The organism is Methylobacterium sp. B4 (genome assembly GCF_003201865.1).
Classification (GTDB): Bacteria; Pseudomonadota; Alphaproteobacteria; order Rhizobiales; family Beijerinckiaceae; genus Methylobacterium.
Genome location: NZ_QJJJ01000002.1, coordinates 225,397 through 412,615 on the forward strand (window position 1 = coordinate 225,397; position 187,219 = coordinate 412,615).

Annotated in this window: 178 protein-coding genes, 1 tRNA gene, 5 pseudogenes and 1 riboswitch (1 of these 185 cut by a window edge); of the genes and pseudogenes, 109 read left to right on the forward strand and 75 right to left on the reverse strand. The window is 71.3% G+C overall.

Annotated features, from left to right (window positions below):
• Together ggt and BY998_RS04690 are read left to right on the forward strand one after the other, a co-directional pair.
• Positions 1–1,124, forward strand: the 3' portion of a protein-coding gene (gene ggt, locus BY998_RS04685; protein ID WP_110350464.1) for a gamma-glutamyltransferase. The gene continues 637 nt to the left of window position 1, outside the view; only the last 1,124 of its 1,761 coding nucleotides appear in the window; the start codon falls outside the window, past its left edge; its stop codon occupies positions 1,122–1,124.
• A gap of 66 nt (positions 1,125–1,190) precedes the next feature.
• Positions 1,191–1,982 carry a lysophospholipid acyltransferase family protein gene (locus tag BY998_RS04690; protein WP_110350465.1) on the forward strand — a complete coding sequence of 264 codons (792 nt, stop codon included), beginning with the start codon at positions 1,191–1,193 and terminating at the stop codon, positions 1,980–1,982.
• A 227-nt stretch (positions 1,983–2,209) separates the two neighbouring features.
• Here BY998_RS04690 and metW read toward each other — a convergent pair whose 3' ends face one another.
• Both metW and BY998_RS04700 read right to left on the reverse strand, forming a co-directional pair.
• Positions 2,210–2,896, reverse strand: coding sequence for a methionine biosynthesis protein MetW (gene metW, locus BY998_RS04695; RefSeq protein ID WP_110350466.1), 687 nt, complete (start codon positions 2,894–2,896; stop codon positions 2,210–2,212).
• A 6-nt stretch (positions 2,897–2,902) separates the two neighbouring features.
• On the reverse strand, positions 2,903–4,120 hold the full coding sequence (locus BY998_RS04700) for a homoserine O-acetyltransferase (RefSeq protein ID WP_110350467.1): 1,218 nt from the start codon (positions 4,118–4,120) through the stop codon (positions 2,903–2,905).
• Positions 4,121–4,404: 284 nt separating this feature from the next.
• On the opposite strand from BY998_RS04700, the gene BY998_RS04705 reads away from it, so the two are divergent.
• The 3 genes from BY998_RS04705 (at position 4,405) to msrA (ending at position 6,749) form a co-directional block, all read left to right on the forward strand.
• Positions 4,405–5,298, forward strand: a complete 894-nt coding sequence (locus BY998_RS04705) for a chorismate mutase (RefSeq protein ID WP_110350468.1) — start codon at positions 4,405–4,407, stop codon at positions 5,296–5,298.
• A 216-nt stretch (positions 5,299–5,514) separates the two neighbouring features.
• The gene (msrB, locus tag BY998_RS04710) at positions 5,515–5,994 is read left to right on the forward strand and encodes a peptide-methionine (R)-S-oxide reductase MsrB (protein WP_110350469.1); all 480 of its coding nucleotides are present in this window, start codon (positions 5,515–5,517) and stop codon (positions 5,992–5,994) included.
• Between the two features lie 26 nt (positions 5,995–6,020).
• Positions 6,021–6,749: a peptide-methionine (S)-S-oxide reductase MsrA gene (gene msrA / locus BY998_RS04715; protein WP_110350470.1), complete on the forward strand. Its 729-nt coding sequence runs from the start codon at positions 6,021–6,023 to the stop codon at positions 6,747–6,749.
• A 48-nt stretch (positions 6,750–6,797) separates the two neighbouring features.
• On the opposite strand, the gene bfr is transcribed toward msrA, so the two are convergent.
• The 3 genes from bfr to BY998_RS04735 all read right to left on the reverse strand — a co-directional run bounded on the left by bfr (position 6,798) and on the right by BY998_RS04735 (position 10,067).
• The gene (bfr, locus tag BY998_RS04720) at positions 6,798–7,295 is read right to left on the reverse strand and encodes a bacterioferritin (protein WP_012453445.1); all 498 of its coding nucleotides are present in this window, start codon (positions 7,293–7,295) and stop codon (positions 6,798–6,800) included.
• A 728-nt stretch (positions 7,296–8,023) separates the two neighbouring features.
• Complete coding sequence (locus BY998_RS04730; RefSeq protein ID WP_110350471.1) at positions 8,024–8,887, reverse strand: universal stress protein; 864 nt, start codon at positions 8,885–8,887, stop codon at positions 8,024–8,026.
• A 103-nt stretch (positions 8,888–8,990) separates the two neighbouring features.
• Entirely contained in the window at positions 8,991–10,067 is a 1,077-nt protein-coding gene (locus BY998_RS04735; RefSeq protein WP_245421481.1) for an acyltransferase, read from the reverse strand.
• Between the two features lie 179 nt (positions 10,068–10,246).
• Here BY998_RS04735 and BY998_RS04740 point away from each other — a divergent pair, with 179 nt between their 5' ends.
• Positions 10,247–10,957 (forward strand): DUF4142 domain-containing protein, encoded by a 711-nt coding sequence (locus tag BY998_RS04740; protein WP_110350472.1) that lies wholly within the window; start codon positions 10,247–10,249, stop codon positions 10,955–10,957.
• Positions 10,958–11,316: 359 nt separating this feature from the next.
• Here the strand turns inward: BY998_RS04740 and BY998_RS04745 are convergent, their stop codons facing one another.
• The 3 genes from BY998_RS04745 to BY998_RS04755 form a co-directional block, all read right to left on the reverse strand.
• The gene (locus tag BY998_RS04745; protein ID WP_110350473.1) at positions 11,317–12,003 is read right to left on the reverse strand and encodes a carbonic anhydrase; all 687 of its coding nucleotides are present in this window, start codon (positions 12,001–12,003) and stop codon (positions 11,317–11,319) included.
• A gap of 226 nt (positions 12,004–12,229) precedes the next feature.
• On the reverse strand, positions 12,230–12,730 hold the full coding sequence (locus BY998_RS04750; protein ID WP_110350637.1) for an NUDIX domain-containing protein: 501 nt from the start codon (positions 12,728–12,730) through the stop codon (positions 12,230–12,232).
• 79 nt (positions 12,731–12,809) lie between these two features.
• Entirely contained in the window at positions 12,810–13,547 is a 738-nt protein-coding gene (locus BY998_RS04755; protein WP_110350474.1) for a DUF429 domain-containing protein, read from the reverse strand.
• Between the two features lie 80 nt (positions 13,548–13,627).
• Here BY998_RS04755 and dut point away from each other — a divergent pair, with 80 nt between their 5' ends.
• Both dut and BY998_RS04765 read left to right on the forward strand, forming a co-directional pair.
• Positions 13,628–14,122, forward strand: coding sequence for a dUTP diphosphatase (dut, locus tag BY998_RS04760; RefSeq protein WP_110350475.1), 495 nt, complete (start codon positions 13,628–13,630; stop codon positions 14,120–14,122).
• Between the two features lie 199 nt (positions 14,123–14,321).
• Positions 14,322–14,519: a hypothetical protein gene (locus tag BY998_RS04765; protein WP_110350476.1), complete on the forward strand. Its 198-nt coding sequence runs from the start codon at positions 14,322–14,324 to the stop codon at positions 14,517–14,519.
• A 58-nt stretch (positions 14,520–14,577) separates the two neighbouring features.
• On the opposite strand, the gene mqo is transcribed toward BY998_RS04765, so the two are convergent.
• From mqo to BY998_RS04780, 3 genes are all read right to left on the reverse strand, one after another.
• On the reverse strand, positions 14,578–16,284 hold the full coding sequence (gene mqo / locus BY998_RS04770) for a malate dehydrogenase (quinone) (RefSeq protein ID WP_110350477.1): 1,707 nt from the start codon (positions 16,282–16,284) through the stop codon (positions 14,578–14,580).
• A 210-nt stretch (positions 16,285–16,494) separates the two neighbouring features.
• The gene (gene zwf, locus BY998_RS04775) at positions 16,495–17,946 is read right to left on the reverse strand and encodes a glucose-6-phosphate dehydrogenase (protein ID WP_110350478.1); all 1,452 of its coding nucleotides are present in this window, start codon (positions 17,944–17,946) and stop codon (positions 16,495–16,497) included.
• 172 nt (positions 17,947–18,118) lie between these two features.
• The gene (locus BY998_RS04780; RefSeq protein ID WP_110350479.1) at positions 18,119–18,769 is read right to left on the reverse strand and encodes an SDR family NAD(P)-dependent oxidoreductase; all 651 of its coding nucleotides are present in this window, start codon (positions 18,767–18,769) and stop codon (positions 18,119–18,121) included.
• A gap of 145 nt (positions 18,770–18,914) precedes the next feature.
• On the opposite strand from BY998_RS04780, the pseudogene BY998_RS25000 reads away from it, so the two are divergent.
• From BY998_RS25000 to BY998_RS04790, 3 genes and pseudogenes are all read left to right on the forward strand, one after another.
• Positions 18,915–19,421, forward strand: a pseudogene (locus tag BY998_RS25000) (LysR substrate-binding domain-containing protein); the annotation flags it as partial.
• A gap of 136 nt (positions 19,422–19,557) precedes the next feature.
• Positions 19,558–19,785, forward strand: coding sequence for a LysR substrate-binding domain-containing protein (locus tag BY998_RS25005; protein ID WP_280952883.1), 228 nt, complete (start codon positions 19,558–19,560; stop codon positions 19,783–19,785).
• A gap of 40 nt (positions 19,786–19,825) precedes the next feature.
• Positions 19,826–20,464 carry a uracil-DNA glycosylase family protein gene (locus BY998_RS04790; protein WP_110350480.1) on the forward strand — a complete coding sequence of 213 codons (639 nt, stop codon included), beginning with the start codon at positions 19,826–19,828 and terminating at the stop codon, positions 20,462–20,464.
• Between the two features lie 52 nt (positions 20,465–20,516).
• On the opposite strand, the gene BY998_RS24670 is transcribed toward BY998_RS04790, so the two are convergent.
• A complete protein-coding gene (locus BY998_RS24670) occupies positions 20,517–21,224 on the reverse strand; it encodes an alginate export family protein (RefSeq protein ID WP_245421482.1) in 708 nt (235 codons plus the stop codon).
• Positions 21,225–21,383: 159 nt separating this feature from the next.
• A complete protein-coding gene (locus BY998_RS24675; protein WP_245421483.1) occupies positions 21,384–21,677 on the reverse strand; it encodes an alginate export family protein in 294 nt (97 codons plus the stop codon).
• Between the two features lie 667 nt (positions 21,678–22,344).
• Between BY998_RS24675 and pyrF the strand changes: the two genes are divergently transcribed.
• Positions 22,345–23,043, forward strand: a complete 699-nt coding sequence (gene pyrF / locus BY998_RS04800; RefSeq protein ID WP_110350481.1) for an orotidine-5'-phosphate decarboxylase — start codon at positions 22,345–22,347, stop codon at positions 23,041–23,043.
• A 3-nt stretch (positions 23,044–23,046) separates the two neighbouring features.
• Positions 23,047–23,391: a DUF1330 domain-containing protein gene (locus BY998_RS04805; RefSeq protein ID WP_110350482.1), complete on the forward strand. Its 345-nt coding sequence runs from the start codon at positions 23,047–23,049 to the stop codon at positions 23,389–23,391.
• Between the two features lie 6 nt (positions 23,392–23,397).
• Here the strand turns inward: BY998_RS04805 and BY998_RS04810 are convergent, their stop codons facing one another.
• The 3 genes from BY998_RS04810 to BY998_RS04820 form a co-directional block, all read right to left on the reverse strand.
• Positions 23,398–24,033, reverse strand: coding sequence for a TetR family transcriptional regulator (locus tag BY998_RS04810; protein ID WP_110350483.1), 636 nt, complete (start codon positions 24,031–24,033; stop codon positions 23,398–23,400).
• A gap of 175 nt (positions 24,034–24,208) precedes the next feature.
• On the reverse strand, positions 24,209–25,378 hold the full coding sequence (locus BY998_RS04815; RefSeq protein WP_110350484.1) for an AI-2E family transporter: 1,170 nt from the start codon (positions 25,376–25,378) through the stop codon (positions 24,209–24,211).
• An 88-nt stretch (positions 25,379–25,466) separates the two neighbouring features.
• Positions 25,467–25,919: a molybdenum cofactor biosynthesis protein MoaE gene (locus tag BY998_RS04820; RefSeq protein WP_110350485.1), complete on the reverse strand. Its 453-nt coding sequence runs from the start codon at positions 25,917–25,919 to the stop codon at positions 25,467–25,469.
• 199 nt (positions 25,920–26,118) lie between these two features.
• Here BY998_RS04820 and BY998_RS04825 point away from each other — a divergent pair, with 199 nt between their 5' ends.
• Positions 26,119–27,138 carry a gamma carbonic anhydrase family protein gene (locus BY998_RS04825; RefSeq protein ID WP_110350638.1) on the forward strand — a complete coding sequence of 340 codons (1,020 nt, stop codon included), beginning with the start codon at positions 26,119–26,121 and terminating at the stop codon, positions 27,136–27,138.
• A 205-nt stretch (positions 27,139–27,343) separates the two neighbouring features.
• Here BY998_RS04825 and BY998_RS04830 read toward each other — a convergent pair whose 3' ends face one another.
• The 3 genes from BY998_RS04830 to BY998_RS04840 all read right to left on the reverse strand — a co-directional run bounded on the left by BY998_RS04830 (position 27,344) and on the right by BY998_RS04840 (position 32,624).
• Positions 27,344–28,084 carry a carbonic anhydrase gene (locus BY998_RS04830; RefSeq protein ID WP_110350486.1) on the reverse strand — a complete coding sequence of 247 codons (741 nt, stop codon included), beginning with the start codon at positions 28,082–28,084 and terminating at the stop codon, positions 27,344–27,346.
• Between the two features lie 227 nt (positions 28,085–28,311).
• Complete coding sequence (locus BY998_RS04835) at positions 28,312–28,998, reverse strand: DsbA family protein (RefSeq protein ID WP_110350487.1); 687 nt, start codon at positions 28,996–28,998, stop codon at positions 28,312–28,314.
• 209 nt (positions 28,999–29,207) lie between these two features.
• A complete protein-coding gene (locus BY998_RS04840) occupies positions 29,208–32,624 on the reverse strand; it encodes an acyl-[ACP]--phospholipid O-acyltransferase (RefSeq protein WP_110350488.1) in 3,417 nt (1,138 codons plus the stop codon).
• Between the two features lie 268 nt (positions 32,625–32,892).
• On the opposite strand from BY998_RS04840, the gene BY998_RS04845 reads away from it, so the two are divergent.
• The 4 genes from BY998_RS04845 (at position 32,893) to hisG (ending at position 36,804) form a co-directional block, all read left to right on the forward strand.
• On the forward strand, positions 32,893–33,405 hold the full coding sequence (locus tag BY998_RS04845) for a TetR-like C-terminal domain-containing protein (RefSeq protein ID WP_110350639.1): 513 nt from the start codon (positions 32,893–32,895) through the stop codon (positions 33,403–33,405).
• A gap of 148 nt (positions 33,406–33,553) precedes the next feature.
• Positions 33,554–34,441 (forward strand): TIGR01459 family HAD-type hydrolase, encoded by an 888-nt coding sequence (locus tag BY998_RS04850; RefSeq protein WP_110350489.1) that lies wholly within the window; start codon positions 33,554–33,556, stop codon positions 34,439–34,441.
• Positions 34,442–34,675: 234 nt separating this feature from the next.
• Positions 34,676–35,830, forward strand: a complete 1,155-nt coding sequence (locus BY998_RS04855; RefSeq protein WP_110350640.1) for an ATP phosphoribosyltransferase regulatory subunit — start codon at positions 34,676–34,678, stop codon at positions 35,828–35,830.
• Positions 35,827–36,804 (forward strand): ATP phosphoribosyltransferase, encoded by a 978-nt coding sequence (gene hisG / locus BY998_RS04860; protein WP_110350490.1) that lies wholly within the window; start codon positions 35,827–35,829, stop codon positions 36,802–36,804. Before BY998_RS04855 ends, hisG begins: the two co-directional genes overlap by 4 nt.
• A gap of 88 nt (positions 36,805–36,892) precedes the next feature.
• Here the strand turns inward: hisG and BY998_RS04865 are convergent, their stop codons facing one another.
• The 3 genes from BY998_RS04865 to hemE all read right to left on the reverse strand — a co-directional run bounded on the left by BY998_RS04865 (position 36,893) and on the right by hemE (position 38,871).
• Positions 36,893–37,234, reverse strand: a complete 342-nt coding sequence (locus BY998_RS04865) for a lysozyme inhibitor LprI family protein (protein ID WP_110350491.1) — start codon at positions 37,232–37,234, stop codon at positions 36,893–36,895.
• An 85-nt stretch (positions 37,235–37,319) separates the two neighbouring features.
• A complete protein-coding gene (gene hemJ, locus BY998_RS04870) occupies positions 37,320–37,760 on the reverse strand; it encodes a protoporphyrinogen oxidase HemJ (protein ID WP_110350492.1) in 441 nt (146 codons plus the stop codon).
• A 40-nt stretch (positions 37,761–37,800) separates the two neighbouring features.
• A complete protein-coding gene (gene hemE, locus BY998_RS04875) occupies positions 37,801–38,871 on the reverse strand; it encodes a uroporphyrinogen decarboxylase (RefSeq protein ID WP_110350493.1) in 1,071 nt (356 codons plus the stop codon).
• A gap of 772 nt (positions 38,872–39,643) precedes the next feature.
• Between hemE and BY998_RS04880 the strand changes: the two genes are divergently transcribed.
• From BY998_RS04880 to BY998_RS04920, 9 genes are all read left to right on the forward strand, one after another.
• The gene (locus BY998_RS04880; RefSeq protein WP_110350494.1) at positions 39,644–40,474 is read left to right on the forward strand and encodes a pyruvate, water dikinase regulatory protein; all 831 of its coding nucleotides are present in this window, start codon (positions 39,644–39,646) and stop codon (positions 40,472–40,474) included.
• 9 nt (positions 40,475–40,483) lie between these two features.
• Positions 40,484–41,608 carry a glycosyltransferase family 61 protein gene (locus tag BY998_RS04885; RefSeq protein ID WP_110350495.1) on the forward strand — a complete coding sequence of 375 codons (1,125 nt, stop codon included), beginning with the start codon at positions 40,484–40,486 and terminating at the stop codon, positions 41,606–41,608.
• 15 nt (positions 41,609–41,623) lie between these two features.
• Positions 41,624–42,238, forward strand: a complete 615-nt coding sequence (locus tag BY998_RS04890; RefSeq protein WP_110350496.1) for a Maf family nucleotide pyrophosphatase — start codon at positions 41,624–41,626, stop codon at positions 42,236–42,238.
• 14 nt (positions 42,239–42,252) lie between these two features.
• The gene (locus tag BY998_RS04895; RefSeq protein ID WP_110350497.1) at positions 42,253–43,224 is read left to right on the forward strand and encodes a cation diffusion facilitator family transporter; all 972 of its coding nucleotides are present in this window, start codon (positions 42,253–42,255) and stop codon (positions 43,222–43,224) included.
• A 40-nt stretch (positions 43,225–43,264) separates the two neighbouring features.
• Positions 43,265–44,101 (forward strand): shikimate dehydrogenase, encoded by an 837-nt coding sequence (locus BY998_RS04900; RefSeq protein ID WP_110350498.1) that lies wholly within the window; start codon positions 43,265–43,267, stop codon positions 44,099–44,101.
• Positions 44,098–44,718, forward strand: a complete 621-nt coding sequence (coaE, locus tag BY998_RS04905; RefSeq protein WP_110350499.1) for a dephospho-CoA kinase — start codon at positions 44,098–44,100, stop codon at positions 44,716–44,718. Before BY998_RS04900 ends, coaE begins: the two co-directional genes overlap by 4 nt.
• 328 nt (positions 44,719–45,046) lie before the next feature.
• Positions 45,047–45,757, forward strand: coding sequence for a DNA polymerase III subunit epsilon (dnaQ, locus tag BY998_RS04910; RefSeq protein ID WP_110350500.1), 711 nt, complete (start codon positions 45,047–45,049; stop codon positions 45,755–45,757).
• A 216-nt stretch (positions 45,758–45,973) separates the two neighbouring features.
• The gene (locus BY998_RS04915) at positions 45,974–46,435 is read left to right on the forward strand and encodes a CopG family transcriptional regulator (protein ID WP_110350501.1); all 462 of its coding nucleotides are present in this window, start codon (positions 45,974–45,976) and stop codon (positions 46,433–46,435) included.
• Positions 46,436–46,515: 80 nt separating this feature from the next.
• Complete coding sequence (locus BY998_RS04920; protein WP_110350502.1) at positions 46,516–47,769, forward strand: PHB depolymerase family esterase; 1,254 nt, start codon at positions 46,516–46,518, stop codon at positions 47,767–47,769.
• A gap of 4 nt (positions 47,770–47,773) precedes the next feature.
• On the opposite strand, the gene BY998_RS04925 is transcribed toward BY998_RS04920, so the two are convergent.
• Together BY998_RS04925 and BY998_RS04930 are read right to left on the reverse strand one after the other, a co-directional pair.
• On the reverse strand, positions 47,774–48,226 hold the full coding sequence (locus BY998_RS04925) for an NUDIX domain-containing protein (RefSeq protein WP_110350503.1): 453 nt from the start codon (positions 48,224–48,226) through the stop codon (positions 47,774–47,776).
• Positions 48,227–48,285: 59 nt separating this feature from the next.
• Positions 48,286–49,110, reverse strand: a complete 825-nt coding sequence (locus BY998_RS04930; RefSeq protein ID WP_110350504.1) for a 4'-phosphopantetheinyl transferase family protein — start codon at positions 49,108–49,110, stop codon at positions 48,286–48,288.
• Between the two features lie 78 nt (positions 49,111–49,188).
• On the opposite strand from BY998_RS04930, the gene ampC reads away from it, so the two are divergent.
• Positions 49,189–50,346, forward strand: coding sequence for a class C beta-lactamase (ampC, locus tag BY998_RS04935; protein ID WP_110350505.1), 1,158 nt, complete (start codon positions 49,189–49,191; stop codon positions 50,344–50,346).
• Between the two features lie 7 nt (positions 50,347–50,353).
• On the opposite strand, the gene BY998_RS04940 is transcribed toward ampC, so the two are convergent.
• Together BY998_RS04940 and secA are read right to left on the reverse strand one after the other, a co-directional pair.
• Positions 50,354–50,764, reverse strand: a complete 411-nt coding sequence (locus tag BY998_RS04940) for a GNAT family N-acetyltransferase (protein ID WP_110350506.1) — start codon at positions 50,762–50,764, stop codon at positions 50,354–50,356.
• Positions 50,765–50,771: 7 nt separating this feature from the next.
• A complete protein-coding gene (gene secA / locus BY998_RS04945) occupies positions 50,772–53,678 on the reverse strand; it encodes a preprotein translocase subunit SecA (RefSeq protein WP_110350507.1) in 2,907 nt (968 codons plus the stop codon).
• Positions 53,679–54,028: 350 nt separating this feature from the next.
• Between secA and BY998_RS04950 the strand changes: the two genes are divergently transcribed.
• Positions 54,029–54,934, forward strand: a complete 906-nt coding sequence (locus tag BY998_RS04950) for a peptidylprolyl isomerase (protein WP_110350508.1) — start codon at positions 54,029–54,031, stop codon at positions 54,932–54,934.
• Between the two features lie 149 nt (positions 54,935–55,083).
• On the forward strand, positions 55,084–55,287 hold the full coding sequence (locus BY998_RS04955; protein WP_110350509.1) for a hypothetical protein: 204 nt from the start codon (positions 55,084–55,086) through the stop codon (positions 55,285–55,287).
• A 162-nt stretch (positions 55,288–55,449) separates the two neighbouring features.
• Here the strand turns inward: BY998_RS04955 and BY998_RS04960 are convergent, their stop codons facing one another.
• From BY998_RS04960 to BY998_RS04970, 3 genes are read right to left on the reverse strand one after another with little or no spacing between them, the layout of a single operon-like run.
• Positions 55,450–56,148: a uracil-DNA glycosylase gene (locus BY998_RS04960; protein WP_110350510.1), complete on the reverse strand. Its 699-nt coding sequence runs from the start codon at positions 56,146–56,148 to the stop codon at positions 55,450–55,452.
• A gap of 9 nt (positions 56,149–56,157) precedes the next feature.
• Complete coding sequence (locus BY998_RS04965; RefSeq protein ID WP_110350511.1) at positions 56,158–57,672, reverse strand: bifunctional UDP-sugar hydrolase/5'-nucleotidase; 1,515 nt, start codon at positions 57,670–57,672, stop codon at positions 56,158–56,160.
• Between the two features lie 9 nt (positions 57,673–57,681).
• Positions 57,682–58,638: a class I SAM-dependent methyltransferase gene (locus BY998_RS04970; RefSeq protein WP_110350512.1), complete on the reverse strand. Its 957-nt coding sequence runs from the start codon at positions 58,636–58,638 to the stop codon at positions 57,682–57,684.
• 203 nt (positions 58,639–58,841) lie between these two features.
• Here BY998_RS04970 and hemH point away from each other — a divergent pair, with 203 nt between their 5' ends.
• The 6 genes from hemH (at position 58,842) to BY998_RS05000 (ending at position 65,423) form a co-directional block, all read left to right on the forward strand.
• Positions 58,842–59,927 (forward strand): ferrochelatase, encoded by a 1,086-nt coding sequence (gene hemH, locus BY998_RS04975; protein WP_110350641.1) that lies wholly within the window; start codon positions 58,842–58,844, stop codon positions 59,925–59,927.
• Positions 59,928–60,209: 282 nt separating this feature from the next.
• On the forward strand, positions 60,210–60,779 hold the full coding sequence (locus tag BY998_RS04980) for a F0F1 ATP synthase subunit delta (protein WP_110350513.1): 570 nt from the start codon (positions 60,210–60,212) through the stop codon (positions 60,777–60,779).
• Positions 60,780–60,852: 73 nt separating this feature from the next.
• The gene (atpA, locus tag BY998_RS04985; RefSeq protein ID WP_110350514.1) at positions 60,853–62,382 is read left to right on the forward strand and encodes a F0F1 ATP synthase subunit alpha; all 1,530 of its coding nucleotides are present in this window, start codon (positions 60,853–60,855) and stop codon (positions 62,380–62,382) included.
• 108 nt (positions 62,383–62,490) lie between these two features.
• Complete coding sequence (locus BY998_RS04990; RefSeq protein ID WP_110350515.1) at positions 62,491–63,378, forward strand: F0F1 ATP synthase subunit gamma; 888 nt, start codon at positions 62,491–62,493, stop codon at positions 63,376–63,378.
• Positions 63,379–63,402: 24 nt separating this feature from the next.
• Positions 63,403–64,857 carry a F0F1 ATP synthase subunit beta gene (atpD, locus tag BY998_RS04995; RefSeq protein WP_110350516.1) on the forward strand — a complete coding sequence of 485 codons (1,455 nt, stop codon included), beginning with the start codon at positions 63,403–63,405 and terminating at the stop codon, positions 64,855–64,857.
• 158 nt (positions 64,858–65,015) lie between these two features.
• The gene (locus BY998_RS05000; RefSeq protein ID WP_110350517.1) at positions 65,016–65,423 is read left to right on the forward strand and encodes a F0F1 ATP synthase subunit epsilon; all 408 of its coding nucleotides are present in this window, start codon (positions 65,016–65,018) and stop codon (positions 65,421–65,423) included.
• 94 nt (positions 65,424–65,517) lie between these two features.
• Here BY998_RS05000 and BY998_RS05005 read toward each other — a convergent pair whose 3' ends face one another.
• From BY998_RS05005 to BY998_RS05025, 5 genes are read right to left on the reverse strand one after another with little or no spacing between them, the layout of a single operon-like run.
• Positions 65,518–66,720, reverse strand: a complete 1,203-nt coding sequence (locus tag BY998_RS05005; protein WP_110350642.1) for a CCA tRNA nucleotidyltransferase — start codon at positions 66,718–66,720, stop codon at positions 65,518–65,520.
• Between the two features lie 53 nt (positions 66,721–66,773).
• The gene (locus tag BY998_RS05010; RefSeq protein WP_110350518.1) at positions 66,774–67,031 is read right to left on the reverse strand and encodes a DUF6111 family protein; all 258 of its coding nucleotides are present in this window, start codon (positions 67,029–67,031) and stop codon (positions 66,774–66,776) included.
• Between the two features lie 52 nt (positions 67,032–67,083).
• A complete protein-coding gene (locus BY998_RS05015) occupies positions 67,084–67,752 on the reverse strand; it encodes a CoA pyrophosphatase (protein WP_110350519.1) in 669 nt (222 codons plus the stop codon).
• Positions 67,749–68,345, reverse strand: coding sequence for a DUF1285 domain-containing protein (locus BY998_RS05020; protein WP_110350520.1), 597 nt, complete (start codon positions 68,343–68,345; stop codon positions 67,749–67,751). The genes BY998_RS05015 and BY998_RS05020 overlap by 4 nt, the downstream gene beginning before the upstream one ends.
• Complete coding sequence (locus tag BY998_RS05025; protein ID WP_110350521.1) at positions 68,342–68,776, reverse strand: PaaI family thioesterase; 435 nt, start codon at positions 68,774–68,776, stop codon at positions 68,342–68,344. Before BY998_RS05025 ends, BY998_RS05020 begins: the two co-directional genes overlap by 4 nt.
• Before the next feature lie 199 nt (positions 68,777–68,975).
• On the opposite strand from BY998_RS05025, the gene BY998_RS05030 reads away from it, so the two are divergent.
• The 5 genes from BY998_RS05030 (at position 68,976) to BY998_RS05050 (ending at position 78,999) form a co-directional block, all read left to right on the forward strand.
• The gene (locus BY998_RS05030) at positions 68,976–69,986 is read left to right on the forward strand and encodes a MoxR family ATPase (RefSeq protein ID WP_110350522.1); all 1,011 of its coding nucleotides are present in this window, start codon (positions 68,976–68,978) and stop codon (positions 69,984–69,986) included.
• Between the two features lie 11 nt (positions 69,987–69,997).
• Entirely contained in the window at positions 69,998–70,912 is a 915-nt protein-coding gene (locus BY998_RS05035; protein WP_110350523.1) for a DUF58 domain-containing protein, read from the forward strand.
• A gap of 13 nt (positions 70,913–70,925) precedes the next feature.
• Positions 70,926–73,763: a DUF4159 domain-containing protein gene (locus BY998_RS05040; RefSeq protein WP_110350524.1), complete on the forward strand. Its 2,838-nt coding sequence runs from the start codon at positions 70,926–70,928 to the stop codon at positions 73,761–73,763.
• Positions 73,764–73,956: 193 nt separating this feature from the next.
• The gene (locus tag BY998_RS05045) at positions 73,957–76,047 is read left to right on the forward strand and encodes a hypothetical protein (RefSeq protein ID WP_110350525.1); all 2,091 of its coding nucleotides are present in this window, start codon (positions 73,957–73,959) and stop codon (positions 76,045–76,047) included.
• 51 nt (positions 76,048–76,098) lie between these two features.
• Entirely contained in the window at positions 76,099–78,999 is a 2,901-nt protein-coding gene (locus BY998_RS05050; RefSeq protein WP_110350526.1) for a PAS domain S-box protein, read from the forward strand.
• Between the two features lie 246 nt (positions 79,000–79,245).
• Here BY998_RS05050 and BY998_RS05055 read toward each other — a convergent pair whose 3' ends face one another.
• The 4 genes from BY998_RS05055 to BY998_RS05070 form a co-directional block, all read right to left on the reverse strand.
• Complete coding sequence (locus BY998_RS05055; protein ID WP_110350527.1) at positions 79,246–80,718, reverse strand: carbohydrate porin; 1,473 nt, start codon at positions 80,716–80,718, stop codon at positions 79,246–79,248.
• An 87-nt stretch (positions 80,719–80,805) separates the two neighbouring features.
• The gene (locus tag BY998_RS05060) at positions 80,806–81,990 is read right to left on the reverse strand and encodes a YeeE/YedE family protein (protein ID WP_181425431.1); all 1,185 of its coding nucleotides are present in this window, start codon (positions 81,988–81,990) and stop codon (positions 80,806–80,808) included.
• 44 nt (positions 81,991–82,034) lie between these two features.
• On the reverse strand, positions 82,035–83,015 hold the full coding sequence (locus BY998_RS05065; RefSeq protein WP_110350528.1) for a sulfurtransferase: 981 nt from the start codon (positions 83,013–83,015) through the stop codon (positions 82,035–82,037).
• A 464-nt stretch (positions 83,016–83,479) separates the two neighbouring features.
• A complete protein-coding gene (locus BY998_RS05070; RefSeq protein ID WP_110350529.1) occupies positions 83,480–84,364 on the reverse strand; it encodes an alpha/beta hydrolase in 885 nt (294 codons plus the stop codon).
• A gap of 206 nt (positions 84,365–84,570) precedes the next feature.
• Here BY998_RS05070 and BY998_RS05075 point away from each other — a divergent pair, with 206 nt between their 5' ends.
• A complete protein-coding gene (locus tag BY998_RS05075; RefSeq protein ID WP_110350530.1) occupies positions 84,571–85,017 on the forward strand; it encodes a hypothetical protein in 447 nt (148 codons plus the stop codon).
• On the opposite strand, the gene BY998_RS05080 is transcribed toward BY998_RS05075, so the two are convergent.
• Positions 85,018–85,251, reverse strand: a complete 234-nt coding sequence (locus tag BY998_RS05080; RefSeq protein WP_110350531.1) for a hypothetical protein — start codon at positions 85,249–85,251, stop codon at positions 85,018–85,020.
• Between the two features lie 185 nt (positions 85,252–85,436).
• Here BY998_RS05080 and fae point away from each other — a divergent pair, with 185 nt between their 5' ends.
• Positions 85,437–85,976: a formaldehyde-activating enzyme gene (fae, locus tag BY998_RS05085; protein WP_110350532.1), complete on the forward strand. Its 540-nt coding sequence runs from the start codon at positions 85,437–85,439 to the stop codon at positions 85,974–85,976.
• A gap of 22 nt (positions 85,977–85,998) precedes the next feature.
• Here the strand turns inward: fae and BY998_RS05090 are convergent, their stop codons facing one another.
• The 4 genes from BY998_RS05090 to cobU all read right to left on the reverse strand — a co-directional run bounded on the left by BY998_RS05090 (position 85,999) and on the right by cobU (position 88,119).
• A complete protein-coding gene (locus tag BY998_RS05090) occupies positions 85,999–86,376 on the reverse strand; it encodes a helix-turn-helix domain-containing protein (RefSeq protein ID WP_110350533.1) in 378 nt (125 codons plus the stop codon).
• Positions 86,377–86,385: 9 nt separating this feature from the next.
• Positions 86,386–86,688 (reverse strand): type II toxin-antitoxin system HigB family toxin, encoded by a 303-nt coding sequence (locus BY998_RS05095; protein WP_110350534.1) that lies wholly within the window; start codon positions 86,686–86,688, stop codon positions 86,386–86,388.
• A 298-nt stretch (positions 86,689–86,986) separates the two neighbouring features.
• Positions 86,987–87,589: a cob(I)yrinic acid a,c-diamide adenosyltransferase gene (cobO, locus tag BY998_RS05100; RefSeq protein ID WP_110350535.1), complete on the reverse strand. Its 603-nt coding sequence runs from the start codon at positions 87,587–87,589 to the stop codon at positions 86,987–86,989.
• Positions 87,589–88,119: a bifunctional adenosylcobinamide kinase/adenosylcobinamide-phosphate guanylyltransferase gene (gene cobU, locus BY998_RS05105; protein ID WP_181425432.1), complete on the reverse strand. Its 531-nt coding sequence runs from the start codon at positions 88,117–88,119 to the stop codon at positions 87,589–87,591. Before cobU ends, cobO begins: the two co-directional genes overlap by 1 nt.
• 81 nt (positions 88,120–88,200) lie before the next feature.
• On the opposite strand from cobU, the gene BY998_RS05110 reads away from it, so the two are divergent.
• The 19 genes from BY998_RS05110 (at position 88,201) to BY998_RS05200 (ending at position 105,949) form a co-directional block, all read left to right on the forward strand.
• Entirely contained in the window at positions 88,201–88,692 is a 492-nt protein-coding gene (locus BY998_RS05110; protein WP_110350537.1) for a helix-turn-helix domain-containing protein, read from the forward strand.
• Positions 88,679–89,101 (forward strand): DUF1772 domain-containing protein, encoded by a 423-nt coding sequence (locus BY998_RS05115; protein ID WP_110350538.1) that lies wholly within the window; start codon positions 88,679–88,681, stop codon positions 89,099–89,101. The genes BY998_RS05110 and BY998_RS05115 overlap by 14 nt, the downstream gene beginning before the upstream one ends.
• Before the next feature lie 55 nt (positions 89,102–89,156).
• Positions 89,157–89,358: riboswitch (cobalamin riboswitch) on the forward strand.
• 40 nt (positions 89,359–89,398) lie between these two features.
• Positions 89,399–89,581 carry a CbtB domain-containing protein gene (locus BY998_RS05120; RefSeq protein WP_110350539.1) on the forward strand — a complete coding sequence of 61 codons (183 nt, stop codon included), beginning with the start codon at positions 89,399–89,401 and terminating at the stop codon, positions 89,579–89,581.
• Between the two features lie 25 nt (positions 89,582–89,606).
• Positions 89,607–90,374, forward strand: coding sequence for a CbtA family protein (locus BY998_RS05125; RefSeq protein WP_110350540.1), 768 nt, complete (start codon positions 89,607–89,609; stop codon positions 90,372–90,374).
• Positions 90,367–90,786 carry a DUF1636 domain-containing protein gene (locus tag BY998_RS05130; RefSeq protein ID WP_110350541.1) on the forward strand — a complete coding sequence of 140 codons (420 nt, stop codon included), beginning with the start codon at positions 90,367–90,369 and terminating at the stop codon, positions 90,784–90,786. Before BY998_RS05125 ends, BY998_RS05130 begins: the two co-directional genes overlap by 8 nt.
• On the forward strand, positions 90,783–91,817 hold the full coding sequence (gene cobW, locus BY998_RS05135; RefSeq protein WP_110350542.1) for a cobalamin biosynthesis protein CobW: 1,035 nt from the start codon (positions 90,783–90,785) through the stop codon (positions 91,815–91,817). The genes BY998_RS05130 and cobW overlap by 4 nt, the downstream gene beginning before the upstream one ends.
• The gene (locus BY998_RS05140; RefSeq protein WP_110350543.1) at positions 91,814–92,728 is read left to right on the forward strand and encodes a DUF4349 domain-containing protein; all 915 of its coding nucleotides are present in this window, start codon (positions 91,814–91,816) and stop codon (positions 92,726–92,728) included. The genes cobW and BY998_RS05140 overlap by 4 nt, the downstream gene beginning before the upstream one ends.
• 13 nt (positions 92,729–92,741) lie before the next feature.
• On the forward strand, positions 92,742–96,251 hold the full coding sequence (cobN, locus tag BY998_RS05145) for a cobaltochelatase subunit CobN (protein WP_110350544.1): 3,510 nt from the start codon (positions 92,742–92,744) through the stop codon (positions 96,249–96,251).
• Positions 96,248–97,555, forward strand: a complete 1,308-nt coding sequence (gene cobG, locus BY998_RS05150) for a precorrin-3B synthase (protein WP_110350545.1) — start codon at positions 96,248–96,250, stop codon at positions 97,553–97,555. The genes cobN and cobG overlap by 4 nt, the downstream gene beginning before the upstream one ends.
• Entirely contained in the window at positions 97,552–98,184 is a 633-nt protein-coding gene (locus tag BY998_RS05155; RefSeq protein WP_110350546.1) for a precorrin-8X methylmutase, read from the forward strand. The genes cobG and BY998_RS05155 overlap by 4 nt, the downstream gene beginning before the upstream one ends.
• A complete protein-coding gene (locus BY998_RS05160) occupies positions 98,184–98,981 on the forward strand; it encodes a precorrin-2 C(20)-methyltransferase (RefSeq protein WP_110350547.1) in 798 nt (265 codons plus the stop codon). The genes BY998_RS05155 and BY998_RS05160 overlap by 1 nt, the downstream gene beginning before the upstream one ends.
• On the forward strand, positions 98,978–99,733 hold the full coding sequence (gene cobJ, locus BY998_RS05165) for a precorrin-3B C(17)-methyltransferase (protein WP_110350548.1): 756 nt from the start codon (positions 98,978–98,980) through the stop codon (positions 99,731–99,733). The genes BY998_RS05160 and cobJ overlap by 4 nt, the downstream gene beginning before the upstream one ends.
• A 415-nt stretch (positions 99,734–100,148) precedes the next feature.
• Positions 100,149–100,571, forward strand: coding sequence for a hypothetical protein (locus tag BY998_RS05170; protein WP_110350549.1), 423 nt, complete (start codon positions 100,149–100,151; stop codon positions 100,569–100,571).
• Positions 100,534–101,799: a terminase family protein gene (locus tag BY998_RS05175; protein ID WP_110350644.1), complete on the forward strand. Its 1,266-nt coding sequence runs from the start codon at positions 100,534–100,536 to the stop codon at positions 101,797–101,799. Before BY998_RS05170 ends, BY998_RS05175 begins: the two co-directional genes overlap by 38 nt.
• A gap of 50 nt (positions 101,800–101,849) precedes the next feature.
• Positions 101,850–103,010, forward strand: a complete 1,161-nt coding sequence (locus BY998_RS05180; RefSeq protein WP_110350550.1) for a phage portal protein — start codon at positions 101,850–101,852, stop codon at positions 103,008–103,010.
• A 55-nt stretch (positions 103,011–103,065) separates the two neighbouring features.
• Positions 103,066–103,542 carry an HK97 family phage prohead protease gene (locus BY998_RS05185; RefSeq protein WP_110350551.1) on the forward strand — a complete coding sequence of 159 codons (477 nt, stop codon included), beginning with the start codon at positions 103,066–103,068 and terminating at the stop codon, positions 103,540–103,542.
• 32 nt (positions 103,543–103,574) lie between these two features.
• Positions 103,575–104,648, forward strand: a complete 1,074-nt coding sequence (locus tag BY998_RS05190) for a phage major capsid protein (protein WP_245421485.1) — start codon at positions 103,575–103,577, stop codon at positions 104,646–104,648.
• Between the two features lie 81 nt (positions 104,649–104,729).
• A complete protein-coding gene (locus BY998_RS05195; protein ID WP_110350552.1) occupies positions 104,730–105,203 on the forward strand; it encodes a DUF6367 family protein in 474 nt (157 codons plus the stop codon).
• 92 nt (positions 105,204–105,295) lie between these two features.
• Positions 105,296–105,949: a hypothetical protein gene (locus tag BY998_RS05200; protein WP_110350553.1), complete on the forward strand. Its 654-nt coding sequence runs from the start codon at positions 105,296–105,298 to the stop codon at positions 105,947–105,949.
• A 9-nt stretch (positions 105,950–105,958) separates the two neighbouring features.
• Here the strand turns inward: BY998_RS05200 and BY998_RS05205 are convergent, their stop codons facing one another.
• The 5 genes from BY998_RS05205 to BY998_RS05225 all read right to left on the reverse strand — a co-directional run bounded on the left by BY998_RS05205 (position 105,959) and on the right by BY998_RS05225 (position 109,858).
• Positions 105,959–106,696 carry a DNA-binding protein gene (locus BY998_RS05205; RefSeq protein WP_110350554.1) on the reverse strand — a complete coding sequence of 246 codons (738 nt, stop codon included), beginning with the start codon at positions 106,694–106,696 and terminating at the stop codon, positions 105,959–105,961.
• A 159-nt stretch (positions 106,697–106,855) separates the two neighbouring features.
• Positions 106,856–108,301, reverse strand: a complete 1,446-nt coding sequence (locus tag BY998_RS05210) for an HWE histidine kinase domain-containing protein (RefSeq protein WP_110350645.1) — start codon at positions 108,299–108,301, stop codon at positions 106,856–106,858.
• Positions 108,302–108,688: 387 nt separating this feature from the next.
• On the reverse strand, positions 108,689–108,913 hold the full coding sequence (locus tag BY998_RS05215) for a hypothetical protein (RefSeq protein ID WP_110350555.1): 225 nt from the start codon (positions 108,911–108,913) through the stop codon (positions 108,689–108,691).
• 139 nt (positions 108,914–109,052) lie between these two features.
• Positions 109,053–109,298 carry a hypothetical protein gene (locus BY998_RS05220; RefSeq protein ID WP_110350556.1) on the reverse strand — a complete coding sequence of 82 codons (246 nt, stop codon included), beginning with the start codon at positions 109,296–109,298 and terminating at the stop codon, positions 109,053–109,055.
• A gap of 113 nt (positions 109,299–109,411) precedes the next feature.
• Positions 109,412–109,858 carry a hypothetical protein gene (locus tag BY998_RS05225; RefSeq protein WP_110350646.1) on the reverse strand — a complete coding sequence of 149 codons (447 nt, stop codon included), beginning with the start codon at positions 109,856–109,858 and terminating at the stop codon, positions 109,412–109,414.
• A gap of 345 nt (positions 109,859–110,203) precedes the next feature.
• Between BY998_RS05225 and BY998_RS05230 the strand changes: the two genes are divergently transcribed.
• Together BY998_RS05230 and BY998_RS05235 are read left to right on the forward strand one after the other, a co-directional pair.
• Positions 110,204–110,449, forward strand: a complete 246-nt coding sequence (locus BY998_RS05230) for a hypothetical protein (RefSeq protein WP_110350557.1) — start codon at positions 110,204–110,206, stop codon at positions 110,447–110,449.
• A 44-nt stretch (positions 110,450–110,493) separates the two neighbouring features.
• Positions 110,494–110,910: a DUF1236 domain-containing protein gene (locus BY998_RS05235; protein ID WP_110350558.1), complete on the forward strand. Its 417-nt coding sequence runs from the start codon at positions 110,494–110,496 to the stop codon at positions 110,908–110,910.
• A gap of 87 nt (positions 110,911–110,997) precedes the next feature.
• Here BY998_RS05235 and BY998_RS05240 read toward each other — a convergent pair whose 3' ends face one another.
• Positions 110,998–111,696: a sigma-70 family RNA polymerase sigma factor gene (locus BY998_RS05240; RefSeq protein ID WP_110350559.1), complete on the reverse strand. Its 699-nt coding sequence runs from the start codon at positions 111,694–111,696 to the stop codon at positions 110,998–111,000.
• 290 nt (positions 111,697–111,986) lie between these two features.
• Here BY998_RS05240 and BY998_RS05245 point away from each other — a divergent pair.
• Together BY998_RS05245 and BY998_RS05250 are read left to right on the forward strand one after the other, a co-directional pair.
• Positions 111,987–112,457 (forward strand): annotated as a pseudogene (locus tag BY998_RS05245) (HD domain-containing phosphohydrolase); the annotation flags it as partial.
• 441 nt (positions 112,458–112,898) lie between these two features.
• A complete protein-coding gene (locus BY998_RS05250; RefSeq protein WP_110350560.1) occupies positions 112,899–113,306 on the forward strand; it encodes a response regulator in 408 nt (135 codons plus the stop codon).
• A gap of 38 nt (positions 113,307–113,344) precedes the next feature.
• On the opposite strand, the gene BY998_RS05255 is transcribed toward BY998_RS05250, so the two are convergent.
• From BY998_RS05255 to BY998_RS05265, 3 genes are all read right to left on the reverse strand, one after another.
• A complete protein-coding gene (locus BY998_RS05255) occupies positions 113,345–113,818 on the reverse strand; it encodes a YidB family protein (protein WP_110350561.1) in 474 nt (157 codons plus the stop codon).
• Positions 113,819–114,532: 714 nt separating this feature from the next.
• Positions 114,533–114,958, reverse strand: coding sequence for a hypothetical protein (locus BY998_RS05260; protein ID WP_110350562.1), 426 nt, complete (start codon positions 114,956–114,958; stop codon positions 114,533–114,535).
• Positions 114,959–114,965: 7 nt separating this feature from the next.
• Positions 114,966–115,343: a glycosyl hydrolase gene (locus BY998_RS05265; RefSeq protein ID WP_110350563.1), complete on the reverse strand. Its 378-nt coding sequence runs from the start codon at positions 115,341–115,343 to the stop codon at positions 114,966–114,968.
• Positions 115,344–115,510: 167 nt separating this feature from the next.
• Between BY998_RS05265 and BY998_RS05275 the strand changes: the two genes are divergently transcribed.
• Positions 115,511–117,076: a helix-turn-helix domain-containing protein gene (locus BY998_RS05275; protein ID WP_181425433.1), complete on the forward strand. Its 1,566-nt coding sequence runs from the start codon at positions 115,511–115,513 to the stop codon at positions 117,074–117,076.
• A gap of 578 nt (positions 117,077–117,654) precedes the next feature.
• Positions 117,655–117,894: pseudogene (locus BY998_RS05280) on the forward strand (phage major capsid protein); the annotation flags it as partial.
• Between the two features lie 7 nt (positions 117,895–117,901).
• Here the strand turns inward: BY998_RS05280 and BY998_RS05285 are convergent.
• On the reverse strand, positions 117,902–118,750 hold the full coding sequence (locus BY998_RS05285) for a trypsin-like serine protease (RefSeq protein ID WP_110350566.1): 849 nt from the start codon (positions 118,748–118,750) through the stop codon (positions 117,902–117,904).
• Positions 118,751–118,893: 143 nt separating this feature from the next.
• Positions 118,894–119,646: a trypsin-like serine protease gene (locus BY998_RS05290; RefSeq protein ID WP_110350567.1), complete on the reverse strand. Its 753-nt coding sequence runs from the start codon at positions 119,644–119,646 to the stop codon at positions 118,894–118,896.
• A gap of 27 nt (positions 119,647–119,673) precedes the next feature.
• On the opposite strand from BY998_RS05290, the gene BY998_RS05295 reads away from it, so the two are divergent.
• From BY998_RS05295 to BY998_RS05380, 18 genes are all read left to right on the forward strand, one after another.
• Positions 119,674–120,249: a hypothetical protein gene (locus BY998_RS05295; RefSeq protein WP_110350568.1), complete on the forward strand. Its 576-nt coding sequence runs from the start codon at positions 119,674–119,676 to the stop codon at positions 120,247–120,249.
• 23 nt (positions 120,250–120,272) lie between these two features.
• On the forward strand, positions 120,273–120,614 hold the full coding sequence (locus tag BY998_RS05300; RefSeq protein ID WP_110350569.1) for a head-tail adaptor protein: 342 nt from the start codon (positions 120,273–120,275) through the stop codon (positions 120,612–120,614).
• Positions 120,611–121,030: a DUF3168 domain-containing protein gene (locus BY998_RS05305; protein WP_110350570.1), complete on the forward strand. Its 420-nt coding sequence runs from the start codon at positions 120,611–120,613 to the stop codon at positions 121,028–121,030. Before BY998_RS05300 ends, BY998_RS05305 begins: the two co-directional genes overlap by 4 nt.
• A gap of 33 nt (positions 121,031–121,063) precedes the next feature.
• Positions 121,064–121,474 carry a phage major tail protein, TP901-1 family gene (locus BY998_RS05310; protein WP_110350571.1) on the forward strand — a complete coding sequence of 137 codons (411 nt, stop codon included), beginning with the start codon at positions 121,064–121,066 and terminating at the stop codon, positions 121,472–121,474.
• A gap of 13 nt (positions 121,475–121,487) precedes the next feature.
• A complete protein-coding gene (locus tag BY998_RS05315) occupies positions 121,488–121,814 on the forward strand; it encodes a gene transfer agent family protein (RefSeq protein ID WP_110350572.1) in 327 nt (108 codons plus the stop codon).
• Positions 121,811–122,044, forward strand: a complete 234-nt coding sequence (locus BY998_RS05320) for a phage tail assembly chaperone (protein WP_110350573.1) — start codon at positions 121,811–121,813, stop codon at positions 122,042–122,044. Before BY998_RS05315 ends, BY998_RS05320 begins: the two co-directional genes overlap by 4 nt.
• A complete protein-coding gene (locus tag BY998_RS05325) occupies positions 122,041–122,685 on the forward strand; it encodes a phage tail tape measure protein (protein ID WP_110350574.1) in 645 nt (214 codons plus the stop codon). The genes BY998_RS05320 and BY998_RS05325 overlap by 4 nt, the downstream gene beginning before the upstream one ends.
• Positions 122,686–122,696: 11 nt before the next feature.
• Positions 122,697–123,338: a DUF2460 domain-containing protein gene (locus BY998_RS05330; RefSeq protein WP_110350575.1), complete on the forward strand. Its 642-nt coding sequence runs from the start codon at positions 122,697–122,699 to the stop codon at positions 123,336–123,338.
• Positions 123,339–123,348: 10 nt separating this feature from the next.
• A complete protein-coding gene (locus BY998_RS05335; protein WP_110350576.1) occupies positions 123,349–124,242 on the forward strand; it encodes a DUF2163 domain-containing protein in 894 nt (297 codons plus the stop codon).
• A 6-nt stretch (positions 124,243–124,248) separates the two neighbouring features.
• Positions 124,249–124,710 carry an NlpC/P60 family protein gene (locus BY998_RS05340; protein ID WP_110350577.1) on the forward strand — a complete coding sequence of 154 codons (462 nt, stop codon included), beginning with the start codon at positions 124,249–124,251 and terminating at the stop codon, positions 124,708–124,710.
• 25 nt (positions 124,711–124,735) lie between these two features.
• A complete protein-coding gene (locus tag BY998_RS05345) occupies positions 124,736–128,644 on the forward strand; it encodes a glycoside hydrolase/phage tail family protein (RefSeq protein WP_110350578.1) in 3,909 nt (1,302 codons plus the stop codon).
• A 48-nt stretch (positions 128,645–128,692) separates the two neighbouring features.
• Complete coding sequence (locus tag BY998_RS05350; RefSeq protein WP_245421486.1) at positions 128,693–129,922, forward strand: DUF2793 domain-containing protein; 1,230 nt, start codon at positions 128,693–128,695, stop codon at positions 129,920–129,922.
• Positions 129,923–129,950: 28 nt separating this feature from the next.
• Positions 129,951–130,511, forward strand: coding sequence for a lysozyme (locus BY998_RS05355; RefSeq protein ID WP_110350579.1), 561 nt, complete (start codon positions 129,951–129,953; stop codon positions 130,509–130,511).
• Positions 130,512–130,549: 38 nt separating this feature from the next.
• Positions 130,550–131,071 carry a hypothetical protein gene (locus tag BY998_RS05360; RefSeq protein ID WP_110350580.1) on the forward strand — a complete coding sequence of 174 codons (522 nt, stop codon included), beginning with the start codon at positions 130,550–130,552 and terminating at the stop codon, positions 131,069–131,071.
• Between the two features lie 58 nt (positions 131,072–131,129).
• Positions 131,130–131,480, forward strand: a complete 351-nt coding sequence (locus BY998_RS05365; RefSeq protein WP_110350581.1) for a hypothetical protein — start codon at positions 131,130–131,132, stop codon at positions 131,478–131,480.
• A 29-nt stretch (positions 131,481–131,509) separates the two neighbouring features.
• Positions 131,510–131,746 (forward strand): hypothetical protein, encoded by a 237-nt coding sequence (locus BY998_RS05370; RefSeq protein ID WP_110350582.1) that lies wholly within the window; start codon positions 131,510–131,512, stop codon positions 131,744–131,746.
• Positions 131,747–131,934: 188 nt separating this feature from the next.
• A complete protein-coding gene (locus tag BY998_RS05375) occupies positions 131,935–132,306 on the forward strand; it encodes a hypothetical protein (RefSeq protein WP_181425434.1) in 372 nt (123 codons plus the stop codon).
• Between the two features lie 185 nt (positions 132,307–132,491).
• A complete protein-coding gene (locus BY998_RS05380) occupies positions 132,492–133,169 on the forward strand; it encodes a response regulator transcription factor (RefSeq protein ID WP_110350584.1) in 678 nt (225 codons plus the stop codon).
• Positions 133,170–133,173: 4 nt separating this feature from the next.
• Here the strand turns inward: BY998_RS05380 and BY998_RS05385 are convergent, their stop codons facing one another.
• A complete protein-coding gene (locus tag BY998_RS05385; RefSeq protein ID WP_110350585.1) occupies positions 133,174–133,422 on the reverse strand; it encodes a type II toxin-antitoxin system VapC family toxin in 249 nt (82 codons plus the stop codon).
• A gap of 92 nt (positions 133,423–133,514) precedes the next feature.
• Between BY998_RS05385 and BY998_RS05390 the strand changes: the two genes are divergently transcribed.
• The 5 genes from BY998_RS05390 (at position 133,515) to BY998_RS05410 (ending at position 139,854) form a co-directional block, all read left to right on the forward strand.
• Positions 133,515–134,930: an ATP-binding protein gene (locus BY998_RS05390; protein ID WP_110350586.1), complete on the forward strand. Its 1,416-nt coding sequence runs from the start codon at positions 133,515–133,517 to the stop codon at positions 134,928–134,930.
• Between the two features lie 147 nt (positions 134,931–135,077).
• Positions 135,078–136,634, forward strand: a complete 1,557-nt coding sequence (ccmI, locus tag BY998_RS05395; protein WP_110350587.1) for a c-type cytochrome biogenesis protein CcmI — start codon at positions 135,078–135,080, stop codon at positions 136,632–136,634.
• A 163-nt stretch (positions 136,635–136,797) separates the two neighbouring features.
• Positions 136,798–137,340, forward strand: coding sequence for a cytochrome c maturation protein CcmE (ccmE, locus tag BY998_RS05400; protein ID WP_110350588.1), 543 nt, complete (start codon positions 136,798–136,800; stop codon positions 137,338–137,340).
• A gap of 46 nt (positions 137,341–137,386) precedes the next feature.
• Positions 137,387–139,387 (forward strand): heme lyase CcmF/NrfE family subunit, encoded by a 2,001-nt coding sequence (locus BY998_RS05405; RefSeq protein WP_110350647.1) that lies wholly within the window; start codon positions 137,387–137,389, stop codon positions 139,385–139,387.
• Positions 139,384–139,854, forward strand: a complete 471-nt coding sequence (locus tag BY998_RS05410; RefSeq protein WP_110350589.1) for a cytochrome c-type biogenesis protein — start codon at positions 139,384–139,386, stop codon at positions 139,852–139,854. The genes BY998_RS05405 and BY998_RS05410 overlap by 4 nt, the downstream gene beginning before the upstream one ends.
• On the opposite strand, the gene BY998_RS05415 is transcribed toward BY998_RS05410, so the two are convergent.
• Positions 139,841–140,527 (reverse strand): hypothetical protein, encoded by a 687-nt coding sequence (locus BY998_RS05415; protein WP_110350590.1) that lies wholly within the window; start codon positions 140,525–140,527, stop codon positions 139,841–139,843. The two genes, BY998_RS05410 and BY998_RS05415, sit on opposite strands and share 14 nt — an antisense overlap.
• A 107-nt stretch (positions 140,528–140,634) precedes the next feature.
• On the opposite strand from BY998_RS05415, the gene BY998_RS05420 reads away from it, so the two are divergent.
• The 3 genes and pseudogenes from BY998_RS05420 to BY998_RS05430 all read left to right on the forward strand — a co-directional run bounded on the left by BY998_RS05420 (position 140,635) and on the right by BY998_RS05430 (position 143,148).
• Positions 140,635–141,297, forward strand: coding sequence for a DUF1007 family protein (locus BY998_RS05420; protein ID WP_110350591.1), 663 nt, complete (start codon positions 140,635–140,637; stop codon positions 141,295–141,297).
• Complete coding sequence (locus tag BY998_RS05425; RefSeq protein WP_110350592.1) at positions 141,288–142,328, forward strand: nickel transporter; 1,041 nt, start codon at positions 141,288–141,290, stop codon at positions 142,326–142,328. The genes BY998_RS05420 and BY998_RS05425 overlap by 10 nt, the downstream gene beginning before the upstream one ends.
• An 89-nt stretch (positions 142,329–142,417) precedes the next feature.
• Positions 142,418–143,148, forward strand: a pseudogene (locus BY998_RS05430) (hypothetical protein).
• Here the strand turns inward: BY998_RS05430 and BY998_RS05435 are convergent.
• Positions 143,139–143,762 (reverse strand): histidine phosphatase family protein, encoded by a 624-nt coding sequence (locus tag BY998_RS05435; protein WP_110350593.1) that lies wholly within the window; start codon positions 143,760–143,762, stop codon positions 143,139–143,141. The pseudogene BY998_RS05430 and the gene BY998_RS05435 sit on opposite strands and share 10 nt — an antisense overlap.
• A 286-nt stretch (positions 143,763–144,048) precedes the next feature.
• On the opposite strand from BY998_RS05435, the gene BY998_RS05440 reads away from it, so the two are divergent.
• The 3 genes from BY998_RS05440 to BY998_RS05450 are packed head-to-tail and all read left to right on the forward strand — an operon-like array spanning position 144,049 to position 147,728.
• Positions 144,049–146,220 carry a marine proteobacterial sortase target protein gene (locus BY998_RS05440; RefSeq protein ID WP_110350594.1) on the forward strand — a complete coding sequence of 724 codons (2,172 nt, stop codon included), beginning with the start codon at positions 144,049–144,051 and terminating at the stop codon, positions 146,218–146,220.
• Positions 146,217–146,876 (forward strand): class GN sortase, encoded by a 660-nt coding sequence (locus BY998_RS05445; protein WP_110350595.1) that lies wholly within the window; start codon positions 146,217–146,219, stop codon positions 146,874–146,876. Before BY998_RS05440 ends, BY998_RS05445 begins: the two co-directional genes overlap by 4 nt.
• 51 nt (positions 146,877–146,927) lie before the next feature.
• A complete protein-coding gene (locus BY998_RS05450; RefSeq protein ID WP_110350596.1) occupies positions 146,928–147,728 on the forward strand; it encodes a helix-turn-helix transcriptional regulator in 801 nt (266 codons plus the stop codon).
• 4 nt (positions 147,729–147,732) lie between these two features.
• Here BY998_RS05450 and sugE read toward each other — a convergent pair whose 3' ends face one another.
• The 3 genes from sugE to BY998_RS05465 all read right to left on the reverse strand — a co-directional run bounded on the left by sugE (position 147,733) and on the right by BY998_RS05465 (position 155,673).
• On the reverse strand, positions 147,733–148,053 hold the full coding sequence (gene sugE / locus BY998_RS05455) for a quaternary ammonium compound efflux SMR transporter SugE (RefSeq protein ID WP_110350597.1): 321 nt from the start codon (positions 148,051–148,053) through the stop codon (positions 147,733–147,735).
• 149 nt (positions 148,054–148,202) lie between these two features.
• Positions 148,203–150,350, reverse strand: coding sequence for a penicillin-binding protein 1C (gene pbpC, locus BY998_RS05460; protein ID WP_110350598.1), 2,148 nt, complete (start codon positions 150,348–150,350; stop codon positions 148,203–148,205).
• A 4-nt stretch (positions 150,351–150,354) separates the two neighbouring features.
• Positions 150,355–155,673 carry an alpha-2-macroglobulin gene (locus tag BY998_RS05465; protein ID WP_110350599.1) on the reverse strand — a complete coding sequence of 1,773 codons (5,319 nt, stop codon included), beginning with the start codon at positions 155,671–155,673 and terminating at the stop codon, positions 150,355–150,357.
• Between the two features lie 377 nt (positions 155,674–156,050).
• Here BY998_RS05465 and BY998_RS05470 point away from each other — a divergent pair, with 377 nt between their 5' ends.
• A complete protein-coding gene (locus tag BY998_RS05470; RefSeq protein ID WP_110350600.1) occupies positions 156,051–157,583 on the forward strand; it encodes a trypsin-like peptidase domain-containing protein in 1,533 nt (510 codons plus the stop codon).
• A gap of 25 nt (positions 157,584–157,608) precedes the next feature.
• Here BY998_RS05470 and BY998_RS05475 read toward each other — a convergent pair whose 3' ends face one another.
• The 4 genes from BY998_RS05475 to BY998_RS24230 all read right to left on the reverse strand — a co-directional run bounded on the left by BY998_RS05475 (position 157,609) and on the right by BY998_RS24230 (position 159,953).
• Positions 157,609–157,764 (reverse strand): DUF3309 family protein, encoded by a 156-nt coding sequence (locus BY998_RS05475; RefSeq protein WP_110350601.1) that lies wholly within the window; start codon positions 157,762–157,764, stop codon positions 157,609–157,611.
• A gap of 126 nt (positions 157,765–157,890) precedes the next feature.
• The gene (locus BY998_RS05480) at positions 157,891–158,937 is read right to left on the reverse strand and encodes a cysteine synthase A (protein ID WP_110350602.1); all 1,047 of its coding nucleotides are present in this window, start codon (positions 158,935–158,937) and stop codon (positions 157,891–157,893) included.
• A 69-nt stretch (positions 158,938–159,006) separates the two neighbouring features.
• Positions 159,007–159,240: a hypothetical protein gene (locus BY998_RS05485; RefSeq protein ID WP_110350603.1), complete on the reverse strand. Its 234-nt coding sequence runs from the start codon at positions 159,238–159,240 to the stop codon at positions 159,007–159,009.
• 536 nt (positions 159,241–159,776) lie between these two features.
• Positions 159,777–159,953 carry a hypothetical protein gene (locus BY998_RS24230; RefSeq protein ID WP_181425435.1) on the reverse strand — a complete coding sequence of 59 codons (177 nt, stop codon included), beginning with the start codon at positions 159,951–159,953 and terminating at the stop codon, positions 159,777–159,779.
• 329 nt (positions 159,954–160,282) lie between these two features.
• On the opposite strand from BY998_RS24230, the gene BY998_RS05490 reads away from it, so the two are divergent.
• Positions 160,283–162,601, forward strand: a complete 2,319-nt coding sequence (locus BY998_RS05490) for a PAS domain S-box protein (protein ID WP_110350604.1) — start codon at positions 160,283–160,285, stop codon at positions 162,599–162,601.
• A gap of 9 nt (positions 162,602–162,610) precedes the next feature.
• Here BY998_RS05490 and BY998_RS05495 read toward each other — a convergent pair.
• The 6 genes and pseudogenes from BY998_RS05495 to BY998_RS05520 form a co-directional block, all read right to left on the reverse strand.
• Positions 162,611–164,746, reverse strand: a pseudogene (locus BY998_RS05495) (TonB-dependent receptor).
• Positions 164,747–164,789: 43 nt separating this feature from the next.
• Positions 164,790–165,170, reverse strand: coding sequence for a hypothetical protein (locus BY998_RS05500; RefSeq protein ID WP_110350648.1), 381 nt, complete (start codon positions 165,168–165,170; stop codon positions 164,790–164,792).
• Between the two features lie 282 nt (positions 165,171–165,452).
• Positions 165,453–166,088 carry an SCO family protein gene (locus tag BY998_RS05505; RefSeq protein WP_110350605.1) on the reverse strand — a complete coding sequence of 212 codons (636 nt, stop codon included), beginning with the start codon at positions 166,086–166,088 and terminating at the stop codon, positions 165,453–165,455.
• On the reverse strand, positions 166,078–166,608 hold the full coding sequence (locus BY998_RS05510) for a copper chaperone PCu(A)C (RefSeq protein WP_110350606.1): 531 nt from the start codon (positions 166,606–166,608) through the stop codon (positions 166,078–166,080). Before BY998_RS05510 ends, BY998_RS05505 begins: the two co-directional genes overlap by 11 nt.
• Before the next feature lie 133 nt (positions 166,609–166,741).
• Positions 166,742–167,767 (reverse strand): DUF1775 domain-containing protein, encoded by a 1,026-nt coding sequence (locus BY998_RS05515; RefSeq protein ID WP_110350607.1) that lies wholly within the window; start codon positions 167,765–167,767, stop codon positions 166,742–166,744.
• A gap of 47 nt (positions 167,768–167,814) precedes the next feature.
• Complete coding sequence (locus BY998_RS05520) at positions 167,815–168,228, reverse strand: hypothetical protein (protein WP_110350608.1); 414 nt, start codon at positions 168,226–168,228, stop codon at positions 167,815–167,817.
• 272 nt (positions 168,229–168,500) lie between these two features.
• Between BY998_RS05520 and BY998_RS05525 the strand changes: the two genes are divergently transcribed.
• The 3 genes from BY998_RS05525 (at position 168,501) to BY998_RS05535 (ending at position 171,479) form a co-directional block, all read left to right on the forward strand.
• Positions 168,501–169,811 (forward strand): L,D-transpeptidase family protein, encoded by a 1,311-nt coding sequence (locus BY998_RS05525; protein WP_110350609.1) that lies wholly within the window; start codon positions 168,501–168,503, stop codon positions 169,809–169,811.
• A gap of 251 nt (positions 169,812–170,062) precedes the next feature.
• On the forward strand, positions 170,063–170,623 hold the full coding sequence (locus BY998_RS05530) for a sigma-70 family RNA polymerase sigma factor (RefSeq protein ID WP_110350610.1): 561 nt from the start codon (positions 170,063–170,065) through the stop codon (positions 170,621–170,623).
• Between the two features lie 85 nt (positions 170,624–170,708).
• Positions 170,709–171,479 carry a zf-HC2 domain-containing protein gene (locus BY998_RS05535; protein ID WP_110350611.1) on the forward strand — a complete coding sequence of 257 codons (771 nt, stop codon included), beginning with the start codon at positions 170,709–170,711 and terminating at the stop codon, positions 171,477–171,479.
• 101 nt (positions 171,480–171,580) lie between these two features.
• Here the strand turns inward: BY998_RS05535 and BY998_RS05540 are convergent, their stop codons facing one another.
• Complete coding sequence (locus BY998_RS05540; RefSeq protein ID WP_110350612.1) at positions 171,581–172,474, reverse strand: hypothetical protein; 894 nt, start codon at positions 172,472–172,474, stop codon at positions 171,581–171,583.
• Positions 172,475–173,022: 548 nt separating this feature from the next.
• Here BY998_RS05540 and BY998_RS05545 point away from each other — a divergent pair.
• A complete protein-coding gene (locus BY998_RS05545) occupies positions 173,023–176,874 on the forward strand; it encodes a glycosyltransferase (protein ID WP_110350649.1) in 3,852 nt (1,283 codons plus the stop codon).
• 54 nt (positions 176,875–176,928) lie between these two features.
• Here BY998_RS05545 and cydX read toward each other — a convergent pair whose 3' ends face one another.
• The 3 genes from cydX to BY998_RS05560 all read right to left on the reverse strand — a co-directional run bounded on the left by cydX (position 176,929) and on the right by BY998_RS05560 (position 179,905).
• A complete protein-coding gene (gene cydX, locus BY998_RS05550; protein ID WP_110350613.1) occupies positions 176,929–177,060 on the reverse strand; it encodes a cytochrome bd-I oxidase subunit CydX in 132 nt (43 codons plus the stop codon).
• Between the two features lie 33 nt (positions 177,061–177,093).
• The gene (gene cydB, locus BY998_RS05555) at positions 177,094–178,248 is read right to left on the reverse strand and encodes a cytochrome d ubiquinol oxidase subunit II (RefSeq protein WP_110350614.1); all 1,155 of its coding nucleotides are present in this window, start codon (positions 178,246–178,248) and stop codon (positions 177,094–177,096) included.
• A 67-nt stretch (positions 178,249–178,315) separates the two neighbouring features.
• Complete coding sequence (locus BY998_RS05560) at positions 178,316–179,905, reverse strand: cytochrome ubiquinol oxidase subunit I (protein ID WP_110350615.1); 1,590 nt, start codon at positions 179,903–179,905, stop codon at positions 178,316–178,318.
• A gap of 103 nt (positions 179,906–180,008) precedes the next feature.
• On the opposite strand from BY998_RS05560, the gene BY998_RS05565 reads away from it, so the two are divergent.
• The 5 genes from BY998_RS05565 to BY998_RS05585 all read left to right on the forward strand — a co-directional run bounded on the left by BY998_RS05565 (position 180,009) and on the right by BY998_RS05585 (position 185,071).
• Positions 180,009–181,661: an ATP-binding cassette domain-containing protein gene (locus tag BY998_RS05565; RefSeq protein ID WP_110350650.1), complete on the forward strand. Its 1,653-nt coding sequence runs from the start codon at positions 180,009–180,011 to the stop codon at positions 181,659–181,661.
• A complete protein-coding gene (locus BY998_RS05570) occupies positions 181,658–183,322 on the forward strand; it encodes an ATP-binding cassette domain-containing protein (protein WP_110350616.1) in 1,665 nt (554 codons plus the stop codon). Before BY998_RS05565 ends, BY998_RS05570 begins: the two co-directional genes overlap by 4 nt.
• On the forward strand, positions 183,319–183,795 hold the full coding sequence (locus BY998_RS05575; RefSeq protein WP_110350617.1) for a hypothetical protein: 477 nt from the start codon (positions 183,319–183,321) through the stop codon (positions 183,793–183,795). Before BY998_RS05570 ends, BY998_RS05575 begins: the two co-directional genes overlap by 4 nt.
• A gap of 134 nt (positions 183,796–183,929) precedes the next feature.
• Positions 183,930–184,742 (forward strand): universal stress protein, encoded by an 813-nt coding sequence (locus tag BY998_RS05580; RefSeq protein ID WP_110350618.1) that lies wholly within the window; start codon positions 183,930–183,932, stop codon positions 184,740–184,742.
• Positions 184,742–185,071: a cytochrome c gene (locus tag BY998_RS05585; protein ID WP_110350619.1), complete on the forward strand. Its 330-nt coding sequence runs from the start codon at positions 184,742–184,744 to the stop codon at positions 185,069–185,071. Before BY998_RS05580 ends, BY998_RS05585 begins: the two co-directional genes overlap by 1 nt.
• A 71-nt stretch (positions 185,072–185,142) precedes the next feature.
• Here the strand turns inward: BY998_RS05585 and BY998_RS05590 are convergent, their stop codons facing one another.
• The gene (locus BY998_RS05590; protein WP_110350620.1) at positions 185,143–185,895 is read right to left on the reverse strand and encodes a helix-turn-helix domain-containing protein; all 753 of its coding nucleotides are present in this window, start codon (positions 185,893–185,895) and stop codon (positions 185,143–185,145) included.
• A gap of 455 nt (positions 185,896–186,350) precedes the next feature.
• Here BY998_RS05590 and BY998_RS05595 point away from each other — a divergent pair.
• Positions 186,351–186,427, forward strand: a tRNA-Arg gene (locus BY998_RS05595).
• The last annotated feature ends 792 nt before the right edge of the window (positions 186,428–187,219 follow it).

The following is a 187,219-nucleotide window of genomic DNA, read 5'->3' on the forward strand; positions in this document are numbered from 1 at the left end:
GGGCGGTGTTCTTCGAGGGCGACCACGTGCTGCCCCGCGGCGCCATCCTGCGGCAGCGCGACCTCGCCGACACCCTGAAGGCGATCGCCGAGCGTGGTCCCGACGCCTTCTACGAGGGACCGATCGCTCAAAAAATCGCGGCCGCCGTGCAGGGCGCGGGCGGGATCATGACGACGGCGGATCTGTCCGCCTACCGGCCGGAGATCCGCACGCCCGTGCGCGGCACCTATCGCGGCTACGAGATCGTCTCGATGCCCCCGCCGAGTTCCGGCGGCGTGCACCTCATCGAGATCCTCAACGTGCTGGAGGGCTACGACCTCGCGGGGCTGGGCGCGGGCAGCGCGCAGGCGCTCCACACTTTGGCCGAGGCGATGAAGCCGGCCTATGCCGACCGCGCCGCCTGGCTCGGCGACCCGTCCCGCACCCGCGTGCCGGTCGCCGGCCTCACCGCCAAGGCCTACGCCGCGACCTTGCGCGAAAAGATCGACCCGGAGCGCGCCAAATCCGCTGCGGAGGTGAGCGCGGGCAACCCGCTGCCCTACGAGCCGGACCAGACCACGCATTTCTCGGTGGTGGACGGCGAGGGCAACGCCGTCTCCAACACCTACACGCTGAACTTCTCCTACGGGATCGGCCTCGTGGCCGAGGGCACCGGCGTGCTGCTCAACAACGAGATGGACGACTTCTCCGCCAAGACGGGCGCGCGCAACGCCTACGGCCTCGTGGGCGGCGAGGCCAACGCCGTGGCGCCGGGCGCCCGCCCGCTCTCCTCCATGACGCCGACCTTCGTGTTCCGGGACGGCAAGCTCTTTCTCGTCACGGGAAGCCCCGGCGGCAGCCGCATCATCACGACCACGCTCCAGGTCATCGTCAACGTGCTCGATTTCCGCATGAACCTCGCCCAGGCCGTCGCGGCCCCGCGCATCCACCACCAGTGGCAGCCGGACGTGCTGATGGTGGAGGAGGGCGTCTCGCCCGACACGCTGGCGGTGCTGCGCGCCAAGGGCCACAACGTGAAGGTCGGCGCGACCTCGGGCTCGGCCAACTCGGTGATGGCCGAGGACGGCCTGCTCGCGGGTGCCTCCGACCCGCGCCAGCGCGGGACGCTGGCCGAGGGGCGCTGACGGACAAGAGTGGGCAAGGCCTCCTGCGCGCGATAAAGGAGCCCGCGCCCCTCACGCGGACCAAAGATGCTCCTCCTCCGTTCGCTCGCCTTCAACCTGTCGTTCTACGTCGCGACCGCGCTCATCGCGATTGGGGGGCTGCCGGCCTTCGTCACCCGCAAGGGGGTGATCCGGGTCGCGCAGTTCTGGGGGCGCGCGGTGCTCTGGCTGCTGCGGGTCGTCGGCGGCACCCGCGTCGAGTTCCGCGGGCTGGAGAACATCCCGCCGGGGCCGCTGCTGGTGGCCGCCAAGCACCAGTCCGCGCTGGAGACGCTGGCGCTCACGACCCCGTTCGACGACTTCGCCTACGTGCTCAAGCGCGAACTGATGTGGGTGCCGGTGGTCGGCTGGTATTTCGGCCGGGGCGGCATGGTGCCGATCGACCGCTCCAAGGGCACCCGGGCCATGGCGGCGATGAACAAGGCGGCCGCGCAGGCCATCCGGGACGGGCGCCAGCTCATCATCTTCCCCGAGGGCACCCGCCGCCCGGCCGGGGCGCCGCCCGCCTACAAGCAGGGCGCCTCCCATCTCTACGCGGCGCTGAACGTGCCCTGCCTGCCGGTAGCGCTGAACACCGGCCTGTACTGGCGCCGCCGGGGTTTTCGCCGGATGCCGGGCACGACCGTGATCGAGTTCCTGCCGGTGATCCCGCCGGGCCTGTCGCGCGCGGCCTTCCTGACCGAGATGCAGAACCGCATCGAGACCGCCACCGAGGCGCTGCTGGCGGAGGGCCGCGCCGACCTCGCCCGCCACGGCCACCCCGTCCCCGTGGCGACGGGCGGCTCGGTCCCGGCGGCGGATACGTCGGGCACGCTCTGAGATCAGCCGGCCGCGAAGGCCCGCACGGCCCCGCAGGACGATCCGCTCGATCTCGGCGCGGAAGGCGGCAGGCTCGGCCTCGATCCAGCCCGGACGCCAGTAGGCACGGTCGAGGTGGAACACCGGCAGTCCGTGCCGGGCACCCAGCTTTCGAGCCAGCGTCGACTTTCCACTCCCCGGGGAGCCCAGCAGCACGATCCGCCGCGGCGAGGCGGGGGGAGGAGGGTTCACCTGCGCTCGCCGCGCCTCAGCAGGAACACGCCCTGCGCGCCGATCAGGTTCCAGAACCACCACGGCATCGAGAAGCGCATCGGGCGCCCACGCGCGTCGAGGGCGGTCGCCTTCTCGATGCGGGCGCCGACATCGCGGCACAGACCGACGAAGTCGCGGATCGTGCAGTGGTGGATGTTGGGGGTCTCGTACCACGTCTCCGGCATGATCTCGGTGACCGGCATCCGGCCGCGGAAGGCAAGTTCGGCCCGCACCCGCCAATGCCCGAAATTCGGAAACGAGATGATGACCTGCCGGCCGATCCGCAGCAGGTGCTCCAGCACGACGCGCGGATTGCGGGTCGCCTGGATGGTCTGGGACAGGACCACCACGTCGAAGGCGTCGTCGGGGTAGTTGGCCAGATCGGTGTCGGCGTCGCCCTGGATCACGGGCAGGCCCTGGGCGAGGCAGGCGTTGACGCCCTCGCGGGACAATTCGATGCCCCGCCCGTCGACCCCGCGCCGGTCGCGCAGCAGCGCCAGCAGGGAGCCGTCGCCGCAGCCGATGTCGAGCACCCGCGCGCCCGGCGGCACGAGGCCGAGCACGACGATGTGGTCGACGCGGGCGCCGCTCTCGCCGCGGGGCAGGGCCTCGGCATCATGCCACGGCACGCCGGAGGCGGCGTCGGTGAAGCTCTCGCTCATCGGTCCCTAGAGTCCTCGCGCCCGGGCGGCCGCCTCGATGAAGCCTTTCGCGGCGGAGAACATCGCCGGCTCGTCGAGCAGGAAGGCGTCGTGGCCCTTGTCGCTCTCCACCTCGACGAAGGCGACCGGCGCCGCGACCGCGTTGAGCGCGTGGACGATGGCGCGGGAATCGGCCGTCGGGAAGAGCCAGTCCGAGGTGAAGGAGATCACGCAGAAGCGGGTCTTCGAGCCGCGGAAGGCATTGGCCAGCACGCCGCCATGGTCCTCGGCGAGGTCGAAATAATCCATCGCCCGGGTGAGGTAGAGGTAGGCGTTGGCATCGAAGCGCTCGACGAAGCTGAGGCCCTGGTGGCGCAGGTAGCTCTCGATCTGGAAGTCGGCGTTGAAGGAGAAGGTCGGCGCCGCCCGGTTCTGGAGGCGGCGGCCGAACTTGCGGTGCAGGGCCGGCTCGGACAGGTAGGTGATGTGCGCGCCCATCCGGGCGACGCCGAGGCCCTTCGAGGGCCGGGTGCCGGCCTCGAGATAGCGGCCCTCGGCCCAGGCCGGATCGGCCATGATCGCCTGCCGGCCGACCTCGTGGAAGGCGATGTTCTGGGCGGAATGCCGCGCCCCGGTCGCGATGGGCATCGCGGAAAACACCCGCTCGGGGAAGAGCGAGGCCCATTGCAGCACCTGCATCCCGCCCATCGAGCCGCCGATGCAGAGGAAGAGGTCGGGGATGCCGAGCCGGTCGAGGAGCATCGCCTGGGCGCGGACCATGTCGCGGATCGTCACCAGGGGGAAGTCGAGCCCGTAGGGACGGCCGGTCTCCGGGTTGAGCGAGGCCGGCCCGGTCGAGCCCATGCAGGAGCCGATCACGTTCGAGCAGACCACGAAGTAGCGGTCCGTATCGACCGGCTTGCCCGGTCCCACCAGCGTCTCCCACCAGCCGGGCTTGCCCGTCACCGGGTGGCGATGGGCGAAGTGCTGGTCGCCGGTGAGCGCGTGGCAGATCAGCACCGCGTTGGAGCGCTCGGCGTTGAGCGTCCCGGCGGTCTGGTAGGCGATCTGGAAGGGACCGAGCCGGGCGCCGGAATCCATGGCGAGCGGTTCGTCCGCCGAGAACAGCATGACGGGGCTGCGCGGGTCGGAGGACGGGGACGCTTCGTAGCCCGCCCGGCGCACATCGTCCCGAGAGGCGGACTCGGCGCCTCGCTCGGCGTTCTGGGTGAGGCTGGAATCCATCGTGCGTCCCGGGCGCCGGCCCTGGACCGGTCCCTGAGTGGCCCGCCGCCGACATTCCCACCGGCGTCGCGGGCGGGCTCGTGGAACGATGCGCTGCGGCAGCGCATGTCTTGGCCGGCTGACGAGTGGAGGTAATGTGCGCATCCCCGAGCGTCAACGCGCCGGGCGGGTGCGGCCGGTTCCACATGGGCCGCCATGTTCGCGGGCGCACACGCCTTCGCGCTGGCCCTTCGCCGCCGCGAACCGTAAACACGGGCTCGGCTCCCGCCCGGACGTTTGGCCCCATGCGCTTCACCACGCGACCCGCGCCCTCCCTCGACAACCTCGCCGAACTGCGCGCCGAGATCGACCGGATCGACGCGGAGATGCACGCGCTGCTGATCCAGCGCGGCGCCATCATCGACCGCCTGATCGCGATCAAGCGCACGCAGGGCACCGGCTCCGCCTTCAGGCCCGGCCGCGAGGCCTCGATGATGCGCCGCCTCGCCGAGCGCCACCGGGGGCTCCTGCCGCTGGACACGGTGGAGGGCATCTGGCGGGTCATCATCGCCACCTTCACCTGGGTGCAGGCGCCGTTCTCGGTGCATGCCGACGTGTCGGCGGGCGATGCCGGGATGCGCGATTCCGCCCGCTTCCATTTCGGCTTCACGGTGCCCTACCGGCCGCATCCGGATTGCGCGGCGGTGATCGAGGCGGTGGCGGGCTCCCGGGGCGACCTCGGCATCTTCCGGCTCGGCAAGAATTTTTCGGGCAAGGATCCGTCCGGCAAGGATCCGTCCGGCAAGGACGGTCCGGCCCGGCCCTGGTGGGAGAGCCTCGTCGGCGAGGGCCGGCCGAAGGTGATCGCCCGGCTGCCCTTCATCGAGCGCCCGGCGCATCCGGCGGGCACGCCGGTCTTCGTGGTAGCCAACCCGCTGGACGATCCGGCGGCGGCCCAGCGCGACTGGGTGCTCTACGCGGTGCGCGCGCCCTGCCTCGCGTCGGACTCCGAGCGGGCGCTGCACGATCTCTACGGCGAGGTGGTCGCCCGTTGCGACACACCGGACGGCGTGAGCCTGCTGCTCGCCGTGCCCGGCGGGGTGGGACCGCGCCAGCTCGGCGAGGCCCTGGAGCGGGTCGAGCCGGGCGCGACGATCCTCGACGAGGTCGGCAGCCACGCCGCCCGCTTCCGGGTCTGATCACGCAACCCCGTCGATCGGTTCGGTTCGTCGCTGCGAGCCGAAAAGGTCGCGGCGCGGCGGGGTTCCCTCTGCGGCGGAACGTCTTCGCGGCAGAGGGGGCCGATCCGTGCTATTCATTGCGCACGATCGAACGACCCCGCATCGGCGGGAGCCCGGCCTCCGTCCGCCCGGTGGCCCGCTCCCGTCCGTGGGGCCGCGTCAGGGAGATCCCGCATGAACCGCCGTCAGACCCTGCGCGCCGGCGCCTCGCTGCTGGGCCTGCTCGCCGCTACCCGCTTCGCCGTCCCCGCCTTCGCCGCCGGCTTCCCGGTCGAGCGGTCCGAGGCCGAGTGGCGCGCGCTCCTCTCGCCCGCAGCCTACAAGGTGCTGCGCGAGCACGGCACCGAGCGGGCGCATACGAGCCCGCTCAACGGCGAGAAGCGGGCCGGTCGTTTCGTCTGCGCCGGCTGCGACCTGCCGCTGTTCTCCTCGCAGACCAAGTTCGAGAGCGGCACCGGCTGGCCGAGCTTCTTCGAGCCCCTGCCCGACGCGGTCGGCACGCAGGTCGACACCGCCTACGGCATGCGGCGCACGGAGGTGCATTGCCGCCGCTGCGGCGGCCATCTCGGCCACGTCTTCGACGATGGGCCGCGCCCGACCGGCCTGCGCTACTGCATGAACGGCGTGTCCCTGCGCTTCGAGCCCGCCGCCTGAGCCCCGCTTCGACAGGAGGACGCATCATGACGCTCACCGTCCATCGCATCACCAACCCGCGCTCGCCGATCCTGCTCGGCGGCATGGCCGGCCTCGCGCTCCTCGCCTTCGTCGCCTGGCCCCTGGCGCCGGCCGGGGCGGAAGAAGCCGGGCGGCGCCTGCCGGAGGCGGCGATGACCGCCCGGGAAAGCGGCCTGCGCACGGCCACCTTCGCGGGGGGCTGCTTCTGGGGCGTGCAGGGCGTGTTCCAGCACGTGAAGGGCGTGACGAACGCGGTCTCGGGCTATGCCGGCGGCAGCCAAGCGAGCGCCCGTTACGAGCAGGTCGGCACCGGCCGCACCGGGCACACGGAGGCTGTCCAGGTCACCTACGACCCCTCGGTGGTCCGCTACGACGAGCTTCTGCAGATCTTCTTCTCGGTGGCGCTCGACCCGACGCAGGTGAACCGGCAGGGGCCGGATGCCGGACCGCAATACCGTTCGGCGATCTTCCCCGCGGACGAGAGCCAGGCGAGGGTCGCGAAGGCCTACATCGCCCAACTCGACGGGGCGAAGGCATTCGCAAAGCCCATCGCCACCAAGATCGAGTCCGGCGCCTTCTATCCGGCGGAGGCCTACCACCAGGACTACATGACCCTGCACCCGACCAACAGCTACATCGTCGTCAACGACGCGCCCAAGCTGCGGGACCTCAAGGCGCTCTTTCCCGAGCGGGCGAGCGCGCAGCCGGTGCTGGTCAACCGCCCGCCGGCCTGAGCGGACGGACTCTCCTCCCCCGATGAAGGGGAGGAGAGGGCCTCGGGATCACTCCTTCTCGGGAGCGATCTGCTCCAGGCCGCCGACATGGCGCTGGGCGTAGAGCGGCAGGCCGATCTGGCCGATCAGGTCGAGCTGCGTCTCGAGGAAGTCGATGTGACCCTCCTCGTCCTCGGCCAGATCCTCGAACAGCCGCTTGGAGACGCGATCGTTGATCGAATCGCAGTACTTGGCGGCTTCGAGATAGAGCGCGCGCGCCTCGTTCTCGGCGGCGAGATCGCACTCGATGATCTCCTGCACGTTCTGGCCGATCCGCAGCGGGTCGAGCTCCTGCAGGTTCGGGAAGCCGTCGAGGAACAGGATCCGGTCGATGAACCGGTCGGCGTGGTTCATCTCCTCGATCGATTCCTTGCGCCAGAACTTGGCGAGATCGACGTAGCCCCAGTCGTTCAGCAGGCGGAAGTGCAGCCAGTACTGATTGACGGCCGTCAGCTCGCTGCGCAGGCCCCGGTTGAGATAATCGATGACCTTGGCATCGCCCTTCATCCGTCACTCTCCTCGTGAGGCGTCGGGACGAACAAGCGATCCGTCTCAGGCTGCGACGCCCTCTGGCTCCCTTGTAGTTTGGAATGATCCCAAACTGCAAGCCACCTCGCAGCCCGTCGTGCAGGCATGTGCGGGTGTCGGAGCGGAGCCATGCACGGGAGGATGGGCTGTGAGGTGAGCCGAGCCATGGGCCTGTACCTCGTCGAGAGCCTTGCGCAGGATCGAGCGGATGGTGCGGGCGCAGCGACCGCACTTCGCGCTGCAGCCCAGGCAGCCGTAGACCTGAGCGGGGGTGCGGGGACAGCCTGGCCCCGGTTGCAGGCACGCGCGTACCTGTCCGTCGGAGAGGACGTTGCAAGAGCAGACGATCATGCGGGCTATCGCAAACCTGTCGTGCCTGTCGGATCGCAGCCCCGTCAGGGCCGGCGGAGCCTGAGGCTCTCCGATCATTCCCACCGTCCCTGGCCACGGAAACCGGCCGATTTGGGGCGGTCGCAGATTAGAATGATTGAAAAGTCCAAGCTTTTCAGGACTTTAGCGGCAGGACGCGCTGCCGGTCAAGAACGGAGGGCACGATTCATCTCGGCACAATCCGTCGCAGGATCGCGGCAGGATCGCGGTTGCCGTCCCTCGTTCGGGACAAGCGGGGGAGCCGGGAACGGGTTCAGTCCTCGGCTGCGCGGTGGAGCGCCGCAGCCTCTGCCGGGCCGGCACGCATCCGCCGCGGCTCAGTGCGCCATCAGCACCGGCACGCTCGCATGCGACAGGATATGGCTGGTGGGGCCTCCGAAGATCATCTGCCGCAGCCGGCTCTGGGTGTAGGCACCCTTGATGAGCAGATCGCAGCCGAAGGCCTCGGCGGTGTCGAGGTAGAGTTCGCCCGGGGTGCGGCGGCCGGCGGGCAAGGCCTTGTGGGCGGCTTCGACGCCCTCGCAGGCGAGCGCGCGGGCGACCTCTTCGGCGCTCGGGCCCGGCACCATGCCGCCCTCGGCGCTGACGACGAGGATGCGCCGGGCGCGGCGCAGGAACGGCATGGCGAAGGCGATGGCCCGCGCCGTCTCGGTCGAGCCGTTCCAGGCGATCAGGATCGCCTCGCCGAGGCAGGCGGGGCTCGCGGGTGGGGCCAGGATGATCGGGCGCCCGCTCTCGAACAGAGCGGTCTCGAAGGTCGTCATGCGCGGCGCGCCGTCGTCGGAGCCCGGCCGGCCGACGATCGTGGCCGAAAACAGACGCGCGTACTGGCCGAGGAAGGCGTCGCCGGGCGGCGCATCGGGCCGCCAGCGGTAGCGGGGCCCGGCCTCCGCCGCGGCGTCCGGAGCGCAGGAGGCACCGGCCTCGCGCCGGGGCAGACCCGCCGCCTCCATCGCCGCCACGAAGCGGGCGCCCGCATCCTGCGCCTCGGCCTGATCCGCCTCCTCGTCGCGCAGCCAGGTCATGCCGCCGACCATGTCGACGGGGACGTATTCAGCCAATGCCGGGCGCAGGGCCATGCCCTCGATCAGGCTGCCGAAGCGGCGCGCCACCAACATCGCCGTGTCGAACACGGAGGGCAGCGCGTCGTGGAGGGTGACCGGGACGAGCAGGGTCTTCATGGCCGGCCTCGGCGGATGCGTCAGGGAAGCGGTGGGGAAGGCTAGATCGAAACGATCCTGCGGAAAACCGCCCCCACACGATCCATCCCCGTCGCTTCGCGCCTCATCCCTCGGGCGCCGCGGCGCCTTTCAAGGGCCGGGTCGGAGGATCGAGCCGTGCCCGCACGAGGCGGGTCAGGGGCCGTTCCACGAAGCGGTGGACGAGGAGCGCCGCGGGAAGGGTCAGCAGGACCATCAGGATCAGGCTCGGCCAGGGCCCGAGGCTCGGCGCCAGACCGGTCCGCAGCAGAGCCTCGCGGGTCGCCCGCAGCACGAAGGGATGCAGCAGGTAGAGGGCGTAGGAGGCGTCGCCCAGCCGCTCGGCCCCGGCGAGGAGACCGGCGGCGAGGCGGCCGCGCACGGGCTCCGGCCGGTCCCGGCCGAGCACCGCCGCCGCCACGAGGAGCGCGGCGGGCAGGCCCCAGGCGAGGAGCCGCAGCGCCGGCTCGGCGGGTGCGGCGGCGAGCGCCAGCAGTCCCGCTCCGGCCAGCGCGAGCCGCGGCAGGGTGCCGAGGCGCGCGCCCTCGGCCCGGGCGAGAGCGAGGCCGGCCCCGAGGGCGAATTCCAGGATGATCGGATCGGACCAGAAGACGAGGGGGACGGGCGGGGACGGCACCAGCCGCCCGACGAGGACGAGGAGCGCCAGAGCCGCGACGAGCCACGCCGCCGCGCCGCGCCGCGACAGGCCGAGCCCGAGGGCGAAGAGTGCGTAGAAGGCCATCTCGTAGTTCAGAGTCCAACCGAGACCGTAGAGCGGCAGCACCGCCCCGTCGGGCCGCGCCATCGGCCAGAACAGGAAGGAGGCGAGCACGCGCGCTCCGTCCGGCGGGCCGCCCTCGCCGCTGAGCAGGGCCGGGGCCGCGAGGCCGAGAGCGAGGTAGAGCCCGGTCACCAGCCAGTAGAGCGGGACGAGGCGGGCGATGCGGTGGGCGGCGAAGCGCGCCCGGGCGCCCGGGCGGCCATAGAGCGGCCCGGCGGCGTGGACGATGATGAAGCCGGAGATGACGAAGAAGACGTCGACGCCGGCCGGCCAGGGCAGCCACGCGCCCGGCACGAACGCCGCCCCGATGCGCCCGGCCAGGGTCGCCGCTTCATGCTGCGCGTGATGGATCACAACCAGAAGTGCGGCAAAGGCGCGCAAGCCCTGGACGAGGATCAGTTTTCCCTGAGGGCGGCTAGAGCGAAAAAGCTTAGTCAAATTTCGGGAACCAGGCTGGAAGGTCGTCGTTGTCGCGTCGAAGTGATCTTCACGGCCTTGACCGGTTCAACCGGGGTTCGAGGCCCATCCTTATGTCGAAAATCCCATATCTGAGGTACCGTATGTTGAAGAAATACGCTGTCGCGTCTGCCCTCGTCGCCGTCATGGCCACTCCCGCTCTCGCCCAGGTCGGGGGCGATTTCCGTCTGGACGCCATGCAGGCGAATGCCTTCGAGATCCAGGCCAGCCAGATCGCGCTGCAGAAGAGCCGCAACCCCACGGTTCGTGCCTATGCCCGCGAGGCGCTGCGTGATCACCAGTCCGCCAACGTCGCCCTGGCCGGCGGCGAGCGCAACTATGCCGCTGCCCGCAACGCCGGTCCCGGCGGTCTCGTCGGCGGTCTCGTGGAAGCCCCGCTCGCCATCGCCGGCGGCGCGGTCGGCGCGGCCACCGGCGCTGCGGCCGGCGTGGTCGGCGGCACCCTACAGGGCGGTCCGGTCGGCGGCATCGAGGGCGCCGGCGCGGGCCTGAGCCGCGGCGCGGCGGCCGGCAGCCGTGCGTTCGACGTCGACACCACCGCGGGCACCACGGTCGTGCAGCCGAACCCGCAGCAGCAGCAGATGCTGGCCGAGCTGAATGCCACCCCGCCCGGCGCCCGCTTCGACCGCCTCTACGGCCGCCAGCAGGTGATGGCGCACCAGATGTCGATCAGCATGCACCAGTCCTACGCCCAGTCCGGCCCGAACCCGGCCCTGCGCAACTACGCCCAGCAGGCCCTGCCGGTCCTGCAGCAGCACTATTCCGAGGCGCAGCGCCTGCCGGGCGCCCGCTAAGCGCATCGCACGCGACTGATTCAAGGGAAGCGGCGGGCCGAGAGGTCCGCCGCTTTCTTGTTGCGCGCTGTGCGGCGCAAGGCCCTCCGCCTTGGAAGGCGGTGCCGGACCCGCGGGTAAACGGGTCACCGTCGCGGTGCCGGGTTGCTTTCGCTCGGCGGGCGACCGGGACGGTGGGTCCACCCACCCTCGTCTCGCGAGCGTCCGCGAAGCGACCCGGACAACGCGACGATCGGGGCTTGGAAGCAACGATCTACCGCTGCGCCTGAAGACGCGACCTGCCGGACGTGAAACGGCGCCCCCGAAAGGCTTCGGAGGCGCCGCGCCGTTCAGGTCGGAGCAGGGCAGAAAGGCGGCGCTCAGGCCTCCGTGCAGCCGATCAGGGCCGAGGAGGCGAGGGTCTGGCCGTCGCGGGCGACCACGGAGCGGAACTCGCCGGTCTCGGGATCGCGGATGCGCAGCTCGCCGGTGACGATGCCGAAATGCGCCCCGTGCAGGTGCAGGCGGCCCGCCTCGACGGCCTCGCGCACGAAGTCGAAGGTCATGAGGTTCTGCAGACTCTGGGCGATCATCGCGTATTCGAGGCGGGTGAGGTAGCCCTCCTTCTCCTTGCTGTCGCCGGAGGCATCCAGCGTCTTCACCGCCGGCTCGACCAGCGAGACCCAGCGGCCGATGAAGTTGCCCGAGGAGAGCGGGTCGGCGCCGAGCCCGGCGGCCTTGATGCCGCCGCAGGTGGCGTGGCCCAGCACGACGATGTGCTTCACCTTGAGGGCCTGCACCGCGAACTCGATCGCCGAAGAGGTGCCGTGATAGCCGCTGTCGTGCTCGGCCGGCGGCACGATGTTGGCCACGTTGCGGATGGTGAAGATCTGGCCGGGGCCCGTATCGAAGATCACTTCCGGCGCGACGCGGCTGTCGCAGCAGCCGATCAGCAGCACGTCCGGATCCTGGCCCTCGTTGCCCAGCGCCTCGTACTTGCGCCGCTCGTTCGGCAGCCGCTCGCCGAGGAAGCTGCGGTAGCCTTCGGTCAGAACCTGAGGAAACATCGTCGCCTTTCCTAACTTTCGTTGATGAAGGGGGTGCCATCACTGAACGCACGTGGCGGCTGATTCCATCCTCCCCGGGCATGCGCTTGCGCACATGGCGCGTGTCGAGGGAAGCCGGCCTGAACGCTTCGAACCGCTCGCCCGCCGAAAAAATTGTCGCCCGACCCGCCGGCACGGCAACCGCCGGCGGATACGGAACGGGCCGGCGCGGGTTACCGAGTGGGATTCAAGCGTCTCGCCACGTCAGGCGAACGGGCTCGGGCGGAACGTCGCCGGAGACGATTCGTTGCGCCAGCGCGGCCAGACCCGCCGGTTCGACGCGCTCGGCCGAGGCGGCGAGCTCGTCGAGCGGCCACCAGCGGGTGCCGCGCACCGGGTTGTCCTCGGTCTCGGCGAGACGGCTCGTGTCGATCGCGTCGCTGGGTAGCCGCACCACGAAGTAGCGCTCGCGGGCGAAGCGCGGCTTGCGGAACAGGTGGAACGGCCCGTCGCAGACCGCGACGCAGGGGCCGAGTTCGACCTCGGCGACGCCGATCTCCTCCGACAATTCACGCCGACAGGCCACCTCATGGCTCTCGCCCGGCTCGAGCCCGCCGCCGGGCATGAACCAGAAGCCCCGTGCTTCGGGTTGAGCGGGATCGATCGGGCGCACGGCCTCGTACTCGATCAGCAGCAGGCGGTTGTCGGGGTCGAAGACCAGGGCGCGGGCGATGTCGCGGGTCGGCAAGTCCGCGCTGGGAAAGTCCGCGCTCGGAAAGTTCGTTTGGGGAAGGTCCGCCTCGGGGTGATCGGTCACGGTTCGATCCTCAGGTCAGGGGTGCGGGCGCCCAGATCACGATGGGCAGGTCATAGCTGTCGCGCTCGATCGTTTGGGGAAGCGGCTCGGCGCGGCCCCCGGCGATGTCGCAAGCGACGAGGAGGGCGGCGAGCGCATCGAGATGGTCGTCGGCCGCGACACCCGGCGGCCGCGCGGCGATCATGGCCTCGGGCAGGCCGGCGGCGGCGAGCAGCGCCCGGCGCTCGGCGAGCCCGGCGGCGCGGGCCGGCCCCTTCTTGCCGGCCGCGAGGCGGCGCTCGCCGTTGAGGCGGAAGAAGGCGACCTCGGGATGCACCTCGTGCAGGCGATCGCGCAAGTCCGGCCGCGCCCGCAGCAGGGCGTCCGCCTCGCGCACGTAGCGCAGGATGTTCCAGCACTGGATCGAGGGCGCGAAGGGCGGATCGGAATGCGCCCGCGACAGCGCCTTGGCCGCCGCGTAGCTCTCCGCAAGGACCGCGGCGCGCGGCGGCACGGGGAAGACGCTGGCGCGCCCCGTCCCGAGGAAGGCCCGCGCCGCCCGGTCGGCCGGGCGCCCGCCGCCGCTCACCCGGTCCGGCAAGCCGATCGGCACGTCGATGCCGACGGTGCCGGGCGCCTCCTCGCCGTCGAGCAGGTCGGCGATGCGCGGGAAGAGGGCGCAGCGCCAGCGGCCGGGATCGTCGAGATCGATCAGCGCCCCCGCCCAGGCACCCCGGCACCCGTCCAGCCCCGCCACCCAGCGCGCCATCGCGTCCCTCCGGTTGCTCCGCGCCGCCGCATCGGAGAAAGGTCTTTCGGGCGTAGCAGAGTTCAGCCGAGAGGACCCCGGTGAAGGTCGGCCTCCACATCCTCGACCCGCGCCTGCGCGACTGGGGCTTTCCCCGCTGGGGCAGCGCGGCCGCCGCCGGTCTCGACCTGCATGCCTGCCTCGACGGGCCCCTCTTGCTCGAACCGCAGGCGCCGCCCGCGCTGATCCCGGCCGGCGTCTCGGTGCGGATCGGCGATCCCGATTGGTGCGGGCTGGTCTTCGCCCGCTCGGGGTTGGGCCACCGAGAGGGCTTGGTGCTCGGCAACGGCACGGGGGTGATCGATGCCGATTACGAAGGGCCGCTCCTCATCTCCGCCTGGAATCGCAATCCTCCGGCGGGCGGCATGCCGATCCGGATCGAGCCGGGCGAGCGCATCGCGCAGCTCGTCTTCACACGCGTGATGCGGCCGGATTTCGAGATCCGGGATGCGCAGAGCGAGGCGGACGCACCGGAGCGGGATGGAAGGCCGCCGGGACGCGGACAGGGCGGCTTCGGCTCCACCGGCCGGCGCTGACGCTCAAGCTCTCGGGCGAGGACGACACATCATCGATCGTTGCCGGATCAACCTTGGCCATTATCAGGCTGCGACCTTGAGACCCGTTTCAAGGTTTCGGCCATCGCCGCGACAAACTTGGCTATAAAAACCCGGCTCGAACGATTGAACCGTTCGTCGCCGCTCCCGTTGAGTTCTCGCAATCCCCGCGAGACGAGCCATGGCTGCCCACGAGATCCTCGGCTACTTCGAGCACCGCACCGACGGCGCCTGGATTTGCGTGAGACCCTTCACGCTCAACACCCGGTCGAGCCAGGTCGATATCCGGCGCGGCATGCGCTTCGAGTATGGGCGCCGCGTCGGCGGCCTGGACCTCGCCGAATATCTCGAGCAGCTCGGCTCGCAATTCGGCTCCTGATCGGAGAAAGCCCGCGGGCCCGGTCGAACGGGGCCCGCGGTCGTCTACACCGTTCGCCTTACGGCGCCATGTCGGGCACCGCCTTGACGGTGCCGGCCTCGGCCGGGGCGGCGGGCTGCGCCGCGGCGGTGATCTGCGGCGGCGGCGTCAGCTGCAGATGCTCGCTGGTATAGGCCAGCGTCTGCTGAACTCGCTGCGGATCGTCGTTCAGCTTCGTGCCGTAGCTCGGCACGATCTGACGGATCTTCGCCTGCCACTCAGGGCTCGCTACCTTCTGGGCGAACACCTTCTCCAGCACGGTGAGCATGATCGGCGCCGCCGTCGAGGCGCCCGGCGAGGCGCCGAGCAGGGCGGCGACGCTGCCGTCCTTGGCGCTCACCACCTCCGTCCCGAGCTTGAGCACGCCGCCCTTCTCCGGGTCGCGCTTGATGATCTGGACGCGCTGACCGGCCTGGACCAGACGCCACTCGTCCTTCTTCGCGTCGGGGAAGTACTCGCGCAGGGCCTGGTAGCGATCTTCGTCGGAGAGCATCACCTGACCGGCGAGGTACTCGATCAGCGGATATTGATCGACGCCCACCCGGACCATCGGCCAGACGTTGCTGGTGGTGGTCGAGGTCAGCAGGTCGAAATACGAGCCCTCCTTCAGGAACTTGGTCGAGAAGGTCGCGAACGGCCCGAACAGGATCACGCGCTTGCCGTCGAGCACCCGCGTGTCGAGATGCGGGACCGACATCGGCGGCGAGCCGACCGAGGCCTTGCCGTAGGCCTTGGCGAGGTGGCGCATCGCCACCTCCTGGTTCTCGGTGACGAGGAAGGAGCCGCCGACGGGGAAGCCGGCGTAATCGTCGGCCTCGGGGATGCCGGTGGCCTGCAGCAGGTGCAGCGCGCCGCCGCCCGCGCCGATGAACACGAACTTCGCGTCGACCGACTGCCGGGTGCCGTCCTTGAGGTTCTTCGAGGTGACGCGCCAGCTGCCGTCCTTGTTGCGCTCGAAGCTCTCGACCTCGGTGGAGAGGCGCAGATCGAATTTCGGCTGGCTCTTCAGCGAGGCGATGTACTGGCGGGTGACCTCACCCCACTCGCAATCGGTGCCGAGCGGCGACCAGGTGGCGGCGATCGTCTGCTTCGGATCGCGCCCCTGCATCATGAGGGGAACCCACTTCTTCAGCTGCTCGGGATCGGTCGAGAATTCCATGCCGGCGAAGAGGGGGCTGGCCTTGAGCGCCTCGTAGCGCTTGCGCAGGTAGGCGATGTTCTCGTCACCCCAGACGAAGCTCATATGTGGGGTCGAGTTGATGAAGGTGCGCGGGTTCTTCAGCACGCCCTTTTGGACCTGCCAGGCCATGAACTGCCGGGTGACCTGGAAGGCCTCGTTGATCTTGATCGCCTGCTCAATGCGGATGTTGCCCTTGGAATCCTCGGGCGTGTAGTTCAGCTCGGCCAGCGCCGAGTGGCCGGTGCCGGCGTTGTTCCAGCCGTTGGAGCTTTCCAGCGCCACGCCGTCGAGCCGCTCGATCATTTCCAGCGACCAGTCGGGCTCGAGCTCGCGCAGCCAGACGCCGAGCGTCGCGCTCATGATGCCGCCGCCGACCAGCAGGACATCGACCTTGCGGGGCTCGCCCGCCGCCAGTAGCGGCGAGCCCGGCAGGGCCGAGGCCGCGGCGCCCGCCAGCGCGCCTCCGATGAGCTGCCGACGATTCAGCGGAAGCGCTCTATTCTGCATATCCCCACCTCGGATTTGCACTTTATCGTCTATTTTCATTTTATTTTCGTGCCGCGCAAATTTTATTTTGGTCCACGCCCCCGCTACAGCAAGCGAGGGGGAGAGACAATTCTTCGATTACATGGCTGCCATGCTATGAAAACTTAAAGGATCTCAAACAGTTGTCAGGCCCTGACAGGTTGTCCAGGGGCGAACGGAAGGTTGCGTCGGGATGATTCCGTCACGCGGCCGGTTCGCCCTTGGGCCGAATCAGTCCTGTTCCTCGGTATTGCGCCACTCGCGCTCGAAGGGCAGGCGCCAGGCTTGGGGCGCGACGAGCTGGTGGATCGATTTCGGCCCCCAGGAGCCCGGCGCGTAAAGGCGCACCGGCGGCGGCGCCTCCAGGAGCGGCGTCGAGACCTCCCACAGGCGCTCGATGCCCTCGGCCGTGGTGAAGAGCGTGTGGTCGCCGCGCATGGCGTCGAGGATCAGCCGCTCGTAGGCCTCCAGCACCTCGCCCATCAGGCCGGTGTCCTTCATGTTGAACTGGAGCGAGAGCTTGTCGAGCCGCATGCCCGGCCCGGGCCGCTTGCCGTAGAAGGAGAGCGACATCTTCGAGGCGTCGGCGAGGTCGAAGGTGAGATGGTCGGGCCCCTGCGCCCCGACGCCCGAATTGAACGGGAACATGCTCTTGGGCGGCTCGCGGAAGGCGATCGAGATGATGCGCTGCCCCTCCGCCAGCCGCTTGCCCGTGCGCAGGAAGAACGGCACCCCGGCCCAGCGCCAGTTGTCGATGCGGCACTTGAGGGCGATGAACGTCTCGGTGTCCGATTGCGGATCGACGCCGGGCTCGGCGCGGTAGCCGGCATATTGCCCGCGCACGACCTCGCGCGGGTCGAGTGGGAGCATCGAGCGAAAAACCTTGTTCTTCTCCTCGCTGATCGGCCCCGGCTCCAGCGCGGTCGGCGGCTCCATCGCCATGAAGCCGAGGATCTGGAACAGGTGGGTCACCACCATGTCCCGGAAGGCGCCGGTCGCCTCGTAGAAGGCGGCGCGGGTGCCCAGGCCCAGCGTCTCCGGCACGTCGATCTGCACGTGGTCGATGAAGGTGCGGTTCCAGATCGGCTCGAACAGGCCGTTGGCGAAGCGGAAGGCCAGGATGTTCTGCGCCGGCTCCTTGCCGAGGAAGTGGTCGATGCGGAAGATCTGATCCTCGGAGAAGACCTCGTGCAGGCGGGCGTTAAGCGAGACGGCGCTCTCGAGGTCCGTGCCGAACGGCTTCTCCATGACGATGCGCGAGCCCGCCGCCAGCCCCGCCTCGGCGAGCAGGCGCACCACGGTGAGCGCAGCGGCCGGCGGCACGCTGAGATAGTGCAGGCAGCGGCTTTCCTGGCCGAGAGCCTCCTCGGCGCGGGCCACCGCCGCGGCGAGCGCCGGCGCGCCGGCCGCGAGCGGCACGTAATCGAGCCGGTCCGCGAAGGCGCTCCATTCCGCCTCCCCGGCCTGACGGGTGAAGAACTGGTCGATGGCCTTGCGGGCCAGTCCGCGGAACGCCTCGACGCCGATATCGTCCAGCGACACGCCGACGATCCTGAGATCCGGGATGAAGCCGGCCTTGGAGAGATGGAACAGGCCGGGCAGCAGCTTGCGCTGCGCGAGGTCGCCGGTGGCCCCGACGAGAACCACGACCTGGGGCGTCTTCGGGCCGACTTCCGCCGCCATCCGTGCCGAGCGCGTGCCTGCCAAGCGGGGCCTCCCCTGGGCGCGCCGGATGCACGCGGACGGTGAGGTAGGGCCCGCGCGACACGCGCCAAGCTTGGGGCGGGCGATCCCGTGGTGGGCGAAAGCGCCGAAGGGCCGGGTCGCGGCACCCTCCGGCACCCGGGGCTTGGCGTCAGGGCGTGTAGACCGTCTCGAGGCTCCAGGTCTCCCGCGGCTCGTCGTGCAGCTGCCAGAACCGCTCGGCCACGGCCTCGGCATCCTTCGAGCCGGCTGAAACGAAGCCCGCGATGGTCACGGTGGCGACGTGGATGTTCTGTTCCTTCAGGCTGTCGAACAATCCTTGCGCAAGCGCGCGGATGCCGGCCTTGCCGATGCTGAGCGACAGGTAATCCGGATGCGGCTGCAGCGCGAAGCCGCCTCCGGTGAGGAGGATCGTGCCGCCGCGCCCGCTCATTCCCGGGACGGCCGCCTGCGCCGCCGCGAGCGCACCGCCGACATTGACCGTGAGGTCGCCGTTGAACGTGTCGCGCGGCTGATCGGCGAGGCGCGCCTGCCGCATGGCGGCGGCGTTGTAGTGCAGCACGTCGATGCCGTCGAAACTCTGCTCCACCTCCGCCACCAGGGCGGCGACGCTGTCGGGATCGCCCGCCTCGACGGTGCGGGTCTCGACCGTATGGCCCTTGGCGCGCAGTTCGCCGGCCAGCGCGTCCGTCTTGCCGGCGTTCCGGGCGCTCAGGACGATGCGGAAGCCCTCGCGGGCGAAGCGTTCGGCGGTCGCCAGACCCATGCCGGGGCCGGCGCCGATGCTGAGAAAAGTCTTCACGGTGTGTCTCCTCGACCTTGCGATGAACCCGAGTTAAGCCGTGCATCGATCGTGATTAATCCGGCTGAGCAGCATTTGACTCGTGCAGGATCTGCAGGAATTTTCGGAGGCCGGCGGCCTGGAGGCGCTCTCGGCCTTCGTGACGGTGGCGGAGAGCGGCAGTTTCGCGGCCGCCGCGCGGGCACTCGGGCGCGACGCCTCCGTTCTCTCGCGCCGGGTCAGTGGGCTGGAGCAGCGCCTCGGCGTGCGGCTCTTGTCGCGCACGACGCGGCGCGTGACGCTGACCGAGGCCGGAGCGCTCTATTGCCGGCGGGTCCAGGCGCTGCTCGACGAACTCGCGAATGCGAATCGTGAAGCGAGCGACTTCGCGGCAGCGCCCCGCGGGATCGTACGGGTCTCGCTGCCCGTCACCTTCGGGCGGCTCTGGATCGCGCCGCTCCTGCCCGCCTTCCTGGCGCAGCATCCGCAGATCCGCCTCGACCTCCGGCTCAGCGACCGTTTCATCGACGTCGTGGCGGAGGGCTTCGACGTGGCGATCCGGGTCGCGGCCGGGGCCCCGCGGGACAGCTCGCTCGTCACCCGCCGCATTGCCGGCTACCGCAACCTGCTCGTGGCGGCGCCCGCCTACCTTGCGATCCACGGCACGCCGGATACGCCCGACGACCTCGCGGGTCACGCCTGCCTCGGGTTCTCCGGCTACGCGGCGTGGCCCGACTGGCCGCTGACGCGGGAGGGGGGAGCGCCGCACCGTTCGCCCGACCTGCGCCCTGGTCGCCGACCACTCGGAGGTGCCGCTCGCCGCGGCGGTCGCGGGGGCCGGGATCACCTTCACCGCCGACTGGCTCGCGGGGCCGGCCCTGCGCGAGGGGCGTCTGGTCGAGGTGCTGCCGGGCTGGGGCGGTCGCGAGACCGGCGGCGTGTACGCGGTCCTGCCTCCGGGCCGGCTCGTGCCGGCCAAGACGCGCCTGTTCGTGGACGCCGTCTCCCACGGCATCCGCGCGGGCTGGGCGCGATGACGCATCCCGGGAGGGGCGGATCGATTCCATCTTCGGAGCGATGCCCGCCGTCTCCGAAGCCTTCGAAACCACCGCCGCCCGCCTGCGCGCCTGCCGGATCTGCCGCGACGCGCCGCTCCACGGCGCGCCCCTGCCGCACGAGCCGCGGCCCGTGGTTCAGGGCAGCGCCACCGCGCGCCTGCTGATCGCGAGCCAAGCGCCCGGCAACCGGGCGCATCGCAGCGGCGTGCCCTTCAGCGATCCGTCCGGCCGGCGCCTGCGTACATGGCTCGGACTCACCGAGGCGGATTTCTACGACGCATCGCGGGTCGCGATCCTGCCGATGGGCGCCTGCTTTCCCGGTCTCGACGCCAAGGGCGGCGACCGGCCGCCGCGGCGGGAATGCGCGCCGGCCTGGCGGGCCGACCTGCTGGCCGGGCTGCCGCGCCTCGACCTGATCCTGGTGATCGGCCAGTACGCGCAAGCCTGGCATCTCGGTCCCCGGCCGGGCGGGCTGACCGAGACGGTCGCGGGCTGGCGCGCGATCCTTGCGGGGTCGGTCCGGCCCCGGGTGCTGCCCCTGCCGCACCCGTCCTGGCGCAACAACGGGTGGCTCAGGACGAATCCGTGGTTCGAGGCGGAGCTTCTGCCGGTGCTGCGGGCCGAGGTCGCGGCGGCGATGGCGGCGGACGCTCGGTGAGGCAGCCGGGCCGCCCGGAATCGGAACCGGGATCAGAAGAAGAATGTCGTCGTCATGTAGTCGTAGATCGTATCGTCGGTATCGGGCTCACTCGGCGCGTTGCGCAGGGCATCGCCCTTGATGAGGCAGGCGATGCCGCTATCGAGCGCGGCACGAGCCAGGTGCGCACCCGTCCCTCGATTTGGCGGCCGGCGAAGGTGCCGGAGAGGCCGGCCCGGTCGCGCACGCCGGTCGCGGCGAAGCTGTCACGGGGATTCTCAAGCCAAAGGCTGCGATAATCGATGAACGCGTCCCAGTCGGGGTCCGACGCCACCTCGAAGCGGACGCCCGGCGAGATCGGATTCGCCCGCTGCACGGCGCCGTAGAGGCCCGTCGGGCCATAATCGAAGCGCCGCGCGCCGTACGGCGTGTCGAAGCGCGTGTAGCTGTTCGGGTTGGCGCTGTCGCCGCTGGCATGGTCGTCGTGGAGCGAGATCCAGTGCGTCCACGCCGTCTCGAAGGTGTAACCGGCTTCGGCATGCACGAAGTAGGCGGTTACGGGCAGGTCGGTCACGTCGGTGACGACGGCCGTGTTGCGCGCGACGCCGACTTGGCCGACGACTTCGAGCTCGTGATCGAACTGCCCCGGCCGGGGCACGCGGTAGAGACGGAAGCCTGGGGTGAACAGACGCCGGCTCCGGGTCTGGATGCCTTCGAGCTGCGAGCCCGTATCGCGTTCGAGCAGGCCGTAGCCGTAGGCTTCCAGAATGCCGCCGAGCATGCCCGCCTTGGTGAAGATGCCGCCGAAGAACTGGGTGTCGAAGCCCTCGTGATCCCAGGCGATGCTGTTGCTTAGAATGCCGGCGCGGTCGTCGGGCAGACGGCAATGCGGCAGGGTGAAGAACAGGCGCAGCCGGTCCTTGCCCGCGTTCTCCCAATCTTAGGCCACGTCGGTAGAGGCGTCGATGGTGTTGCGGAACTGGTTGCGGGCGATCAGGCGGCGCGAGCCGACGTTCTGCGTGAAGCGCCCGGCGGTGAGCGTGCTGACGGTCCCTTTGCCCGCGATGTCCGCCATGTCGAAGCCAAGATAGGCTTGGCCGAGTTCGAACGCGTTCACCTCGGTGGTAGCGATAGAGTTCGAGTTCCGGCGCTGGAAATAGGACCAGCTATCGAGGATCTCGCCGCCGATCCGTACGGGGCCGGTGTCGTACTCGGCAAACAGCGTGGTCTGCATCGACAACAGCTCGTCCGGCGCGGGGGCGGAGCGGAACTGCCCGCCGAGCCCCTCGGCCCGCGGCCGGAAGCTACCGTGGATCTTTCAGTTCTCCGGTTTGCCGAGCGCCTCGCAGAAGGCGAAGGACGGCTTCTGCTGCAGCGCTTGACCCAGCGCGACCTAGGCGGAGGCCGCCGCCGGAACGAGGGCGGCGAGAGCGGCCGCTAAACCTGCCGGCCGCGTCATGGCCCGGGACGGCGACACGCGTCCCGGCCGGACCACGCGCCCACGTCTTGCGAGGACATCGGATCCCAAGTCCGCCTCAGTTTCGTCTTGAACAAACTGAACACAGTAACCTCTCTACACTGAATTCACGTCGAATTTTTTGGATTATTTTCGTAAAATCTTGGCGATCAAACAGAGAAGTATCCTAATTTTCTTATGTCCAGGAGCAATCCTTCGCGCGTGAACGCCGCATGGGCGGGAGCAATCTCTCATCTCTGCGGCACGGGAAGGAAGGATCGTGAGTCCGCAACATCGGCGGGATTCGACGAGGGAGGCATCGCGCGACGGTTGCCCCGACGCGTCGGCCCGCCTCGGACGCCCTTCGTGCCGAGCAAGGTCCGGCGTTGACAGGCGGCGCCCGCGGGAGGATCGCTGCCCAGATCTGCCCGCGAACGAGAGCCCGATGCCGGAGAGTGCCGACCCCCGCGACCGCCTGATCGTCGCCCTCGACCTGCCCGACGTGGAGGCGGCGGAGCGGCTCGTCGCGCGCATCGGCGACGCGGCGACCTTCTACAAGATCGGCTACCGGCTGGCCTATGCGGGCGGGCTCGACTTCGCCGCGCGGCTGGCGGAGAGCGGCAAGAAGACGTTCCTCGACCTCAAGCTCCACGACATCGGCAACACCGTCGAGGAGGGCGTGCGCTCGGCCTCCGCCCTAGGCGCGACCTTCCTGACGGTGCATGCCTATCCGCAGACCATGCGCGCCGCCGTGCGCGGGCGGGGGCTAGGCCTGAAGATCCTCGCGGTGACCGTGCTGACCTCCTACGACGACGCGGACGCGGCGGAGGCCGGCTACGCCCTGCCGGTGGCCGACCTCGTCGCGCGCCGCGCGGAACAGGCCGCGGAGATCGGCATCGACGGGATCGTCTGCTCGGCCGCCGAGGCGGGCGCGGTGCGCGAGAGGATCGGCCCGTCGGGGCTGATCGTGACGCCCGGCATCCGCCCCGCGGGCGCGGAAGCCGGCGACCAGAAGCGGGTGATGACCCCGGGGCAGGCGCGGGCGGCGGGCATCGACCACGTGGTGGTCGGGCGCCCGATCACCGGGGCCGACGATCCCCGCGCGGTCGCACAGAGAATCGTTGCCGAGATGAAGGACGCTTGAGTCATGGCCAAGGGCTACTGGATCGTGCGGGTCGATGTGAGCGACGCGGAGGCCTACAAGGCCTACGCGGCGGCCAACGGCGCCGCCTTCGCCCGCTTCGGCGGACGCTTCCTCGTGCGCGGCGGCGCCTTCGAGGCGGTGGCGGGGCAGGCGCGGGCGCGCAACGTGATCGTCGAGTTTCCGAGCTACGACGACGCGCTCGCCTGCTGGAACTCCGACCTCTACCAATCCGCCCGCGCCCTGCAGAAGGGCGGCGCCGAGGCCGACATCCTGGTGATCGAGGGCTACGACGGCCCGCAGCCCATCGTCTCCGAGCCGGCGCCGACGCCGGGAACCGCGTCGGAATAGGGCGCCTCAGCACCCACCCGAGCGCAGGGCGGAGAGCAGGAAGGCGATCATCACCGGAAGCGGCGGCTCGATCGTGTCGGGCTGCCGGCCCACCAGCATGGGGTGGCAGTAGCGGGTGATTCCGGCCTGGAGGCAGGCCGCCGCGTTCTGCGGGTCGGCGACGGAGAAGGCGCCCTCGCGCACGCCATCGGTCACGACGCGTGCGAACACGGCGCCGATGCGGTCGACATGCGCCTGGCAGACCCCCCAGCTCTCGCTCATCGCCGCCTCGACCATTTCGTGGACGCGCGGATGCGCCTCGAAGCGGCGGCGGCAATCCTCGTGCAGGGCCGTGACGATGCGGGTCAGCCGCTCGGGGGCGTCGAGGTTCGGCGTGTCGGCGATGGCCGCGATCATCGCCTCGATCTCGCCGGTCAGCCGCTCGACCACCGCCTCGTTGATCGCCTTCTTCGACTCGAAGAAGCGGTAGACGTTGGCCGGGCTCATCTTGAGGGTGCGGGCGATGTCGGCCACCGTGGTCTTCTGGTAGCCGATCTCCTGGAAGAAGCGCGCCGCCGTCTCGACGATCCGGTCGCGCGTCGTCGGCGCGATCTCGTCGGAGGGGGGAGGAAGGTGGGCCGTGTGGGCCGTGGCGGCGGGCATCGTCGACAATACCTAGATTTCGGCTCCGGCCCCGTCAAAAGCGTTCGATGCCGTGCGTGTCGTGCTCAAAGCGGGAGAGGGCCGGGCCGTTCCACCGCTCGCGCCCCGCAGGCGCGGCGAAGGGCAGAGCCCGGCCAAACTCCTGCGGGGAAGCGGGAAAACCGGCGCTCCGGTCTCACGCCGCCCCAGCATACTCCCCGGGCTCGTCCTCGATATAGAGCTCTTCCAGAAGCACCTTGATCACGGCCACGAGCGGCAGGGCCAGGGCCACGCCCCACAGGCCGAACAGCACGCCGAGCAGCAACTGGCCGGCGAAGATCGTCGCCGCCGGCAGGTCGAGGGCGCGGCGCTGGATGAAGGGCGTGAGCCCGTAGCTCTCCGCCGCCTGCACCGCGAGGTAGACGCCGAGCGCACCGAGCAAGCCGTGCAGGCCGGAGGCGAGGCTGCTCAGCACGATCACCACGCCCGCGATCAGCGGCCCGATGGTCGGTACGAAGGCGAGCAGCCCCGCCTGGAGCCCGAGGATCAGCGCGCCGCCGATGCCGAGGAAGGAGAGGCCCGCCCAGGTCAGCAGGAAGATCGCCGCCATGGTCAGGAGCTGGCCGAACAGCCAGTGCCGCAGGGTCTCGCCCGCCCCATCGAGGACGCGCGCGCCCTTCTCGCGATGGCGCCGGGGCACGAGCCGCAGGGCGCCGTCGCGGTAGCTGCCGGGGCTCGCGGCGATGGCGACGCCGAGGAAGATGATGACGAGGACGTTGCCGAGGGCGTTGAAGAGGGCGAACACCACGCTCGCCGCCGGCCCGAGCACGCTGCCGGCATCCGACAGGAGCGAGCCGGGGCTCTTCAGGGCGCCCGAGGCGAGGCCGGCAAGGCCGCCCTCCTTCTGGCCCTTGCCCCCGTCGTCCTTGCCGTCCTTGCCGCTTTGGCCGGCCTGGGCCTCGGCACCCCCGCCCTGACCCGCGTCGCCGGCCTGGGACAGGTCGATCTCGATGCCGCGCTCCTTGAGCCAGTTGCGCACGGTCTCCGATTGCTGGCGCACGGTGGTGCCGAGGTCGCGGGCCTGACTCGCCACGGTGGCTCCCCCGAAGGCGGTCAGTCCGAGCGCGAGCCCGGCCAGAACGAGGCAGGCCAGGGCGAGGCGAAAGCCCCGCGCGATCGGCAGCACGTAACCGAGGCCCCGAGTGACCCCGTCGAGGAAGACGGCGAACAGCACGCCGGAGAAGATCAGGAGGAGCGTGGCCGCCGCCGTCCAGGCGAGCCAGAGCCCGGCCGCGAAGGCCACGACCGCGATGCCCGCGGCCGCGAGGTTGCGCGTCCCGGCCGGGAGGGAGGACGATGCCGTCATGAAGGGATCCGTTCGCGCTGTCCGGGCGGACTCGAAACCGTGGCCCGGTCGGTGGCCCAAGTCGCGGGCCGTCAAGTGGTTCACGTCGTCAGGCCCAGGCCCCGGCAGCCTCGGCATCGGCCTGGGTCGCCTCCACCCAGCCGCCGACGCTGCCGTCGGCGAGGTGCTCGCGCTTCCAGAAGGGCGCCCGGGTCTTGAGATAGTCCATCAGGAAGTCGGCCGCGGCGAAGGCGGCCTTGCGGTGGGGCGAGGCGGTGACGACGAGCACGATGCCCTCGCCCGGCCGCACCAGCCCGTGCCGGTGGATCACGCGCAGGGCCTGGACAGGCCAGCGGGCACGGGCCTCCTCCACGACCCGGTCGATCTCTTCCTCGGCCATGCCGGGATAATGCTCCAGTTCGAGCGCGGCGAGGCGGCCCGCCTCGTCCCGGCACAGGCCGGAGAAGGTCACGACCGCCCCGGCACGGCCGGCAAGCTCGGCCTCGATCCGGGCGATCTCCGCGGCGGTGTCGAAGGGCTCGGACTGGATACTGACCGTCATGACCGTCCCTTCAGACCTCTCGGGGGGAGACCCTTGCCTCTCGGGGGGAGAACCTTGCGCCCGTCGCGCCACCATCGTCGCGCGGGTTTCGGCCGAGCCCCGTTGCGCCACAAGCCCCGTTACTCCATCTGCCCGTGCGCCTATATGGCTCAAGGACGAGACCGCGCCACCGGCGCCCGATTCCAGAGTGAGCCGCGACGTGACGCCCGATCTGATCCTCCCCTACGAGGGCGTGCTGCCCGTCTTCGCGAGCCGTCCCGTCTGGTGCGGGCGCGCCAGCACCGTGATCGGCACGGCGACGCTGGGCGCCCAGGCCTGGCTCGGCGACGACAGCGTGATCCGCAGCGACGGGCAGCCGGTCAGCGCGGGCGAGCGCTTCTGGCTCGGGCCGCGCTCCACCGTCCACATCGCCACCGAATCGCTGCCGACGCGGATCGGCGACCGCGTCACGGTGGGCCGCAACGCGGTGGTGCATGCCTGCACCGTGGGCTCGGACGTGGTGATCGAGGACGACGCGATCATCCTCGACGGCGCGACCGTGGGCGACACCGTGCTGATCGAGGCGGGCGCCACGATCTTCCCCCGCTCCACCCTCGAGAGCGGCTACGCCTACGGCGGCAACCCGGCCAAGCGCCTGCGCCCGATCACGCCGGAGGAACTCGCCGAGCGGGCCGAGCGCCTGCGCGAGGCGGCGGGCGAGGGCGCGAGCCCGCCCGAGGCCGAGCCGCGGGAGACGGAGGAGGGCGTGTTCGTCGCCCGCACGGCCCGGCTCTCCGGGCGCATCGCGCTGGGTGCCGGCGCGACCGTGCTGTTCTCCTGCGAGCTGGCGGCGGAGGTCGGCCCGATCGTGGTCGGGGCCGACACCAACATCCAGGACAACACCGTGATCCGTGCCCGCGGCGAGGGCGTGGTGATCGGGCGCGACACCACGATCGGGCACAACGTGCGCATGGCCGATTGCCGGATCGGCGCCCGCTCCCTGATCGGCATCGGCTCGGTGCTGGCGCCGGGCACGGTGGTGGCCGACGACGTGATGCTGGCCGGCGGCTCGACCACCGATCCGGGCCAGTTGCTGGAGGGCGGCCATCTCTGGGGCGGCCGGCCCGCGCGCATCCTGGGCACGCTCGACCCGAAGAAGCGCGCATTGATGGCGCATATCGTCGAGGGTTATTGCCGGCTCGGGCGCGAGTACCGGGTGTTGCAGGCGCAGGAGGGCTGAGAACGGGACCGATCGGTCGTACCCCGATCCCCGGTCTCTCCGCGGGCCCATCACTCCGCGGCCGTCTTCCGCGATGGCGGAGACGAAGCGTCACCGCCAGACGTGCCGTGGCCGGCCTCACCCCGGTGCGACGAGCGCCACCATCCACACGGTTGCCGGGGACCGGAAACGGGTTCCACCTGCCCCTGATCGGAAACGTGGCGTTTCAGATGTCTTCCATCCACTTGACCTGACCGTCGGAGAGGCCGTAGCGGGCGCCCACGACCGCCACCTTACCCCCATTGAGCGCGTCCTTGATCACCAAGCTCTGAGTCGTGAGTCGCTTCGCGACACGACGCGCGTTGCTCCGCACGGAAGCTTCGAGGAGGTCGCCTCCCTGGCCCCTGGCCTCCAGCACCGCCGGCACGATGGGTTGCACCATTTCACCGATGACGCCGGGGAAGGTCGCGTTCCTCTCCACGACGTCGACGGCCGCCGCGACGGCGCCGCAGGACTGATGTCCGAGCACGACGACGAGGGGGACGCCGAGGACGCCGACGGCATACTCGATGCTGCCCAATGCGGCCGTATCGACCGTGTTGCCGGCGTTCCGCACGATGAACAATTCGCCGAGCCCGCGCCCGAACAGGATTTCGGGCGAGACCCGGCTGTCGGAGCAGCCGACGAGCACGCAGAACGGGGCTTGGCCGCGGGCGAGGTCGAGGCGGCGTTCGCGCCCGTTGGCCGCCACGGAGGGAGCCTCGTTCCTGAAGTTCTCGTTGCCCTCCTTCATCAGCTTGAGCGCGTCAGCGGGAGCCAGCGACGTCTTTGCCACGGGTGCTGCGGCCCGCGCGACCCCGTTCGGCAGGGCCGTCGCGGCGAGGACGCCTGCTGCCCCGAGCAGGAGACGTCGGCGGCCGAAATGCGGCAGTCTGGTATCGGCGCAGCAGTCGCAATTCGCGTGCATGAAGGCTGATCCCCATCGATTCCCAAAGAGCTTCGCCGGCCGCGATCCGACTCGATGGCGTTCCAGCCGACCGACGCAGCTCATCTGTTCGCCTGGATCGGTGCGGCAATCAGCCGAGGCTGACAAACCGATGCGATTGCCGCCGAGTCGATCGTCCGGCCCTTCTCGTGCAGACCGGGTGCTCGTCCCGTCGCGCGATGGAAGTTCTTTCTCCCGGGATCGAAACCCTACCCGCAGGCGATCTGATCGCAGCGCCGCATCGCCGCGATCATCCGGGCCAGCGACTTCACGCCCGGATGGCCGAGCACGCCGGTATTGCCGAGCACGTAGGACGGCGTCGCGGACAGCCCGAGATTGGCCGCGACGTTCATGTGGGCGCGCATCGCCTCGCGCACCTCCTCGCTGTCGGCGATCTCCTCGAGTTCGGCCCGCTTCACGCCAGTCTTCGCGCCGATCTCGAGCGCCTTGAGCCCGTCGATCTGGCCCTTGGTGGCCAGCAACTGGCCGTAGAAGGCGAAGGCCGCGGCCGAGCCGAGCTTGCGCTGCACTGCGAGCGACACCTTGGCGGCCTGGGCCGACATCGGTGAGAGGATCGGGTTGTGCACGAGGCCGATCCGCAGGGCGGGGTCGCTGGCGGAAAGCGCGGTCACGTCCGCGGCGGCCCTGCGGCACCAAGGGCAGTTGTAGTCGAAGAACTCGTAGAGGGTCACCTCGGCCTCGCGGGGCCCGACATAGGTGACGCCGCGCAATTCCTGGATCTGACCGGTGATCTCGCCCGGCAGCCGCATGTTGGCGACCGGCCGGCCCTCGTCGTTCTCGACCTTGAAGGTCTGGCCGTAGCTCTGCGCGGCGGCGGGACCAGCGACGGCGAGGCCGAGCGAGGAGGCGAGGAAGCGGCGGCGGTCGAGGCTCATAGGCGGATCCCCTGTCAGGGCGCGACCTGAGGGGGTCGCGCGCTTCGCGCCATATCGACCGAGCATGGTTGAAATTCGGCTTAAGCGCCGTCGGTCCGGGAGTGCCGCATGTCCCGTTATGGCCTGCGAGGCGAAGTCATCCGGTCGCCTCGCGCTTTGCCCGGACGGGTCCGCCTTCGGCTCGCCGTGACGGGAGAGGGTCGAAACCCTCACGCGGCCTCGGCGGTCGCGGCCCGCTCGCGCGCGAGCTTCGTCACGCTCACCTGATCGACCTTGCCGGTGCCGAGCATCGGCAGATGCTCCAGCACCACCACCTCGGCCGGCAGGGCGACGTCGGCCGCACCCCGGTCCTTGGCGAAGGTCTGGTAGGCGGCCCGCGTCGCGCCCTTGGCTTCGGTGAACAGGATCAGGCGCTCGCCCTTGCGGGCGTCGGGCACGGCCGCCACCGCGCTCGGAACGTCGGGCCAGAGCTGGCCCGCGAGCGCCTCGACGCTGGCCAGCGACACCATCTCGCCGGCGATCTTGGCGAAGCGCTTGGCCCGGCCCTTGATCGTCACGAAGCCGTCCGCGTCGATGGCGACGATGTCGCCGGTGTCGTGCCAGCCGTCCACCGGCGCCTCCAGCACGCCGGGCTTCTCCGCGCGCAGGTAGCCCAGCATGATGTTGGGGCCGCGGACCATGAGGCGTCCGCCTTCGTCGATGCCGGGCACGGTCTCGAGCCGCGACTCGATGCCCGGCAGCAGCCGGCCGACCGTGCCGAAGCGGTTGAACATCGGCGTGTTCAGCGCGAGCACCGGCCCGCACTCGGTGACGCCGTAGCCTTCGAGGATGCGCAGGCCGAACTTCTCCGCCCAGGTCTTGCGCGTCGTCTGCTTCACGGCCTCCGCGCCGGCCACGACGTAGCGCAGGGAGCGCAGGTCGTAGGAATGGGCCATCTTCGCGTAGCCGGTGAGGAAGGTGTCGGTGCCGAACAGGACCGTGGCGTTCGAGCCGTAGATGAGTTCGGGCACGATCCTATAGTGCAGCGGCGAGGGGTAGAGGTAGACCGGCACACCCGAGACCAGCGGCAGCACGAGTCCCGCCGTCAGCCCGAAGGCGTGGAAGACGGGCAGGACGTTGAACACCTTGTCCCGCGGCCCGAAATCGATGCGCGCGGCGACCTGCGCGGTGTTGGCAAGCATCGAGCGGTTGGCGATCACCACGCCCTTGGGCGTGCCCTCGCTCCCCGAGGTGAACAGGATCGCGGCCGGGTCCTCGCCGGAGCGGGCGACGAGCGGGCGGCGTGGGCTCAGGAAGCCGCGGATCTTGTCTGCGCTGCCGACGCTGGCGCGCACGTCCTCCAGGTAGATCAGGCGCACCGTCGTCTCGATGCCCTCGATGAGAGCGCCGAGCCGCCCCTTCTCGATGAAGGCGCGGGAGGTCAGGATCGTGTCGACCTGCGCCGCCTTGCAGGCCGAGAGCACCGCGGCGGGGCCGGCGGAGAAGTTGATCATCGCCGGCACCCGGCCGGCGCTGGCGAGCGCGAAGAAGGTCACCGCCGCGCCGTTGGCGTTGGGCAGCATCAGCCCGACGGGTTTCTTCGGGTCGGGCAGCAGCGCCTGAAGCTTGCGACCGAGGATGTTGGCACCCATCACCAGTCGCGAATAACTCATCGTGCCGGAGACCGGGTCTTCGAGCGCCGTCCGCCGCCAGCCGTGACGCTCGCCCGCCTCGACCAGCGCGGAGAAGACGCCGCGCTCGATGTCGGCGGTCTCGAAGACGAGGTCCGACATGATGTCGTAGAGGGCCGCGCCCGCGGCGCGGCGGCGATGCTTGCCCTTCAGTTCGGGATCGACGTGGAGCCGCACCGGGGGCAGGATCGTCACGGTCACCTTCGGCCACCAGGCGCGACGCACCTGATCGCGCTTCAGGCGCGAAAAGATCGTGCGCTCCGGCCCGTCGATCTTCACCGGCACGACCATGGCGCCGGACTTGTCGGCGATCAGCCCCGCCCCGTCATAGACCTTCATCAGGCTGCCCGTGACGGTCAGCCGGCCCTCGGGGAAGATGATCAGCGTCTCGCCGCTCTTGACCGCGTTGATCAGCGTGCGGGTGGCCAGCGGTCGGGTCGGATCGAGCGGCATCGCCTTGGTGACCCGCAGGAACGGCTTCACCCACCAGCGCTGCGCGATGCCGTGGTCGATGGCGAAGACGGGCTCGCACTCGAGGAGCGAGAGGGCGAGCGGCGCGTCGAGGAAGGAGACGTGGTTGAGGGCGATGATCGCGTTGGGTCCCGCTTTCTCCACGTTCTCCAGGCCCTTCACCTCCAGGCGGTAGAAGGCGCGGAACAGGATCGAGAGGGCGTCGCGCAGGGGGTTGGTCGGCAGGGTGACGAGGATCACCGCGCCGACGACGAGGTTGAGCACCGCCACGAGCGCCAGCAGCTGGGCCATGGAGAGGCCGAGCCCCTGCAGCACGGCGAGCGCGAGCGTCCCGCCGACCATGAAGGCGGCGGTGAGCACGTTGACCGCACCGATGACCCGGGCGCGCTTGGCCTTCTCGGTCCAGGCCTGCACCGCGGCGAACGAGGGCACCACGTAGAGACCGCCCGCGACCGCCAGCCCGAAGAAGTCGGCGGCGATGCGCAGGCCGTGGCCGCTCGTGATGAAGGCCCAGGCGCCGACCGGCTCGCCCGCGGGCGGGGGCAGGTGCGAGACGGTCCAGGCGAGATCGAGGCCGAACAGGCCCATCAGCACCGCGCCGACGGGGGTGGGCAGCAGCACGATGCGCCCGCTGGCGAGCCAGGAGGCCAGCCCCGAGCCCACCGCGATGCCCACGGAGAAGATCGCCAGCAGGGTGGTGGCGACGATCTCGGTGCCGTTGAGCGTCTGGCGCACCAGCACGGGCAGCAGCGAGAGGATCACGACGCCCACGAGCCAGAACCAGCTCACGATCACCGAGCCGCGCCACAGCCGCGTGTCGGACCAGAGATCGCGCAGCAGTTCGACGGTGGAGCGGGCGACGTTGCGGTCGACATGCAGATCGGGCGCGCCCTCGCCGGTGGCCGGGATCATCCGGGCGGAGAGCCAGCACAGAACCGCCATGCCCATCAGCCCGGCGCCGAGCCCCAGCGCGTGGCCGCCCATCGCCATGGCGAGCCCGGCGGTGATGGTGCCGAGCAGGATCGCCAGGAAGGTCGCGGCCTCGACCAGCGCGTTGCCGGCGGTCAGCTCCTCGCGCTTCAGGTGGTCGGGCAGGATGCCGTACTTGATCGGTCCGAACAGCGCCGCGATGATCCCGAACAGGCCGAGCGAGGCGAACAGCAGCGGCACCGAGTGGAGCCAGAAGCCCAGCACCGAGAGCAGGGCGGCGAAGATCTCGACGAACTTGAGCCGCTTGGCCAGCACCGCCTTGTCGTAGCGGTCGGCCAATTGCCCGCCGAGCCCCGACAGGATGAAGAACGGGCCGATGAACACGGCGCTCGCCAGCGTCACGAGCACCCCGCCGGAACTCTCCCCCCGCGCGCTCACCTGGAACAGGATCAGCAGGGCGAGCGCGTTCTTGAGGAAGTTGTCGTTGAAGGCGGAGAAAAACTGGCACCAGAACAGCGGCGCGAAGCGTCGCGTCGTCATCAGTGTGCGGAACATCGTGGTCTCTCCCGGCTGAGCCATGACTGCCTGCCCATCGGCGAGGCGTCAAATCAGGGCTTTGCACGGTGTTCAAATTATCCTGAGGTGCAGAGACCGCAAGCTTGATTTTGCACGACGTGCAATCTATCGCGGCAGGGCGTGCGGCGACGCACGCGCACCAGGAGGATCGACAGGTTTGACGAGGAAGGCGCGCGGCAGCGGCCCGCGGGGCGAGCACGATCGGGAAGGCTTTATCGCCCTCGTCGCCGCGGCGGCGGAGAGCCTCGTGCGCAACGAGGGTTTTCGCGCGCTCGGCATGCGCCGGCTCGCGGCCGCGATCGGCTACGCGCCGAACTCGATCTACAACGCGGTCGGCGACCTCGATCAGGTGGTGCTGCGGGTCAACGCCCGCACGCTGGCCCGGCTGCACGGGGTCCTGGCCGGGGCGATCGGGCCGGAGCGCTCGCCGCGCGACAACGCGCTGGCGCTGGCGGATGCCTATCTTGGCTTCGTGGCCGCCGACCCGCGGGTCTGGAGCCTGCTGTTCGAGCATGTCGCCGCCCCGGACCAGCCGTTTCCCGAGTGGTACGCGGCGGCGCTGGCGCAGCCGGTCGGCCTCGTCGACGCGGTGCTGGCGCCTCTGATCGCGCAAGCCGACGAGCGCCGCCGGGCGGTCGCCGCCCTTTGGGCCGCCCTGCACGGGCTCGCCTCGCTCTCGACCTCGCGCAAGCTCGGCGTCCTCACCCCCGACCCGCCGCAGGATCTCGCGCGACTGCTGGTCGGCCGGTTCCTGGGGTGATCCCTTGTCACGAATCCTCCCTCTGCGGAGGAGGGCGCTCGCGGAGCGGGCGGGAGAGGGACGAGGGCACGGCATGCGCGTGCCGACCTTCAGGCGCGCGCAAAGCCCGCTATAGAGCCCGCACCCTCACCGCCGACCGGACTCACCGATGACCCATCCCCCCGTCCCGACGCTGCGCCACTTCGAGGACGTGGCCGAGCGCTACGACCTGATCCTGTGCGACGTCTGGGGCGTGCTGCATGACGGGACGCGCGGCCACGCGGCGGCCGGCGAGGCGCTGATCCGCTTCCGCGGACTTCCCGGCGCCCGGCCGCGCCGGGTGATCCTGGTCTCGAACGCACCCCGGCCCTGGCAGGGGGTGCAGAAGATCCTCGACGGCTACGGGGTGCCGCGGGAGGCCTACGACGCGATCCTCACCTCCGGCGACCTGACCCGGCGCCTGATCGCCGAGCATCCGGGCGAGCGGATCTATCACCTCGGCCCGGAGCGCGACGCGCCGGTCTTCGACGGGCTCGATCTCACCCTGGTGCCGGGGACGGAAGCGCAGCGCATCGTCTGCACCGGCCTGTTCGACGATGACGCCGAGACGGCGGAGGATTATCGCGCGGCGCTGGCCGATTTCCGTGCCCGCGACGTGCCGATGATCTGCGCCAATCCCGACCTCGTGGTCGAGCGCGACAGGAAGCTGATCCCCTGCGCCGGCCTGATCGCTCAGGCCTACGCGGCCATCGGCGGATCGGTCGTCTACGCGGGCAAGCCCTACCGGCCCATCTACGAGACGGCACTCGCCATGGCGGGCGAACTCGACGGCCTACCCGCGCCGGAGGTGAGCCGCACGGTGGCGGTGGGCGACGCGATCCGGACCGACATCGCGGGGGCCTCCGCCTGCGGCATCCCCTCGATCCTGGTCGCCCGCGGCATCCACGCGGAGGAACTCGGCGTCACGGCCGAACACCACAGTCTCGGCGACATCGCCGACTGGCTCGCAGCCCAGCCGGTCCGACCCGGCGCGGTGATCGAGCGGCTGGTTTGGTAGCGCCGAAACCGCCCGGCAGCGCGCCTATCGTTGCGACGCAACATTCGATGGCGGGGCATCGGAAGGCGGTCGATCCCGAGCGCCTTCGGAGGGGTGGCGCTCGCGGCGCCTGCGCCGGGCCGCGGCCATGCCGAGGGTCTTACGCAGTTCGATCCGCTCGGAAATTCCTCTGAACGGTCGCCAACCGGGGATGCGATTGCTATGGGGGCCGGATTCAAGCGGGATCCGAAACCCATGACGAGACCGGAGGCAGGCGGCCCGAGCGGGGCGGAGGCTTTGCGCCACGTGCGGCTGTCGGCGCATTTTTCCGCCTGCGGATACGTGCCGGCGGCGCCCCCCGTCCTGCAGCCCGTCGAACCCTTCCTCGAACTTTCGGGCGAGGACATCCGGCGGCGCATCTTCGTGACGCAGGACGCGGCCGGGGCCGAGCTGTGCCTGCGGCCGGAATTCACCATCCCCGTCTGCCGCCTGCACCAAGCCACGCGGCCCGGCGAGAGCGCCGATTACAGCTATCTCGGACCTGTCTTCCGCCTGGTGGCGGGCGAGCCCGACGAGTTCGTGCAGGGCGGCATCGAATCGATCGGGCGCACCGACATCCCGGCCGCCGACGCGGAGGTGCTCGGGCTCGCCTTCGAGGGGCTCGACCTGCTCGGGCGCTCCGATGTCGCGGTGCGGCTCGGCGACATGGGCCTGACCCACGCCTTCCTCGACGCGCTCGCCGTGCCGCCGGTCGCCAAGCGCAGGACCCTGCGGGCCATCGCCGCCGGGCGCCCGCTCACCGAGGTCGCCAACGGCGCGCAGGTCGAGGAGCCCCATGCCGGCCTGCTCGCCGCGATTCAGGGCCAGGATGCCGGCGCGGTGCGGGCCTTCGTGGAGGACGTGCTCTCCATCGCCGGCATCTCGCAGGTGGGCGGGCGCAGCGCGGGCGCCATCGCCGAGCGCTTCCTCGCCAAGGCCGCGGCGCAGGCGCAAGGGGGCGCCGGCCTCAACCCCGGCAACCGCGCGCTGATCGAGCGCTACTGCACCATCTCCGGCGATCCCGACGCGGCGGCCGCCGCGGTGCGGGCGCTCGCCGACGAGGCGGGGCTCGACCATCCCGGCCTGAAGGCGGCGCTGGCCCTGTTCGAGGAGCGCACCGGCTTCATGGCCGCGCGGGGACTGCCGATCGAGCGCTTCCGCTTCAGCGGGGGCTTCGCGCGCAACCTCGACTACTACACCGGCTTCATCTTCGAGGTGACCGGCCCGCAGGGGGGGCCGACCCTCGTCGGCGGCGGGCGCTACGACGGGCTGCTGCAACAGCTCGGCAGCCCGGTGCCGCTGCCGGCGGTGGGCTGCGCGTTCTGGCTGTCGCGCTGCGCGGAAGGCAGCGCGGAAGGAGTTGTGGCGTGAGCGATTCGCCTCTGGTTCTGGCCGTCCCCTCGAAGGGCCGGCTTCAGGAGAATGCCAGCGCCTTCTTCTCCCGGGCGGGGCTCAAGCTCGTGCAGAAGGCCGGCGCGCGGGAATACCGCGGCACGCTCGCCGGCCTGCCCGGCGTCGAGGTGCGCTACCTCTCGGCCTCCGAGATCGCCGGCCAGCTCGCCAGCGGCGCCGCCCATCTCGGCGTCACCGGAGAGGACCTGATCCGCGAGATGCTGCCGGACCCGGCCGGCAGCGTCGAACTGCTGACGCCGTTGGGCTTCGGCCATGCCAGCGTGGTGGTGGCGGTGCCGCAGGCCTGGATCGACGTGCGCGCCATGAGCGACCTCGACGAGGTGGCCAGCGAGATGCGCCTGCGCCAGGGCCGTCGGCTGCGCATCGCCACCAAATATGTGAACCTGACCCGCCGCTTCTTCGCCGAGGCCGGCATCGCCGATTACCGCATCGTCGAGAGCCTGGGCGCCACCGAGGGCGCGCCCGCGGCGGGCTCGGCGGAGATCATCGTCGACATCACCACCACCGGCACGACGCTGGCCGCCAACGCCCTCAAGGTGCTCGACGACGGGGTGATGCTGCGCTCGGAGGCCAACCTCGTCGCCTCGCTGAAAGCGCACTGGGGCGAGACGGCGCGTTCGGCCCTGCGCACGGTGCTCGGCCGCATCGCCGCGGAGGAGCGCGCCCGCACCAGCCGCGAGGTACGCGCCGCGCTGCCCGAATCCGGCGCCATCGATCTGGCCACTCTCGCCGGGCTGCACGAGGCGGAACTGCCCTACGGCGCCCCGCGCGGCGCCGACGGCGAGATCGTGATGCGCTGCCCCGTGGACGCGGTGTTCGACCTCTCCGACGCCCTGGTGCAGGCCGGGGCGCGGGCGGTGACGGTGCGCCGGATCGACTACGCCTTCGCGGCGGAGAACCCGCTGGCGGAGCGGCTGCTGGCGCGGTTGTAGCTCGTCGTCATCGCGAGCCGTCCGGCGAAGCGATCCAGCCGCGCGGCGCCCTGGATCGCTTCGGCTCCGCCGCGCGATGACGGGGACGCTACTGCCCGCCCTGCTTGGCGAATTCCGACAGAACGCCCCGCAGCACCTTGAGCCGGCCCTCGTAGGCCGCGGTGAGGCAGGCGACCTCGGCGCCGCAAGCGCGGCGGTCCTTGAGCCAGGCCTCCTGATCCTCCTGCATCTTGGTGCGGTTGCCCATCGGCAGCAGGTCTTTGAGGATCTCGAAGCGCACCCCCATCTCGACATCGAGGTCGTTGAGGGCGCGGGTGTCGCAGACGGTCTTCTCGTCCGGCGTCTCGGCTTTGGCGCAGGCGAAGCTCGCGGCGGCTGCGGGAGACGCCGCGGCGAGGCTCAGGGCGAGGGCGAGGAACGGAATACGCATCGGACAGGCTCCATCGCGGCGAACGGCCACGCTTTGCCCATCCAACACGCAGCCCGGCCCGGCGGTGCCCCGGTAGCGAAAAGAATCAGCCCCAGGGCTTCACGATCGCCAGGATGACGATGCCGATCATCAGCAGCGTCGGCACCTCGTTGATGACCCGGTAGAAGCGCTGGCTCCGCGTGTTGCGGTCGGCGGCGAAGTCCTTGACCGCGCGGGCGAGGAAGCCGTGCATGCCGCTCATCGCCAGAACCAGGACGAACTTCGCCTGGAGCCAGGGCGCGGCGTAGTAGCCGCTCTGCCACGCGAGCCAGAGCCCGAGGATCCAGGTGACGATCATGGCCGGCGTCATGATCGCCTTGAGCAGGCGCCGCTCCATGACCTTGAAGGTCTCGGACTGCACCCGGGAGCCCGCCGGCAGGGCCGCGTGATAGACGAACAGGCGCGGCAGGTAGAGCATCGCCGCCATCCAGGCGATCACCGCGATGACGTGGAAGGCCTTGATCCAGGGGTACAGGCTGTCGAGCACCGGCGGACGGACTCCTCGAAACGCAACGCGGGAAGACGGTTCAGCGGCCGGCCCGGAGTCGGGCCAGCATCTGCTCGACATGGGCGACCGGCGTCTGCGGGGTGATGCCGTGGCCGAGGTTGAAGATGTGCGGCAGCCCCTCGGTCGCGGCCAGGATGCCATCCACGGCCGCGTCCAGGGCCCGCCCGCCCTCGATCAGCGTCTCCGGGTGGAGGTTGCCCTGGGTGACCGTCGTCGCCGGCACACGGGCCCGCAGGGCCGCGAGATCGACCCCCCAATCGACGCCGACCGCGCTCGCGCCGGTCTCGGGCACGACCCGGGCGTGGCCCTCCAGCCCGGAGCCCTTGGCGAAGACGATGATCTTGGCCTCCGGCAACTCGGCCCGGATGCCCGCCACCATCCGGGCGATGGGCCCGAGCGAGAAGCGCTTCAGCGCGTCGCCGTCGGGGGAGTCCGGCAGCACCCCGGCATGGGATTCGAAGATCTGTACCGCGTCGGCACCGGCGCGGAGCTGGCGCACGAGATACGCGGTCTGCACCGTGACGAGCCGGTCGAGCAGGGCGTCGAGCAGCGCCGGATCGGCGGCGGCCAGCGCCCGGGCCGGGGCGAGATCCACCGTGCCGCGCCCACCGATCATGTAGCTCGCCACGGTCCAGGGCGCACCGCAGAAGCCGAGCAGCGTGGTCTCGTGGGGCAGGGCCCCCCGGATGCGCTCCACCGCCTCGAAAACCGGTGCGAGGTGCGAGAAGATCGCGGGGTCTCCCGCCTCGCGCAGGCGGTCGAACTGGGCGCGCCCTTCGAGGGCGTCGAGGCGCGGGCCTTCGCCCTCGACGAAGCGCACGTCCTGGCCGAGCGCGTGGGGCACCACGAGGATGTCGGAGAACAGGATCGAGGCCTCGAAACCGAAGCGGCGGATCGGCTGGAGCGTCACCTCGGTGGCGAAGGCCGGATTGTAGCAGAGGTCGAGGAAGGAGCCGGCTTCCGCCCGGGTCGCCCGGTATTCCGGCAGGTAGCGGCCGGCTTGGCGCATCATCCAGGCCGGGGGCGGGGAGATCGCCTCTCCCGACAGCACCCGCAGCACCGGCCTGTCCGCCGTCCTTGCCTCCGCCATGCCTGAAGCCCGCATCCTGCCTGATTGCCGTTCGGGGGAGGCCGGCGAGGTCGCGACCGCGCCATCCCCAACCCGGCCCTACTCAAAGAAAGAGAGATTCTAGAATCTCTGTTTTTTCTTCTGGACGTTGGATCGTGATGCCGCAAGCGCGTCCACAGGCCCTCCCCACAGCCGCGACGTTAATCGCCTCTTAACGGATTGGATCTAATCTCCATGATAGGCCAAGCTCACCAGCGGCTTGCGTGGGCCTGTGCGCCCTGACGACCCCTGCGGTCCCGGATTCTCCCAATCCGGCGACTCTGCCGTGTGCCTAAGGTCGGCATGTTGAGGGCGGAGTCGACGGTTTTCGGGACAACCCGCCGCCGCGCACCGATCGGCCCGGTTTTTCCCCACTTGTCGACTCCTCGGGCGCGGGTTGGGGACAAGGCGTGACGAAGCGGCCCGCCGGGCGAAGCAAGTCATTGAGATTCCGCTTGAATGCCGCTCGTGACGAGCGCGATTTTCTCGTCCAGGGCCGCGTGCTGGATCGCTTCGGCTTCGCCTCGCGATGACGGTGGGGGGCCTTCCTCCCCGTCATCGCGCGCGTCAACGAAGCGATCCAGGCTCCGCGACGGCGTTCGAAACGGCCTCGCGGGGTCCCTGTCCTCGCCACCAGCCCGACGGTCGATCGGCAATTCGGCATCGCCTTCGCGCAAAAAAATGCTCTAAGCATCGCGGTGGGGCGGTCCCGCTGCCCCGAGGACCGATGCGTCACGGCAGAGACGGGCCGACGATGAGCCGCAGCTACTTCCATCTCCACCTCGTCTCGGATTCCACCGGCGAGACCCTGATCAATGTCGGGCGCGCGGCGGCGGTGCAGTACGAGGGCATCTCGGCGATCGAGCACGTCTACCCGCTGGTGCGCTCCGGCGCGCAGCTCGAGCGGGTCATCTCGGAGATCAAGGCGGCGCCGGGCCTCGTGCTCTACACGCTGGTCGGCCACGAGCTGATCGAGCGCCTGGAAGAGGCCTGCCGCGAGACCGGCTCGCCGACGCTCAACGTGCTCCAGCCGGTCCATGCGCTGCTGCGCTCCTATCTCGGCGCCACCTCGACCGAGCGGCCCGGCGCCCAGCACATGCTCAACGCCGAGTACTTCAAGCGCATCGACGCGATGAACTTCACGCTGGCCCACGACGACGGCGCGCTGCCCGACGACCTCGACGAGGCCGACGTGGTGCTGGTCGGCGTCAGCCGCACCTCGAAGACGCCGACCTCGATCTATCTGGCCAATCGCGGCCTCAAGACCGCCAACCTGCCGCTGGTGCCGTCGATGCCTCTGCCGCCGAGCTTCGACCGGGCGAGGAAGGTTCTGATCGTCGGGCTGATCGCGAGCCCCGAGCGCATCGTGCAGATCCGCCAGAACCGCCTGCTCAGCCTCAAGGCCGACGACAACTCGTCCTACGTCGATCGGGAATCCGTGGCCGACGAGGTCGCCGCCTCCCGCCGGCTCTGCGCCAAGTACCGCTGGCCGACCATCGACGTGACCCGCCGTTCGATCGAGGAGACGGCCGCCGCCATCCTCGATCTCTACCGCGAGCATCGCCTGAAATTCATCGCGACCTGAGGCCGACGCGTGACGGAGGACGCCTGCGCCACGGCCGATCTGCGCGAGACGGTCCAGGCCGGGCGCGGGCGCTGCACCGATCTCAGCCTCTCCTACCGGGACTGGATGCCGCCGCTCGACCTCCTGATCGGGCAGGTCACGCCGGAATTGCTGCGGTCGTATCACGAGCAGACCATCGTGCTCGGGACGAGCCTCTACGAGCTGCCCGACGCGGAGGTGACGGAGGAGGGCGTCCTCCTCCTCGACGGCGTGTTCCAGTACGGAGCCCAGCTCAACATCTTCCCCGTCAATTTCGAGGGGCATTTCCGCGCCATCGCCGCGCGGCTCCCGGGCCTGCGCCGGGTCGCGGTCGAGGAGCCGGTGGTGCTGCTGACCGGCATGGGCCACCAGATGTACGGCCACTGGCTGGTCGATTTCCTGCCAAAACTCTTCCTGCTCGACCGGGCCGGGCACGACATCACCCGCCTGCGCTACCTCCTGCCCGCCGACACGCCGGATTTCGCGCGGGTCTGGCTCGGTCTCCTCGGCATCGGCGAGGATCGCCTCGTCGTCTACGACCGGACCCGGGATTGCGTCGTCTGCCGCCGGCTGCTCGTGCCGACCGCGTTGCGCTTCGTCAGCCGCGCCTCGCCGCTGATGCGCGAGGCCCGCCGCTTCCTCCTGGAGCGCGCGCTGCCCCGGCCCCGCTGGCGCCTCGGTCGCCGGAGCGAGCCGCGCGGCACGCGAAAAATCCTGATCTCCCGCTCGGACAATGCCGACACCAGGAACCGCCGCACCCTCGCTGAGCGGGCGGCGTTCGAGGAGGGCGCGGTGGCCCGCGGCTTCGAGCGCGTCCGGCCCGAGCGGCTGAGCGTCCCCGAGCAGATCGCCCTGTTCCGCTCGGCCGGCACGATCCTCGGGGAATACGGTTCGGGGCTGCACGGCTCGCTGTTCGCCCCCGCGGGCACGAACGTGGTGTCCCTGCGCGACAACGGGCTCGAACTCGGCTTCCTGCAGAGCTGCCTCGACCACGCGCTCGGCCATACCGGCGGCTACGTGATCGGTTCGGACCGCACCCCGGAGGGGTTCTTCTCCGTGGCGCCTCGCGATATCGACTTCCTGTTCGACTGGCTCGACTGGCGCGGCCTGCGCTGAGGAACCGCTTTTCCCGTGACCGCCTCCGCCCTCTGGCTCGCGCCCGCCCCGCTGCTCCTCGCCTCGGCGAGTGCCACCCGGCGCGACCTCCTGGCGAGCGCCGGCCTCCCCGTGGAGACGGCGCCCGCGCGAATCGACGAGCGCGCGCTCGAGGCCGAGAGCGGGGGTCTCGCCCCCGCCGCCCTGGCGCTGCGGCTCGCCCGCGCCAAGGCGGAGGAGGTGGCCGCGCGCCATCCCGGCCGCGTCGTGATCGGCGCCGACCAAGTGCTCGAATGCGAGGGCCGCGTCTTCCACAAGCCGGCCGACGCGCAGGCCGCGCACGCTCATCTCGCCCGGCTCCAGGGCCGGACCCACGCGCTGCATGCGGCGGTCGCGATCCTGCGCGAGGGCGAGGCGGAAGCCTTCGTCGAGACCGCGCTTCTGACCATGCGGCCCCTCGCGGCAGAGGCGATCGACGCCTATCTGCGGCTCGCGGGCGCCGCGGTGACGAGCTCGGTGGGCGCCTATCAGCTCGAAGGGCTCGGCATCCACCTGTTCGAGCGGATCGAGGGCGACCATTCGACGATCCTGGGCCTGCCGCTTACGCCGCTGCTGGCCCGGCTACGGGGCATGGGCCTGCTGGCGTTCTGAGACCGCGAGGACCGATGCAGGATCACGGGGACGAGCACGCGCATCATCACGATCATGCCGGGCATGGAGCTTCCCACGGGCATTCCCACGGGCACGGCCATGTCCACGCCCCGAAGGATTTCGGGACCGCCTTCGCCGTCGGCATCGCGCTGAACCTCGGCTTCGTCGGCGTCGAGGCGCTCTACGGCTGGCTCGCCAACTCCATGGCCCTGGTGGCCGATGCCGGCCACAACCTCTCCGACGTGCTGGGGCTCATCGCCGCCTGGATCGCCTCGGCGCTGGTGAAGCGGGCGCCCTCGGCGCGCTTCACCTACGGCCTGCGCGGCTCCTCGATCCTGGCCGCCCTGTTCAACGCCGTGGTGCTGCTCGTCGCCACCGGCGGCATCATCGTCGAGGCGGTGCAGCGCTTCCTCGAACCGGCGCCGGTCGCCGGCACTACGGTGATGGTGGTGGCCGGGATCGGCATCCTCATCAACGGCTTCACCGCCTGGCTGTTCGCCTCGGGCTCGAAGGGCGACATCAACATCCGCGGGGCCTACCTGCACATGGTGGCCGATGCCGCCGTCTCGGCCGGCGTGGTGCTGGCGGGCCTCGTCATCCTCGCCACCGGGTTCGACTGGCTCGACCCGCTGGTGAGTCTGGTCATCGCCGCGCTCATCATCGTCGCCACCTGGGGCCTCCTGCGCGACAGCGTGGCGATGTCGCTCGCCGCCGTGCCTCCCGGGATCGACCCGGAGGCGGTGCGCGCCTGCCTCGCCGCGCGCCCCGGCGTGCGCGGGCTGCACGACCTGCACATCTGGTCGATGAGCACCACCGAGGTCGCGCTCACCGCCCATCTCGTTCTGGCGCGGGAGAACCCGGGCCGGGATTTCCTCAAGCAGACGGCCGAGGAGCTGCGGGCGCGCTTCGGCATCGCCCACGCCACCCTCCAGGTCGAAATCGAGGGCGAGACCGCCTGCACGCTCCCCGCGGGCTGCGAGGCGTGACGTTTTTCAATTCTCGGGCGCGACCCGCCGGCAGGATCCCATGACCATCAAGGCCTTCGTCGTCGGCCATCCAATCGCCCATTCCCGCTCGCCGCTGATCCACGGCCACTGGCTGGCCGAGCACGGGATCGACGGCACTTACGAGCGCCTCGACGTGGCGCCCGAGGGCTTCGAGGCCTTCCTGCGCGGCCTCGCCCGTTCGGGCTTCGCCGGAGGCAACGTCACCATCCCGCACAAGGAGGCGGCCTTCCGCCTCGTCGATTCCCTCACGCCGCGGGCGGAAAAGATCGGGGCGGTGAACACGCTGATCGTCGAGAGCGACCGGGTTCTGGGCGACAACACCGACGCCCCGGGCTTCATCGCCCATCTCGACCGGAGCCTCGGCGAGAACTGGCCGGAGCGCACCGGCAGGGTCGCGCTCGTGCTCGGCGCGGGCGGGGCGGCGCGCGCCATCGTCGTCGGGCTGGTCGAGCGGGGTCTGACGGTCCGCGTGGCCAACCGCAGCCCCGAGCGGGCGCAGGCGCTCGCCGAACTCGACCCCGACAATGTCGAGGCCATCGCCTGGGAGGTCCTGCCGGAAGCGCTTCGTGCGACCGGGCTCCTCGTCAACACCACGTCGCTCGGCATGGCCGGGCAACCACCGCTCATCCTCGACCTCGACGCCCTCCCGGACCGCGCGGCGGTGGCCGATATCGTCTACGTGCCCCTGGAGACGCCGCTGCTCGCCGCGGCGCGGGCGCGGGGTCTCGCGGCGATCGACGGCCTCGGCATGCTGCTGCATCAGGCGGTGCCGGGCTTCGCGGCCTGGTTCGGCCTGCGCCCGGAGGTCACGCCGGCCCTGCGGGATAGGATCATCGCGGATCTGGTCGCGAAATGACGGCCGCTGAGCGACCCCGCCGCCCCGTGGTGCTCGGCCTCACCGGCTCGATCGGCATGGGCAAGTCGGCCACCGCCGCGATGTTCGCCGCCCGCGGCGTTCCGGTCCACGATTCGGACGCGGCGGTCCACGCGCTCTACGGACCCGGCGGCGCGGCAGCGCAGGCGATCGGGGCGGCCTTTCCGGGTACGCTCACGCCCGAAGGCGGGGTCGACCGTCCGGCGCTGCGCGCGGCGGTGCTCGGCGATGCGGAAAAACTCGCCCGGCTGGAGGCCATCGTGCACCCGCTCGTCGGAGCCGAGAGCCGTGCCTTCCTTGCCCGGAACGCCGACGCGCGCCTGGCCGTCCTCGACATCCCGCTCCTGTTCGAAACCGGCGCCGAGGCGCGCTGCGACGCCGTCCTCGTCGTCACGGCCCCGCCCGAGGTGCAGCGCGCCCGGGTGCTCGCCCGCCCCGGCATGACCGAGGCCGCCTTCGAGGCGATCCGCGCCAAGCAGATGCCGGATGGCGAGAAGCGGGCGCGGGCGGATTTCGTGATCGACACCAGTCGCGGCTTCGAGCACGCGGAAGCCGAAGTGGGGCGGATCGTGGAGAGGCTGGCACACGGGCAGGCATGAGGAGCGTGGCGTGGACGAACTCATCTCCCCGGTCGTCATCACACCGCTGACTGCCGACGACGGCGCTGGATTTGCCGCCTCGGTGCCCGATCTTCCCGGATGCATGTCCGATGGGGAGACACCGGAGGAAGCGCTCTGGAGTGTCGGCGAAGCGATCCAGACACCGCGACGATATGGTTTGGGGTCCCTGCCTGCTCAAGCCCGCTCCGCAAGTCCGCCCGAGGGCGCCACAAGCTGCGAAACTGCTTCGCGTGATGGTGCCGCCTCCGTAACCCTTTCCGGCAAGAATGGCCCCACCTCCCTCCCGCCGGGCATGGAACCAGAAAAAATGCTGCGCGAGATCGTCCTCGACACCGAGACCACCGGCACGGATGCGCGAAACGGCGACCGGCTGATCGAGATCGGCTGTGTCGAGCTGATCAACCACGTCCAGACCGGGAACGTCTATCACCAGCTCGTCAACCCGCAGCGGGCGGTCTCCGAGGGGGCGTTTGCGGTCCACGGCATCTCGGACGCGATGCTCGCCGACAAGCCGATCTTCGCCGACGTGGTGGATGCCTTCGTCGCCTTCTGCGGCGACGCGCGGCTGGTGATCCACAACGCGCCCTTCGATGTCGGCTTCCTCAACATGGAGTTCGCCCGGCTCGGACCGGCCGCGCCGAAGCCGATCGTGCTGGAGGAGGTGGTCGACACCCTGCTGCTGGCCCGCCGCAAGCATCCGGGCGCGGCCAACAACCTCGACGCCCTGTGCAACCGCTACGGCGTGGACACCGCCCGCCGGGTCAAGCACGGCGCGCTCCTCGACGCGCAGATCCTGGCCGAGGTCTATGTCGAACTCCTGGGCGGCAAGCAGACCAGCCTGGGCCTCAGCATCGCCGAACCGGCCGTGACCGTGGCGCGGGCGGATGTCGCCGATTCGGGCCCGGCCGGGCCGCGGCCCATGCGCAGCCGGCTCAGCGAGGATGAGCGCGTGCGGCATGTCAGCTTTGTCGAGAGTCTCGGAACAAACGCCGTCTGGCGGGAATACATGGAGCCGTAGGACGACGGCCGCTCTCAGGCCGACGACCCAAGTCGTTGTTCCGGCGCGATTCTCGGCGCCGGACGTACCGGTCGGCGAACGTGCCGGCGGCGAGACGTGATCCGACGACCGTCTCATCCGTTCCGCCCGCCCTTGCTGCAGCGCAAAAAGTTTCATCTTGCAGTGCAGCATGAGCCTCCCCATACCATCCCCATGGATGGCGCAGGGATGGGCGCAATGATGGATGTGATGCAGGAAGGACGCCGGGACGCTCCGATCACGGTAAAGCTCGATACCCGGATCGGTCCCCGGATCGGCGACAGCGAGAAGATCACGGTCAATCTCGGCTTCGTCGATCTCGGGCATGTCGATCTGCTCGTGTCGGAGGGCGTCTACGCCAACCGCAGCGACTTCATCCGCACGGCGGTGCGCAACCAGATCGAACGGCACGCCGACATCACCCGCCAGTCGGTCGCCCGCAAACCCATCGAGGTCGGGCTGCGCCGCTACGGCCGGGCCGAGTTGGAAGCCGCCCTGGCAGCGGGCGAACGGCTCGAAATCCGCGTCCTCGGCCTCGCCGTGATCGCCGACGACGTGCCGCCCGACCTTGCCGGCGGCGCGATCGCCTCGATCGAAGTGCTCGGCAGCCTCCAGGCCAGCCCCGCCGTGAAGCGGGCCCTGGCCGACCGCCTGCGCTGACCACCCCTCAAAACCCTTCATTCCTCGTGACCCGCTGCGCTCGCGCGCGCCCGTCGCCGACCCCGGAAAGCGAGACTTGCATGACCGATCATTCCACCACCCTCCTCGACGACATGGCCGAGGCGACGCGCCTGACCCGGGCCGGCCGGCTGAGCGAGGCGACGGCCCTGATTCAGCGCAGCCTCGGCGCGCCGGGAATGACCGCCGGAGGACCGCTCCGGACGGAGGGAGCGGCCAGGGCGCAGGTGCTGCCGCGGCTCGAAGGGCCGGCCGGCCGGTCCGAGACGCGCGATGCCGGGGAGGGCGCGACGCATGACGCGACCCTGATTCCCGAGCGGCTGCGCGAGAACATCGACCACATGATGCAGAACCTGCGCACCCTGGCGCCCTCGCTGAAGGGTCTCCTCGGCGACGGCCCGAAGGGGCCGTTTCCCGGCGCGGCGGGAACCGAGGACGGCCCGTTCGTCGAGCGCAGCTTCTCCAACGCCGCGGGCGCCCGCGACTACAAGCTGTTCATCCCGAGCCCCCGGGACGGGCGGCGTCCGCTCCTCGTGATGCTGCACGGCTGCACTCAGTCGCCGGACGATTTCGCGGCAGGCACGCGCATGAACGCGTTCGCCGAGGAGGAGGGCATCTACGTCGTCTATCCGCGCCAGTCGGGCCGGGCCAACGCGCAGAAATGCTGGAACTGGTTCGAGCCGGGCGACCAGGGCCGGGAGATGGGCGAGGCCGGCATCATCGCGGGGATCGTCCGCGCGGTCTCGACCGAGCACCCGATCGACACGAGCCGCGTCTACATCGCCGGCCTCTCGGCGGGCGGCGCGGCGGCGGCCAACATCGCCCGGGCCTATCCGGACCTGTTCGCGGCGGTCGGCGTCCATTCGGGCCTCGCCGCGGGCTGCGCGCGGGATCTGCCCTCGGCGCTCTCGGCGATGCGGGTCGGCGCGCCCGGCGGTGAGGCGCCCGGCGGGGCCTCAGGCTTCGGCGCCGGCTCGGTCGTCCAGGGCATCCGCATGCCGACGATCGTCTTCCACGGCGAGGGCGACGGCACCGTCAGTCCCCGCAACGCCGAGGCGGTGCTCGCCCAGGCCGGCATCGCCGACCTGACGCCGAGCCGGGAGGACGGCAGCAGCACCGGCCACACCTACACCCGCACCCGCTACGCCGACGAGGCGGGCCGGGTGCAGGTCGAGGCTTGGTCGGTGCGCGGCGCCGGCCACGCCTGGGCCGGGGGCAGCCCGGAGGGCAGCTACACCGATCCGGGCGGCCCGAACGCCTCGCGGGCGATGCTCGACTTCTTCCTCAGCCACCGCCTGCCGGGCCGTCGGGACTGAACCTTCAGCGGCCGCGCTCCTTAAGCGCGGCCGCGAGGCCGTCGGGAAACAGGGCGGCCCCCTCGGGTGGGGCGTCCGGCCGGACCCAGCGCGCCGTGCAGGGCGTGCCGTCATCCTCGTTGAAGAGAATCGCGTCGCGCTCGTAGAGGGTCGCGTCGTGCAGGCGGATCTCGGCGGCGAAGATGATCTCGTGGCCGAGCGCGCCCTCGTGGCGGTAGATGTTCTCGAAGGCCGTCCAGGCTCCGGTGATCGTCACGCCGCAGCCCAGTTCCTCCCGGAACTCCCGATCCAGGGCCTGTTCCCGGGTTTCGCCGAAGGCGATGCCGCCGCCCGGCGGACGCACGCCCTTGATCCGGCCGCGATCGTCCAGAACCTCCACCGCCAGCAGGCGATCCCGGCGCCAAGCGAGCCCGATCACCTTGGTGCGGATCGTCTGAGGCGGGCGCCACGTCGTCATCGCTTCTCGCCTCCGTTCGCGGCTTGCGATTCCCGAATACGGCGGCCAAGCGATGCGCGCTACGCCTCCGCGAACGCCGCCGCGGCGTCGCCCAGGGCGGTCCGCCACGCCTCCCACGCCGCGGTCTCGACGACGAGATCCACGGCCGGCGGGCGCGGCAGCACGAGCGCGGCGGCAAGGTCGCCCGCCGCGAAGCTGAGGCCCCGGTACTGCGCGAAGTTCGCGAAGGTGACGGACAGGCCCGGCCCCTCCCGCTCGACCCCCCCGACGGCCAGGAGTTCGAGCGGCACGGTCAGGCCGCAGCGCAGGGTTTTGGAGAGCGCCTCCTTCAGGCACCAGAGCCGCGTGAGCCGCTCGGCCTCCGGCACGACGAGGCGGGCAGCGAGGCGCTGGCGCTCGGCGGCATTGGTCTGGCTCGTCAGCAGCGGCACCTGGCTCGCCCGGATCCGCTCCAGATCGATCCCCATCGGACACGCCTCGGGATAGACCACCGCCACGGCGACCGGCCCGGCATGGGACAGGCTGAGCCCGAGCGTCCCGACGCCCTCGCCGGAGAGAACCGGCTGCTCCAGCACGCCCGGCCGGATCGCCAGCGCCCGCGGGTCGAGGTCAGGGTCGAGCGCGGCCAGGGCGCACTTGGCCGCGTAGCGCCCGATCAGCAGGCCGTGGCGGCGGCGGGCGTGCAGACGGTCGGTGAGCAGCGCCTCCTCCTGCGGGTGGAGGAAGCCGCCGCGATGGGCGTCGAGCCAGTCCAGCGGCGCGGCGGCGAGCGCGAGGCTCGCGCGCATCGCCCCGGTTCGCGGGGATGCGAGGCCGAGTTGCAGGGTGCGCACGAGGGGGGCGCTCGGCATTCCGGCGCGTTGCGCGCTATCCTCACCCGTCATCGCGCGTCCGACTTCCCCGTCCCAACAGGCCTGTCCAGCAAGCCCGCCCAAACAAGAAGGAAACGGATCATTTCCGCAATGCGCCGCCTCGGGATGCTCGCTCTCCTCCTCGCCCTGTCCCTCCTGCCGGCGAGGGTTCAGGCGAGCGACGCTCCAGCGGATCGGATCGCGGCGGCCGTGGAGCGCGCCTACCGCCCTCTCCTGAAGGCGCACGACGTGCCCGGGATCGCGGTGGCCGTCACCTGGGGCGGGCAATCCGCCTTCTTCCCGTTCGGGCTCGCCGCCAGGGCGGAGGGGCGCCCGGTGACGCGGGACACGCTGTTCGAGATCGGCTCGGTCAGCAAGACCTTCACCGCGACGCTCGCGGCCTACGCGCAGGCGCTCGGCCGCCTGTCGCTGGAGGATCCCGCCGGCCGCTTCCTGCCGGAACTGCGGGGCAGCCCCATCGCCGAGGCGCGGCTGACCGATCTTTGCACCTACACGGCGGGCGGGTTGCCGCTGCAATTTCCCGAGGACGTGACCGACGCAGCGACGATGCTCGCCTATTTCCGGCAGTGGCAGCCCTCCGCACCCCCCGGCACGCGGCGGCTCTACTCCAATCCCAGCATCGGCCTGCTCGGGGCGGCCACCGCCGCGGCCATGGGCGGCGACTTTGCGGATCTCGTCGAGACGCGGCTGTTTCCGGGGCTGGGCCTGAGCCGCAGCTTCGTTCGCGTGCCTGCCGCCGAGAAGGGCCGTTACGCCTGGGGCTACGGAAAGGACGACCGGCCGACCCGGGTCAATCCGGGCATGCTGGATGCCGAGGCCTACGGCGTCAAAGCCGGCGCCGCCGACATGCTCCGCTTCGTCGAGGCAAACCTCGATCCGTCCCGGCTCGATCCGGCGCTGCGCCGGGCGGTCGAGGATACCCATCGCGGCCTCCTCCGGGTCGGACCGATGGTGCAGGGGCTGGGCTGGGAGCAATATCCCTATCCGGTGCCGCTGGAGCGCCTTCTCGCCGGCAACGCCGCGCCGATGACGTTCGAGGCACAAGCCGCCGCGCGACTGGACGCGCCGCCGACCGGCGCGGGGCTGTTCAACAAGACCGGCTCCACCAACGGCTTCGGCGCCTACGTCGCCTTCGTGCCGGAAAGGCGCATCGGCCTTGTCATGCTGGCCAACCGGAATTTTCCGATTTCCGCCCGCATCGCGGCGGCGCACGCGGTGCTGGAGGCGCTGGCCGCCGAGGCGCCCTGAACCCGCCTCAGCGCTCGCGGTCGGTGCGGAAGGCGTGCGGCACGCGCGGCATGCCGATGGCTTCGTAGTAGCCCTCGATGCCGGGCGCGGCGGTGAGCAGAAGCGAGGCCTCGGGTCCCGCCGCCGCCCGCGTCTCGGCGATGAGCTGGCGGCCGATGCCGCGGCCCTGGCAGTCGCGGGTCACCGCGAGGTCGGAGAGGTAGGCGCAGAAGGCGAAGTCGGTGAGCGTGCGCGCCACGCCGACGAGGCGTCCGTCGAGCCGGGCGGTGACGATCAGGTCGGAGCCCGCCAGCATCCGCCCGAGCCGTTCGAGGGACGCGGCCGGCCGCCGCGGCGCGAGGCCGGAGGCGACGAGGAGATCCTGAAAGGATTCCGCGTCGAGATCCGGCTCGTGCGCGTAGACGACCGCCCCGTCCACGGCCGGCTCACGCCTCGGCGGCGAAGCGGCCGTGGCAGTGCTTGTACTTCTTGCCCGAGCCGCAGGGGCAGGGCTCGTTGCGGCCGACCTTGCCCCAGGTGGAGATGTCGTCGGGATTGCGCTCCAGCACCGCCGTATCCGCCGACAGCTCGCGCGCCGCGAAGCCGTAGGCGCCGCCCGCCCCGCCGTCGCTGCCACCGGTGGCGAACTCGTTCTCGCCGGTGGCCGGGTTTCGGTGCTCGGGGAACATCGGCGGAAGCTGGGGCTCGCCGAAGCCCGCCTGTTCGAAGCCGTTGCCGGCGAAGTCGTCCGGCTGCTGCTGCATGATCTCGACATGGGCGAGCTGGGCGGTGACCTGCTCGCGCAGGGCCGCCACGAGGCCGTTGAACAGCTCGAAGGCCTCCGACTTGTACTCGTTGAGCGGGTCGCGCTGGGCGAAGCCGCGCCAGCCGATCACCTGCCGCAGGTGGTCGAGGGTGACGAGGTGCTCGCGCCAGAGATGGTCGAGCACCTGCAGCACCACCTGCTTCTCGACATAGGCCATCACCTCCGCGCCGTTGCGCTCGATCCGGGCGGCGTAGGAGTCGTCGGAGGCCTTGCGCAGGCGCTCGCGGATCTCCTCGTCGGCGATGCCCTCCTCCTTGACCCAATCCTCGATCGGAAGGTCGAGGTTGAGCACGTCGAGGGCGCGGTGCTTCAGCCCGTCCGCGTCCCACTGCTCGGCATAGGCGTTCTCGGGGATGTGGACGGCCACGAAGTCGTCGATCACCCCGTGGCGCATCTCGTCCACGGTGTCGCGCACGCTGTCCTGGCCCATCAGATCGCGGCGCTGCTCGAACACGACCTTGCGCTGGTCGTTCATGACGTTGTCGTACTTGAGCACGTTCTTGCGCATGTCGAAATTGCGCGCCTCGACCTTCTGCTGGGCCTTCTCGATCGCCTTGTTGATCCAGGGATGGATGATCGCCTCACCCTGCTCCAGGCCGAGCCGCTGCAGCATCCCGTCCATGCGGTCGGACCCGAAGATCCGCATCAGGTCGTCCTTGAGGGACAGGTAGAATTTCGAGCGGCCGGGATCGCCCTGGCGGCCGGAGCGGCCGCGCAGCTGGTTGTCGATGCGCCGCGACTCGTGGCGTTCGGTGCCGATGATGTAGAGGCCGCCCGGCAGGTCCTTCTTCCGGCCCGCCTCCGGGTCGGCGGGCTCGCCCGAGGCCAGCACCTTGGCGCGGTTCTCGGCGATCTCGGCCTTCAGCGCCTCGATGGCGGCGTCGCGCTCCGGGCCCTCGGGCATCTGCCCAAGTTCCTTCTCGATGCGCATCTCGAGGTTGCCGCCGAGTTTGATGTCGGTGCCGCGGCCGGCCATGTTGGTGGCGATGGTGATGGCGCCGGGCACGCCGGCCTCGGCCACGATGTAGGCTTCCTGCTCGTGGAAGCGGGCGTTGAGCACCGCGAAGCGCTTGGTCACCCGGTTCTCGCGGGCGGCCTTGTAGACGTCGGTGAGCGCGTTCGGGTCCGAGTAGTCGAGCAGGGTGTAGCCGGCCTTCTTCAGCAATTCGCCGATCAGCTCCGACTTCTCGATCGAGCCGGTGCCGACCAGGATCGGCTGGTGGCGGGCATGCGCCTTGTCGATCTCCTTGATGATCGCCTCGTACTTCTCCTCGACGGTGCGGTAGACCTCGTCGTCCTCGTCGACGCGCTCGACCTCCTTGTTGGTCGGGATATCGACCACGTCGAGCTTGTAGATCTCGGCGAACTCGTCGGCTTCCGTCGAGGCCGTGCCGGTCATGCCGGCGAGCTTCTTGTAGAGGCGGAAGTAGTTCTGGAAGGTAATCGAGGCGAGCGTCTGGTTCTCGGGCTGGATCGTCACCCGCTCCTTGGCCTCCAGCGCCTGGTGCAGGCCTTCCGAGTAGCGCCGGCCCTGCATCATGCGGCCGGTGAACTCGTCGATGATGACGACCTCGTCGTTCTTGACGATGTAGTCCTTGTCCAGCGTGAACAGGGTGTGGGCGCGAAGCGCCTGGTTCACGTGGTGGACGATCGTGACGTTGTGCGCGTCGTAGAGATCGCCCTCCTTGAGGATGCCGGCGTCGCGCAGGGCCTCCTCGATGAACTCGTTGCCGGATTCGGTCAGCGAGACGGTGCGCTGCTTCTCGTCGAGGTCGTAGTGTTCCCGCGCGAGCAGCGGCATCACGCCGTCCACGGCGACGTAGAGTTCCGAGCGGTCGTCCACGGGACCGGAGATGATGAGCGGCGTGCGCGCCTCGTCGATAAGGATCGAGTCGACCTCGTCGACGATGGCGTAGTGGTGCCCCCGCTGCGCCATCTGCGACAGCTCGTACTTCATGTTGTCGCGCAGGTAATCGAAGCCGAACTCGTTGTTGGTGCCGTAGGTGATGTCGCAGGCATAGGCGTCCTTGCGCTGCCCGTCGTCGAGTCCGTGCACGATGGTGCCGACGGTGAGCCCGAGGAAGCGGTAGACCCGGCCCATCCATTCCGCGTCGCGGGAGGCGAGGTAGTCGTTGACGGTGACGACGTGGACGCCCTTGCCCTCCAGGGCGTTGAGGTAGACCGGCAGCGTCGCCACCAGGGTCTTGCCCTCGCCGGTCTTCATCTCCGCGATGCCGGATTCGTGCAGCACCATGCCGCCGATCAGCTGCACGTCGAAGTGCCGCTGGCCCAGAACGCGCTTGGCCGCCTCGCGCACGGTGGCGAAGGCGGGAACGAGCAGGTCGTCGAGGCGGGTGCCGGCGGCGAGCTGATCGCGGAAGCTCTGCGTGCGGGCGCGCAGCTGCTCGTCGGAGAGCGCGGCGATTTCGGGCTCCAGCGCGTTGATCGCGGCGACGCGGGGGCGAAAGCCCTTCACGCGGCGGTCGTTGGACGAGCCGAAAATCTTCTTGGCGAGGGCACCGAGCATCGTGAACCTGCGGTCGTGAGGTCGTCGCGGGCGGCATTCGAACGCCGCCGGCCTGCGTTGGGCGGGCTTATAGAGGTAAATATCCGCAGGCGCATCCGGTAGTGCCGGTGCCGGCTCACGAACGCGCGCGGACCCTCTCGACTGGGAATCGGCCGGTGCCGCCCGGCGCGGATCGCGGGCACGATGACTCTCCGTTGATTCCGGCCACGCTTGCCTTTGCCGGGGCGGCGGGCCACCTGTGTCGCGCTTTCGTCGCGGCACCCGCCGCGATCTCGACGGGCCCCGTGCGGACGAATCCGGACCCTTCAAGACCGGTCCGGCGGGGACGCTGCCCAAGGAACGACGCTTCCATGCCGATCCTGTTCTCCCTCCGGCGCGCGAGCGCCCTCGCGCTGATCCTGGCCACCTCGGGCACCTTGCCGGGTGCCGCCCTCGCGCAGGCGCCCGCCGGCCAGCAGAGCCCGAGCGCGCCCGTCTCGGCGGCGGTTCCCCCCGAGACCGTGGTGGCCCGGATCAACGGCCAGCCGGTGACCGCCGCCGACCTCGCGCTCGCGGCCGAGGACCCGGCCCTGTCGCTGCCCGGCGTGGACGAGGCGGCCAAGCAGAACCTGCTCGTGGACTACATGATCGACCTCAAGGTCGGCGCGCAGGCGGCCGAGGCCGCCAAGGTCGGCGACAGCCCGGAGTTCAAGCGCAAGCTCGCCTATTTCCGCGACAAGCTCCTGCTCGACGAATACCTGGAGCGCGAGGCCAAGAAGGCGGTCACGCCCGAGGCCGGTAAGGCGCTCTACGACCAGACCGTGAAGTCGATGAAGCCTGAGGAGGAGGTGCGGGCCCGCCACATCCTCGTTGAGAGCGAGGACGAGGCGAAGAAGATCGCCGCCCGCATCAAGGGCGGCGAGGACTTCGCCAAGATCGCGGGCGAAGTCTCGAAGGATCCGGGCTCCAAGACCGAGGGCGGCGATCTCGGCTGGTTCACCCAGGAGCGGATGGTCAAGCCCTTCGCCGATGCCGCCTTCAAGCTCGCGCCCGGTCAGGTCTCCGATCCGGTCAAGACCCAGTTCGGCTGGCACGTGCTGCGCGTCGAGGAGAAGCGGACGAAGCCCGTGCCGACCTTCGAAGAGATGAAAGAGCAGATCGACCAGTATCTCACCCGCAAGGCGCAGCAGGACACCATCGTCAAGCTGCGCGAGGCGGCCAAGGTCGAGCGCACCGGCAGCAACGCCCCGGCCGCTGGCGAGACCAAGAAGCCGTAAGTGCGCATCGACGGCCGATCGCCGCGCGCGTTCGGCCGTCGCGGCGGCATGCGGCAGTTGCATATCGGTCTGGCGGTATCTGGTATACCAAGCTTGTAAGTGCGTTGCGATATAAGCTTTATCGCACTGCACAAACGGATGCCGCCCCGATGATCGCCCTTCTCGTCGCCACCGCCGCCATCGCCAACTTTACGCTCGTCGCGTTCCTGGCCGAGCGCTTCGGCAGCGAGGGCGGCGTCCACGCCTCCGCCGGCGAGATGACCAGCCTCCAGGCTCCGAGCCGTCCGTCCGCCTCGACCGCCTACATCGCCAACGAGAACGCCTTCGCCGCGCGGGCCAAGCGCGCCGCGTAACACCGGGTCCGATGAGGCCACCTCGTCGGATCGCCGAAAAGCCCGGAACCGCCCTCGACCGCAGCACGGTCGAGGGCTTTTTCTTTTGGGCTTCGTGCCGGCCTGCATCCGCCCGCGTCGGAGGGGCCGGCGCCGCTGACAGGCCGGATAGCCGGACCGCCTCTACGACAGCCGCCAGTCGATCGGCGCCCGCCCATGCGCTTCGAGCCATTCGTTCGCACGTGCGAAGGGCCGCGATCCGGGAAAGTCCCGGGCGCGATTGAGCGGCGAGGGATGCCCCGAGGCGACGATGCCGTGGCGGCTGTCGTCGATCAGGGCCTCGCGGGCGCGAGCCTGGGCGCCCCAGAGCAGGAACACCGCCGGCTCGGCGCGGTCCGAGACCGCGGACACCGCCTCGTCGGTGAGCTGCGACCAGCCGAGGCGCAGATGCGCGCCGGCCTTGCCCGCCTCGACCGTGAGCGCCGAATTGAGGAGCAGCACGCCGCGCTCGGCCCAGGGCGTGAGGTCGCCCGTCGAGAGATCGGGCTTGGCTCCGTCGGGCGCGAGTTCGGCCAGGATCACCTTGAGCGAGGCTGGCAGGCGCCGCCCGCCCACGTAGGAGAAGGCGAGACCGTTGGCGTCGCCCGGCGTCGGGTAGGGGTCCTGGCCGAGGATGACCGCCTTCACCGCCGGCAAGGGCGTGAGCGTCAGCGCGCGAAAGATCGCGGAGGGCTCCGGCAGAACCTTGGCTCCGGCTGCGACGCGGGCATCCACCTTCCGCGCGACCGTGTCGGCCGCACCCTCCCGGAAGAAGGGCAGGTCGAGCCAGGGAGAGCCGCCGGAGCGGAAGGTCGCGAGCGCGGTTTCGACGGGTCCGGTCATGCGGGGTTCCTAACCGAGCACCCTGATGCGCCCTCCGGTCTCGGCGGTCAGCGGGGCGTGCGCGCGGATATAGGCCATCACCGTGTTGGCCAGCAGGGTTCCGTCGGTGCCGCCGATCAGGATGCGGCCCCGCGCCAGCATCCCGTAATCGTTGCCGCCGCCCAGCATGAAGTCGTTGGCCGCGACACGGTAGGTGCGGGTCGCGTCGAGCGGCGCGTCGCCCACCGTGGCCGAGACGACGCGCGCGCCCGGCGGCGCCTTGGGGGCGAGGGTCACCGTCAGGCCCGAGATCTGGAGGAAGCGGCCCGAGTTGCGGCCGAGATCGCGATACCCGTTCTCCAGGGCCTCGCGCAGGGTCGCCCCGTCGATCGCCACGAGCACCGTGGTGTTGCCGAAGGGCAGTTCGGAGAGGATGTCGCGCCGGGTGAGCTGCGCGCCCGCCGGGTAGAGGCGGTCGCCGCGGATGCCGCCGCCGTTCATCAGGCCGATCTCGGCACCGGTGCCCGCCCGCACCGCGTCGGCCACGAGGCTGCCGAAGCTCGCCTCCCGCGCCCGCACCGAGGCGATCCGGCTGTCCAACGGTGCCTCCGTCGTGCCGAGCACGACATCGAGTTCCTTGGACAGGTCGCCTTCGAGCCGGCGCACGAGGGTCAGCGTCTCGGGATCGGGCGTCACCTCCGCGGTGTCGTGGATGCGGAAGGCGGCGCGCCAGCGCACCGACCCGTCGGGCTTGGCGGTGACGAACACGTCGATCGCCGTGACGTAATGCGCGTCGTGGCTCGACTCGGCGAGGACGGTCTGCCCGTCGTCGCGCAGGAACAGGTCGTGGTCGTGGCCCGAGAGCAGGATGTCGACGAGGCGCGCCCGCACGATCGCGTCGTCGGTCACCCGCGCCGTGTGGGCGATGCCGACGATCATCTGCGCGCCGCCCGCCCGCAGGCGCCCGGCCTCGCGGGCCAGGGTCTCGATCTCGGGGCCGAAGCGCAGGTCGCCCGATTGCGACTTCTCCGGCGTGGCCTCGAGCGCGATGCCGACGAGGCCGAGGCGGATGCCGCCCAGCGTGATCAGCGCCGAATCCGTCAGGCCGGGCAGGGGCTGGCCGTCGGCGCCGCGCAGATTGGCGGCGTAGAAGGGAAAGCGGGCCTGCGCGACGCGCTCGGCGAAGATCCTGGGGCCGAAGTCGAATTCATGGTTGCCCGGCACGAACAGGTCGGGCGGGGCCAGGTTCAGGAGTTCGACGATGTGCGCGCCGCGGTCGAAGCCCGACATCAGCGAGGGCGAGAAGCTGTCGCCCGCATGCGCGTAGAGCAGCGGCACGCCGCGGGCGCGCTCGGCCTTCACCACGGCGTTGAGGCGGGCAAAGCCGCCGCGGCCCTCCACCTCGTCCATCGCGTAGATGTCGTTGACGAGGAGCAGGGTGAAGGTCGGCGTTCCGGCCAGCGCTGTCCCGCTGCCGGCCGCGAGAAAGCCGGCGCCGAGCCCTGCACCGAGCCCGACGACGGTCTCGCGGCGGGTGGGGCGCATCCCCGGGGCTCAGCGTTTGGCGAGCCCGTCCCGCACCGCCTTGGCGTTGCGCCTGAGCGCCGGCCAGATCCAGGCGCCCGAGGCGAGGTAGAGGCCGGCCGAGACCGGCTTCAGATCGACCGCGAGCCGGTCGGCGAGACCGGGATTGGCGAGCGGGACGGGGGCTGCGTCGGTCTTGCGGTAGACCACCGTCGTGTCCTCCCGCCGGTACTCGGTGTGCGGCACGAGGCCGGCGCGGCGGGCGAGAAGATCGAAGGTCTCGCGCACGTAGCCGTGGACATGGGCGAAGTGGAAGCGCTCGTGGGGCGGCTTGCCGGTGGCGGCCATGTTGGGCACCGCGGCGTAGAGGACGCCGTCGGGCTTCAGCCAGCGGGCCAGCCGCTCCATCGTCTCGGCGGGGTTGCGCAGGTGCTCCAGCACGTGGTGCGTGGAGATCACGTCGAAATGGCCGGCGGGGAAGCGGTCCGGCGCTTCGGCCTCGTCGAGCACCTCGACGCCGTGATGGGCGCGGGCATAGGCGGCGTAGTCCCGGCCCGGCTCGACGCCGATCACCTCGCAGCCGCGCCGCTTGGCCTCCGCCAGGAACTCGCCGGAACCCGAGCCAAAATCGAGCAGGTGCGCGCCGGGCTTCAGCTTCGGTCCCAGAAGGTCGGCGCGGAAGGCCGCCTCGCGGGCGGAGCGGTTGAGGTGGTGGCGCGGCGGGCCGCCCGAGAAGGCGAGCTGGTAGTCGGCCCGGTAGGCGGTCGCATAATATTCGGCCAATTCGTCCGGCGTCGGCATCGGATCGGTGCGGATCAGGCCGCACTGCATGCAGGCGATCGAGCGCAGGGTCTTGAGCCGCCGGTCGGTCTCGGCCACGGTGACGGCGTCGCGGCATCCGCACAGGTTGCAGGCGGCCGGCGCCCCCTCGTACGGATAGCCGGTGAACGGCACGAAGTGCTTCAGGAAGTAGCGGGGGGACGGCATGTCGCGCTGGCCTCCGGAGCGATTTCGGGCAAAGGGTTTGTCGAGATACGGGCTGGACCCTCCCACGAGAGTTTCCTCTTTCGGGAGAGCCTTGGCCTTGGAAAGCCGCCTGCTCTAGATCGAACGGCCGGCCCGCACAACCGGATCGCTTGCCGCTTTGAGGCCGCGTTGAGGAAGGCGGGATGCCCGTGACCGGAAACCCGATGAACGAACGCGTCCAACCCGAGGCTCTTTTGCCCGAGACTCTCCTGCGCGATCCCGTGCGGGTCGCGCCCACCGCCCTGCCGCCGGACCACCCGGCGGTGCGGACGGGCCGCGTCGGCGTGCTGCTGATGAACCTCGGCACCCCCGAGGGCACGAGCTACTGGCCGATGCGCCGCTATCTCAAGGAATTCCTCTCCGACCGCCGGGTGATCGAGGTGCCGCGGCTGATCTGGTGGCCGCTGCTGAACCTCATCATCCTGACCAAGCGCCCGGGGCCGAAGGGCCGCGACTACGCCAGCATCTGGAACAACGAGCGCGACGAGGGTCCGCTCAAGACCATCACCCGCGGCCAGTGCGAGAAGCTCCAGGCGGCGATGGGCGATTCCGTCGTGGTCGACTGGGCGATGCGCTACGGCAAGCCGGAGGTGAGCCTGCGCATCCAGGCCCTGCTCGATCAGGGCTGCGACCGCATCCTGCTCGTGCCGCTCTATCCCCAGTACGCGGCGGCCACCTCGGCCACCGCCTGCGACCAGGCCTTCAAGGCCCTGATGCAGATGCGCTGGCAGCCGACCGTGCGGGTCTCGCCGCCCTACCACGACGATCCGGTCTACATCCAAGCCATGGCGGATTCGATCCGCGAGGGACTGGCCAAGCTCGACTTCGAGCCGGAGGTGATCCTCACCTCCTTCCACGGCGTGCCCAAGAGCTACCTGCTCAAGGGCGATCCCTACCATTGCCAGTGCCTCAAGACCGGCCGGCTGATCCGCGAGGCGATGGGCTACACGCCCGAGCAGATGCGCGTGACCTTCCAGTCGCGCTTCGGCAACGAGGAATGGCTCAAGCCCTACACCGACGAGACCGTGCAGGCGCTGGCGAAATCCGGCGTGAAGCGCATGGCGATCGTGGCGCCGGGCTTCACCGCCGACTGCCTGGAGACGCTGGAGGAACTCGACGGCGAGAACCGCCACTATTTCGAGGAGAACGGCGGCGAGAAATACGCCTTCATTCCCTGCCTCAACGATTCCGACCTCGGCATGCGCGTGATCGAGCATGTCGTGCGGCGGGAATTGCAGGGTTGGATCTGAGGCGGGATCTGGGGCTGAGGGCCGGCCCGGATCGGACGACGCTCGCGCGAAACGATCTGAGCCGGCTTCCCGCCCATGCGCGCGAAGCCGGACGAAGGCTCAACCATGGCCCTAACGTTGCCTTGCGCCCCCCCGGATCGCATGCTAGGCGACAGCCGCGCCGCGGGGAGACCGTTCAAGGCCTTCCGAGCCCGGTGCAATTCCAATCCCCACGGACTTTGAGGCACCGCCGGATCGGGCGGGCGCAAGGGGCCGGCGGGCAAGGATAAGAGAGAGCGACGGGTGGCGCAGAACGGTTCCGAGGGTCCCCTGTTGGCCGGTGTGGCGGGCCGCTACGCGTTGGCCCTGTACGAGCTGGCCCGCGAAGAGCGGCAGATCGACGACGTTGCCAAGAACCTTGAGGCGTTCGACGCGCTCTACCGCGAGAGCGCCGACCTGCGCCGGCTCGTGAAGAGTCCGGCCTTCTCGGCCGCCGAGCAGACGGCCGCCGTGGGCGCCGTGCTCGACCGCGCCGGCATCACGGGTCTGGCCGCCAACTTCATCAAGCTCTCGGCCACCAACCGCCGCCTCTTCTCCCTGCCGGAGATGATCCGCGCCTACCGCGAGAAGGTACGCGAGGCCAAGGGCATCGTCCGCGCCGAGGTCCGCGTCGCCGAGAAGCCCTCCGACGCGGTGATCGAGGAGATCAAGGCCTCGCTGCGCGACGTCGCCAAGAGCGAAGTCGACATCGACCTGCACGTCGATCCGAGCCTGATCGGCGGCATCGTCGTGAAGATGGGCTCGCGCATGGTCGACGCCTCGCTTCGGACCAAGCTGAACAGCATCCGCCTCGCCATGCGGGAAGCGCGCTGAGCGGTCGTCACGACCCTCGCGTAAACCCCGACAGACGAACAGACACGCACCCGACCTTTAAAGAGGCCCGACGATGGACATCCGCGCCGCCGAGATCTCCGCGATCCTGAAAGAGCAGATCAAGAACTTCGGCCAGGAGGCCGAGGTCACGGAAGTAGGACAGGTGCTCGCGGTCGGCGACGGCATCGCCCGCGTCTACGGCCTCGACAACGTCCAGGCCGGTGAGATGGTCGAGTTCGAGTCGGGCGTGCGCGGCATGGCCCTCAACCTCGAGCAGGACAATGTCGGCGTCGTGATCTTCGGCTCCGACCGCGAGATCAAGGAAGGCCAGACCGTCAAGCGCACCGGCGCCATCGTGGACGTGCCGGTCGGCAAGGGTCTGCTCGGCCGCGTGGTCGACGGCCTCGGCAACCCGATCGACGGCAAGGGCCCGATCCAGTCGACCGAGCGTCGCCGCGTCGACGTGAAGGCCCCGGGCATCATCCCGCGCAAGTCCGTGCACGAGCCGATGGCCACCGGCCTCAAGGCGATCGACGCCCTGATCCCCGTCGGCCGCGGCCAGCGCGAGCTGATCATCGGCGACCGCCAGACCGGCAAGACCGCGATCGCGCTCGACACGATCCTCAACCAGAAGCCGGCCCATTCGGGCACCGACGAGAACGCCAAGCTCTACTGCGTCTACGTCGCCATCGGCCAGAAGCGCTCCACCGTCGCCCAGTTCGTGAAGGTGCTGGAGGACCAGGGCGCGATGGAATACTCCATCGTCATCGCCGCCACCGCCTCCGACGCCGCGCCGATGCAGTTCATCGCGCCCTTCGCCGGTTGCGCCATGGGCGAGTACTTCCGCGACAACGGCATGCACGCCGTGATCGTCTATGACGATCTCTCCAAGCAGGCCGTGGCCTACCGCCAGATGTCGCTGCTGCTGCGCCGCCCGCCGGGCCGCGAGGCTTACCCGGGCGACGTGTTCTATCTCCACTCGCGCCTGCTCGAGCGCGCCGCCAAGATGGGCGACGCCGCCGGCAAGGGCTCGCTCACCGCTCTGCCGGTCATCGAGACCCAGGCCAACGACGTCTCGGCCTACATCCCGACCAACGTGATCTCGATCACCGACGGCCAGATCTTCCTCGAGACCGACCTGTTCTACCAGGGCGTCCGCCCGGCGGTGAACGTCGGCCTCTCGGTCTCGCGCGTGGGCTCCTCGGCCCAGACCAAGGCGATGAAAAAGGTCGCCGGCAAGATCAAGGGCGAGCTGGCGCAGTACCGCGAGATGGCGGCCTTCGCCCAGTTCGGCTCGGACCTCGACGCCTCGACCCAGCGCCTGCTCAACCGCGGTGCGCGCCTCACCGAGCTCCTGAAGCAGCCGCAATTCTCGCCGCTGAAGATGGAAGAGCAGGTCGCGGTGATCTACGCCGGCGTCAACGGCTACCTCGACAAGCTGCCGGTCAACAAGGTCCGCGCCTTCGAGGACCAGCTGCTCGGCACCCTGCGCTCGAAGCACCAGGATTGGCTCGACTCGGTGCGCGACTCCAAGGACCTCTCGGACGCCAACGCCAACACCCTCAAGGGCGTGGTCGAGTCCGTCGCGAAGTCCGTCGCCTGACGCCCTCGCTGCCGACAGGCGGCGAAGCGAAGAAGTAGTGCCAGACGGCCGCTCTCCCCGGAGGGCGGCCGTCGCCGAGACGTCCGCGAGCGATCTGGAAATCCGCCGATGCCGAGTTTGAAGGATCTGCGCAACCGCATCACCTCGGTGAAGGCGACGCAGAAGATCACCAAGGCGATGCAGATGGTCGCCGCCGCCAAGCTGCGGCGCGCCCAGAATGCCGCCGAGAACGGGCGTCCCTACGCCGAGAAGATGGCGCAGGTGCTCGGCAACCTCGCGGGCAACCTGATCGGCGGCGTCGGCGCCCCGCGCCTGCTCTCCGGCACGGGCCAGGACCGGGTGCACCTGCTCGTGGTCTGCACCGGCGACCGGGGTCTCGCCGGCGCCTTCAACTCCTCGATCGCGCGTCTGGCCCGCGAGCACGCCAACCGGCTCATGGCCGAGGGCAAGACCGTCAAGATCATGACGGTCGGCAAGAAGGGCCTCGACGTCCTACGCCGCCAGTTCCGCGACCAGATCATCGCCTCGCGCGACATCCGCGGCAACAAGCCGGTCGACTACCCCTTCGCCGCCGAGATCGCCGACGACATCCTCGCCCGCTTCGAGGCCGGCGAGTTCGACGTGGCGACCCTGTTCTACTCCGAGTTCCGCTCGGTGATCTCGCAGATCCCGACGGCGCAGAAGATCATCCCGGCCGAGCTGCCGCCCGCCGGAGAGGCGGGCACCGCTCAGGGCGCCGATGCGGCGCTCGAGTTCGAGCCGAACGAGGAAACCATCCTCGAAACCCTGCTGCCGAAGAACCTCACGGTGCAGGTCTACCGGGCGCTCCTGGAGAACGCCGCCTCCGAGCAGGGCGCGCGCATGAGCGCCATGGACTCCGCGACCCGCAACGCGGGCGAGATGATCAAGAAGCAGACGCTGATCTACAACCGCACGCGTCAGGCCATGATCACCAAGGAACTCATCGAGATCATTTCGGGCGCGGAAGCGCTCTGACCGCCGCATAGAGGAATCATCGCAATGGCGAACACCGCTTCCCCCGCCACGGCTTCCAACTCCAAGGGCCGCATCACCCAGGTCATCGGCCCCGTGGTCGACGTGCAGTTCGACGGCTACCTGCCGGAGATCCTGAACGCGCTGGAGACCAAGAACCAGGGCAACCGCCTCGTGCTCGAAGTGGCCCAGCAGCTCGGCGAGAACACCGTCCGCTGCATCGCCATGGACACCTCGGAAGGCCTCGTGCGCGGCCAGGAGGTCTCCGACACCGGCGCGCCGATCCGGGTGCCGGTCGGCCACAACACCCTCGGCCGCATCATGAACGTCATCGGCGAGCCGATCGACGAGGCCGGCCCGATCGAGGCCGACACCTACCGCGCCATCCACCAGCCGGCTCCGTCCTACGCCGACCAGTCGACCGAGGCGCAGATCCTCGTCACCGGCATCAAGGTCGTCGACCTGCTCGCTCCCTACGCCAAGGGCGGCAAGATCGGCCTGTTCGGCGGCGCGGGCGTCGGCAAGACCGTGCTGATCATGGAGCTGATCAACAACATCGCCAAGGCCCACTCGGGCTACTCGGTGTTCGCCGGCGTCGGCGAGCGGACGCGTGAGGGCAACGATCTCTACCACGAGATGATCGAGTCCAACGTCAACAAGAACCCCAAGGAGAACAACGGCTCGGCCGAGGGCTCCAAGTGCGCGCTGGTCTACGGCCAGATGAACGAGTCGCCCGGCGCCCGCTCCCGCGTGGCGCTGACCGGCCTGACCATCGCCGAGCAGTTCCGCGACGAGGGCCAGGACGTGCTCTTCTTCGTCGACAACATCTTCCGCTTCACGCAGGCGGGCTCCGAGGTGTCGGCGCTTCTGGGCCGCATCCCCTCCGCGGTGGGCTATCAGCCGACGCTGGCCACCGACATGGGCGCCCTGCAGGAGCGCATCACCACCACGACCAAGGGCTCGATCACCTCGGTGCAGGCGATCTACGTGCCGGCCGACGACCTGACCGACCCGGCGCCCGCCGCCTCGTTCGCCCACCTCGACGCCACGACCGTGCTCTCGCGCTCGATCGCCGAGAAGGGCATCTACCCGGCCGTGGACCCGCTCGACTCCACCTCGCGCATGCTCTCGCCGGCGATCCTCGGTGAGGAGCATTACGACGTGGCCCGCCGCGTCCAGCAGACGCTGCAGCGCTACAAGTCGCTCCAGGACATCATCGCGATCCTGGGCATGGACGAGCTGTCCGAGGAGGACAAGCTGACGGTGGCCCGCGCCCGCAAGATCGAGCGCTTCCTCTCCCAGCCGTTCCACGTCGCCGAGGTGTTCACCGGCTCGCCGGGCAAGCTCGTCGCGCTGGAAGACACGATCAAGGGCTTCAAGGGCCTGGTCGAGGGCAAGTACGACGACCTGCCGGAGGCCGCCTTCTACATGGTCGGCTCCATCGAGGAGGCCCAGGAGAAGGCCAAGAAGCTCGCCGCCTAAGGCAAGCGGGCGAGGGGCGGCCGCGTAACCGGGGCCGCTCACCTCCTCGCGGGGCTCGATCACGGATCGGGCCCACGCGCGGCACTTGAGCGAAGCCGGGCGCCGCGGTTCCTGCCGGGACCCCCGGAGTTCGCGGACACCAACTCGGGACCTTCAGAATGTCCACCTTCCACTTCGATTTCGTCGGCCCCGAGCGGACGCTGTATTCCGGCGAGGTCGAGGCGGTGCAGCTTCCCGGCTCCGAGGGCGAGATGACCGTCCTGCCGGGTCATGCCCCGGTGCTGACCACCCTCAAGGTGGGCGTCATCACGGTTCAGGAGCGCTCCGGCAGCGGCAAGCGCATCTACGTGCAGGGCGGCTTCGCCGATATCGGCCCGACCTCCGTGACGGTGCTGGCCGAGCGCGCCGCGCCGATCGAAGAAGTCACGCCCGCCATGATCGACAAGGAGATCGAGGCGGTCCAGCTGCTCCACGACGCCACCACGGACTACGCCAAGCGCGAGGCCCTGAACGCCCAGATCGTTCAGATGGAAGAGGCCAAGCACACGCTGAACCTCCGCTCCTGATCGGATCGGTCTCAGCACGGACGGAAGGCGCCGGGAAACCGGCGCCTTTTTCATGTCCGGGTCCGTCTCGGTCAATCGGCTCCGGCTGCCGGCGTCACGGCCCGGCCGCCTCCAGCGCCCGGGCGATCAGCCGTTCCCGGGCCGCCGCATCCTCGGGGCAGCCGCTGGCGAGCCAGAGGTCCCGGGCGGCCCTCAATCCCGCCCCGACGGCGCGCCCCGCCGGCACGCCCCGCGCGACGAGGTCGGCGCCCGTGACCGGCAGGACAGGCCGCGTGCCGGAGGCCGCCGCGCGGTCGAGGGCGGCGCTGGCCTCCGGCGTCACGCGCGGGCGCGGTTCGCCGGCGAGCGCGACCAGCACCTCCCGCAGCGGCTCGGCTCCGTATGTCGCCACGAGCGCGGGCACGTCGCCCCCCTCGATCTCCGGCCGGTCGTGCAGGGCGGCCAGCGCCGCGGCGTAGCCGGAGAGCCGGGCCTGCTCGTTGCGCGACAGGCGCAGGTCGGCCTGAAGGCGCTCGGCATCCTCGCCCGTGCGCACGGCCAGGGCCGCGAAGCGGGCGGTCGCGTCGAGGGGCGGTTCGGCCGCGGCGCAGCGGGCGAGCCGGCCGAGTTCGCCGACGCCGCCGAGGATGCGGAGGAGCAGGCCGGTCTCGCTCAAGCTCGCGACCGCATCGACCGCGCGGGGCGCCACGAGCAGCTTCAGGACTTCCGCGCGCACCCGCTCCCGCGAAAGCCGGTCGAGGCTGTCGCGCGCGGCGATCGCGGCGGCGAGTCCCTCCGCATCCGGCGCGCCGCGGCCGTAGCGGGCGTGGAAGCGGAAGAAGCGCAGGAGCCGCAGGGCGTCCTCGCGGATGCGGGTGGCGGCGTCGCCGATGAAGCGCACCCGGCACGCGGCGAGGTCGGCCACGCCGCCGGTCGTGTCGTGCAGGCGGCCCTCCGCATCGAGGGAGAGGGCATTGATGGTGAAATCGCGCCGCTCGGCATCGCGAAAGAAGTCGCGGCCGAAGCGCACCACCGCGTGGCGCCCGTCGGTCTCCACATCCTCGCGCAGGGTCGTCACCTCGTGCGGTCGGCCCGCGACCACGAGGGTGACCGTGCCGTGCTCGATTCCCGTCGGCACCGCCTTGAGGCCGGCGGTGCGGGCGCGCGCCATCACCGCCTCGGGCCGCAGCGTCGTAGTCAGGTCGATGTCGCTGGCGATCACGCCGAGCAGGGCGTCGCGCACGCAGCCGCCGACGAGGCGCGTCTCCTCGCCCTCCGCCGCCAGGGCCGCGAGGCAGGCCTGCACGCCCTCCTGCATGAGGAGCCGGGCCGGGCCGTCCGGGTCCAGCGGCGGGGGAAGCGCGCCGGGGATCACCGGAAATGGCCCGGCACCAGCTGCCCGTTCTCGAAGCGCGGCGGCACGTAGCCGTCCTCGTGGCGCTGCGCCGTCAGCCCGATCATCAGGAGGGAGGCGACGACGATGAACAGGCCGGCCAGAACGAGCCGGGTCCAGTGCGGGCGCCACTCCGCATGGTCGAGCGGCGAGCGCCGCGCGAACAGCAGCCAGCCCGCGAAGGCCAGGAAGGGCAGGGAGAACAGGAGGATTTCCTGAAGGACGAGGCGGAGCATCGAGGGCGCGTGTCTCGCGAAGAATCCGGCGGGCCGCCCGGTCTTCGGGCGCTCAGGCGTAGAGGCGTTCGTAGAGATTATGCACGATCCCCGCCGTGACACCCCAGATCAGGTGCTCGGCGAAGGGGATGGCATAGTAATAGCGCGTCCGGCCCCGCCATTCTCCCGAGCGGACGAGATGCCGCGCCGGATCCATCAGGAAAGCCAGCGGCACCTCGAAGCAGGACGCCACCTCCGCCGGATTCGGGCGCAGGGCGGCGTCGCGGGCCACGAGTCCGACCACGGGCACCACGAGGAAGCCGGTCGCGGAGAGATAGGGATCGAGATAGCCGAGCGGACGCACCCCGCGCTCCAGGCCGATCTCCTCGCGCGCCTCCCGCAGGGCCGTGTCGATCGGCGTGGTGTCCTCGGGATCGACCTTGCCGCCGGGAAAGGCCACCTGCCCCGAATGATCGCGTAAGTGTGCCGCCCGCTTCGTGAACAGCAGCGTCGCGCCGTCCTCCCGCTCCATCACCGGAACCAGCACCGCGGCGTGGCGGTGCGGGGCGGCCGGGGCCACCGCGAACCCTTCTGGGTCCAGATCGTGGTCGCCGCGCGGGTTGGCCAGCGGCGCGTTCGGCCCCGGCGGCACGTGGCTCAGGTGGGTCTCCGCCTGCGCGAGAAAGGCGTCGAGACCGAAATCGTCCGCGGACGGGCCGGCCACGCCGTCGGGCAATCTCAAGCGGCCGCCCCGGCGGGGGCGATGCGGTGGAAGTGGCCGCCGGCCCAGAGCCCGAACCACGCCGCCCCGTCGATCATCTGCTCCTCGCCCAGCTCCACGAGATCGTAGGTGAGGGGGCGGCTCACCAGCGCCCAGAGCTCGCGGCGCACGTGGAGGTAGGGCTTGAGGCCCTCCGGCCCGTCCTCGAAGCGCAAGGGATGCTCGGCATCGGCCGGCACGAGGTCGTCCACGTTGGTGCGGAAGGCGATGCGGCGCGCCCGACCCTCGCCCTCCACCGCCATCTCGACGGCGGAAAAGGGCGCATCGTCCACCTGGATGCGCACCCGCTCGGCGGGGGTCACGAGCACGGTCGAGCCGTCCGGCTCCCGGCGCAGGATCGAGGCGAACAGCCGGACGAGCTTGGGCCGGCGGATGGCCGAGCCGTTGTGGAACCACGTGCCGTCGGCACCGATGCGGATGTCGATGTCCCCGCAATGCTGCGGATGCCACTGCTCCACCGGCGGCAGGCCGCGCTTGGCCGAATCCCGGCCGATCTCGCCGAGGGCGGCGCTGAGGCGGGCGAGGGCCGGATCGTCGGAGGCGGGCTGGGTCATGACTGGTCGCCGGGCTTGTCCCTCAGAACCTTCCAGATGGCCGTCACCGCCGCAAGCGGCCGGCCGCCGCTCGTGAGCGTGCCGCGCACGAAGACGAGGGACGAGGTTTTCCGCACGATCTCCGGCACGGTCTCGATCAGGTCGCCGATCTGGGCCGCGCCGACGAACTGGCTCGACATCTCGATGGTCACGGCGCGTGCCCCGTCGCAGGCGTCGCGCACGACGATGCTGAGCGCCCGGTCGGCGAAGGTCAGCAGCATGCCGCCATGGACGATGCCGACGAGGTTGCCGTGCCTCTCGTCGGTGCGGACGGCGAATTCCTTCCGGCCCTCGACGGTGCGGTGATAGACCGGGCCGACATGGGCGATGAAGCCGGGATCGGTGAAGGCCTCCCAGCCCTCGGGAAACGCCGCGCTCTCGTCGTCCGTCATCCGGTCTCGCCTCCCGCCCCACGGGGCGGAGGCCCCGCCGCGATGCACGATGTCGCGGGCATCCTGCCCTGCGCCAGCAGGCGAGCCATATAGTGCCGATCTGCCGCGCGGCAGCGCCGCGCTTGCGTTCGAAGCGCGTTCGGCGCCAGACTCCCCGCTTTCCCGGGCATTCGAGCCCGGTCATCGCAAGGTTCACTTCATGGCACAGGGCGCCGGACCGGCCAGCACGACGAGCCTCGACGACGGGATCGTCGCCACCGCCGAGAGCTGCCTTGCCGCGATTCGTGAGGCGCGGGAGGCGATCCACGGGGTCATCTTCGGTCAGGAGAAGATCGTCGATCTGGCGCTGGTCACGATCCTGGCCGGCGGCCACGGCCTGCTCGTCGGCCTCCCCGGCCTCGCCAAGACCAAGCTGGTGGAGACGCTGGGCACGGTGCTGGGGCTCGATGCCCGCCGCGTGCAGTTCACGCCGGACCTGATGCCCTCCGACATCCTCGGCACCGAGATCCTCGACGAGGATGCCGAGCGCCGCCGCTCCTTCCGCTTCGTGAAGGGACCGGTCTTCACCCAGCTCCTGATGGCCGACGAGATCAACCGGGCCAGCCCGCGCACGCAATCGGCCCTGCTCCAGGCGATGCAGGAGCATTTCGTCTCGGTGGCGGGCGAGCGCCACGACCTGCCGCGCCCCTTCCACGTGCTGGCGACCCAGAACCCGATCGAACAGGAGGGCACCTATCCGCTGCCCGAGGCGCAGCTCGACCGCTTCCTGCTGGAGATCGATGTCGGCTACCCCGACCGCGCCGCCGAGCGCCGCATCCTGATCGAGACGACCGGCGTCGAGGATGCGCGGGCGCAGACCGTGATGAACACCGAACAGCTGCTCACGGCCCAGCGCCTGGTGCGGCGCCTGCCGGTGGGCGATGCGGTGGTCGATGCCATCCTCGACCTCGTGCGCTCGGCCCGCCCCGAGGGCGGCGATCCGGCGGTCGGCAAGAAGCTGCTCTGGGGGCCCGGCCCCCGCGCCAGCCAGGCGCTGACGCTGGCCGTGCGTGCCCGCGCCCTGATCGAGGGCCGCGTCGCCCCCTCCGTCGCCGACGTGAAGGCTCTGGCCGAGCCGGTGCTGAAGCACCGCATGGCCGTCACCTTCGCCGCGCGGGCCGACGGCGAGACGGTGACCGGCCTGATCGGCCAGCTCGTCGCCAAGCTCTGAGACCGGCGCGCATGGCCTCCGCCCGGCTCGTCGAGGCCGACCACCGCCGCCCCGGCGCCCCCGAGACCGGCGGGGCGCTGGCGCTCGCCGAGGTGATGCCGCGGCTCGTGCTCGAATCGCGGCGCGTCTCCGGCACCCTGGCGCACGGCCTGCACGGGCGCCGCCGCGCGGGGCCGGGCGAGAGCTTCTGGCAGTTCCGCCCCTTCGTCACCGGCGAGGCCGCCGCGCGCATCGACTGGCGCCGCTCGGCCCGCGACGACCGGCTCTACGTGCGCGAGCGGGAGTGGGAAGCCGCCCACAACATCTGGATCTGGATCGACCGCTCGGCCTCCATGGGCTTCGCCTCCGAACTGGCCCAGACCTCCAAGGTCGAGCGGGCGCTGGTGCTGGGGCTGGCGCTGGCCGATACCTTCGTGGAGGGCGGCGAGCGCGTCGGCCTGCTCGGGCTCACCCGCGCCAGCGCCACCCGGGGCATCGTCGAGACGCTGGCCCAGGCTTTGGTCAACGACCGGGCCGGGCTCGCCCAGGATCTGCCGCCGGCCGCACGGCCCGGCCGCTTCGACGAGGTCGTGCTGATCAGCGATTTCCTCACGCCGCTCGACCGGGTGCGGGAGGCGGTGCAGGCCAATTCCGTCCACGGCAATCGCGGCCATCTCGTGCTCGTGGCCGATCCGGTGGAGGAGACCTTCCCCTTCACGGGCCAGACCGTGCTGCACGATCCCGAAGGCGGCCTGAGCCTCGATATCGGCGAGGCGGGCGCCTGGGGCGAGGCCTATCGCAGCCGCATCGCGGCGCACCGCGACGGCCTCTCGGAGATCGCCCGTCAGCGGGGCTGGACGCTGACGATCCACCGCACCGACCGGCCGGCGAGCGAGGCGGCCCTGCGGCTGCTCACCCTCGTCGCCGCCGCGCGCGGGCTCGGCTGAAAGGCGAACCGCTTTGTTCGGAGTCCCGCTCACCTTCGCCGCGCCGCTCGCGCTCGCCGCCCTGGCCGCGCTGCCCTCGCTGTGGATCCTGCTGCGGGTCACCCCGCCGCGCCCGCGCCGCATCCACTTCCCGCCGCTGGCCCTCGTCGCCGACCTGCTGCCGAAGCGCGAGACCCCGGCCCGCACGCCGCCCTGGCTCCTGATCCTGCGCATCCTCGCCGCCGCCTGCCTGATCCTCGCCGTGGCGGGGCCGGTCTGGAATCCCGGCGGCATCGGCGCTGCCGCGGGGCGGGAACCCCTGCTCCTCATTCTCGACAACGGCTTCGTCGCGGCTCACGATTGGCGCGACCGCCTGCGCGCGGCCACCGACGAGATCGAGGCCGCCGCCCGCGACGGGCGCCCGGTGGCCCTGGTCGCGAGTGCGGATGCGCCCGCTCCCTTCGAGGCGAAGGCCCCGGCCACCGCCCTGGAGCGCCTGCGGGCGATCCAGCCGCGCCCGCATCTCGGTGACCGCGGGGCGCATCTGGCCTCGATCGGCACCTTCCTGGAGCGGACGTCCGGCGCCTCGATCGTCTGGATCAGCGACGGCGTGCGCGGCGCGGGCGAGGCGGATTTCGCCAAGACCCTTGGAGAACTGGCCGGCCGCAACGGCACCGCCGTGACCGTGCTGAAGGCCGAGCGCTCCCCGGCGCTCGCGCTCGAAGGCTCGCCGATGCAGCCGGGCGAGAAGCTCTCGGCGCAGGTGCTGCGGGCGCAAGGAAACGGCCGCGATACTGGGCTGGTGCGGGCGCTCGACCAGAAGGGCCTGCCGCTGGCCGAGAGCCGCTTCACCCTGGAGCCGGAGGCGCGCGAGACGAGTGTCAGCTTCGACCTGCCGGTGGAGCTGCGCAACGCCATCGCCCGCCTGGAGATCGAGGGCGAGCGCTCGGCCGGCGCCGTGGTGCTGATGGACGAGCGCGGCAAGCGCCGCCGGGTCGGCCTCGTCTTCGGCGGCACGCTGGATCAGGCCCAGCCGCTGCTCGCGCCGACCTACTACCTCGCCAAGGCGCTCAACCCCTTCGCCGACGTGCATCAGCCCCGCGGCGGCCAGGGCACGGCCGAATCCATCGGCCAGATGCTCGACAATCAGGTCTCCGTGCTGGCGCTCGCCGATGTCGGCGCCCTGGACGAGCGCACCCTCGCGCGGGTCCAGAAATTCGTGGACGAGGGCGGCCTGCTCCTGCGCTTCGCCGGGCCGCGGCTGGCCGCCGGCAACGACCCGCTCGTGCCGGTGCGCCTGCGCCGGGGCGGGCGCTCGCTCGGCGGCACGCTCTCCTGGGACCGGCCGAAGACGCTCGCGGCCTTCGCTCCCGAGAGCCCGTTCGCCGGGCTGAACCCGCCCGCCGATATCGGCGTGCGCCGTCAGATCCTGGCCGAGCCGGATGGCGATCTGCCGGGCAAGACCTGGGCGTCGCTGCAGGACGGGACGCCGATCGTCACGGCCGAGAAGCGGGGGCAGGGGCTCGTAGTGCTGTTTCACGTGACCGCCGACACCACGTGGTCGAATCTGCCCCTGTCGGGCCTGTTCGTGGACATGCTGCGCCGGGTCGTCGGGCTCGCCGGCCCGTCGGCCAAGCTCGGCGAGGGGGACGGGCGGCAGGCCAAGGCGGCGCTGCTGGCGCCGCGCCTGACCCTCGACGGTTTCGGCGCGCTCGGCTCGCCGCCGGCCAGCGCCACGGCGGTGCCCGCCGACTTCACCGACCGCGCCGGCCCCGAGCACCCGCCGGGCTTCTACGGCACGGCGGAGGGCGGCATCGCCGTCAACGCGCTGGTGCCCGGCGACCGGCTCGAAGCCCTCGACCTCGCCGCACTCCAGGGGGCCCGGATGGGCTCGCTCGCGGGCGCCGAGACCCTGGACCTGCGCGCGCTGCTGTTCAGCCTCGCCCTCGCCCTGCTCGCGCTCGACACCCTGGCCGGGCTCTGGCTCGGCGGCTTCCTTCGCGGTTCCGCAAAAGCGTCACGCGGCCGCGCGGCGCCGGCCGCGCTCCTTCTCCCGGCGCTGCTCGGCTTCGCCCTCCTGATTGCTCCAATTCCGGCGCAGGCGCAGGAGCCGCCCGCCAACCGGCCGAACGGCATTGAATCGGCGCTCGCCACCCGGCTCGCCTTCGTCGTCACGGGGGATGCCGCGGTCGATGCCGCGAGCCGGGCCGGCCTGTCCGGCCTGAGCCAGATGCTCGCCGCCCGCACCGCCCTGGAGCCCGGCGAGCCCGCGGGGCTCAATCTGGAGAAGGACGAGCTTGCCTTCTATCCGCTGATCTACTGGCCGATCGTGGCCGGGCGCCCGCAGCCGAGCGAGGCGGCGATCCGCAAGATCGACGCCTTCATGCGCAACGGCGGAACGGTGATCTTCGATACCCGCGACGGCCAGACCGCCCGCGCCGGCGGCCCGCCGACGCCGGAGACGGCCTATCTGCGCAAGATGCTCGGAACCCTCGAAGTGCCCGAGCTCGAGCCCGTGCCGCAGGACCACGTGCTGACCAAGGCCTTCTACCTCGTCGACTCCTTCCCCGGCCGCTACGGCACGGGACAGACCTGGGTCGAGACGATCCCGCCCGCGGGCGAGGGCGGCGAGCGCCGCCCGGCCCGGGCCGGGGACGGCGTCACCCCGATCATCATCACCGGCAACGACCTCGCCGCCGCCTGGGCGCTCGGCCGCAACGGCGAACCGCTCTATCCCGTCTCCGGCGGCGACCAGCGCCAGCGCGAGATGGCCTTCCGGGGCGGCATCAACATCGTGATCTACACGCTGACCGGAAACTACAAGGCCGATCAGGTCCACGTGCCGGCGTTGCTGGAGCGGTTGGGGCAGTGATGTCTTCGAAGACACGCGGCTCCAAAATCCCTCCCCCCTCCGCGGGGGAGGGTGCCCTGCGGATGCAGGGCGGGAGAGGGGTCGGCTCAGGTCTTTCCGGAAACGGCGTTCCCCTCACCCGATCCCCTTCGGGAGCCACCCTCTCCCGCAGAGGGGAGAGGGAATTCTCGCGCAATAAAGCAGGCCCCGCCCCATGCTGAGCCTCAGCTTCACCCCCCTCGTTCCCTGGCCGGTGCTCGCCGGGTTCGGCGTGCTCGCCGCGGTCCTCGCCGTCGTCGCGGTGCTCGCCCGCGGGCGCACGGCGCTGCTGCGGGCGGTCGCGCTCGGCCTCGTCGTCCTCGCGCTCGCCAACCCCTCGCTCGTGCGCGAGGACCGCGACCCGGTGAAGGATGTGGCCGCCATCGTCGTCGACCGCTCCGGTTCGCAAAGCTTGGGCGAGCGTCCGGCCATGACCGACGCGGTGAAGGCCGAGCTGGAACGCCGCTTCGGCACGATGGCCAACATCGAGCCCCGCTTCATCGAGGTCGGCGACGCGCAAGGAGCGGAGGGCGACGACGGCACCAAGCTGTTCACGGCGCTGACCCAGGCGCTGGCCGACGTGCCGCCGGAGCGCATCGCCGGCGTGGTGATGCTGACCGACGGCGTGGTGCACGACATCCCCGCCGCCCTGGCGACGCTGGGGCTGAAGGCGCCGCTCCACGTCCTCGTCACCGGCCGCCCCGATGAGCGCGACCGCCAGATCAAGATGTTGGAAGCTCCCCGCTTCGGCATCGTCGGCCGGGACGTCACCTTGCGCGGCGAGGTGATGGAGCGCGGCGGCACCGGCACGGCCGTCGTCACGGTGCGCCGCGACGGCGAGGAGATCGACCGGCAGAGCATCGCGACCGGCGTGCCGTTCTCGCTCACCACGCATATCGAGCATGGCGGCCCGAACGTGGTCGAGATCGAAGTCGAGCCGCTGCCGGGCGAGCTGACCACGGTGAACAACCGCGCGGTGCTGCCCATCGAGGGCATTCGCGAGAAGCTGCGCGTGCTGCTCGTCTCCGGCGAGCCGCATCAGGGCGAGCGCACTTGGCGCAACCTCCTGAAGTCGGATGCAAGCGTCGATCTCGTCCACTTCACGATTCTCAGGCCGCCGGAGAAGCAGGACGGCACCCCGATCTCCGAACTTTCGCTGATCGCCTTCCCGACCCGCGAGCTGTTCGTCCAGAAGATCAAGGATTTCGACCTCATCATCTTCGACCGCTACGCCAACCAGAGCGTGCTGCCTTCCGCCTATTTCGACAACATCGCCCGCTATGTTCGCGAGGGCGGGGCGCTCCTCATCGCCGCCGGGCCGGAATTCGCCGGTCCCGCGAGCCTTGCCCGCACCCGGCTCGCCTCGATCCTGCCGGGCGATCCCTCGATGAAGGTGGTCGAGCAGCCGTTCAAGGCGACGCTCACCGAGACCGGACATCGCCATCCCGTGACCCGGGCGTTGCCGGGCTCCGAGACGAACCCGCCGGCCTGGGGCGACTGGCTGCGCATCGTCTCGGCCCAGACCCGGGCCGGCGTGCAGCCGATCCTGTCGGGCGCCAACGGCCTGCCGCTGCTGGCGCTCTCCCGCGAGGAGAAGGGCCGGGTGGCCCTGATGCTGTCCGATCAGGCCTGGCTCTGGGCCCGCGGCTACCAGCAGGGCGGCCCCTATCTCGACCTGCTGCGGCGCCTCGCCCACTGGCTGATGAAGGAGCCGGCCCTCGAAGAGGAGGCTCTTCGTGCCCAGACCACGGGGCGAGGCCGCGAGGTTCGCGTCGAGCGCCAGACCATGGCCGAGGAGGCCGGGCCCGTTACGGTCACCGGCCCGACGGGCAAGGAGCGTGAGCTCGACCTGACGAAGGCGGAGACCGGCCTGTTCAGCGCTACCTTCGAGGCCGAGCAACTCGGGCTCCACACCATCCGCTCGGGCAATCTCGTCGCCTTCGTCAGCGTCGGCCCGGCCAATCCGCGCGAACTCGCCGACGTGTTCAGCGATACCGAGCGGCTGAAGGGCGTGGCCGAGGGCTCCGGCGGCACGATCCGCCGGGTGGCGGCCTCGGGCGGCGGCATCGAGGTGCCGCGCCTCCAGATCACCCGCGGCGGGCGGCTCGGCGGCGCCGACTGGATCGGTTTTCGCCCGAGCGACAGTGCCACGGTCCGCGGCGTCGAGGTCTATCCGCTCGGCATCGGCCTGTGGGCGCTCGTCGCGCTCGCCGCGGCGGTGCTGGCGATGTGGCTGGTCGAGGGGCGGCGCGGGCGCGCGGCCTGAACCGAGAGGTCCCTGTCCGAACGGGCTGCACCTGTGTAAGTCCGTTCGGGCATGACCGACTTACCTCCGTTCCTGGCCGGCGGCGGCGAAGCCGCCCGCATGATCGCCGAGCGCGACTGGACGGATCACCCGCTCGGGCGGCCCGAGACCTGGCCCGAATCCCTGCGCACCGCGCTCAGCCTCGTCGTGAACTCCCCCGAGAGCATGATCCTGGCCTGGGGGCCGGATCTGCACTTCTTCTTCAACGACACCTACTTCCCGCTGCTCGGACCCCGTCTGTCCTGGGCCATGGGCGAGCGCTTCGACCGGGTCTGGGCCGACGCCTGGGATCAGGCCAAGCCGATCATCGACGATGCCTTCGCCGGAAGGAGCCGCCGCTTCGAGGATCTGCCCTGGACGCTCGCCACCGACCGGGGCGAGGCGCAGACGTGGTGGAGCTTCTCCTACTCGCGGGTGCTCGACGGCGAGGGCCGCATCGCCGGCCTGTTCATCTTCACCAACGAGACGACCAAGCGCGTCCGGACGGAGGCGCTCCAGCGGGAGAGCGAGGCGGCCCTGCGCCGCAGCGAGTCGCTCCTGGCCGCGACCCTGGAGGGGCTGCCGGTCGGCGTGATCATCGCCGACGCGGATGGGCGGATCGTGCGCGACAACGCCGCCAACCGGGAGATCTGGGGCATCCCGCCGGAAACCGGGAGCTGGGAGGGCTACGGCGATTGGGTCGGCTACTGGCCGGAGACCGGCGCGCGCCTGCGCGCCGAGGAATGGGGCATGGCCCGGGCCCTCCTGCACGGCGAGACCGTGCGCGGCGAACTCGTGGAGATCGAGCGCTTCGACGGCGGCGGGCGCCGCCTGTTCCTCAACAACGCCGCGCCGATCCGCGACCGCGCGGGGGGCATCGTCGGCGGCGTGGTGGCCGAACTCGACGTGACCGAGCGCGTCGAGGTGGAGCGGCGGCTGCGGGAGAGCGAGGCGCTGGCCCGAGTGAACGCCGAGCGGGTCCAGCTCGCCCTCTCGGCCGGTGCGATCATCGGCACGTGGTTCTGGGACCTGCCCAGCGATCGCTTCACCGTGGACGAGGCCTTCGCCCGCGCCTTCGGCCTCGATCCGGCGCTCGGCCGCGAGGGCTTGAGCCTCGCCCAGGTGGTCGAGACGGTCCATCCCGACGACAAGGCCGGGCTGGCGGAGGCGATCGATGCGGCCATCGCCCGCGGCGGCGCCTACGCCCACCCCTACCGGGTCCGGCGGGCGGATGGGTGCTATTACTGGATCGAGGCCAACGGCCGGGTCGATCACGGCCCCGACGGTACGCCGCTCAGCTTTCCCGGCGTGCTCATCGACGTGGAGGAGCGCCGCGCCGTCGAGGCGGAGCGCGACCGGGCGATCGTGCTCCTGCGCCGGCTCACCGAGACCCTGGAGGAGCAGGTCGCCGCGCGCACGGCCGAGCGGGATCAGATCTGGCAGGCGTCGAGCGACCTCCTGGCCGTGGCCAATCTCGAGGGGCGCTTCGTCAGCATCAACCCGGCCTGGAGCGCCACGCTCGGCTGGAGCGAGGAGGAGTTGAAGGCCGAGCCCTTCCTCGCCTTCGTCCACCCCGAGGACCGGGAGCGGACGCTGGCCGCCGCGGCCGGGCTCGCCCGCGGGGAGATGCAGCTCGGTTTCGAGAACCGCTACCGCACCCGCGACGGCGGCTACCGCTGGTTCTCCTGGAACACCGTGCCGCGCGGGGGCCTGATCTACGCCTCGGTGCGCGACGTGACCGTGATCAAGGAGCAGGCGCGGGCGCTGGCCGAGGCCGAGGAAGCCCTGCGCCAGTCTCAGAAGATGGAGGCGGTGGGCCAGCTCACGGGCGGGCTCGCCCACGACTTCAACAACCTGCTCGCGGGCATCTCGGGCAGCCTGGAGCTGATGCAGACCCGCATCGCCCAAGGCCGGCTCAAGGATGTCGACCGCTACATGAGCGCCGCGCAGGGGGCGGCCAAGCGCGCCGCGGCGCTGACCCACCGGCTGCTGGCCTTCTCCCGCCGCCAGACGCTCGACCCCAAGCCCACCGACGTGAACCGGTTGGTAGCCGGCCTCGAGGAGCTGATCCGCCGCACCGTCGGTCCCACCATCGCCATCGAGGTAGTGGGCGCGGCCGGGCTCTGGCCCTCCCTGGTGGACCCGCCGCAGCTCGAGAACGCGCTGCTGAACCTCTGCATCAACGCCCGCGACGCCATGCCGGACGGGGGACGCATCACCATCGAGACCGCCAACAAGCGTCTCGATACGGCCGCCGCCCGCCTGCACGACATGCCCCCGGGCCAGTACCTTTCGCTCTGCGTGACCGATACCGGCACCGGCATGAGCCCGGACGTGATCGCCAAGGCGTTCGACCCGTTCTTCACCACCAAGCCCACCGGCCAGGGCACGGGGCTTGGCCTGTCGATGATCTACGGCTTCGCCAAACAGTCGGGCGGGCAGGTGCGGATCTATTCCGAGATCGGCCAGGGCACGACGGTCTGCCTCTACCTGCCCCGATACCACGGCGAGGCCGTGGAGCCCGATCTCCTCGGCCCGCTGGTCGACGCCCCCCGCGCCCGGCAGGGCGAGACGGTCCTCGTGGTCGACGACGAACCGACCGTGCGGATGCTGGTGACGGAGGTGCTGGAAGACCTCGGCTACACCGCGATCGAGGCCGCCGACAGCGCCTCCGGTCTCAAGGTGCTGCAATCGGACGTGCGCATCGACCTGCTCATCAGCGATGTCGGCCTGCCCGGCGGCATGAACGGGCGCCAGATGGCCGACGCGGCCCGGGTCTCGCGCCCGGAGCTCAAGGTGCTGTTCATCACGGGCTATGCCGAGAACGCGGCGGTCGGCAACGGCCACCTCGAGCCCGGCATGGCGGTGCTGACCAAGCCCTTCGTGGTCGAGACACTGGGCCTGCGCATCCGCGAGATCATTTCGCGCGGATAAGTCGTCTTCCTTCCTCGCGTGACCGTTTCCGGCTGATTGCCCCACTCGTCATGGCGAGGCGGAGCCGAAGCCATCCAGCGCTCCGCACGATCCGGAGCGGTCGCGCCTCTGGATCGCTTCGCTGACGGTGCGAGGGCAAGGTCTGAGGCGATCAAACGGAAGCCGTATGATCGGGAGCCTTTCGGCCTTCCTTTCGAAACGGTCCGTCCGGGGCTGGCGCGTCGGCCGGGCTCCCGATGCCGCTGGTCAGTACTGGACCGTCGCGCGCAGGCCCAGCACGCCGGCATTGCGCACGCGGCGGCCCTGCGGGTCGCGCGGATTGGCGATCCCGCCGCCCGGGTGCAGGATCAGCTGCACGTCCGGCTGAACGGTGAAGCCCGGCACCACCACCGCCTGATAGGTCGCCTCGATCACCGTTTCCGCCCGCCGCCGCGGCATCGGCATGCCGGTATAGGCGATGGTGTCGGTATCGGCCCGGCGCGCGTCGTCGGAGAGGCGGGCATGGGCGAGGCTGATCCCGACCGTGTCGTCGTCGCGGCCCTCGAACAGGCCCTTATAGGCGAGGCCCGTGTCGAGATAGGCGGAGACGAGGCTGGAGCGGGTCGGCGACCACGCCGCCCGCAGGAAGAAGCCGAGGCCCTCGTCGTCCTTGCCGGATTCCCGGTAGAGCGTCTGGTCGTAGACCGCGTAGATCCCGGCATTGCCGCGCAAGCGTCGGCCGATGCCCGTCGAACTCGGGTCGGCCAGCGGCAGGCCGGTGTCGTCGATGCGCAGGGATTCGAAGCGGCCGAAATGCTGCCAGCCGCCCAGCGTGATGTCGCCGGGCAGCGCCTTCGCGCCCTCCTGCGTGTTGAAGGCGTAGGTCGCCTCGGCCACGACGAGGGCCGGGTCGCGCGTGCGGAAGTTGGTGCCGGTGCGGTTCGTACGCTGCGCCTCCGGATCCTCGCCCGGGCGGTTGGCGCCCGCCGGGTCGCCGTCGTAGAGGCCGACCTGGAGCGAGAAGCCGTTGCCCGGCACGTATTTGGCGCGGATTGCGGGAGAGGCGAGCGGATAGGCCGGGCCGCCGCTCGGCAGATCAAGCCCGGTGATCGCCGGCCAGCCGAAGGTCGCGTTCACGAACAGGGTCGCGGTCTGGCTGACGAAGAACTCGGTATCGGCCGCCTGCTGGCCGATCCTTAGCCCCAGCTTGCCGTCGAAGAGCTGCTGGTCGAGCCAGAGCACGTAGAGGCGCGAGGCGGGCAGAGCTTCGATCACGCTCGTGGCGAGCAGGTTGCCGACGTAGTAGCGCGACAGGCCGGTGCCGTGGATGAAGTAGGCGTTGGCGTGGACCGTCGCGCCGTCCCAGCCCGCGAGCCGTTGCAGATCGAGGTTGAGCCGCAGGTTCAGGCGGTCCTCGACGATCGCGCCCCGGCGGATGCCGCCGACGGCGTTGCCGAGCGTCTCGGCGATATAGGTCAGGCTGTACTCGATGCCCTGCGCCTTCAGCACGGGCCTCAGTCCGAACGGGTCGCCGAGGGGCCCGAGCGAAGGTTCGATCGAGCGCACGTAGCCGCCCGAGGCCTGGCTCGTCGATTCCGGCTGGGACACCGAGATCCGCGGATCGCCGCCCGCGCCCTCGAACACCGGCCGCCCGGTCGGCTCGGCGCCGGCCGGCGCGGGGCCGAGGAGCATCAGGGCGAGCGTGCCGGGCAGGACGCCTGGGACGGTGCGACGGGACAAGGAGGATTTTTCCGTAGGGCCAAGCCTGTTCGACCGGAGATTACGGTGTCCGCGCAAGCTCGGCCAGAGCCTCGAAACCCTCCTGCACTACCCCAGAACGCCCGCCCTGCGCCCGGCCCACAGCGTCCCGGCCGCCCCGGCGAACATCGCGAGGCCGAACACCCAACCCGAGACGGCGCCGGCCATGATGCCGGAGAGCAGGGTGCCGACGCTGCAGCCGAGCCCCGTCATCGCGCCCCAGCCGAGCAGCACGCCGCCGGCGAGGCCGCGCACGACCTGCCCGCGCGTCGGCAGGGCGGGACGGAACTGGCCGGCGAGAAGCGCGGCGGCCAGCGCCGCCAGCACGAGGCCGCCGATGAAGAGGCCGTTGGGCGTGAGGATCGCGTCGCGCAGGGCGGTGGCGCAGCCGCGGAAGGTATCGAGTCCCTCCAGCCGATCCGGCAGCAGGCCGAGCGCGCCCGCCGCCTGCCGGGAACGGCCGCCGATCTCCGCGGTCACGCCGAGCGGTCCGACCCGCAGATAGGCCAGCGTCCCCAGCGCCCCGACCGCCAGCCCCCCGAGCCAGACCGGCCAGCGCGCCACGAACACGGCGTGGAGCGGATCGTGCGAGGCCCGCGGTTGCGGTGCCGGCAAGCGGCGCAGCAGCGGCCAGGCCAGGGCGGCGAGGAGCGCCAGCGAGAGCGCGAGGCTCAGCCCGTAGCCGAGGTGGCGCGGCAGCCAGAGCACGGGGGCCTCGGAGACGCTGGCGAGGTAGAGCGGGTTCCAGCTCAGGAAACCGAGGACGAAGCCGAGCCCGGTGCCGAGAAGCGCGAAGGGCGCCGTCGGCGAGCCCTCGCCGAGGCGGTAGAGATGGGCGCTGATGCAGGAGCCCGAGACCGCCATGCCGGCGCCGAAGGCGAGGCCGGCCAGGATCAGAACCGGTCCGACCGGTCCGATATGCGCGTCCGGCGGCAGGCGCGTGCCGGACGGGTCCGGCATCCAGGCGCCGAGCACCACGGCGTAGCCCGCGACGCCTGCGGCGAGCGCCGCCAGGATGCCGAGCATCCCTCGCGGGTCGCCCCCGATCAGGAATTCCCGCCACTGGCAGTAGAAGCAGAACCGGCTGCGCTGGAGCACGAAGCCGAACAGCGCCCCGAACACGAGCGACAGGGCGAGCCGCGCCCCGCCGGGCTCGCCCGAGAGGCGCCAGACCGCCGCGGCGAGCCCGGCGGCGATCAGGCCGGACAGCGCTGCCCTGACGGGAAGAGCGCGCCCGGCTCCGGGCGCGCTCACGCTTCGCGGCGGGAGAGGCAGCACCTCTCCCGGATGGCTCCCGGTCACTTGCCGCCCCAGACGGTGCCGGCGAGGTTGACCACCGGCACGCCCACCGCGTTGCCGTACTCGGTCCAGGAGCCGTCGTAGTTGCGCGCGTCGTAGCCGAGGATGCGGCTCAGCACGAACCAGGAATGGCTGGAGCGCTCGCCGATGCGGCAGGAGGTGATGATCGGCTTCGAGCCGTCGATCCCGGCCGCCGCGTAGAGGGCCTTCAGCTCCTCCTTCGACTTGAGGGTGCCGTCCGGATTCACCGCCTTGGCCCAAGGGATGTTGACCGAGCCGGGGATGTGGCCGGCGCGGATCGCGAGTTCCTGAATGCCGGCCGGGGCGATGACCTTACCGCTGAACTCGTCGGGGGAGCGGATGTCGAGGATCTGCTCGTCGCGCTCCTTCTTGGCCACCGCCAGCACGTCCGCGAAGCGGGCGCGCAGCTTCGGCGAGGGCGCCTGTGCCGTGAAGCTCGACGGCGCGACCTCGGCGGTCCGGGTGTCGAGGGGACGCTTCTCGGCCTCCCACTTCTTGCGGCCACCGTCGAGCAGCTTGACGTTGTCGACGAGACCGTACTGGGCGAGCACCCAGGCGCCCCAGGCGGCGAACCAGTTGTTGTTGTCGCCGTAGAGCACCACGGTGGTGTCCCGGTCGAGGCCGAGGCGGCGGGCGAGTGCGGTGAACTTCTCCGGTCCGGCGATGTCGCGGCTCACGGTCTCGACGAGATCGGTGTGCCACGCGACGTTCTGGGCGCCCGGGATGTGGCCGCGCTCGAACACGCCCGGCTCGACGCTGACCTCGACGATCCGGAGGTTCTTGGCATCGAGGTTCTTCTCCAGCCACTCGGTCGAGACGAGGGGGCTCTCCTGCGTCGCGCCCGGCTTGGTCGCGCCGTCCTTGAGCTGCTTGGAGGCCGGGTCCGGCGCGGCGGACAGCCCCGTCGGTGCGAGGAGGCCCGCGGCGATGGCGAGCAGGAGGGCGGATTTGCGCAGCACGGGACAGGCTCCGGATTGGCGGCCGAGGTCGTCCGGAGCCGCGAAAGCTCCGGGGAGACGTATTCAGGAAGGTTGGGGCAGGTCCGCCGTCGCTTTCGCTCGCCGGAAATCAGTCCTGTTCGGGAGACTGTTCCGGATCGGCGCCGTCGAGGCCGGACCGCACCTCAATGTCGCCGTGCCGGACGCGCCGGGTCAACGGAATAATGATCCGTTTATTTCGTGCTGGCGGTGGGATCGCTCCCGCCACTGCCGCTCCAACATGAAGGATTATCTTGGGCTTTCGAACGTGTTGCTGCTTTCGAGCGAACTCGGCCGATGCACCTCTATGGTGCGGACCTGGCCCGGCATCGCGAGGCAGAGCCGAGGCAATCCAGGGCGTTGCCCGGCACGGTCGCGCCGCCGGATCGCTCCGCTGACGCTCGCGATGACGAGAGCGAGGCGACGCGGATCGAACGAGAGCCGTGTCAGTCCCCGATCCGCTCGAAGAAATCCGCGATCATCTTCGCTGCGGCGTCCGGCTGCTCCCGGTGCGGAAAGTGTCCGGCACCCTCGAACGGGGCGAGGTCGAGATCGGAGAAGGTGTCGCCGAGGCGGTCGGTCCAGGCGTAGGGGAAGAGCGGGTCCCGCGTGCCCCAGCGGATGCCCGTCGGCACCGCGATCGGCGGCAGGGCCGGCGCTTCGCCCCGCAGCATGGCGAGCCGGCTCTCCTGCTGGCTCAGGTACCAGTTGAAGCCGCCCTGCAGGTTTCCGGGTGCCAGGAAGTTGTCGGTGAAGGCCTCCAGCACGTCGTCGAAGGCGGCCGGGTTGCCGCCGGCCCAGTGGCGCAGGAAGTGTCCGATATAGGCGCGGCAGCTCGCACGGCTGGCGCCGACCACGTCCGCCGCGAAGGGCTTGAGGTGGAAGGACTGGTACCAGATCTCGGCCAGCATCTCCGGCCGGGCGAGCCGCGGGCCGATGCCGAGATAGGGGCAATCGAAGAAGAACAGGCCGGTGAGCCGATCCGGGGCCGAGCGCCCGAGCGCTTGGCCGACGGAGGCGCCAACATCGTGGCCGACGAGGCCCGCCCGCTCGATCCCGAGGGCGTTCAGAAGGCCCAGGATGTCGGCGGCGTGAACCTCGGGGCCGGCTTGGTCGGACGGGCCGGGATCGGGCTTCTCGCTGGCGCCGAAGCCGCGAAGGTCCGGTGCGATCAGGCTGAAGCGGTCGGCGAGGCGGTGCATCACCGGCTCCCAGGTCAGCCAGAATTCCGGCCAGCCGTGCAGCAGCACCAGGGGCCGGCCGCTCCCGGCCTGGGCGAAGTGCAGCTGCACGCCGTTCGTGCTCACGCTCTCGTGCCGGATCTCCGCCATCGCCCTCGCCCCCGTCGCTGCGCCGCCGGGGCAACGCGGCGGCCCCGGTGGGCCGTTCCGGGGCGACGATGACGAGGTCGTGCGGAGCCGCCACCGCGAAACCACGGCGGCGACAAGTTCGGGCGCGCGGCTTGACCGGGCAAGCTCAGCTGTTTCAATGCGCCCGATCCTGCCGTTCGCGGGGGAAGGCGCGCATGAGGCGGCAGATGGCGACGACAGTTCGGCGACTCGCGCTCCCGCTCGCGCTGGGCGCCGGCCTCTCCGTCTCGGGCTGCACCGGCTTCGGCTACATCTCCCAGACCTACGTCAGCCAAGTGCCGCAGGTCGTCACGATCGGCTGCAACGAGCCCTACGAGATCTACGACAACCGCCAGCGCCGCCGGGTTCTGGTGGTCTCGAACGCCCTGCGCGAGGTGACGGGCTGCGACGTCGGCAAGGTCGGCGCGGGACGCCCGCCCGCCGAGACCCGGGCCGCGCGCTTCCGCACGGCGGCGCGCACCTATCTCGACGAGACCGTGCGCGAGGATTGCAAGATCACCGGCGAGACCGTGTTCAGCGACCTGCAGACCGAGTTCGCCTATGCCTGCGACGCGCCGGTCGAGCCCCGCGGCACGCAGGTGCCGCGCCTGCCGGGACGACGCCTGCAGCGCTGATCAAGGCTCCGGGGGACCCACGAAGGTCCGCTCCGTGGCGTCGCCCGCCGCGGCCAGCAGCGCCCGGGCGAAGGCGCGGGCCTCCCCCCGGTCGAGGCTGAGGATCGCGGTGACCGGGCGGCCGCCGAGATCGGGCAGGGCCAGTTCCAGGCGCACGCCCTCGCCCTCCGCCCGGGCGGACAGGCTCCAGTCCCGCTCGGCCCCCGATGCCCTGCCTGTGCCGGGCTCGCTCATCGCCTCGATCCTCGCTGGTCCCGTTCGCCCCTGACATGGACGGTTTTGCCGCCGCAGACCAGGGGCGCAGCCCGGACAGGACTGCGTGGACGGGCGATTGACGGGCGCGACCAGGGATGATGTCTGCGCGCCAGCCGCCCGCAGGGTGGAAATCTCTTCCAACACAACGAACGGGGACGAGGAACATGTCCGAGATCTGGTTCCGCACCGGGGAGGCGACGGTGCTCGCCGCCGAGGGGCAATTCACCGACGCGATGCCGGAGGTGCTGATCGGCTCCACCCGCGGCCCCGTGGGCCACGCCTTCGCCGGCATGCTCGGCCAGGTGCAGGGCCATACCCGCATGTTCGTGGTGCGCGACCTCAACCAACTCGTGCGCCCGTCCACGATCATGACCACCAAGGTCACGATCCACACGGCCGAGTACGCCGAGCTGCTCGGCGGCGTGGTTCAGGCGGCCACCGGCGACGCGATCGTCGATTGCGTGATCGAGGGCATCCTGCCCAAGGACGGCCTCGACGAGCTCTGCATGATCATCACGATCTGGCTCGACGAGCGCTGCGGCAAGGACGAGAACCTCGACCGCAAGGATCTCTACCGCACCAACTACGAGGCGACGAAGCTCGCCATCGGCCGGGCGATGCGCGGCGAGCCGACGATCGACGAGCTGATCGCCAACCGCAAGACGGTGAAGCACTACGCGCTCGAAGACATCATCGAGTACTGATGATTTCGCGATGGGGCGCGGCTCAGGCCGCGTCCCGTTCGAGGCGGTAAGGCTTCGCCAGGGTCGCGATCGGCAGGCTCCACGCCTCTGCGATCTTCCGAATCTGCTCCAGATTGAGCGGACGCTTGCGATTGAGAATCTCGGAGGCGCGCGAGCGTGAGCCGAGAAGCTCGGCCAACTCGACCTGCGAGCGTCCCATCTCGCCGATGGCGAACTGGAGGATCTCGACGGGATCGCTCTCCGGTACCGGATGATGCGCCCGCTCGTAGGCCTCCACGAGCGTGGCCAGCACGTCGAGCGTGTCGCCCTCGGGCGTCCCCGCCGGGGCGCCCCAAAGCCGGTCGATTTCCTGCAACGCCTGGGTCAGGTCGGCTTCCGTGCGGATCGGATGGATGTTCATGGCGGGCTCCTAGAACTGCGAGATCGTGCAAGCGTCCACGGCGTCGTGCTCCTCATGCGTGCCGAGGAATTTCACGAAGGCGATCTGCCGTTCGAAGTCGAGCGCGACGATCAGCCGGTGGCGACCACCGCCGACCGGAAATCGCACGCGATCGGCGTTGAGCACCTTCGCTTTCGGGAAGGCGGCCTGCAGCTCCGACATCGAACCGAAGGACGCCTCCTTCACGATGGCGTGCCAGTGTGTGAGCGACGATTTCGCGTCCGCATGGCGGGCAGCGTAGCCCCGCAGGGTGCTGAACGCGATGATCCTCATGCCTTGGGTCCGCCGGCCGTCCCATGCAGTCTCCGTTTTGATTCCTTCGGAAACTTTTCGTCATGGCGAGGCGGAGCCGAAGCCATCCAGAACTCCGCACGAGCCAGAGAGATCGGGCGACTGGATTGCCTCGCTGACACTCGCAACGACGAACCGAAGTTGAAGCCGAGGAGATCGATCGACGGCTGTATCATGGACCATCTAACATGTTCCCATTTAGGGAACAAGGAAATCGTCTGTCATCCGTGATGCGGTTCACCCGGATGGCATTGCCGAGGACGGGTGATGCCCGCGCCGCTCAAAACTCGATCCCCTCCTGCGCCTTCACCCCCGCCGAAAAGTGGTGCTTCACGCTGCCCATCTCGGTGACGAGGTCGGCGGCCTCGATCAGCGCCGGCTTGGCGTTGCGGCCGGTCACCACGACGTGGAGGTCCGGCCGGCGCGCCTGCAAGTCGGCGACGACCGCCTCGACGTCGAGGTAATCGTAGCGCAGCGCGATGTTCAGCTCGTCGAGGACGAGGAGGCGGATGCTCTCATCTGCCATCAGCGCGCGCGCGGTCTCCCAGGCATTGGCGCAGGCGGCGATGTCGCGGGCCTTGTCCTGCGTCTCCCAGGTGAAGCCCTCGCCGAGCGCCTTCCAGACGATCTGCTCGCCGAAGCTCTTCAGGGCGCGGGCCTCGCCCGTGTCCCAGGCGCCCTTGATGAACTGCACCACGCCGACCCGGTGTCCGCGCCCGAGCATGCGCAGCACGAGGCCGAGCGCGGCCGTGGTCTTGCCCTTGCCGGGGCCGGTATGGACGATGAGCAGGCCCTTCTCGATTTTCTTCGAGGCGACCTCGGCGTCCTGCACCGCCTTGCGCTTGGCCATCTTTTCGCGGTGGCGCGTATCGTCTTCGGTCATCAAGGATTCTCGCGTGAGGGTTTGACCGTCAGCGGCAGGCCGGCGACGGTGAGCACGACCCGGTCGGCGTCCCGAGCGAGGCGCTGGTGCAGCCGCCCGGCCGCGTCGCGGAAACGGCGGGCGAGCGCATTGTCGGGCACGATGCCGAGGCCGACCTCGTTGGCGACCAGAACGAGCGGGCCCGGCGCCCCGGCGCAGGCTTGCGCCAGCGCCTCCGTGGCCGCCTCGAGGTCGGCTTCCGCCAAGAGCAGGTTGGTGAGCCAGAGCGTCAGGCAATCGACCAGGACCGGCCCGGTTGCGGCGGCCACCGCCTCGGGCAGCGCCGTCGGCACGTCGAGAGTGTGCCAGGAGCCTGAGCGCCGCGCCCGGTGCTCGCCGATACGGGCGCGCATCTCGTCGTCCCAGGCCTGGGCGGTCGCAATGTAGAGCCAAGGGGCAGGGCAGGCCTCGATCAGCCGCTCGGCATAGGCGCTCTTGCCCGAGCGCGCCCCGCCGAGCACCAGGGTCATCCGGGGAGCGGCCTGAAGCATCCGCACCCTTTGCCTCAGGCGCCGCCAGCGCGTCAAAGCCGTTCTGTTGACAGCATGATGTCAAATTGTCAGTATGTTGTCATGATGCGTTCGGATCACGCGGCTGCGGAAGCCGTGACGGCCCTGGTGCTGGAGATCTTCCGGTCCAGCGGCGCGCTGCTGGCCGCCGGCGACCGGCTGGTGGGCGATCTCGGCCTCTCCAGCGCCCGCTGGCAGGTTCTGGGCGCCGTTGCGCTCGCCGCTCAGCCGCTGCCGGTTGCCCGCATCGCCCGCGACATGGGCATGACGCGCCAAGGGGTGCAGCGGACGGTCAACGAGCTGGCGAATGCCGGCCTCGTGAGCTTCGCGGACAATCCCCACCACTTGCGCGCCCGCCTCGTTCTTCTCACGCCCGCGGGCCAGGATGCCTACGCGGCGGCAGCGGCGCGGCAGAGCCCATGGGCAACCGCGCTCGCCCGCGGTCTCGACCCTGCGGCGCTCGATGCGGCCCGTAGCCTCGTGCGGACCGTCGGCGAGCGGGCCGGCGAACGCAGGAGCGGCGAACAACCGGGAGACCACGATGCTGATCGGTGAACTCGCCCTCGTCGCGGCGGCGGCCTTTGCTGGTGCCGCGCTCTATGTCGGCTTTGTGGAGCATCCGGCCCGGCTGGTCCTCGACCCGGCTTCCCAATTGCGGCAATGGCGCCCGAGCTACCGGCGCGCGACCCGGATGCAGGGCGGCTTGGCGCTGGCCGCCACCGCGCTCGGCCTGCTCGCCTGGGCGCGTACGGGCGATCCGCGATGGGGGCTCGGGGCGGGGCTCGCGCTCGTCAACTGGCCCTACACGATGCTGGCGATCATGCCGACCAACCGCACCCTGCTGGCCGCATCGGGGAGCGATCCGGTCGTGGAGCCGCTGATGCAACGCTGGATCCGCCTGCACGCGGTCCGCAGCGGGCTCGGTCTCGCGGCAGTTGCGGCCTTCCTCTGGGCCTTGCGGTGATCGCGTCCGCTCGGTCGACCGGCGCCGGACACGTTGTGCCTCCGTCCGCATCAGGCTATGACCGCTCGGTGACGGTGCCCCGGCGACGGGGTGAAAAGGGAATGCGGTGAGAGGTTTTCTCGAAAACCTCGATTCCGTGGCTGCCCCCGCAACTGTAAGCGGCGAGTTCCTGCCACGAGCCACCGGGTGATCCGGGAAGGCGGCAGGCGCGATCGCAGCCGCGAGCCAGGAGACCTGCCGTCCGGTGCGAATTTGTTCTCGAATGCCGCCGGTGGGGCGGCCGGAGCCCGTGACCCGATGACGACTGCGACCCTTCAGACCTCGGCCACCGCCACCCGTTCCGCCGAGGGCGCCCGTGCGCTCCTCGTGGCCGCCTTCCTCGGCCTCGGTCTCGTCTTCGTGGCGGGCTTCGCCCCGGCCTCGGTGCTGCACAACGCGGCGCACGACTTCCGTCACGCGCAGAACTTCCCCTGCCACTGATCGCGGCGCCCGCAAGGCTCGCATCATGATCACACGGTTGTTGTCGGCGGCGCTCGTCGCCGGCTTTCTCGCGTCCGTCGTCGCGACGGGCCTGCAACTCGCCCTGACCTCTCCGCTGATCCTCCAGGCGGAGACCTACGAGGGCGGGGGCGCGCACTCTGCCGTCGCCCCCTCCGCCGCCGTCACCTTCGCCTCCCTGATCGTGCCGGCCCACGCCCCGTCCCAGCACAGCCACGGCGGACACGACCACGGCCAGGCCGACGAATGGCAGCCCGCCCCGGGCCTCCAGCGCATGGCCTTCACCGGCCTCGCCACGCTGGTCGGCGGTGTCGGCTACGCGCTGCTGCTCGCCGCGGTGATGCTGGCGCTGCGCCGTGAACCGAACCCGCGCAACGGGCTCGTCGTCGGTGTCGCCGGCTTCCTCGCGGTGGCGTTGGCGCCCGCCATCGGGCTGCCGCCGGAATTGCCCGGCATGGGCGCCGCGCCGTTGGTGCTGCGCCAGTTCTGGTGGCTGATGACGGTGGTCGCCACCGGCCTCGGCCTCTACCTGATCGCCGTGCGCCGGGTGCCGCTGACGATCCTGGGCGGCCTCGTCCTGATCGTCGTGCCGCATCTCGTCGGAGCGCCGCAATCGCTCGACACGGTCTCGTCGCAGGTGCCGCCGGCGACGGCCGCGCAGTTCGCCGCGCGCTCGCTCGCCATCGGCTTCGTGTTCTGGGCGGTGATCGGGCTCGCCTATGGCTGGGCCTGGGGGCTGTTCGGCCGCGCGGCGGGCGCCCGCCGCCATGCCTGACGCCGCGTACGAGCCCGACACCGCGACCCTGTCGGTCTGCCTCACCTGCCGCGCGGCCGGCGATCCGGCCGAGCCGCGGGCCGGGGCGAGGCTCCTGGCAGCCCTGCGCGCCGAGGCCGAACGGACGCCCGTGCCGGGCCTGCGGATCGAGGGCGCCGAGTGCCTCTCGGTCTGCAAGCGGCCCTGCACCGTGGCGGTCGCCTCGGCCAACCGCTGGACCTACGTCTGGGGCGATTTCGACGCCCTGGAAGACCCGGAAACCTCTGCCCGCACCATCCTGGCGGGCCTCCGGCGCTACCTTGAGACCCCCGACGGCCTCGTGCCCTGGCGCGAGCGCCCCGAAGCCTTCCGCAAGGGCGTCGTCGCCCGCATCCCGCCGCTGACGGCGGCACGAGGGGAGACCCCGGCATGAGCCTCCTGCAAAAGATCCCCTGCACCATCGTCACCGGCTTCCTCGGAGCCGGTAAGACGACGCTGGTGCGCCACACCGTCGAGAACGCCCGCGGGCGGCGGCTGGCGATCATCGTCAACGAGTTCGGCGATCTCGGCTTCGACGGCTCGTTCCTCGCCGCCTGCGGCATCGAGGGCTGCAACGAGGATTCGGTCGTGGAGCTGCCCAACGGCTGCATCTGCTGCACCGTGGCCGACGACTTCGTGCCGGCGCTGACCAAGCTGCTCGACCGGCCCGAGCCGCCGGAGCACATCCTGATCGAGACCTCCGGCCTCGCATTGCCCAAGCCCCTGGTCCAGGCTTTCCAGTGGCCGGCGATCCGCTCGCGGGTCACCGTGGACGGCGTGGTCGCGGTGGTGGACGGCCCGGCGGTGGCCTCCGGCCTGTTCGCCGACGACCCGGACGCGCTCGCCAACCAGCGTGCCGCCGACAGTTCCGTCGATCACGACAACCCCCTCGAAGAGGTGTTCGAGGACCAGATCCTCTGCGCCGACCTCGTGGTGCTCAACAAGTCCGACCTCCTCGACGCGGCGGGCCGCGACAAGGTCCGGGCCGACATCCAGGCGCACCTGCCCCGCGCCGTCGAGATCGTCGAGACCGAGCACGGCCGGCTCGACCCGCGGGTGCTTCTCGGGATCGCGGCGGCGGCCGAGGACGATCTCGATGCGCGCCCCTCGCATCACGGCGAGGGCGAGGATCACGACCACGACGACTTCGAATCCGTGGCGATCCCCGTCGGCGTCGCCGGCAGCCCGGAAGACCTCGCCGCGCGCGTGGAGAAGGCCGCCGAGACCGAGGGCGTTCTCCGCATCAAGGGCTTCGTCGAGGTGAAGGGCAAGCCCATGCGCCTGGTGGTGCAGGGCGTGGGCCGGCGCGTCGCCTCCCATTACGACCGTCCCTGGAACGGCTCTGAGCCCCGCGACGGCCGCCTCGTCGTCATCGGCCTGAAGGGCTTCGACCAGGACGCGGTCGCCGCCGCCCTGCGCGGATGAGCCGGAACGAGGCCGGGCATCGGCGCTCGGGGGCAGGCGCGAGAAACGTCGCGCTCGCTCTCCTGCCCGTCTGCGCTCTTCTTGCGGGCTGTTCCGACAGGGAGCGCGAGCCGGCTGACGCGGCCGCGCCCGCGCCCTTCGTCTCTCCGGCACGCCAGGGGGAGGCGGCCAGGAACGCGGATAGGAACGCGGCGAAGCTCGCCTACCGCCACGACCTCACCGTCGGCCTCGCGCCCGAGCGCGTGGCGCCCCATTTCGCCGCCGCCCGCGACCGCTGCCTCGGCGAGGCGGATTGTCGGCTGATGCTATCCTCGATCCGGGACGGCGGCGGCACGAGCCAGCCGCAGGCCCAGGTGCAGGTGCGCCTGCCGCACGCGGCGGTGGCCGGCTACGTCGCCTTCGTCACCGCCCCGTTGCCGGGCGAGGCGGCGGGCGACGTCGCACTGATCGAGCAGGCGACGCGGGCCGAGGATCTCACCGCCGCCATCGCCGATACCGGCCGGCGGCTGACCCAGCTCACCGACTACCGCGACCGCCTCACCGCCCTCTCGCAGAAGCCGGACAACCGGGCAGAGGATCTGATCAAGATCGCGGGCGAGCTGGCGGAGGTCCAGAGCCAGATCGAGGAGGCGGAGGGCAGGCGCCGCGGCCTCGACGAGCGCGTGGACACCGAGATCGTCACCGTGAACTTCCGCACGACCCGGGCCCGGGCCGGGGCCTTCGCCCCGGTGCAGGAGGTCTGGGCGCGCAGCGGCCCCATCCTCGGCGAGAGCGCCGCCTCCGCCCTGCGCTTCACCGTCGCGAGCCTGCCCTGGCTGCCTCTCGTTCTTTTTGCCGCCTTGCTCCTGCGGCTTGTCTGGCGCATCCGGCGCAGGCGGGCCGAACCGGCCCGCACCCGCTCGGAGCCGTGAGGGGGCACGCGCCATGCACCTGATCCGCCTCGATACGGTCTCCCTCGACGAGGGCGAGGCGGCGGTCGATCTCGGCCAGAGCCCCGGCGAGATCGTTTTTCTGTCGTTTACCGATACCGACCTCGCGGCCGTCGCCCGCGCGCATGCGGCCGAGCCGGGCCTGCCCTCGCTGCGCCTCGCCAAGTTGGCGCAGCTGCGCCACCCGATGTCGGTCGATCTCTACGTCGATGCGGTGATCGCCCGGGCCAAGGTCTGCGTGATCCGCTGCCTGGGCGGGCTCGATTACTGGCGCTACGGCATCGAGCGCGCCGCGGCGGCCGCCCGGGCACAGGGCGTGCGGCTGGCGGTGCTGCCCGGCGACGACCGGCCGGACCCGCGCCTCGACGCCTTCTCGACCCTGCCGCCGCAGACCTGCGCGGATCTCGACGCCTATTTCCGCGCGGGCGGGCCGGACAACCTCAGGAACCTGCTGCGCCGTCTCGCAGCGGAGGCCGGCGGTGCCTTCGAGGCCGAGCCGCCCAGGGCGCTTTCGCGCGCCTTCGCCTGGTGCCCCGGCTGCGGGCCGGTCTCGCTGGAAGCGGCGATGCAGGCCGCCGGACCGGGACCGCTGGCGCTGCTGCTCGTCTACCGCTCGGCGGTGCTCTCGGGCGAGACCGCCCCCGCCGTGCATCTCGCCGCGGCGCTTGCCGAGCGCGGCGTCGCGAGCCTGACGCTCGCCGTGTCGAGCCTGAAGGATCCGGAGGCCGTGGCGACCCTGCGCGCGGCGCTGGCCCTGCGCCGACCCGACATGGTGCTCGCGGCCACCGCCTTCTCCGCCCGCGACGATGCCGGCTTCGTGCTCGACGCCGCCGATTGCCCGGTGATCCAGGCCTACACGATCGGCGCCCCGCGCGACGCCTGGACGGCTTCGGGCCGCGGCATGAACGCGGCTGACCTTGCCATGCAGGTGGCACTGCCGGAATTCGATGGGCGTCTGTCCGGTTTCCCGATCTCCTTCAAGGAGGAGGCCGAGGCGGTCGAGGGTTTCTCCGAGCGCCGGGCCGTTCCCGATCCCGCCGGCATCGCCGCCCTGGCGGAGCGCGCCGCGGCCTGGATCGCTCTGCGGCGCAGGCCCCGCGAACAGCGCCGGCTCGCGCTGGTGCTCTCCGATTACCCCGCCCGCGGCGGCCGGGCCGGTTACGCCGTCGGCCTCGACACGCCCGAGAGCGCCCGCGCCATCGCGGCCGACCTCGCGGCGGCGGGTTTTGCCGCGGGCGAGTTGCCGGAGGCGAGCGCGCTGATGGCGGCACTGACGGAGGGCGAGGCGGGTTTCTCGGTGTCGCTCGCCGAGTACGCGGCGTGGTGCGAGGGGCTTCCGGAGGCGCGGCAGCAGGAACTGAGCGAACGCTGGGGCGCCCCGGAGGCCGACCCGCTCTGCCGCGACGGCGCGTTCCGCTTCCGGATGGTGCAGGCCGGCGCCCCGTACATCCCCTCTCCCCGCACGCGGGGAGAGGGTCGCGACGACCCCGTCGTCGGCGCGACGAGCGGCAGCGAGGGGGCGCTTCGGCCTGCGTCTCCATCAGAAACGCTCCCTCACCCCCGGCTGCCGCCTCGCTTCGACGATAGGGGCGCCAAAACCCTCTCCCCGCATGCGGGGAGAGAGGACGTGTTCGATCTCGCGCGCGAACTCGGCGGCAGCCTCACCCTCTTCCTCCAGCCCGACCGGGGCCGGTCGGCGGACCGCAAGGCCGGCTACCACGACCCCGACGAGCCCCCGACCCACGCCTATCTCGCGTTCTACCTGGGCCTTCGGACGCGCTTCGACGCGCTGATCCATCTCGGCACCCACGGCACCACCGAGTGGCTGCCCGGCAAGGCGGTGGCGCTGTCGCCGGATTGCTGGCCGGCGCGGTCGGTCGGGGCGCTGCCGGTGATCTATCCGTTCATCGTCGACGATCCGGGCGAGGCGGCACCCCTGAAGCGCCGGCTGGGCGGGGTGGCGCTCGGCCATCTCACGCCGACCGTCGAGGCGGCCGGGCTGACGCCCGAGGCCGCGGCCTTGCGTGAGCTCGTGGAGGAATATTCCGCGGCCAGCGTGCTCGATCCGCGCCGGGCCGGGCTGATCGCCGAGGCGATCCTCGACGAGGCGGCCTCGGCCGGGCTGCTGGAAGGGGCGGGAATCGGCGCCGACACGCCGATGGCGGATGCGCTCACTGCCCTCGACGCGCATCTGTGCGACCTCGGCGAAACCTCGATCCGCGACGGTCTGCACGTGTTCGGCCGCGCGGCCGCAGACGCGGCCGAGGCGGTTCGGGCGAGTGCGCAGGCCGAGCGCGCCGCGCTGGTCGTCGCCCTCGACGGCCGCTTCGTCGCGCCGGGCCCTGCCGGCTCGCCCTCGCGCGGGCGCGCCGACGTGATGCCCACGGGCCGCAACCTGACGACGCTCGATCCCCGCGCCCTGCCGACCCGCGCCGCGGCGATGCTCGGCAGCCGGGCCGCCGACGCGGTGGTGCGCCGCTACCTGCAGGACGAGGGCGAGTACCCCGCGCGCATCGTCATGGACCTGTGGGCCTCGCCGACTTTGCGCACCGGCGGCGAGGACGTGGCGCATGCCCTCGCGCTGATGGGCGTGCGCCCGGTCTGGGACCACGCCTCGACCCGCGTCACCGGCTTCGAGGTGCTGCCGCTGGCCCTGCTCGACCGGCCGCGCATCGACGTGACCTGCCGCGTCTCCGGCGCCTTTCGCGATACGTTTCCGGACACGCTGGCGCTGCTCGACCGCGCCGCCCGCGCCGTCGCCGCCCGCGAGGAGGAGGACGAGGAGAACCCGCTCGCCGCCGCCCGGCGCCGGGGCGAATCCGCTGCCCGCATCTACGGCGCGGCGCCCGGCCGGTACGGCGCGGGCGCGGCCGAGACGGCGCTCGACGGCGCCTGGGAGGCCCGCGCCGATCTGGGCCAAGCCTATCTCGCCGCCACCACCCACGCCTACGGCGACGCGGAGGGCGCGGATACGGGCTTTGCCGCCCGCGTCGCGGCGGCGGACGCCTACGTCCACGCCTTCGACGTGGCCGAGCGCGACCTGCTCGACGGCGACGCGGCCGCCGACGCAATGGGGGGATTCTTTTCGGCGGCCGCCTCGGAGGGGAGGGCGCCCGCACTCTACAGCCTCGACGTGTCGAACCCGGAGGCGCCCCGCACCCGCACGGCCCGCGAGGATGTCGCCCGGCTGATCCGGGGTCGACTGGGCCATCCGCGCTGGATCGCGGCCCAGCTCCGCCACGGCTATCGCGGTGCCCAGGAATTCGCTCAAGGCATCGACGCGGTCTTCGTGCTCGCCGCCGCGACCGATGCCGTCGCCAGCGCCGATCTCGACCGGCTCTACGGCGCCTGGATCGCCGACCCGGAGACCTTCGAGGCCCTGCGCGCGGCCAACCCTCAGGCGACCCGCGCCATCCTCGAACGCTTCGACGAACTGCGCGCCCGCGGCCTCTGGCAGAGTCGCCGTAACGCCGCGCCCGCCGACGCGATGCTGGCCGCCGAATGAGCGCCCGCCGCACCCTGCCCGAGGGCGCCCGCCGGGGCTGGTGCCCCTCGCTCGCCCGGCCGATGCCGACGGGTGACGGATTGCTGGCCCGGGTCCACCCGCCGCTCGGAGCCTTGAGCGCGGCGCAGATGCGGGCCGTCGCCGCCGGCGCACGGGCACACGGCAACGGCCATATCGACGTGACCGCCCGCGGCAACCTCCAGATCCGCGGCGTGAGCGAGGCCAGCGCACCCCGGCTCGCCTGCGCGCTGGCGCAAGCCGGCCTCGGCGACACACGCGACGACGGCGGCCCGCAGCGCCTGACGCTGACCGCGCCGCTCGCCGGTCTGGACCCGGGCGAGCGCATCGACGTGCCCGCGCTCGCCCGCGCGGTGGAGGCCGCGGCTTGCGCCGTCATGGGCCTGCCCGCCAAGACGCTGGTGGCGATCGACGGCGGCGGCGCCTTCGGCCTCGGCGCGGTCGAGGCCGACCTGTTCCTCTTCGCCGAGGGGCCGGGCGAGGTCGCGGTCGGGCTTGCGGGCGAGGCCGGTCCACTGCGCTGCGGTGTGCTGCCGGAGCGGCGGGTGGCGGGCGCGCTCGGCCTGGCGCTGATCGCCTTCGCCGGAACCGGGCGGCGCCGGATGCGCGACCTCGACGCGCGGGAGCGTGCCATGGTCGCCGCCGCGGCCGGCTTCTATCCCTTCGAGCCGACGCCGCTCACCGCAGCCGCCGACCCCGCTCCGCCGGGACTCGTCGCCCTGTCGGACACGACGTCCGCGCTCCTCGTGCAAGCGCCGTTCGGCCGCTGCACCGCCGACCGGCTGGACCGCCTCGCCGCGCTCGCCGGACCGGACGGCGCGCGGCTGAGCCCGGAGCGCGGGTTCGCCCTGCTCGCCCCCCGCGAGAGCCTGACGGCGCTCTCGGCCGAACTGGCGCAGGCCGGCTTCATCGTGGCGCCGGACGATCCGCGCCGGGCGGTCGCCGCCTGTCCCGGCGCGCCGGCCTGCCGCTCCGGCACCACCCCGGTGCCCGACCACGCCGCCCGGCTGGCCCAGGCGCTGGCGCCGCTCGCCGGACTCGGCACCGCGGCCAGCGTGCACGTCTCCGGCTGCGCCAAGGGCTGTGCTCATCCCGGCCCCGCCGACCTGACGCTGGTCGGCCGCGACGGTGCCTACGACGTGGTGCTCGCCGGCCCGGCTTCGGGCAAGCCGGCAACGCGTCTCGCTTTCGAGGCGGCGCTGGACCGGATAAGGAAGGCTGCGGCGGCCGGGCTTTCCCCGCCGGATCCGATGTTCTCGCAAGTGTTTCAGGACGACGTGAGATGAGTGCGCGCCACGACTACATCCGCGACGGCGGCGCCATCTACGCGCGCTCCTTCGCGATGATCCGCGCCGAATCCGATCTCGCCCGCTGGTCCGGTGCGGCCGAGCGGGTGGTGGTGCGGATGATCCACGCCTGCGGCATGACCGACCTGCCGCGCGAGGTCGAAATGTCCGAGGATTTCGCCGCGGCCGGAGAGGCGGCCCTGAAGGCCGGCGCGCCGATCCTGTGCGACGTCCGCATGGTCGCCGACGGCGTCACCCGCGCGCGCCTTCCCGCGAAGAACGAGGTGGTCTGCACCCTGGGCGATCCGCGCGTCCCCGGCCTCGCCGCCGAACTGGGCACCACCCGCTCCGCGGCCGCGATGGAGTTGTGGCGCGCGCACCTGCCGGGCAGCGTCGTCGCGGTCGGCAACGCGCCCACCGCCCTGTTCCGCCTGCTCGAATTGCTGGACGAGGGCGTGGCGCCTCCGGCGGCGGTGATCGGCATCCCCGTCGGCTTCGTGGGCGCGGCCGAATCCAAGGATGCGCTGGCGCGCGACGGGCGGGTGCCCTTCGTCGTGGTCCATGGCCGCCGCGGCGGCAGCGCCATGACGGCGGCTGCCGTCAACGCGCTTGCGAACGAGATCGAGTGATGGAGGGGAGCGTGCGCATCGACGCCCCGGTCGACACGACGGACGGCGCGGGCGAGATCCCCGTGACCGCGAAGACCGGTACGCTCTACGGCGTCGGCATGGGGCCGGGCGATCCCGATTTCCTCACCGTGAAAGCGATGCGGGTGCTGGAGCACGCCCCCGTGCTCGTCCACTTCTGCAAGCGGGGCAAGCGCGGCAACGCCCGCACCATCGCCGACGCCGTGATGTGCGATCCGACCCGCGAATTCCCGCTCGCCTACCCCTACACCACCGAGCTTCACCCCGATCACCCGGATTACGTGGCGGCGCTGGCCGGCTTCTACGACGAGGCGGCGGGCCGGCTCGCCGACCATCTCGGGGCAGGGCGCGATGTGGCGATCCTGTCGGAGGGCGACCCCTTCTTCTACGGCTCGTTCATGCATCTGTGGCGGCGGCTGAAGGACCGCTTCCCCGTCGAGGTGATCCCCGGCGTCACCGGCATGTCGGGCTGCTGGACCCGGGCGGGCACGCCGATCACCTGGGGGGACGACGTGCTCACGATCCTGCCGGCCACGTTGCCGCGCGCCGCACTCGTGGAACGGCTGAAGGGAACGGACGCGGCCGTCATCATGAAGCTCGGCCGGCACCTGCCGAAGGTGCGCGGCGTGCTCGCCGAGACCGGCTTCCTCGCCCGCGCCGTCTACGTGGAGCGCGGCACCATGGCGGGCGAGCGCGTCGTGGCGCTGGCCGACAAAGCGGACGACGACGCGCCCTACTTCTCCATGGTGCTGGTGCCCGGCGAGGGTCGTCGTCCGTGAACGGGAGCGTCACGGTCATCGGTCTCGGGCCGGGGGACCCGCGCCTGCTCACCGAATCGGCCCGCGCGGCACTCGACCGGGCGCAGGATCTGATCGGCTACATCCCCTACGTCGCCCGCGTGCCCGAGCGCGAAGGTCTGACCCGGCACGCCAGCGACAACCGCGTCGAAGTGGACCGCGCCCGCCACGCGTTGGAACTCGCGGTCTCGGGTCGCCATGTCGCGGTGGTGTCGGGGGGCGATCCTGGCGTGTTCGCCATGGCCGCTGCCCTTTTCGAGGCGGTCGAGCACGGCCCGGCGCCTTGGCGCGAACTTGACATCCGGGTCGAGCCCGGCATCACCGCCATGCTTGCCGCGGCCGCCCGCCTCGGCGCGCCGCTCGGGGGGGACTTCTGCGCGATCTCGCTCTCGGACAACCTCAAACCCTGGGAGGTCGTGACCGCACGGCTGGACGCCGTGCTGCGTGCCGGCCTCAGCGTCGCGCTCTACAACCCGATCTCCTCGGCCCGGCCCTGGCAGCTCGGCCGAGCACTGGCGCTCGCCGCCGAGATCCTTCCCCTCGCCACGCCCGTCATCTTCGCCCGGGCCGTCACCCGGCCCGACGAGACGTTGCGGGTGCTGACGCTGGACGAGGCCCGTACCGCGCCGGCCGACATGGCGACCATGGTCATCATCGGCGCGGTGACGACCCGTCTGATTGCTCGCGAGGGCCGGCTGCCCTTCGTCTACACGCCGCGAAGCGTGACGCCGTAAGCGCATCGCCGCGACCCCGCGCATCTCCTCAAGCTTCAATCTCCGCTCGAAGACAGTTTCACGGGATGGTCGGCCTCTAGAAGACCCCGAAGAACCAGAGCAAAAGAATGATCGGAAGAGGAATGCCGATCAGCCAGAGAAGTCCACCTTTGAGCATCGTGCTATCTCCTGCGGGGTGGAGGCGGTGAGGCGCGCTCCTCCATTTTAATACCTGCGACGCCCGTTTTGCGTTCCTTATTTCTATAAAAATTATGGCCGCGCTCGTCCGCAGATGGGCGTCGCGCGCCTGCGCTCAGCGCAAGGCCTGTGACCTCATTCCTTAATGGCCGCGCATAATAGGAATATATGGTTGACAGCGCGACGCTCGTCGGGTAGAGAAAGGGCACGCTCAAGAAGTGTGGATGGAGACACCGCGATGGCGCGCAGCTCCGAGCCACCTCCTGAGCCGGTGGCGGGCGCGCCGGCCAAGCCTCTTCCGAAAAGAACCCGCAAGCGTGCGGCCGATCCCGGGAGAGTACGGGCGCGGCTGCTGACGCATATCGAACGGCAGATCGAGCGCTTCGATGCGGCGCTCGACGGCGATCCTCCTCCGGGGTTCGACTCTGGAAGAGTGCTGCGCGATCTCGGCGGCTTGAAGAATTTGCTCGACGACATGACGGCAACGGATCGGGCCGTGCACGGGGGAGGGACGGGGGATGCTGGAGGCCGTCCCCTGTCCGTCGCCGACCTCGTGGCGATGCGCGCGGATATCGCGTGCCGCTATGCTGCATTCGCGGCGGCAGCGCCGGACGACGGCCTTCCTGAACCGGCTCTCCCCGAAGCATCTCCGCCTGCTTGAGACCGACTGGCTGCACCGGGCGCGCGAGGATCAGCTTCCGCCGCCGGAGCCTTGGACGACCTGGGCGGTGATCGGCGGGCGCGGCTCCGGCAAGACCCGCACGGGGGCCGAATGGGTGCGCGGCCTCGCCATCGGCGATCCGGTCTTTTCGAGCGAGCCGGTCGGCCGCATCGCGCTGGTCGGCGAAACCTTCGCCGACGTGCGCGATGTGATGATCGACGGACCCTCGGGCCTGCTCTCTCTGCCGCGGCTCGGTGGCGCTCGGCCGGTCTGGCAGTCGTCGCGGCGACGGGTCGTGTTCGAGAACGGCGCCGTCGCTTTAGCATTCTCGGCCGAGGAACCGGATTCCCTGCGCGGTCCCCAGTTCGGCGCGGCCTGGTCCGACGAGGTGGCCAAGTGGCGCAAGGCGGAGACCGCCTACGACATGATCCAATTCGGGCTGCGGCTCGGCGACCGGCCGCGCGGTCTCGTCACCACGACGCCGCGGCCGGTGCCGCTGATCCGGCGCCTGCTCGCCGACCCGCGTACGGTCGTCACACGCTCGCGCACCGCCGACAATGCGGACAACCTCGCGCCCCGCTTTCTCGAGGAGGTGGTCGGCCGCTACGCCGGCACCCGCCTGGGGCGCCAGGAACTGGACGGGGAGCTGATCGAGGACCGGGCCGACGCGCTCTGGACCCGCGATATCATCGAGCGCGCTCGGGTCGCCGCGGCACCGGCGCTGCAGCGCATCGTCGTGGCCGTCGATCCGCCGGCCTCGTCGCGGGCCGGAGCGGATGCCTGCGGGATCGTCGCAGCGGGCCTTGTCGCGGACGGAACGGCCTACGTCCTGGCCGATGCGACTCTGGAACGCGCATCGCCCGCCGCCTGGGCACAGGCGGCTCTCGCCCTCTACCACCGCCTCGACGCCGACGCGCTGGTGGCGGAGGTGAATCAGGGCGGTGAGATGGTCGTCGCCGTGCTTGCGGAGGCCGATCCGAGCGTGCCGGTCGTGTCCGTGCGGGCGACGCGAGGGAAGATGCTGCGGGCCGAGCCGGTCTCCCTGCTCTACGCGCGAGATCGCGTCCGCCATGCCGGAGTGTTTCCGGCGCTGGAGGACGAGATGTGTGCCTTCGGGCCCGGGGGATTGCCGGGCGGCGGTTCACCGGATCGGCTCGATGCCCTGGTCTGGGCGCTTACGCACCTGTTGTTGTCGCCGACGACAGAGCCCCGCATCCGCCGGCTGTGACGGTCGGCGCGGTTAATTTCACGTGAAACAACCTCGGTGGGGACCGTGCCATGGCTGGATTCATCGCCCGGCTCGCCCGGGCTGCGGGTTACGTTCCCGCCACGAAGGCGAGCGCGGCCGTCGCGCTCTACGGCGAGGGCCGAGCGGTCTGGACGGCGCGCGATTACGGCGCCCTGTCGCGCGAAGGCTTTCAACGCAACGCGGTCGTGCATCGCTCGGTACGCTTGGTAGCGGAAGCGGCGGCTTCCCTGCCATTGACGCTGGCCGGTGCCGACGACGCGCATCCGCTGATAGCGCTCCTCGCCCGGCCGAATCCGCGCGAGGGCGGGATGAGCTTCCTCGACGGCGTCTACGGACAGCTTCTGGTCTCAGGCAACGCCTACCTCGAAGCCGTGGAGATCGACGGCACGCCCCGCGAATTGTTCGCGCTGCGTCCCGACCGGATGCGGGTGGTCGCCGGGGCCGACGGCTGGCCGGTGGCCTACGAATACACCGTCGGCGGACAACGCATCCGCTACGAGCAGGTCGGCGCGATACCGCCGATGCTGCACCTCACGCTGTTCAACCCATTGGATGACCATTACGGCCTCTCGCCGATGGAGGCGGCTGCCATGCCGCTCGACATCCACAATGCCGCCGGCGCCTGGAACAAGGCTCTGCTCGACAACGCTGCGCGCCCCTCCGGGGCGCTGGTCTTCGCTCCGACCACCGGTGCGGCGCTGAGCGACACGCAGTTCACGCGGCTCAAGGCCGAACTGGAAGCGAGCTACCAAGGCAGCGCCAATGCCGGCCGCCCCCTCCTTCTCGATGGCGGCCTCGACTGGCGCCCGCTCTCGCTCTCGCCGAAGGAGATGGATTTCGTCGAAGCCAAGGCGGCGGCCGCGCGTGAGATCGCTCTGGCCTTCGGCGTGCCACCGCTGCTCCTAGGCCTTCCCGGAGACAACACGCACGCGAATTACGCCGAGGCCAACCGCGCCTTCTATCGCCAGACGGTGATTCCGCTGGTCCGCCGCACGGCCGACTCGATTGCCCGCTGGCTGGAGCCGGCCTTCGGCCCCGTCCGCCTGGAGCCGGATCTCGATGCCGTCGAAGCTTTGGCCGCCGAGCGCGAGTCGCTTTGGCGTCGGCTCCAGGGCGCCGACTTTTTGTCGGACGCCGAGAAGCGCGAGGCGGTCGGCTACCCCGCTGAAATCCCGGCTTCCGGGGCCTGAGGCCCCGGCGGGATCCGGCCGGAGCCCGTTCCCCTCCCTTTTGCCGAGGTCTCTCATGGATGGCCACTTCACCGGCTACGCCAGCCTGTTCGGCGTGCCCGATCTCGGCCGCGACGTCGTCGCGCCCGGCGCCTTCGCCGCGAGCCTCGCCCGGCGGGGAGCCGGCGGCGTGCGGATGCTCTGGCAGCACGATCCGGCCGAGCCGATCGGCTCCTGGCTTTCCCTGCGGGAGGATGCGCGCGGCCTGCGCGTCGCGGGACGGCTCAACCTCGCCGTCCAGCGCGCCCGCGAGATCGACGCGCTGATGCGCGAGGGCGCGCTCGACGGGCTCTCCATCGGCTTTCGCGTGGTGCGGGCTTCCCCCGAGCGCGGCGGCCGCCGGCTCGTCGCCGTCGATCTCTGGGAAGTCTCGCTCGTGACCTTCCCGCTCCAGCCCGACGCCCGGGTGATCCGCGCGGCGGCCCGCCGGCCTCCGGTCACGCTGCCCCGGCTGCGACCCGCCGCCCGGCCGCTGCTGACGGCCCGCGCCTGAGTCGATTCCCTTCACCACCCGATGAGGATGCCATGACCGAGATGCGCTTCGAGACCAAGGCTCCGTCCGGCCTGCCCGAGAACAAGTCCGCGATGCTCGGCACCGAGGCGGTGCTCGACGAATTCGCCCGCACCTTCGAGGCCTTCAAGGAGGCCAATGACCTGCGTCTCGCCGAGATCGAGAGCCGCTTCGCGCCCGATGTCGTCACCGAGGAGAAGCTCGCCCGCATCGATGCGGCGCTGGATCAGGCCCGGACCCGCCTCGACCGGATCAGTCTCGACCGCGCCCGGCCGCCGCTGGGGGGTGGGGAGGCGCCGCGCGACGCCTCCGCGACCGAGCACAAGGCGGCCTTCGACCTCTACGTCCGGGCGGGCGAGAGCGCCGGCCTGAAGCGGCTGGAGGAGAAGGCCTTGTCGGCCGGGTCGGGGCCGGATGGCGGCTACCTCGTGCCGCCGACCATCGAGCGGGAAGTGCTCCGGCGACTCGCCGAAATCTCGCCCATCCGCGCCATCGCGACCGTGCGCCTCGTCTCCGGCGGTCAGTACAAGCGGGCCGTTTCGGTCAACGGTCCCGCCGCCGGCTGGGTCGCCGAGACCGCGCCCCGTCCGCAGACCGATGCGCCGAACCTGTCGGAGCTGAGCTTCCCGGCGATGGAACTCTACGCCATGCCGGCGGCGACCCAGACTTTGCTCGACGACGCCGTGCTCGACATCGATGCGTGGCTCGCCGAGGAGGTCGAGACGGCATTCGCCGAGCAGGAAAGCGTCGCCTTCGTCACCGGAAACGGCGTCGCCCGGCCGAAGGGCTTCCTGACCTACGACACCGTTGCCAACGCGAACTGGGTGCCGGGCAAGCTCGGTTTCGTGGCGACGGGGGCGGCCGGTGCCTTCCCGGCCAGCAACCCGACCGACGTGTTGTTCGACCTGATCTACGCTCTTCGCGCCGGCTACCGGCAGGGGGCGAGTTTCGTGATGAACCGGCGGGTGCAGAGCGCGATCCGCAAATTCAAGGATGCGGACGGCAATTACCTCTGGCAGCCGCCGCTCGCCGCCGACCGGGCCGCGTGTGCAGGACCCCATAACTTGAACATGACCCCCATAACCTGAGTCGGATCGACCCCATAACCTGGTTTCCGGGTCCAACCCCTCGCAACGGGGTCAGGGGCGCCCGCAGGGGTAGGGACGACGATGAAGCTTGAAGAAATCTTCGAGGCCGACCGCGATGCCGGCATACCGCCCGAACTTCCCGAGCTCGTGGTGGACTTGCCCGAGGCGCTCCTTCTCTCGTTGGGGCGCGACCTGAACGAAGGCCGGTGGACGCCCTCCTGCGTGAAGGGGCTCTACCAGCGCGTCGATCCGGAGCGCCCCGAGATGAAGCAGCGGCGGCATGTCCACGTCGCCGCCGAGAAGCACCTCAAGGCAGCCGGGAAGCAGGTCTCCTGGAACGACGACGGCTCGCGCCACGACAGGCACAGGTTCAATGCGACCCTCGGGCAACGGAAGGACTACAGGGCCGTGGCCCGGGCGGCGCTAGGGCTCGGTGACGACGTCCAGCTTGAGCACGTGACAGGCCGAACCCGGGGGAGTGCGACGACGGTGGGCATATACGAGCACCTGATCGGCCACGCGCACCATGAGCGGGTCTTCCTCGCGGCGCACTGAGGCCGACCAGCCCGAGGCAGGGCATGCCGCGGGCACGATGTGCCTTTCCGGCGTGCCCGCTAGCATCCGAATCGAGAGGTTCGGAGCCGACCATGCGCGCAGGAACGGACGACCGCCAGATCATGGTCGGCATGGACAAGGAGCTGGTCGCCATCGGCATGGGCAACGGCGGCGGAGCCCAGCACAAGGCCAGCATGCGTGGCCTGGTCCGGCGCCTCGGCGTGCTGCCGGTCGCCGAGACCGTCCACGAGGCCTGCATCGACCCCTCCACCCTGCACGGTCCCACCCTCTACGACCACCGCGACAAGGGTCCGCTCTTCGGCACGGTGTTCGCCCTGACGCGCAACCCGCGGGAGTTCGCCCGCCCGATCAACATCTACAGCCTGCTCGCGGAGGAGGGCCGGGGCTCCCTGTTCCGCGCCGACGAGGACATCGACGCCCCGACCGGCCTCGTGACGGCATGGGTCGACGACGGCCTCGTCGTCGTCGCCCACCGCACGCGCTACCGCGACTATCTCGTCGAGGTCGAGACGGCCCTCCGGCGCGGCACCCTGGCGCTGCTCCACCCGGACATCATGCAGGGACCGTTCCTGGTCATCTCCGACCGCGTCCCCGAGACGCTCACCATCCCGACCTTCAAGCGGGACGCGGACCACAACCTCGCCGGCCGGTGCGAGCCCGGCTGCGTGTTCACCGTCCCCACCTACCAGTCGGACTTCCAGGCGCTGGCGCCGGCCTTCCGCTGATAGGACGCGTCAGGCGGCGTCGTCCTCGGGCCGGCGCCGGCGGTAGCGCCCGCCGCCCTCGCTGGCGAACAGCTTCCTGAACTTGACGCGCTGGTCGACCACGCCCCGCAGCAGCTCCGGGCCCCACTCCCCGGGGAACTCCTCGGCCTCCTTCACGACCTCGCGGCCAAGCTTCTCCGCGATGTCGTTCAGGTGCATCGTCTCCCGCTCGGGCAGGATCTCCCAGATCTCCTGCGCCACCCGACGCCAGAACTCGCGCGCCCGCACGACCTGCACGTGGCCCTTCATGCGTTCGAGCTCGTCGACGTACCACGCGATCTCCTTCCGCTGGGCCTCGATCACCACGTCGCGCGCGTCGACCATGCCCATCGCCTCGCTTCGGAGTTCGCGCTCGGTTGCGACCGCTTCCTCCATGCGTTGACGCTCCCGCTCCAGGACCATCGCCGCCTCCGTCTGGGCGGCCTTCCAGAACTCCACGCCCGCCTTCGCCAGGTGCGCCGACACCTTGTCAGGTAGCCCCGCGAGCTCGATCACCGGGCTGTAGGCGCGCTCCTTGGCCCAGTCCGACAAGTGGTCGCTGACAAGCTTGTTGGTGCCGGCCACACCGGCGTTGCGCTTCACGCGCGCCCACACGTTCCGAAGGGCGACGCGCTCCTTGCCCTCGGCCCGCAGCTGGTCCGCCGCGCGGAAGACCTCCCAACGCCGTGGGTCCTGGGCCCTCGCGGGGTCCGCCTTGCTCTTCGCCATCGCCCGCACCCTCCGCAGGGCGTCAGGCTCGGGCGAACACGGTTAAGGAAGGGTGACGTCTCGTAGCGCGTAACCGATGGCGCTACCCGCCACGCGCTACATTCGGAGTCGAGAATCCCGCGATCCTCCCGGCTCGCCTTCAACACCGCGGACCTTCGGCTAGGTGCCCGCGCACTCAGTCCTGGAGGGAGGGCCCCGGTCCGGCAGAGGAGCCATCAACTCGAACGAGATGCCTCGCGGGTGATACTCGATCCGCGCGGTGCCTCCCATCTCCGTCGCCAGCGCCCGCTCGATCAGGCGCGTCCCGAACCCGGTGCGCGAAGGCGCGACGACCGGCGGCCCACCGACTTCCTCCCAGCGCAGCCGCAGCCTAGGCGAGGTCGCCGCGTCCATAACCTCCCAGTCCAGGACCACGCGACCGCCTTCGTTCGAGAGAGCACCGTACTTGACGGCGTTGGTCGCCAGTTCGTGCAGCGCCATCGTGAAGGCCAGGGCGAGGCGCGGCTCCAGCCAGACCTCCGGGCCGTTGACGAGGAACCGCTGCCTCGCGTCGTCTTGGAAAGCGTGTAGGGCCTCGCCCACGACCTCCCCGAGGGACGCCCCCGCCCAACTCTCCCGGGTCAACACGTCGTGCGCAGCCGACAGGGACTTGACCCGGGCGACCAGGGTCTCCTGCGCGTCCTCCAGCGAGGAAGCGTTGCGCAGCGTCTGGCTCGCGATGGACAGCATCGTCGCCATCGAGTTCTTGACCCGGTGGTTCAGCTCGTCCGCAAGCAGCGCGCGGTGCTCCTCGGCCCGCTTGCGCTCGGTCACGTCGATGGTCACGCCCGCCATCGAGACCGGCGATCCGCCGCCGTCGTAAAAGGCCTGCCCCCGCACCTGCAGCCAGCGCACCTCGCCGAGCGGCAGCCGCACGCGGTACTCGATGTCGTAGTCGGCCCCGGTCTCGATGGACGCCCTGACGGCCGCCTGCATCCTGTCCTTGTCCTTCGGCAGGATGGCAGCGATCAGGTCATCGTGCGTCAAGGGCTCGTGCGGCTCCCGCCCGAGGTTCCTCTTGCAACCGTCCGAGGGGAACAGGCGCATCCCGGCGATGTCGAGGGTCCACGATCCCAGTCGACCGGCCTTGAGGATGAAGCGCAACCGCTCCTCGCTCCGCGCCAGGTCCGCGGTGCGACGCTCCACCTCCCGCTCCAGCGCGTCGCGGTCGGCCTGGACGCGGGCGAGCTTCTCGCGCTCCAGGGTCACGTCGAACTGCGAGGCGAAGAAGTAGGTGAGGTCGCCGTCACGGTCGAACACCGGCGAGACCAGCAGGCGGTTCCAGAACCGCTCGCCGTCTTTCTTGTAGTTCAGGAGTTCGATCTCGATGGGAACCCGTCGCGCGACGGCGGCCCCGACCTTCGCGACGTCCGCGGCGTCGGTGTCCGGCCCCTGAAGGAACCGACAGTTCCGCCCAACGATCTCGTCGTGGTCGTACCCCGTCAGACGGGAGAAGGTGTCGTTGACGAAGACGATGGGGTTGTCGGGCAGGCTCGGGTCGGTGATCAGCATCGGCATGCGCGTCGCCCGGACGGCGGACACGAAGGGGTCATTGCTCGCGTCCATGCGAGCGAACTCGGCCTCGAAACGGCTGCGCTCCTTGAGGTCCGTCACTCCATTCCCCAGTTTGCGCCTCGCGACGCATGCCCAAGTGCGCGACGTCGACCCAGCCCTAACATAAGTCCTCGCGCGGCGCCCGCCCTGCGCCTTTGGATCCACCGGCAACCCACGGCGCCTAGCCCGTGTAACCACGACGTTGGAACACGTGGTGCCGTCGGGCCTGATCTTACCCGACAGATCGTCGCCTCCGGGAGAATTTCGAAAGGCCAGGAAGGAAATCTCCCAGCCATCCGGGAGCATTTCCGCGGAGACAACAAGGCACTCCTCGATCAAGGAGCTAGTCCCTGGTTGCTCCTCGGGGCTCCGGATCGAGTTGGGCGACGTCCGCGGCCTTCAGGCGAGGTCCAGTTCGAGGGCTAGGTCCGTGAGGTAGAAGGCGATCCGGCGCCTCGCGTCGGGGTCCGGGCAGGCGACCGCGAAGCCGACGCGTAGCGTCTCGCCCTCGTAGCGCCGCATCACCGACTCCGCCATCAGCGCGGCCTCGCGCTCCGCCTGGGCGGTCAGGATCCGCCGGCCGTCGCGCGTGTCCAGCGTCACCTCGAAGCATGGGATGGTCATCGCTCGCCTGTCCTGGTCGACCGACCGTGCGAGAGGCGAGGACCGGATCGAACGGACCTTAACGAACGGCGCGCCCGAACCGATCCGACGCCGGTGCGCCGTGGCGCCCGACGAAGGGCACTCCGGCGGATGGGCAGCCCTACCGACCCCGCTTGTAGCTCTGTATGGCGCCCTGGCGCCCAGGTGAGAGCTTCGACATGTGCTTCTGGAAGCAGGCCTGGGTCTCGGGTCCGTCCTCGGGCGGCATGTCCCCGCAGAACATGGTGAATTCGCCCATGCCCTGCTGCTTCAGGGCCGCCTTTTCCTCGGAGGACATGGGTGCCACGTGGGCGGCGTTCGCCGCGCCCGTGAGAAGCGCGCCGGACATCATGAGGCATGACGACACGATGAGTTTCCGACCCGGCTGGAAAAACGGGAAGGAAGCCGCCAAGCCGGCAAACCTTTACAGGCGACGTCGCGATATTCGGTAAGTCCGGCAGGGCCCTGGCCGTGCAGAGCCTAGCCGGGTCCAGCCTCGCCGTCCTCGATGGCATCCTCGTCGACCAAGTCGGCATCCGGCGCGACCGGGGCCGCCTCGACCGGCCGCACGGAAACCGGGGCTGCCATGCGCGGCGCGGGACCGGACGGCATCATCGCTGCCCCGGAAGCGACCAAGCCAGCCAGGCCCCGCAGGTCCGACGGCTGGCGCGGGTCCTGGGCCACGCGCTCGGCGTCGGCCTGGAGGCGGAGGTTGCACGCCTTCGACGGCAGGCCGCCATCGGGCGTGCAGGCGTCGTGGCGAGCGCAGGCGGCGTCGAGGGCGTCGACGGGAGCGAGCGGCGCGTTGTTGCCCGGGCCGCAATAGTTGCCGTGCAGGAGCATCTTCGGGGCGCCGTCCTGGGCCGAGGCGCAAGCCGGCGCCAGGAGGCAGGCGGCGAACAGGACCGGGGCGGCCAATTGGGACATCGTCATGCGCGAACCTCGCTACGATCCATCGCCCCTCTCGGCGACCTGCTTCCCCCCCGAACGGTGAGGACGTTCGAAATGTCGCCGCCGCCGTCGAGGTTCCGCGCAATCCTTTGCCGCGACCCTATCGAGACCGACGGCCGGACGCCCCGGCGAAAGCAAATCACCGGCGAAGCTCATGAGATTGCATGCATGACGCGCAGTATTCCATCCTGCCTCGTCTCAAGGCGGAAGCATTGGGCGCAACCTAAATCGCGTGGATACGGTGGCGATATTCCGGACGGAACCCACCGCTCGGGTTCTCCGTTGCTGGCGGTCATTCACGGAAGCCGTCCCGGAGCCCCCATGCGCAAGACCATCGCCCTCGGTTTCATCACCGCCGCCTTCGCCGGCTTGGCCGCCCCCGCCTCGGCCGAGGAGACCACCGTCATCCGTCGCGACAGCACCCCGAGCGTCTCGGTCGAGCGCCGCGAGGGCGTCGTCGAGCGCCGTGAGGTCACCACCGGCAGCGTCGATTGCGGCTCCAAGACCGTCCACAAGGAGGACGGCCTGGGCAACTCCAAGACCGTCCACAAGGAAGGCTGCAACTGAGCCGCTCCCGACGTCCACCGACTGAACCCTTCGGAGTTGATACCATGACCAACAAGCTTCTTCTCGCGCTGGCGACCGCCGGCATGCTCGCCCTCCCGATGGCCGCCCAGGCCCAGGGCACGATCCGGGGTGCCGCCGAGGGCGCCGAGGCCGGGGCCGATGCGGCCGGCCCGGTGGGCGCCGTGGTCGGCGGCGCGGTCGGCGCGGCCACCGGCACGGTCGGCGGCATCCTCGGGGTCGACGACCGCCCGCGTTTCCGCTCCTACGTCCGCGAGCGCGGCGTGAGCTCCTACAGCTGGGGCGGTCCCGTCCGCGTCGGCACCGTGCTGCCGGACGACGGCGTCACCTATTACGACGTCCCGGACGACTACCGGGTGAAGCCGGGCTACCGCTACACGGTGGTCAACAAGCAGCCGGTGCTGGTCGACCGCAGCCGCCGCATCGTCGAGGTCATCGACTGACGCGGCACGCGCCTGTCGCGACGCCGTCAGGTCCTTTCGGGAGCCCGCCCGGCCATCGCCGCGGCGGGCTTTCCATTGGGAGCGCCCTCAACCCACCGCGTGACGCGAGCCCATGCCGAGCGAGGTCGCCAGAAGGGCACGAGCTCGGCTCACGCGGCTTTTCACTGTGCCGACTTGGCAGCCGATCAACTCGGCGGCGGCTTCGTAGGTCAGGCCCTGGGCGCCAACGAGCAGAAGGGCCTCGCGCATGGTCGCCGGCAGCTTCGCGAGGTGCTGCCCGACCTTCTGCAACTCGCTGTTGGCCTCCTGGGCGGCCGGTGCCACCATCTGCCCGGCCATCGTCCCGTCGGCATCCTCGACCTCGCGCTTCCGCCTGCGGATGTCGGTGTAGAACTGGTTGCGCAGGATGGTGCAGAGCCAGGCCTGCAGGTTCGTGCCCGGCTGGAACTTGGCTTGGTATCTCCACGCCTTGAGCAAGGTCTCCTGCACCAAGTCGTCGGCGACGGTAGGGTTCACGGCAAGGGACATGGCGAAGGCACGCAAGCCGGGAAGGGACGTGAGGAGCCCGTCACGAAAGTTCGCGGCGTCCCTGGCGTCCCTGGCGTCCCTGGCGGAGGTGGCGCCTTCGAGCTTTGCGATCAAATCGAGCAGCGTGGCCGGCTGCTCCTCTGCCAGCATGGCGGCGTAGTAGCCGCGCAACTCGGTCCCCAGGTGGTGGCGTACCCCCTCGGGAATCTCGCCCTCGCGCGGTCGAGGCGAAGCCGTCCGGGTGGTTTCCTCAGCCATCCTGTCTTCCTTATGCCTCCTTCGCGAGCCGCCACGCCGGGACGGTCCGGCACGGGGAACGGGAGCTTCTGGCAGGAGCATGCTGAACGCGGACTAACGAAGCCTTCATCAGATTGTCGAAAGAGCTCGGCAGTTTCCCCGCCAAGGTTCCGTTGTGGGTGCTTCGCGCCATGCCGACGAGCCCCGTCGAACCCTATGGACACTGAGCATCCCGCCGAGCGGTGCAAGGCTCGAAGCTGGCTCGGAGCATTCGGGCAAGGGTCCGCTAACCCTCTGGCATGACGCCCGACGAGTGCCGGCAGTTGAGCCTCGCCACCACCATGCACGACGTCGGCAAGATCGCCGTGCCGGACGCCATCCTGCTCAAGTCTGGCGCGCTCACGCTGGAGAAGCGCCGGCAGATGGAGACGCATGCCGAACGCGATGGACGCATCCTCGCGGGCAGCGCCTCGCCTGTCATACGTCTCGCCGCCGAGATCGCGGTGAGCCACCACAAGCGATGGGACGGGACCGGTTATCCGTACGGCCCTCCGAGGGTAGGCGATATCGCTGTCGGGCCGCATCGTGGTGGTGGCCGACGTCTTCGACGCCCTGACGACCGAGCGGCCGTACAAGCGGACCAGGTCCGGTCAGCGCGCCCGCGGGAGGGAGCGGGGGCATTTCGATTCGCGGGTCGTCGTGGCCTTCTTGGCCGCTGACACCAGGTCCGGACCTTCCTGGAAGCGGGCCGCGACGAGGGGCACGTCCTTGACGCCGCCTAGCCCCCACTTCCGTGTTCAATGAAACGATTGCGACAGCATCACGAGGTTCGTGGCTGCTGCGATGCCACCGATGCAACAGGCGCCCAGTATCAGCCGCCAGCAGCCTCGCAGCGTCAGGGGCAACACGTCCAAGCTCCGTACGGACACCTGCCTCCGATTATCGTTCGCGGGCCGCCCTGGTCGGATCGGGCACGATGTCCATCGAAGCGTGGTGTCTGGAACATGGACGGCGGGGAAGTTCCGTACCGCGCACATGCACCGCTCCATCACTGGGGCCAGGATCTTCGCACGGCGTTCGGAAGACCTGACCCCGATAAGACGGCACCGGAGCCGGAATCGTTCCAAAGGGTCGATTCCTCAGTTGCCGGAGCGATGTCCCGGTATCCCCAGCCGCCGTTGCATTGTGGCTGAACGTTTTTTCTCCCAACGACTTACTTTCCGATGACCGTCTCGGACTCAACCACACCCTACGCGCTCGTCGTCGACGACGACGGCTTCATCCGCATGGACGCGATGGACATCCTGGAGCAGGCCGGGTTCCGAACCTTGGAGGCCAGCGACGGCGACAAGGCCATGCTGCTGCTCGCCGAGCGTCAAGCCCTCATCGTGCTGCTGTTCACCGACGTGCAGATGCCCGGCTCGCGCAACGGTTTCGCGGTCGCCCGGGAGACGGCCGAGCGGTGGCCGCACATCGCCATCGTGGTGGCCTCGGGGCAGGCGCAACCGGGGCCGGGCGACATGCCGGAAGGAGCCCGCTTCATCAATAAACCGTTCACCGCCGACATGGTGCACGACCACCTGAAGGAGATCCTGCCGGAAGGTCGCAAGCCCTCGCCGCTACGGGATTAGCGCGCGGCGCGGGCCGCCTTGGCAGGGCCACCTCAAGGCTAGGCCGGCATCCGTCCGTCCGGCGTGTAGCGGTCGACAGCCTGGGGAAGCTCCCGGGACAGGCGGGAGAGCAGCTCTTCCCGGGACAGGCCGGTGCGTTGGGTCAGGGTCGTGAGGACGTCAGGACCGATGGCCTGCTCAAGGTGCTGCGGCGCGATCTCCTGGTTGGGTCCTTGGTTGACCCAGGACTGCGCGGCAGCCCCATGTCCCGCCTGTTGGAAGCGTTCGAGCATCTCGCCAAGGCCGCTGTTCAGGAAGCCGCCTGGCGCCTCGCCGCGGCGGTCACCCAACAGCCCGCCGAGGAGCCCACCCAGGCCACCGCCGGAGCCGCCCGGCGCCGCTCCAGGGCCCGTGGGCGCGGGTGCCGCTTGGCCTGCACCACCCAGCATCTCGGCGATCTTGTCCCGGTTCTGGTAGCCGGCCAGGGCGAGGAGGCCGAGCAGCGCCGTCATTGAGGGATAACCATCGCTCATGGGTCGTCTCCGACTTGCGGCGGTCGCATGGAAGGCCGTCCGCCGACGATTGCGGACATGAAACGCGCAAAGGCGCCGTGACGATGCAGGGAGCCCGCTCCTTGCCCCTTCGGCTATCTGATCGGACGAAATGCCGGCGTCTCGTCAGCCTCCGGACCGCCTTCCCCCGAGGCGGGCTTCACACAGGCGACGGCTGGGCTCGGAGAGAGAGCCGAGCGCACGCCATCCCACTCCATCCGATCCGGACGGGGCATCACGACGGCGGCGAAGCAGTACGAGAAGAGATGGTCTCAGGCATGCTCCCTGATCGGCGTCCCGCTAAACTCGGAGGTCAGCTTCGCCATTTCGGGTGCGTCCCGCTGAGGTCACGGGGAGGCTGCGGCCGTGGGGCGACGCCGTAGGACCCCACGCAGAAGGCGAAGCGGAAGAAAGACGAGCTTCAGGACGGCGCGGGCGAGCAGGACCGCCAGCACGGCGAGAACGGCCAGCACGGTGTTGAACATGGGATCGGCCCTGCTGGCGCGAGCGGCGCTCGACAACGTCGGATGCAGGGTGTCGTGGGCCGCGAAAGCGGCGACATGTGGGACGGCCGTCTTTACAATGGTGGAAGCCACGGTGAGGCCGCGGTCCCGATGGGAAGGCGCCTCCTTCCACCATGTGCCCCGGCGGGTACTGGCCGTCGAGACACGCTGGTCAAAAATTAAAATGAAGCGGTCACTGACCGGTCGTCGTGGTCGACTTCACGGGCTTCGAGCCGGGTTCGTGCGACATCGCCTTCGTGCGGGACTCGACCTCGCCGTCCTTCACCTTCGTCTTCGTGTGTGACTTCGAGAAGGTGCCGCCGTCGTGGGCCATCGCCTTCGACTGTCCGTTGAGCCCGCCGTTGCCGGTCTCGTTGACATGCGAGCGGTCCATTGTTTTGCCGCCCGCCGCGCTGCCGCCAGTGGCCAGGGAGGAGCCCGTCGCTCCGTTCGCGCCGGTCGAGGTGCCGCCGGTGCCGACGGTGGAGGCGGAGGTGCCCCCGGCCGCGGCCGAGCCGGCGCTGCCGCCGGTGGCGCTTCCCCCGGCCTGAGCCTGCGCGACCGCCGGGACGACGACGAGCGCGAGGGCGGCGAGGGGGGCGATGAACCGTTTCGTCATGTCAGCCTCACTTCGTGTCCTTGGGGACGGTGACGACGCAATCGCCGTCGCCTGTGGTGGTCATGGTGGTGCCGCCGGAGCTCGAACTGGACGCCGAACTGCTAGTCGATCCGTTCCCGGACTTTGTGGTCACCGAGGGACCGCCCGTGGTCGAGCTGCTCACGCCGCCTGGGCCCGCCGTGACCGAGCTCGACATCGTGCCGGAATTCCTCGCGTCGTCGGAATGGACGACCTTGCACGGCTTGCCGTTCGGGCCGGTCGTCACCGTCGTATTGCCCGAGACGCCGTTCGGACCCGTCGTGACGGTGCTGGTCTGGGCGTGGCCTGCGACGGCGCCGGCGAGGACGAATGCGCCGCCGAGAAGCGGCATGATCAGGCGAACCATGGTCCGTTCTCCCTCCAAGCAAGGAGGGCGCGATCCAGTCGGACCGCGCCCGGTTCTTCAACCTGTTGCCGGCTTAGCGCTTGTTGTGGCCCGGGGCGTTCTCGGAGTTGCCGGGGCCGCTCTTGTCATGGCCGGGGGCGCTGCCCGACTTGCCGGCGCCGTCGGACATGCCGGACGAGGAGCCGCCGGTGCCGACCGAGGAGCCGCTCGTGCCCTTGCCTGCCGAGGAGCCGCCCGTGCCCGTCGTAGACGACGAGCCCGAGCCGCTGCCCGAGCCGGCCGACGAGCCGCCGGTGCCCACGGTCGAGGAGCTGGTGCCGCCGCCCGCCGAGGAGCCACCGGTGCCGAGCGTCGAGGACGAGCCCGATCCGCTGCCCGAGCCGGAGGACGAGCCACCGGTGCCCACGGTCGAGGAACTGGTGCCGCCGCCGGCCGATGAACCGCCGGTGCCGACGGTGGAGGAGGACTGCGCGAGGGCCATCGCGGCGCCGCCGACGATGAAGGTGGTCGCAAGGGCTGCGACGCGAATGTTCTTCAGCATGCATGCCGCGAAGGTCAGCCGGATCTCCGTCCAGGATGTGGTCGCGTTCATCCTGGACGGCTCCCTGCCGGTTCGGATCGGAAGGTCGAGAAGGGCGGGCTTCCCGGCGTTCCGGGTTGAGCTCCAGGCGCTTGCGGACCTGCTGCCAGCCCGTGACGAGCCTGAACTCACGGTGGCGGCCGTTGCGCGCGAACTGGGGCTCAAGCTGACCGGCATCGATGCGGTCCTGAGGTCGGGGGCGCTCGGTAGCCGTGTAGTGGACGGGGTCGTGCGCGTGCCGGCGGGCGACGTCTCGCGCTTCAAGGCGACCTGGGTCACCATGCGCGAGTTGAGGGCGGAGATGGGTGTGAGGGCGTGGTTGCCGGTGTCCTCCGCCCTCGTGGCCGCCGGCGTCGCGCCGTTGGTGCCGGAAGCGCACCTCCGCGACCGCGTCTACCCCCGGGACGAAGCCATGCTGGCCTGCGCGAGCGCATCGGCCGCCTTCGGCGAGCGATCCGCCGAGGGTTGCAGCCGCGAGGAACTGGCAGCGGCCATGGGTACGACGCCGTTGATGCTGCGGCAGTTGATCGAGCGCGGGCACGTCGGCATCAACGCCGGGTGCACCTCCGGCACCATCCCGGAACGCGAGGCGGCGCGCCTGCGGCAGGGCTTCGTGACGCTGAGCGAGTTGGCCACGACCTTCGGCTTCCGCAGCGCGAGGGCCATCCTGCCGGTCCTCGAAGGGGCCGGGGTGACGCCCGCCTACGGACGGCCGGATTTCGCCACGTACCTGTTCCCGCGGCGGGAGGCGGTCGAGGCGATGCGTGCGAGGGCCGAGGCGGAGGAGGCGGCCCGCGCATCCGCCACGGACACCGAGGCGATGCTGACCGTACCGGAGGTCACGGAAAGGCTCGGGGCCAGCCGGCACATAATCCAGCAACTCGCGTCGAGCGGGTTGCTGGCCTCGAAGCGGCGCAGCGGCAAGATCGTCGTCGCCGCGTCGGAGGTCGAGCGCTTCGCCCGACGGTACGTGTTCGCGAACGAGGTCGCTCGAATGTCGGGGCGGACGCAGCGGCACGGGACCGGGGCGGCGACCACGCGGGTCCTGCTGAACCGAGGTGTCCGCCCCGTGTGCTCTCCCCCGGACTTCGTCACCTACGTGTTCGAGCGGGACGAGGCGGCTGCCGTCGTCCGGCAGCTGGGTTCGGCCTAGCCAGGACGCTCGTCGAGCCTGTCCAGAGCCGTTCTCTCATGTCGGCGGTGAACCGCCCGCAAGGTCGACCCCTTAGGCGGGTCGCGGTTCCCGCCTGCCTCGGCCCGCTGGATGGCGGCCTGGCCTTACGGGCCGGGACGCCACGCCCAGGTCCTTAGGCGGTGCCGGGCCCGTCTCGGCCCCGGCACCGCCGGCGTCTGGACCAGCATCTGCGGGGGCCTTGGGGCCAAGGTGGCGATGACGCTTGCTCGACTCCGAAGGTAGCGCGTCTCGGGTAGCGCTACGAGTGACGCGCTACGCTTCCCGCACGCCTTTTGCCGTGGTCGAACGGTTCTCGTGCCAGGCAACGGCCAGCTCGACCGAAGGCGTCCCAGACAGTCACGCATCGCGCCCGGAGGCGGGCGCTTTCGGTTGAGCTGGCCCCGACGAGCGTGGTGCGGTGAGTCGTTATATGGGGCGACCCAGGTCCTCCATCGTCAGTTTATGGGGAGATGTCGTCGAACCTTATGGGGTAGGGCCAGCCCAGAAAACGCAGGAAAATCAGCGGTTGGCATTTCAAGTTATGGGGATCTGCACACGCGACCCTGATGGGTTTCCCCGTGGTCGAGGCCGAGGCGATGCCCGATCTTGCCGCCGGAAGCCACTCCATCGCCTTCGGTGACTTCCGGCGCGGCTACCTCGTGGTGGACCGCGCCGGCTTGCGCACCCTGCGCGATCCCTACTCCGCCAAGCCCTACGTGCTGTTCTACACCACGAAGCGGGTCGGCGGCGGTGTGCAGGACTTCGACGCGATCAAGCTGCTCCGGTTCGCTGCCTGATCGGACCTCAGTAGGCGCGCCGTCGGGCGGGCCGGGCCATCCACTCGGAGCGTCCGGCCTGTCCCGCCGCAACACCGGCGGGCATGGCCGCCATCTCGGCCGCGCGGGAGGAGATCCAACTCGTGTGTTCACCGGTGGGGGTGACGGCGGTGAAGCCGCCGCAGGCGGTGCGGGCGCGGCGGTCCTGGCGCATGGCGCCGCTCGACCAGCTCACCACGCCGACCATCTGGCCGCCGCGCAGGATCGGCCCGCCGGAATCGCCCAGGCACGCGCCGGCGCCGGCCGTTTCGGCGAGGCGGCGGGCGTCGGTCACGACGGTGACACGGTTGGCGACCTGCAGCGAGCCGATGGAAACCAGATGCGCCGTGCGCAGGGTACGCGCGGTGTTGCGGCGGTTCTCTGCGACCACGCCGAAGCCGGCGATGTCGACGGCGTCGCCCGTGGAGATGGACCCGCCGCGCGGATCGAGCGGGCGGAAGCCGGGGCCGACCGGTTGTTCCAGCTTGAGCATGGCGAGATCGGTGCCGGGCTGCTCTTCCGGCGTCGTGCCGGGCACGAAATCAGGATGCATCGAAGCCGCCGCCACCCGCAGCCGGCGCTGCCGGAAGTTCGGATCGACCACGATGACGCTGTAGCCGGCCTGCCGCATCACGCAGTGCGCGGCGGTCAGCACGATGTCCTGCGCGATCAGGGTGCCCGAGCAGATTTCGCCCGCGGTGCTCTCGATGCGCACCACCGAGGCGCGAAGCCCGCCCGGATCGCGGGAGGTCTGCCCCTGCACCACGGCCTGGGCCGAGAGCGGGACGAGCCCCAGCAGGGCACCGAGCAGGCACGCGCGAAGGGGGCTCGCAACCATTCTTATGTCTCCCAGGGCCCGGGCCTTCCGGCGGATTCGCTTGAAGAATCCTGGACCGAACGGAGCCTATCCGAAGGCAATTCGGCGGCCAAGCTCCGGTTCCGCCACAACGAGGGCGTGCCGATCACGATCGGGACGCTGCGTCACCAGCGCGCGGCGGCGTTCCAGCCGGCGAGCGTCCGGTCGATCCAGCCCCGTTGCGGCCCGAGCAGGATGCCCTGGGTCAGCCCACCGCAGGCGTCCTTCACCCAGGCGGCCACCGCCACGACCGCCTCGCCGTCGAGGATCGGGCCGCCGGAATCGCCGTTGCAGCCCCCCGCGCCGGCGGCCTTCAACCAGACCAGGATGCGGCTCGGGCCGTAGGGCTCGACCACGGAAAGCGCCGCGCCGCGGTAGCGCCCGATCGAGCGCCGGTCGTTGCCGCGCGCCGCGCCGTAGCCGGCCAGCACGAGGCTCTGGCCTGCCCGCGGCATCGCTTCGCTGAGCGGGGCCGGCGCGAAGCGAGCGGGCAAGGGCGCGCGGGTGCGCAGCAGGGCGAGGTCGATGGAGCGGGTGCGCCCGCGGATCGCGTCGCCGTCATAGGCCGGATGCAGGCTGCGGACGGCGACTTCGGCCAGAACCGGCCGGTCCGCTTCATCGCGGTAATGGATCCGGTTCTCGCCCACGCCCGCCACGCAGTGGCCGGCGGTCAGCACCGCGTCCGGGGCGAGCACGACACCCGAGCAGACCCCGCCGCCCGAGGTCAGCACCATCACCGCCGAGCCCGCGCCCGGCACCTGCGCGTCCTCCCGGCCGCCGACGATGGCCGCGGCCGGCGCGGCGGTCAGGAGCGTGAGGGCGACCGCCCCGAGGGCGGAGCGCGCCGCAGGGGCAGCGGACGGGTTCGGCGCACGCATCGAGACATCGCTTCAGGAGAGGACGGCATGACCCCGATACGCGTCGAGGAAACCGGCGTCGAGCCGGTCGGCCTCCCCGAGATGCGGGCCTATCTGCGGCTGTCCTCCGACGAGACCGCCGAGGATGCGCTGATCGCGCGGCTCATCCCGGCGGCGCGGGCGGCGGTCGAGGCCGCGGCGCGGCGTCTGCTGCGGCCGGCCCGCTTCCGGGTGGTGCTGACGGAATGGCCCCGGCTCGGCCTGCTGCCGCTGCCCCTGAGTCCGCTGGCCGCCGTCCTGCGCACCGGCCTCGTCGATGGGGGCGGTGTGGTGACGGAGATCGAGCCGGGCCCGGTGCGGATCGGCCCCGATCCCTGGGACGCCCCCTGCCTGCTGTTCGGGCCGGATCTTCCGCCCTTGAGCGGGCGATCCGCGCTGATCGAGGTGAGTGCCGGCTGCGGCGGTGAGGGGCCGCCGGTCCCGGAGCCGCTGATCCAGGCCCTGCGCCTCACGCTCGCCGGGTGGTTCGAGAACCGCGGCGACGAGAACGGGGAGGTCGGGTCCGTGGCCCTGCCGGCCGCGGCAGCCGGTCTCGCCGCCGCCTGCCGCCGGATGCAGCTGTAGTCCGATCGAGCGGAGACCGAGCGATGCCCCATCCCTCCCTGGGCGCGCGGCGGCGCCGCCTCGTGCTCGAACTGCCGCTGGAGACGCCGGACGGGTTCGGCGGCCGTACCCGCCGCTACGTCGCCGGCCCCGTGCTGTGGGGTTCCCTGGAGGCTTTGGGCACCGCCCAACCGGGCTGGGGAGGGCGGACCGAACGGGCCGGCCTCTACCGGGTAGGTCTGCGCTACCGCCCCGGCGTCACCAGCGCCATGCGGCTTGCCGACGGGACGCGCCGCTTCGCGATCCGCACGGTCGGCGACCCCGACGGGCGCCGCCGGGACCTCGTCTGCGAGGTCGAGGAAGTGATCGAGGAGACGCGCCCGTGAGCACCCTCAACCCGCTGCTGGCGCTGCGCGCCGGCATCCTCGCGCATCTCACGGGGGATGCGGCTCTCGCCGGCCTGATGGGCGGGCGCGTGCAACTCTACGACGAGCCTCCGCCGGGCACCGTGCCGGTCTACGCCCTGTTCGGCGACGGCGAGGTCCGCGACGATTCCGTCGAGGGCGCCCGACGCCACCGTCACGCCCTCGCGCTCAGCGTCTTCGCCAAGCCCGGCTCGACCCGCTCGGCGCTCGATGCCGCCGAGCGCATCGGATCCCTCCTCGACGAAGCCGAGCTCGGCCTGAGCGGCCACCATCTCGTTCTCCTGCGCCTGAAGACCCTGGCCGGCAGCCGCGACGAGCGCACGGGCGAGGCCCGCGCGACCCTGAGCTTCGAGGCCGTGACCGAGGTCGCGGCCTGAACCTCCACCTCCCTCGAACGTCGGAGCCGCAGCATGGGTGCACAGAAGGGCAGGGACCTGCTGGTCCGTATCGGCAACGGGGCCGGCGGCTTCGTTGCCGTGGCGGGGTTGCGTGCCCGGCAGCTCACTTTCAACGCCGAGACCGTGGACGTCACCAACGCCGATTCCGCCGGCCGCTGGCGCGAATTGCTCGCCGGGGCGGGCGTGCGCCGCGCTTCGGTCGCCGGGGCCGGCGTCTTCCGCGACGAAGCCTCCGACGCGCGCCTGCGCCAGATGTTCTTCGACGGCGCCATCGACAGCTTCCAGATCGTGGTGCCGGCCTTCGGCACCATCGAAGGGCTCTTCCAGATCACGAGCCTGGAATATCGCGGCGACCATGCCGGCGAGGTCACCTTCGACATGGCCCTCGATTCGGCCGGTGCGCTCGGCTTCACAGCGGCCTGAGGAGGGCGAGGCCATGGCCAACCGTCGGCGCGGCGAGGTGCCGCTCACGCTCGGACAGGAGCGCTACACCCTCTGTCTCACCCTCGGGGCGCTGGCCGAACTCGAGGACGCGCTGGGCGCGGGCGATCTCGCCGGCCTCGCCGAGCGCTTCGCGGGCGGGCGGCTCGCCGCCCGCGACGTGATCGCGCTGCTCGGCGCGGCGTTGCGCGGCGGCGGCCACGCCCTCGACGACGCGGCGGTGGCCCGCCTGCCGCTGGCGGGAGGGCTCGCGGAGGTGGCGGCCGCCCTCGGCGAGGCACTGGCCGCGACCTTCGGCGAGGGCTCGCCCGCGGACCCTTGAACGCCCCGGGAGGCCCCGCGCCGGAGACCGCCCTCTCCGCCTTCCCGTGGGACGCGGTGCTGACGCTCGGTCTCTCGACCCTGCGCTGGCGCCCGCGCGACCTCTGGGCCGCCACGCCCCGCGAACTCGCTTCCGCCGCCGGCCTGATCCGCCCGCGGACCCTGGCGCTCGGCCGGGCCGACCTCGACCGGCTGCTCGCCGCCCATCCCGATCCGGAGGAACCGCGATGACGGACCGCGACCTTGATCGCCGCACGACCGAGCGCCTCCGGCAGCTCGAAACCCTCGACCGGCTGGCCCAGCGCTTCGGCCAGAGCCTGTCCTCGGCCTTCGACCGCAACCTCAATGCCGGGCGCCAACTCGACGGCGTGCTGGCCTCGCTGTCGAGCAAGCTCTCGAACGTCGCGGTGAAGGCGGTGCTCGCCCCCCTGAAGACGGGGGTGGGGAGCCTCGTCAACAGCGTGCTCGGCACGGGCGCCGATGCCGGCGGCGCGACGGCGCTCGCCCGGGGCGGGCTCGTCTCGGGCGGCCGGATCGTCCCGTTCCGCCTCGGCGGCGTTCTCGGTGCCGACCTTTCAGGAAGCCGGGTGCGGCCGTTCGCGGGCGGCGGGGTCGTGGCCGCGCCGACCTACTTCCCCCTGAACGGTACTGACGGCGGTCTCGGTCTGATGGGCGAAGCCGGCCCCGAGGCGATCCTGCCGCTGAAGCGCGGCAGCGACGGTCGCCTCGGCGTCGCCGCGGGCGGGGCCGAGCGGCCCGTAGCTGTCACCGTCAACATCGCCACGCCCGACATCGAGGGCTTCCGCCGCTCCGAGGCGCAGGTTTCCGCGCGTCTCGCCCGCGCCGTCGCCCGCGGCCGGCGCGCCCTGTGAGGACGCAAGCGATGCCCTCCGACTTCCACGAGGTGCGCTTTCCCCTCGACGTGTCCCTGCGCGGCAGCGGCGGACCGGTGCGGCGCACGGAGATCGTCACGCTCGCCTCGGGGCGCGAGCACCGCAACAGCCGCTGGGCGGATTCGCGCCGCCGCTACGATGCCGGCCTCGGCATCCGCACCCTCGACGCGCTGCATGCGGTGCTGAGCTTCTTCGAGGAGCGGCGCGGGCGGCTCTACGGCTTCCGCTACCGCGACCGGGTCGATCACCGCTCCGGGCCGCCCTCGCGTCCGGTCACGCCGACCGATCAAGCCATCGGCACGGGCGACGGTGCCAGCCGCACCTTCGCGCTGGCCAAAACGTACGGGGCCGGACCGGAGCCGTACCGCCGGGCCATCGTCAAGCCGGTGGCCGGCAGCGTGCGCGTGGCCGTGGGCGGCGCCGAGGTGACGGGCGCGGCCGTCTCCTGCGATCCCGCCACGGGTCTCGTGACCTTCGCGCCCGACGCGGTGCCGCGGCCCGGCGCGGCGGTCACCGCCGGTTTCGAGTTCGACGTGCCGGTCCGCTTCGACACCGACGAGCTCGCCGTCGATCTGGCCGCCTTCACCGTCGGCGAGGTGCCGCGCATCCCGTTGATCGAGATCGTGCCTTGAGGGAGCGCCGATGCGCATCATTCCACCCGCCCTCGCCGCCCGCCTGGAGGGCGGTGCCACCACCCTGTGCCGCTGCTGGGCCCTGCGCCGCCCCGATGGCCTCGTCCTCGGCTTCACCGACCACGACCGCGACCTGATGTTCTCGGGCGTGACCTACGCCGCGCGAAGCGGCTTGGAGGCCGCCGAGGCCAGCGCCGAACTCGGCTTCGCGGTGAGCGGGGGCGAGGTCGCCGGCGCGCTGACCTCGGCGGGGATCACCGGGGCGGACGTGGCGGCCGGGCTCTATGACGGGGCCGGGATCGAGACCTGGCTGGTGGATTGGCGTGAGCCTTCGTCCCGCATCCTGCTCGACGTGGCGAGCCTCGGCGAAATCCGTCAATCGGGCAGCGCCTTCGTCGCCGAGTTGCGCGGGCTGATGCATCGCCTCGACGCGCAGACCGGACGCAGCTTCCGCGCAGCCTGCGATGCGCAGGTCGGCGACAGCCGTTGCCGCGTCAGCCTCGCCGATCCGCGCTACCACGCAGCTGGTACCGTCGGCGCCGCCCTGGAATCCGGCCGGCTCGCCGTGGCCCTGGCCGGCGATTTCGCGGCAGGCTGGTTCTCCGGAGGCCGCCTCGCCTGGGAAGGCGGCGCCAATGCCGGCCACGCCGCGGATTTGCGAACGCATCTGCACGGGGGCGGGGGCACGATCCTCGAACTCTGGGAGCCGCCGCCGCGACCGGCGATGGCAGGGGACGCCTTCCGCCTCACCGCCGGCTGCGACAAGCGTCTCGCCACCTGCCGCGACAAGTTCGCCAACGCTCTCAACTTCCAGGGTTTCCCGCACATGCCCGGCAACGACTTCGTGCTGCGGGCCGCTCCCGATGCGGGCGCGCGCCCCGACGGCTCCAGCCTGTTTCGGTAGGCGACGATGGATGCGTCCTCCCCGCTCTCGGAGCGGATCGTGGCGGAGGCACGAGCCTGGGCCGGAACGCCCTACCGGCACCAAGCCTCACGGAAGGGCGTGGGCTGCGATTGCCTCGGCCTGCTGCGCGGCGTCTGGCGCGGCGTGCTCGGACCCGAGCCGGAGGAGACGCCGCCCTATGCCGCCTCTTGGGCGGAATCCACCGGCCCCGGCGACGCTCCCCTGCTCGCCGCCGCCCGGCGCCACCTCCTGCCGATCGAGGAACATCTGCCGGCCTACCGACCCCGACCCGGCGACGTGCTGCTCTTCGCCTTCCGTGCACATTTGCCGGCAAAACACTGCGCTATCGCCACCGGCTCGGCGGCGATGATCCACGCCCATGACGGTGCGGCGGTAACGGAAGTCGCCCTGACGCCCTGGTGGCGCCGCCACCTCGTCCACGCCTTCCGCTTCCCCGAAGCGTCCTGAACCCAGCCCGATCCGGAGGTCCTGCATGGCGACGCTCGTCCTCCAGACGGCCGGCGAGGCGGTCGGCAGCGCGCTCGGCGGCCCTATCGGCGGGATGATCGGCCGGGTCGTCGGCGCCGCCGGCGGCGCGGTGCTCGACGACGGCCTGTTCGGCGGCGGTGCGGGCCCGCGCTTCGTCGAGGGGCCGCGGCTGACCGAACTCGGCGGCCTCGCCTCGACGGAGGGGGCACCGGTGCCGCGGGTCTACGGTCGGGCGCGCATCGGCGGCACCCTGATCTGGGCTACGCGGCCGCTCGAAGTCGCCAACACCACCGTTGAGCGCGCCGCCTCCGGCTCCAAGGGCGGCGCGGGCGGGCGCAAGACGGTCCGCACCGCCTACAGCACCTATGCCAACGTCGCGATCGGCCTTTGCGCGGGCGAGATCGCGCTGGTGCGCCGAATCTGGGCCGATGGCACCGAGCTCGATCTGACGACGCTCGACCTGCGCGTCCATACCGGCTCCGCGACACAGGATGCCGACCCCCTCATCGTCGCCAAGGAGGGCGCGGACGACGCGCCCGCCTATCGCGGCCTCGCCTACGTCGTGTTCGAGCGGCTGCCGCTCGCGGCCTTCGGCAACCGCATCCCGCAATTCGCCTTCGAGGTCATCCGTCCCGTCCAGGGGCTGGGTGCGAGGATTCGCGCAATCTGCCTGATTCCCGGCTCCACCGAGTTCGGCCTCGATCCGCTCGCGGTGAGCGAGAATGCCGGTTTCGGCGCTACGAAGCCGGCTAATCGATTTCAGTTCCAGGGAGCGAGCGATGTGATCGCCTCCCTCGACGCGCTTCAGGCACTCTGCCCGCGGCTCGCCCGGGTCTCGGTGGTGGCGAGCTGGTTCGGCGACGATCTGCGCGCCGGGCATTGCACTGTGACGCCGCGGGTCGATGCGGCGGCGAAGGTGACGACCGGCGAGCCCTGGGTCGTCGCGGGGCGGACGCGCGCGACGGCAGCCCTGGTCTCCCGATCCGGCGACAGCGCGGCCTATGGCGGTACGCCCTCCGATGCCGGCCTCGGGCGGCTCGTGGCCGAACTCGTTCGCCGCGGCCTCGCGGTCGTGCTCTATCCCTTCGTCATGATGGACGTGCCGGCCGGCACCACTCTGCCGGATCCGCGCGATCCGAGCCGCCTGCAGGCCCCCTATCCCTGGCGCGGACGCATCACCTGCGACCCCGCGCCCGATCGCTCCGGGAGCCCGGACGGTACGGCGGCGGCGACCGCTCAGGTCGCGGCCTTCTTCGAGGGGCCGCAGGGCTATCGGGCGATGATCCGGCATTACGCCGCCCTCGGCGCGGACTGGGCTGCGGCGGGCAGCCCGCTCTCCGGCTTCATCCTCGGCAGCGAGTTCGTGAGCCTGACGCGGGTGCGCGGGCCGGGCGGTTCCTACCCGGCCGTGGACCATCTCCGCATGCTCGCGGTCGAGGTCCGCACGCGGCTCGGCGCGCAGGTGCGACTCGCCTACGCCGCCGACTGGACCGAGTATGGCGCCCATGTCCGCGAGGGCGGCGCCGAGATCCGCTTCCCCCTCGATCCGCTCTTCGCGGACCCGGCCATCGACGCCGTCGGGATCGACTACTATCCACCGATCTCCGACTGGCGCGACGGCTCCGGCCACCGGGACGCGGCGGACGCCACCGACATCTACGACCGCGCCTATCTGAAGCATCGCCTCGGCGCGGGCGAGGCCTTCGACTGGTTCTATGCCGATCCGGAGGACCGAGCGGCCCAAATCCGCACGCCGATCACCGACGGCGCCTACGGCAAGCCCTGGATCTATCGGCCCAAGGACCTCGTCGGGTGGTGGTCGAACCCGCATGTCGAGCGCGCGGGCGGCGTCGAGACCGGCCCGACGGCCTGGATACCGGGTTCCAAGCCGATCTGGCTCACCGAAATCGGCATCCCCGCCGTCGATCGCGGGACCAACGGGCCCAACGTCTTCCCCGATCCGAAATCGTCGGAGAATGCCAGCCCGCCCTTCTCCCGCGCCACCCGCGACGACCTGATCCAGGCCCGCGGGCTCGAGGCGATCCTCGCCCGGTTCGACCCGGCCGAAGATAGTTTCGAGCCGGCTCATAATCCGCTCTCGCCGGTCTACGGGGGGCGGATGATCGCGCCCGAGGACATCTTCGTCTGGGCTTGGGACGCGCGGCCCTTTCCCGCCTTCCCCGATTTCGCCTCCGTCTGGTCGGACGCCGCCAACTGGGCGCTCGGCCACTGGATCACCGGGCGCATCGAGGGAGTGGAACTCGACCGCCTGATCGCGGCCATCCTCGCCGATCTCGGCATCGAGGCGCCCTCCGCCATCGAGGCGGCCGGCTTCCTCGACGGATACGTCCTCGACCGTCCGCTCTCCGCCCGCGAAGCGCTGGAGCCCCTGGCCCGGCTCTTCAACCTCGATGTCTGCGTCTCCGCAGGGACCCTGCGCCTCCGCGATGCCGGGGCGGCCGATCCGGTCCCGCTACGGGCGGGCGACCTCGTGCCCGGGGAGGGCGAGACGGCGGCCCTGCACCGGATGCGGGCGCAGGAGAGCGAGTTGCCCCGCTCCATCGAAATCGGCTTCGGCGACGGCGAGAGCCCGGATTACCGCCGCGCCACCGCCGCGGCCGCACGGCCGGCCGGGGGCCGGCGGCGCGAGGTTCGGATCGACGCCGCTATCGTGAGCCGGCGGGACGCGGTGCAGGGGCTCGCGGAATCCCTGCTCGACGCGGCTCTGGCCGGGCGTGAGAGCGCCAGCTTCACCCTCAGTCCGCGCCGGATCGACCTGGAGCCCGGCGACCGCGTGACCCTGCCGGACGACCGCTCCGGGGCGCTCCACCGCATCGCCCGCATCGACGACAGCCCGGCCGGGCGCCGGATCGAGACCCGCGCCGTCCCCTCCGGACGGCGCGATACCGGGGCCGCCACGCCCGCGCCGCGTCCCGGCCGGACGCCGCCGGCCCAGCCAGGGCCGGTCTTCGCCCTGCCGCTCGTCCTGCCGGTGGAGCGCGGCAGCCCGGTGCCGCTCTCCTACCTCGCGGTGGCCGCCGACCCCTGGCCCGGCGCGATCACCCTGTGGCGCGCGGATGGCGAGGGCGCTCCCTTCCGGCCCCACCGCACCCTCGACCATCCGGCCTGCCTCGGCCGAACGCGAACCCCCCTGCCACCCGGCCCGCTCTGGCGCTTCGACCGAAACGCCCGCCTCGACGTGGATTTGCGCCACGCGGAAGGGCTCGCCGCGATCGGCGAGGCTGCCGCGCTCGCGGGCGGCAACCTGTTCGCCCTGGTCGGGACGGACGGGGTGGTCGAGATCCTGTCCGCGGCCGGGGCCGAACTGACGGGGCCGGAAACCTGGCGGCTGTCCGGCCTGATCCGGGGTCTTGCCGGGAGCGAGGCCGCCGCGGGCCGACCCGCTCCGACGGGAAGCCTGATCGTGCGCCTCGACGACGGCGCCGTCGCGCCCCTCGTCGACCGCCTCGACGAGGCGGGCCGGCGCTTCCTCTACCGGGTCGGCCCGGCGGAGCGCGATCCCGCCGATCCGGTCTTCATCGGCTTCGAGGCGACCGCCGGACTCGACTCCTTCGTTCCCCTGAGTCCGGTCCACCTGCGCGCCCGCCGCGGGCCGGACGGCATCCGCCTGAGCTGGACCCGCCGCGCCCGGCGCGACGCCGATAGCTGGGAGCCTGCGGACGTGCCTCTCGGCGAGGATGCCGAGGCCTACCGCATCGACATCCTCGCCGATGACGGGCGCATCCTGCGCAGCCTCGCCAGCACGGCCCCGAGCGCGCTCTACGCCGCGGCGGACGAGGCCGCCGATTTCGGCGCGCTCCGCACCGAGATCGACTTCGCCGTGGCGCAGCTCGGGGCGCGGACCGGCCCCGGACCGACCCGGCGGGCACGGGTGAGCCTGCACCGGGCCTGAACCGCCGATCCCGACATCCGACCTCGATCCGCGTCAGGGAGGCCGCCCGTGGCCGATACCACCCCGAGTCTCGCCCTGCCGCTGATCGCGGCGGGGCAGGCGCAGAAACACGTCACCCACAACGAGGCGCTGGCGCTGCTCGACGCGCTCGTGCAACTCGCCGTTCTCGACAAGGATCGAACCGCGCCGCCCCCCGACCCGACGGAGGGCGACCGCTACCTGATCGCCGCCTCCGACCCGTCCGGCGCCTGGGCGGGCTGGGCCGGCCGCATCGCCCGCTTCCAGGACGGGGCGTGGCTCGCCCTCCGGCCCCGGGCCGGTTGGCTCGCCTGGGTCGCCGACGAGGCCGACCTCTACACCTTCACGGGCACGGTCTGGATGTCGTTCCGCGGCACCCTGGATGCTCTGAACGACCTCTCGCGGCTCGGGATCGGCACGGGCGCGGATGCGGACAATCCCTTCGCGGCCAAGCTCAACAAGGCGCTCTGGACCGCGCGGACGACGGCCGAAGGGGGCAGCGGGGATCTGCGCTACACCCTCAACAAGCAGGCGCCCGGCAACGTCCTCTCCCTGCTGATGCAGTCCGGCTGGTCGGGTCGGGCCGAGATCGGCCTGACCGGCGACGACGACCTGCGCGTGAAGGTCTCGCCCGACGGAGGCCGCTGGTTCGAAGCCTTGCGCATCGCTGGCGCGACGGGGGACGTCGCCTTTCCCGGCCGCGTCACCGTCGCGGGCGTGCCGCTGCCGACGGGGCAGGTGATCGCGGGCAACATCGGTGACAACGCCGTCGATGCGGGCGTGACCCGCTACTTCTCCCACGCCCTGTTCGGCGGCCATCCCAGCGAAGTCTGTCTTCCCGGGGGGGCGAAGGGGGCGGTTCAAGAACCTGCGCATCGTGACGCAACAGGCTCCGGGTGCGGGCCAGCACTGGACCTTCACACTGCAGAAACGGTTCGGCGACACCGCGCTGACCTGCACGATTTCCGGCGACGCCAAGGAAGCGGCCGATCTCGTCAACGGTGTCGTCTTCGAAGGCCACGAGCACTGGTGCCTCAAGGTCGTGTCAAGCGCCGGCGCGCACTTCACGGTCAACGTCCTGTTCTCGCTGTTCTTCGAAAACCTCGATTGAGGCCGCGTCACGAAACGTCCGCGGCGCCGTCGATGCCGGGGCGGACGACGCGCCCCGGCCGTATCGCCCGGCGGGCACTTCGAAAGCCTCGGACAAGCGCCCCCTGCCGGCCCCGGCGCGGTGCGCGACCGGTCCTGCATCCCCGCTGACCACCCCGCCCCGACCCGGAGACACACGATGGATCTCAGCGCCCTCGGTCGCGCCGTCCTGATCGCCCGGGAGGGCCTGCGGCTGGAGGCCTATCGCGACAGCGTCGGCATCTGGACGATCGGTGTCGGCCACACCGCCGCCGCCGGCCCGCCTCTGCCGCGGGCGGGTCTGCGCATCGGCGCGGAGGAGGCCGACGCGATCTTCGTCCGCGACGTGGCCCGCTTCGTGCGCGCCGTCGCGGAGGCGATCCCCGAGCCGCTGCCGCAGCACGCCTTCGACGCCCTGGTCTCGCTCTCTTTCAACATCGGACCGGCGGCCTTCCTGCGCTCCACCGTGCTGCGGCGGCTGCGGGCGGGCGATCGGGAGGGCGCGGCCGGGGCGATCCTGATGTGGAACCGGCCGGCGGCCATCATCCCGCGCCGGCAGGCCGAGCACGACCAGTTCCGCACCGCCTACGAAGCCGCCCTCCCGCGCGCCCGGCGCGGCGATCCGCAGCCCGTGGCGCTTCCGGCCGCCGGCCGTCCCTCACTGGCCGCAGGCGGTCTTGGAGCGCCGACGCGCCGTCTGGCCGCGCCGCGCCCCCGCTGAACCCCGCCCATCCCCTCGACGCGAAAAGGATCGTAGCCATGATCGCCAAGGCAATTCTGCCCTTGCTCCTGCTCGTGCTGCCGCCGGGCACCGGCGCGGCGGCCGCACACCCCGCCGCGGAGGCGGCCGCGCTCGTCCTGCCCTGGGGCGACGCGGTGCTCGCCCTCGCCCAAGGTCTCACCGCGCTGCTCACGCCGGTTCTGGTCGCCGCGCTGGCGGCGGTTCTCGCCCGCATCGGCGGCCCGCTGCGGCTCCTCGTCACCGACGCCCTCGTCGAACGCCTCGTGCACCGCGCCACCGACTACGCCCTCAACGCCGTCTCCGGCGCGGTCCGCGGGCGCACGCTCACGGTCGCCGTCGGGTCGGCGGTGATCGCCCGCGCCGTGCAGCGGGCCCTCGATCAGGCGCCGGGCTGGCTGATCCGCGCGGCGGGCGGCGGCGAGGGGCTGGCCGAGAAGGTTTTCCGCTCCCTGAGCCTGGAAGAGGCGGCCACCGCCCGCAACACCCTCGAACCCGCGCTCAGGCGCGTCGCCTCGGCCGCACCCGGCGAGGCCGTCTGATCCTCCGGCCGCGCCGAGACCGGGGGGCGTCGCGACAGGCGATCCGGAGGGGGCCGCCGTGGAGAAGATCGCAACGGAAGCCGCGCGCCTCCTCTTCGCCGACGGCGGTGCCGGCTGGATCGTCGCGGTGCTGCTGGGGCTCGCCTGCCTCCATCTCTACCGCGACGGCCTGCGCGTGCTGGAGGCGCGCATCGTCGAGACCGGAGCGACCGCCGCCCTGGAGCGCGCCTCGCAGACCAACGCGGCGGTCGCCGCCGCCCTGGAGAGCCGCACCCGCGTGCTGGAGGATCTAGCCCGCCTCGCCGCCGAGACCGCCCGCGAGGTGGAACGCAGCGACGAGCGCGCCCGCGAGAAGTTCGAGGAGATCCTGCGGCGGATGGACGACCTCCCGCATCGTCCGAGGCCCTGACCGACGAACCGCAACGGACGGGACGATCCATGTTTGCATCCCTTTTCCCGGCAGGCCCGGCCGGGCTCGGCCGCCATCCCTCGCGGAGGCGCCGCAGCCGCGCCGCCGCGAGCCGGCTCGACCAAGCCCGCCACGGCTTCGAGCGCTCGCTCACCGTCCTGCGCCGGGCCGCGCTCGATCACATCGACAGCCAGGATCTGGCGAGCCTGACGCTGCGACGCTTCCTCGATCATGGGCTCGGCGCGGCGGGACGGCCGACACCGTGAGGCGTCCCGCAGCGCGCGTCTGCGCACTGGCACTGCGGGAACCGTGGCGGCGGTCCCGCCTTGTCCCCGACAGCATCGCCGACCCGGACATGGCCCCCGACCCGAGAACAGCATTCGCATCCCCGAAACGGCTCGCTCTCGCGAACATTCAGGGCGCATTCAGTGCCCTGAGACGAGAGTTCCCCTCGATGCGCCAAGCTTTCGCCCTGCTGATCGTCGTCTCGACCGCCGCGGTTCTCGCGACGGGCGCGGTCGGCCCCCTCGCCGAGGAGACCGGCGCCCTGGCGCCCGCCCCTCCGACGCGGGAGGTGCTGAACCGGGGCGACGACTGCCTCTCGCCCGCCGATCTGCGCGAGGCGGTGGCGGAGAAGCGCGTCGTTCCGCCCATCGCCGCGATCCGCGCGGCCCGGCAGATCGTCCCGCGGGCCGAGATCCAGCGCGCCAGCCTGTGCCGGCACGAGGCGGGTCTCGTCTACCTGCTGACGGCCCTGCGCCGCGACGGGCAGTTCACGCGGGTGATGGTCGATGCCCAGTCCGGGCAGGTCAGCGGGCAGTGGTAGCGATGGGGCGGCGTAGCGGAAGTTTTACGGTTTATGAGCGACATCCGGTTGCCCGGAACCTGACCGATCGTCAGTGTCCGCGCATTCGGCCGGCACCTGCCGCCCCGATTGATTCTGCCCCGAACGGGAAAAGCGGGCGATGGGCCGTCATCGCCGGTGGCGATCTGCTTGAGGAGTGACCGACCGTGCGCTTGCTCGTCGTCGAGGACGACCGTGACATCAACCGTCAGGTCGTCGCCGCCCTGGAAGAGGCCGGATACGTCGCCGACAAGGCCTTCGATGGCGAGGAGGGCGGCTATCTCGGCGAGAACGAGCCCTACGACGCGATCATCCTCGACATGGGCCTGCCCAAGGCCGACGGCGTCACCGTGCTCCAGAACTGGCGCCGGGCCGGGGTGAAGACCCCCGTCATCATCCTGACCGCCCGCGACCGCTGGTCGGACAAAGTGGACGGCTTCGATGCGGGCGCCGACGATTACGTGACCAAGCCCTTCCACATGGAGGAGCTGATGGCCCGCGTGCGCGCGATCCTTCGCCGCGCGGCGGGCCATGCCTCGAGCCAGATCGCCTGCGGCCCCGTCACCCTCGACACCCGCTCGGGCCGCGTCTTCGTGGACGGTGCGCCGGTCAAGCTGACGAGCCACGAGTACCGCCTGCTGTCCTACCTCATGCATCACACCGGCCGCGTCGTCTCCCGCGCCGAGCTGACCGAGCACCTCTACGACCAGGATTTCGACCGCGATTCCAACACCATCGAGGTGTTCGTCGGGCGCCTGCGCAAGAAGCTCGCCGTGGATCTGATCCAGACGGTGCGAGGCTTGGGCTACCTGATCGATCCGAACCAGCCGCCCGGGCGGGGGTAGGCCGTCATGGGTCGCCGAGATCGGCGAGCGCGAAATCCTCGCCTTTGTAGAGGAGCGGTACGCCGCGATTTCGCGCGACCGCGTAGGCGAAGCAGGCGCCTATGCTGAGGTCGGCCGGATCTCCCGTTCCTTTCCCGTGATGCTTGAAGGCATCGGGTGCCCCATCCGCACCTTCCGGGGCCATCGGAGCGAGACCGATCCTCGCAAGGTCGAGCAGCATCTCGATGTTCGCATCGCGGATGTGCAGGCCCATGCGCTTCTGGATTTAGCGCTGTGTCGGATCCCGGCGCGCATGATGTACATGCCGGCATCCCCGCGAGCGAGCCGCGTTTCGAGCCTGGAATCATGACCGACCGCCTCGCCTGGCTGCCCCTGCGCCGCCGCTCCATCGCGGTCCGGCTCGCGGTCTCCTCGTTCCTGTCGAGCACCGCGATCCTCGTCATCGCGGCCTTCATCCTCACCACGCTCTACCGCGAGAACACCGAGCGCGCCTTCGACAGTCGGCTGCTCGTCTTCGCCAACAACCTCGCCACGGATCTCGTCTCCCCGAGCGACCCGGAGGCGCGCTCCTTCTCGCTCGGCGACCCGCGCTTCGATCTGCCCCTCTCGGGCTGGTACTGGCAGGTCGGGCGGCCCGATGCGAAGCCGCGGGACCTGCGCACCTCGCGCTCGCTCGTCGGCGTGCCGCTGAAAGGGCCGGATCAGGCCGGCACCGCCACCATCGGCCAGATCCGCCAGGGCTACGGCCGGGGCCAGGACGACCGCAGCTTGCGCATCGTCGAGCGCGACGTCGATGTCGGGGCCGACGGGCGCTACACCGTGCGCGTGGCGGGGCCGGCCGACGAGATCGTCAACGACGTCGAGCGCTTCCGCTTCTCGCTGTTCATGACCTTCGGCCTGCTCGGCTTCTCGCTCGCGGCGACCGCGCTGCTGCAGATCCGCTTCGGCCTCGCGCCCTTGCGCAAGCTGCGCACGGCACTGGGCACCATCCGCCGCGGCGAGGCCGACCGGATCGACGGAGAGTATCCGCGCGACATCGCTCCGCTGGCGGGCGAGATCAATCTGCTCATCGAAACCAACCGCGAGATCCTGGAGCGCGCCCGCACCCAGGTCGGCAACCTCGCCCACGCCCTGAAGACCCCGCTCTCGATCATCGTCAACGAGGTCGGCAGCAGCGAGGCGCCGCCGGAGCTGTCGGAGAAGATCCGCGAGCAGGCGGCGGTGATGCGCGACCAGGTGAACTACCATCTCGACCGCGCCCGCGCCGCCGCGCTCGCGGGTACGCTCGGCACCTCCACCGAGGTCGAGCCGGCGCTTGCCGGACTGGTGCGAACGTTCGGAAAAATCTATCGCGACAAGGACATCGCCTACGAGGTCCACGTGGCGCCGGGCCTGCGCTTCCGCGGCGAGAAGCAGGATTTCGAGGAGATGATCGGCAACCTCGTCGACAACGCCTCGAAATGGGCGAGCGGGCGCGTTTCGATCTCGGCCTCGCCCACGGGCGAGCACGACTATCCCCACCTCCTCGTCTCGGTCGAGGATGACGGGCCGGGCCTGCCCGAGGAGGATCGCGCCGCCGTGCTCAAGCGCGGCCGGCGCCTCGACGAGACCAAGCCCGGCTCCGGCCTCGGCCTGTCGATCGTGGCGGATCTGGCCGCGCTCTATCGCGGGCGCTTCCGCCTGGAGGCGGCGGCGCTCGGCGGCCTTCGCGCGGTGATCGAGGTGCCCGGAGACGCGCCCGCGGGTGCCGGACAACGCTGAGTGGTGCCGATGCGGCGAAGGTTACGCTGCAATCCGCCTGTGCTATGGCCGACCTGTCCGCGTGCGTGACGACGTGTCACCCGAGGCTGATGTCGTGCGGGCCCCGCTCGGGCTCTACACGGGGCCGAGCTTGCATTCTTGGGTCTGATGACGGCGATCTGGTTTATTCTGGCGGCCATGACCGGCGCAGCCGTGTTCGCGCTGCTCTGGCCGATGTCGCGCCGCCGCCGGCAGGGGCTTGCGCCGGGCGCCGGGCTGGAGGCCGGGAGCAGTGCGTCCGGGCTCGCCACCGAGACCGGCTTCTACGAGGACCAGCTCGCCGAGATCGAGCGCGATCTCGGGCGCGGCCTGATCGCCCCGGCCGAGGCCGAGGCCGCCCGCACCGAGGCCGCGCGCCGGCTCCTGCGGGCGAGCCGCGAGGAACGTGCGAACGCGCCGGGCGCCCGGCCGATCGCCGAGCCGCATCTGCGCCAGCGCCGGGCGGCCTCCGCCTTCGCACTCTCCACGATCCCGCTCGTGGCGCTCGCCGTCTACGGCCTCTACGGCTCGCCGAACCTCCCCTCGCAGACCGAGGCCGACCGCAATGCGACGCGGGCGGGCGCGCAAGATCTGATGACGGCCATCGGCCAGATCGAGGCGCGGCTCGCCAATCACCCCGACGACGTTCGCGGCTGGAGCGTGCTCGGCCCGGTCTACATGCGGCTCGGCCGCTTCGACGACGCGGCGCGCGCCTACGCTTCCCTGGTGCGCCTCAAGGGCGAGGACGCGCAGGCGCTGGCCGATTGGGGCGAGGCCCTGGTCGCGGCGGCCGACGGCACGGTCTCGCCGGAGGCCCGCAAGGTGCTGGGTCGGGCGGTCGCCGCCGATCCCAAAGCGGCCAAGCCTCAGTTCTACCTCGCTCGCGGCGACGAGCAGACCGGCGACGTGGCCGGTGCGGTGCGCCGTCTGGAGGCGATGGCGGAGGCCGCGCCCGCGGACGCGCCCTGGCTCCCCGCCGTGCGCGAGAGCCTCGCCCGACTGAAGGGCGAGACGATGCCGGCGCCGAAGGCCGAGGATGGGGCGAAGGCGGAGGCTCCGGCGGCCGGGCCGGGCTCCAACATCCAGTCGCTGCCCCCCTCCGAGCGGATCGATGCGATCCGCGGCATGGTCGAGGGTCTGGAGCGGCGCCTGGCCAAGCAGGGCGGCAGCGCCGAGGAATGGCTCCGCCTCGTGCGCTCCCACGCGGTGCTCGGCGAGCGCGACAAGGCGCTCGACGCCCTGGAGCGCGCCCGCAAGGCCTTTCCCGAGGACCGGGAGGCGCAGGCCCGCCTCGACACGCAGGCGCGCGAACTCGGCCTCGCGGAGGCCGGGGTGCCGCGTCCCGAATCGAAGGCGGAGGACAGGGCGGGCGCCGAGACGGGCAAGGCCGAGTTGAGCCGGCCCGAACCCGACGCGGCAGCCGCGATCAAGGCGATGCCGCCGGCCGAGCGCGAGGCGGCGATCCGCGGCATGGTGGCGACCCTCGACCGGCGACTCGCCGCCAAGGGCGGCAGCGCCGACGAATGGATGCGGCTGGTACGCTCCTACGGCATCCTCGGTGATCGGGCCGCCGCGACCCAGGCTCTCGACCGGGCCAAGATGGCGCTCGCCGCCAACCCGACTGCGGTGGAGCGCCTCGACGCGCTGGGCCGCGAACTCGACCTCGGCCGACCGGCCAAGCCGTAGCCGCAACCCCGCCCCTGACAATCGGTCCCGCCCGTGCAACCTTGACCCCGCGGGCGCGGGGGCCGAAACCGGATGCTCGATCAAATGAAGTAACGTCAGGCCGGCCTCAGATCGCTCGCGCGAGCCGAGGGCCGACAACAAGCCGACGAACCGGGACGGAAAAGTGACCCGCAAGAGCCGCCGCCTGATCCTCATCGCCACCTGCGGAGCCGTGCTCGCGCTGGCGCTCGGGCTGATCCTGTCGGCCATGACCGGCTCGATCGTGTTCTTCCGCTCCCCCGCCGAGGTGGCCGCGCAGGGCGTCGCCCCCGGCACGCGCTTCCGCCTCGGCGGCCTCGTGACGGAGGGCTCGGTCAAGCGAGGGTCCGACCAGAACGTCGAGTTCTCGGTGACCGACACCAGTGCCACGGTCCCCGTCCAGTATCGCGGCCTGCTGCCCGACCTGTTCCGCGAGGGCCAGGGCATCGTCGCGGAGGGCACCCTCGATGCCGGCGGCGTGTTCCGCGCCGACACGGTGCTCGCCAAGCACGACGAGAACTACATGCCCCGCGAGGTGGCCGACGCCCTTAAGGCGCAGGGGCGCTGGCAGGAAGGCGGGGGGAAGGCGGCCCCCAAAACGGATGCGTCCAAGTCCGACGCACCCAAGTCCGAGACACCCAAGTCCGAGGCGGCCGACGCGACCCTCGGTCAGCGCAGCGAGCGGTGAGACCCTTCATGACCATCCGCACCGAAACCGCGCGGGAGCTTTGCCGGTGATCGTCGAGGTCGGCCATTACGCGCTGGCGCTCGCGCTGGCACTCTCCCTGGTGCAGGCGGTGATGCCGGCCTGGGCCGCCCGCTCGGGCGACGCCGCCCTGCGCGAGGTGGCGGCGCCTGCCGCGCTGGGCACCTTTGCCTGCATCCTGTTCGCCTTCTGCGCGCTGACCTACGCGCACGTCACGTCGGATTTCTCGGTCCAGAACGTCGTCGAGAACTCGCACACCGCCAAGCCGCTGATCTACAAGATCTCCGGCGTCTGGGGGAACCACGAGGGCTCGATGCTCCTCTGGGTGCTGATCCTCGCCCTGTTCGGCGCCTGGGTCGCCACCGCCACGACCTCCGTGCCGCCGACCCTGCGCACCAACACGCTGATGGTGCAGGCGAGCATCACCTTCGTGTTCCTGCTGTTCATCATCACGACCTCGAACCCCTTCGCCCGGGTCGCGCCCGCGCCGCTGGAGGGTAACGACCTCAACCCGCTGCTTCAGGATCTCGGCCTCGCGATCCATCCGCCGCTGCTCTACCTCGGCTATGTCGGCTTCTCGATCACCTTCGCCTTCGCGGTGGCGGCGCTGATCGAAGGGCGCATCGACGCCGTCTGGGCGCGGGCGGTGCGGCCCTGGACGCTGATCGCCTGGAGCTTCCTCACGCTCGGCATCGCCATGGGCTCGTACTGGGCCTATTACGAGCTCGGCTGGGGTGGCTGGTGGTTCTGGGACCCGGTCGAGAACGCCTCGCTGATGCCCTGGATCGCCGGCACGGCGCTCCTGCACTCCACCGTCGTGATGGAGAAGCGCGACGCGCTGAAGGTCTGGACGGTCCTGCTCGCCATCCTCACCTTCTCGCTCTCGCTGCTCGGCACCTTCATCGTGCGCTCAGGGCTTCTCACCTCGGTGCACAGCTTCGCCACCGATCCGAGCCGCGGCGTCTTCATCCTCGCGATCCTCGCCCTGTTCATCGGCGGCTCGCTCAGCCTGTTCGCGTGGCGCGCGCCGATGCTGCGCCAGGGCGGCCTGTTCGCGCCGATTTCCCGCGAGGGGGCCCTGGTGATGAACAACCTGTTCCTCGTGGCCGCCTGCGCCACGGTGTTCGTCGGCACGCTCTACCCGCTGCTCCTGGAGATGCTGACGGGCGAGAAGATTTCGGTCGGCCCGCCCTTCTTCAATTGGACCTTCATCCCGCTGGCGCTCCCGCTCCTCCTGATCGTGCCCTTCGGCCAAGCGCTCGCCTGGAAGAGGGGTGACGCCGCGGCCGCCGCGCAGCGCCTGTTCGCGGCCTTCGCCGTGGCGCTCGTCGTCGCCCTCGGCGCGGCGGCTCTGGCCTGGGGCGGCCCGATCATGGCGCCCGTCGGCCTCGGTTTCGGCGCCTATCTCATCATCGGCTCGGTGCTCGAGATCTGGGCCCGCGCCCGCGGCTACGGCCAGAACCGGACACACGACCTCGGCACGACCTGGCGCCGGGCGATCGGCCTGCCGCGCTCGGCTTGGGGCACCGCCCTGGCCCATGCCGGCGTCGGCGTCGTAGTGCTCGGCATCGCCGGGCAGGGCTGGGCCACGGAAGGGCTCGCCACGATCCGGCCGGGCGGTCAGGTCGCCTCCGGCCCCTACACCGCCACCCTCGACCGGGTCGGCCCGACCAAGGGCGCGAACTACGACGAGACCACCGCCTTCCTCACCCTGCGCAACCGGGCGGGCGACTACGTGGGCACCGTCGAGACCGGGAAGCGCTTCTACCCCTCCCGCCGCATGACGGTGACGGAATCCGGCCTGAAGACGGTGGGCGTGAGCCAGATCTACGCCAGCCTCGGCGAGGTCATGCCCGACGGCTCGATCGGCATGCGGCTCTATCACAAGCCGCTCGTGCTGCTGATCTGGATCGGCTCGGTCATCATGGCGGCGGGCGGCGGCCTCTCCCTGACCGACCGGCGCATGCGCGTCGGCGCCCCCGTCAAGGCGCGCGCGAAGCTGCCGCCCTCCGCGGTGCCCGCCGAATGATCCGCGCGCGCTTTCCCGCGGCGCTCGCCGCGCTCGCCCTGAGCCTGCCTCTCAGCCTCGCGCCGGCGCTCGCCGTGCAGCCGAACGAGGTGCTGAAGGACCCCGCCCTGGAGGCGCGAGCACGGCAGATTTCGGAGGGTCTGCGCTGCCTCGTCTGCCAGAACCAGTCGATCGACGATTCCGACGCGCCGCTCGCCAAGGACCTGCGCCTGCTCGTGCGCGACCGCCTCAAGGAGGGCGACAGCAACGGGCAGGTCGTCGATTACGTGGTGGCCCGCTACGGCGAGTTCGTGCTGCTGCGCCCGGTCTTCGGCTGGCACACGCTGCTGCTCTGGCTCAGCCCGCTGCTGGCGGTGGGCCTCGGTGCCTTCGGCATCTGGCGCCTGTCGCGCCGTCGGGCACCGAAGGCGGCCGGACTCTCCGCGGCCGAGGAGGCCGAGGTCGAGGCACTGCTCAAGGAGCGGTAGCCGGATCCTCGTAGAGCGTCTCGATCTCGCTCGCGCCGCGCATCACGACGACGCGCCGCACGAATCGGTGCAGATCCGGCACCGCACCGGGGACGGTCAGCTCCACCGCCCGCTCGCCGCGGGCCCGCTTCTTCCGCCACGCCGCATAAGGATAGTGATCGATCGGCAGGAAGGTGTCCGCGCCCCGCGGCACCGGAAAGCGCCCCGTCGCGCCCGAATTGATGGCCGAGAGTTCGATCCGGTCGCGATAGGCCGCGACGAGCGGGGCCGCCTCGATCTCCAGGATCTCGTGGGCCTGCGCCCGGTAGGCGCGGCCGGCCAGCAGCGTGAGCACCCGCTTGCGGCTGAGCCAGAAGAAGACGCGCCCGTTCAGCCGGGCGTGCCAATCGGGTGGGGTCAGGCCGTCGCGCAGGCAGCGCGCGAGAGCCTTGTCGCTGAGCGGTTTCTGATCGCGCAGTACGATGCGGCCGAGATCCGCCCGCTCCAGCACGAGTCCCTCCGGCCGCCGCCGCTCGGCTGCGGCGCGCAGATCGCCCGTCGCCTCGAACAGGTCGAGTGCCGCCCGCGTGCTGAGGAGCCCGTGCCGGGCGATGCTCGGCCAAGCGCCGGCCTCCGCCATGTGGAAAAGGAGCGGGCAGTCGCGCAGCAGCTCGTCCAGCTCGGCCCCGGTCATCGATGCTCCCGCTCCCCTCGCGCCCTGCTTTCGCCCGATCGTTCGGGCAGGACGGGGCCCGACGCGTCCTTGGCCAAGGAACGCAGCGAGCCCCCGACCCGAGCGCCATGCCGATCGCATTCCCTCGCCGCCTCGCCCTCGCCGCCGCGCTCGGCCTCGCCGCTGCCGGCCCGGCCTCCGCCCACCCCCATGTCTGGGTGACGGCCAAGGCCGAGGTCGCCTACGAGGCCGGCCGCGTCGCCGGCATCCGTCACACGTGGAGCTTCGACGCCGCCTACTCGTCCTTCGTGACGCAGGGCCTCGATACCAACGGCGACGGCAAGCTCTCGCCGGAGGAGTTGCAGGGGCTCGCCAACGAGAACACCGGCAACCTCGCCGAGTTCGCCTATTTCACGAAGCTCAAGGTCGCGGGGAAGGAACAGGCCTTCGCCGAGCCGCGCGATGCCCGCATGGCCATGGAGGGCGACCGGCTCACCCTGAACTTCCTGCTGCCGCTCAAGGTGCCGACCGCGCAGGGGCGCGGCGTGGCGGCGCTGGAAGTCTACGATCCGACCTACTTTGTTTCTTTCAGCCTCGCCGAGGGCGCCGACGCGGTGCGCCTGCCCGGCGCGGCGCCCGGCTGCACCACCACGGTGACGCGGGCCAAGAACGCCGAGCCCGCGGTGGCGCAGGCCGGCCAGTCGATGACCGAGGCGATGTTCGAGGCGTTGACCGCCGCCTCGAATTACGGCGAGCAATTCGCCAACCGGGCCATCGTCGCATGTCCCTGAGCGCGGCCCCGACATCCTCTCCGGCCGGCGGCCTCGATTCCAAGGGCACCCCTTCGCGCCGGCTACCGCTCAAGGCCGCGCTCGCCGCCGGGGCGGTGCTGGCCGCCGCCGCCCTCCTCGCTCTCGTCGCCTGGACGCTCGGCCCCAGCCTCGCCGCGCCGCCGCCCCGGTCTCCCTTCGGCATCGGCTTCCGCGAGGCCGCACCGGCCGCGACGGGGATCGGCGGCTGGCTGCTCTCCGTCCAGTCCAACTTTTCGCGCGCGCTCCAGGGCGCGGTCTCGGCACTGAAGGCCGGGGGCAGCTGGATGCCGCTGGTGCTGATGGGCTTCGCTTACGGCGTATTCCACGCCGCCGGTCCCGGCCACGGCAAGGCGGTGATCGCCGGCTACATCGTGGCGGGCGAGCGCACCCTTCGGCGTGGCTTCTCCCTGAGCGCGGCGGCGGCCCTGCTCCAGGCCTGCGTAGCGATCGCCATCGTCCTTCTCGGCGTCCTCGTCCTCAAGGCGACCGCCGCGGGCATGACCCGCGCCGGCACCCTGATCGAGACCGTGAGCTTCGCCCTCGTCGCGGGGCTCGGCGCCGCCGTCACCTGGCGCAAGGCCGCCCGGCTCGCCGACTTGGCCGTCGGCGCCCCGGCGGCGGCCTGCGGTCCCGGCTGCGGCCATGCCGGTCTCACCGATGCCACCGCTCTCGACCGGCTCGACGGCTGGCGCGAGCGCCTGGGCGTCGTCCTTGCCGCCGGTTCGCGCCCCTGCGCCGGGGCGGTGCTGATCCTCGTCTTCTGCGCCGCGCAGGGAATGCTCGCCGCCGGCATCGCCGCGACCTTCGCCATGGCCCTCGGCACCGCGCTGACCACCGGCGCACTCGCGAGCCTCGCCGTCTTCGCCAAGACGCTGGCCCTGCGTCTCGCGGGCGGGCGGGGACGGGCCGGCGTCCTCGCCCTCGGCACCCTCGAACTCCTGGCCGGAGCCTTCGTGCTCGTGCTGGGGCTGGCGATGCTCTCGGGGCTGGCGACCGGCATCGGGGGCTGACACGCGCCTCGCGCGCGTCCCCTCGCGAACCCCCTCGCCAAGCACCGCGAAGACGTGGCAGGCTGCTCCCGGATCGGGAGGAGCCATTCTTGACCGGACGCGACGCCCTCGGCGCCTTCGAGCCCATCCTGAACTGGCGGTTGCTGAAGGGCTCGCACGCCTTTCCGGGGCCGGACGGCGGCACCTGCATCAACGAGGCGGCCATGGTCGCGGCGGGTCTGCCCTACCGGGCCATCACCGCGACCGAGGATTGCCCGCCCTGCTTCTCGCGCCCGCTCGCGGCCTACGCGCTCGGCCTCAACGACGCGATGCCGGAATCCGAGCGGCAGGGGCTGATGGCCTTCGTGCTGCGACTGTCCGGCTCGGCGGACCGGCCAGCGGTCGAGGCGGCTCGCACCGCCTTCCTCGCTCTCGAGAGCGTGCGCCGCATCCTGCCGCCGCTGCTCGACGCGGCCGGCCTGCCCGCGCTCGCCGCCCGCTGCGAGACCGCGTCCGATCCAGCCGGCGCGCAGGACACTCTGCGCGCCGCCGAGAGGCAGGGCGGCACCCTGTCCCACGCAGCCGCCGGCCGCCATGCCTGGATCGCGGGCGCCCGCGCCTCGGCGGTGGCGCGCACCGCCACGGCGGGGCTTCGCGCCTTCAGCGACCCGCGCTGCGCCGCCGAGGTCGCGGAGGGGGCGGCGCCGTTCGCTGAAGGCACGTGGCGCGAGGCCCTCGCCATTCTCGACGGGCACTCCGGATCGGCCGGCAGGCGCCCGCCATCGATCTGCTCCGCGCCCGCGATCGCCTGGAGGCGGCGCGCAGCCTCGCTCAGCCGTAGGCGCGCGGACGCGGCTCGTCGGCGAGATCGACCTCGACCGTCTCGCAATTGGCGAGCCAGTGGCCGGTGAGGTGGTAGAAGAAGGTGCCGTGGCCGACCACGGCGATGGTCCGTTCCGGGCGCGCCCGCAACCACTCCCGAAAGCCCGCCACGCGCCGGTCGAACAGGTGCGGCGGCTCGACATGCCAACCCTCCGGGCCGGCCTCGCCTTGCGCGTACCACCACGTCTCCGGCAGGTGATCGACGCGGAAGTCCGGAAACTCCCGGGCGAGCACCGAGGCGGCCCGGCCGATGTCGCAGCTGCTCTCCTGGCACTCCCGGTGCAGCACCTCCACGAGCAGCGTAGGCTTGGCCGGGTGGTCGGCGAAGAGGCCTGTCGTGGTCTGGAGCGCCCGGGTCAGCGGCGAGGTGACGACGAGTTCGAACGGGATCGCGCGCAGGGCTGCGCGGGCCTGGGCGACCTGGGCGTGGCCCTGTTCGGACAGGCGGGCGTCGATATGGCCGGGGTCACGCCCCGTCGCCCTGTGATGCGCGTTGAAGGTCGATTCGCCGTGGCGGATGCAGACGATGCGCGTGACGGGCTGCGATGAGGCGGGCGAGAAGGAACGGGACATGAGCCCGATGTAGGCGGTCCGGGGCGATCGAACAGCGGGTCGCGGCGCCGCGCCTGACCCGCGCACCTCTCCTATGAGAGGGACCACCCGCACCGACACCTGCGCACGGATCCGGACGAAGCGTCACCGTGGGCAGCCGAGTGCGCCGCTTTCCGCAACGCGGAGCCGCGTCTGGTGCGGAGCGGGGCCGAAGGAGGGCGAAGCGTCCCGTGGCGGCGGAGGCGCTGCCGGTGGAGCTTGGAGGAAGGCCGGCCCCGGCCGGCGCCCGATCCCAAGGAGGCTCCTCATGCTCGCGATCCGTCCATCCTCCCACCGAACCGTTCCGCCCTCGGCCCCGGGCCTGCCGCGCAACCTCCTGATCGGCCCGGTGATCGCCGTGCTCCTGGCGCTGCTCGCGGGCCTCCAGCCGGCCCGCGCCGAGGGCAGCGGCACGCTGCTGCTCCGCTCCGAGGGCGCTGCCCCCGTCGAGGCGCCCCGCCTGCGGGCGGACGCGACGATCACGGTCAGCGGCCCCACTGCGCGGGCGACCATCACCCAGGCCTTCCGCAACACCACGAGCGAGTGGGTCGAGGGCACCTACCTCTTTCCGCTGCCGGAGGATGCGGCCGTCGATACGATGAAGCTCGTTGTCGGCGACCGGGTCATCGTCGCCGGCATCCGCGAGCGGCAGGCCGCCCGCCGCGCCTACGAGGCCGCCAAGGCGGAGGGCAAGGCCGCGGCGCTGACCGAGCAACAGCGACCCAACCTGTTCACCAACGCGGTCGCCAATATCGGCCCCGGCGAGACCGTGCTGGTGCAGATCGAATACCAGCAGCCGGTCCGGCAATCGGCCGGCACCTATTCCTTACACCTGCCGACCGTCGCGGCCCCGCGCTACAGCCCGGCCCCGCCGGCCCTGACGCTTGCCGTCGAGCGGTCGACCGCCGAGACCGGCTCGGACCCCGTACCGGATCGCGACAAGATCGCCGCACCCGTGCTCGATCCGGCCCGCCACGGCCCGGTCAACCCGCTCACGCTGTCCATCGAGCTCAAGGCTGGCTTCCCGCTGGGCGCCGTGCGCAGTGCCACCCACGCCATCCGCGTCGAGGAGCCGTCGCAGGCCGAGCGCCGCATCACCCTTGCCGACGGCGCCACCGCGGCCGACCGGGATTTCGAGCTCACCTGGACGGCGATGCCCGGCGTCGCGCCCGCATTGGGCCTGTTCCGCGAGCGGGTCGCCGAAGGGGAGGCGGTGCTGGCGCTCGTGACGCCGCCGCAGGCGGCTGCCGCCGTGCGGATGCCTCGCGACGTGGTCTTCGTGATCGACAATTCGGGCTCCATGGGCGGCGCCTCGATGCGGCAGGCCAAGGCGAGCCTGCTCATCGGCCTCGACCGATTGGGCGCGGGCGACCGCTTCAACGTGATCCGCTTCGATCACAGCTTCGACACGCTGTTCTCCGATCTGGTGCCCGCCGAGGAGCGCTATCTCGCTCGCGCCAAGAGCTTCGTGGCGGGGCTGGAGGCGAGCGGCGGCACGGAGATGCTGGCGCCGCTCAAGGCCGCCCTGCGGGACGCGACGCCGGAGGAGACGGGGCGCCTGCGTCAGATCGTGTTCCTCACCGACGGTGCCATCGGCAACGAGGCGCAGATCTTCTCGGCCATCGCGACGGAGCGCGGGCGCTCGCGACTGTTCATGGTGGGCATCGGCTCGGCCCCGAACGGCTACCTGATGAGCCATGCCGCGGAGCTCGGCCGCGGCAGCTTCACCCAGATCGGCTCGCCCGATCAGGTGAGCGAGCGGATGCGCGCGCTGCTGCTGAAGCTGGAAAGCCCGGCCGTCACCGACCTGACCGCGACCTTCTCCGAGCCCGGCGTCGATGCGACGCCCGCCCGCCTGCCCGACCTCTACCACGGCGAGCCGCTCACTCTCTCGGCCCGGATGAGTCAGGCCCGCGGCACCCTGACCCTCACCGGGCGGATCGGCGACCAGCCCTGGCGGACGGTGCTCTCCCTCGAAGCGGCGCAGGACGGGGCCGGCATCGGCAAGCTCTGGGCGCGGGCGAAGATCGCCGAGGCCGAGACGGCGCGCCTGACCGGCCGGCTCACGGCCGAGGCCGCCGACGCGGCGATCCTGAGGCTCGCCCTCGACCACGGGCTGACGACGCGCCTGACCTCCCTGGTGGCGATCGATGCCACGCCGCGCCGCCCGGACGGGGCCCGGCTCGTCAGCACCGATCTTCCGCTCAACCTGCCGGCCGGCTGGGACTTTGCCGGCGTATTCGGCGAGGGGGAGGCTCAGCCGCTTCCCGCGCCGCCGCGCCAGCGCCGCGCCGCGAGCCCGGCGACCCAACTGGCCGCCGCCGCCCCTGTCGCCTTGCCGCAGACCGCGACGGATTTCGAGATCCGCGCTTGGCTCGGGGCGCTGCTGCTGGCGCTCGGCCTTCTCCTCTCCCTCCACCACCGTCGGGTCGCGGCGTGAGCGGGAGCACGAATCGGGGCGCCGCGCCGCGGCGCGCCGGCCGGAGGGGCCTCGCCGCTCTTCCAGTCTCCTTGCCGGTCTCCTTGCCGGTCCCCCTGTCGGCCCTCCTGCTGGTCGCGGTAGGCTTCGTCCTGCTGGCGCAGGCCGCCTGGATTCCGGCCAAGGCCGCCCTGGCGCAGGTGCTCCTGGAGCGCGCCTTCGTCAGCACCCTGGCCGAGGGCGCATCGATGCGTCCCTGGCCCTGGGCCGACACGATTCCGGTCGCCCGCATCGGCTTCCCGCGGCTCGGCGAGCGCTACGTGGTGCTCGCCGGATCGAGCGGGCAGGCTCTGGCCTTCGGGCCCGGCCATGTCGAGGGCACGCCGGAGGCGGGCGAGCCGGGAACGGCGGTCTACGCCGCCCACCGCGACACGCAGTTCCGCAGCCTCGGCCGGCTCGCGGTCGGGGACGCGATCACGGTGGAGCGCCGCGACGGCCGCAGCCTTCGCTTCCGCGTCACCGGACGCCGAGTCGTGCGCTGGGACGCCTCCGGCCTCGACCCGCAGGCGCCGGGCCGCCACCTCGTCCTCGCCACCTGCTGGCCGCTCGACGCGGTGACGCCGGGACCGGAGCGGCTGCTGGTGGAGGCGGTGCTCGACGAAACCGCCGAGCCTTGACGCCTCCCTCGCTTGTGCGGTTGTGTGCGGATCCGTCCGGAACCGCACGCGATGTCGCTGATCGAGACCGATCACCCCGAGACCGAGCTGCCCGCCGGGCAGAGCCGCGCCATCGCGGACGCCGTGCGCGAGGCCCTCGCCCGCCGCCGGATGTCGCGGCAGGCGCTTGCGGACGCGGCCCGCATTAGCATCTCGACCCTCGAGAAGGCGCTCTCCGGTCGCCGGCCCTTCACCCTGGCCACCACCCTGCGCCTGGAAGAGGCGCTGGGCCTTCCCCTGAGGATGCAGGCCCCCGCGCCGCCGGTCGCAGCCCCGGAGAAGGCCCGCCACGCGCCGGAGGAGTTCGGCTCCTACACCCGCGAGGCGGTCGCCTTCCTGACCGGGCGCTACCTGACGCTGCGCCCCTCCTTCGGGCAGGCGGGAGCGATCTTCGCCTACCGCACCGAGATCGCCTGGGATGCCGAGAGCGCCCGGCTCGTCTTCCGGGAGGCGGAGCGGCTCGACGCGCCGTTCGCGCAATCCGGCACCGTCTCGGTGCCGAACCAATCGGGCCAGATCTATCTCGTCACCAACTTCCAGGGGCAGTACCGGCTCGCCGTGCTCGGTCGCCCGACGATCCAGGGCGAGATGTTCGGCATCCTGACGACCCTGTTCTCCGGCCGCGGCACGCAGCTTACCCCGGCGGCGACCCCGCTCGCCCTGGTGCCGGAGCGCGGGGCGCTGGCCGAGACCGCGGAGTACGGGCGCATCACCGCCGGCATGGCCTGCGAGCCGGCCTACCGGCGCCTTCTCGACCGGGTGCGCGAGGATGTGTTCGCGGTGTTTCCCGGCTGCGGGGAGGGGACGGCCTGAGCCGTCACGCGGTGCTCGACAGCTTCATCAGCACGAGCCCGCTGACGATCAGCAGGGCCGCCAGGATGCGGGTGGCGTTCATCGCCTCGCCCAGGAACGCGATGCCGACGATGAAGGCGCCGACGGCACCGATGCCGGTCCAGATCGTGTAGGCGGTGCCGAGGGGCAGGCTGCGCATCGCCCAGGCGAGGCAGGCGAAGCTCAAGCCCATGGTGACGAGGGTGACCACGCTGGGCCAGAGGCGCGAGAACCCCTCCGACTGCTTCATCGAGAAGGCCCAGACGACCTCCAGCAAACCGGCGACGACGAGAACGATCCAGGCCACGGCAACCTCATGGGGCGCATGAGCCGGGCCGTCCCGGACTTGGACCCCATCGCGAAGAATGGACGACGGGGGAGGACGTTGCCTCGCGCGAGGTGAGCTAAAGTCCGCAGCGCCGGAGTCACGTGTGATCCCGCACAAGAGCGGCTCGGCTACTCCAGCCGCACCACCACGCTGTCGCTGGCGCCCGCCGCATCCATCACCGAGATCCGAGCGAAGCCCGCGCCCTCCGGGCTCCATTCCGATTGCCGGCGCATCGCCTCGGCCACGGGTAGGCCGTCGACCATCCAGGTCAGCGGCGGCTGGCCGCCCAGTGCCTTGAGGGCAAGGCGGGCCTGTGCGCCCTCGCTCAAACCGAGATCGACCCGGGCGCCGTCCGGCGGGTAGGCGATCTTGAGCGGTATGCCGAGCGTCGCCGCGAAGGTTTTCGGCGCATCCCGACGGATGTGGCGCAGGGGTGGGGGCAGGGCGGCGGTGGCGACGACGAGGGCGTCGCGGGGGCGGGGCAGGGCCTCCGGCTCGCCGCCGAACCGGGCGAAGGCGTCGAACAGGATCGGGGCGGCGTGGCTGCGCCCGACAAGCCCCGGCACCGATGCGCCGTCGGGGCGGCCGATCCAGACGGCGATGGTCACGCGGGCATCGAAGCCCACCGCCCAGGCGTCGCGGTAGCCGTAGGAGGTGCCGGTCTTGAAGCTGATCCGGCCGGGCAGCGCGTTCTCCGGCGGCGGGGCGCCGCGCAAGATGTCGGCGACGTACCAGGCCGCGACCGGATCGGCGACCCGCCGCTCCGGCTCGGGCGCGGCGACGGGGCCGTCGAGGCGCCGGGTCAGCGCCGGGACGCTGCCCGCTCGGGCGAGCCCCGCATAGAGCCGGGCGAGGTCGGCCAGCGTGATGCCGAGGCCCCCGAGGGCCACCGGCAGGCCCGGCGCGGTGTCGCGCGGCAGCAGGATCGTCGCGCCCGCGCCCCGCAGCCGCGCGACGAAGCGGGCGGCGCCGACCGCGTCGAGCAGATCGACGGCGGGCAGGTTGAGGGATTGCTGGAGCGCGACCCGCGCCGTGACCGTGCCGCGGTACCCCATGTCGAAGTTTTCCGGGGCGTAGCTCGCGGAAAAGCGCGCCGGGCGGTCGTCGAGGAGGGTTTCGGGATGGGCGAGTCCGTCCTCGAAGGCCAGCGCGTAGATGAAGGGCTTGAGCGCCGAGCCCGGCGAGCGCACCGCCTGGGTGGCATCGACGGCACCGGCGCGGGCGGCGTCGAGATAGCCGGCGCTGCCGACATGGGCGAGCACCGCGCCGGTGCGGTTGTCGAGGACGAGGATCGCGGCGGAGAGCGCCGGGCCGGCGGCCGCCGCGCGCTCGGCCGCCAGCGTTTCGAGACTTGCCTGAAGGCGCGCGTCGAGCGTCAGGTGCTGCACCCGCGCTGAGCCGTCGGCGGCGTGGGCCTGCTCGGCGGCATGGGCCGCGAGCATCGGGAATTGTTTTCGCGCAACCGGCACCGGCTCGGCCTTGGCCCCCTGCGCTTCGGAGGCGGTCAGCACGCCGCGCTCGGCGGCGATGTCGAGCACGCGGTCGCGGGCACGCCGCGCGTTGGCGGCGAAGCGGTCGGGCCGGCGCGCCTCCGGCGCCTGCGGCAGGGCGACGAGGAGCGCGCTCTCGGCAAACGACAGGCGAGCCGGCTCGCGGCCGAAATAAGCCAGGCTCGCCGCCCGCACGCCCTCGACCGGGCCGCCATAGGGGGCGAGCGCGAGATAGAGGTCGAGCACGCCCGATTTGCCGAGGGTACGCTCCAGTTCGACCGCGCGGACCATCTGCCGGAGTTTTGCGGGGAGCGAGCGCTCGGCCCGCGGCTCGACGAGGCGGGCGACCTGCATCGACAGGGTCGAGCCGCCCGACACGATTTTTCCATGGGCGAGCCATTGCCACGCGGCACGGAGCGTCGCCGCCGGGTCGATGCCGGGATGGCTGTCGAAGCGGCGATCCTCGTAGGCCTTGAGCATCGCGAGATAGCGCGGATCGATCGCGCCCGCGGTGACGGGCAGGCGCCAGCGCCCATCGGCGGTGGCGAAGGGGCGCAGCAACTGGCCCTTCCGGTCGAGGATGACGGTGGAGCGGAGCGAAGCCTGGGTCAGGTCGAGGGGAGAGAGGGTCGTGGCGTAGCGCCAGAGGGCGCCCGTCAGAAGAAGCGCGACGGAGAAGGAGAGGGCGACTAGAACCCTCCCCCCTCCGCGGAGCAGGCGGGAGTGGGCGCTTCCCTCTCCCGCCTGCTCCGCGGAGGGGGGAGGGGAGGCGGCGTCGGAGGCCATCGTCCTACTTCGCCGAAATCACCTCGACCGATCCGAACGCGGTGCGCCCGAACCGCTCGGGGCGGTACATGTCCTCCACGCTCGCGCCCGGATGCACGTAGCTGCCGGGCGAGACCACGCGCACGGTATAGGCCGCCGAGAAGAAGGCCGATTGCTCCGGGGTGCGGTCGTAGGCGGCCACGAAGCGGTCGTCGCGGAACTCGGTATGGGCCGGGGTCACCTCGCTCTTGGCGAAGCTGAGCCCCGATAGCGCGTCGGCGTCGAGGAGTTTCGGGTTGTCGATCTCGAGCCCCGCGGGCAGGCGGTCGACCAGCAGCAGGCGTCCGGCGCTGGCCTTGGCCTCGGTCACCTTCAGCACCACGACGAGGCGGTCGTTCTGGCGAAGCGGCTTGGCCAGATCCACCGGGCTGCCGTCGAGCCGGTATACACTGCGCTCGACCGTGAAGCCCTGCGAGGCCGCCGGCTCCGGGGCGATCGGGTTGCCCTGGACGCCGATCGCGACCGGCACCGCCTCGCGGCCGGCATTGACGATCCGCACCGGCCGCGCCTCCAGGGCGGGCGCCCGGTAGAGCCGGGAGAGCGGGCCGGTCTCGGTCTTGCCATCGATGGTCAGCGCGAGGCTGTCGGATTCCTTGGCGAGACTCTGCGCGGCCAGCACCATCCAGGCGTTCTCCTGGGTGCTGGTGGAGCGGCCGTCCGCCCGCTCCTGTCCGAGCACGGCGGCGACCGGCTGGAGTGTTCCTTGGGAGAACCCGGCCTCGGCCGAGAGCGCCAGCAGGGCGGCGCCGTCGCGCAGGCGCGAGCCGTAATCAGCGCGGTAGGCGCCCCGGTCGCGCTCGGCCTGGAGCGCCTGCACCGCCGCCTCGAAGCCCTTCTGCGCGCGGCCGCGATCACCGAGGAGGGCCAGCGCGGCGGCGAGCTGCCCGCGGCCGAGCGGTGTCGCGAAGTCGGCGAGCTTGGTGTCCGCGAGGTAGCGCAGATCGCCCATCACCGGCCGGCCGTTGCGGGCAAGCACGTAGGCCGCGTAGGCCAGATACATGCCGCCGTTCTCAACGTTGGTGGTGTTGGCCACGGTGTTGCGCAGGCGGTCGAGCGCGCTGTTGAAGGCGGTCTGCGGCACGGCGAATCCCCGCTCGCGGGCGCGGGTGAGGAAGTCGGTGACGTAGGCGGCCAGCCACGTGTCGCCGGCATTCTCCGTGGACCACGCGCCGAAAGCCCCGCTCGAATCCTGGCGCGCCAGCACCCGCTCGATCGCCCCGCGCACCCGCTCGTCGAGTTTCCCGTCCAGCCCGAGCTTTTCGCCGGCCGCGAGCGCGTTGACGTAGAGCAGCGGCATCGCCCGGCTGACGATCTGCTCCGAGCAGCCGTAGGGGTAGCGGTCGAGCGATTGCAGCAGGGCGGCGACGTCGATGCCCCCGAGGCGGTTGGCCGAGACCGAGACCGCCCCGGTGCCCGGCAGGATGTCGGCGAGCAGATCCGGCGTCAGGTCGAGGCCGGCGCCGGGCTCCAGCGGGCGCACATTGCGCCGCACGAGGGCGCCGGTACCGGGATTGATTCCGAGCGCGAAGGACTGGCCGGCGCTGCCCTGGATGCCGGGGCCGGTCAGGCTCAGGTCGAGCCGTGCCGTTCCGGGGCCGGCGGCGGTGATCGGGATCACGAGCTGTCCCTTGGCGCCGGCCTCCAGGCGCAGGGTGGAGCGCACCGCCTCGCCCGCCACCACGACGGGACCGGTGAGGTCGAGATCGACGGTGTAATCGCCGGCCGCCCCCTCGACATTGTCGAGGGCGACGAAGAAGCGCGAGCGGTCACCGACATTGAGGAAGCGCGGCAGGGTGCCGGTGAGCACGACGGGATCGCGCACGATCACGTCGGCCTGGGCCTGTCCTACCCGGGTCTTGGTCCAGGCCGTCGCCATCAGCCGGGCGGTGCCGTTGAAGGCGGGCAGCTCCAGCGGGATCCTGGCCGTGCCGTCGGCGCCGACCGTGACCACGCCCGAATAGAGCGCGAGCGGGGCCTGGGTCGGGGGGGCGTCGGCGAGTTCCGCCGCGCCGCCGTCGCCGCCGGAGCGGATCGCGCCGAGCGTGCCTTGCATGCCGTCGATCAGGTAGCCCCAGAGGTCGCGAATCTCGGGGCCGAGCGCCTTCTGGCCGAAGAAGTAGCCGAACGGGTTCGGCGCCTCGTAGCGGGTCAGGTTGAGGATGCCGACATCGACCGCCGCCAGCGTCACCCGCGCCTCCTCGCCGGGGCTGAGGCCCGCCAGCTTCACCGGCACGGTCAGCGTGCCGCGGGGGCGGACCTTCTCCGGCGCCTCGATCGCGACGGAGAGGCCGCGCTTCTCCTTGTCGACGGAGAACCACGCCACCCCGAGCGCCCGGCCCGGCATCCGCTTGGCCGCTTGGTCGAGCGGCCGGTAGGCGGTGGCGACGAGGTAGGCGCCCGCGCCCCATTCCGCCTTGACCGGAATGTCGACACTGGTGCCGCCCTCCGCGACCGTCACGTCACGGATCTCGTGGACCCGGTCGCTGACGATGGCGAGCGTCGCCGTGCCGGCGAATTTCGGCGCGAGCCGGGCGCGCAGCCGCTCGCCGGCCGCGTAGGCGCCCTTGTCGAGGGTGAGATCGAGGAGATCGGGCACGTCGGCGCTCTCGGAGCCGCCCCAGCCGACGGTGAAGGACACGCTCGCCGCCGCCTGCGGCTGGCCCGGCACGCTCGCCTCCAAGCGGTACTGGCCGAAGCCCACCGGCACGGCGATGCGCGCGGGTGCGTCGGCGGTGGTCGCCACGCGCCCATCGGCGATGCGGCGGCTGGATTTGACCGGCTCGAAGCTCCAGCGCCCGTCGGCGCGGTACCATTGATAGGTCCGATCCACCTTCGAGAGCGTCCAAGTCACGCCGTCCTGTGTCAGACGCCGCCCGTCGGGCGCGGCCATAACCACGTCGAAGGTCGCGGTCGCGTTCTCGGCAAGATCGCCGCCGAAATTCTTGCGGATCGCCAGCACGGGCCGGACCGGCAGGATCGGCAGGGTCACGCTGCGGCTCAAGCCCCGGCCGCCGGGCTCGCCAACGGCGAGGGTGATCTTGGCCTCCAACGCGCGGGGGGCGGCCACCTCCTGCACCGGCACGGTCAGGCTGGCATGCCCCCGCGCGTCGGTGGTGGCCTTGGCGTCGATCTCGGCGGTCGTCGCCTCCACCGCCTCGTCGTCGAGGCCGATCGAGAAGCCATCGAGCCCCTTGATGCCGGAATTGGCCGCCGCCTGCACCGCGACCGAACCCGAGACGTCGAGCCCCGAGCCCGGCGCGCCGTAGAGGTAGCGCGCGGCGACGTCGATGGTCGCGGCCTCGCCGCGGGTGAGGGTCGGCGTCTTCGGGGTGAGGCTCACCTCCAGCCGCTCGGGGACATAATCCTCGACGAGCCAGCTCGCCTCGCCGACCGGCGGCGCCTTCGGGTCGGTATAGGCCGAGACCCGCCACGTGCCGTGCATCGCGCCCGCCATCAGCGGCAGGGAGAGCGAGCGCCCGCCGAGCCCCTCGTCGGCGACCGCCGCGCGGCGATACTCGACGCCGTCTGGCCGCTTCACCACCAGCGTCAGCGGCAGGCCGGCCACCGCCGCCCCCTGCGGATCGCGGAGAAGCGCGGTGAGCTGCACCGTCTCGCCGGAGCGGTAGACGCCGCGTTCGGGGAACAGGTAGGCCTCCGCGCCGCCGGGCGCCGGGCGGCCCTTCACCCCGCGGTCGGACAAGTCGAAGGCGCCGAGCGCCAGATCGAGGAAGCCGTAATCGTCGCCGACCTGCGCCACCACGAGGCCGGGCGCCAGCCCACCCTCGCCGCGGGCGAGTCCGGCTGGGAAGGCGGCGTGGCCCTGACCGTCGGTCTTGGCGGTCGCCAGCACGTCGTTGTTGCGGGCGATGAGCCGGATCTCGGCGCCGGAGACGGTCTTGGCGCTGGCGAGCGAGCGGGCGAAGACATGCACGCCGTCGCGGCCCTTGAAGGCGGTCAGCCCGAGATCGGAGACGACGAACCACTGCGTCGCTTGGCTCTCGTAGCCGCCGTACTCGTCCTCGGACGAATCCGTGGTGCCGGTGGGCTTGGCCAGCATCAGGTAGAGGCCGGGCTCCAGCTTTCCGACCGCCTGGAGCACGGGGAAGGCGGTCACCGCCTCGCGGTTGGTCTCGGCCTTGGCCGTGTCGAGGGTGCCCTTCCAGACGCGCTGGCCCTTCTGGTCGGCGATGGTTCTGGCCGTCGAGCCGCTGAGCTGGCTCAGGAAGTCCTCCGAGCGAAGCGCGGGCAGCAGGCCGCGGTCGCCGATGCGCAGCACCTCGACATCGAGCTTGTCGGCGTTGACCGAGACCAGCGGCACACCGGCCTGTCCGGTGCGCGGCAGGACGTAGTTGCGCCCGGTGAAGCGCACCTGGGGCGAGCGGTCGCGAACGTAGACCTCGTAATCGGCCGATTTCAGCAGATTCTCGCCGACCGAAGAGGGCAGGCCCTGGCGCACGACGAAGGCGTAGCGCTCGGAATGCTTGAGCCCATCGACGCAGACCTGGGAGCCTTCCGCCGTGACGGCGGCGTTGGCCGCGCCGGAGACGGCGAGGTAGGGCGCGTAATCGGTCTTCGGAACGAGGCTTTCGGAGAAGGTGAAGCAGACCCGCGGCGCGGCGGCGTCCGAATCGACCTTGTAGTCGAGGATGCGGAAGCCGTGCTCCTCCCGCAGCTTCTCGTAGGCCGCGCGGGTCTGGGCCTCGTCCCGGATCGCGAGGCTTGCCCGGTAGGCCTCCAGCGCCGGCCGCCACTCGGACTGAGCCGCCTGGATCTCGCCGAGCCGGGCCAGGGCGCGGGCCTCGTCCGCCGGGTTCTTCGCGCGCAGATAGCCCTGGTAGGCGGCGGCGCTCGCGCGGCCCTTCAGCTTGAACCGGGCGGAATAGTCGGCGCGCTCCTCGTCGTTGCCTGCCGCGTTCGCGGCGCGGGCGTAATCGAGCCAGTTGCGGGGATCGTTCGGGTCGGCCGCGACGGCGGCGGCATAGGCGTCGAGTTCGGCGTCGGGCTCCCCGCCCTCGCTGTTGGCCGCCACCTCCGCTTGGCGGCGCCACTGCACAGCGGTCTTGGTGCCGGGGGGCGCTTCGCTTTTGAGCGCGGTCTCGAGCCGGACACCCGCGCTCGCCAGCGCCTCGCGCACGAAGGTTTTCGCGACCGGCGCGGTCGCCGATCTCGGTGGCGCGGTCGGGGGCGCGGTCGGGCGCGGAGCCTGGGCCAGGGCGGGAACACCGAGCAGCATCGTGCCGATCAGGACTGCACCGAGGTGCCCGAGACGGTTGCCTTGGGACATGTGCTCGTCTCCTCCGGCCGGTGCGCCCGAAGCAGGGGCGTCCGCGGCCGGCACGCTATCACTTGCCGCGCCGGCCGCAACGCTTGCGCCGAGCCATCGGCGAAGCGGGACCTCAGAAGAGGCAGATCAGGGCGACGCCGGCGAGGAGAAGCAGCGCGCCGCCGCGCCGTACCATCCGATCTGCAGCAAGGCCGTGCCCTTCCGATTGCCTCGAAACCCTGCGCCAGAGCTGTGACCTGGGGCCGATCCGTCCATCGAAGCCGTCGCCCTGCGGCGATGACGATCACGCATGCAGGCGGTCGGCCGCGACTTGTAGGGGGCGCATCCCGGCTGGCATCATCGCCCGCGCACTGATTCGGACGGCGGGGACGGGACGGATGAAGGCTCTTCGCGGCGGCATGCCGGCTCTGCTCGCCGCCGGACTCGCGACGGGTGCACTCGCGCAAGTGCCATCGCCCCAGGCGACGGTTCCCCCGGCCCGGCCGAAGCCGGCCGCCCCAGCCCCGCCCGCGCCCGACCCCGCCTTCGAGGCGGCGCGGGCAGCCTTCGAGGCCCTGCCCGAGGCGGAGCGGCGGGGCCTGCAGGACGCGCTCGTCTGGACCGGCGATTATAACGGCGTGACCACCGGCACCTTCGGCAAGCGCAGCTTCGAAGGCATCCAGACCTACCAGACCCGCACCGGCGCCGCCCCGACCGGCCTGCTCACGCCGCCCGAGCGTATCGCGCTCAAGCGCGAGGCCGAGGAGGCCCGCCGGGCGGCGCGGTTCAGGGTCCAGGCCGATCCGGCGAGCGGCGCGGTGGTCGGCGTGCCGGAAGCGCTCCTGCCGAGGAAGAGCGCGCTCCCCGGCGGCACCCGCTGGCAGAGCGCCGATGGCCGCGTCACCCTCGACACCAAGTCGTTCCCCCAAGGGGAGACCAGCCTCGACGCCCTGTTCGAGCGGGCCACCGCCGCGATGCCGGCCCGCAAGGTCACCTACAAGCTGAAGAAGCCGGACTTCATCGTCATCACTGCCGAGACCGCGGGCGGGCGCTCCTATATCCGCTACGCCGAAGGCCCTCAGGGCATCCGCGGCTTCACCCTCGGCTACGACAGGGCGCTGGCGGGCAGCGTCGAGCGCCTCGTCATCGCGGTGGCCAACAGCTTCATGCCGTTTCCCGAAGAGGGGGGCGGGCAGGAGGGGCCCAAACCGGACGCACCCAAGCCGGACGCACCCAAGCCGGACGCGCCGAGAACCGCGCCCGCCCCGGCCGTGGCCGCCGCGAGCCCGGCCACGCGGCCCGGCATGGCCGCGCCGCCCTCGCTTCCGGCGGCAATCTCCGAGATCCGGGTCGCCGCGACAGGCCTGAGTCTCGGCGGTGGACGGGTGCTGACATCGGCCGCGAGCCTCGAAGCCTGTGCCGCGCCCCGCATCGGCGGAGCGGCTGCCAGCGTCGAGCGCCGCGACGCGACGGGGAGCCTCGCGTTGCTGCGGGCCGAAGGGGCGGTACGGGGCGGGTCGGCGCCGCCCCTGCGTGCGGACCCCGCGGCTCCGGGCGAGGCGCTGCTGGTGCTGGGCGCCCAGACCCGGGGCGGCGCCGGCGTCGCGCCCGCTACCGCCGACGCGCAGGGCTTGTTCGCGCCCCTTCAGCCCGGCGCGGGCGGTGCGCCGGTGCTCGATCGGGCCGGCCGGCTCGTCGGGCTCGTCGCCCGGTTTCCGACCGCGCCCCGCCTGATCGCGGGGGTGATGCCGCCGACCCGCTACGCCACCGTGCCGGCCCGGGCGGTCGCCGCCTTCCTGGCGGAGAGCGGCGTGCCCGCCGCCCCGGCACCGGCCGGGACGAGTGGGGGGAAGGGCCCCGACGCGACCACCTTGGGCACCGCGGCGGCGCCCCATCTGGGCGCGATCGTGGCGATCACCTGCGAGCGGTGAGGGCGGCCGATGCGGCGGGTGTGCGTCAGATCCGGTGCGTGACGAGCAGCACGATCAGGATGATGAGCAGGAGGCCGCCGAGGCCGAAACCGGGGCCGCGAAAGCGTCCGCCGCCGTAGAAGTTGCCGCCGCCGAACAGCAACAGGATCAGCAGGATGAGGAGGATGGTGGTGACGGTCATCGGCGGAAGCCTCTCCGGTCCGCCCAGACCCCTTTGCCTGAGCGTCACCGGCAACGCTCACGGCCGCGATTTCGTTCAGCCGGCGCAGCCCCGATCCCGAAGTCCGATCCCGAGGGAGGCCGAGCCTCAGGCCCGCCAGTCCGGCAGGGCGCCGCCGCTCTCGCCGAGCCATGCGGGCACCGGCAGGCCGCGCTCGTTCAGGAAGGCGGGGTTGAACAGCTTCGAGGCGTAGCGCGCCGCCCCGTCGCAGAGGATGGTCACGACGGTGTGGCCGGGTCCCAGCTCCCGGGCGAGCCGGATCGCGCCCGCCACGTTGATGCCCGACGAGCCGCCGAGCGAGAGGCCCTCCTCGCGCATCAGGCGGAAGATGATGTCCAGGGCCTCCGTGTCCGGAATCCTGAACGCGTGATCGGGCGTGAACCCTTCGAGGTTCCGCGTCACCCGGCCCTGGCCGATGCCCTCCGTGATCGAGGAGCCCTCGGCCTTGAGCGTGCCGGTGGTGTAGTGGGCGTGCAGCGCCGAGCCTTCGGGGTCGGACAGGGCGATCCGGATGCCGGCCTTGCGCGCCCGCAGCGCCTCCGCCACCCCGGCGAGCGTGCCGCCGGTGCCCGCGGCGCAGACGAAGCCGTCCACCGCCCCGCCGGTCTGCGCGAAGATCTCCGGGCCGGTGCCCTCGATATGCGCCTGCCGGTTGGCAATGTTGTCGAACTGGTCGGCGAAGAAGGCGCCCGCCTCCTCCGTCTGCGCCAGGCGCTCGGCGAGGCGGCGGGCGGCGTGGACGTAGTTGTTCGGGTTGGCGAAGGGCACGGCGGGCACCTCGACGAGGCGGGCGCCGGCCAGCCGCAGCGTCTCCTTCTTCTCCGCCGATTGCGTCTCGGGGATCACGATCACCGTGCGGTAGCCGCGCACCGCGGCCACCAGGGCGAGCCCGATGCCGGTATTGCCCGCCGTGCCCTCGACGATGGTGCCGCCCGGCCGGATCAGCCCGCGTCGCTCGGCGTCCCGTACGATGGAGAGCGCCGCCCGGTCCTTCACCGAGAGGCCGGGATTCAGGAACTCGGCCTTGCCGAGGATGGTGCACCCGGTCTCTTCCGAGGCGCGGCGCAGCCGGATCAGGGGCGTGCCGCCGACCGCGGCGAGCACGTCGGGGGAGACGGCGGAAGAGGCGGACATCGGGGGCGGCGGCCTTGTCGCTGCGCGCCCGCACGGGCGCCGGATCGGGCAGGCTTACCGAGCGCTTTTTCAGGAATCCAGGTAGCCTGCCTCTCGCAGGGCGTCGGCGACCGCAAGAAAGAAGGGATCGTCGGCGGCTTCCGGCTCCGGGGAGACAAACCTTCCCCGATCGAGCGGCGGATCGTCCTCGTCGGTAAGGTCGCGGAAGGGCGCGGCCTGGACCGCGTTGCGCAGGGAGGGCGTGGCCGCGCCGAGGCCGAGGAGGCTGGCAGCGGTCATCAGGGTATCGCTCAAGGAGATCATGGCCGTGTCCTGTCTCAAAACGGGACGTCGCGAGCCTGAATGCCTTAACTTAATCTTGACGATATTGCGACCCTGCGGCCGCCGGGGCGCCGAATCTGACGTTGCCGCCGCATCGACGCAGCGGGCGTGGCGCCGACGCTGCGGTTCAGCTGCGGTTCAAGCGCGGCGGTGGAGAGAAGAGGCTGTGACCTCCCCGCATCGATTTTTGGCCTGCCGGGCCGCGCCGGCGCCGCAATCGCGGGGGATGAGCACTTCGTCAAGCTTCCCCGGCTAGACCTGCCTGAACCGGCGGTTCCGCCGCTCTGCCCGCCTGCCTTCCCTCGTCCCCTCAGTCGCGAAGCGAACCCATGACGGTCCTCGTCCTCATCGCCTGCAACCTGCTGCTGGCCGGCCTGTTCTCCCTGGTCGCCGTCGCCCTCGACTGAGCGATCCGCGCCGCCGATTCACGCGCCATCGAAACGAAGACCCCGGCCGCTGCGAGGCGGCCGGGGTCTTCCGTCGTCTACGCCTGCGTTGTCGAGACCCTGAGCGGGCGTTCACCCCCGGGGCTTGCCCAGGCTGGCGATGAGCGCTTCGAGGCGCTCGCCCACCGGCTCGGTCAGGCAGTCGGCGAAGTGGCTGCGCAGGTTCTTGCCGAGATGGCGCCGCACGCTGGGGCTCAGCGATGCGGCCTTCTCCGCCGTCGGTTTGGTCTCGGTGGCCGGCTTCGTCACGGGGCGTCTCCCGTCCGGCGCCGAGGGGCCTGATCCGCCTCCGCTCCACCGAGCGGCACGAACCATCCAGGACCCGCGCGGCGCTTGAGCGAGGTCGATCTCCGCGCGGGGACGCGGACATCGTGCGAGGGACGATCCTGGGCCCGGGAGGGTTAAGGCGAGTTTTATCGGGATCGGAAATCCGTCGTTAATCCTCCCGGCGCGGCGGCTTCGAGAGCCGACGACGGACGCGGGGCGGTGGGATACCGGTGCGGCGTGGGGCGTTTGCTCATGCGACCGGGCTGCCCGCGGAGACCTCACTTTTGCCGAATCAGCGGCTACACGGAGCTATGCCCGCGCCGCGTGACCTTGGCCATGTGCTTGAGAGCGCCGTCGATTTCGCCGTCATCGTGACCGATCGCAACGGCGCTATCACCGATTGGAACGCGGGGGCGCAGACCATCTTCGGCTGGCACCGCGACGAGATCCTCGGCACCCCCTGCGACCGTCTCTTCACGCCCGAGGACCGGGAGGCCGACCGCATTCGCGACGAGATGCGTCTGGCGCTGGCCGAGGGCCGGGCGATCGACGAGCGCTGGCATCTGCGCCGCGACGGGAGCCGGTTCTGGGGCTCGGGCGAGTTGATGCCCCTGCGCGGCGAGGCCGGGAGCCATCAGGGCTTCGTCAAGATCCTCCGCGACCGCACGCGCCAGCGGGAGGCAGGCGCCCGCCTGCGCGAAAGCCGGGACCGTTTCAAGTTCCTTCTGGAGACGGTCGAGACGGCCTTCGCCATCGTGGAGGTGAAGTTCGACGCCGAGGACCGGCCGGTGGATTACCGCTTCCTCGAGGCCAACCCCGCCTTCGAGCGGCAGGCCGGCGTCAATCTGCGCGGAAAATGGGTGACCGAGTTCGCGCCGGACCTGGAAGCCTTCTGGTTCGAGACCTACGGCCGGGTCGCCTGGACCGGGGAGCCGGCCAATTTCGAGAGCTACGCCAGCGCCTTCGAGCGCTGGTTCGACGTGCGCGCCATCCGGGTCGGCGAGCCGAGCGAGCGGCAGATCGCCATCTTCTTCAACGACGTGACCGCCCGCAAGCGTGCCGAGGAGGAACTGCGCCGGCTCAACGACACGCTGGAGCAGCAGGTCCAGGAACGGACGCTGGAGCTGAACACCCTGTGGGACACCTCGCCCGATCTCCTCCTGGTGATCGATTTTTCGGGCGTGTTCCGGCGCGTGAACCCGGCCTGGACGAAGATGCTCGGCTACCCTCCGGAGGAGCTTGTCGGCCGTCACGTCAACGCGTTCGTGGTGCCCGACGATCACGACGAGACCGTCGATGCCTATCACGAGGCGGCGGAAGGGGGCTCGCCCCGGATCGTCAACCGTTACCGCCACCGGGACGGCTCCGTGCGCTGGATCTCCTGGGTGGCCGCCCCGGCGGGCGACGTCACCTACGCGATCGGGCGTGACATCACCGCCGAGAAGGCCCAGGCCGAGGCGCTCGCCCAGGCCGAGGAGGCCCTGCGCCAGTCGCAGAAGATGGAGGCGGTCGGCCAGCTGACCGGGGGCCTCGCGCACGACTTCAACAACCTGCTCGCCGGCATTTCCGGCTCGCTGGAACTGATGCAGGCGCGGATGAGCCAGGGCCGCTACGGCGACCTCGAACGCTACATGGCGGTGGCGCAGGGGGCGGCCAAGCGCGCCGCCGCGCTGACCCACCGCCTGCTCGCCTTCTCCCGCCGCCAGACCCTCACGCCCAAGCCCACCAACGTGAACGCGCTCATCGGCGGGATGGAGGAACTGATCCGGCGCACGATCGGGCCGGAAATCTCCCTGGAGGTGGTCGGGGCCGCCGGCCTGTGGCCCGCGCTGATCGACCCGGGCCAGCTCGAGAACGCGCTGCTGAACCTGTGCATCAACGCCCGCGATGCCATGCCCAGGGGCGGGCGCATCACCATCGAGACCGCCAACAAGTGGCTCGATCGGCCCGCCGCCATCAAGCACGAGGTGCCCGAGGGGCAGTACCTCTCGCTCTGCGTGACGGATACGGGCACGGGCATGCCGCCCGAGGTGATCGCGCGGGTGTTCGAGCCCTTCTTCACCACCAAGCCCATCGGTCAGGGCACGGGGCTGGGCCTGTCGATGATCCACGGATTCGCGCAGCAATCGGGCGGGCAGGTGCGGATCTACTCGGAGGTCGGCCAGGGCACCACCGTGTGCCTCTACATGCCGCGCCATTACGGCGAGGCCGACGGCGACGACCTCGCCCTGAAGCTCACGGAGGTCGCGCGGGCCGAACAGGGCGAGACGGTGCTGATCGTCGACGACGAGCCCTCCGTGCGCATGCTGGTGACGGAGGTTCTGGAAGACCTCGGCTACAGCGCGATCGAGGCCGCCGACAGCGGGGCGGGCCTGAAGATCCTGCAATCGGACGTGCGCATCGACCTGCTCGTCACCGATGTCGGCCTGCCTGGGGGCATGAACGGGCGTCAGATGGCGGATGCCGGGCGCGAGCGGCGCCCGGGCCTGAAGGTCCTGTTCGTCACGGGCTATGCCGAGAACAGCGTCATCGGCAACGGCCACCTGGAGCCCGGGATGATGGTGCTGGCCAAGCCCTTCCCGATGGAAGCGCTCGCGGCGCGGATCAAGGATCTCACCAACGAGCGCTGAGCCGTCTCGTCAGAACGAGGCCCGCACGCCTCCGAACACGCTGCGGCCGCTGCCCGGGAAGAAGGCCACCGGCCCGCCCGCCACGGTCGCGGCATTGGTCACCACCGCGATGTCGGAGACGAAGCGCTCGTCCGTGAGGTTGCGCGCATCCATGAACAGCGAGACGCCGTTGGCGAAGTCGATTCCCGCCTGGACGCCGATGAGCGCGTAGCCCGGCACCTTCAGGGTGTTGGCGTGATCGGCGAAGGCGCCCTGCGGCACCCAATCGAGCGCGGGTGCGACATGGAAGCCGCTCGGGTGCCGGTAGCTCAGCACCGTACGCAGCAGGTCCCGCGGCACGCCCGCAATGCGGTTGTTGCCGAAGACCGGGTCGCCCACGAAGCGGAAATCGTTGTGGGTCCAGATCTGCGTCAGCGCGAGCCGGTCGCCGCGGCCGGTCAGGTCCTCGGCGAGGTCGAGCGTCACCGCGGCTTCGACGCCCTGGTGGCGGGTACGCGGGGCGTTGAAGGTCGCTGCCGGGATGTTCAGGCCCGGATTGGGCGTGAAGTTGATCAGCGCGTCGCGCACCTCCGCCCGGTAGAGCGTCACGTCCCAGGCCAGCCGGTCGATCCGCCCGCGCGAGCCCGCTTCGTAGGTCCAGGCACGCTGGGCCGCCAGCGGCACGAAGGTGGTGCCGAGCGTGTTCGTCTGCGCAAGGTCGGAGAAGTCGGGCACGTCGCGCGAGCGGGTGACGTCGGCGAAGACCTGGATCTCCGGCAGCGGCTGCCACAGCAGGCCGAGCTTCGGGTTGACGCCCTCATAGGTCACGTTGGCAAAGCGCGCGGTGGGGCTTGCCGGCAGGCCGCCCCTGTTGCTGAACGTGCGGTTGGAGGAGAACAGTTTGGCCCCGGTCATCAGCGCCATGTCGGGCCGGAACTAGAACCGGTTCTCGGCATAGGCCTCGTAGTTCGAGGCGCTCTGGCGCGCATTCAGCGTCTGCGCGCCGCGAAGCCCCGCCACGTTCACGAATTGCCGCGCCTCGTTGATGCCGGCAAAGGCCCGCAGGCCGAGGATCAGGTCGTTGCGGTATCCGCCGAGATCGAATGTCCCGGCCCAGCGCGGGGCGACGCCGTAGGTCCAGCCGTCCTGGTCGATCACCTGGAAGATCGGGTGGTAGAGGTTCTTGTGGATCGCCCAGGAATCGATGTCGAGGCGTCCCACCTCCAGCGCGAACGAGGTGCGGTTGGCGATCCGCTCCGTCGTCACCTTGCGCGACTGGTTGCCGGTGATCGCCGCCGGGTTGGCGATGCGGGGATTGTTCAGCGCGTCGATCAGCGAAAGCGACCCGGGCAGCTTCTGGTCCGTGTCGTAGAAGCCGAGATAGAACCGCGTCTCGACGCCGGGCGCGAGTTGATAGCCGAGATTGGCGTTGACGTTGCGCGTGCGCTGGGTCTCGTGATCGCGGAATCCGTCGGAATTGGTCGCGGTGCCCGAAATCAGGAAGTCGGCCGGTCCTGAGATCCGCGAGAGTTGGAAGTGCTCCCGGATCGTGTTGAAGCTGCCGCCGTCGATCCGCACGACGTTCGGGCTGAACGCGGTGTAGGCGGTCGGCGTCACGAAGTTGACCGCGCCGCCGAGCGTTGTGGCGCCGAAGGTCAGCGCGTTGCCGCCCTTGTAGACCTCGACGGAGCGGAGCGAGAGCGGATCGATCTGGTAGAAGTCGCCGCTGCCGTCGGCGAGGTTGAGCGGGATGCCGTCCTGCAACAGCTCGATGCCCCGCACGTGGAAGCCGCGGGCGATGCCGGAGCCGCGGATCGAGAGGCGCATCTCCTGGCCGTAGCGCTCCTGCACGAACACGCCGGGCACGTCTTTCAGCACGTCGCGCACGGTGTTGGCGTAGCGGTCGCGGAAATCCGCGGCGTCCACGAAGGCGACCGAGCCGACGGTGGCGTTCACCGCCGCCCGCTGCGCGGCCACGCTCGGAACGGTGAGCGAGCCGACCGCCTCGCCAGAAGCGGGGGAGCGGCCGGAGCCGGAGACGCTGATCTCGGACAGGGTGGCCGCGCTCTCGGCCTGAGCGAGCGCGGGGGCGGACAGGGTCAGGGTGGAGGCGAGCAGGCTCGCGGACAGGGCGGCGCGCGGCACGGCCCGTTGAGGGGAAGGCATGGCGAAGGGTCCGTTGTCTGAAGGATCGGGGGAGGGCGATCGATCAGACGACGGGCGGGGCGCGTGCACTGGCGCGGATGCCGGGCGGCGCGCGCGGGGCGGCGACGATTTCGGGCCGCCACGCGACCCGGACCATCCGCTCCCGCGGCCACGCGACGAGGGCGTGGGCGGCCTCGGGAACGTCGAGGCTCGGAAGGACGTGCGCGGCCTGGCAGCAGGGCAGGTGGCCGTGCGCCGGGTGCGGCGCGGAGGGGTCGCCGGCCTTCGCGTCGGGCGCGCAGAGGACGTGGACGAGGGCCCGGTCGGGGCCGAGGCTTCCGGCGAGCGCGGCGGCGCCGAGTACGACCTGCAGGGCGAGCGCGTACAGCACGGCCACGGCGATGACCGCGCGGCAAGCGGACCATCCCGGCAAGCGCCCACGCATGTCCGCCACCTACGGCTCAGCTTGGCGGGCCGTCAATAAGACGTGACATCGGGGACGGCGCTTTTTCCCGAACCGAGGCCCGCGGGTTCGGACGATGCGAAAGCCTCTTCCGGCAGGCTCGCGATCCCGAGCGGCTTCGCCCCACGGCTCGACGCCTCCCCGTCATGGCGAGGCGAAGCCCTCCAGCGCTCCGCATCATCCGGAAGGGTCGCGCGCCTGGATCGCTTCGCTCACGCTCGCGATGACGGGGAGGGAGCCCGAGCCGACCGGGCGCGACGGCCGTCAGGTGCTGCGGCCGTCGGAGACCAGCTTGCGGAGTTGCTTGAGGGCGAGCGGGTGGCCCGCGCTCAGGTCGAGCGGTCCGGCGAAGCCCCCGTCGCGGTCCATCATGTAGACCATGAGCGTGTGCTCCAGGGTGTAGTCGCCGCCCGGCAGCGGCACCCGCTTCACGAAGGCGCGGTAGTCGCGGATCACCGCGTCGATCGCCTCCTTCGTGCCCGTGAGCCCGGTGATCCGCTCGCTGAACGAGGCCATGTACTCGCGCATCACGGCCGCCGTGTCCCGCTCGGGGTCCAGGGTGATGTAGTAGGCTTGGATCTCGCCCCCCTGCGCCCCGAATTCGTCGAGCAGGGTGCCGAGGTCGGCCAGCGTCGTCGGGCAGACGTTCGGGCACTGGGTGAAGCCGAAGAAGACGAGGAAGGGCTTGCCCTTCAGCGCCCGCGAATCGACCGTGCCGCCCTTCGAGGATTCGAGCCGGAACGGGCCGCCCACCACCGACATCGCCGGCGGCCGCTCGCCCCGCGGCAGGAAGGCGACCGTCGCGCCCACGATGCCGACCAGCGCCAGCGCGAAGGCGACGAGGATCAGGGTGCCCCCCCGCTGCGCGGCGGGGGCGGGCGGCCGGGGTTCAGTGGCCATGGTCGTGCCCCGAATGGTCGTGCCCGGAAGCTTTCTCCTTACCCGGCCCCTTGCCCGGCTCCTTGGCCGCCAGGCTCTCGACGGCGAACTCCACGGGGACGGCGCCGGCCCGCTCGAAGGTCAGCGTGCCCTTCACCCGCTCGCCCTGCTTGAGCGGCCGCTTGAGGTCCATGAACATCAGGTGGTGGCCGCTGGGGGCGAGCGTCACGGTCTTGCCGGGCGCGACCTCGAGGCCGTTGGGCAGCGGCGCCATCTTCATCACGCCGCCCTCCATCGACATGGTGTGCAGTTCGGTCCGGCCGGCCGCCTCGATCGAACCGCCGGTCAGGCGGTCGGGATCGCTGCCCGTATTCGTGACCGTGACGTAGCCCCCGGCGACCTTCGCCCCGCCGGGCGTGGCGCGCGACCAGGGGTGGCCGAGCTTGAGCGGGCCGGCGCTGTAGTCGTGGGCTTTGGCCGGACCGGCCGCGGCGAGGCCGAGGGCCAGCAGGAGGGCGGCAGGAAGAGCGATGGAGCGCATGATCGTGTCTCCGCACGAACGAGGATGGGGCAGGGCGCCCGCGGCGCCGGGATCGGGTGCGCGCCGGCCCCGCAGGGCGGCGCCGGCGTGCGGCGGCGGAGTGCCCGGAGCGGACGCTCCGCCGCGGGGCTCGTCAGTGGTGGTGTGCGTGCCCGCCGGCTTCGGGTGCGCCGGCACCCTCTCTGCCGGGAGCCGGGGCGCCCCCAGGACCCTGGGCGCCGATCGGCGCGACCGTGAAGGTCACCGGCACCGTGCCGGCCCGCTCGAAGGTCAGGGAGCCGGCGACGGTCTCGCCGGCCTTTAACCCGTCCTTCAGGTCGAGGAACATCAGATGGTAGCCGCCGGGCTTGAGCGCCACGGTCTCCCCCGCGGGAAGGGCGAGGCCGCCCTCGACGGGGGCCATCTTCATCACGCCGCCCTCCATCGACATCGAGTGGATCTCGGCCCGGCCGGCCCCGGGAATCGCGGCGGCGGTCAGCCGGTCGGGATCGGTGCCCGTGTTGCGCAGGGTGACGTAGCCGCCGGCGACCTTCGCCCCGCCCGGCGTCGCCCGGATCCAGGGTGCCTCGATCGCGACCGCTCCGGCCTTCGCAGCGGGGGATGCCTTCTCGGGCGCCTTGGCGGCAACGATCCGCACGGCCGGGGCCGGCGACTTCAGCGCCTGCACGCCCTGTCCTTCCGCCGGAATCTCGCTCCAGCGATAGCTTCCCTCCGTGCAGTCCTGCTCGACGGGGAAGTAGATCGTCGCGCCGGGGGCGAAGGCGTCCGAGACGCGGGCGAAGAAGGTGAACTCGTCGACCTGATCGTCGGGCAGGCTTCCGCCGCACCAGGTGATCCGGGTCACGCCCTCCGAAACCTGTCCGTGAAACGAGGGATAGGGCCGGGCATAGGCCGACTTCACCGTGGCGATCTCCCAACCGGGCTTCGGCATGGGCTTGGCGCCGGTGACGCCCTCGGGGATCGTGACGCTGACGCGGGTGGTCGGGCGGCCGTCGCAGCCGTGCATGATCTGCACGACCCCGCGGTAGGCGGCGTTGGGCGAGGCCTCCTTGCGCTCCAGCACGGCGTGGGCCGCGGCGGAGGAGACGAGGGCCGAGACGAGGCCGGGCGCGATCAGGGCGAGCGGCAGGGCGAGGCGGAGTGGGTGTGCGAGCATCATAGCGGGCTCCGGTGTCTGACTTCGGGGTCGCGGGGAGAGCGGACGAGTCAGGCGGCCGGCGGGGCCCGGGCATGGGCGAGGGTGAAGGGCGGCGGCCGGGCGGCCGTCAGGGTCCGGTCGATCCGGCCGGCGGGGCCGGCCCTCCGCTCGGGCCACGCGAGGCTGCCCGCAGCAGGGGGAGGGAGCCCGGTCGCGGGGGCATGGCTCGCGGCCGTGCAGCAGCCGGCCGGGTGGTGCGCATCGGGCGCCGGCCGATGGTCCGGCGGGGTGACATGTTCGGACGCACTCCAGGCTCCCTCCGCCTCGCCGACGCAGAGGATGCCGGACGCGCCCTCGACCGGCAGGGCCGCGATGCTGCCGAGCAGCGCCTGGAGCATCAGCGCGTAGAGCGCGACCACGGCCGTGAGCGCCCGCGCGCGGCGCGGCCCTCGCGCGGTCCGGTCGCGGCGTGTGGTCGGCATGGATCGAGCCTTACGACCCTTTGCGCCGCCGCGGTAGGCCCCCGGCCGGCGCCACGCGACCGCACCCGGCGGCTCGGCCGACGCGCCGCCCGAACCGACGGAGCGTGCGCCGCCGCACCCGCACGCCACAATATGGCCCGGAACGGCATGGCTTCTTAACCACGAGACCGCAACAACGGCGGCACGAGGACTTGGCCGAGACTTGGTTTCGTAAAACCTTAGCGTCTCGCCGGATCCGACCGACCGCACCCTCAGTCCAGAGCCCCGGATCGATGCTGCAGACCGCGCGCCACCCCCGACCCTTCGCCCGCTCCCTCGCCGCCGTCCTGACGGCGGGCACGCTGCTCGCCGGCCCGGCGCTCGCGCGCGAGGCCGGCTTCGCCCAGGCCGAGTGGGCGCAGGACTACGCCGCCCCCTCCACCATGCAGGTGCACCGCTCCTCGACGCCGATCCTCTCGCCCGACACGATCGCGGCGACCGAGGCGATGGTCGAGAAGTACCGCTCCATCGTCTCTCGCGGCGGCTGGCAGCCGGTCTCCGGCGCGGCCGGCCTGCGCATCGGCTCCCGCGGTCCCGCGGTCGCGGCGGTGCGTCAGCGCCTGATCGTGACGGGCGACCTCGACGCCAATGCCGGCGGCGCGGGCACCTACGATTCCTACGTCGCGGCCGGCGTGAAGCGCTTCCAGGCCCGCCACGGCCTGTCCCAGACCGGCCAGATGAGCCCGGCGACCCAGGCGGCGATGAACGTGCCCGCCGACGTGCGCCTGCGCCAGCTCGAGACCAACGTGATCCGCCTGCGCTCCTATTCGGGCGATCTCGGCCGGCGCTTCGTCATCACCAACATCCCCGCCGCCCTGGTGCAGACGGTGGAGAACGGCCAGGTCGTGACGCTGCACGCCGCGGGCGTGGGCAAGATCGACCGCCAGTCGCCGATCATGAATGCCAAGGCGGTCGAGATCAATTTCAACCCGACCTGGACGGTCCCGGCCTCGATCGTGAGGAAGGACCTGATCCCGAAGATGCAGAAGGATCCGAACTACCTCACGGACAACAAGATCCGCATCCTCTCGGGCGGCCAGGAGATCTCGCCGCGCTCCGTGAACTGGAACTCGGACGAGGGCACCCGCTACACCTACCGTCAGGATTCGGGCGCCGACTTCAACTCGATGGGCGTCGTGCGCATCAACATCCCGAACCCGCACGGCGTGTTCATGCACGACACCAATTCCCGCGGCGTGTTCGGCGACGATTTCCGCTTCATCTCCTCGGGCTGCGTGCGCGTGCAGAACGTGCGCGAGTACATCACGTGGCTGCTGAAGGACACGCCCGGCTGGGACCGCAACGCGGTCGAGCGCGCGGTGGAGAGCGGCCAGCGCATCGACGCGCGGATGACCCAGCCCGTGCCGGTCTACTGGACCTACATCACCGCCTGGGCGACCCCGGACGGCACGGTGCAGTTCCGCGACGACATCTACAAGCGCGACGGCGTGAACGTGCCCTCGACCATCGAGGCGCCGACTCCGGTCGCCAGCGCCGCCTCGACCCAGCCGGAGGTGTTCGAGCCGGGCGACGAGGGGAACTGATCCCCTTCGTCCGACCGAACGGCCGAGACCAATCATGCCAGCAGCCCGGACCGGATCTCATCCGATCCGGGCTGTTCGCGTCGGGAGCCCCTTTTCGCAGGTTGGGCCTCTGCCCAGCGCCCCCGTCCGGTCGCGGGAAGCCCTGCCGCATCCCCCGCACCGGACCGGGCACGCGGGTTTTTTCGGAAAAAGGTCGGATCGGCGGATTAAAGGCGCGGGTCAGCCGTCAACGGAATATGGTGGCCGACAGAATGCGCTCGAAACGCTCCGAAATCGTCGACCTGCTGGTGCCCTTGCGGCGCTACGCCCGGTCGCTGACGAGGGATTCGCTCAAGGCGGATGACCTCGTCCACGACACCATGGTTCGCGCCCTCGAATCGCGTGCGAACCTGCGACCCGACACCAATCTGCGCACCTGGATGATGACGGTGCTGCACAACGTCTTCATCGACGAGCAGCGTCGCAAGCGGGTCGAGGCGCGTCACGCCGACGTGCTGGTGCAGCTCTCCGACGAGATGGCTCCGCCCGCCCAAGAGGGGCAGGTGCGGCTCATGCAGATCCGCAAGGCGTTCGAGAGCCTGCCGGAGGAGCAGCGCGCCGCGCTCCATCTCGTGACCCTCGAGGGCATGGCCTATGCCGACGCGGCGGCCGTGCTCGGCATTCCCATCGGTACCCTCATGTCGCGGCTCGGCCGCGGCCGGGCGGCCCTGCGCGCCTTCGAAGAGGGCAACCACAAGGGCAAGGTTGCCGAGGTCTCCGACGACGTGCCCGACCGGAAGCGGTCGCATCTGCGCGTCGTCGGTGGGAATTGATGACCGGTGCCGGCCGTTAAGACCAATAAGATCGGGACGACACGAGACGGGGGCGGTAGGCATGAAGGGCAGTCGGAGTAGGCTGATGGTCGATCCGGTCACGGAATCCGATCTCATCGCGTATGTCGATGGCGAGCTCGACCCGATGCGCCGCGTCGAGGTCGAGGCGCATCTCGCGCGCAACCCCGAGGACGCGCTCCAGGTCATGGCCGACCTGCGCGACCGCGATGCGCTGCGCGAGGCGCTCCTCCCCCTGCCCGGGCCCGGGCCCGAGCGGCTTCGCGAGGGTGCGCGCCGGATCGATCGCGCCTTCGCATGGCAGCGGGTCCAGTCGCGCATGCGCCGGGCGGCGGCGGTCGTGGTGCTGGTGGGTGCGGGCTGGCTCGCGCATACCGAGATCGGCACCTTCGGCGTTCCCGGTTCCATCGCCTCACCGATCGACGCCTCCCTGGCCGAGGAGGCGCAGCAGGCCCGCCGGGCCGTCCAGATCCGGGCCCGCACGACCAGCCTGCCTTCGGCCTCGGCCTACGATCCTGCCGATCTGGAGGCGGCCACCGGAGTCGATCTGCCGCCGCTGCCCAACGGCTGGACCGTCCGGGACGTGCAGATCTTCCCGAGCCGGAACGGCACGGGAATCGAGGTGTCGATCCAGTCGGGCGAGATCGGCGAACTCGCCCTCTTCGCCAAGCGGAGCAGCGGCGCGGCCCTTCCCGAGGGAACGGAGCCCGTGGCGCGCTCCACCGACGGCACCACGGCTTATTGGCGCAACGGCAGCACCGCCTACGCCCTGAGCGGATCGCGCAACGACCCGGCGCTTCACGCCGCCGCCGAACGCCTCGCCGCTATCCGGGAGTAGAAACACTCCGGGTAGCGAATCGGGCTGCGGCGACGCTCGTCGCGGCCGGAACCAGTCTCACGGGCGGTCGGCGGTGAAGGCTCATCCGCCCGTCCGTGGGCCTAAGGTGTGGCCAAGAGCGTCGCAGTCCGGCGCTGCCGCTCCAGGATCTCGCGCAGATGGGCGACAGCCCCCTGTTGCATGTTCTGTAAGGCCTGCGGGTCGGCCTCCCCGTCCCGCCGCATCGATACGTAGAACTCGAAGCCGTTCGGCTCCGTCCCGGCGATCCGGTTCAGGACGAACGGGAACAGGCCCAGCCGCGATGCCTCCTCGACGAGGGTGAGGAAGGACAGCGGCGTGAAGACCCAGCAATGGCATTGCGTGTAGCGGCTCGAGGCGAAGGCTTCGGTTGCCTGTGCGTGTGCCAGGGCCAGCGCCGCCTCACCGCACAGGCGCGGCGTCCGAGCCGGATCCTCCCCTGCCCAGACCCGGCCGGGATCGACCGCCCGAGCCTGATAGGTATGGGCGAAAATCTGACGCGGGCTCGGGCGCGTGTAGGCGAGCAGATCCGCCTCGACGAGTTCGGCGATGGTGCTGTCGACGCGTCCCGCATCGAACATGAAGCGCCGGTCCGGCAGCGAGAGGTTGAGCACGCCGCCGGGGCGCAGGACGCCGTGGATGCCGCGGAACCAACCGAGCAGGTTGGGCACGTATTGCGCGACCTGCGCAGCGATCGCGAAGTCGAAGCCGTCCTGGCCCAGCACCTCCGCCAGAGAACCCGAGCCCGGCCAGGCATGGTTGATCGGCGCGGCGTCCGGCTGGCCGGCCTGCGCGTCGAGCGCGTGATCGACATAGGCGACGCGGATACCCTCGGGCAGGGCGGTCGGGTTGTTCGACGGCCCGAACTCGAGCCCCCGACTCTCGGGCAGAGGAACGTCATGAGTGAGCCGGGCGAGGCGCCGGTCGGCCGACCGACGCGCCAGGAAGGCGTCCAGCGACAGGGAACCGGAATGCATGTCGCGAATACCTCACCCCTCGATCCCGTATGGAGAGGCGGAAGGTTATCGGCGTCGTGGGCCCTCGCGCAATCGTTCGGCACGCGGCTGATGCAAAGGGTGCCAAGCCGCGTCCCGCAAGACACGCCTCTCTTGCCGGAGCGGAATTGCTCGCAGGTCCAAGCGTACGGCTAAACACTATGATAGCCGAAATTTGATAGGTGCTTCTCATCTTTACGCAGTGTGCCGAAGGGTGCAGCAACGGCCTTCGCTCTCATAGCCTGAGCGGCGCAGGCTCTGGCCTGCGTCACGTGACGGGGCTCGTACTGCGCCTGCTGCGATGCGGCTGGGATTCCGGGAGGTCTAGCGATCCGTTGCCGATAGTGTGAATGTCTTCGGAATGCGCCGCTGCGTCGAGGGAGGTGGAATTCTCTCTTGCAAGGCTCCGGGTCGACACCGCCGGTCCGAGCGAACGTTTTGAGCAAGACGGGAAAAGCCGTCGAATCGTTTCAAGAAATTTTCTCAATTCGCGGGCGGGGCCTCCGACGTTGTTCAAGCGCAGCTTGCAGATGCTCTCGCAGCGGACCCGCCTCGGGAGGAGCCTGGGCCGGAAGGGTCTGCTGCCGACGGGGAAGCCGTCGGGCGCCGCGGCCGACTTCGACTCGAACTTCTACCGGGCGTATTATCCTGACCTCGCCGTTATCGGCGGCGAGGCGAGAATCCTCCGGCAGCACTACCTCAAGCACGGCCGCCATGAAGGCCGCTTTCCCAACGCCGCCGCCATGATCGCCGCGCTGGAGGGTGAGGGCGGTCCGCTGCCGCGGGACTTCATCCCCGAGCATTACGGGGCGATCTACGACGACTTGGCCGGGATCACCGAGGCCTGGAGACTGACGGAGCACTATCTCCGCTTCGGGCGCTGGGAGGGCCGCGCGCATCGCGCCGACCTGGCGTCCTTCGATCAGGAATACGAGCGCATGCTGGCGCGCTCGGCCGGGGCCGGCGGAGAGCATCGCGCCGAGAGCTTCGCGCATCTCCTGGCATCCGTGCGGGTCCTGCCCGGTCCCTGGCTCGACCACTTCGCGCTCAACGAGTTCGCTCTGCTGAATGCAGCGTGGCTGCCGCGCCAGCCCACCTCGCGCATCGAGGGGCTCATCGTCTTCCTGACGAAGGGCGTGGACCGGCTCGCTCCGATCTCTCTGCGCCAGCGCTTCGATCCCGCCTTCTACCGCTCGAACAATCCGGATGTGCCGGCCGGCGCCGGCGATGCCGACCTGTATCGTCACTGGCTCGGTCGGGGGATCGGCCGGGGAGAGCCCGGCACCGAGGCTGCGGCGCTGAAGGGCCTGATCGGCGACGAGCATTTTCCCGACAGTTTCGACGAGGCGGCCTACCGGCCGTTGCTGCCCGAGGGCATCGCGCCGCCGCCGCCGGGCCGGCTGAACGCCCTGCGGCACTTCATGGAGACGGGCTTCCATCTCTGGGAGCTCGAGCCCGTCCGGCAGGCCTGCTCGGCTCCGCTCCTCGAGCGGATCGGAGAGTTCCATCTCACCCAGGGCCACGCCGTCGCCGCCAAGGAAGCCTACGACCGGGCGCTGCGGGCCGGGCTCACCGCGGGGCGCATCCATCACCGGCTCGGTGACGCGCTACGCCTGCTCAACCGCACGAACGATGCGGCGCGCGCCTTCGCCATCGCCGCCGACGCGCCCGGTGCCATCGTGTGGAGCCACATCCACGCGATCGACGGCCTGCTCGCCCGGCCGGACGGCGTGGCCGAGGCCCTCGACCGCGTCCGCCGCGCGGCCGGGAAATGGAACGCCTCCGCCCCGTGGCGCGCCGCGGCCCACCGTGCGATCGCCGCGAGCTTCGCCCTGGCGAGCGAGGAGGCCCGCACGTTGTACGCTGCGGGCCGGCGGCGCGAGGCGGATCAGCGCCTCACCGCCTGCCTCGACATGATCGCCGGCCTGATCGCGGTGGTCGATCCACTGCCGTCCACGCTCCCGGTCCCGGCGAGCGGCCATGTCGTGATCGTCGCCAACCGCGACCTTCCCCAATGCGATCACTACCGCGTCGTGCAGAGGATCCAGCAACTCGAACACGGCGGCTGGACCGTGGAGGTGTTCCGGCAGGACGAGGCGGGCGATTGCCGGCCGGCCCTCGACCGGGCGGCGGCGGTGATCTTCTACCGCGTGGCGGCCTTCCCCGGCGTCCTGCACGCGATCCTCTACGCGCGCGCCCTGGGCCTGCCGACGATCTACGAGATCGACGACATGGTCTTCGATCCCGACATGTACCCCGATCCGCTGGAGAGCTTCGAGGGGCAGATCACGCCCAGGCAATACGTCGATCTGCAGTACGGCGTCCCGTTGTTCCGCTACGCCATGCGGGCCTGCGAGACGGGGCTCGCCTCCACGCCGGCGCTCGCCGAGCGGATGCGTCCGCTCGTCCGCTCCGGCGTCTGCCACGTTCTGCGCAACGGCCTGGATGCGCGCAACCTGCCCTTCCTCGGCCGCGCGCCGCAGCCCTTCTCGGAGACGGCGCTGACGATCTTCTACGGATCGGGCACGCGGGCGCACAACAAGGACTTCAACGATCTCGCCGCGCCCGCACTCCTCGACATGCTGGAGCGCCATCCGCAGGTCCGCCTCGTCATCGCGGGCTACCTGAAACTCGGTGACGGTTTCCGGCGCTTCGCGCACCGGGTGCGGCAGCTCGGCTTCACCGACGACGTGGCGGCCTATTGGGAGGCGCTCTCGGGCGCCGACATCAATCTCGCCGTCCTCTCGCCTGGCCCCTTCGCGGACGCCAAGAGCGAGATCAAATGGCTGGAGGCCGCCATGTGCGGCGTCCCCTCCATCGTCAGCGCGACGCGCACCTACCGGGAGATCCTCGTCGATGGGCAGGATGTTCTCCTGGCCGAGACGGTCCAGGAGTGGAAGCGGGCGCTTGCGGCGCTGATCGCCGATCCCGAGCTTCGTCGCAGCATCGGCCGGAAGGGGCGCGCCAAGGCCTGTGCGGGCTACGGCCTCGCCGCCGCCGCCACGATTCTCAAGGGCGTCCTGCCGCCGCCGCTCGATCCAGCAGCGTCTCCGGCCGATCCGTTCCGCCGCGATGCCCGGACGCGCGCCCTCGAAGTCTGGTCCGCCCTGGAGGCGGGGCAGGCACCGCCGCAGGAGCCCGTCGAGGCCGCCCGTCCCGGCACGGGGGCGCGGCGGGAGGGCAAGCCGCGCATCCTCGTCGTGAACGTGTTCTTTCCGCCCCAGACGGTCGGCGGCGCCACCCGGGTCGTGCGGGACAACATCGACCACATCCTCGATCAGGCCGCGGGCCGGTTCGAATTGGTAGTGGCGGCCAGCGATGTCGGGGTCGAGCCGCCCTACCAGACCCGGATCGACGCCTATCGCGGCATCCCGGTCTTTCGCATCGCGACGCCGCTCGAGCGGAACATGGATTGGCGTCCGTTCAACAATAGGGTGCGCGAGGAATTCGAGACGCTGCTCGACCGCTTCGAGCCCGACCTCGTGCACTTCCACTGCGTGCAGCAGCTGACCGCCAGCGTGGTCGAGGCCGTGCGGATGCGAGGCATTCCCTACGTCGTCACCGTGCACGACGCGTGGTGGATCTCCGACTTCCAGTTCCTCATCGACGAGGACGGACTGGTGCAGATGCCCTCGCCCGATCTCCTCGCCGACGCGACGAGCCGGTCCGTCAGCCCAACCGCCTCGGTCGCGCGCCGCCGCGGGCTGGCACGCCTGCTCGACTCCGCCGCCGCCGTGGCCGCGGTCTCGCAAGCCTTCGCCGAGATCTACCGCAAGGCGGGCTTTCCCGAGACGATCGCAATCCCGAACGGCGTTCCGCCTCTGGTCCCCGTCGCGCGCCGCCAGAACCGCGCGGGGCGCGTGCGCCTCGGGCATATCGGCGGGCGCACGGCCCACAAGGGCGCCACGCTGATCGAGACGATCCTGCGCGGGGGCCGGTTCGAGAACCTGACGCTCACCCTCGTCGATCATGCCCTCGCCACGGATTATCTCAGCGAGGAGACCTGGGGCGCCACGACGGTCCGGATCGTCGGCAAGGTGCCGCAGGAGCAGGTCTGCGACCTCTACGCGGAGATGGACGTGCTGCTCGCCCCCTCGCTCTGGCCGGAAAGCTTCGGGCTGGTGACGCGGGAGGCGCGGGCGGCGGGTTTGTGGGTCGTGGCCAGCGACCTCGGTGCGATCGGTGAGGACCTCACCGAGGGCGTCGACGGCTTCCGCGTCGATGTCGGCTCCCCGGACGCCCTGCGCGCGGTGTTCGAGCAGATCGACGTCGATCCCGCTCGCTTCCGCACGAGCCCGCCCAAGGAGGCGAAGCCGCCGCGGACCGCCGCGGATCAGGGCGAGGATCTCATCGCCCTCTACGACAGGCTCGCCGCGCGGTAGCTTCGCCGCGCTCGCGCCTCGTTCCTTGCGCGCCCTTTGCGCGGGCGCGCAAGCTCAGGGCGTCGGCAAGGGTTGAATGACCTCGGGCGGCGTCTCGCGGACGGCGCGCAGCTCGTACCAGAGGGCGTTGAGCACCCCCACGGCCGCGGCCAGACCGAGGCCGAGAACCCAGGCGAAGTACCACATCGTCGAACTCCTTCGGGATTGGGGTGGAGGGCCTCAGTAGGCCGGCGAACCGGGGGCGGTGATGTCGCGCTCGGAGACCTTGCCCCACAGCACCCGGTAGACCCAGGCCGTGTAGGCGAGGATGATCGGCAGGAAGATCGCCGTCGCGATCAGCATGTTGCGCAGGGTCGCCCGGCTGGAGGAGGCGTCGAAGACGGTGAGCGCGTGGCTCGGATGCGTGCTCGACGGCAGGATGACGGGAAACATCGACAGGCCGACGGTGGCGATGATGCAGGCGATGCCGAGCTTGGAGGCCAGCAGCGTCAGCCCCTCCCGCCGGGCGCGGAAGCCCATCGCGGCGAGGAGCGGCGCCACGATCCCGAGGAGCGGCACCAGCGCGAGGGCCGGATGCGCCCGGAAGTTGGCGAGCCAGGCGCCGGCCTCCGCGACGACTTCCTTGGCCAGCGGGTTGGAGGGGCCGTCGCCGGGAAGCGGGGTCACGATCCGGTAGCCGCCGAAGGCGCCGGTCCAGACCAGCAGGCCGCCCAGCGCGAACAGCGCCGCGGTGGCGACCGCCGCCCTCAGTCCGATGGCACGGGCGCGCTCGGCGACCGGCCCCTCGGCCTTGAAGGTGAGCCATGCCGCCCCGTGGGCCACCAGCATCACCGCCGAGAGGCCGCCGCAGAGGAGGGCGAGCGGGTTGAGGAGGCCGAAGAGCGTGCCGCCGTAGATCGGGCGCAGATCCCCCGTGAAGTGGAAGGGCACGCCCTGGAGCACGTTGCCGACGGCGACGCCGAAGATCAGGGCCGGCACCGCACCGCCGACGAAGAGCGCCCAGTCCCAGCGGGCGCGCCAGGCCGGACTCTCGTTCTTCGAGCGGTACTTGAAGGCCACCGGCCGCAGGATCAGCGCGAGCAGCACGAGGAACATGGCGAGGTAGAAGCCGGAGAAGCTGAGCGCGTAGAGCGCCGGCCACGCGGCGAAGATCGCGCCGCCGCCGAGCACCAGCCAGACCTGATTGCCTTCCCAGGTCGCCGAGACGGTGTGGATCGCCACCCGCCGCTCGACATCGGTACGGGCGACGAAGGGCAGGAGCGCGCCGACGCCGAGATCGAAGCCGTCGGTGACGGCAAAGCCGATCAGCAGGACGCCGAGCAGGACCCACCAGATCAGGCGGAGGGTTTCGTAGTCCGAGAGTAGGGCGAGCATGGGGATATTCCTCGGAAAAGTGGTCGGCGCGAAGGGGATCGGCCGGCGCCTGAGGGAAGGGGGAGGGCTACCCGGCCGCGACGAGGCGCGCGCCGTCTCCGTTCGCGGTCGGCCCAGGGAAGAGCGCTGCCGGGTCCTCGGCCAGCGTCTCCGGCCCCTTGGCGATGGCCCGCAGCATCAGCCGAACCTCGATCACCGCGAGCACGCCGTAGACGAGGGTGAAGCCGGCGATGGTGATGACGAGCGAGGGGATGCCGAGTTCGGAGGTCGCGAGGGCGGTCGGCAGCACGCCCTCGATGATCCAGGGCTGGCGGCCGAATTCGGCGACGAACCAGCCGAACTCGATGGCGATCCAGGGCAGCGGCAGGGCCAACAGCGCCGCCCGGAACAGCCAGCGGGGCGCCTCGGCTTCCCGGGCCGTGTACCAGAGCGCGGCCCCGAACAGGGCGATCAAGAGGAAGCCGCAAGCGACCATCGCCCGGAAGGTGAAGAAGATCGAGGGCACGTGCGGCACGGTCGACCACGCCGCCCGCTCGATATCCGCCTCGCTCGCCGTGCGCGGGTCGCCGATGAGCGGCTTCAGAAGCTGGGCGTAGCCGAGATCGGCCTGGGTCCGGTCGAAGGTGGCGCGGGCCTCCCGGTCCGTTCGGTCGGCCTTGATTCGCTCCAGGGCGTCGTAGGCGACGAGGCCGTTGCGGATACGGCCCTTGGCGATCTCGACCAGTTCGGCGATGCCGGGGATTTCGGTGGTCAGCGAGCGGGTGCCGATCAGGCCCATCGCGTAGGGGATGTGGAGCGCGAAGCGGGTGGTGCGGCTTTCCAGATCCGGGATGCCGACCGCCGTGAAGGCCGCCGGAGCCGGCTCCGTGTGCCACATCGCCTCCATGGCGGCGAGTTTCATCTTCTGGTGGTCGGTGATGGCGTAGCCGCTCTCGTCGCCGAGCACGACGACGCTGAGCGCCGAGGCGAGCCCGAAGGCTGCGGCGATGGCGAACGAGCGCTTGGCCAGCTCCAGGTGCCGGCCCCGCAGGATGTAGAAGGCCGAGACGCCGAGCACGAAGACCGCACCGCAGACGTAGCCGGCCGAGACCGTGTGGACGAACTTCGCCTGCGCGACGGGATTGAGCAGCACGGCGGCGAAGTCGGTCACCTCCATGCGCATCGTGTCCGGGTTGAAGGCGGAGCCCACCGGATTCTGCATCCAGCCGTTGGCGATCAGGATCCAGAGCGCCGAGAAGTTCGTGCCCAGCGCCATCAGCCACGTGACGACGCAGTGGGTCAGCGCCGAGAGCTTGTCCCAACCGAAGAAGAACAGCCCGACGAAGGTCGCCTCCAGGAAGAAGGCCATCAGGCCCTCGATGGCGAGCGGAGCCCCGAACACGTCGCCGACGTAGTGCGAGTAGTAGGCCCAGTTCATTCCGAACTGGAATTCCATGGTCAGGCCGGTGGCGACGCCGAGAGCGAAGTTGATCCCGAACAGGAGGCCCCAGAACTTCGTCATGTCGCGCCAGATCTTGCGACGCGTCATGACGTAGACGGTCTCCATCATGGCGACCAGGATCGAGAGCCCCAAGGTCAGGGGCACGAACAGGAAGTGATACATCGCCGTCAGCGCGAATTGCAGTCGCGACAGATCGACGAGCAGCGGATCGGTCATGGCAGGTTCCTCGGCGTCCGGCGAAGCCTGTCGCTCCAGAGGCCCCGCAGGCGCCTTGACCCAGATCAAAGCCGCGCTGGGCCGCCCTTGCGCACAAGGCGGCATGCCCCGCCAACGAACGATCCGCGCCCGTCCGGAGAGTGCGCCGCCCGCCGCCCTCCGCCTCGCCCGTGAGGCGGCCGGGCCGGGTCTGCGCCGCATCCACGGGCTCCACGCACTGCGCACTGCCACGGTGCTGGCCGGCGCCGTGGCGCTGGCGCGGCTGACCGGGGCGCTGATCGAGACGGGAGAGAGGGACGGGCTCGCCCTCGGACTCGTGCTCGGACTCGCGCTGACCTGCGCGTTGGCGGGCGCCGGGCTCGGCGCGGCGATCGAGGGGCGCAGCGCGGTGCTGGAGGCGGAGGTTGGCGTGCGGCTGATCGATGCCGCGCAGGCGCGTCTGGCGTCGATGCCGGCTCGCGCCGCCGGCGAGCTTCCGCGGGGCGCGTTGATCGCCGGCCTGCAGCGTCATCCGGGCGCGCTCGCCCGCCTCGTCGTCGGCCATGCCGCGGCGCGGCGCATGATGGCGCTCGGCCCCGTGCTGACGGCGGCCACGCTCGCCCTGGTCTCCTGGCAGGCCGCGCTCGCCCTCCTGCTCGCCACCCCCGTGATGATCGTCTTCTTCGCCCTCGTCGGCGGGATGATCCGGGAGCGGGCCGTCGCGCAGGAGGCGGCGCTCGGCCGGCTCGCCACCCAGTTCGCCGACCGGGTGCGGGCGCTGCCGACGATCCTGGCCGCGCACGGGCTCGCGCACGAGACGGAAAAGCTCGACCGGCGGCTCGCGGCCTATGCCGAAGGCACCATGGGCGTGCTGGCGGTCGCCTTCCTCAATGCGGGCGTGCTCGACTTCTTCGCCTCGCTCACCATCGCGATCCTGGCGGTCTTCCTCGGGCTGGGTCATCTCGGCCTCGCCGAGATCCCGGGCTTCGCGGGTCTCGCACTCTGGCAGAGCCTGCTGATCCTGCTGCTCGCGCCCGAGTTCTTCGCGCCGTTCCGCCGCTACGCCGAGCTCTACCACGCCAAGGCGGAGGGCGAGGCGGCCGCCGACGCCCTCGCCTGGGCGTTTGCGCAAGAGACGACCGCCGGGACATCGGCGGCCGCGCCGTCCCTGGCGGAGCCGGGCGTGCGCGGGCTCGTCCTGCCCCATGCCGGGCCGGTCCCCGATTTCGACCTGCCGCGGACCGGCCTCGTCGCGCTGACCGGCCCGAGCGGGGCCGGCAAGTCGACCCTCCTGCGGGTGTTCGCCGGGGTCGAGGCGCCGCTCGCCGGTGCGGTGCTCCTGCCGGCCGAGGGTCCGCGCACCTGGGTCTCCCTCGACACGCCCATCCCGGCCGGCACCTTGCGCCACGCGCTGGTCGACGGCTCGGTGGCGACGCCCGAGGCGGCGGCGCGGGCGGCCGCCGCGCTCGGCCTCGCCGACGATCCGCACTGGCCCGGCGGCCTCGACGCCCCGGTCCGGGCAGGCGCTGAAAACCTTTCCGGCGGCCAGCGGGTGCGCGTCGCGGTGGCGCGGCTGCTGCTGCGGCCGGGCATCGCCTTTTGCGACGAGCCGACCGCCAAGCTCGACCCCGGGAACGCGGCGCGGGTGCGCCAAGCTCTGCGGGCGGCATCCCGCGACCGCCTCGTCGTCGTCGCGACCCACGACCCTGCGCTCGCGGCTTTCGCCGACCGGCGCGTGAGGCTCGGCGCCGCTCTCCCCGAAAGGCAGGCCGCATGATCCGCTCGCCCTCGCAAGCCCGATCGGCCCGGGCGTGGCACTCTTCCTGGCGCCTCGCCTTCGCCCTCGCGGCCCTGGCGCTTGCCGCGAACCTCGCGCTCGCCGGCACCGCCGTCACCTTCCTGGCGGCGGTGGCGCTCGCCGGGGCGGGGCCGGCGGCCTTCGCCTTCAACTTCCACCATCCGGCAGCCCTGGTGCGCCTGTTCGCGCTGCTGCGCACGGGCGCGCGCTACGGCGAGCGCATGGCCGGGCACCGGGCGGCGCTGACCGATCAGGTCCGCCGCCGGGCCGGCCTGTTCGCGGCGATGGCCCGCGCCCCCGAAAGTCGCGGCGCGGGCTGGCAGCTCGGCCGCCCGGAGCGGTTGGCCGATTTCATCGACGACGTGGCCGACATCGACTACGCCCGGCTGCGCGTCGGCTTTCCCCTGGCGATCACGGGCGCCGCTCTCTTCGCGCTGCTCGCCGCGACCGCCTTCGTCGCGCCGCTCGCCCTCGTACCGCTCGCCGGCCTCGCCCTGGCGGGCAGCCTCGTGACCCGCCTTACGGCGCGCCGGCTCGGCGCCGTCGAGGCCTGGACGCGCACCGCGCGGCGGGCTGCCACCGCCGATCTCGGCGCGGCGCTGGCGGGCGCCATCCCCCTCGACGCCGAAGGCCGGCGCGCGGCGGCCCTGCGCGATGCCCTCGACCCGCTCCGCGACGCGGAGCGGGAGGGCGCCTCCGGGCGGCGGGCGCTGGCTCGGCTCGAAGCCCTGCTGGCGCTGGCCGGTCCGACCGCGGCCCTGGCCGTGCTGCTCGCGGCCTGGAGCGCGGGCGCCCGCGGCACCGGCCTCCTGCCCGCCGCCTTCCTGGCCTTTGCCTGGCTCGGCCTCGCCGAGCCGCTGCTCGCGCTGCCCCGCGCGCTCCTCGGCGCCGTCCGCGCCCGCCTCGCCGGAGCGAGCTTTCCGGCCGAGGAGGAGGGCACGGTCACGGGGCTGGCGACGCCGCCCGCCGCCGGTGCGCTCACGCTGCACGGCCTGCGGCTGCGCGCGCCGGACGGGCGCGACCTCGGACCGACGCCCGATCTCTCCGTGGCGCCCGGCCTGGCCCTGACCCTCGTCGGCGCGAGCGGGTGCGGCAAGACCACCCTGCTGAAGGCGCTCGCCGGCTGGAGCGAGGATCGGCCCGGGGAGGAGATCCGGCTCGGCGGCACCCGCCTGCGCGCGGCCGAGCGGCAGGCGCTGACGCATCTCGGCGTGCACGACGCCGCCATCGTCGCCGACACCGTGCGGGAGAACCTTTTCGCGCCCGATGCACCGGATGCCGAGCTCTGGGCGGCGCTCGCCGCGGTCGAACTCGACACCCGCATCCGCGCGGGCGGGGGCCTCGACGCCTGGATCGGCGAGGGCAGCCTGTCGCTCGGCGAGGCCCAGCGCCTCAACCTCGCCCGCGCCGTCCTGAGCCGGGCTCCCGTGATCCTGCTCGACGAGCCGGTCGAGCATCTCGGCGACGATCAGGCCGCCCGCATCCTCGCCCTCCTCCTCGAGCGCTGGCGCGACCGCGTCGTCGTGCTCACGAGCCACCGCCCCGATCTCCTGCTCCCGGGCCGCCGCCTCGCGCTGGAGCCGCCTTTTGCCCTGGATCAAGGCCCGAGCGCGGGGATGGCATCAGGCTGCGCCCCATGAACCGCGATCTCCTCGCCCGCGACGACCGCCTCCGGCTGCCCCGCTACACCACCGATGCGGCGCCGGCGCTCATCGGCTTCGGTGCCGCGGCGATCTCGGCCCCGCCGCAGGGCTACGCCCGGAACATTGCCGCGGTCCCGGCCGATGCCCGGATGATCGAGGCGGGTCAGGTGCCGACCGCGCGCGGCCTCGCCCTCACCCTCGAGGACCACCTGCGCCGCGACGTGATCGAGCGCCTGACGTGCGACCTGCGGGTCGATCTCGACGCGGTCTGCGCCCGGCACGCGGTGAGCGCGGCGGTGTTCGAGCCCGAACTCGCGCGCATCGACGCCCTCTGCGGCGAGGGGCTGGCGCGCCGGGTCCGCGGACAGGTCGCGGGATCCGCGGCCGCCCGCGCCCTCGTCCGGGTCGTCGCCTCGGTGTTCGACGCGCGCCTGGCCGCCACGGCCGGAACGCACGCCCCCGCGCTCTGACGCCGCCCCGCCAGACGCAGGCCCGGTGCGGAGGCGCCACGCGCCTCGGCCTTGCGCTGGATCAAGGATGCCGTCTCGCCGGACGGCGAGGGTTGAGGCCGCCGAACCGACCGTCACTGCCGCAGGAGGCCCACTTGGCGTACGCGAACATCTTGGTCTCGGTCGATCTCGACGAGGCGACACCCGACCGCATCCGGCTCGCCGCCGGCCTCGCGCAGCGCTTCGAGGCGACGCTCACCGGAGCGGCCGCCTGCGCGCTGCCGATGCCGATCTTCTTCCAGGATATCGGCGAGATCGAGCGGCGGGAGACCGAGAACAAGGAGAAGGCGCTCGCCGCGCTCGAACGGGCCCGGGCCGTGTTCTCCGCCTGCGCCGAGGCGGTGGCACGCACCGATTGGCAGACGGCCCTGGCGGAGCCGGCCCGGCACCTCGTGGCCCGGGCGCGGGCGGCCGATCTCGTCGTCGTGCGGCGCCAGGGAGCCGACGACGATCCGCCGGGACCGTTCGGCGTGGCGCCCGGCGCCCTCCTGATGGAGGCCGGCCGTCCCGTGCTCGTGGTGCCGCCGCGCATCGAGGGGCTTCGGGCCGCGCGGATCGTCGTGGCCTGGAAGGACGGCGTCGCGGCGCGCCGGGCCGTCTCGGCTGCGCTGCCCTTCATGCGCGAGGCGGATCAGGTCTTCGTCGCCAGCGCGGGGCCGGGCGCCCATCACGAGGGCGCCGAGGAGGTGGCCGCCCATCTCGCCCGCCACGGTGCCCCGGTCACCACCCATCTCCTGCGCACCGCCGTGAGCGACGGCGACGAACTCCTGCGCTTCGCCCGGAAGCAGGAGGCCGACCTCATCGTGATGGGCGCCTACGGACATGCCCGCCTGCGGGAGTGGATGTTCGGCGGCGTCACCCGCGACGTGCTGCAGCACAGCCCCTTCCCCTGCCTGATGTGTCACTGATGCGCGCCTCGATCCTCGCAACCCTCCTGCTGTCGAGCCTGCCGGCCCTGCTGCCGGTCGCCGCCCAGGCGCTCGATGCCCGCGCGCAGCGCGGCGCGACCATCGCCCGAACCCACTGCGCCCGCTGCCACGCGGTGGGGCGGGTCGGCGGCAGTCCGCTGGCGGAGGCGCCGCCCTTCCGCCTGCTGCACCGGCGCTACCCCGTCTCTGACCTCGGCGAGGCGCTGGCGGAGGGCATCACCACGGGGCACCCCACGATGCCGGAATTTCGCCTCGACCCCGACGAGGCGCAGGCCCTGATCGCTTATCTGGCGACGCTCGAGCGGTAGAGCGCTCCGGTGCCGGAGCGCAGGACGGTTCGTTGCGGAGATGGGCGTCGAGGCAAGGCTTGGCGGTCGCCTCAGCTTGCCGCCAGCTCTTCGAGCCGGGCGATGTCGAGCAGGCGCACGCCGCCGGGCACGATCAGGATCGCCTTGTCCCGGTCGAGCCGCGTCAGCATCCGGCTCACCGTCTCGATCGTGAGGCCGAGATGGTCGGCGATGTCCTGCCGCCCCATCGGCAACTCGACGGTCACCGAATTCTGGCCGATGCGGGCGTAGCGGGCGCGCAGGCCGAGGAGGAAGCTCGCCACCTTCTCCTCGGCGGTGCGGCGCCCGAGCAGCATCATGTGGTCCTGCGCCAGGGTGAGTTCGTAGCCTGCGCGCTCATAGAGGCGCTGGAGCAGGTGCGGCGCCTCGGCAACGAGGCCCGCGAAGGCCCGCTTTTCGAAGCGGCAGAGCTTGGTCGGCGCCAGTGCCTCGGCGGTAACGGTAAAGCGCTCGGGCAGGGCGAGGCCGAGAAAGTCGCCGACCATGGCGAAGCCCACGACCTGACGGCGGCCATCCGGCAGCAACCGCGAGAGGCGCAGCATGCCCTCCGTCACGTTGTAGACGGCGCCGGCCGTGTTGTCCTGATGGAACAGGGCTTGGCGGGCATCCAGGTGGACCTGCTGGCTGACCGCCTCCAGGCGATCGAGTTCTTCCGTCGTGAGGGCGGCGCAGACGCTGACGAGACGCACGCCGCAGGCGGCGCAGCCACCCTCGGACCGTTCGTGGGCGCAGGCGTGACCGTGATCGCCCCGCTCCCCGCCGGCCTGCGCGCCGCAATCCTGCATCGGAGGCTCCCACGCCGCAATCGATCCGACCCGAGAGATACGCCGGGTCGAACGGGCTTGTGAAGGAGGCGCGAGCAAGATCATCGCCACGGGGTTGGTTCGTGGATCGGGTCGAGGACTTCGATCAAAGCTCGACCTACACGGAGCGAATTCATGGCGGTCGCCAAGGGAAACTCGATTGTGCCCAATGCTCGGCGCCGGACATGCTCGGAGATATCTCGAACCTCTCTCTAGAATACGCACGCCTGCCTGCGACCGTGACGGCATCGGCGGAGCCCTCTACGGAAGCCGGTGCGGCTCCGGACGCTCGCGTCACCGGCCCCGGTCGCTGCAGCAAAAGCCCTTTTGACTGTGATCCCTGGGTGGTCGTGGGGGGGCTTGGAGAGGGCAAACGGGCCGTTCGTTCAGACGGATGACAGGTCGCGGGGGGCCTGTTACGACAGCCTCGGCTGACCGGCCCCGTAGCTCAGCTGGATAGAGCAGCCGCCTTCTAAGCGGCAGGTCGTAGGTTCGAGCCCTACCGGGGTCGCCAGCATGACCCGTCTCGATTGCCTGTCGAGGCTCGGTCGCTTCGCTCTCCATAGTTCGCCGAACACAGCGGTGCGGATGCTCTCACGAGGCAACGCCCGAGATCCGTCCGTGGCGCGGCATCGCACGGCAGGCCGCCCAGCTTCGGCATCGCGCTGATGGAGCAAGCACCGTGCGACCGTTCCTTCAGGCCGGCAACACTGTCCTGCCTCACTGAAGGGTGCTCCGACTACGAGGCACCACGGGGCTTCGGGCTGTGAGCACGCCGTTGATCGCGCCTTTCCCACTCATCGGCGGGAGCGCCGAGCCGAAGCGATTGCTGGCAAACTTTTTCGAATCGGTCTGTTGACGTCGGTCGGGGCTGTCCGTAGAAGCTGCCTCACCGACGGGGCGCCGCGGTCCACCGCTTGGTGGTCAGGTGCCTCGGGGTCTTCGGAGTTTGTGGTGGAGCGGAGCTGATCCGGGTGACTGGATCGGGCGATCGCTGTCCTTCCTGCTCCGAGGTGTCGGCGCTTCCGGACGCTTCGGTGTCCGTTCGGAGCGGTTGACAGGACGGTTCGCCGGCTCTAGACGCCGCGGACCGCTGCGGCGGGGCCAAGATGGCGGCTACGGTCGCCGGCCCGGCAGAGGATTGATCGCCGAGGGTGGGCTGGATGGGCCGGGCAACCGGGCTGTCGGCGCGTCTTCGGTGGAGGGTTATGCCCGCAAGGGTGTAGGCTTCGCGCTCTTTGACAAGTGAATCGAGAGAAAGAGAAACGTGGGCGGCTTGTTTTCGTCCTTGCGGGTTCGAGCGATC

What these genes read in the sequence shown, in the direction of transcription:
- BY998_RS05515 (WP_110350607.1), bottom strand. Translation starts at nt 167,767, where the DNA reads ATGATGCTCGCACACCCACTCCGCCTCGCCCTGCCGCTCGCCCTGATC.
- msrA (WP_110350470.1), top strand. Translation starts at nt 6,021, where the DNA reads ATGACGCTCACCGTCCATCGCATCACCAACCCGCGCTCGCCGATCCTG.
- ccmI (WP_110350587.1), top strand. Translation starts at nt 135,078, where the DNA reads ATGACGGCGATCTGGTTTATTCTGGCGGCCATGACCGGCGCAGCCGTG.
- BY998_RS05520 (WP_110350608.1), bottom strand. Translation starts at nt 168,228, where the DNA reads ATGCCGACCACACGCCGCGACCGGACCGCGCGAGGGCCGCGCCGCGCG.
- BY998_RS05070 (WP_110350529.1), bottom strand. Translation starts at nt 84,364, where the DNA reads ATGGCGGAGATCCGGCACGAGAGCGTGAGCACGAACGGCGTGCAGCTG.
- BY998_RS05345 (WP_110350578.1), top strand. Translation starts at nt 124,736, where the DNA reads ATGGCGACGCTCGTCCTCCAGACGGCCGGCGAGGCGGTCGGCAGCGCG.
- BY998_RS05450 (WP_110350596.1), top strand. Translation starts at nt 146,928, where the DNA reads ATGTCGCTGATCGAGACCGATCACCCCGAGACCGAGCTGCCCGCCGGG.
- BY998_RS04790 (WP_110350480.1), top strand. Translation starts at nt 19,826, where the DNA reads ATGCCCGCCGTCTCCGAAGCCTTCGAAACCACCGCCGCCCGCCTGCGC.
- BY998_RS05110 (WP_110350537.1), top strand. Translation starts at nt 88,201, where the DNA reads ATGATGCGTTCGGATCACGCGGCTGCGGAAGCCGTGACGGCCCTGGTG.
- BY998_RS05465 (WP_110350599.1), bottom strand. Translation starts at nt 155,673, where the DNA reads ATGTCCCAAGGCAACCGTCTCGGGCACCTCGGTGCAGTCCTGATCGGC.
- ampC (WP_110350505.1), top strand. Translation starts at nt 49,189, where the DNA reads ATGCGCCGCCTCGGGATGCTCGCTCTCCTCCTCGCCCTGTCCCTCCTG.
- BY998_RS04820 (WP_110350485.1), bottom strand. Translation starts at nt 25,919, where the DNA reads ATGACGGTCAGTATCCAGTCCGAGCCCTTCGACACCGCCGCGGAGATC.
- BY998_RS05235 (WP_110350558.1), top strand. Translation starts at nt 110,494, where the DNA reads ATGACCAACAAGCTTCTTCTCGCGCTGGCGACCGCCGGCATGCTCGCC.
- BY998_RS24670 (WP_245421482.1), bottom strand. Translation starts at nt 21,224, where the DNA reads ATGCTCGGCGGCATTCTGGAAGCCTACGGCTACGGCCTGCTCGAACGC.
- BY998_RS05485 (WP_110350603.1), bottom strand. Translation starts at nt 159,240, where the DNA reads ATGATCTCCTTGAGCGATACCCTGATGACCGCTGCCAGCCTCCTCGGC.
- BY998_RS04745 (WP_110350473.1), bottom strand. Translation starts at nt 12,003, where the DNA reads ATGTTTCCTCAGGTTCTGACCGAAGGCTACCGCAGCTTCCTCGGCGAG.
- BY998_RS05315 (WP_110350572.1), top strand. Translation starts at nt 121,488, where the DNA reads ATGGCCAACCGTCGGCGCGGCGAGGTGCCGCTCACGCTCGGACAGGAG.
- BY998_RS05295 (WP_110350568.1), top strand. Translation starts at nt 119,674, where the DNA reads ATGACCCCGATACGCGTCGAGGAAACCGGCGTCGAGCCGGTCGGCCTC.
- BY998_RS05530 (WP_110350610.1), top strand. Translation starts at nt 170,063, where the DNA reads ATGCGCTCGAAACGCTCCGAAATCGTCGACCTGCTGGTGCCCTTGCGG.
- BY998_RS05255 (WP_110350561.1), bottom strand. Translation starts at nt 113,818, where the DNA reads ATGAGCGATGGTTATCCCTCAATGACGGCGCTGCTCGGCCTCCTCGCC.
- BY998_RS05180 (WP_110350550.1), top strand. Translation starts at nt 101,850, where the DNA reads ATGGCTGGATTCATCGCCCGGCTCGCCCGGGCTGCGGGTTACGTTCCC.
- fae (WP_110350532.1), top strand. Translation starts at nt 85,437, where the DNA reads ATGTCCGAGATCTGGTTCCGCACCGGGGAGGCGACGGTGCTCGCCGCC.
- BY998_RS05250 (WP_110350560.1), top strand. Translation starts at nt 112,899, where the DNA reads ATGACCGTCTCGGACTCAACCACACCCTACGCGCTCGTCGTCGACGAC.
- BY998_RS05215 (WP_110350555.1), bottom strand. Translation starts at nt 108,913, where the DNA reads ATGACCATCCCATGCTTCGAGGTGACGCTGGACACGCGCGACGGCCGG.
- BY998_RS05425 (WP_110350592.1), top strand. Translation starts at nt 141,288, where the DNA reads ATGTCCCTGAGCGCGGCCCCGACATCCTCTCCGGCCGGCGGCCTCGAT.
- BY998_RS05005 (WP_110350642.1), bottom strand. Translation starts at nt 66,720, where the DNA reads ATGCAGGAGGGCGTGCAGGCCTGCCTCGCGGCCCTGGCGGCGGAGGGC.
- BY998_RS05560 (WP_110350615.1), bottom strand. Translation starts at nt 179,905, where the DNA reads ATGACCGATCCGCTGCTCGTCGATCTGTCGCGACTGCAATTCGCGCTG.
- BY998_RS04915 (WP_110350501.1), top strand. Translation starts at nt 45,974, where the DNA reads ATGATGGATGTGATGCAGGAAGGACGCCGGGACGCTCCGATCACGGTA.
- BY998_RS05300 (WP_110350569.1), top strand. Translation starts at nt 120,273, where the DNA reads ATGCCCCATCCCTCCCTGGGCGCGCGGCGGCGCCGCCTCGTGCTCGAA.
- cydB (WP_110350614.1), bottom strand. Translation starts at nt 178,248, where the DNA reads ATGCTCGCCCTACTCTCGGACTACGAAACCCTCCGCCTGATCTGGTGG.
- BY998_RS05120 (WP_110350539.1), top strand. Translation starts at nt 89,399, where the DNA reads ATGACGACTGCGACCCTTCAGACCTCGGCCACCGCCACCCGTTCCGCC.
- bfr (WP_012453445.1), bottom strand. Translation starts at nt 7,295, where the DNA reads ATGAAGGGCGATGCCAAGGTCATCGATTATCTCAACCGGGGCCTGCGC.
- BY998_RS05155 (WP_110350546.1), top strand. Translation starts at nt 97,552, where the DNA reads ATGAGTGCGCGCCACGACTACATCCGCGACGGCGGCGCCATCTACGCG.
- BY998_RS04925 (WP_110350503.1), bottom strand. Translation starts at nt 48,226, where the DNA reads ATGACGACGTGGCGCCCGCCTCAGACGATCCGCACCAAGGTGATCGGG.
- BY998_RS05335 (WP_110350576.1), top strand. Translation starts at nt 123,349, where the DNA reads ATGCGCATCATTCCACCCGCCCTCGCCGCCCGCCTGGAGGGCGGTGCC.
- BY998_RS04955 (WP_110350509.1), top strand. Translation starts at nt 55,084, where the DNA reads ATGATCGCCCTTCTCGTCGCCACCGCCGCCATCGCCAACTTTACGCTC.
- BY998_RS05590 (WP_110350620.1), bottom strand. Translation starts at nt 185,895, where the DNA reads ATGCAGGATTGCGGCGCGCAGGCCGGCGGGGAGCGGGGCGATCACGGT.
- BY998_RS04815 (WP_110350484.1), bottom strand. Translation starts at nt 25,378, where the DNA reads ATGACGGCATCGTCCTCCCTCCCGGCCGGGACGCGCAACCTCGCGGCC.
- BY998_RS05000 (WP_110350517.1), top strand. Translation starts at nt 65,016, where the DNA reads ATGTCCACCTTCCACTTCGATTTCGTCGGCCCCGAGCGGACGCTGTAT.
- BY998_RS05125 (WP_110350540.1), top strand. Translation starts at nt 89,607, where the DNA reads ATGATCACACGGTTGTTGTCGGCGGCGCTCGTCGCCGGCTTTCTCGCG.
- BY998_RS04880 (WP_110350494.1), top strand. Translation starts at nt 39,644, where the DNA reads ATGAGCCGCAGCTACTTCCATCTCCACCTCGTCTCGGATTCCACCGGC.
- cobU (WP_181425432.1), bottom strand. Translation starts at nt 88,119, where the DNA reads ATGCTTCAGGCCGCTCCCCGGATGACCCTGGTGCTCGGCGGGGCGCGC.
- BY998_RS05020 (WP_110350520.1), bottom strand. Translation starts at nt 68,345, where the DNA reads ATGACCCAGCCCGCCTCCGACGATCCGGCCCTCGCCCGCCTCAGCGCC.
- BY998_RS05130 (WP_110350541.1), top strand. Translation starts at nt 90,367, where the DNA reads ATGCCTGACGCCGCGTACGAGCCCGACACCGCGACCCTGTCGGTCTGC.
- BY998_RS05045 (WP_110350525.1), top strand. Translation starts at nt 73,957, where the DNA reads ATGCTGAGCCTCAGCTTCACCCCCCTCGTTCCCTGGCCGGTGCTCGCC.
- BY998_RS04700 (WP_110350467.1), bottom strand. Translation starts at nt 4,120, where the DNA reads ATGGATTCCAGCCTCACCCAGAACGCCGAGCGAGGCGCCGAGTCCGCC.
- BY998_RS05290 (WP_110350567.1), bottom strand. Translation starts at nt 119,646, where the DNA reads ATGCGTGCGCCGAACCCGTCCGCTGCCCCTGCGGCGCGCTCCGCCCTC.
- BY998_RS04930 (WP_110350504.1), bottom strand. Translation starts at nt 49,110, where the DNA reads ATGACGGGTGAGGATAGCGCGCAACGCGCCGGAATGCCGAGCGCCCCC.
- BY998_RS05525 (WP_110350609.1), top strand. Translation starts at nt 168,501, where the DNA reads ATGCTGCAGACCGCGCGCCACCCCCGACCCTTCGCCCGCTCCCTCGCC.
- pbpC (WP_110350598.1), bottom strand. Translation starts at nt 150,350, where the DNA reads ATGGCCTCCGACGCCGCCTCCCCTCCCCCCTCCGCGGAGCAGGCGGGA.
- BY998_RS05360 (WP_110350580.1), top strand. Translation starts at nt 130,550, where the DNA reads ATGATCGCCAAGGCAATTCTGCCCTTGCTCCTGCTCGTGCTGCCGCCG.
- pyrF (WP_110350481.1), top strand. Translation starts at nt 22,345, where the DNA reads ATGCCGGAGAGTGCCGACCCCCGCGACCGCCTGATCGTCGCCCTCGAC.
- BY998_RS05010 (WP_110350518.1), bottom strand. Translation starts at nt 67,031, where the DNA reads ATGCTCCGCCTCGTCCTTCAGGAAATCCTCCTGTTCTCCCTGCCCTTC.
- BY998_RS05140 (WP_110350543.1), top strand. Translation starts at nt 91,814, where the DNA reads ATGAGCCGGAACGAGGCCGGGCATCGGCGCTCGGGGGCAGGCGCGAGA.
- BY998_RS05435 (WP_110350593.1), bottom strand. Translation starts at nt 143,762, where the DNA reads ATGTCCCGTTCCTTCTCGCCCGCCTCATCGCAGCCCGTCACGCGCATC.
- BY998_RS05420 (WP_110350591.1), top strand. Translation starts at nt 140,635, where the DNA reads ATGCCGATCGCATTCCCTCGCCGCCTCGCCCTCGCCGCCGCGCTCGGC.
- BY998_RS05490 (WP_110350604.1), top strand. Translation starts at nt 160,283, where the DNA reads ATGCCCGCGCCGCGTGACCTTGGCCATGTGCTTGAGAGCGCCGTCGAT.
- BY998_RS04755 (WP_110350474.1), bottom strand. Translation starts at nt 13,547, where the DNA reads ATGGCGCGCTGGGTGGCGGGGCTGGACGGGTGCCGGGGTGCCTGGGCG.
- BY998_RS05375 (WP_181425434.1), top strand. Translation starts at nt 131,935, where the DNA reads ATGCGCCAAGCTTTCGCCCTGCTGATCGTCGTCTCGACCGCCGCGGTT.
- BY998_RS05075 (WP_110350530.1), top strand. Translation starts at nt 84,571, where the DNA reads ATGGCGACGACAGTTCGGCGACTCGCGCTCCCGCTCGCGCTGGGCGCC.
- BY998_RS05415 (WP_110350590.1), bottom strand. Translation starts at nt 140,527, where the DNA reads ATGACCGGGGCCGAGCTGGACGAGCTGCTGCGCGACTGCCCGCTCCTT.
- BY998_RS04730 (WP_110350471.1), bottom strand. Translation starts at nt 8,887, where the DNA reads ATGAAGACCCTGCTCGTCCCGGTCACCCTCCACGACGCGCTGCCCTCC.
- BY998_RS05310 (WP_110350571.1), top strand. Translation starts at nt 121,064, where the DNA reads ATGGGTGCACAGAAGGGCAGGGACCTGCTGGTCCGTATCGGCAACGGG.
- BY998_RS04865 (WP_110350491.1), bottom strand. Translation starts at nt 37,234, where the DNA reads ATGCGTATTCCGTTCCTCGCCCTCGCCCTGAGCCTCGCCGCGGCGTCT.
- BY998_RS04835 (WP_110350487.1), bottom strand. Translation starts at nt 28,998, where the DNA reads ATGAGCCTCGACCGCCGCCGCTTCCTCGCCTCCTCGCTCGGCCTCGCC.
- cobN (WP_110350544.1), top strand. Translation starts at nt 92,742, where the DNA reads ATGCACCTGATCCGCCTCGATACGGTCTCCCTCGACGAGGGCGAGGCG.
- BY998_RS05090 (WP_110350533.1), bottom strand. Translation starts at nt 86,376, where the DNA reads ATGAACATCCATCCGATCCGCACGGAAGCCGACCTGACCCAGGCGTTG.
- BY998_RS04850 (WP_110350489.1), top strand. Translation starts at nt 33,554, where the DNA reads ATGACCCATCCCCCCGTCCCGACGCTGCGCCACTTCGAGGACGTGGCC.
- BY998_RS05195 (WP_110350552.1), top strand. Translation starts at nt 104,730, where the DNA reads ATGAAGCTTGAAGAAATCTTCGAGGCCGACCGCGATGCCGGCATACCG.
- BY998_RS04900 (WP_110350498.1), top strand. Translation starts at nt 43,265, where the DNA reads ATGACCATCAAGGCCTTCGTCGTCGGCCATCCAATCGCCCATTCCCGC.
- BY998_RS05470 (WP_110350600.1), top strand. Translation starts at nt 156,051, where the DNA reads ATGAAGGCTCTTCGCGGCGGCATGCCGGCTCTGCTCGCCGCCGGACTC.
- BY998_RS04965 (WP_110350511.1), bottom strand. Translation starts at nt 57,672, where the DNA reads ATGCGCCCCACCCGCCGCGAGACCGTCGTCGGGCTCGGTGCAGGGCTC.
- msrB (WP_110350469.1), top strand. Translation starts at nt 5,515, where the DNA reads ATGAACCGCCGTCAGACCCTGCGCGCCGGCGCCTCGCTGCTGGGCCTG.
- BY998_RS05095 (WP_110350534.1), bottom strand. Translation starts at nt 86,688, where the DNA reads ATGAGGATCATCGCGTTCAGCACCCTGCGGGGCTACGCTGCCCGCCAT.
- BY998_RS04765 (WP_110350476.1), top strand. Translation starts at nt 14,322, where the DNA reads ATGGCTGCCCACGAGATCCTCGGCTACTTCGAGCACCGCACCGACGGC.
- BY998_RS05440 (WP_110350594.1), top strand. Translation starts at nt 144,049, where the DNA reads ATGCTCGCGATCCGTCCATCCTCCCACCGAACCGTTCCGCCCTCGGCC.
- BY998_RS04740 (WP_110350472.1), top strand. Translation starts at nt 10,247, where the DNA reads ATGTTGAAGAAATACGCTGTCGCGTCTGCCCTCGTCGCCGTCATGGCC.
- BY998_RS24675 (WP_245421483.1), bottom strand. Translation starts at nt 21,677, where the DNA reads ATGCAGACCACGCTGTTTGCCGAGTACGACACCGGCCCCGTACGGATC.
- BY998_RS05500 (WP_110350648.1), bottom strand. Translation starts at nt 165,170, where the DNA reads ATGCGTGGGCGCTTGCCGGGATGGTCCGCTTGCCGCGCGGTCATCGCC.
- BY998_RS04810 (WP_110350483.1), bottom strand. Translation starts at nt 24,033, where the DNA reads ATGCCCGCCGCCACGGCCCACACGGCCCACCTTCCTCCCCCCTCCGAC.
- BY998_RS05325 (WP_110350574.1), top strand. Translation starts at nt 122,041, where the DNA reads ATGACGGACCGCGACCTTGATCGCCGCACGACCGAGCGCCTCCGGCAG.
- BY998_RS05260 (WP_110350562.1), bottom strand. Translation starts at nt 114,958, where the DNA reads ATGACGAAACGGTTCATCGCCCCCCTCGCCGCCCTCGCGCTCGTCGTC.
- BY998_RS05575 (WP_110350617.1), top strand. Translation starts at nt 183,319, where the DNA reads ATGAACCGCGATCTCCTCGCCCGCGACGACCGCCTCCGGCTGCCCCGC.
- BY998_RS04990 (WP_110350515.1), top strand. Translation starts at nt 62,491, where the DNA reads ATGCCGAGTTTGAAGGATCTGCGCAACCGCATCACCTCGGTGAAGGCG.
- BY998_RS04855 (WP_110350640.1), top strand. Translation starts at nt 34,676, where the DNA reads ATGACGAGACCGGAGGCAGGCGGCCCGAGCGGGGCGGAGGCTTTGCGC.
- BY998_RS04830 (WP_110350486.1), bottom strand. Translation starts at nt 28,084, where the DNA reads ATGCACGCGAATTGCGACTGCTGCGCCGATACCAGACTGCCGCATTTC.
- BY998_RS05390 (WP_110350586.1), top strand. Translation starts at nt 133,515, where the DNA reads ATGACCGACCGCCTCGCCTGGCTGCCCCTGCGCCGCCGCTCCATCGCG.
- BY998_RS05170 (WP_110350549.1), top strand. Translation starts at nt 100,149, where the DNA reads ATGGCGCGCAGCTCCGAGCCACCTCCTGAGCCGGTGGCGGGCGCGCCG.
- BY998_RS05475 (WP_110350601.1), bottom strand. Translation starts at nt 157,764, where the DNA reads ATGACCGTCACCACCATCCTCCTCATCCTGCTGATCCTGTTGCTGTTC.
- BY998_RS05480 (WP_110350602.1), bottom strand. Translation starts at nt 158,937, where the DNA reads ATGTCCGCCTCTTCCGCCGTCTCCCCCGACGTGCTCGCCGCGGTCGGC.
- BY998_RS05385 (WP_110350585.1), bottom strand. Translation starts at nt 133,422, where the DNA reads ATGGGCCTGCACATCCGCGATGCGAACATCGAGATGCTGCTCGACCTT.
- atpD (WP_110350516.1), top strand. Translation starts at nt 63,403, where the DNA reads ATGGCGAACACCGCTTCCCCCGCCACGGCTTCCAACTCCAAGGGCCGC.
- BY998_RS05080 (WP_110350531.1), bottom strand. Translation starts at nt 85,251, where the DNA reads ATGAGCGAGCCCGGCACAGGCAGGGCATCGGGGGCCGAGCGGGACTGG.
- coaE (WP_110350499.1), top strand. Translation starts at nt 44,098, where the DNA reads ATGACGGCCGCTGAGCGACCCCGCCGCCCCGTGGTGCTCGGCCTCACC.
- BY998_RS05535 (WP_110350611.1), top strand. Translation starts at nt 170,709, where the DNA reads ATGGTCGATCCGGTCACGGAATCCGATCTCATCGCGTATGTCGATGGC.
- cobW (WP_110350542.1), top strand. Translation starts at nt 90,783, where the DNA reads ATGAGCCTCCTGCAAAAGATCCCCTGCACCATCGTCACCGGCTTCCTC.
- BY998_RS05585 (WP_110350619.1), top strand. Translation starts at nt 184,742, where the DNA reads ATGCGCGCCTCGATCCTCGCAACCCTCCTGCTGTCGAGCCTGCCGGCC.
- BY998_RS05505 (WP_110350605.1), bottom strand. Translation starts at nt 166,088, where the DNA reads ATGGCCACTGAACCCCGGCCGCCCGCCCCCGCCGCGCAGCGGGGGGGC.
- BY998_RS05035 (WP_110350523.1), top strand. Translation starts at nt 69,998, where the DNA reads ATGGCCTCCGCCCGGCTCGTCGAGGCCGACCACCGCCGCCCCGGCGCC.
- BY998_RS05240 (WP_110350559.1), bottom strand. Translation starts at nt 111,696, where the DNA reads ATGGCTGAGGAAACCACCCGGACGGCTTCGCCTCGACCGCGCGAGGGC.
- atpA (WP_110350514.1), top strand. Translation starts at nt 60,853, where the DNA reads ATGGACATCCGCGCCGCCGAGATCTCCGCGATCCTGAAAGAGCAGATC.
- BY998_RS04950 (WP_110350508.1), top strand. Translation starts at nt 54,029, where the DNA reads ATGCCGATCCTGTTCTCCCTCCGGCGCGCGAGCGCCCTCGCGCTGATC.
- hemE (WP_110350493.1), bottom strand. Translation starts at nt 38,871, where the DNA reads ATGGCGGAGGCAAGGACGGCGGACAGGCCGGTGCTGCGGGTGCTGTCG.
- BY998_RS05545 (WP_110350649.1), top strand. Translation starts at nt 173,023, where the DNA reads ATGCTCTCGCAGCGGACCCGCCTCGGGAGGAGCCTGGGCCGGAAGGGT.
- BY998_RS05230 (WP_110350557.1), top strand. Translation starts at nt 110,204, where the DNA reads ATGCGCAAGACCATCGCCCTCGGTTTCATCACCGCCGCCTTCGCCGGC.
- BY998_RS05185 (WP_110350551.1), top strand. Translation starts at nt 103,066, where the DNA reads ATGGATGGCCACTTCACCGGCTACGCCAGCCTGTTCGGCGTGCCCGAT.
- BY998_RS05265 (WP_110350563.1), bottom strand. Translation starts at nt 115,343, where the DNA reads ATGGTTCGCCTGATCATGCCGCTTCTCGGCGGCGCATTCGTCCTCGCC.
- BY998_RS05570 (WP_110350616.1), top strand. Translation starts at nt 181,658, where the DNA reads ATGATCCGCTCGCCCTCGCAAGCCCGATCGGCCCGGGCGTGGCACTCT.
- BY998_RS05115 (WP_110350538.1), top strand. Translation starts at nt 88,679, where the DNA reads ATGCTGATCGGTGAACTCGCCCTCGTCGCGGCGGCGGCCTTTGCTGGT.
- BY998_RS05030 (WP_110350522.1), top strand. Translation starts at nt 68,976, where the DNA reads ATGGCACAGGGCGCCGGACCGGCCAGCACGACGAGCCTCGACGACGGG.
- metW (WP_110350466.1), bottom strand. Translation starts at nt 2,896, where the DNA reads ATGAGCGAGAGCTTCACCGACGCCGCCTCCGGCGTGCCGTGGCATGAT.
- BY998_RS05200 (WP_110350553.1), top strand. Translation starts at nt 105,296, where the DNA reads ATGCGCGCAGGAACGGACGACCGCCAGATCATGGTCGGCATGGACAAG.
- mqo (WP_110350477.1), bottom strand. Translation starts at nt 16,284, where the DNA reads ATGAAAATAGACGATAAAGTGCAAATCCGAGGTGGGGATATGCAGAAT.
- BY998_RS04960 (WP_110350510.1), bottom strand. Translation starts at nt 56,148, where the DNA reads ATGACCGGACCCGTCGAAACCGCGCTCGCGACCTTCCGCTCCGGCGGC.
- BY998_RS05540 (WP_110350612.1), bottom strand. Translation starts at nt 172,474, where the DNA reads ATGCATTCCGGTTCCCTGTCGCTGGACGCCTTCCTGGCGCGTCGGTCG.
- BY998_RS05050 (WP_110350526.1), top strand. Translation starts at nt 76,099, where the DNA reads ATGACCGACTTACCTCCGTTCCTGGCCGGCGGCGGCGAAGCCGCCCGC.
- BY998_RS04705 (WP_110350468.1), top strand. Translation starts at nt 4,405, where the DNA reads ATGCGCTTCACCACGCGACCCGCGCCCTCCCTCGACAACCTCGCCGAA.
- BY998_RS05330 (WP_110350575.1), top strand. Translation starts at nt 122,697, where the DNA reads ATGCCCTCCGACTTCCACGAGGTGCGCTTTCCCCTCGACGTGTCCCTG.
- BY998_RS05210 (WP_110350645.1), bottom strand. Translation starts at nt 108,301, where the DNA reads ATGGACGCGAGCAATGACCCCTTCGTGTCCGCCGTCCGGGCGACGCGC.
- BY998_RS05205 (WP_110350554.1), bottom strand. Translation starts at nt 106,696, where the DNA reads ATGGCGAAGAGCAAGGCGGACCCCGCGAGGGCCCAGGACCCACGGCGT.
- BY998_RS04690 (WP_110350465.1), top strand. Translation starts at nt 1,191, where the DNA reads ATGCTCCTCCTCCGTTCGCTCGCCTTCAACCTGTCGTTCTACGTCGCG.
- BY998_RS04895 (WP_110350497.1), top strand. Translation starts at nt 42,253, where the DNA reads ATGCAGGATCACGGGGACGAGCACGCGCATCATCACGATCATGCCGGG.
- BY998_RS05275 (WP_181425433.1), top strand. Translation starts at nt 115,511, where the DNA reads ATGCCGGACGAGGAGCCGCCGGTGCCGACCGAGGAGCCGCTCGTGCCC.
- BY998_RS04805 (WP_110350482.1), top strand. Translation starts at nt 23,047, where the DNA reads ATGGCCAAGGGCTACTGGATCGTGCGGGTCGATGTGAGCGACGCGGAG.
- BY998_RS05370 (WP_110350582.1), top strand. Translation starts at nt 131,510, where the DNA reads ATGTTTGCATCCCTTTTCCCGGCAGGCCCGGCCGGGCTCGGCCGCCAT.
- BY998_RS05565 (WP_110350650.1), top strand. Translation starts at nt 180,009, where the DNA reads ATGCCCCGCCAACGAACGATCCGCGCCCGTCCGGAGAGTGCGCCGCCC.
- secA (WP_110350507.1), bottom strand. Translation starts at nt 53,678, where the DNA reads ATGCTCGGTGCCCTCGCCAAGAAGATTTTCGGCTCGTCCAACGACCGC.
- hemH (WP_110350641.1), top strand. Translation starts at nt 58,842, where the DNA reads ATGAACGAACGCGTCCAACCCGAGGCTCTTTTGCCCGAGACTCTCCTG.
- BY998_RS05025 (WP_110350521.1), bottom strand. Translation starts at nt 68,776, where the DNA reads ATGACGGACGACGAGAGCGCGGCGTTTCCCGAGGGCTGGGAGGCCTTC.
- BY998_RS05355 (WP_110350579.1), top strand. Translation starts at nt 129,951, where the DNA reads ATGGATCTCAGCGCCCTCGGTCGCGCCGTCCTGATCGCCCGGGAGGGC.
- cobG (WP_110350545.1), top strand. Translation starts at nt 96,248, where the DNA reads ATGAGCGCCCGCCGCACCCTGCCCGAGGGCGCCCGCCGGGGCTGGTGC.
- BY998_RS05410 (WP_110350589.1), top strand. Translation starts at nt 139,384, where the DNA reads ATGATCCGCGCGCGCTTTCCCGCGGCGCTCGCCGCGCTCGCCCTGAGC.
- BY998_RS05225 (WP_110350646.1), bottom strand. Translation starts at nt 109,858, where the DNA reads ATGTCCCAATTGGCCGCCCCGGTCCTGTTCGCCGCCTGCCTCCTGGCG.
- BY998_RS05340 (WP_110350577.1), top strand. Translation starts at nt 124,249, where the DNA reads ATGGATGCGTCCTCCCCGCTCTCGGAGCGGATCGTGGCGGAGGCACGA.
- BY998_RS05190 (WP_245421485.1), top strand. Translation starts at nt 103,575, where the DNA reads ATGACCGAGATGCGCTTCGAGACCAAGGCTCCGTCCGGCCTGCCCGAG.
- BY998_RS04840 (WP_110350488.1), bottom strand. Translation starts at nt 32,624, where the DNA reads ATGTTCCGCACACTGATGACGACGCGACGCTTCGCGCCGCTGTTCTGG.
- BY998_RS04970 (WP_110350512.1), bottom strand. Translation starts at nt 58,638, where the DNA reads ATGCCGTCCCCCCGCTACTTCCTGAAGCACTTCGTGCCGTTCACCGGC.
- zwf (WP_110350478.1), bottom strand. Translation starts at nt 17,946, where the DNA reads ATGGCGGCGGAAGTCGGCCCGAAGACGCCCCAGGTCGTGGTTCTCGTC.
- BY998_RS05160 (WP_110350547.1), top strand. Translation starts at nt 98,184, where the DNA reads ATGGAGGGGAGCGTGCGCATCGACGCCCCGGTCGACACGACGGACGGC.
- BY998_RS04920 (WP_110350502.1), top strand. Translation starts at nt 46,516, where the DNA reads ATGACCGATCATTCCACCACCCTCCTCGACGACATGGCCGAGGCGACG.
- BY998_RS05285 (WP_110350566.1), bottom strand. Translation starts at nt 118,750, where the DNA reads ATGGTTGCGAGCCCCCTTCGCGCGTGCCTGCTCGGTGCCCTGCTGGGG.
- cydX (WP_110350613.1), bottom strand. Translation starts at nt 177,060, where the DNA reads ATGTGGTACTTCGCCTGGGTTCTCGGCCTCGGTCTGGCCGCGGCCGTG.
- BY998_RS05510 (WP_110350606.1), bottom strand. Translation starts at nt 166,608, where the DNA reads ATGCGCTCCATCGCTCTTCCTGCCGCCCTCCTGCTGGCCCTCGGCCTC.
- cobO (WP_110350535.1), bottom strand. Translation starts at nt 87,589, where the DNA reads ATGACCGAAGACGATACGCGCCACCGCGAAAAGATGGCCAAGCGCAAG.
- dnaQ (WP_110350500.1), top strand. Translation starts at nt 45,047, where the DNA reads ATGCTGCGCGAGATCGTCCTCGACACCGAGACCACCGGCACGGATGCG.